Annotated in this window: 157 protein-coding genes and 5 tRNA genes (1 of these 162 only partly in view); 69 read left to right on the top strand and 93 right to left on the bottom strand. The window is 58.6% G+C overall.

The window, feature by feature from the left end:
• Positions 1-99: 99 nt before the first annotated feature.
• The gene (locus ACTHND_RS19230; RefSeq protein WP_440179576.1) at positions 100-687 is read right to left on the bottom strand and encodes a LabA-like NYN domain-containing protein; all 588 of its coding nucleotides are present in this window, start codon (positions 685-687) and stop codon (positions 100-102) included.
• A 54-nt stretch (positions 688-741) separates the two neighbouring features.
• Here ACTHND_RS19230 and folK point away from each other — a divergent pair, with 54 nt between their 5' ends.
• On the top strand, positions 742-1251 hold the full coding sequence (gene folK / locus ACTHND_RS19225; RefSeq protein WP_440179575.1) for a 2-amino-4-hydroxy-6-hydroxymethyldihydropteridine diphosphokinase: 510 nt from the start codon (positions 742-744) through the stop codon (positions 1249-1251).
• Here folK and ACTHND_RS19220 read toward each other — a convergent pair.
• The gene (locus ACTHND_RS19220) at positions 1224-2213 is read right to left on the bottom strand and encodes a DMT family transporter (RefSeq protein ID WP_440179574.1); all 990 of its coding nucleotides are present in this window, start codon (positions 2211-2213) and stop codon (positions 1224-1226) included. The two genes, folK and ACTHND_RS19220, sit on opposite strands and share 28 nt — an antisense overlap.
• Positions 2214-2336: 123 nt before the next feature.
• Between ACTHND_RS19220 and ACTHND_RS19215 the strand changes: the two genes are divergently transcribed.
• A complete protein-coding gene (locus tag ACTHND_RS19215) occupies positions 2337-2921 on the top strand; it encodes a thermonuclease family protein (RefSeq protein ID WP_440179572.1) in 585 nt (194 codons plus the stop codon).
• 202 nt (positions 2922-3123) lie between these two features.
• A complete protein-coding gene (locus ACTHND_RS19210) occupies positions 3124-10629 on the top strand; it encodes a beta strand repeat-containing protein (RefSeq protein ID WP_440179570.1) in 7506 nt (2501 codons plus the stop codon).
• A 271-nt stretch (positions 10630-10900) separates the two neighbouring features.
• On the opposite strand, the gene ACTHND_RS19205 is transcribed toward ACTHND_RS19210, so the two are convergent.
• Positions 10901-14143: an autotransporter outer membrane beta-barrel domain-containing protein gene (locus ACTHND_RS19205; protein WP_440179569.1), complete on the bottom strand. Its 3243-nt coding sequence runs from the start codon at positions 14141-14143 to the stop codon at positions 10901-10903.
• Positions 14144-14302: 159 nt separating this feature from the next.
• Positions 14303-14488, bottom strand: coding sequence for a DUF6496 domain-containing protein (locus tag ACTHND_RS19200; protein ID WP_440179568.1), 186 nt, complete (start codon positions 14486-14488; stop codon positions 14303-14305).
• A gap of 129 nt (positions 14489-14617) precedes the next feature.
• Between ACTHND_RS19200 and ACTHND_RS19195 the strand changes: the two genes are divergently transcribed.
• A complete protein-coding gene (locus ACTHND_RS19195) occupies positions 14618-14971 on the top strand; it encodes an arsenate reductase (protein WP_440179567.1) in 354 nt (117 codons plus the stop codon).
• Here ACTHND_RS19195 and ACTHND_RS19190 read toward each other — a convergent pair.
• Genes ACTHND_RS19190 through ACTHND_RS19180 form a run of 3 tightly spaced genes read right to left on the bottom strand, consistent with a single transcriptional unit; the run spans position 14964 to position 16831 of the window.
• On the bottom strand, positions 14964-15350 hold the full coding sequence (locus tag ACTHND_RS19190) for a DUF2147 domain-containing protein (RefSeq protein WP_440179566.1): 387 nt from the start codon (positions 15348-15350) through the stop codon (positions 14964-14966). The two genes, ACTHND_RS19195 and ACTHND_RS19190, sit on opposite strands and share 8 nt — an antisense overlap.
• Positions 15351-15408: 58 nt before the next feature.
• Positions 15409-16197, bottom strand: a complete 789-nt coding sequence (locus tag ACTHND_RS19185) for a siderophore-interacting protein (protein ID WP_440179565.1) — start codon at positions 16195-16197, stop codon at positions 15409-15411.
• Position 16198: 1 nt separating this feature from the next.
• Positions 16199-16831, bottom strand: a complete 633-nt coding sequence (locus tag ACTHND_RS19180) for a PadR family transcriptional regulator (RefSeq protein WP_440179564.1) — start codon at positions 16829-16831, stop codon at positions 16199-16201.
• Positions 16832-17085: 254 nt separating this feature from the next.
• On the opposite strand from ACTHND_RS19180, the gene ACTHND_RS19175 reads away from it, so the two are divergent.
• From ACTHND_RS19175 to der, 8 genes are all read left to right on the top strand, one after another.
• Positions 17086-17457, top strand: coding sequence for a DUF6249 domain-containing protein (locus tag ACTHND_RS19175; protein WP_440179563.1), 372 nt, complete (start codon positions 17086-17088; stop codon positions 17455-17457).
• A 32-nt stretch (positions 17458-17489) separates the two neighbouring features.
• Positions 17490-18068, top strand: coding sequence for an RNA polymerase sigma factor (locus tag ACTHND_RS19170; protein WP_440179562.1), 579 nt, complete (start codon positions 17490-17492; stop codon positions 18066-18068).
• Positions 18065-18502 carry a hypothetical protein gene (locus ACTHND_RS19165; protein ID WP_440179560.1) on the top strand — a complete coding sequence of 146 codons (438 nt, stop codon included), beginning with the start codon at positions 18065-18067 and terminating at the stop codon, positions 18500-18502. Before ACTHND_RS19170 ends, ACTHND_RS19165 begins: the two co-directional genes overlap by 4 nt.
• 162 nt (positions 18503-18664) lie before the next feature.
• Positions 18665-19489, top strand: coding sequence for a 3-methyl-2-oxobutanoate hydroxymethyltransferase (gene panB / locus ACTHND_RS19160; protein ID WP_440179559.1), 825 nt, complete (start codon positions 18665-18667; stop codon positions 19487-19489).
• 144 nt (positions 19490-19633) lie between these two features.
• Positions 19634-20377, top strand: coding sequence for a tetratricopeptide repeat protein (locus ACTHND_RS19155; RefSeq protein WP_440179558.1), 744 nt, complete (start codon positions 19634-19636; stop codon positions 20375-20377).
• A 70-nt stretch (positions 20378-20447) separates the two neighbouring features.
• Positions 20448-21854: a PQQ-binding-like beta-propeller repeat protein gene (locus tag ACTHND_RS19150; protein ID WP_440179556.1), complete on the top strand. Its 1407-nt coding sequence runs from the start codon at positions 20448-20450 to the stop codon at positions 21852-21854.
• Between the two features lie 9 nt (positions 21855-21863).
• Positions 21864-23099: an ABC transporter permease gene (locus tag ACTHND_RS19145; protein WP_440179555.1), complete on the top strand. Its 1236-nt coding sequence runs from the start codon at positions 21864-21866 to the stop codon at positions 23097-23099.
• Positions 23100-23160: 61 nt separating this feature from the next.
• Positions 23161-24771 carry a ribosome biogenesis GTPase Der gene (der, locus tag ACTHND_RS19140; RefSeq protein ID WP_440179554.1) on the top strand — a complete coding sequence of 537 codons (1611 nt, stop codon included), beginning with the start codon at positions 23161-23163 and terminating at the stop codon, positions 24769-24771.
• A 34-nt stretch (positions 24772-24805) separates the two neighbouring features.
• On the opposite strand, the gene ACTHND_RS19135 is transcribed toward der, so the two are convergent.
• The 12 genes from ACTHND_RS19135 to ACTHND_RS19080 form a co-directional block, all read right to left on the bottom strand.
• Positions 24806-26140, bottom strand: a complete 1335-nt coding sequence (locus tag ACTHND_RS19135) for an aminotransferase class III-fold pyridoxal phosphate-dependent enzyme (protein ID WP_440179553.1) — start codon at positions 26138-26140, stop codon at positions 24806-24808.
• Positions 26141-26222: 82 nt separating this feature from the next.
• Positions 26223-26963, bottom strand: coding sequence for an SDR family NAD(P)-dependent oxidoreductase (locus ACTHND_RS19130; protein WP_440179552.1), 741 nt, complete (start codon positions 26961-26963; stop codon positions 26223-26225).
• A gap of 15 nt (positions 26964-26978) precedes the next feature.
• A complete protein-coding gene (gene purF / locus ACTHND_RS19125) occupies positions 26979-28487 on the bottom strand; it encodes an amidophosphoribosyltransferase (RefSeq protein WP_440179551.1) in 1509 nt (502 codons plus the stop codon).
• A gap of 56 nt (positions 28488-28543) precedes the next feature.
• On the bottom strand, positions 28544-29044 hold the full coding sequence (locus ACTHND_RS19120; protein ID WP_440179550.1) for a CvpA family protein: 501 nt from the start codon (positions 29042-29044) through the stop codon (positions 28544-28546).
• Positions 29045-29184: 140 nt separating this feature from the next.
• Positions 29185-30555: a DNA repair protein RadA gene (radA, locus tag ACTHND_RS19115; RefSeq protein WP_440179549.1), complete on the bottom strand. Its 1371-nt coding sequence runs from the start codon at positions 30553-30555 to the stop codon at positions 29185-29187.
• A gap of 65 nt (positions 30556-30620) precedes the next feature.
• Positions 30621-32099: a replicative DNA helicase gene (locus ACTHND_RS19110; RefSeq protein WP_440179548.1), complete on the bottom strand. Its 1479-nt coding sequence runs from the start codon at positions 32097-32099 to the stop codon at positions 30621-30623.
• 305 nt (positions 32100-32404) lie between these two features.
• The gene (locus tag ACTHND_RS19105; RefSeq protein ID WP_440179547.1) at positions 32405-34834 is read right to left on the bottom strand and encodes a TonB-dependent receptor plug domain-containing protein; all 2430 of its coding nucleotides are present in this window, start codon (positions 34832-34834) and stop codon (positions 32405-32407) included.
• Between the two features lie 414 nt (positions 34835-35248).
• A complete protein-coding gene (locus tag ACTHND_RS19100) occupies positions 35249-35452 on the bottom strand; it encodes a cold-shock protein (RefSeq protein WP_090642818.1) in 204 nt (67 codons plus the stop codon).
• Between the two features lie 265 nt (positions 35453-35717).
• Complete coding sequence (rplI, locus tag ACTHND_RS19095; protein ID WP_440179546.1) at positions 35718-36305, bottom strand: 50S ribosomal protein L9; 588 nt, start codon at positions 36303-36305, stop codon at positions 35718-35720.
• Positions 36306-36317: 12 nt separating this feature from the next.
• On the bottom strand, positions 36318-36599 hold the full coding sequence (rpsR, locus tag ACTHND_RS19090) for a 30S ribosomal protein S18 (protein WP_090642822.1): 282 nt from the start codon (positions 36597-36599) through the stop codon (positions 36318-36320).
• 11 nt (positions 36600-36610) lie between these two features.
• The gene (gene rpsF / locus ACTHND_RS19085) at positions 36611-36994 is read right to left on the bottom strand and encodes a 30S ribosomal protein S6 (RefSeq protein ID WP_090642825.1); all 384 of its coding nucleotides are present in this window, start codon (positions 36992-36994) and stop codon (positions 36611-36613) included.
• A gap of 182 nt (positions 36995-37176) precedes the next feature.
• The gene (locus tag ACTHND_RS19080; RefSeq protein WP_440179545.1) at positions 37177-37707 is read right to left on the bottom strand and encodes a peroxiredoxin; all 531 of its coding nucleotides are present in this window, start codon (positions 37705-37707) and stop codon (positions 37177-37179) included.
• Between the two features lie 158 nt (positions 37708-37865).
• Between ACTHND_RS19080 and fabD the strand changes: the two genes are divergently transcribed.
• The 7 genes from fabD to gmk all read left to right on the top strand — a co-directional run bounded on the left by fabD (position 37866) and on the right by gmk (position 44161).
• Entirely contained in the window at positions 37866-38810 is a 945-nt protein-coding gene (fabD, locus tag ACTHND_RS19075; RefSeq protein WP_440179544.1) for an ACP S-malonyltransferase, read from the top strand.
• A gap of 77 nt (positions 38811-38887) precedes the next feature.
• A complete protein-coding gene (gene fabG, locus ACTHND_RS19070; RefSeq protein WP_440179543.1) occupies positions 38888-39628 on the top strand; it encodes a 3-oxoacyl-[acyl-carrier-protein] reductase in 741 nt (246 codons plus the stop codon).
• Between the two features lie 205 nt (positions 39629-39833).
• Positions 39834-40073, top strand: a complete 240-nt coding sequence (locus tag ACTHND_RS19065) for an acyl carrier protein (RefSeq protein ID WP_090642836.1) — start codon at positions 39834-39836, stop codon at positions 40071-40073.
• Between the two features lie 131 nt (positions 40074-40204).
• Positions 40205-41491 (top strand): beta-ketoacyl-ACP synthase II, encoded by a 1287-nt coding sequence (gene fabF / locus ACTHND_RS19060; RefSeq protein WP_440179541.1) that lies wholly within the window; start codon positions 40205-40207, stop codon positions 41489-41491.
• Entirely contained in the window at positions 41488-42594 is a 1107-nt protein-coding gene (mltG, locus tag ACTHND_RS19055) for an endolytic transglycosylase MltG (RefSeq protein WP_440179540.1), read from the top strand. Before fabF ends, mltG begins: the two co-directional genes overlap by 4 nt.
• 25 nt (positions 42595-42619) lie before the next feature.
• Complete coding sequence (locus ACTHND_RS19050) at positions 42620-43501, top strand: YicC/YloC family endoribonuclease (protein WP_440179539.1); 882 nt, start codon at positions 42620-42622, stop codon at positions 43499-43501.
• A 3-nt stretch (positions 43502-43504) separates the two neighbouring features.
• Positions 43505-44161 (top strand): guanylate kinase, encoded by a 657-nt coding sequence (gene gmk / locus ACTHND_RS19045; RefSeq protein ID WP_440179538.1) that lies wholly within the window; start codon positions 43505-43507, stop codon positions 44159-44161.
• A 30-nt stretch (positions 44162-44191) separates the two neighbouring features.
• Here gmk and rsmA read toward each other — a convergent pair whose 3' ends face one another.
• The 6 genes from rsmA to ACTHND_RS19015 form a co-directional block, all read right to left on the bottom strand.
• Positions 44192-45016 carry a 16S rRNA (adenine(1518)-N(6)/adenine(1519)-N(6))-dimethyltransferase RsmA gene (gene rsmA, locus ACTHND_RS19040; RefSeq protein WP_440179537.1) on the bottom strand — a complete coding sequence of 275 codons (825 nt, stop codon included), beginning with the start codon at positions 45014-45016 and terminating at the stop codon, positions 44192-44194.
• The gene (pdxA, locus tag ACTHND_RS19035) at positions 45013-46011 is read right to left on the bottom strand and encodes a 4-hydroxythreonine-4-phosphate dehydrogenase PdxA (protein ID WP_440179536.1); all 999 of its coding nucleotides are present in this window, start codon (positions 46009-46011) and stop codon (positions 45013-45015) included. Before pdxA ends, rsmA begins: the two co-directional genes overlap by 4 nt.
• Positions 45998-47365, bottom strand: coding sequence for a foldase protein PrsA (locus tag ACTHND_RS19030; protein WP_440179535.1), 1368 nt, complete (start codon positions 47363-47365; stop codon positions 45998-46000). The genes pdxA and ACTHND_RS19030 overlap by 14 nt, the downstream gene beginning before the upstream one ends.
• 28 nt (positions 47366-47393) lie before the next feature.
• Complete coding sequence (locus ACTHND_RS19025) at positions 47394-50090, bottom strand: LPS-assembly protein LptD (RefSeq protein ID WP_440179534.1); 2697 nt, start codon at positions 50088-50090, stop codon at positions 47394-47396.
• A 153-nt stretch (positions 50091-50243) separates the two neighbouring features.
• Entirely contained in the window at positions 50244-51404 is a 1161-nt protein-coding gene (gene lptG / locus ACTHND_RS19020; protein ID WP_440179533.1) for an LPS export ABC transporter permease LptG, read from the bottom strand.
• 10 nt (positions 51405-51414) lie between these two features.
• On the bottom strand, positions 51415-52551 hold the full coding sequence (locus tag ACTHND_RS19015; protein WP_440179532.1) for an LptF/LptG family permease: 1137 nt from the start codon (positions 52549-52551) through the stop codon (positions 51415-51417).
• Positions 52552-52822: 271 nt separating this feature from the next.
• Between ACTHND_RS19015 and ACTHND_RS19010 the strand changes: the two genes are divergently transcribed.
• From ACTHND_RS19010 to ACTHND_RS18990, 5 genes are all read left to right on the top strand, one after another.
• Positions 52823-54301 (top strand): leucyl aminopeptidase, encoded by a 1479-nt coding sequence (locus ACTHND_RS19010; protein WP_440179531.1) that lies wholly within the window; start codon positions 52823-52825, stop codon positions 54299-54301.
• Between the two features lie 5 nt (positions 54302-54306).
• Positions 54307-54756 (top strand): DNA polymerase III subunit chi, encoded by a 450-nt coding sequence (locus tag ACTHND_RS19005; RefSeq protein WP_440179530.1) that lies wholly within the window; start codon positions 54307-54309, stop codon positions 54754-54756.
• On the top strand, positions 54753-55130 hold the full coding sequence (locus tag ACTHND_RS19000) for a proteinase inhibitor i78 (protein ID WP_440179529.1): 378 nt from the start codon (positions 54753-54755) through the stop codon (positions 55128-55130). Before ACTHND_RS19005 ends, ACTHND_RS19000 begins: the two co-directional genes overlap by 4 nt.
• Positions 55131-55272: 142 nt before the next feature.
• Positions 55273-55737 (top strand): response regulator, encoded by a 465-nt coding sequence (locus ACTHND_RS18995; protein WP_440179528.1) that lies wholly within the window; start codon positions 55273-55275, stop codon positions 55735-55737.
• A gap of 12 nt (positions 55738-55749) precedes the next feature.
• Positions 55750-56463, top strand: coding sequence for a sensor histidine kinase (locus ACTHND_RS18990; protein ID WP_440179527.1), 714 nt, complete (start codon positions 55750-55752; stop codon positions 56461-56463).
• Here the strand turns inward: ACTHND_RS18990 and ACTHND_RS18985 are convergent.
• Positions 56460-58361 carry an ABC-F family ATP-binding cassette domain-containing protein gene (locus tag ACTHND_RS18985; protein ID WP_440179526.1) on the bottom strand — a complete coding sequence of 634 codons (1902 nt, stop codon included), beginning with the start codon at positions 58359-58361 and terminating at the stop codon, positions 56460-56462. The two genes, ACTHND_RS18990 and ACTHND_RS18985, sit on opposite strands and share 4 nt — an antisense overlap.
• A gap of 211 nt (positions 58362-58572) precedes the next feature.
• On the opposite strand from ACTHND_RS18985, the gene ndk reads away from it, so the two are divergent.
• A complete protein-coding gene (ndk, locus tag ACTHND_RS18980) occupies positions 58573-58989 on the top strand; it encodes a nucleoside-diphosphate kinase (RefSeq protein ID WP_440179525.1) in 417 nt (138 codons plus the stop codon).
• 124 nt (positions 58990-59113) lie between these two features.
• On the opposite strand, the gene ACTHND_RS18975 is transcribed toward ndk, so the two are convergent.
• From ACTHND_RS18975 to purM, 3 genes are all read right to left on the bottom strand, one after another.
• Complete coding sequence (locus ACTHND_RS18975; RefSeq protein ID WP_440179523.1) at positions 59114-61168, bottom strand: S46 family peptidase; 2055 nt, start codon at positions 61166-61168, stop codon at positions 59114-59116.
• Between the two features lie 67 nt (positions 61169-61235).
• Entirely contained in the window at positions 61236-61829 is a 594-nt protein-coding gene (gene purN / locus ACTHND_RS18970; RefSeq protein ID WP_440179522.1) for a phosphoribosylglycinamide formyltransferase, read from the bottom strand.
• Positions 61829-62860: a phosphoribosylformylglycinamidine cyclo-ligase gene (gene purM, locus ACTHND_RS18965; RefSeq protein ID WP_440179521.1), complete on the bottom strand. Its 1032-nt coding sequence runs from the start codon at positions 62858-62860 to the stop codon at positions 61829-61831. The genes purN and purM overlap by 1 nt, the downstream gene beginning before the upstream one ends.
• Positions 62861-62923: 63 nt before the next feature.
• Between purM and rnd the strand changes: the two genes are divergently transcribed.
• Positions 62924-64072 carry a ribonuclease D gene (gene rnd / locus ACTHND_RS18960; protein WP_440179520.1) on the top strand — a complete coding sequence of 383 codons (1149 nt, stop codon included), beginning with the start codon at positions 62924-62926 and terminating at the stop codon, positions 64070-64072.
• On the opposite strand, the gene ACTHND_RS18955 is transcribed toward rnd, so the two are convergent.
• From ACTHND_RS18955 to ACTHND_RS18940, 4 genes are all read right to left on the bottom strand, one after another.
• Positions 64069-64542 (bottom strand): hypothetical protein, encoded by a 474-nt coding sequence (locus ACTHND_RS18955; protein WP_440179519.1) that lies wholly within the window; start codon positions 64540-64542, stop codon positions 64069-64071. The genes rnd and ACTHND_RS18955 overlap by 4 nt on opposite strands.
• A 58-nt stretch (positions 64543-64600) precedes the next feature.
• Positions 64601-66103 carry a Ppx/GppA phosphatase family protein gene (locus ACTHND_RS18950; protein WP_440179589.1) on the bottom strand — a complete coding sequence of 501 codons (1503 nt, stop codon included), beginning with the start codon at positions 66101-66103 and terminating at the stop codon, positions 64601-64603.
• 88 nt (positions 66104-66191) lie between these two features.
• A complete protein-coding gene (locus ACTHND_RS18945) occupies positions 66192-68417 on the bottom strand; it encodes an RNA degradosome polyphosphate kinase (RefSeq protein WP_440179588.1) in 2226 nt (741 codons plus the stop codon).
• Between the two features lie 106 nt (positions 68418-68523).
• Positions 68524-69288 carry a chromosomal replication initiator DnaA gene (locus ACTHND_RS18940; protein ID WP_440179518.1) on the bottom strand — a complete coding sequence of 255 codons (765 nt, stop codon included), beginning with the start codon at positions 69286-69288 and terminating at the stop codon, positions 68524-68526.
• Between the two features lie 118 nt (positions 69289-69406).
• Here ACTHND_RS18940 and aspS point away from each other — a divergent pair, with 118 nt between their 5' ends.
• Positions 69407-71188, top strand: a complete 1782-nt coding sequence (gene aspS, locus ACTHND_RS18935; protein ID WP_440179517.1) for an aspartate--tRNA ligase — start codon at positions 69407-69409, stop codon at positions 71186-71188.
• A 139-nt stretch (positions 71189-71327) separates the two neighbouring features.
• The gene (locus ACTHND_RS18930; RefSeq protein WP_440179516.1) at positions 71328-72860 is read left to right on the top strand and encodes a family 43 glycosylhydrolase; all 1533 of its coding nucleotides are present in this window, start codon (positions 71328-71330) and stop codon (positions 72858-72860) included.
• A gap of 107 nt (positions 72861-72967) precedes the next feature.
• Here ACTHND_RS18930 and ACTHND_RS18925 read toward each other — a convergent pair whose 3' ends face one another.
• Both ACTHND_RS18925 and ACTHND_RS18920 read right to left on the bottom strand, forming a co-directional pair.
• Entirely contained in the window at positions 72968-73462 is a 495-nt protein-coding gene (locus tag ACTHND_RS18925) for a pentapeptide repeat-containing protein (RefSeq protein ID WP_440179515.1), read from the bottom strand.
• Between the two features lie 84 nt (positions 73463-73546).
• On the bottom strand, positions 73547-76336 hold the full coding sequence (locus ACTHND_RS18920; RefSeq protein WP_440179514.1) for a TSCPD domain-containing protein: 2790 nt from the start codon (positions 76334-76336) through the stop codon (positions 73547-73549).
• 226 nt (positions 76337-76562) lie between these two features.
• On the opposite strand from ACTHND_RS18920, the gene ACTHND_RS18915 reads away from it, so the two are divergent.
• Positions 76563-76976 carry an NADH:ubiquinone oxidoreductase subunit NDUFA12 gene (locus ACTHND_RS18915; RefSeq protein WP_090642905.1) on the top strand — a complete coding sequence of 138 codons (414 nt, stop codon included), beginning with the start codon at positions 76563-76565 and terminating at the stop codon, positions 76974-76976.
• 13 nt (positions 76977-76989) lie between these two features.
• Complete coding sequence (locus ACTHND_RS18910) at positions 76990-77727, top strand: DUF2155 domain-containing protein (protein ID WP_440179513.1); 738 nt, start codon at positions 76990-76992, stop codon at positions 77725-77727.
• Here ACTHND_RS18910 and aat read toward each other — a convergent pair.
• The 5 genes from aat to aroQ all read right to left on the bottom strand — a co-directional run bounded on the left by aat (position 77724) and on the right by aroQ (position 81379).
• Positions 77724-78308, bottom strand: a complete 585-nt coding sequence (aat, locus tag ACTHND_RS18905) for a leucyl/phenylalanyl-tRNA--protein transferase (RefSeq protein ID WP_440179587.1) — start codon at positions 78306-78308, stop codon at positions 77724-77726. The two genes, ACTHND_RS18910 and aat, sit on opposite strands and share 4 nt — an antisense overlap.
• Before the next feature lie 126 nt (positions 78309-78434).
• Positions 78435-78761 carry a hypothetical protein gene (locus tag ACTHND_RS18900; RefSeq protein WP_090642911.1) on the bottom strand — a complete coding sequence of 109 codons (327 nt, stop codon included), beginning with the start codon at positions 78759-78761 and terminating at the stop codon, positions 78435-78437.
• A gap of 269 nt (positions 78762-79030) precedes the next feature.
• On the bottom strand, positions 79031-80401 hold the full coding sequence (gene accC, locus ACTHND_RS18895; RefSeq protein ID WP_440179511.1) for an acetyl-CoA carboxylase biotin carboxylase subunit: 1371 nt from the start codon (positions 80399-80401) through the stop codon (positions 79031-79033).
• A gap of 5 nt (positions 80402-80406) precedes the next feature.
• On the bottom strand, positions 80407-80901 hold the full coding sequence (accB, locus tag ACTHND_RS18890; RefSeq protein ID WP_440179510.1) for an acetyl-CoA carboxylase biotin carboxyl carrier protein: 495 nt from the start codon (positions 80899-80901) through the stop codon (positions 80407-80409).
• Between the two features lie 37 nt (positions 80902-80938).
• Entirely contained in the window at positions 80939-81379 is a 441-nt protein-coding gene (aroQ, locus tag ACTHND_RS18885; RefSeq protein WP_440179509.1) for a type II 3-dehydroquinate dehydratase, read from the bottom strand.
• Between the two features lie 108 nt (positions 81380-81487).
• Between aroQ and thiS the strand changes: the two genes are divergently transcribed.
• The gene (gene thiS, locus ACTHND_RS18880; RefSeq protein ID WP_440179586.1) at positions 81488-81688 is read left to right on the top strand and encodes a sulfur carrier protein ThiS; all 201 of its coding nucleotides are present in this window, start codon (positions 81488-81490) and stop codon (positions 81686-81688) included.
• A gap of 3 nt (positions 81689-81691) precedes the next feature.
• Positions 81692-82480, top strand: coding sequence for a thiazole synthase (locus ACTHND_RS18875; protein ID WP_440179508.1), 789 nt, complete (start codon positions 81692-81694; stop codon positions 82478-82480).
• A gap of 39 nt (positions 82481-82519) precedes the next feature.
• Here the strand turns inward: ACTHND_RS18875 and ACTHND_RS18870 are convergent, their stop codons facing one another.
• From ACTHND_RS18870 to ACTHND_RS18860, 3 genes are all read right to left on the bottom strand, one after another.
• Positions 82520-83290, bottom strand: coding sequence for a DsbA family protein (locus ACTHND_RS18870; protein WP_440179507.1), 771 nt, complete (start codon positions 83288-83290; stop codon positions 82520-82522).
• Positions 83291-83310: 20 nt separating this feature from the next.
• Positions 83311-84720 carry a M48 family metalloprotease gene (locus ACTHND_RS18865; protein ID WP_440179506.1) on the bottom strand — a complete coding sequence of 470 codons (1410 nt, stop codon included), beginning with the start codon at positions 84718-84720 and terminating at the stop codon, positions 83311-83313.
• 134 nt (positions 84721-84854) lie between these two features.
• Positions 84855-87563, bottom strand: coding sequence for an Rne/Rng family ribonuclease (locus tag ACTHND_RS18860; protein ID WP_440179505.1), 2709 nt, complete (start codon positions 87561-87563; stop codon positions 84855-84857).
• A 618-nt stretch (positions 87564-88181) separates the two neighbouring features.
• Between ACTHND_RS18860 and ACTHND_RS18855 the strand changes: the two genes are divergently transcribed.
• The 3 genes from ACTHND_RS18855 to prfB all read left to right on the top strand — a co-directional run bounded on the left by ACTHND_RS18855 (position 88182) and on the right by prfB (position 93215).
• Positions 88182-89411: an N-acetylmuramoyl-L-alanine amidase family protein gene (locus ACTHND_RS18855; protein WP_440179504.1), complete on the top strand. Its 1230-nt coding sequence runs from the start codon at positions 88182-88184 to the stop codon at positions 89409-89411.
• Between the two features lie 248 nt (positions 89412-89659).
• Positions 89660-92035, top strand: a complete 2376-nt coding sequence (locus tag ACTHND_RS18850; protein WP_440179502.1) for a penicillin-binding protein 1A — start codon at positions 89660-89662, stop codon at positions 92033-92035.
• Positions 92036-92101: 66 nt separating this feature from the next.
• A protein-coding gene (gene prfB, locus ACTHND_RS18845) for a peptide chain release factor 2 (protein ID WP_440179500.1) occupies positions 92102-93215 on the top strand; the annotation gives its coding sequence in 2 pieces (ribosomal slippage) (positions 92102-92170 and positions 92172-93215; 1113 coding nt in all).
• Between the two features lie 91 nt (positions 93216-93306).
• Here the strand turns inward: prfB and ACTHND_RS18840 are convergent.
• From ACTHND_RS18840 to ACTHND_RS18825, 4 genes are all read right to left on the bottom strand, one after another.
• Entirely contained in the window at positions 93307-94311 is a 1005-nt protein-coding gene (locus ACTHND_RS18840; RefSeq protein ID WP_440179499.1) for a YihY/virulence factor BrkB family protein, read from the bottom strand.
• 118 nt (positions 94312-94429) lie between these two features.
• Positions 94430-94981, bottom strand: a complete 552-nt coding sequence (locus ACTHND_RS18835; protein ID WP_440179498.1) for a bactofilin family protein — start codon at positions 94979-94981, stop codon at positions 94430-94432.
• Entirely contained in the window at positions 94965-96110 is a 1146-nt protein-coding gene (locus ACTHND_RS18830; RefSeq protein WP_440179496.1) for a peptidoglycan DD-metalloendopeptidase family protein, read from the bottom strand. The genes ACTHND_RS18835 and ACTHND_RS18830 overlap by 17 nt, the downstream gene beginning before the upstream one ends.
• Before the next feature lie 307 nt (positions 96111-96417).
• Positions 96418-96900, bottom strand: a complete 483-nt coding sequence (locus tag ACTHND_RS18825) for a peroxiredoxin (RefSeq protein WP_440179495.1) — start codon at positions 96898-96900, stop codon at positions 96418-96420.
• 144 nt (positions 96901-97044) lie between these two features.
• Here ACTHND_RS18825 and ACTHND_RS18820 point away from each other — a divergent pair, with 144 nt between their 5' ends.
• A complete protein-coding gene (locus tag ACTHND_RS18820; protein WP_440179494.1) occupies positions 97045-101229 on the top strand; it encodes a hypothetical protein in 4185 nt (1394 codons plus the stop codon).
• Between the two features lie 39 nt (positions 101230-101268).
• Here ACTHND_RS18820 and tyrS read toward each other — a convergent pair whose 3' ends face one another.
• Positions 101269-102528, bottom strand: coding sequence for a tyrosine--tRNA ligase (gene tyrS, locus ACTHND_RS18815; RefSeq protein WP_440179493.1), 1260 nt, complete (start codon positions 102526-102528; stop codon positions 101269-101271).
• An 82-nt stretch (positions 102529-102610) separates the two neighbouring features.
• On the opposite strand from tyrS, the gene ACTHND_RS18810 reads away from it, so the two are divergent.
• Entirely contained in the window at positions 102611-103744 is a 1134-nt protein-coding gene (locus ACTHND_RS18810) for an anhydro-N-acetylmuramic acid kinase (RefSeq protein ID WP_440179585.1), read from the top strand.
• Positions 103745-103754: 10 nt separating this feature from the next.
• On the top strand, positions 103755-104159 hold the full coding sequence (locus ACTHND_RS18805) for a hypothetical protein (RefSeq protein WP_440179492.1): 405 nt from the start codon (positions 103755-103757) through the stop codon (positions 104157-104159).
• Here ACTHND_RS18805 and ACTHND_RS18800 read toward each other — a convergent pair whose 3' ends face one another.
• Together ACTHND_RS18800 and ACTHND_RS18795 are read right to left on the bottom strand one after the other, a co-directional pair.
• Positions 104160-104810 (bottom strand): alpha/beta hydrolase, encoded by a 651-nt coding sequence (locus ACTHND_RS18800; protein WP_440179491.1) that lies wholly within the window; start codon positions 104808-104810, stop codon positions 104160-104162.
• Complete coding sequence (locus ACTHND_RS18795; protein WP_440179490.1) at positions 104811-104969, bottom strand: hypothetical protein; 159 nt, start codon at positions 104967-104969, stop codon at positions 104811-104813.
• Between the two features lie 12 nt (positions 104970-104981).
• Between ACTHND_RS18795 and ACTHND_RS18790 the strand changes: the two genes are divergently transcribed.
• The 8 genes from ACTHND_RS18790 to ACTHND_RS18755 are packed head-to-tail and all read left to right on the top strand — an operon-like array spanning position 104982 to position 111933.
• A complete protein-coding gene (locus ACTHND_RS18790; protein ID WP_440179489.1) occupies positions 104982-105515 on the top strand; it encodes an Rrf2 family transcriptional regulator in 534 nt (177 codons plus the stop codon).
• 3 nt (positions 105516-105518) lie between these two features.
• Positions 105519-106628, top strand: a complete 1110-nt coding sequence (locus ACTHND_RS18785; protein WP_440179488.1) for a cysteine desulfurase family protein — start codon at positions 105519-105521, stop codon at positions 106626-106628.
• Complete coding sequence (gene sufB / locus ACTHND_RS18780) at positions 106628-108094, top strand: Fe-S cluster assembly protein SufB (RefSeq protein WP_440179486.1); 1467 nt, start codon at positions 106628-106630, stop codon at positions 108092-108094. The genes ACTHND_RS18785 and sufB overlap by 1 nt, the downstream gene beginning before the upstream one ends.
• A 12-nt stretch (positions 108095-108106) precedes the next feature.
• Positions 108107-108856, top strand: coding sequence for a Fe-S cluster assembly ATPase SufC (gene sufC, locus ACTHND_RS18775; protein ID WP_440179484.1), 750 nt, complete (start codon positions 108107-108109; stop codon positions 108854-108856).
• The gene (gene sufD, locus ACTHND_RS18770; protein WP_440179483.1) at positions 108856-109935 is read left to right on the top strand and encodes a Fe-S cluster assembly protein SufD; all 1080 of its coding nucleotides are present in this window, start codon (positions 108856-108858) and stop codon (positions 109933-109935) included. Before sufC ends, sufD begins: the two co-directional genes overlap by 1 nt.
• Positions 109925-111139, top strand: a complete 1215-nt coding sequence (locus ACTHND_RS18765) for an aminotransferase class V-fold PLP-dependent enzyme (protein ID WP_440179482.1) — start codon at positions 109925-109927, stop codon at positions 111137-111139. The genes sufD and ACTHND_RS18765 overlap by 11 nt, the downstream gene beginning before the upstream one ends.
• Positions 111140-111151: 12 nt before the next feature.
• On the top strand, positions 111152-111544 hold the full coding sequence (locus tag ACTHND_RS18760) for an SUF system Fe-S cluster assembly protein (RefSeq protein WP_440179481.1): 393 nt from the start codon (positions 111152-111154) through the stop codon (positions 111542-111544).
• 2 nt (positions 111545-111546) lie between these two features.
• Positions 111547-111933 (top strand): HesB/IscA family protein, encoded by a 387-nt coding sequence (locus ACTHND_RS18755; protein ID WP_440179480.1) that lies wholly within the window; start codon positions 111547-111549, stop codon positions 111931-111933.
• A gap of 150 nt (positions 111934-112083) precedes the next feature.
• Here ACTHND_RS18755 and ACTHND_RS18750 read toward each other — a convergent pair whose 3' ends face one another.
• From ACTHND_RS18750 to ACTHND_RS18705, 10 genes are all read right to left on the bottom strand, one after another.
• Complete coding sequence (locus ACTHND_RS18750; RefSeq protein WP_440179479.1) at positions 112084-112488, bottom strand: hypothetical protein; 405 nt, start codon at positions 112486-112488, stop codon at positions 112084-112086.
• A 59-nt stretch (positions 112489-112547) separates the two neighbouring features.
• Positions 112548-113291: a lysophospholipid acyltransferase family protein gene (locus ACTHND_RS18745; protein WP_440179477.1), complete on the bottom strand. Its 744-nt coding sequence runs from the start codon at positions 113289-113291 to the stop codon at positions 112548-112550.
• Between the two features lie 76 nt (positions 113292-113367).
• Complete coding sequence (locus tag ACTHND_RS18740; RefSeq protein ID WP_440179476.1) at positions 113368-114426, bottom strand: GGDEF domain-containing protein; 1059 nt, start codon at positions 114424-114426, stop codon at positions 113368-113370.
• Between the two features lie 131 nt (positions 114427-114557).
• On the bottom strand, positions 114558-116024 hold the full coding sequence (locus tag ACTHND_RS18735; RefSeq protein ID WP_440179474.1) for a DEAD/DEAH box helicase: 1467 nt from the start codon (positions 116022-116024) through the stop codon (positions 114558-114560).
• A 200-nt stretch (positions 116025-116224) separates the two neighbouring features.
• Positions 116225-118291 (bottom strand): DNA topoisomerase IV subunit B, encoded by a 2067-nt coding sequence (gene parE / locus ACTHND_RS18730; RefSeq protein WP_440179473.1) that lies wholly within the window; start codon positions 118289-118291, stop codon positions 116225-116227.
• A gap of 125 nt (positions 118292-118416) precedes the next feature.
• Positions 118417-119064 carry a TorF family putative porin gene (locus ACTHND_RS18725; protein ID WP_440179472.1) on the bottom strand — a complete coding sequence of 216 codons (648 nt, stop codon included), beginning with the start codon at positions 119062-119064 and terminating at the stop codon, positions 118417-118419.
• A 360-nt stretch (positions 119065-119424) separates the two neighbouring features.
• Complete coding sequence (locus ACTHND_RS18720) at positions 119425-120078, bottom strand: TorF family putative porin (protein WP_440179471.1); 654 nt, start codon at positions 120076-120078, stop codon at positions 119425-119427.
• Between the two features lie 275 nt (positions 120079-120353).
• On the bottom strand, positions 120354-121805 hold the full coding sequence (locus tag ACTHND_RS18715) for an ammonium transporter (protein WP_440179470.1): 1452 nt from the start codon (positions 121803-121805) through the stop codon (positions 120354-120356).
• Between the two features lie 333 nt (positions 121806-122138).
• Positions 122139-123545, bottom strand: a complete 1407-nt coding sequence (gene glnA / locus ACTHND_RS18710) for a type I glutamate--ammonia ligase (RefSeq protein WP_440179469.1) — start codon at positions 123543-123545, stop codon at positions 122139-122141.
• Between the two features lie 60 nt (positions 123546-123605).
• A complete protein-coding gene (locus ACTHND_RS18705) occupies positions 123606-123944 on the bottom strand; it encodes a P-II family nitrogen regulator (protein ID WP_018080099.1) in 339 nt (112 codons plus the stop codon).
• Between the two features lie 439 nt (positions 123945-124383).
• Between ACTHND_RS18705 and ACTHND_RS18700 the strand changes: the two genes are divergently transcribed.
• Positions 124384-124468, top strand: a tRNA-Leu gene (locus ACTHND_RS18700).
• Between the two features lie 93 nt (positions 124469-124561).
• Positions 124562-125800, top strand: a complete 1239-nt coding sequence (locus ACTHND_RS18695) for a dicarboxylate/amino acid:cation symporter (RefSeq protein ID WP_440179468.1) — start codon at positions 124562-124564, stop codon at positions 125798-125800.
• On the opposite strand, the gene ACTHND_RS18690 is transcribed toward ACTHND_RS18695, so the two are convergent.
• Complete coding sequence (locus tag ACTHND_RS18690) at positions 125797-126555, bottom strand: hypothetical protein (RefSeq protein WP_440179467.1); 759 nt, start codon at positions 126553-126555, stop codon at positions 125797-125799. The two genes, ACTHND_RS18695 and ACTHND_RS18690, sit on opposite strands and share 4 nt — an antisense overlap.
• 111 nt (positions 126556-126666) lie before the next feature.
• Complete coding sequence (locus tag ACTHND_RS18685) at positions 126667-127737, bottom strand: type I restriction endonuclease (protein ID WP_440179466.1); 1071 nt, start codon at positions 127735-127737, stop codon at positions 126667-126669.
• Between the two features lie 320 nt (positions 127738-128057).
• On the opposite strand from ACTHND_RS18685, the gene tig reads away from it, so the two are divergent.
• The 4 genes from tig (at position 128058) to ACTHND_RS18665 (ending at position 131107) form a co-directional block, all read left to right on the top strand.
• The gene (gene tig, locus ACTHND_RS18680) at positions 128058-129401 is read left to right on the top strand and encodes a trigger factor (protein ID WP_440179464.1); all 1344 of its coding nucleotides are present in this window, start codon (positions 128058-128060) and stop codon (positions 129399-129401) included.
• Between the two features lie 134 nt (positions 129402-129535).
• Positions 129536-130057 carry a DUF2059 domain-containing protein gene (locus tag ACTHND_RS18675; RefSeq protein ID WP_440179463.1) on the top strand — a complete coding sequence of 174 codons (522 nt, stop codon included), beginning with the start codon at positions 129536-129538 and terminating at the stop codon, positions 130055-130057.
• A gap of 65 nt (positions 130058-130122) precedes the next feature.
• On the top strand, positions 130123-130338 hold the full coding sequence (locus ACTHND_RS18670; protein WP_440179462.1) for a hypothetical protein: 216 nt from the start codon (positions 130123-130125) through the stop codon (positions 130336-130338).
• 136 nt (positions 130339-130474) lie between these two features.
• The gene (locus ACTHND_RS18665; RefSeq protein WP_090643012.1) at positions 130475-131107 is read left to right on the top strand and encodes an ATP-dependent Clp protease proteolytic subunit; all 633 of its coding nucleotides are present in this window, start codon (positions 130475-130477) and stop codon (positions 131105-131107) included.
• Positions 131108-131166: 59 nt separating this feature from the next.
• Here ACTHND_RS18665 and ACTHND_RS18660 read toward each other — a convergent pair whose 3' ends face one another.
• Entirely contained in the window at positions 131167-131766 is a 600-nt protein-coding gene (locus ACTHND_RS18660) for an HAD-IB family hydrolase (RefSeq protein ID WP_440179461.1), read from the bottom strand.
• Positions 131767-132105: 339 nt separating this feature from the next.
• Here ACTHND_RS18660 and clpX point away from each other — a divergent pair, with 339 nt between their 5' ends.
• The 5 genes from clpX (at position 132106) to ACTHND_RS18635 (ending at position 137754) form a co-directional block, all read left to right on the top strand.
• Positions 132106-133365 (top strand): ATP-dependent Clp protease ATP-binding subunit ClpX, encoded by a 1260-nt coding sequence (gene clpX, locus ACTHND_RS18655; protein ID WP_440179460.1) that lies wholly within the window; start codon positions 132106-132108, stop codon positions 133363-133365.
• Positions 133366-133642: 277 nt separating this feature from the next.
• Positions 133643-136051 carry an endopeptidase La gene (gene lon / locus ACTHND_RS18650; protein WP_440179458.1) on the top strand — a complete coding sequence of 803 codons (2409 nt, stop codon included), beginning with the start codon at positions 133643-133645 and terminating at the stop codon, positions 136049-136051.
• 398 nt (positions 136052-136449) lie between these two features.
• Positions 136450-136725, top strand: a complete 276-nt coding sequence (locus ACTHND_RS18645; RefSeq protein ID WP_090643021.1) for an HU family DNA-binding protein — start codon at positions 136450-136452, stop codon at positions 136723-136725.
• A 135-nt stretch (positions 136726-136860) separates the two neighbouring features.
• Positions 136861-136936, top strand: a tRNA-Val gene (locus ACTHND_RS18640).
• A gap of 584 nt (positions 136937-137520) precedes the next feature.
• The gene (locus tag ACTHND_RS18635) at positions 137521-137754 is read left to right on the top strand and encodes a hypothetical protein (protein ID WP_440179457.1); all 234 of its coding nucleotides are present in this window, start codon (positions 137521-137523) and stop codon (positions 137752-137754) included.
• Positions 137755-137762: 8 nt separating this feature from the next.
• On the opposite strand, the gene ACTHND_RS18630 is transcribed toward ACTHND_RS18635, so the two are convergent.
• The 5 genes from ACTHND_RS18630 to ACTHND_RS18610 are packed head-to-tail and all read right to left on the bottom strand — an operon-like array spanning position 137763 to position 141812.
• Positions 137763-138566, bottom strand: a complete 804-nt coding sequence (locus tag ACTHND_RS18630) for an MBL fold metallo-hydrolase (protein ID WP_440179456.1) — start codon at positions 138564-138566, stop codon at positions 137763-137765.
• On the bottom strand, positions 138566-139354 hold the full coding sequence (locus ACTHND_RS18625) for a TatD family hydrolase (RefSeq protein ID WP_440179455.1): 789 nt from the start codon (positions 139352-139354) through the stop codon (positions 138566-138568). Before ACTHND_RS18625 ends, ACTHND_RS18630 begins: the two co-directional genes overlap by 1 nt.
• 15 nt (positions 139355-139369) lie before the next feature.
• Entirely contained in the window at positions 139370-140371 is a 1002-nt protein-coding gene (locus ACTHND_RS18620) for a DNA polymerase III subunit delta' (RefSeq protein ID WP_440179454.1), read from the bottom strand.
• On the bottom strand, positions 140371-141039 hold the full coding sequence (tmk, locus tag ACTHND_RS18615) for a dTMP kinase (protein WP_440179453.1): 669 nt from the start codon (positions 141037-141039) through the stop codon (positions 140371-140373). Before tmk ends, ACTHND_RS18620 begins: the two co-directional genes overlap by 1 nt.
• Before the next feature lie 59 nt (positions 141040-141098).
• Entirely contained in the window at positions 141099-141812 is a 714-nt protein-coding gene (locus ACTHND_RS18610) for a septal ring lytic transglycosylase RlpA family protein (RefSeq protein ID WP_440179452.1), read from the bottom strand.
• A 754-nt stretch (positions 141813-142566) separates the two neighbouring features.
• On the opposite strand from ACTHND_RS18610, the gene ACTHND_RS18605 reads away from it, so the two are divergent.
• Positions 142567-142656 (top strand) — tRNA-Ser (locus tag ACTHND_RS18605).
• 288 nt (positions 142657-142944) lie between these two features.
• Entirely contained in the window at positions 142945-143856 is a 912-nt protein-coding gene (locus ACTHND_RS18600; protein WP_440179451.1) for a S1 family peptidase, read from the top strand.
• Positions 143857-144045: 189 nt separating this feature from the next.
• On the opposite strand, the gene glpX is transcribed toward ACTHND_RS18600, so the two are convergent.
• Positions 144046-145056, bottom strand: a complete 1011-nt coding sequence (gene glpX, locus ACTHND_RS18595) for a class II fructose-bisphosphatase (protein WP_440179450.1) — start codon at positions 145054-145056, stop codon at positions 144046-144048.
• A gap of 47 nt (positions 145057-145103) precedes the next feature.
• Positions 145104-145511, bottom strand: coding sequence for a hypothetical protein (locus ACTHND_RS18590; RefSeq protein ID WP_440179449.1), 408 nt, complete (start codon positions 145509-145511; stop codon positions 145104-145106).
• Between the two features lie 191 nt (positions 145512-145702).
• Here ACTHND_RS18590 and phaC point away from each other — a divergent pair, with 191 nt between their 5' ends.
• Positions 145703-147703: a class I poly(R)-hydroxyalkanoic acid synthase gene (gene phaC / locus ACTHND_RS18585; protein WP_440179448.1), complete on the top strand. Its 2001-nt coding sequence runs from the start codon at positions 145703-145705 to the stop codon at positions 147701-147703.
• A gap of 285 nt (positions 147704-147988) precedes the next feature.
• Here phaC and ACTHND_RS18580 read toward each other — a convergent pair whose 3' ends face one another.
• The 20 genes from ACTHND_RS18580 to ACTHND_RS18485 all read right to left on the bottom strand — a co-directional run bounded on the left by ACTHND_RS18580 (position 147989) and on the right by ACTHND_RS18485 (position 166969).
• A complete protein-coding gene (locus ACTHND_RS18580; RefSeq protein ID WP_440179447.1) occupies positions 147989-149656 on the bottom strand; it encodes a ribonuclease J in 1668 nt (555 codons plus the stop codon).
• 10 nt (positions 149657-149666) lie between these two features.
• Positions 149667-150449 (bottom strand): type III pantothenate kinase, encoded by a 783-nt coding sequence (locus ACTHND_RS18575; RefSeq protein WP_440179583.1) that lies wholly within the window; start codon positions 150447-150449, stop codon positions 149667-149669.
• Entirely contained in the window at positions 150446-151192 is a 747-nt protein-coding gene (locus tag ACTHND_RS18570) for a biotin--[acetyl-CoA-carboxylase] ligase (RefSeq protein ID WP_440179446.1), read from the bottom strand. Before ACTHND_RS18570 ends, ACTHND_RS18575 begins: the two co-directional genes overlap by 4 nt.
• A gap of 9 nt (positions 151193-151201) precedes the next feature.
• Positions 151202-152629 carry an NADH-quinone oxidoreductase subunit NuoN gene (gene nuoN, locus ACTHND_RS18565; protein ID WP_440179445.1) on the bottom strand — a complete coding sequence of 476 codons (1428 nt, stop codon included), beginning with the start codon at positions 152627-152629 and terminating at the stop codon, positions 151202-151204.
• Positions 152630-152644: 15 nt separating this feature from the next.
• Complete coding sequence (locus ACTHND_RS18560; RefSeq protein WP_440179444.1) at positions 152645-154147, bottom strand: NADH-quinone oxidoreductase subunit M; 1503 nt, start codon at positions 154145-154147, stop codon at positions 152645-152647.
• 18 nt (positions 154148-154165) lie between these two features.
• Complete coding sequence (gene nuoL / locus ACTHND_RS18555; RefSeq protein ID WP_440179582.1) at positions 154166-156223, bottom strand: NADH-quinone oxidoreductase subunit L; 2058 nt, start codon at positions 156221-156223, stop codon at positions 154166-154168.
• 20 nt (positions 156224-156243) lie between these two features.
• Positions 156244-156552, bottom strand: coding sequence for an NADH-quinone oxidoreductase subunit NuoK (nuoK, locus tag ACTHND_RS18550; protein ID WP_090643059.1), 309 nt, complete (start codon positions 156550-156552; stop codon positions 156244-156246).
• Positions 156549-157160, bottom strand: coding sequence for an NADH-quinone oxidoreductase subunit J (locus ACTHND_RS18545; RefSeq protein ID WP_440179443.1), 612 nt, complete (start codon positions 157158-157160; stop codon positions 156549-156551). Before ACTHND_RS18545 ends, nuoK begins: the two co-directional genes overlap by 4 nt.
• A gap of 15 nt (positions 157161-157175) precedes the next feature.
• Entirely contained in the window at positions 157176-157667 is a 492-nt protein-coding gene (nuoI, locus tag ACTHND_RS18540) for an NADH-quinone oxidoreductase subunit NuoI (protein WP_440179442.1), read from the bottom strand.
• Entirely contained in the window at positions 157664-158734 is a 1071-nt protein-coding gene (nuoH, locus tag ACTHND_RS18535) for an NADH-quinone oxidoreductase subunit NuoH (protein ID WP_440179581.1), read from the bottom strand. Before nuoH ends, nuoI begins: the two co-directional genes overlap by 4 nt.
• A 13-nt stretch (positions 158735-158747) precedes the next feature.
• Positions 158748-160808, bottom strand: coding sequence for an NADH-quinone oxidoreductase subunit NuoG (gene nuoG, locus ACTHND_RS18530; RefSeq protein ID WP_440179441.1), 2061 nt, complete (start codon positions 160806-160808; stop codon positions 158748-158750).
• Between the two features lie 52 nt (positions 160809-160860).
• Positions 160861-161298: a TM2 domain-containing protein gene (locus ACTHND_RS18525; protein WP_440179440.1), complete on the bottom strand. Its 438-nt coding sequence runs from the start codon at positions 161296-161298 to the stop codon at positions 160861-160863.
• A gap of 6 nt (positions 161299-161304) precedes the next feature.
• A complete protein-coding gene (gene nuoF, locus ACTHND_RS18520; RefSeq protein ID WP_440179439.1) occupies positions 161305-162618 on the bottom strand; it encodes an NADH-quinone oxidoreductase subunit NuoF in 1314 nt (437 codons plus the stop codon).
• Positions 162619-162620: 2 nt separating this feature from the next.
• Entirely contained in the window at positions 162621-163301 is a 681-nt protein-coding gene (gene nuoE, locus ACTHND_RS18515; RefSeq protein WP_440179438.1) for an NADH-quinone oxidoreductase subunit NuoE, read from the bottom strand.
• A gap of 85 nt (positions 163302-163386) precedes the next feature.
• The gene (locus ACTHND_RS18510) at positions 163387-163812 is read right to left on the bottom strand and encodes a hypothetical protein (RefSeq protein ID WP_440179437.1); all 426 of its coding nucleotides are present in this window, start codon (positions 163810-163812) and stop codon (positions 163387-163389) included.
• Positions 163809-164168 carry a hypothetical protein gene (locus tag ACTHND_RS18505; RefSeq protein ID WP_440179436.1) on the bottom strand — a complete coding sequence of 120 codons (360 nt, stop codon included), beginning with the start codon at positions 164166-164168 and terminating at the stop codon, positions 163809-163811. The genes ACTHND_RS18510 and ACTHND_RS18505 overlap by 4 nt, the downstream gene beginning before the upstream one ends.
• Entirely contained in the window at positions 164165-165379 is a 1215-nt protein-coding gene (locus ACTHND_RS18500) for an NADH-quinone oxidoreductase subunit D (protein WP_440179435.1), read from the bottom strand. Before ACTHND_RS18500 ends, ACTHND_RS18505 begins: the two co-directional genes overlap by 4 nt.
• 43 nt (positions 165380-165422) lie before the next feature.
• Positions 165423-166025 (bottom strand): NADH-quinone oxidoreductase subunit C, encoded by a 603-nt coding sequence (locus ACTHND_RS18495; protein ID WP_440179434.1) that lies wholly within the window; start codon positions 166023-166025, stop codon positions 165423-165425.
• A gap of 15 nt (positions 166026-166040) precedes the next feature.
• Positions 166041-166601 (bottom strand): NuoB/complex I 20 kDa subunit family protein, encoded by a 561-nt coding sequence (locus ACTHND_RS18490; RefSeq protein WP_090643089.1) that lies wholly within the window; start codon positions 166599-166601, stop codon positions 166041-166043.
• Positions 166592-166969: an NADH-quinone oxidoreductase subunit A gene (locus ACTHND_RS18485; protein WP_090643092.1), complete on the bottom strand. Its 378-nt coding sequence runs from the start codon at positions 166967-166969 to the stop codon at positions 166592-166594. Before ACTHND_RS18485 ends, ACTHND_RS18490 begins: the two co-directional genes overlap by 10 nt.
• Positions 166970-167356: 387 nt before the next feature.
• Here ACTHND_RS18485 and ACTHND_RS18480 point away from each other — a divergent pair.
• From ACTHND_RS18480 to ACTHND_RS18455, 6 genes are all read left to right on the top strand, one after another.
• Positions 167357-167433, top strand: a tRNA-Asp gene (locus ACTHND_RS18480).
• Between the two features lie 200 nt (positions 167434-167633).
• Positions 167634-167710, top strand: a tRNA-Asp gene (locus tag ACTHND_RS18475).
• Positions 167711-168083: 373 nt separating this feature from the next.
• Positions 168084-171392, top strand: coding sequence for an autotransporter outer membrane beta-barrel domain-containing protein (locus tag ACTHND_RS18470; protein WP_440179433.1), 3309 nt, complete (start codon positions 168084-168086; stop codon positions 171390-171392).
• A 112-nt stretch (positions 171393-171504) separates the two neighbouring features.
• Entirely contained in the window at positions 171505-172395 is an 891-nt protein-coding gene (locus ACTHND_RS18465; protein ID WP_440179432.1) for a class I SAM-dependent methyltransferase, read from the top strand.
• Positions 172396-172689: 294 nt separating this feature from the next.
• Positions 172690-174045 (top strand): glycoside hydrolase 5 family protein, encoded by a 1356-nt coding sequence (locus tag ACTHND_RS18460; protein WP_440179431.1) that lies wholly within the window; start codon positions 172690-172692, stop codon positions 174043-174045.
• Positions 174046-174304: 259 nt separating this feature from the next.
• Positions 174305-175210: a LysR substrate-binding domain-containing protein gene (locus ACTHND_RS18455; RefSeq protein WP_440179430.1), complete on the top strand. Its 906-nt coding sequence runs from the start codon at positions 174305-174307 to the stop codon at positions 175208-175210.
• A gap of 12 nt (positions 175211-175222) precedes the next feature.
• On the opposite strand, the gene ACTHND_RS18450 is transcribed toward ACTHND_RS18455, so the two are convergent.
• Positions 175223-175903 carry a hypothetical protein gene (locus ACTHND_RS18450; protein WP_440179429.1) on the bottom strand — a complete coding sequence of 227 codons (681 nt, stop codon included), beginning with the start codon at positions 175901-175903 and terminating at the stop codon, positions 175223-175225.
• Positions 175904-175946: 43 nt separating this feature from the next.
• Between ACTHND_RS18450 and ACTHND_RS18445 the strand changes: the two genes are divergently transcribed.
• Both ACTHND_RS18445 and ACTHND_RS18440 read left to right on the top strand, forming a co-directional pair.
• Positions 175947-176216 carry a sulfurtransferase TusA family protein gene (locus ACTHND_RS18445; protein ID WP_440179428.1) on the top strand — a complete coding sequence of 90 codons (270 nt, stop codon included), beginning with the start codon at positions 175947-175949 and terminating at the stop codon, positions 176214-176216.
• Positions 176217-176316: 100 nt separating this feature from the next.
• Positions 176317-177645 (top strand): GGDEF domain-containing protein, encoded by a 1329-nt coding sequence (locus tag ACTHND_RS18440; RefSeq protein WP_440179427.1) that lies wholly within the window; start codon positions 176317-176319, stop codon positions 177643-177645.
• Here the strand turns inward: ACTHND_RS18440 and mfd are convergent.
• Together mfd and ACTHND_RS18430 are read right to left on the bottom strand one after the other, a co-directional pair.
• The gene (gene mfd, locus ACTHND_RS18435; protein ID WP_440179426.1) at positions 177642-181130 is read right to left on the bottom strand and encodes a transcription-repair coupling factor; all 3489 of its coding nucleotides are present in this window, start codon (positions 181128-181130) and stop codon (positions 177642-177644) included. The genes ACTHND_RS18440 and mfd overlap by 4 nt on opposite strands.
• Positions 181131-181137: 7 nt before the next feature.
• Complete coding sequence (locus ACTHND_RS18430) at positions 181138-181419, bottom strand: succinate dehydrogenase assembly factor 2 (protein ID WP_440179425.1); 282 nt, start codon at positions 181417-181419, stop codon at positions 181138-181140.
• 64 nt (positions 181420-181483) lie between these two features.
• Here ACTHND_RS18430 and recG point away from each other — a divergent pair, with 64 nt between their 5' ends.
• A protein-coding gene (gene recG / locus ACTHND_RS18425; protein WP_440179424.1) for an ATP-dependent DNA helicase RecG crosses the window boundary here: on the top strand, positions 181484-181692 show its beginning. It continues 1858 nt past the right edge of the window; only the first 209 of its 2067 coding nucleotides appear in the window; it begins with the start codon at positions 181484-181486; its stop codon lies off the right edge, out of view.

Raw genomic sequence — 181692 nt, 5'->3', positions numbered from 1 at the left:
AAGCACTTTCCGAAAAGTGTGACGCACTTTTCGGATTAAAAAGTGCGTCGAAGCAAAAAATTAGAGCGCCGATCTGATCCAATCAGATCGGAAAACGCTCTATACGGTCTCGTCGTAATCTTCCTCGGCGCCCAGGAATTTCGGTGGGTTGTGGCTGGAGCGCGGGCGGCCGACGACATTGGCCAGGTCGGCGAGATCGACGAAGGTATCGGCCTGGCGGCGCAGTTCATCGGAGGTCATGGGCGGCTGTGACTTGACAGTTGAGACCACGGTGACGCGCGCGCCCTTGCGCTGGACGGATTCGAGCAGGCGGCGGAAATCGCCGTCGCCGGAGAACAGCACCAGGTGATCGGCGTGTTCGGCCATCTCCATCATGTCGCAGGCGATTTCGATATCCATGTCGCCGCGCCAGCGCTTGCGGCCCTGGCTGTCGGTATATTCCCTGGCGGTCTTGGTAATCAGGTGGAAGCCGTTATAATCGAGCCAGTCGACCAGCGGCCGGATTGGCGAGTAATCATCGCCCTCAACCAGGGCGGTGTAATAATAGGCGCGGATCAGGATGCCGCGTTTGCGGAATTCATCGAGCAGTTTACGATAGTCGATGTCGAAATTCAGCGCCTTGGCGGCTGAATAGAGGTTGGCACCGTCAATAAAAAGCGCGATACGGTCGGTCGGATAAAAGCTCATGGCTATACGCTATCCTGAAAATGTGCAGTTAAAATGGCAGGCGAAGATAAGAATATGTCCGTTTTTATTGCCTACGGTTCCAACCTGTTGTCTGGCCCGGTGACTGCATCGCAAGCTTTCAACGAGGTTGTCAAGAACTTGCAGGCGCGAGGACTGATTGTGAACAGGATTTCACGCCTGTGGTCTTCCAAAGCTTGGCCAAATCCGGACGATCCATCCTATGTCAATGCTGTCCTTCAGGTTGAAACGAACGTGCAACCCACGGAATTGATGTCGCTTTTGCATGATCTGGAACGTGAAGCCGGGCGTGTGCGCGATGGACGCCTCAATGCCCCGCGCGTGCTTGACCTTGATTTGATTGCTTATGGCGAAGTCATTATGAGCGGCGAAAACGGCCTCATCCTGCCGCACCCGCGTGCCGCCGATCGGGCCTTTGTTATGGGGCCACTGGCCGAGATAGCGCCGGACTGGGTGCATCCGGTTTTACAGCGCACGGTGGCTGAGCTTTTTAAGGCGGCTACAGTCGGCACGGACGCCTATCCTTTGGACAATGCCGCTTCCTGACGCGTGGCTCGCTGATCGATCCAGACATAGAGCCCAACGCCCGTAAGCACCAGCAGGGTGCCAGCTATATCGGCCAGACTGATGTGCTGGCCGAGGATCAGGCCGCTCAGAACCAGGGTGAAGATCGGATTGATAAAGCTGATGATGGCATTGGCCTGCGAGGATATGCGGCTCAAGGCGAAATTGGTCAGATAGCTCGGCAGGACGGTGGCGCCGATCGCCAGCCCGATAACCAGGGTTAGGAGGGGCGGGGTCATGTGGATATCGCTCAGCCTATGGACGATGAGGAAATGGATACCGGTCGCCAGGGCGGCGCCACTCATGGCCCAAGAAGTGAAGAGTGACGGACCCATGCGCCTGATCAGCGGCTTGGCCAGTAGCAGGTAGAGCGCGAACGCGACCGAAGAGACCGTACACCACAGCACGCCGCTGATCACCGCCGAGCCCTGGGCGTGCAAGTCGGTCAGGAAGACCAGCCCCAGGCCGATATAGCTGATAGCGAAGGCCCAGACCGCCTTCAGGCGCATGGGTTGTTTGAAGAACAGGGCGCCGAACAGGATAACGAACAAGGGATAGGTGAACAGGATCAGGCGCTCGAATTGCGGCGACAGGGTCGTCAGGCTTTCGAAGTCCGTATAGCTGGCCACCCAGTAGCCGAGGATGCCGACGCCAAGCGTGCGCAGGTAGAGGCCGGGATTGCGATCGATCGGCGGCAGGTCATGCGTGCCTTTCGCCTTGCCACGCAGGAAGGTGATAACGCCGAACACGATGAAAAACGGTGTCGCTACGGAAAGGCGCAGCGCCATCAGGGCCGAGGCATCGACCTGGTAGTTATAGGCAAGCTTGATCCAGATGCCCTTGCTGGCGAAAAGAAAGGCGCCCAGCATAGCGAGAATATACCCACCCCAGGTCAAAAGCCAAGGCGTAGGTAGCGGTGATTTCTTTTCAGAAGGTTCAGACATTGCAGGGCCTTTGCGGGCGCCTGATATTTTATGCGCCCCGTGGGTCGGGAAGGGGCGCGGATCGGACGATCTTACGCCTTGGGTTTCTTGCGCGAAATGAGGCGCACAGACTTGCAGGCCCAAATGAGTTTGGACATGATGTCGATATGCGTCAGCGCGAAGGAATTGGCGAAATTGGTGATCATGGGCGCGCACTTAAGGGGTATGACGAGGCAAAGCAACCGCAAACACCGGTTTCTGCTGTCACGTTCGGTTACGCTCTGTTTGGTTCTCAGTGTTCTGGCTGCGCCTGTCGCGGCAAGGTTGCCAGTCATTTCAGGGATGGCCTATGTCATTGACGGTGATACGCTTGTGATCCGCAGGCGGCATGTCCGCCTTTTCGGAATTGATGCTTTTGAGCGCGATCAGACCTGTGGGCGGTTCCGCTGCGGCATCGAGGCGCGAAAAGTATTAAGCGACCTGATAAAGGGTCGGACGCTCATCTGTGAGACGAAGGCAATCGATACCTACGGCAGGACCGTGGCCGTTTGCAAGATATCCGGCGGCCAGGATATCGGCGGCGAAATGGTCCGGCGTGGACTGGCGGTCGCTTATCGTAGTTTCTCTACACAATATATCGGCGACGAATCCTATGCGAAATCTCACCATCTTGGCGCCTGGGCCCATGGTTTTGAAAGTCCGTTGCAATACCGGCGCAATATGCACTGAAGCAGCGCCAATATGTTGATAAAGCTGCGTTATTACAGATGCTTGTGAAATTTGCCTTTATTTTGCCGCATTTTTCTCCAAACGTGGTATATGGGTGCTAAAGGCGGGTGAGTGGGTGTAAAATACACCTGGCTTCTGAAATTGCAGGCTGCGCTGCCCCTTTCAATCTAACCATTTGAAGGCAGCAGGGAAGCGTACGCGCGTGGTCACCTCCGTATATTCGTCATACAGCGTCAGCCAGATCGCCGCCCTGTCCCCGGCGGCCGTCGGATCGATGACGGCGACGGACATCGCCTCCCTGTCATCGACGCAGATTTCGGCCTTTGGCGTAGAGGTCATCCAGGCGTTAAACGCCACGCAACTGGCGGCCATTTCGACCACCCAGATGAAGGCGCTGACGACGACGCAGATCGCCGCCTTCACCGCCAGCCAGATGACCTTTTCCGGCAAGCAGTTGTCGGTTCTGCTCGAAGCCCAGATGGAAGCTTTTGGCGTTGAGGAAATCGCCGCCCTGACCACGCAGCAGATTCAGGGCCTGACGGCGACGGATATCGGCGAATTCTCGACCCAGCAGTTCTCGGTTCTGTCGCCGGCCCAGCTTTCGGTCCTTTCGACCCTGCAGATCAAGGGCATGGACGCGGACCAGCTTGGCATTCTGACGACGACCCAGCTTGGCGCCTTTTCCTCGACGCAGTTATCCGGCCTGAACTCGACGCAAATGAAGGCCCTGCCGGTGACGATCATCGACGCCATGACGACGACGCAACTGTCCGGTCTGACCTCCACCCAGATCAACTGGATGGGATCGGACGGCCTGGGCGCGCTCGATGCCAGCGATTTTGCCAGCCTTTCGGCCACCCAGATCCAGGGCATGACCACCACAGAGGTGCAGTCCCTGACAACGGCGCAACTGAACGCCCTGACCTCCACGCAACTGGCCGCCCTGAATTCAACCCAGATCCGGGCACTGACCGCGGATGAACTCAATGGCCTGAGTGCCGGTCAACTCAGCGGACTGACCTCGACCCAGGCCTATTACCTGCAATCCACTCAGCTCAGCCAGCTCTCGGCGACCTTTATAGGCAACCTGAATCAAACCCAGTGGACGGCGCTTTCGGCGACAGCGCTCCGGGGCTTGAGCAACGACCAGATTGAGAGCTTGAGCGCCAGCCGGGTCAGCCAGATGACGGCGACCCAGGTGAAGGGACTCACCGAGACGCAGATAGACGCCTTGTCCCCGGTGCAGGCGGCGGCGCTGACAGAGACTCAGGTTTCGGCTCTCAATACCACGCAGATAAAGGGTCTGGATACCTCCTTCCTGACCGGCCTGTCGGCGACCCAGGTCGGCGCCCTGACATCGGCCCAGTTGAACGCCCTGACGGACCAGCAGGTCTACAGCCTCACCGAAACCGAGCTTGGCCTGTTGCGTACCGACCAGGTCAAGGGGCTGAGCCTGACGGCCATGCAATCGCTCAGCACCACCCAGGTTCTGGCGCTGGGCTCGACACAGCTCAATGCACTCAGCGTGACGCAGATCAAAGGCTTGACGGCAGACGACATCGGCATCCTGACCGTGACGCAATTGTCTGGCATCAGTTCCACCCAGATCGCCGGCATGACCACCACCCAGGTCAGTGCCTTCAGCCCAGACCAGATCGGTAACCTGACGGTGACGCAGATCAAGGGGCTGACGGCCGCAGGTGTCGGCGTGCTGAACCAGGATCAGTTGCAGGCGCTTTCCACGGCCCAACTCAGCAATCTGACCGCCACCCAGATCGGCGGTCTTGGCCAGGATATCATCAGTTCGATTAGCAATACCCAACTGGCGGCGATGACGGCCGGTCAAATATCGGCCCTGGGCTCAAAGGCGCTGCTGGGGCTCACGGCGGATCAGATCGGCAGCCTGAACAGCACGCAGTTGCGCGCCCTGACCGTGACCCAGATCGGCTATCTCAATGAAGACCAGATCGCCAGCCTGAGCCTGACCCAGATCACGCTCCTGACCACGACTCAGATCAAGGGTCTGACGGCAACGGATATCGGCACCCTGGCCAATACCCAGCTCAATGCGCTGTCAATAACCCAGATGTCGGCCCTGACGACCGGCGCCATCAAGGGCTTAAGCGAAGCCCATATCGCCGGCCTGACGACCACGCAGATCAGGGGGCTGCCGGCGACCTTGATCGCGGCCCTGACCACGAGCGAGATTTCGCAACTGAGCACCGCGCAGCTGGCGGCGCTCGGCACGGATCAATGGGCGGCGATGACGGCCAGCCAGATCAGCGCGCTCAGCGAGGATCAGGTAACTTCGCTGACCACCACGCTCCTGCGGTCATTGTCGACGACACAACTGAAGGGACTGAACGCCACCGATATCGCCGAACTGAGTAATACGCAGATTGCCAGCCTCTCGGAAACCCAGGTATCTGGCCTGACGGCAACCCAGGTGGCCAGCCTGTCCTCGGAAGACCTGACAGCGTTTACGGCCTCTCAATTGGCGGCCCTGACAACGACACAGGTCAAGGCCCTGAGCGCGGATCAGATCGCTTCGCTCAATCCATCGGACCTGGGCCGGTTCACGGCGTCTCAGTTGAATAACCTGACCTCGGTCCAGATCAAGGCGCTGACGACAGACCAGATAGCACAACTGACCACAAGCCAGATGTCAGCCCTCTCCACCACCGGCCTGAGCGGGCTGAAAGATACCCAGGTCGCGGCGCTGAGTTCGACCCAGCTCAATGTCCTGACGACAAAGCAGATTGCGGCCCTGACCACGACCGCGACCGCAAGTCTGACTGCCGATCAGATGGCCAGCCTGAGCACAACCCTGCTGCGGGCGATGACCGTCTCCCAGATCGGCGGCCTGTCTAACGATGAAATCGCCGCATTGACGGCTTCACAACTGGCGGCCTTGCTGACCAGCCAGATCAAGGGCCTGACGTCGACGCAACTGGGGGCGATCAGCGACACGCAACTGACGGCACTGGCATCAACGCAAGTCGCCGTTCTGACGGCGGCGCAACTGGCAGGGCTGAGTTCCGACAAGATATCCGGATTGAGCGCAAGCCAGCTCTTGAGTCTGAGCAGCGCGGCCATTGCCGGTCTTAGCGCCGGAAACCTGTCAGGTCTGACCACAAACCAGATGGCGCTGCTGTCGACCACACAGGTCAAGGCGCTGAGCGCCTCCGGCCTGTCCAGCCTGACGACGGAGCAGGTGACGGCGCTAAGCACGACACAGATGCGCTATATCAATACGGCCGCGGTCAAGGGACTGACAGGTGAACAGCTTGACGCCTTGGACACGACGACGCTGCAATCCCTGACGACCACCCAGATCAGGAGCCTGAACCCGACCCAGATCGCGGACTTGAATCCGGACGACCTGGCAAGCCTGACGACCACTCAGCTTCGTAGCCTGACGATCACGGAGGCTGGTGCGCTGACCGATGACCAGGTGGCGGCCCTGAGCCTGACCCAGGTCAGTAGCCTGGCTACATCGCAGATCATGGGGCTTACCGCCACGGCGATTGGCGGTTTGTCGGAAACGCAGATGGGGGCTCTGAGTACCAGCCAGATAGCCGCGCTTTCAAAGGGCGGGATGGGTGGCCTCAGCAATACGCAGATATCCAGCCTGACAGCGACCCAGATGGCGGTTTTCAGCACCGCGCAGATCGCCGCCATGACCGCCGACCAGATTGCCGGCCTTTCCACCACGGCCCTGTCATCATTGAGTCTGGCACAGCTTGGCGCCCTGACGTCCACCCAGATGCAGGCCCTGACCAACGACCAGATCGCCAGCCTGACCACTACCCAGATCGGCGCGTTTTCCGCCACGGCCATCGGCGGTTTGAGTGGACAGCAGGTATCGGCACTAACCGCTGAGCAACTGGCGGCGCTAAGCACTCGTCAGATAGCCGCCCTGAGCGGCACGGGCATAGAAAGCCTGTCGACAAGCCAACTGCAAAGCCTTACCACGACGCAGTTCCGGTCGCTCACGGCGACGCAGATCGCCCGGTTCAGCGAAGACCAGATTGCCGGACTGACCACTTCGGAAATCGCCGCCATGACCACGGGGCAGATGGCCGCCCTGACTGCGATGGAAGCCGGGGCGTTGCAGCCCGAGCAACTGTCTGTGATGACTTCGACCCAATTGGCTGCCCTGACCGTGACAGCCTTTGGCGGCCTGACGGCCGATCAGATGGCCGAACTGAACACGACGCAGTTGAACGGCCTGGCGGCCCAGCAGATCGCCTCCCTGACCGAGGATGAAATATCCGGCCTGACGGTGACGATCCTGAAGGGCATGTCCACGACGCAGATCCGGGGGCTGACCGCCACGGGCCTTGCCGCCTTCAATGCCGATCAACTGGCGGCCTTCAACAGCACCCAGATCGGCGCCCTGACGACGACGGCGCTGGCCGGGCTGAACGACAGCCAGGTCAATGCGCTGAGCGATGACCAGTTGAAGGCCCTGACCTCGACCCAGCTTGGTGTTCTGACTTCTACGGCCCTTGGCGGACTGACCTTTGGCGATATTGCGCTTTTGACCACGACGCAGGTCAAGGGCCTGACCGCGGCAGAAATCGGTTACCTGTCGACGACGCAGCTTAAAGGATTGTCGGCGCTCCAGATGTCCGGCCTGACCACGACCCAGCTCAAGGGGCTGACCGCCGATGAGGTCGGAAGCCTGAGCGCCACCCAGATGGCGGCGCTGGACCGGACGCAGGTCGCCAATTTGTCTGAAACCGGCGTCAGCGGCCTGACTTCGACACAGATATCTAACCTGACGACCACACAGGTTTCCAGCCTGACCTCGACCCAGATCGGCGCCCTGACCGAAACCCAGGTGAGGGGACTTTCCACCACCCTGCTGGCCGGCCTGACCACCACGCAGATTTCCGGCCTGACGACGACCGGCATCGCAGCACTGGAGGAGAGCCAGATTGCCAGCCTGACGACCAGTCAGGTTGCGAACCTCAGCGCCACCGCCCTCGGCAGCCTGTCCTCTACCCAGGTGGACGAACTGACCACCACACAGTTGCACGCCCTGAGTTCCACCCAATTCGGCGGTTTGTCGGTGACCGGCATAACCGGCCTGTCCATGACCGATTTCGCCACCCTGACCACGACCCAGGTCAAGGGACTGACCGGTGCCCTTATCGCCGCCCTGACCACAACGCAGGTGGCCGGGCTGTCGACGACGGACATCGCCGTTTTCTCCGCGACGCAGATGGGCAGCCTGGCCTCGACCCAGCTTGAGGTTCTGACGGCCGGACAACTGGGCGCGCTGACCTCGACCCAGATCGGCGCCCTGGCGACGGCCAGCCTCGGCGGACTGACTTCGGACGGCGTCGCCACCCTGACGACGACCCAGCTTCGCGGGCTGAGTTCGACCCAGATCGGGTATCTGAATGAAACCAATGTTAAGGGCCTGACCACAACCCAGTTGACCGCGCTCACGACCACACAGATCAAGGGACTGAACGCAACCGAGGTGCAGGCCCTGTCGCAGACGCAGCTATCGGCCTTTTCCACCACACAGCTTGCCGCCATATCGACCGATGGAATTCAGGGTCTGAACGATGATCAGATTGCCGGCATGACCCTGACGCAACTGGTCTCCATGACCTCGACCCAGATCGGCTCGCTGACGACCAGCCAGGTGGCGGCGCTGAACGCCACACATTTGTCAAGCCTGACCACGACCCAACTTCACGGCCTGACCCAGACACAGATTGGTGCGCTGAATCCGGATGAAATATCCGGCCTGACGACGACGGGGCTGGCCAGTCTCTATACCAGCCAGATCGCGGGCCTCACCTATACGCAATTAGGCGCCCTGACGACGGCGCAGATCGGCGCACTGGCGACGACCCAGGTGGCCGCCATCAGCCCTGATGCCATTTCCGGCCTGAATGAAACCCAGATCGGCAACCTGACGACCACGCAAATCGGGGCGCTGGGCGCTACGCAGGTGGCGGCCATGGAAACGGAAGATGTGGCTGACCTGAATGTCACGCAGATCGCCGCTTTCAACAGTACCCAACTGAAAAGCCTGACCACGACGCAGATCGGTAACCTGACGACAATCCAGGTCCAGGGACTGACGACGACACAGGTCGGTAATCTGACAACCGTGCAGCTCAAGGGGTTGACCACGACGGAGATGGCGGTGCTGACGTCATCGCAGCTTCAGGCGCTGACCACGACCCAGATGGCGGCCCTCTCGGTGACGGCGGTCAGCGGTTTCACCGAGACCCAGTTGCAGGCCCTGACGACCACGCAGGTCAAGGCCCTGACCTCCGTTCAGCTTGGCGCCCTGGCGGCGACTGGTATGGCGGCGTTGACGGCAGCGCAACTGGCCGTCCTGACCTCGACGCAAATGGCAGGGCTGACCACAACTGAGACCGCGGCGATTACAACCACGCAACTGGCGTCATTGACCTCGACCCAGCTTTCCGGACTGTCGCCTGCGGGCATGGCTGGCCTGACGGCCGAACTGGTGGCGGCGCTTTCGACGACGCAACTCAAGGGCCTGAGCGCCACCCAGCTATCGGGCCTGTCCACCACCTATATAAGCGGTCTGACGGCGGCCCAGATCGGCGCCCTGACCACGACCCAGATCAAGGGGCTGACGGCCGATCAGATGGGCGCGCTTTCGACCACCGATATCTCGGCCTTCAGCACCAACCAACTGGCCAGTCTGACGACGACGCAACTGACCGGACTGGTTTCGACCGGCGTCAATGCCCTGTCGACAACGCAACTGGCGGCCTTGAGTTCCGGCCAGATCAGCGGCCTGTCCACGCGTGGCCTATCCGGGTTGACGGCAGGCCAGACGGCCGCGTTGACCACCACCCAGATATCTGGCCTGACCCAGACGCAGATGGGCGCTTTGACCACGACCGTCATTAACGCCCTGACCCAAACGCAGATTTCGCAATTGACGATGGTTCAGTTCGGTTCCCTGTCCGGTACTGGCGTGGCGGCTTTGCTCGAAGCGCATATCGATTCGATCACGACAACCCAGATCGCCTCTCTCTCCAATACCGGCATCAGCGGCATGACGGCGACGGAAATGGCGTCTCTGTCACTCGATCAGCTGGCCGCCTTCAATTCCACTCAGATCAGTGCCCTGTCGACCGATGCCATCAGCGGCCTCACTGAAACCCAGATCGAGGCCCTGACGCTGACGCAACTGGCGGGCCTGACCGCTACACAGATCGGCTCGCTTTCGGAAGCGGATATTTCCGCCCTGGGCACGACGGAAATCGCCTCGCTGACCACAACGCAACTGGCCGGCCTGGTCAGGATGCAGCTTCGCGCCATGACGACGGCTCAGATCGCTGCGCTGACGACGACGCAGGTCGGCAGCCTGTCGGCGACGCAACTTTCCAACCTGACAACAAACGAGATCGCGGCCCTGACGGTGACGCAATTCAAGACGCTGTCATCCAGCCAGTTCGGCGCCCTGACCGTGACCCAGCTTGATTATTTGTCACCGGGTGAAATGGCAGCGATCTCCGGCATTCAGATCAGCGGCCTGACGACAACGACGATGTCAGTTTTGGGGACGACATTCCTGACCGGGTTGAATACCTATCAGATCGAGGCGCTGACTCCCCAGCAGATCAGCTATCTGACGCCGGCCCAGATTGGCAGCCTGTCCGCCATCCAGTTGGCGGCACTGATGGCGGCCCAAGGATAACGAACGCATAGCTGGGAACGGGCGCGCCGCATCGTTTTTTTACGCCGTCTGATCATTGCCGCACCGGCATTTTATCCGAATGCGGCCATGCTGTCCCGGCTGTTCAAAAATCAGGAGGGCTGTCATGTCAGCAATATTGCCGCCGGACCCGGGCTCAGGCGCATCTCATCGGGACAGTTTTCCCTGGAGTGCGATCGTCATCATCGGATTTTCCATATTTGTCGTCGGATGGATGATCATCACCGCGGGCACTATGTAAATCTGGATGTTTCTAAAACTGGAAGCGTGTGCGCAGGGACACCGAGGTGTTGGTATATTCCGGCAGTTCCTGGTACTCGGCTTCGATCGAGAAATAGCTGTAGGGATTGTCGGCCGACAACCGGAAACCCGCCACGGGGCCGCCGCCTTCGATATTGCCGCCAACAAGCGTGAAGGTGTCGCCGCCGGTGAAGTTCGCTACCGTGTCCGGCAGGGTGGCGGAGACATTCTGTTTGTAACCCACCCAAAGCTCCGGCTTCAGGAAGGATGTCCTGTAGCTGAGGTTCAGCAGGGCCGTCGAGGTCAGCAGGTGTCCGTCACGCGCGCCGACCGTCAGGTCGAAATAATCACCGCCGCCGTTTTCCGTATGGTCATTTTCATGAAGCTGGTAGTAGTCGGCCAGAATTTCAGGGGTAACCGCCCATTTGCCAAGTTGAAAATCATATGAGGCGCCTGCGCCGGCGCTGACCGAATAGCCGTCCCACTTGGCCGTTGCCACATGATCGACCGTCGTGGTCAGGATATTGCGTGTGCTTTTGAAGGTGTCATAGCCGGCGCCGGCGTGCAGCCACGCTTTCAGGCCGCTGGTATTGAGGCGCCAGTAGGCGCCGATCGTGATATCAGAATTGGACATGCCCTCTGCCGCCAGGGCAAAGGTATCGCGGGGCGAGGCCGAGGTCAGGGACAGGTAGGTACCGACCATCTGGTTGCCATAGACCTGCCGTTCGCGGCCGCCGGCGAAACTGAAACCGGTCGATTTGAATCCGGCCGTGTCGCTGTAGGCGCGATTGATGCCGTAACCATATTCCTGAAGCCAGTACTGTCCGCCGTTATTATCCGGAATCAGGGTCAGGTTGCTTAAGGAGCGGTTCAACGAAGCCGAGCCGACAGACAGGGAGATCAGGTTTTCACCGGAATAGTCGGGCAGATATTGATTGTAGACCTGGTCGAAGGCTTCCTTATTGGTAGCCGCCAGCAGGGATGATTTAGCGCCGGAGTCCTCGGCCACCACCGCCAGAATCGGCATGAGCGCGGCGTACTGATTGGATGAATAACCGGCCTCGCTTTGGCTCTTCAGGCGAAAATTGGCGGAAAGCACTGTATCCGTCTCATTCAGCGTCAGGTCGGAGTGATAGAGGTAGGGAATATAGCCGTCCAGCGTCGAGGTCGTCATATCACCCAGGCTGATGCTGGAGCCGGTCAGGACCGTGAAACTGGTGGGGTCGGTCAGGATCTTGTCGAGTGTCAAGTACAGCTTGGCGCCGTCATCGAAGATCACCGCACCGGAGCCGGCCAGGATCGGCACGGTGGGGCTATCGACGGCGAGCGTCAGGGCCAGGTTGCTGTCCGAACCGACATGCAGGGTTCTCATCCGGACCGAGCTGCCAGCCAGCAAACCAGCGCTGGCGCCGCTGTCGATATCCATGGCGATGTCGCCTGACGAGGTCAGCTTGCCGAGATAGACGGCATCATTGGTCAGGCTGAAGCTGCCGGTGCCCGTGCCATAATCCACATTGCCGTAGATATAACCGCCGGAGGACGACAGTGTGTCGTTACCGGAGCCGAACAGGATGCTGCCGTAAATATAGGGGGCGGCGATGGCTTCATCATCATCGCTGTCAGTCGCGTTATTATCTGTCTGGGTGATGGTAACGCCGCTCGTATTAGTGCTCACATCGATGGCAGTGGCCTTGCCGGTGATGGTGTCAGTTGTGCCATCGCCATCATCGTCGGTGGCGGTAATGGTGGCGCTTATCGTGCCGGAATTGCTGATTGAGGTCAGGGTGCCGGAGGCATCGGAAATGGCCGTGGCGCTGCCGGTCGAGCCGGAAGATGAGGCGTAGATGCCGGAACTGGCGGCGACGTTGACAGCCGGCAGGGTGGCGCCGGACGCAATACTGATGGCTGTCGCCGCGCCGACATTCGAGACCGTATAGACCGTATTGCCGTCGGCATCTTCCGCGGAGGTGAGGTAACGCGTCGTGGTGGCGGTGACCGTACCGTCGATATCCAGACGCGGGGTTGTGGCGCCCTCCAGCAAAGAAATGGCCGTCGCGTTTCCGCCGTAGGAACTGGCGGTGATGCTGCCAGCATTGCCAATGCCATTATCGATCGTCGTTACATAGCCCGTGCCGCCGATTTGCAGGGCGGTGGCATTGACGCCGGGATGCACGCCGTAAGCGCCGATGCTTCCGCGATTGAGCAATCCGTAATTGACGGAAGGCGGATCGATCGCGGTCGAGGCATAGGTCAGGCCGCCCAGGGTGATTTCGCCGGCTGATGAGCCTATCGCCAGCGCCGGCGCGGAACCATATTGTGTCAGGCTGGCCGTGGATTGCGAGGTGTCCACAAGACCGTCGCCATCCTCATCGGTATTGTCGTCGTCCGTACTGGTGACTGACGAACCAAGCAGCACGCCGTTAGCGACATTTCCGGCGATGCTGACCAAAGGGCCATCCTGAAGCAGGTTGTTGGCCGGGATCAGGTTTTCATAAAGGGTCTGGGTAAGCGCCGAGGTCGAGCTGTAGGCCGTGCCGCTGTATGAACCGTCGATGATCAGGTTGCCGCCCAGATCACCCGTCAGCGTGACTGCCGAGGCGTTTGCGCCAAGAACGCCGACCGATCCGGACAGGTAGACATTGCCGGTAACGCCTTTTTCGAGAGAAATACCTGTGGAGTTATCGCCGATCAGCGTCATGGCGCCATCATAGTTAAAGGCGCCCTTGACCTGATTCTCGAAGCGGACGCCATAGGATGAGTTCCCTTCGACATCGATGGCGGAATCGCTTGTGATATAAACGTCGCCGACAAAAGGTGACGATCCTGTAGAATGGATGCCGTAGCGGCCGGTGCCTTCGGCCCAGGGCGCATCAGTGTAGCCGTCTTCGGTCCCGTCGAGGCTGGTGGTATCCGAGGCCGTGTAATCGTCTGTGACCGTGATATCGCCGGTCAGGACCAGACCCTTGGTGCGATCGGGGAAATCGGTGATCAGAATGCCGGTCGAGCCAGACTCAGAGCCGGACATGGCGATGCTGCCCTCAAAATCGAGCGTGTTGTCGCTGTTTACCGTTATGGCCGTGCCGCTGGTCAGGGTAATGGAGCCGTCGGACGTGACGGTGAGATCGCCGGCTGTGCTGGTCAGTACGGGCGAGGTGGTCGCGGTCGAAATCGATGTTTCGGCAAGTGCCTGTGTAAGCCCTCCGGTGCCGAGAACCAGTCCGAGGGCTGTTGCGGTCAGGAGGGTGTGTTTACGCATGATGTCGGAGTTCCGTTTTCGGTAAGGCCATGAAAGCCGCTCGAAAATGGAAAATCAGAAGGGCTCTATTAAGTCCGCTTTGATGCAGCCCTGACACTCCGCAACAGGATTGAAATGAAAAGGTGCCCCGCAGGGCGCCATTTCAGGATATGCGAATTTTCAGTGATGAGTGTGGCTGTGCGACTTGCTGCCTTTTTTCGGAATGTGCGCTTCGTGCATGGCTATGGCGGTCGCCTGCTTGCGGCTGTTGACCTTTTTGCCGCTGCCACTTTTCAAATCGCCTTCTTTGAATTCGTGCATGACCTTTTCGACCTTCTTTTTCTGGCCGGATGTTTCCTTCGGCATGACTATGCTCCTTTGAAAGCCCCCCGGCGCGTATTAGATAACCCGGCCGGTAAAAATGCCATGCGGGCGCAGGGGCGGGCCGCAAAATAGTCATTGGCGTGACGGGCAAAAACAGGCATTCAGTCGGGCATGACTCTGATTCTCTACGGCATACCGAACTGCGATACGGTGAAGAAGGCGCGTGACTGGCTGACCGCCAATGGCGTTGCGTATGAATTTCATGATTACAAGAAGGCCGGGATCGATGCTGCGCGTCTCAAGGAATGGTCGGAAAAGCTGGGCTGGGAAAAGGTGCTCAATCGTGCCAGCAGCACATTTAAGGGGCTGCCCGATGAGGTGAAGCAGGGGGTAGACGAGGCAAAGGCCATAGCGCTGATGATGGCGCAGCCGTCGATGATCAAGCGACCGATTTTCGAGAAAGACGGACAGGTGATTGCCGGATTCAAGCCGGACAGCGCCGAACTCAAGGGCCTGCTTATCTGACGCGCGTCCAGGTTTCGGAGCGGCAGATGCGGTCGCCGAACAGGCACTCGCGGCTGTAAAGGGTGGTGCCCTGAAGGTTAAGGGCTGCCGCGTATGTCTTGCCTTCCCTGGGGCTGTAAGCCTTGCCCTTCCAGCTATTGGCGCCATCGGGGATCAGGTCGTAAAATACCTTGTCGCCGATACGGGCTTTCGTTTTGACCGCCGGACTGAGCCAGGCGATCGTGCCGCAAACCCCCTTGGACGGGCCGCCAGGGCAGGGCGCAAAAGCGATTTGAGCCTGGCCGTTAGCCCGCTGCCAGTGACCGGACAGATCCGCTGCCAGAGCCGTACCCGGAATGGCCAGCGAAAAAGCCAGCAGAAGTGATATTGATAAGCGCATGAACAAGCCCAGCCTTTGACACCAATATAGGCGCTGTTGCCTTCGCTTTGGTTAAAAATCAGCCGATCGTTTCATGCGTGCCGGCGTCACCCTTGCGCCAGTAGCCGGATGCCTTGATCCATGACGGGTTGACGCCATGATCATCGATCAATTGTTGACGGATAAGCTTGGCCTGTGTGCTTTCGCACGCCACCCAGGCATGAACAATGCCTTGAGGCAGGTGCATGGCCTTCAGCGCGTCGTTCAGGCAGTTAGCATGGCCGCCCTGGCGATAGACCCAGTGGAAGCTCGCATCGGCTTTCGTCTCGAAATGCAGACGATCTTCCAGTCCATCCACTTCCGCCACCACGCAGACCTTTGTGCCCGTCGGCAGTTCTTCCAGCCGTCGCGCGATGGCGGGCAGGGCGGTGTCGTCGCCGATCAATATGTAACGGTCAAAGGTAGGTGGAATCAACATTGATCCGCGTGGCCCGCCGATATTCAGAATGTCTCCAATGTTTGCATTCATGGCCCAGGCTGTGGCCGGGCCGGCCTCATGTAGGGCGAATTCGATATCCAGGGTCTGGCCGTCAAACCGGCGCGGCGTGTAGTCGCGCATGATCGGCTTCGGGCCGTCACCCGGCGGCAACCCCGGCTCCGGAAGGATCAGAATGCCGGTATCCGGATCGGGAAAGAACAACTTGATATGATCGTCGAAACCCAGGCTCTGAAAGCCGGTGAAATCGCCGGCAAGTGTAACGCGCCGCAGGTGAGGCGTAATCGCCTTTACCTGCGTAACGGTCAGTTCACGCCGGCGGGTTTCAAAGCGGACGCGTGTAACCGAACGCCCATCGGTCAGCGCATCCATCTTACAGTCTTTCGATCTTCTTGGCGGTTTCATCGATCAGGTCGACCACCGCTTCGATCTCGGCCTTGTTCATCGGGCGCATCCCGCGGGTGCGCAGGGCGGCTTTCAGGTTGGCCATGGCGCGGAAGAGGGGGGCGTAGTCGCCGTGTTCGCCGCGCTGGCCGTCCATCATTGAGAATAGCTGATCGACCTGCTCGGCCTTCTCCGCCAGATGGGCGATGCCGGCCTCGGTAATGGTGGCGGACTTGCGGCCGTCCTCATTGGGGGCGATGGTGATAAAGCCTTCGTCTTCCAGCCAGCTCAGGGTTGGATAGATCACGCCGGGGGAGGGGCTGTAGGCGCCGTTGAAGCGATCCTCGATGGCCTTGATCAGTTCGTAGCCGTGGCTGGGCTTTTCGCTGATGAGTTTGAGCAGTACCAGCCGCAGACCGCCGTGACCAAAGCCACGCCCATCGCGGCCGCCGCGCATCCGATCGAAAGCGCGTTCAAAGCCTTCACGACCGCGACCGCCAAGACCGCCGCCGAAGCCGGCGCCAAAACCACGATGACCGGGGCCGCCAAAGCCGTCCCGATGGCTGAAATTACGGTCAGCGCAAGCGCCTTGTCCGCGACGGTGAAAAAACATGCCTCGCATATGAGGTCTCCTTTTGTTATATATAGTTCGTAACGCGATATATCGAAAATGAAAAAGCCGATAAATCGATCGATGTTTTAGTTCCGATATAAATTAGATATATCGAACTAACATCGAATGCAAGGGCGGGCTTGAAATTATTTGATTACGAAAACTTAATGCGACTCCCTGCATCCGAAAGGCATGTGTCGCGCCTCTTATTAGTCAAAGGGCGCTATGGGCGTCCCGAAGTCAAAAGGAGTGTTTAAATGGATATGGATAGCTTAACCGGTATTCTGGCCGTTGTTCTGGCGCTCAGTATGCCTGTCGCCATTGTCGCCATCGTCTTCTATTTCCGTCACAAGGGACGAACTGAGGTGCAGAAAACCCTGCGCATGGCGATCGAGAAGGGGACTGACCTGCCCCCGGAGTTTCTCGAAAACCTTAAGAACATGCAGGCCCGCAAAACGCCCGCCAATGACATCCGTTCCGGCCTCATCCTGATTGCGATCGCCCTCGGGCTTGTCGCACTGGACCTGGCCAATCACAGCTTTATTCTGGGCAAGCTGTCCGGTGTCGCCGCCATCCCAGGCTTTATCGGTGTTGCCTTGCTGATCCTCGGCATTATCGGCAATCGCAAGAAATAAACGTCTCGCGGCAACCCGGAGCAAACTCAATCATGGGCCTGGCAAGTGAAAAGCCTGACCTGACGCGGCAGTCCGATGTCGATCTCGTGCGCCTGTGCCTGGGCGGGGATAAGTCGGCCTTCGCTGAGCTGGTGCGCCGCCACGGCAGTCTTCTGCGGACCCATATCCGGCGGATGGGGGCGCAAGGGTCGGATGCCGACGATATGGCGCAGGAGGCTTTCATGAGTGCCTACGAGCATCTGTCGGAATTCCGTTTTGACGGCGCCTTTGTTGGTTGGCTTAAGCGGATCGCCTCCCGACGCTATCTCAAAAAGGTGCGGGCGAATCAAAAATACCTGCTGACGGACGATATGAGCGCTTTTGAACCCGAACCTGCGGCCAATGAAGGCGAATTCCGCGCCCATAATCTTGATGCGGCCTTAAATCGCCTCAAACCTGTGGAACGCCTGTGCGTAACGCTCAATTTCAGCGGCGATCTGTCCCATCAGGAAATCGCCGACGAACTCAAGCTGCCGCTGGGCACGGTCAAAAGCCATATCAAACGCGCCATGGATCAGTTGAAGACCATTCTGAATGCCAAACCTGCTCCCGTACTGGAAACCGGAACATGAGCGATATGAAACTGGATGAGGGCGATATCCGCGATCTGTTCGCGGCGACGCCCATTTATGAGGATGCGGCGGCCTTCGAGGCGCGTGTGATGCGCGGCCTGCGGCTGAAGCTTTGGCTGCGGCAGGGCTTCGTGGCTCTGGCCGGCGTGGTGGGCGGACTCTATGCCTTGGCGCAGTTCGTGCGCGTGCCCAACTGGTCCTTCGGTGAAAAAGTCCTGAGCGGCAGCCGGATGGCGCGTGTCGAAACCGACCAGACCTTCCGCGCCGGCGTTGAATTTTTCGATGTCATCGGCAAGAATGCGGTCAACCTGTTCTACTCGTCGCTGCATTATCTCGGCATCATGCAGACCCCGATCTTCTTCTGGGTCAGTTTTTCCCTATGTTTTGCGTGTTTGGCGCTGTATTACGCCTACTCCCAAGAGGAGACTATCTGAAGCCGTCTGGTGAGTCGAAATCATCATCTGTCTGCGATCCGGTGCTCACGTATAAAAATACGTCTCAGGGCCGCTTAGGCCGCTCCGGTTCTCGACAGCTAATAATTTCGACTCACCAGCCGGCTTCAGCTATAGCGCGGCAAGTGAAACGGAGAGCCGAAGTTGAGCAGCCAAACCGCCCCCAGCCGAACCAAACGCCTGACCGCCCCTGAAATCCAGGCCCGCAAGGGGAAGATGCCCCTGGTTGTCCTCACCGCCTACACCACACCTATGGCGCGGATCATGGACCCGCATTGCGATATCCTGCTGGTGGGGGATAGCCTGGGCATGGTGATCCACGGTCTGCCCAATACCATCGGCGTCACCATGGAGATGATGAGCCTGCATGGTCAGGCCGTCATGCGCGGAGCTGATACGGCCTTCGTCGTTGTCGATATGCCGTTCGGCTCTTACGAAGCCGGCGTCGAACAGGCATTTGCCAATGCCGTGCGCCTGCTGAAGGAAACCGGCGCCCAGGCGGTCAAGCTGGAAAGCGGCCCGACGGTCGCCGCCACCATCCGTTACCTTACCGAGCGCGGCATTGCCGTCATGGGCCATGTCGGCCTGCGACCACAGGCGGTCAATGTCGATGGCGGCTTCAAGGCCAAGGGACGCACCGAGGCCGAGCGCCAGAAGGTCATCAAGGAAGCGCAGGACAGCGAAGCCGCGGGCGCGTTTTCCATTGTTGTCGAAGGCGTGGCGGCGGATCTGGCGGCGGAAATCACAAGGCTCGTCAGTATCCCGACCATTGGCATCGGTGCTTCGGCGGATTGTGACGGCCAGGTTCTGGTGACCGACGATATGCTGGGCCTGTTCGACTGGACGCCGAAATTCGTCCGCCATTATGCCGATTTGCGTAACCAGATCGGCGCGGCGGTGGAAGCTTATGCGAAAGATGTCAGGGACCGTAGCTTCCCCGCCCCAGAAGAGACATATTTTGCTAAATAAGTAGGGTTAAGAGATTTTTGGGGGAAGGCTCACGGCCGCGCCGCTGTATCCGGTTGCGTTAACCCGTGCCAAAGGTTAGGTTCGCGCCGAATTGGAGCGCCTGACGGGCATTCCCCTGATTATATGATTGATGAAGGATTCGCCGTGAGCGACATTTTTGACGAAACCGAAGAGAACCTGCGCGCCGATAAGTGGATCGGCATCGTCAAGAAAGCCTGGCCCTGGGTGGCTGGCGTCCTGGCTCTGGCTCTGGTGATTGCGCTGGGCGTCTGGGGATATCAAAGCTGGCAGGCCGGTATTGCCGCCAAGGCCGCCGAATCGTATGGCCAGGCGGTCGAATCGCTCGGCAAGGGCGATAAGGCCGTGGCGAAAACTCAGCTTGAAGCGACTGTGAAGGCCGGCAACGCCACTTACAAGGCCCTGGCTCTTCAGCAACTGGCCGGCCTGGCGCTTGAAGACAACAAGACGGCGGAAGCCATTGCCGACCTGGATCAGGCGGCAAAAGCGACGAACAGCGCCCTGATCAGTGATGCTGCCGCGCTTAAGGCTGCCTTGCTGGCCATGGATACCAGCAGCCTGGCCGACACTCAAAAGCGCCTTGAGCCGCTGATGAAGGAAAAGCGTCCCTTTGCCGCCATGGCCAAGGAAGCGCTTGCCATGGCCAAGCTGCAATCCGGCGACATCAAGGGCGCCCGCAGCGATCTGCAGGTGCTTTCCGTTACGCTCGGTACGCCGGATGGCGTCAAACAGCGCGCCGCCGCCTTTGTCGCCGCCATCGATTCCGGCGCCATCAGCACGGCACAGGCCATGATCAAGCTGCCGGAAGCGCCCATGCCGGTCATGCCGCAAATGCCGGTGCCGCAAGAGGCGCAGGCACCGGCACAATAAGCTACGGACCAGGCGTCCGCCGGTCTCAGTCTGAATTCTTGTTATGGAAACCCCGCATATGAGCTTGTCGATGGTTGATTTCAAAGGTGTCAAGCGCAATGGCGCCAGCCTGGTGGTTCTGGCGGCGGTTGCGGCCATAGGCTTGAGCGGCTGCGCCACGGCGAGCAAGCTGAACCCGTTCAAAGATCATAACAGTGATCAGGGGGCGGTTGCTTCGCAAGGGCAGCGTATCTCCATCGTGGCCTTTGATCAGAAACTCCAGCCCTCCAAGAGCCTGAAAGGGATTGGTTACTACCTGCCGCCGGCCGCGCCCGTAGCCAACTGGCCGCTGGCGAGCGGACCTGACACTCCGGTGCAGAACGCTGCGGCCGCCAAAGAGTTCAAAGTGGCCTGGAGCAAGTCCATCGGCACGCCCAGCAAGGGACCGAGCGAGGTTCTGGCCCAGCCGGTTTCCGATGGGCAGTTGATCTACACCATGGATGGCGAGGCGCGAGTTTCGGCTCATGATGTGGCGACCGGCAACCAGGTGTGGAGTGTCGATCTCAATCCGCACAACAAGCGCGACAAGACGGCCTTTGGCGGCGGTCTGGCGCTGGATAACGGCAAGCTCTACGTCACTTCCGGATTCCGGTTTGTCGAGGCGCTCGATGCCGCCACCGGCACGGAAATATGGAAAAAGGTCGTCGATACGCAGCTTCATGCCGCGCCGACCGTCAATGCCAGCTATGTCTTCGCCAGCGATGTCGATAATCAGATTTTTGCCTTCGACCGTAATACCGGCGAAATGGTCTGGACCTATCAGGCCATCGCCGAGCCGGCGCGACTGTTGAAATCGTCAGCGCCCGTCGTTTCCGGCGATATCGTTTATGCGCCTTTCTCTTCCGGTGAACTGGTGGCACTGAATGCCGCCACAGGCGATCCGGTCTGGCAGCAGGTTCTGGCGCAATCAAGCCGCACCAACGCCCTGTCGGAAATCCGTGATATTTCCGGCCGTCCAGTGCTCTATAACGGCACCGTCTTCGCCGCCAGCCATTCGGGCGTATTCCAGGCCATGGACGCCAAGACCGGCAATCCGGCGTGGAAGGTCGATACCGACAGCATCAACTCGCCCTGGGTAGCCGGCGACGTTGTTTTCCTGGTCAGCCTGCAAGGTGAACTGATCTGCGTCAGCCGTGAAAGCGGCCAGGTTTACTGGATCAAGGATCTGAATGTCGGGTTCCAGAAGACCAAGAAGGGCTTCTTCGGCCTGGGGCGCGAGAAGAAGGTCGGTAAGATCCCCCTGTGGGCGGGGCCTGTGCTGGCGTCCGACCGCCTAGTGATGGTCAATTCCCTGGGCGAGGCCGTGGCTTTCGATCCCAAGACCGGCGATCGCCAGGAAACGATCAAGCTCGGCGGTGCCGGTTTCATCGCGCCTATCGCGGTGGGCGACAAGCTGTTCCTCGTGACCGACGACGCCAAGCTGGTCGCGATCCAGTAAGCGCCCCCTATGCCCGGCTTTCTCTTTAAAGGCTGGGAGTTTGATCTGGCGGTCCGTTATCTGCGCACGAAGCGGAAGAACGGTGGTATTGCCGTTATTGCTATCCTGTCTTATGTCGGTGTCGCCCTGTCAGTGACGGCATTGATCGCTGTCATGTCGGTGATGAACGGCTTTCAGGGCGAAATCATGGGCCGTTTCCTGACGTTCAACAGTCATGCCGATATTACTGGACCGGCAATCAATGACAGCAAACGCAATAGCTTGCTTGCGCATCTCAGAACCGTGCCCGGGGTGGTGGATGCTTCGCCTTACGTCGAATCATCTGCCCTTGCGGAAAGTCCGTTCTCTAGTGTGCCGGTTTTTATTCGCGGCGGTGAGACCAAAAGCCTGAGGCGCGCCGGCATTGGACGGGATTTGATCGTCGGTTCGCTGGATGACTATACGAAAGACACTGTGCTGATCGGCGAAGGCGTTTCGGACAACCTGGGTCTCAGAATGGGTGACCAGATCGTGCTGACGGTGCCGGGTGGCCAGTCCGATGCACTGGCGGCGGTGCGGCGGCCATATCTCGTGGCAGGTATATTCAGATCAAAGGTGGCCAAGATAGACCAGACCTATATTTACATGCCGTTGTCCGAAGCACAGGGTTTCCTGGGGAAAGGCAATCGATGGGATATGATCGAAATCCGTGTGCGCAATCCTTATCATATCGAGCGGTTCGTGCCCCGGCTGAAAGAGGCGGCCGGCCAGTCAACCAAGATCGAAGATTGGAAACACCGCGACAGTGTTGTCTGGGGCGCCCTGAAATTTGAAGCCACTGCTATGAGGGCTATTCTGTTTTTTGTCACAGTCATTGCGGCTATGAATATTGTGTCGGGCATTGTGATGCTGGTCAAAAACAAGACCCGCGATATCGCTATCCTGCGCACGATCGGTGCTAGCAGCAACTCTATTACGCGGATATTTTTTCTGGCAGGCGCTTTGGTTGGCGGCGCCGGTACACTTACCGGGCTTGTAGCAGGCGCGACCATCGTTACTTTTATTTATCCGTTGCAAAGGGGCTTAGAGACGTTATTTCATTTCAGCTTTGCTATGGGTGGCATGGCCTATCTTCCGGCCAGTCTGCATGTCGGTGAAACCCTGGCAGTTGTTTTCGGCGCCTTCGTGGCGACCAGTCTTTGCACTTTGATCCCGGCTTTGGCGGCTGCGCGTCTGGAACCGGTGGATGCGCTGCGCTATGAATAGCGCGCATTTGTAGTCATGCTTTTAAAGTGGCTATTTGAGCGTTTTTCGCTATAAGGCGGCCATGCCTTTAAAAATAGCCATTGTCGGCCGGCCCAATGTCGGCAAATCGACCCTGTTTAACCGCCTCGCGGGCAAGAAGCTGGCCATTGTGGATGACCAGCCCGGTGTCACCCGTGATCGTCGCTACGCCACCGGCCGCATCGGTGACATCGACCTCGAACTGATCGATACCGCCGGTTTTGAAGACCTGAGCGACCACTCTCTGGAAGCGCGGATGCGGCTTCAGACTGAGCGCGGCATCGAAGAGGCTGATGTTGCCTTTTTCGTGGTCGATGCCCGCGAAGGCGTGACGCCACTCGATCGCATCTTCGCCGATATCCTGCGCAAGAAGGACAAGCCGGTCGTCATGATCGCCAACAAGGCCGAGGGGCATCAGGCCGCGGCCACCGCCGAGGAGGCGCGCGTTCTGGGCTTTGGTGAGCCGATCCACCTCTCCGCCGAGCACGGCGAAGGCATGTCCGAACTCTACGAAGCCACTGAAAAGTACCGCCAGATGTTTGAAGGCGACTTCATGGAGGCCGACGATGAGGCAGAGGACGAGGACACCAAGCCGATCCGCATTGCCATTATCGGTCGCCCGAACGCCGGCAAATCGACCCTGATCAACAAGCTGCTGGGCGAGGATCGCCTGCTGACCGGCCCCGAAGCCGGCATCACCCGTGATTCCATCTCGGTGGACTGGGAATATGAAGGGCGCACCATTCGCCTGGTCGATACGGCCGGCCTGCGTCGTAAGGCGCGCGTGCAGGAAAAGCTGGAAAAGCTGTCCACCAGCGATACCATTCGCGCGATTACCTTCGCCGAGGTTGTCGTGCTGGTGATGGATGAGGCCAATGCCTTCGAAGTTCAGGACTTGCAGATCGCCGATCTGGTCGAACGTGAGGGCCGGGCGCTGGTCTACGCCGTATCCAAGTGGGATCTGGTCGAGAATCCCCAGTCACGCCTGAACGAAATCGTCGAAATCTCAGAGCGTATGTTGCCGCAACTGCGCGGCGCGCCTCTGGTGACGCTCTCCGGCGCTACCGGCCGGGGGCTGGAACGCCTGATGCCGGCCGTGCTCAAGACCTATCGCAACTGGTCGGCCAAGATAAAGACGCGCGATCTAAATGACTGGCTGGCCCTGGCCATCCAGCGGCACCCGCCGCCCGCTGTCAGCGGTAAGCGCATCAAGCCGAAATACATGGCCCAGACCAAGGGGCGGCCGCCCACATTCGTGCTGTTCGCGGCCCGCGCCTACGCCATGCCGGATCACTATACGCGCTATCTTATCAATAGTTTGCGCGAATCTTTTGATATGCCGGGTGTACCGATCCGCCTGACGGTCAAGGCCAATTCGACCACCAATCCCTATGACGAAGGGGCTGCGTCCGAAACCTCAGGCCCGCCGCGCGTTCGCTCAAAACCGAAGTCCAAACCGGGAGAAAAGCCGGCGCACCCGAACCGCGTCCGCCAGAAGCCAAAGGGCGCGCCGCCGCCCAAGCCCAAGGTCGTGGTCAAGGACCGTACTGAGGTCAGCAAGGCCAAGGCTGTAAAGGCCAAGGCTATGGGACCGAGCACCAAGCCCGGCGCGGCAGGACCGGGCGGCCGTTCCAAGGTTAGGCCAAAGCGATAAAAAAACGCCCCGGATAGCCGGGGCGTTTTTTTATTCAGAGCTTCTCCAGAACGCGTGCCAGTTTGGTCAGCATGGCATCGATATCGGCGATGGTGACATCGAGCGGCGGTCGGAAGCGGATGCTGTCGGTGCCGGCGCCAAGCAGCAGCAGGTTTTCAGTTTCCAGCGCCAGATCGACCAGGCGGCCTTTGTTGCGCCTGTCATTGACCGTAAAGCCCTGGTAGAGGCCCAGGCCCCGCACATTGCTGATCAGATTGGGGAACTTCTCCACCAGTTGATTGAGGCGGTCGAACAGGTAGCGGCCCTTGGCCGTCACCTGATCCAGCAGCCCTTCATCTTCCACAATCCGCCATTCCTGCACGAAACGCACCATGTCGGCGAGCGTCCCGCCCCAGGTGGAATCGAGCACGCCGACATCCTCCATCGGGTTCAACATGTAGACGGCGCCATTGCCGAACTTCTTGGCAACAGCAATGGCCTGCGGCGGATAGGGAACGTCGAACAGATCGATGGAAAAGATAGCGCCGGTCTGGCCGCCTGAGGTTTGCACTTCATCCAGTCCCCAGCCGATATCATAGTCGTGGCAGAGCCTGGACAGGCCCTGATAGAAGCGCGGCAGGGCCAGGCGATGGCCGCCGGCGCCTTGCAGGGGCTCCAGGATGACGCCGGCGATTTCATCCGGATGCTCGCGCATGAAGGCTTCGATCAGGCTCAGGCAACGATCGACTTCCAGCTCATTTTCAGCGTTCGACCGGCGGGCATCATATTCCGGAAACGGCACCTGGAGATTGCCATGGATGATGCCGCGGAAGTCCCTGGTCGCCACCGGATCGTGCGATAGATTGGTAATGTTCAGGGCAAAAACCGTTCGTCCATGAAAGGCTTGCTCGAAATAGATAAAGCGATGGTTGAGGACCGTCCTGCCCTTGGCCTGCTGCTTGTGATTATGCAGGTTGATGAGGTATTTCATCATGTTTTCGACGGCCTCGGCCCCCGAATTGACGGCATAAACCTCGACATGCTGATCGCGCATACAGACGGGCGCCAGGCGATGGAGCAGACGATAATAGGCCAGGCATTGCGGCGTCAGGAAATCCGGATTGGCCATCTTGTTATTGGCGGCCAGGACCAGTTCGCGGACATAGTCAGGCTCGAACAGGCGCGGGTGATTATAGCCCAGAAGCTTTGAGCCATAGAGGCCGCACCAGTCCGTAATGCGATCGCCATCCACCGTGGCCAGGGTCATGCCCTGGCTATTAGCCAGATCGACCACAAAAGGATAAGGCTCGGCGATGACGTATTTGCCGAGTTCTTCAAGCATGGAAGCGCTTTGCGCTTTGGGATAGGCGGGGGGCGTATGACTGTTCATACTGACATTCTGAACCGATTTTGGACAAAATGGAAGTAAATTTAAACAAAATGGTTGCGAATTAAATCAAACTGACGACGCCTCAGGCGTATTGCGCGGCCTTGAGTTTCCAGTCGGGGAAGCTAACCGTTTCAAGTGGCGGCACCTTGCCGGGATCGGCCAGTTCAAGGATAAGCGGCGCGATTTCCGAAGGCATAGGCAGGGTTTCAGGATCTTCGCCGGGATAGGCGGCGGCACGCATCCGGGTACGCATGGCGCCGGGCGACACAATGGCGGCGCGAATGGGGGTGATCTCGATTTCGTCGGCCCAGGCACGGACCAGGGTTTCCATGGCGGCCTTGGTGGCGCCATAGGGGCCCCAGAAGGCCCGGCCTGTAGTCACGCTGGCACCGGTGGTCAGGAAGATGGCGCGGCCAGCGGTGGACTGGCGCAGAAGCGGTTCCAGGGCGCGCAGCAAACGCCAGGTGGCGCCAAGATTAACGGCGACGACCTTGTCGAAATCCTTGGGTTCGTGGTGCGTGACCGGGCTGAGCGTGCCCGAAATCGCGGCGGCATGGACCAGGACGTCAATGCGGCCGAAGCGTTCGAACAGAACAGAACTCAGGCGATCAAAGGCATCGCTGTCGGTGATGTCGAACGGAATAAGCGTGGCGTGCTGGCTGGTGGCAGCGAAGACCTCGTCATCCAGTTCTTCCAGCGCCGCCTTGGAACGTCCGCAGGCGATGACCTGAGCACCGGCCTTGGCGAGGGCCAGGGCGCAGGCGCGGCCGATACCCCTTGAAGCGCCGGTGACAAGGGCGATACGGCCGGTCTGTGCGGTCATCTGAAGTCCTGTATTTTAGTAGCTGTTGGCGAGCAGCGAAAGCTGGGCGCCGGCATTTTCACCTTCGGCCTCAACTTCACGATCAGTCAGGCGCGTCGGGTATTCACCGGTGAAATAGTGATCGGTGAACTGTGGATTGGCGTTGTCGCGGCCCGAATGTCCCATCGCCTTGTAGAGACCATCGACCGAGAGGAAGCCTAAGGAATCGCATTCCAGCTTCTGGCGCATTTCCTCCAGGGTGTGGTTGGCGGCCAGCAGCTTCTCGCGGTCCGGCATATCGATGCCATAGAAGTCCGGCCACATGATCGGCGGCGAAGCCGAACGCAGGTGGACTTCCTTAGCGCCGGCGGCGCGGACCATGCGGACGATCTTGACCGAAGTGGTGCCGCGCACGATTGAGTCATCGATCAGGATGACCTTCTTGCCTTCGAGCACGATGCGGTTAGGGGCGTGCTTCTTACGGACGCCCAGATCGCGGATGCCTTGGGTCGGCTGGATGAAGGTGCGGCCGACATAGTGATTGCGGATAATGCCCAGTTCGAACGGCAGGCCGGACTGTTCGGCAAAACCGAGGGCGGCCGGCACGCCGGAATCCGGCACAGGCACAACGATATCGGCATCGGCCGGATGCTCTATCGCCAGTTGGCGGCCCATGCGCTTGCGTACGTCATAGATGGACTTGCCGTTCACCACGCTGTCCGGACGGGCGAAGTAGATGTATTCAAACAGGCAGGGGCGGGCGGATTTCTGGCCGAAGGGTTTGAAGGAGGTCAGGCCGGTTTCGTCGATCTGGACCACTTCGCCATGCTCGACATCGCGCACGAAAGTGGCGCCGATCATGTCCAGCGCACAGGTTTCCGAGGCAAAAACATAGGACTCACCCAGCTTGCCGATGACCAGCGGACGGATGCCGAGCGGATCACGAGCGCCGATCATCATATTGCGCGTCAGGGCCACCAGGGCGAAACCGCCTTCGATATGACGCAGAGCGTCCATGAAGCGATCGATGATCTTGATCGAACGCGAACGGGCGATCAGATGCAAAATGACCTCCGAATCGGAGGTCGACTGGAAGATGGACCCTTCGCTGACCAGTTTGGTGCGCAGGTGCATGAAATTGGTGAGGTTGCCGTTGTGGGCGAGAGCGATGCCGCCGTCATCCAGATCGGCGAACATCGGCTGGACGTTGCGGATGAAGGCACCGCCGGCGGTCGAATAACGCGTGTGGCCAATAGCCGAGCGGCCCTTCAGGCGGGCAACTACTTCGGGCTGGGTAAAGACATCGCCGACCAGGCCATGTTCGCGTTCGGTATAGAAGCGCTTGCCGTCGCAGGAGGCGATGCCGCAGGCTTCCTCGCCTCGATGTTGCAGGGCGTGCATTCCGAGCACGGTGATGGCGCTGGCGTCATCTATGCCATAGACACCGAACACCCCGCATTCGAGGCGGGGGCGGTCATCGTCGGAATCGCGCTGATGGGCTTGGGGATCGGTGAGAGCAGACAGTTCAGGCTGAGACAACAGCATGGAATCTCTTTTCTAAAACGCAGTGACCGTCCGCACGGGGAGACCGGAAGGTCAGGTTACTGATTGTCCTCGACCACCTTGTTGGCCACACCCGTGCTTGCCGGAATGAAGGCCTGGATGATCTTGGCGCATTTGACGCTAAGTGGATAAACCTTGGCGGCGCGAAACCAGTGAGGTTGCCGGTCAATAGGCGTCACCGCGGAAAAAATCAAATGGAATACGCCCAAAACCACCAGTGTACGGAAGATTCCGATGCCGATGCCCAGGACGCGGTCGAAGGTATTGAGGGCCTTCTGTTTCTGGACCTTCTCCGACAAGGCATGGCCCAGATAACGGATGCCGAAATAGATCAAAAGGAAGATGATGAAGGCGGCGACATAGCCGGTGATGGTATCCAGGTGGAAACTGTTGGCAATGAAGGGTTTGGCGATAACGGAGACGAACAGTGCCAGGAAGAAGGAAATCAGGTTGACCAGTTCCTTGGTGCCGCCGCGCACAAAGCCTGCGACGCATGATATGGCAAGGATGGCCAGAAAGATGAGATCGTAGGCTTGCATGTTATCCCCCATATGTGATGGCGCCGGCCGTTTTCCAGTCCTGAAGCGTATTTATTGAGGACGGAGTGAGCCGCAGCGCCTGGGCGTACTCATACCATTTGCGCTCAGCCTTAACAACAAGGGTTAACCGGCGGGTCCGACTAGCCTTGCGGGAACAGGCTGGTGACGGCATCGACCAGAGTGGTGAAGCCGCGCACCTGCAAGGGCGCATTTTCACTGGCGGATTGCGCGGTGACGGCGCTGGAAAAACCCAATTTCAGGGCTTCTTTCAGGCGTCCTTCGGCGCGGGAAACGGAGCGGATGTCGCCGGACAGGCTGATTTCGCCAAAGACCACGCAGTCGCGCGGCAGGGGGACATCGGTCAGGGCGGATACCAGGGCCAGCGCGACGCACAGGTCGCCGGCGGGTTCGGAAATGCGCAGTCCGCCAGCGACATTAAGGTAAACGTCCTTCTGGCCGAAGCCGACCCCGCAGCGCGCTTCCAGAACGGCCAGGATCATGGCCAGGCGGCCTGAGTCCCAGCCGACGACCGCTCGACGCGGGGTACCATAGGCCGAGGGCGCTACTAGGGCCTGGACCTCAACCAGTACAGGACGCGAGCCTTCGATACCGGCAAAGACCGCTGAGCCTGAGGCGCGTTCGTGGCCGTCACCGAGAAACAGGGCTGACGGGTTGGGCACTTCCCGCAGACCGGAATCGCCCATTTCAAACACGCCGATCTCATCGGTGGCGCCGAAACGGTTCTTGGTGCCGCGCAGGATACGGAAGGGGTAGCCGCGCTCACCCTCGAAGGACAGAACGGCATCGACCATGTGCTCGACGACGCGCGGGCCGGCAATCTGGCCTTCCTTGGTGACATGACCGACCATGATGATTGATGTGGATTGTTTTTTTGCCAGCCGCACCAACTCACCAGCGCAGGCCCGAACCTGTGACACCGAGCCTTGCGCCGCCTCGACGGCATCCGACCACAGTGTCTGGATGGAATCGATGATGACGAGGTCGAACCTCTCGCGTTTCAGCGCTTCAAGGATAGTGCGCAGGGCGGTTTCGGCAGCCAGATCGACCGGCGCCTTGGCAAGCCCCATGCGACCGGCACGACCGCGTATCTGCTCCACGGCTTCTTCACCGGAAATATAGGCGACTTTCAGATTCTTCAGTGCGGCACTGGCGGCCACCTGTAGCAGCAGGGTCGATTTACCCACGCCGGGATCGCCGGCAATCAGGATGGCCGAGCCCGGCACCACGCCGCCGCCGCATACCCGATCGAACTCATCGATACCCGTCACCATGCGAACGGGGATCGCATCTTCGCTCTCAAGGGTCTCGAATTGCAGCTTGTTCAGGCGGGAGATTTTCCCCGGCGGTTCAGCTTTCAGCCCGCCGGGTGGCGCGCTGTAGGTCTCCTGCACGAGCGTATTCCACTGGCCGCATCCGCTGCACTGTCCGGCCCACTTGTTGTGGACATTGCCGCAGGACTGACAGACATAGATGGCGGAATCGCGGGCCATGACACACTCATATGAAGCTATTTGTTCTTCATATGTTCTGATTTCGCGGCATTGTCAAGAACCGGTTATTCGTAACTGCTTTCGTACATATGACTGTTCGCAAGATTGCCGAAGCGAACCGTGTTGGCGTCGAACGACACGCGGACAGTGCCGATGGGGCCGTGACGTTGCTTGCCGATAATGACCTCGGCCATGTTACGGCAACGGTCCATGTCTTCCTGCCAGGTCAGGTGTTCGGGCGTGCCCTCGCGTGGCTCGGCCCGGCCGAGATAATAGCTTTCCCGATAGACGAACATCACGATATCGGCGTCCTGCTCGATCGAGCCGGATTCGCGCAGGTCGGAAAGCTGCGGCCGCTTGTCATCACGGCTTTCGACCGTACGCGAAAGCTGTGACAGGGCGATGACCGGGATGGCCAGTTCCTTGGCGAGGGTCTTCAGGCCCATGGTGATGGTTGAAACTTCCTGCACCCGGTTCATATTGGCGCCGGCGTCGCCGATGGTGACAAGCTGGAGGTAGTCAACCATGAGGCAGTCAAGGCCGGCTGTGCGTTTCAAACGGCGGGCGCGGGCTGTCAGCTTGGCCAGGGTAATGCCGCCGGTATCGTCGATATAGAGCGGGGCGGCGCTGATTTCCATCGCCGCCTCCTTGATTTGCATGAATTCACCGGGCGTGATTTCGCCCTTGCGGATTTTGTCGGACGGCACGCTGGAGGCATCGGAGAGCAGACGGCCGGCCAACTGGTCGGCGGACATTTCGAGCGAGTAGAAGGCCACGATACCGCCGCGCACGGTCTTGCGGGTGCCATCGGGTTGCGGTTCGTAGGCATAGTTCTTGGCGATATTCATGGCGATATTGGTCGCCAGCGCCGTTTTCCCCATTGAGGGGCGCCCGGCCAGGATGATCAGGTCGGACTTGTGCAGGCCGCCGATCTGCTTGTCGAGGTCGGTCAGGCCTGTGGATATACCGGCCAGGCCGCCATCACGATGGAAGGCTTCCTCGGCGTGGTTCAGCGCGCCGGCGACGGCGTCCGAAAAGCTGACGAAGCCGGTGGAGGAACTGCCGGTTTCGGCCATGGAAAAGAGCTGCGATTCCGCCGCTTCGATCTGTTCGCGGGCGTCCTGCTCACCCACCGCGGCCTTGGCAATTTCACCGCCCAGGCGGATAAGGTCGCGGCGCAAGGCCAGGTCATAAATGACTCGGGCATAGTCTGAGGCATTGGCTGCCGGTGGGGCGCGATCGACGAGATCGGCGAAGTAGCGGATGCCGCCGAGATCCTGGAATGCCTGATCCGCCTTGAATTTGTCGAGCAAAACGATTGGTTCCGCCAGGTGGCCGATGCGGATCTGCTCTTCGATGACCGCGAACAGGCGCTGGTGGAAGGGCTCATAAAAATGACGCGGCTGGAGACCATCATACAGTCGCTCATAGGCGCCGTTATCGAACAGCAGGCAGCCGAGCAGGGCCTGTTCCGCCTCAAGATTGTGCGGAATGGTTGAGGGCGTTTCGGCAGCGGTATGAGGCGGGGGGAGGGTGTCGGGCATGGCGGCGGTCATAGAGCCAGGTTACGGCATGTGCAAGCCGTGTCATCCGGTTAATTTTTGTGTCCACTTAAGGCCAATTCACAGCCTGTGAAGTCTGGGGATAGAATCTGCTGATAATAGCATAAAAACCCCTCACAGGCGAACCTGCGAGGGGGGAATAAGTCAGCAAGAAACCCCACCACCAACGCGCAAGGGCGCGTCGGTCCCCCTCCCCATCAAAGATGGGGAGGTATAAGGCGGTCGTGATGAGCCGCTGAAGCCCCAGCATACGCTGTCACGATTCCGGGTTAAGGGGGCGAGCCCCCTTACCAGGTTTGGCTGAGCTTGGCGTAGAGATACCGGCCATTGAAGCCAAACGGCGAGAAGCGGGTGAAGGAGAGGGCGCCGACACCGTTTCCGCTGGTGATGTTCAGGTTGGCCGGGGTGGCGTTTGGATATTCGTCAAACAGGTTATCCGCGCCAAGCGTGACGGTCGTGCCGGTGCCGAAGCGGTAGCTGGCGGAAAGATCGACGAGGGTATGATCGCCGCTGTGGATATCATTGGCCTGAACCGAGGCCGGATCGATGACATCGCCGTAATAGGTGGCGCGGCCATTGACCGTCCAGTTTCCGGCATTCCAGTCAACGCCCACCGTGGCTTTATCCTCAGGTGACGAGTTGGTCAGGATGACCTGGCGAACACGGGCGAAAAGTACCGGCTGCGGATTGAGCGGCGAATTATTCAGCGGGTTCAGGCGGTCGATCTCGGTCTCGTTGTGGTTATAGGCCAGCGAGAAATTGAAACGACCGAAATCGGTGGGCAGGCGATAATTGGCCACCAGGTCGACGCCATTGGTCGTGGTATCGGCGCCATTGATGAAGAAGCGCGCCGCGGACACGCCATAGGGAGCCAGCAGGGCGGCCACCTGGGGCGAGAAGCTGCTGGAGATGTTTTCCGACAGCAGGATGCGGTCATCGATCTTAATGCTGTAGGCATCGAGCGTCACTTCAAACGGCCCGCTATGCCAGACGCCGCCCAGGGTGTAACTGGTCGACTTTTCCGGGTTCAGCGGTTCGGCGCCGAGGGCTTCGGCAACAGGGCTGGTGGCCGGGAAGGTGCCGGTTTCGACGATCTTGCCGACGCTGCCGCTGGTATCGAGCACACTGGCCGTCGAGGTGAAATACTGCTGGGCCAGGGACGGTGCGCGGAAGCCGGTGGAGACCGAACCGCGCAGGGCCAGGTTATCAGTCAGCTTGTAACGGGCCGCCAGTTTGCCGGAGACATTATCGCCGAAATCGGAATAGTTTTCGGCGCGGATAGCGGCATCGAAGCTGAAGCGGTCGGTGATATCGGCGGCGACATCGGCATAGACACCGACATTGTTACGATCGACATCGACGACATTGCTCGGCTGGAAGCCGCTGAAGCCCTGGGCACCTGCCGACCTGGTCGTGTCGGAACCGAGCGCGTAGGAGGCGACGTCACCGGCCTTGATGGCGTATTTTTCCTGACGGGCTTCGAGACCCAGCGCCAGGGTCAGCGGGCTGGCCCAGCCGGAAACCGCGAACGGACGGCTGATATCGGCGTTGAAGACGGTCTGATCATATTTCAGCTGGCCGTCATAGAAATCGCGCGGTGAGGCTGCGCCATAGGACGGGTTGACGCTGTTCAGCGTGTAGTAGTCGAGCTTGTTGCCGCCGGCGCTTAAGGAAAAGTCGCTGGTCCATTCGCCGAGAGCGCCGCGCAGACCGATTGTGGCGGAATAATCTTTGGATTGCGCATTTATAATCGGCAGGAAGCCGAACGGATAGATTTCGGGAATGTTGCCAGACGCATTGGTGTGGCGGAAGAAGGCCGCGCTCTTGGAGTTGAGGTCCGAAGCGCTGGCATTGCCGTAAAGCGTCCAGTTGTCGTTCAGCGGCTTGCCGGCATTGACGAAGACGCTGGCGCTCAACTGGGCCGGATCGCCATAGCGGCTGGTAACAACGGCGGGAGAGACGAGGCCGTCGATATCGCCGCGCGAGGTCGGGGCGCGGTGGCGGGTTTCGGCGGAGATGGTGAGGAAGCCGTCGGAGCCAAGCGGGAGGCCGACCCAACCGGAAACATTGGTGGTGGCACCGTCAGACGCATGACGCGAGGAGTTGGCCGGGCTGACGTCGGTATCATATTCGCCGTAGGAAACACTGACGCCGGCGCCATGATTGGCCTCGCGCAGGTGCAGGTTGATCACGCCGGCGATGGCGTCGGAGCCATATTGCGCCGAGGCGCCGTCACGCAGGACTTCGAGACGGTCGAGCGCGATTTCCGGGATGGCGTTGAGATCGACGGCGGATGACCCGCGGCCGGTCGAGCCGTTGACATTGACCAGCGCCGAGGTGTGACGACGCTTGCCATCGACCAGAACCAGGGTCTGGTCGGGCGACAGGCCGCGCAGGGAGGCGGGGCGGACGTTATCGGTACCGTCGACACCGGCCGGGCGCGGGAAGTTCAGGCTGGGGGCGACGCGGGAAAGGCCCTGCGCCAGTTCGGTCGAGCCCTGGGTTTGCAGGCTTTGCGCGGTGACGACATCGACGGGCGCCAGGGTATCTAGGCGTGAGCGGCGGCTGGCGCGCTGGCCGGTAACGACGATTTCGGTGGGCTGTTCATCGGCCGCCGGCGCGGCTTGTTGGGTATCCTGCGCGAACGCGGCGGGCGCAAAACCGGCCGACAGGCTGAGAACAAGGGCGGTTGTCAGATAAAGACGTGAAGTGGACATGCGTAGGCTCCATTGATTTCGGTTCGGATCGTCTTTAAGGCGATTTTCCGACTCGTGCGGTTGTGCTGAGCCACAATTGGTCGCATTACCGTCATATTTAAAGAGGGTGCGCCGCAATAAATCCTGCGAAGTCAGGTTAGAAAAACTATTTTCTGATGGGCGAGTGTTTGTGAAAGTTGTATAAAAATATTTATATTTCAGATATTTATGTGAAATTCTTGCGAGCGGCGAGTTTGCTCAGCTCAACCAAAATCCGTGAACATATCCGTAAGCTGTAACCATTCGTGACCTTGGATCATGGCCATATTTGACGGTGTTCCCACAAGCCTGGCGCATGTCGCAAACAAAAAGCCCTCGAAAGCCGAAACTTTCGAAGGCTTAAACTTTGAAATTCACAGGCGTGAGCCTGTTAAATTACGCGGTTTGCAGGTTGGCAGCCGAGGTCTTGCCCTTTTCAGTGACCAGCTCGTAGCTGATCTTCTGATTTTCGTTCAGGGTGCGCAGACCGGCGCGCTCAACAGCCGAGATGTGGACGAACACGTCCGCACCGCCGGTGTCGGGCTGAATGAAACCAAAACCTTTAGTGGGGTTGAACCACTTAACCGTACCCGTAGCCATGATGGCCTCCGTATAGTAATCGCACCTTCGTGCATGAAGTACGCATGGAATTACGCGAACTTTAAAATCCGAAAAGAGTGCGTCTTGGGAGCCTTGTGGGCGGTCGTGCAAGTCAAACCTGAATCTCGAATGCAACGACCATACCTGTTTTCCAAAGAATAGCAAGGCGGATCAGCCGGTTGCAATAAACACGGCGTGATCCGAACAGAGAAAAGCCCCCGAAAGACTGGCTTTCGGGGGCTAAATCTTCAACGCTTAGAAGCGATTAAGCTTCGTAAGGCGCGTCGGCGATGGCCTGGCCAGCGCCGCCTTCGAGCATATCGGCAGCGGCTTCATCAGCAGCAGCGCGATCTTCTTCGAATTGCGAGGCGATGACGTTTTCACCGGCGGCCTGACGCTCGGCTTCGTCAGCCGAACGGGCCACGTTGACCGTGATGGTCAGCGAGACTTCCGCGTGCAGGCGCACAGTGATGACGTGCAGGCCGAGGGTCTTGATCGGCGTATTCAGGACGATCTGGTTACGCTCAACCTTGCCGCCCGCTTCGGCAACGGCTTCGGACACGTCACGGGCATTGACCGAACCGTAGAGCTGGCCGCTGTCACCCGCCTGGCGGATGATGACATAGGTCGTGCCGTCAAGTTCCGAAGCCGACTTCTCGGCGGCGGCCTTGTTGGCGGCGTTACGGGCGACGATCTGTTCCTTCTGGGCCTCGAAGACCTTCAGGTTGGCAGCCGTGGCGCGCAGGGCCTTGTGGCGGGGCAGGAGGAAGTTACGGGCGAAGCCGTCCTTCACGCCAACCACGTCACCGATGGTGCCGAGGTTTTCGACACGTTCAAGCAAAACAACTTTCATGATCTCTGCTCCTTACTTCACAACGTAGGGCAGCAGGGCCAGGAAACGGGCGCGCTTGATGGCCTTGGCCAGTTCGCGTTGCTTCTTCTGGCTGACGGCCGTGATGCGCGAGGGGACGATCTTGCCGCGTTCCGAGATGTAACGTTGCAGGAGCTTGACGTCCTTGTAGTCGATCTTCGGGGCGTTGGCGCCGGAGAACGGGCACACCTTGCGGCGGCGGAAGAAAGGACGGCGGGCGGGACCGTTGCCGACAGGCGCGCCGGGAGCGGTGGAGGCGATTGCGTCTTCAGACATCTGGTGCTCCCTTATTCTGCGAAGTCAGGCGTGCGTTCGGCACGGTCGGAGCGATCCGAGCGTTCCGGACGGTCACGGCGCGACAGGACGGGCGACAGTTCGAGGTCGAGCTCTTCGACGCGAACGGTCAGGAAACGGATGACGTCTTCGTTGATCGAGAGCTGGCGTTCCATTTCCTTCACGGCCGGGGCCGGGGCGTCGATGGCGAGCAGCGAATAGTGAGCCTTGCGGTTCTTCTTGACGCGATAGGTCAGGTTGCGCAGACCCCAGTATTCGATCTTGGCAATGTGACCACCGCCTTCTTCGATCAGATGCTTGATGGTGTCGTTCAGAGCTTCCGCCTGTTGCGGCGAAATATCTTGCCGTGCGAGCACGGTGTGTTCGTAAAAGGGCATGTTTATCCTCTTCCGTTGCTCCGGGTGGCGCCTTGATCCAGCGGAAGGTCTGGTCAGAACGATGGATCGGACATGACACGATGTCAGCCGACCACCCGGAAGGGAGCGCCCTCATAGATGAGGAACGCTCAAAAGGCAAGAGTTGTTTAGTTTTGCGCTCAAAACGCTCCGCAAGACGCGCCTTATTTTCCGGCGTCGACTGCCTGCAACAGCGTGCTGACGTGGGTAGAAGCATCGCCGCTGTCATGGACGAAGGCAATCTTCCCATCCGTGCCGACGACATAGGAAATGCGGTTGGACATGTTCATGGTGCCCATCTGCGCATCGTAGGCTTTGGTGACCACGGCCTTGGTGTCGGCGCCAACCGGGAACTTGCCCTGGCAAACTTCCTTAGAAAACTTTTGCAGCGTGCCGATCTCATCCGTGGAGACGCCGACGACGGTCACATGCTTCGCCTCGAACTTTGGGATGGCTTCTGAAAACTGATGCGCTTCCAGCGAACAGCCGCCGGTAAAGGCTTTCGGATAGAAATAGACCACAACAGGGCCGGATTTGAGGGCGTCCTGCAGTGAGAATGTGCTGACGACGCCATTGGTGGCGACCGGAATGCTGAAGCCCGGCGCCTTGTCGCCAACCTTGAGGGCGGCGAAGGCCGGGGAAGCCAGCAGGGTGGCGGTAGCGAGGGCGGCCAGGCCGAGAGTGATTTTCTTCATGAGCGTATCTCCTGTTTTTGTGACGCTATGCCTTATACGGCGGTCTGGCAAGATCGGTTACCGGCGAAGGGTAATAACTAAAATTGCATCGGCACGCTTGCCCTGAAGGTCGCATTGTCCTAACGGAGTCGCCGGTTAAATTCTGAGAGGCAAGCATCATGACACTGGCTTTTGTTTTTCCGGGGCAGGGGTCGCAAAGCATCGGCATGGGCGCCGAACTCTACGATACTTTTGCCGTGGCGCGGGATGTGTTCAATGAGGTGGATGAGGCGCTTGGGCAGAAGCTGTTCTCCATCATGCGCGAAGGCCCTGAGGATCAACTGACCCTGACGGAAAACGCCCAGCCGGCGATCATGGCGGTATCTGTCGCCGTGTCGCGTATTCTGGAAAAGGAATTTGGTGTTCCATGTTCCACCGCGAAATATATTGCTGGTCATAGCCTCGGTGAATATTCGGCCCATGCGGCGGCGGGCACCTTCTCCCTGGCTGATACGGCGCGCCTGCTCAAGCTGCGCGGTCAGGCCATGCAGCGCGCCACGCCGTTAGGCGTTGGCGCGATGGCGGCCCTGATCGGCAAGGCAGACCTGGAACTGGCGGAAAAAGCCTGCGAGGCCGGTGCGGCGGCGGGCGTGGTGGTCATCGCCAATGATAACAACGCTGGGCAGATCGTCATTTCCGGCATGAAGCAGGCGGTTGAACTGGCGGTCGAAAAAGCAAAGGAACTGGGCGCCAAGGGTATGTTGCTCAATGTCTCGGCCCCTTTCCATTCGCCTTTGATGGAGCCAGCCGCCGAGGAAATGCGTGCGGCGCTGGCTAAAGTTGTCATCAATCAGCCGGTATCCACCCTGGTGGCCAATGTCACGGCGCGCCCGATCGGCAAGGATGAAATCGCCGACCTGCTCGTCCGCCAGGTCACCGGCCGGGTGCGCTGGCGTGAATCGGTGCAGTGGTTGGCAACCGAAGGCGGTGTCACGACCTTCGCCGAGTTGGGGGCAGGCAAGGTGCTGACGGGCATGAGCAAGCGCATCGCGCCGGAGACCAACTCGGTGGCGCTCAATGGTGCGGCCGATTTCGAAGCTTTTGCGACCTCGCTCAAAGCCTGACGAAGACAATCTGCTTGATCCCTTACATGGTTTTCGCCTAAACGCGCCGCCATACACCGCTTCTGAGGAGCCGATTCATGTTCGACCTGACCGGAAAAACCGCCCTTGTCACCGGCGCTACCGGTGGCCTTGGTGCCGCCATTGCCCGCTCGCTTCATGCCCAGGGCGCGAAGGTCGTGCTGTCGGGCACACGCGAAAGCGTTCTGGCTGAACTGGCCGCTGAACTGGGCGATCGCGCCTTCATCGCCGCCGCCAATCTGTCCGATTCCGCACAGGTCGATGGTCTGGTCGCCAAGGCTGAAGAGGCCGCCGGTTCCGGACTCGATATTCTAATCGCCAATGCCGGCATCACCCGTGACGGTCTGATCCTGCGCATGAAGGACGAGGACTGGGAAACCGTCATTAGGGTCAATCTCGAAGCCTATTTCCGCCTGGCGCGCGCCGCTACCAAGGGCATGATGAAGCGCCGTTATGGCCGCATCATCGGCATTACTTCGGTGGTCGGCGTGACCGGTAATCCCGGCCAGACCAACTATGCCGCCTCCAAGGCCGGCATGATTGGTTTTTCGAAGGCCCTTGCGCAGGAGGTTGCCAGCCGCAATATAACCGTGAACTGCATTGCTCCGGGCTTTATTGCCTCGCCCATGACGGACGAACTCAATGAGGCGCAAAAGGCCGCCATCCTGACGAAAATTCCGGCGGGCGCCTTAGGCGAAGGCAGTGACATTGCCGCGGCGGCCGTTTACCTGGCCAGCGCGGAAGCCGGCTACGTGACGGGCCAGACCCTGCACGTCAACGGCGGCATGGCCATGATCTAGGGCCATGCTCTAGGACGATGATCTGAATATAACGGCGGATAAAATGCGCGTCTGGTGTGTGTTTTGCCGCTCTTGCTTTGGCCGGTGCTTTTAAATGTCTTGAAACGCCGGTTTTATATGCCTACAAGACAAAACTGGATTCTATCCTCCCCTTGGGACCCTGCGGTCTCGGGTCCTGAGTTTCTACTTTCTGAAGGGACAATAAATGTCTGAAGTTCTTGAACGTGTTCGTAAGATCGTGATCGACCACCTGGATGCTGATCCGGATAAGGTCACGGAAAAGGCGAGCTTTATCGACGATCTGGAAGCCGACAGCCTCGACATCGTTGAGCTGGTCATGGCTTTCGAAGAAGAATTCGATATCGAAATCCCTGATGACTCCGCTGAGCACATCCTGACCGTGGGCGACGCTGTCGCCTATATCGATGGCAAGCTGAAGTCCTAAGTCCAAAGACTTGCTTGAGCGCGGTTTCAGACTCCTGTTATGGGGGTTTGGCCGCGCTTAGTTGTATCCAGGTCTTTGTTGTATCCAGGTTTGGCCGTAAAATGTAAGGCCAAGTTGAAGGTTGATCGCCTATGGTTCGTCGCGTCGTAATTACCGGTCTCGGTCTGGTTTCGCCTTTGGGTAACGGGGTGGAAATATCCTGGAAACGCCTGCTGGAAGGCAAGTCCGGCGCCGGTCCCATCACGGCTTTCGATACAACCGACTATGCCTGCACCGTGGCCTGCGAAGTCCCGACCGTCGATGGACGTGGCGGCGGCGGCCCGGATATCGAGGGCTCCTTCGATCCATCTACCGTGCTTTCCAACAAGGAACGGCGCAAGGTTGACGACTTTATCCTTTACGCCATCGCGGCGGCTGACGAGGCCCTGAATGACGCCAACTGGCACCCGGAAACGGATGAAGACCAGGAGCGCACCGGCACCCTGATCGGGTCCGGAATCGGCGGCCTCGGCATCATTGCCGACACGGCTCTGGAACTGCGTGACAAGGGACCGAAGCGGATTTCGCCCTTCTTTATCCCATCCTCGCTGATCAATCTGGCCTCCGGACAGGTCTCGATCCGCCATAAGCTGAAGGGACCGAACCATTCCGTCGTTACGGCCTGCGCCACCGGTGCCCACGCCATCGGCGATGCGGCGCGTCTGATCATGTTCGGCGACGCCGATGTCATGGTGGCTGGCGGCGCGGAATCGGCCATCGTGCCGGTCGGGATTGCCGGTTTTATTGCCTGTCGCGCCCTGTGTACGGCCTTCAACGATGTGCCTGAAAAAGCCTCGCGCCCCTATGACAAGGACCGCGACGGTTTCGTCATGGGCGAAGGCGCCGGCATTGTCGTTCTGGAAGAATATGAACACGCCAAGGCGCGCGGCGCCAAAATCTACGCCGAAGTCCTCGGCTACGGCCTGACCGGCGATGCCTACCATATCACCGCGCCATCCGAGACCGGTGACGGCGGTTACCGCGCCATGGTGGCGGCGGCAAAGAATGGCAATATCGATCCGAAGACGATTGATTATGTCAATTCGCACGGCACCTCGACCATGGCGGATGGCATTGAGCTGAAAGCCATCGAAAAGTTCCTCGGCGAACGTGCCACCACGGGCACCGTCTCCTCGACCAAGTCGGCGATCGGCCACCTGCTGGGTGGCGCCGGCGCGGTGGAAGCGATCTTCTGCACGCTGGCGATCCGCGACCAGATCGCCCCGCCGACCATCAATCTCGACAATCCGGATGTCGACACCCCGATCGACCTGGTGCCGCACAAGGCCAAGCCGATGAAAATCAAGCGGGTGCTTTCCAACAGCTTCGGCTTCGGCGGCACCAATGCCGCGCTTATCCTGGGTGCGGTTGACGAATGATCCGCATCACCGGCCAGGCATCGTCGGAAAAGGGGGGCAAGTCGCTTTGGGCCCCTCTGGCGGGGCTTTTGGCCGGTTTGTTGCTGCTGGTTTTTTCCGGCGGTCTGTTCCTCTATGCCCAGCTTTATGGTCCGGGTCTGAAAACCGCCACGCGCGTGACGCTGGCGCATGGCCTGAGCGTCAGAGGCATGGGGCAGGCACTTGAAAAGGCGCATGTCATCCATTCTGCCAGCCTGTTCCGGATGGCGGCAAGGTTCAGCGGCCGGCACAGCCTGAAGGCCGGGACTTATGAGTTTCCGGCCGGCACGTCTCTGATGAGCGCACTGCGGCGGATTGAGGATGGAAAGGTGGTCCAGACCTTCATCACCATCCCCGAAGGGCGGACCTCGGCCCAGGCTGTGCGTATCCTGATGGGCGTCAAGGATCTGACCGGCGATGTCGAGGTGCCACCGGAAGGCGCTATCCTACCGGAAACCTATCTCTATCAACCAGGCGAAACACGTCAGGCGGTGCTTGACCGGATGCTCGATGCCGGCCGTGATACGCTGGACGCGCTGTGGGCCAAACGCGCGCCGAACCTGCCGTTTGCCACCAAGGAAGACGCCCTGATCATGGCCTCGATCGTCGAGCGTGAGACCGCCTTGCCGGCGGAGCGCCCGCGCGTGGCGGCCGTTTTTATCAATCGCCTGCGCAGTGGTATCCGGCTTGGGTCTGATCCGACGGTCATCTATGGCATCTCGCATGGTGAACCGCTTGGTCGGGGCCTGACGCGCGAGGAACTGGATACGCCGACGCCTTGGAACACCTATCAGATCGACAAATTGCCGGTGACACCGATTGCCAATCCCGGCAAGGCGTCCATTGCTGCTGTGCTCAATCCTGCCAAAACGCAGGATCTCTATTTTGTGGCCAATGGCACCGGCGGACACGTCTTTGCGGCCAGCTACGAGGAGCACCTCGCCAATGTCGCCAAATGGCGAGCCATGGAAGCCCAGGTCAATGTTTATACGTCTTCTGCCGTCGCGCCGGAGCCGCCAGTGGCGCCATCTGTTGCCAGGACCGACAAGGCGGCAAAACCAGTGCGTCTGAGCGCCAGGCGTTAATACCCCCGACATCCGGAGACACTCCATGAGCCTGGCTAGCATGACCGGTTTTTCCCGCCTTGAGGGCGGGCATGACACCTTGACCTGGACCCTGGAAATGCGCAGCGTCAATGGTCGCGGTCTTGACATCAAATATCGCTTTCCGGCCGGTTTTGAGGCCGTGGAGAGGCTGGGCCGCGACCTGGCCAAGAGCCGGTTCCAGCGTGGTCAGGTAAACCTGACCATATCGGTCGGCAGCGCCGCGGCGAAAACCGGCGTGACGCTTAACGAGGATGTGCTTGAATTCTATCTCGAAGCCAGCCGCGCCCTGATCGATGCCGGTGAGGCGGTAACGCCGTCCGTGGACGGTTTGCTGGGCCTGCGTGGCGTCATCGAGGCGACCGGTGACGAGCGCGCCGAGTTGACTGCCGAGGCTGAGACGGTCTTGGCGGCTGATCTTGCGGCGCTCTTTGATCGCCTGAAAGAAGCACGTGAAAGCGAAGGCCAGGCGCTTGAAGCCATATTGAAGGGCCACCTGATCACTATGGCGGCCTGTGTTGAACGCGCTAAGGGACTGGCGGATCAGCAGGTTGAGGCGATCAGGGAGCGCTTCACCCGCCGGCTGGACGAACTACTGCCGGATGCCCAGGATTTCCAGGAGCGCGTCTTGCAGGAAGCCGCACTTCTGGCCACCAAGGCCGATGTGCGCGAGGAGCTGGACCGCCTGACCTCACATCTCGACCAGGCGCATCAGTTGATCGAGGGGGAGGCAGCGCCCGGCCGCAAGCTCGATTTCCTGGCGCAGGAGTTCATGCGCGAAGCCAACACCCTGTGCTCGAAATCGGCCTTTATCGAATTGACCCAGACGGGGCTGGAGCTTAAAGCCGTCATTGATCAGTTCCGTGAACAAACGCAAAATGTGGAGTAGGCGATGCCGAATACCTCTAACCCCGGCACGCAGCGCATAAAGCGCGGTCTCATGCTTATCGTTTCCTCGCCCTCCGGCGCCGGCAAGACCTCGCTGTGCCGCCGGCTGATGGCCGATCATGCCGATCTTGATCTCTCGATATCTGTCACCACGCGCAAACCCCGCCCCGGTGAGCAGGAAGGGCGTGAATATCACTTCATCGACGACACCCATATGGATGAACTGATCGCCGAGGACGCCTTCCTGGAGCATGCGTCAGTACATGATCATCGTTATGGGTCACTGCGCGAACCGGTGGAGCGCGCGCTGAGCCAGGGCAAGAACGTGCTGTTCGATATCGACTGGCAGGGGGCGCAGCGCATTTCGGCCAAGGCGCCATCGGACGTTGTGCGTATCTTTATCCTGCCGCCCTCCATGGAAGAACTGAAGCGCCGGCTGATTGCCCGCGCGCAGGACGAGATGGCAGTCATCGAGCGCCGCCTGGCGCGTGCCAAGGGCGAGATCGCGCACTGGGCGGAATATGACTATGTCATCCTGAATGACGATTTTGACCGGTCCTATGCCGAACTGATCCACATCTATCATGCCGAAGTCGCGCGCCGGTCTCGTGGTTTGTGGATTGCGCCGTTTGTGGATGAACTGATGTCTGAGCCTGTCTAACGGGGGTGGGGCCGCAGGCCCCAACCCCCGTTAGATCAGATGCGCCAGCCGAAGGAAATCCTGCGGTGACACCTGTTCGGCGCGTTCAGTCGGCGTAATGTCTGCCTTTTCCAGCAGAGCCTCGCCGCCCAGTGATTTTAGGGATGCGCGCAGCATCTTGCGGCGCTGGCCGAAGGCGGCAGCGGTGACTTTTTCAAGATTTTTGATAATGCGTGGTTCTGGACGCACGGCTTTAGGTCTCAGATGTATGACGGCGCTGTCCACCTTTGGGGGCGGCGTGAAGGCACGCGCCGGCAGGTCCATGATCTTGCCGCAGTCACAGAGCACCTGGGAGATCACCGACAGGCGGCCATAGTCATCGTCGCCGACTGGCGCCACGACGCGCAAAGCGACTTCAAGCTGAAACATCAGGGTCATGGATAAAGGCTGCCATGGTCCCGTCAGCCATTTGATCAGCAGGGGCGTGCCGACATTATATGGCAGGTTGGAGACGATATGCGCCGCCGCGGGTAGATTTCGATCCGCAAGCGAACGGGCTTCGTCCACCTTCGTGGCGTCGCCTTCAATGACCTCGAAGCGGTCGCCATAGACGGCATTCAATTCGCCGAGCAGTTCGATAAAACGGCCGTCCATCTCGACAGCGATCACCTTGCGGGCTTCAGTCTCCAGCAAGGCGCGGGTCAGACCGCCAGGACCGGGGCCAACCTCGATGACTATATCGCCATCGAATGGGCCACCAAGCCGGACAATCTTGCGGGTAATATTAAGATCGAGCAGGAAGTGCTGGCCGAAGCTCTTTTTGGCCATCAGGCCGTGGGCTTCTAGGCTTTCTCGGAGGGTTGGCAGGTCGGTCATAGAGCGCGGTTCCGGCTGATCTCATCGGCAGCACGAATGGCGGCCACCAGGCTGTCAACCCGCGCAATGCCCTTCCCGGCGATATTGAAGCCGGTGCCGTGATCCGGTGAGGTGCGGACGATGGGCAGGCCCAGGGTAATATTGACGCCGCCCCAGAAGTCGAGTGTTTTCAACGGAATCAGGCCTTGGTCGTGGTACATGCACAGGACGGCATCGTAAGCCGTGCGGGCCTCGTCATGGAACAGCGTGTCCGCGGGAAATGGGCCCTGAATATTGATGCTCTCGTTTTGCAACTGATGTAGAGCGGGGCTCAAAATGTCGATTTCCTCGCGGCCTATAGTGCCGTCTTCACCAGCGTGCGGATTCAGGCCTGCCATGACCAGACGCGGCGAGGCTATGGCAAAATCCCTGATTAGCGCGGCATTCGTAATGCGCGCCAGTTCAACCAAACCGTCAATCGACAGGGACGCAGGTACGGCGCTCAAAGGCGTGTGTATGGTCGCCAGGACCACGCGCAGATCCTTCGCCGTCAACATCATGACCGGTGTGGGGACGGCATCGCCTTTACGGCAAAGGTCGGCAAGGTATTCGGTATGGCCGGGAAAACGAAAACCGGTTGCATAAAGCACCGACTTGGAGATCGGGCAGGTGATCAGGGCGCGCGCCCGGCCACCGAGACAAAGCTCGACGCCCGTCCTGATCCAGTCAATGATAAAGGGGGCGTGAACGCCATCCGGATGTCCGGCAAGGGCCGGGGCGCTCAGGGGCCTGTCCAGCACCGGCAGGGCGTCGGCGAAATGTACCTTGGTTTCCGACACATCGGCCACCGGCATGACCGGCACACCCTCTGCCGCCATAAGCCTGGCATCACCGACCACGCAAAAAGCTAAACCAGCCTGATCTCTCAGGCTGGTCCAGGCTTTCGCCGCGAGTTCCGGGCCGATCCCGCAGGGATCGCCCAGGCTCACAACCAATGGGACGTCAGTGGTTTTCAATCGTCGCCGTGCTTCTCAGTTCGCGCAGGTAGCGGCGCCCCAGCATGGACAGGCGCTGATTGACCAGGTTGTTTTCCACCTGGTCGCGGCTCAGGGCGTTATCACCGGCCAGTTGGCGGTCGCAGACATAGAGCACGTTCATGTTCTGCGCGTTGCGCAGTGGTTCGGTGATCTGGTTGTTCTTCAGCGGACGCAAAGCATCGGCGTAGTTGGTCAAAAGCGTCGAAAGCTGAGCGTCGCCCAGATCAGTGACCTGGACACCGGCAGGGGCCTTGCCGTCCAGGTCGTCGAAGGCTTCGCAGCTATTGACACGCGACCGGAAGCTGGAGAGGGCCGCATTGGCGGCGGCCACATCGGCCGGGCTGGCATTGGCGGTCAGAGGAACAGCCGCTTGCTTGAGACGGAAAACCATGTCGGCATTGCCGTCAGTCTTCTGGCGCAGCAGGTAGATATAGACCCCGTCCTTGGTCACGATCGGCTCGCTCATTTCACCGGGCTTGAGCGAGGCCAGGACCGTTTCAACAGACGGTTCGATATTGCCGGAAACCAGCCAGCCGGCATCGCCGCCATTGGCCGCCGAAGGCGCATTGGAGAACTGGCGGGCGACGGCCTGGAAGGGCGCGACCTTGGCCGCAATCTGATCACGTAACTGTTTGGCGCCCTGAAGCGCATTGGCGGGCGAGCCGGCTGTCGTATTGTCAATGAAGATTTCGGCCACAAGATATTGCGGCTTTTGACCATCGGCGATGACCTTATCCATCAGGGAATCGACCTGGGCCGTGCCGACATTGGCACTGGAATGATAGCGACCGCCGACCAACTGGTTCCAACCGGTTTCAGCGGCAATTTGGGCGCGCAGAGTTGCCGGTTCGACCCCGACGCGTTTCAGTTCGCTCAGGAGTTGGTCGGGCTTCAGGTTGCTTTGCGCCGCCATGCGGGCGATTTCGTCGTCGACTTCGGCATCGGTCACCTTGACCTTCCAGTGGTCCATCTCCTGCTGTTCCAAACGCTCGTCGATCAGGCTGTTCAGGGCCTGCTGCTGGAAGGCTGCATAATTTTCCTGGGTCACCTGCACGCCCGACGTCACGATCAGCAGCAACATGCGCTGTTTCAGGTCATACGAGGTGATCATGTCATTATTGACGGACACCAGGATGCCTTCCGCCAGAGGCGGCAGTTGCGGCGCCTGAGTATCCGGTGTCAGCGCCGGCTGCGAGGCGAGGGCGGCGTCACCCGTATCTGGTGTCTGCGGGAAAGTCTGCGCCAGAACGGGCGAGGCGCTGAGCATCAAGGCCATGGACAGGACGGGTAAAACCCTTGAGATAAATGAGCCGGAGGTCAGAGAATAGGACATGTGCATGGCGTGAGGGTTTGACCTGAATTTAGCGGACATCGTTAACCTTCGCAGGTGATGTTCCCAATGTGGTTAAGTTAAGGCGGAAGAATATCGAGGATGACGCTTTACCATTTCGCGCCGTAAGTTGGGAATTGTTTTGCTGATAAACCAGCTCGAACCAACTGCAGTCATCCTTATAGATCAGGCTTATGGTCGATTTACGCCAGGAATCAGAAACCAGGTCACGGTCAAGCCGCGCACCGATGCCCCAATGCTGGGTGAAGAAGTGCTGGCCGTAAAGCTGGAGATTGCGGTAATTGTCGCCGAAGGTTTTCAGCTTGCCGTTCGAAGCGAGTTCGGCCAGCCGGGCGGCTCTTTCCACCGCTCTTTCGGTAGTATCCGTAATATCGCTGGCGGCGTAATAGCTGGTGATCTGATTCGGCGTCAGGACATTATTGACGATATAGCGCAGAGTAGCGGTCGTATTCTGGCGAATGGCGGTCAGGCCATATTCACCCTGGCTCAGCCGACCGGTTTCGCTGTCAAAACGCAGGCGCGTGTAACCATTCAGGCCGGTATGGGTATCGAAGCTGCCGGTGGCGATCCAGTCGGATTTTTCACGGCCAAGACCCGATGGATCATAGGCATAGCTTGCGGTACTGCCGTTCGGCTTCACGATTTGCAGGAATTGTGACTCCGCTTCATTACGCAAAACCCGCCCGATCAAACCGTCTACCTGAAGTCCTGAGTTGAAGCGCAGTTCGCCGCGCAGGCCAAGGCTTGCCCGACTGCCGGCCTCATAAATATCAAAGCCCGGAGATTTGTTGAAACTGAACAGGGTTGTTTCATCAAACTCAAAGGACTGACTGTCTTCAGTCGGCAGATAAGGGCTTTCCTGTGTATCAGGCGATACCGCGAACTGCGCGACGGGCTCTATGATAGCCGTAAAGCTCTTGAACCTGCGGTACATGGGGTAGCTGATGTTCAGGCCCGCCGTCGCCAGGTCGCGCGACACATCATAGGCCGTGCCGGTGGTATCCAGGTCAGTGATCTGATAATAGTCGTGACGCACATCCAGGAATGGGCCCCACTTGACACCATTCCGGCTTGTCATGTCTCCGGTCCAGTTCAGACCGGCGCTGACGCGATTGGTGTCGTAACCCGTTGTACCATCGGATGCCACAGGCGCGCCGATATCGATGGCCCTGAGTCCCGATACATTACCAAGGCGCTTGTGGTAAATGCCAATGGCATTGGCCGATAATGTTAGTTGCCCGCCAAGGATGCGTGATTTTGGTGACCAGTAGGCTTCGATCTGCGGCGCGATGGTCGGGAAGAAATCAGAGGTGATCGCATAGGGCTGCAGACTGGTGCCGCTGGCGCTGTCGAGATAGCCGCCGACCTGCAGACTTTGGAAATTCGCCAGGGTGACGGCGAAATAGGCATTGGAGACCTGACGCGTCACATTGAACTGATTGATAAGCTGGCGGGAATCAACGGACAGGTCACCGACCTGATCAAAGGCGCCGTCAATGCCGTAGCGCTCGAAGAAGTTGGCGTAGTCGCCCTTCGGGTCGCCGCTCTCATCCTTTACGTGCTGGGCGGTGAAGTTCCAGCGCCAGTCTTTATTTATCTTGAAGGCGCCGTTCGCCAGAAGGTATTCGCGCGTCGCCGAAACGCCGTGGCGATTGCCGTCATTGTCGAAGAATGTCTCGTTTGTGAAGCCGCCGCGGACGTGCAATGTGCCGGAGTAGAAGCGGCGCATATAGTCCAGGTTGAGCAGAGGATTGACACTTGCGTTCAGTTGCGGGCTGACGATCAGGTACTGGTAGGGCGATATCGACCAGAGATAGGGTTGCTCATATGAAAAACCGCGTTTCTCGTCGGCCGAAATCTTTGGTGGCAGGAAACCGGAGGCGCGCTCAAGCTCCGGATCCGGCGTCCAGAGATAGGGCGCATACAGGACCGGAACGCCTTTCAGTTTCACCACAGCGTTGTTGTAAAAGACCATCTTCTTGTCTTTGCGCTGGGTAATCTGGCTGGCCTCAATTGACCAGGTCGGATCCTGTGTTTTCCCGTTTTTCACGCAAAGGGCGCAGGGGGTATAGATGACATTGGTCAGGCGGTTGATATCCGGGCTGATCTGCTCCAGCCGACGGGCGAAAACTTTTGAATTGTCACGACCGATCGAAGCAAAGTTCTCACTATACCCGGACTGCATGTTGTCGTCATAGGTGATCTTGTCGGAGAACTGTACGCTGCCATCCTCGTTCAGCGTCTGGGTATGGCCTTGGGCCGTGGTGACGCCGGTCACGGAATTGGAAATGACCTTGTCGGCGCGGATGGTCCGGCCATTCTGGCGCAGTTCGACGCTGCCAACGGCTGTCGTGACATCGTCATCGCTGTTGATGACCTGGTCGGCTTCCAGGTAAGATGTGCCCCTGGTCAGGCCGTCAGTGCCCGGCGTGGTTTCGGTGCGAATGACTTTGGGGATAGGCTTGGCATTGGCATAGGGCGGACGTGTTTCGTCCACCACAGGCATGGGGGGAGTTATTTCGGTGGCTGCGACCTGCGCAAGCGCCAGTTCAAAGGCAAATTGCGTACCGGTCATGCCGGTCGATCCACCATCTTGGGCCTGGGATTGCGCCATGGCATGGCTGCAGCCGGCACCCATGGCGATCAGGGTTATCACGCCCGCGCCGATCCGGCCTGCCTCCAGCTTGTAAGAATAGCGCTTAGTCATCGCCTGCCGTATCAGTCCTGTAGTTCAAAATCAAAAATCGCAGAACGCCGGCAGGAATGCCGCATCGGTTCATATAACATAGCCGGCTGAGAAACCGACGAAAAAGACATGCCCCAAGAGACAAATCGAATCACACCGGGAAGACTAGCCTGTTTAGCCGTCCTCTGTGTAAACGATCAGGGTCATGGCGGCCAGCATGGCCAGAATGGCCGGGGACCAGCCCGCCAGAAACAGGGGGATCACGCCGGCCTTGCCCATACTGGAAAACAACTGGTTGACGAAGAAAATGACGAAACCAAGGCTGATGCCGGAAATAACCAGACCCGTCATGCCCCCCAGCCGCATTAGCCGCAGACTGAACACGGCCCCCAGCGCGGTCATGGCCGCAAACATCAGCGGTGTTGACAGAAGCTGGTGGAGCTTGAGTTCATAAAGCGCAGTTGAAAACCCGGAGACGCGATTCTGGTGAATCAATCCGGGCAGGCGCCAGAAGGGGACGCTCTGGGTGGAGGCGTATTTCTTGAAAGCCTTTTGCGGGTCCAGATTGGACGGCATAGTCAGAACGTCATATGGTGCGGTTGGCGGACCGGTGACAGTCGCTTCCTGGGCATTGCGCAATTGCCAGTAGCCCGGACGCAGGGTGGCTTCCTGGGCGTCAATTCGCTTGCGGAATACCGGCACCTGCTTGGCGTCGATATCGTAAATCCAAAAGGTGACGCCCAGCAGGTGGCCCATAACCTTGCTGTCCTGGCTGGCTGCGCGGATAACGATCTGCTGCCGCCCATCGCCCTGACGCAGATAAATGGCGCCATTTGACGGTCCCTGAACGGGTGCATCTGTCTCTCCGAGGCGTGCCGTCACGCGTTCATAGTGATCATTGAGCCTGGACGCGACCGGATTCAATACGCCGATCGTTAGCAGGCCGAAGGCAAACGCCATGACGGTGGCGGGCAGGATGAAGCGCCAGGCCGAAACGCCGGCGGCACGCATGGCAATCAGTTCGCTGCGACGATTGAGGTTCACAAAGGCGAACAGGGCACCGAACAGAAAGGCGAACGGCAGAAGCACCAGGATCGAACCCGGTGACTTTTCCAGCATGAGGCCAATGACCGACAGGCCAGAAACGTCAGCCTTGGCGCCCAGCGTCTTGGAAATGCTGACATATTCGATCAGGAAAATCAGCGCTGCGACGATCATCAGCGCCGACAGGAACGCCTGGATGCAGGTTTGCAGAATGTAGGTCTCAAGGCGGCTTTTGCGCCAGGGATTGAGATAGGCCAGATTGTCGAGAAATTCGGGGCGGCTCAGATTCATGGCATTTCCCCTACAATGGCCGCAAGGCCGCTTTGGCCTGTACCGCACGGGGACGCAAGCCGGGTGTCAGACCGTCATGTCTGCGGATCTGGCGCCAGCACAGGAAGACCGGAACAAGGGGGACAACATATTGCAGTATATTGATGATCCAGGCCGAGGCGCTGGCCGTTTCCACCACCACCCCGAATATACGGGTGCCGGCCGCCGCGGCCGCCGCGATGGCAATCCGCTGTGCATAACCGTTGCGGCTGAACCGGCCACCCAGCACGCTGACAATGGCCAGCATGACGAAGGCCAGGTTGTAGAGTGGATTGGCGATCCGGGCATTGGCCTCGGCGTAGTATTTCTGCCAGGCGGTCTTTTCATAGTCATAACGGATGGGGAAGGCCAGTTCGTGCATGTAGCGGTCGCCTTCCTTGTATTGCAGATAATCGTCGCTGGTGAAATAAGACGTGATGTCGAAGCTATATTCATCCCATGTCAGGTGATCGAGCACGCCCTTGCCGGCCAGTTGCTGGTTCGAGCCGTTACGCATGATCAGAACAGAACTGCCGTTGATTTTCTTGATGCGGCCTTCACGCGCGGCGAAGGTCTGGTCCTTTCCATCCGGCTCGTCGGTACGGATGAATATCTGCCGCAAGAGGCCATTCTGGTCGATCTTCTGGACATAGATGGTCAGGCCCGATTCGGAGGTGGAGAAGTCACCCTCCTTTACCAGGCTGGAGATCAGGTCGTTCTTGACATCGAAAAGCGCCTGCCGCATCGCGCGGTTGGTCAGGGGCTGGATGAACAGGTTCACCATCAGGCTAATGAGCGTGAAGTAGATGGCGATACGCAGAATCGGATAGGCCACGCGCATCAGCGACATGCCGCTGGCATAGGCCGCGGTGAATTCATGTTCACCCTGCATTCGGGTCAGGGCCACAAGCGTGCCGACGAACAGGGCGATGGGGAATATCAGCCCGGCGAGCTGCGGCATGGACAGCAGGGTGATCTTGATGAAGGTCCAGGCATTCTGGCCGCGTTCAACCACCAGGTCGAACTGGGTCAGGGACTGGCTGAGCAGAGCAATGGCTGTCAGTGCCGCCACGGCGCCGCCAACCGGCAATATCAGTTGGCGGAATATGTAGCGGTCAAGTGTGCGCATATTTCAGGTTAACTCGTCAGATGCCTTGTTCGCGTCCTCTTTTGACCGCTTACCGAGTTAATTACAAGCTGTTGCATGGTGCCATGCAAAAAAATTGAACACTTATGTACAGTCGGGCCATAAAAGCGGGATCAAACCCCAGACACGGCCTTTTCATGCTGCCAATCCGGTAACAAAAAAGTTGCAGAAAACACTTCTGTCGGCGGGTAAAAAGAGGCATAGGGCTTAAGACTGCCGCCGTTTCAGGACGGCCACTGCTTCGGAGGAATTCATGCCGCAACCCACCATCACACTCGCCACCGCACCTGCCTCCAAAACCTGCCTGGCGCTCATTCTGGGCGAAGGCGAGGGTGTCAGCGCCGGGTTTTCCAGGCTGGTTCCAGAGGCGGCGGAAGACGCGAAAGCCTCCCTTGCCGCTCTGGGTTTCAAGGCGGCGCGCGGTAAGACGCAACTGCTCAGCCGCCCGGCCGGCACGGACGCCGTGGCCCTGGCGGTAACCGGAGGCGGCGATCTTGCCAAGCTTGACGATGCCGGCATGGAAACCATTGCCGCCAGTCTCTATCACGCCGTCAAGGGCGCCGGTTTCGAGGGGCTGAGTTTCGACCTTACCGGCTACGCGCCGGAGCTTGTAGCGCGGGCATTGCTGGCCTTCCATCTGGCGTCTTACCGCTTCGATAAGTATTTCGGCCAGGCCAAGTTGGACAAGGCGCCGACGCTGAAAAACATCACCATTGTCTGCGACGATATAAAGGCGGCGGAGGCGGCGTTTGAACCCCTGGCGGCCCTGCGTGACGGTATCCTGTTTGCCCGCGACCTGGTGTCGGAACCGGCCAACGTGCTCTATCCGCAATCCTATGCCGATCGCGTCAAGGCGCTGGAAACAACTGGGCTGCAGGTCGAAGTGCTGGGCGTGGCGGAGATGGAAAAGCTCGGTATGCACTCCCTGCTTGGTGTTGGCCTCGGCAGCCGCAAGGAATCGAAACTGGTCATCATGCAGTGGCAGGGCGCGGGCAAGGCCCAGCCCGTCGCCTTTGTCGGCAAGGGCGTAACCTTCGATACCGGCGGCATTTCGATCAAGCCCGCCGAAGGCATGGAAGACATGAAGTGGGACATGGGCGGCTCAGCGGCTGTGGTCGGCGCCATGATTGCGCTCGCCAGCCGCAAGGCGAAAGTCAATGCCGTCGGCATCATCGGCCTGGTGGAAAACATGCCGGATGGCAATGCCCAGCGTCCCGGCGATGTGGTCAAGGCGATGTCAGGCACCACGATCGAGGTGATCAATACCGATGCCGAGGGCCGACTCGTGCTGGCAGATGCCCTGTGGTATTGCCAGGACCGTTTCAAGCCTCAGTTCATGATCGACCTGGCAACGCTGACCGGCGCCATGATCATTGCGCTTGGTATGGATTATGCCGGTGTTTTCAGTAACAACGATGAACTGGCTGAGAGAATCGGTGAAGCGTCTAAGGCCGCGGGTGAGAACACCTGGCGGATGCCCTTGCCGCCGCAATATGAAAAGCAGATCGATTCCAAGATTGCCGACATCCGTAATATCGGCGGTCGTCCCGCCGGATCGATCACCGCGGCGCTCTTCCTGCAACGCTTCGTCAATAACGTGCCCTGGGCGCACATGGATATCGCGCCCGTGGCCTGGACCAATGAGCAACGCATCCCGACCGTACCGGAAGGCGCGACCGGTTTCGGTGTGCGGACGCTTAATCAACTCGTCGAGCGCTTTTACGAGCAATAGGTCTCATGCCGGACATCTGGTTCTACCATCTGGAAAAGACACCCCTGCCTCAGGTTTTGCCGGACCTGCTGGAAAAGGTCGTGCAAAAAGGATGGCGGGCCTATGTGCATGGCCATGACGATGACAAAATTGAGGTCTTGAATGGACAGTTGTGGGCCTATAGCCCGGCCTCCTTCCTGGCGCACGGCCGGGAGGGGGATGAACTGTCGCCGCGCCAGCCGGTCCTGCTTGGGGAATCGGGCGAGATGGTCAACAGTCCAGATGTTTACGTCTCAGTTGCACCGGTGGACTTTCCGGATGTCTCTGCATTGCAGAGGTGCCTGGTTGTCTTTGAAGGCAGCGATGACGAACATCTCGGCTGGGCAAGGCAACAATGGAAACGATTGAAAGGCGAGGGCGCCAATCTCGCTTATTGGAAACAGAACGCACAAGGTCGCTGGGAGAAGATGCAATGAAGAAATTACATGAACGTGGCGCTCTTTTTGCCTTGTTTTTCATCGGTTTGTCTTCGTGCGCGTCGTCACCGGAAGCGCCTGTGGCCCCGGCGCCTAAGCCTGCGCCTGCGCCCGCTTATCATCCGCCGGTGGTCAGCCGGCCTGCGCCGCCGCCAAAACCCGTTTATAAGCCCATGGTTGAGGATCAGTGTGGCGCTGCGGCCCTGCAGTATCTGGTGGGCAAGCCGCGTACGGAAATTCCGGTGCCGCTCGATCCGGGCAAGCGCCGGGTTGTCTGTTCGAGCTGCATCGTGACCCAGGAATACCGTTCGGATCGCCAGACCATCGTTTTCAGCAGCGAAACCGGCATCATTGAATCGGTTAAATGCGGGTAACCACGATTTAGCGGTTTTGGGTGGTATTTCCGTTGGTCTGTGATCCGGGTGATGCTACCCTGAGTATAAGTGAGGAGACGAATCGACGGTATTCGGGGCGACCCGTCGTCCATACCCACCCAAACGATCGGGTCTTGAACGCATGGATAAAAAGCTCATAGGTGAGGGAAGGCCGGCGGAAATACTGCTGGTTGACGATAACCGCGGCGATGCGCTGCTGGCGGCCCACGCCTTCAGGGAATCGCGCGTCCAATCCAATCTGACGGTCGCCTCTACCGGGGAAATGGCCCTGGCAATGCTGGCGCAGGAGGGCGATTATCGGGGTAAGCGGCTGCCAGACCTGATCATGCTGGATCTTGGTCTGCCAAAGATGAGCGGCGTTGAGGTGCTTAATCGCATCAAGAGCGACATGCGCTTCAAGCATATTCCCGTGATCGTGATGTCGAATTCGGGTGCCGGCAGCAATATACTGAAAAGTTACCAACTTTATGCCAATGCCTACGTCATCAAACCCGTCGACCTGGCGAAATTCCGTGAAGCCATTTCGCTGATAGAACAGTTTTTTTTCCTTCTGGCCTGCGTGCCTTCCCAGAATATAGACGCATAAGGAGGACGTGCCATGCAGGAACCGCGACACATTACCATGACTGCTCCCGCCGATCCCGCCGAAGAATTCAAGGATTTCGCCTATATCGTTTCACACGATCTCGCCGGCCCCGTCCGGTCGATGGTGGCGTTTTCTCAACTGCTGAAAGAAAGCCTGCCGGTTGTAGAAAAGGCCGAGGATCAGCTTCATCTCGACCTGATTATCGAAAGCGGCCAGAAACTGGGGGAAATGATCCAGGGGCTCCTGGCTTTTTCACGCCTGAATACGGTGCCGCGCAACCGCTCACTGGTTGAACTCGAAATCGTCGTGGCGCGTTGCTACATGCAGTTGCAGTCACAACTGGATGCGACCAAAGGGCATTTCAACTACCCGCGGATGCCGGAAGTGATGGCCGATGCCCAGCAAATGCATACAGTATTCTTCGCCCTGCTGGATAATGCCATCAAGTTCCGCAAGCCCGATCAGGCGCCCGATATTCGCATTCGCTGTGAAAAGACGGCCGATTTCTGGGAGTTCAGCATCTCGGATAACGGTATCGGCATCGATCCGCTGTTTTACGACGATGTGTTCCGCCCCTTACGCAAACTGCATACGGATGAAGTCTATCCCGGCGTGGGCATGGGCCTGACCCTGGCGCGCAAGATCATCATGGCCCATGGCGGTGAAATCTGGCTGGAACCGTCCGACATGGGCGGCCTGAAGGTCAATTTTACGATTCCGCGTTAAACGCCGGCTTCAAGTTTGGCCGTTTCGTAGATTTCCGCGGCTGTCATCCATTCAGCTTCCAGTGCGACCATCTTCTCCTCCAGTTTTGCCTTGTCTTTGCCGAGGCTTATGGCGAGCGCCTGATTTTTTGCATAAAGGTCCGGGTCGCCCAGTTTGAGATCTAGCAGCTTGATCTGGTTGCTGGTCACTTCTATCTGGCGCTCCAGGTCGTCGGCCTTTTTCTTCAGGGGCGCAATGGCGTTCCGCGCGGCGGCGGCGGCCTTACGTGCTTCCTTGGTATTGACATTGGCCGGCTTATCCTTTGCTGCGGCCTGCGCCTCTTCGCGCGTTGCGGTCTTGGCGCGTTCGATGACAAGTCTGGCGTAATCGTCCATGGTGCCGGTATAGGTCTTCACCGTGCCGTCATTGACAAGCCACAGCTTGTCCGCCACCAGTTCGACCAGAGAGCGGTCGTGGGTGATGATCAGGACGGCGCCTTCGTAATCATTGAGCGCATCAAGCAGGGCACGGCGGCTGTCGATATCCAGGTGGTTGGTCGGTTCGTCGAGGATCAGCAGATGCGGCGCATCCAAGGCCACCATGTTAAGCAGCAGGCGGGCGCGTTCACCGCCGCTGAGATCCTTGACCTTGGTCTCGACCTTGGTTGCTGTCATGCCGAACGAGCCCAGGCGCGAGCGGCGCTTGGCTTCGGTCTCGTCCGGACGAGCGCGGCGGATCATTTCCAGCGGCGTATCTTCCGGATCCATGGCCTCGATCTGGTGCTGGTGGAACCAGGCCACAGTCATGCGCCGATCGCGCCATTGGGTGCCGTGGCTTTCGGTCAGTGCGCCGGCCAGCAGCTTGGCGAAGGTCGATTTACCGGCGCCGTTGACGCCCAAAACCCCAATGCGATCATCAGGATCCAGCCGAATGTTCATGTGGCGCAGGATGACGGTATCGCCATAGCCGACACTGGCATCTTCCAGACGCAGAATGGGCGGCGAAAGCTGTTTTTCCGGCGATGGCAATATAAACGGCGCCACGCGGTCTTCGATGGAGGCGGAGATGGGCGGCAGCTTTTCCAGTTTCTTCATCCGCGATTGCGCCTGCGATGCCTTGGATGCCTTGGCGCGGAAGCGATCGACGAAAGCCTGCAGATGGGCGCGCTCGGCTTCCTGCTTGGCGGCATTGGCGGCGTTCAACCGGGCTTTTTCGGCGCGCATACGTTCGTAATTGTCGTAATTCCCGCTGTAATAGTCGAGGCGCTGCCCGACGACATGGACGATGGCATCGACCGATTCATTGAGCAGGTCGCGATCGTGCGAGATCATCAGGGCGGCATTGGGGTAGCGCTTCAGGCGCGCTTCCAGCCACAGGGCGCCTTCGAGGTCGAGATAGTTGGTCGGCTCATCCAGCAGCAGCAGGTCCGGTTCGGCCAGCAGGGCGCCAGCCAGAGCGGCGCGCATACGCCAGCCGCCGGAAAAGTCAGAAATCGGCCGGGTCAGGTCGGCATTGGAAAAGCCAAGGCCGCTGAGGATTTCCGCCGCCTTGGCCGGGGCGCGGTCGGCGCCGATGGCATAGAGGTCGTGGTGGATTTCCGCCTGGTGCATCGGATCAGCCGTTTCCAGCGCGGTCAGCAAGTCGCGGCGGCGGACGTCAAGGTCCAGGACTTCATCGATAAGATGCTTGGGGGAGGCGGCAATTTCCTGGTCGACGCTGGCGATGCGCCATGATTTCGGCGTGGTGATCTCACCGCCCCCGGGTTGCGACTTGCCGAGGATAAGACCGAACAGGGTCGATTTCCCGACGCCGTTCAGACCCACCAGTCCCGCCTTGGTGCCCGGTGTCAGGGTCAGGTTGGCCCCATCAAAAAAGCGCCGGCCATAGGCATCATAGACCAGGTTGGTAATCTGCAACATTGACTTAAAAACTTTAGAAAATACGGGTTGGCGAATGCGTTTCGCATCGCTATAAGCCCCCGTGTCAGAAATCAAAAGAGTGCAGCGCAAGAATTGTTGTACATTCATCTTTTTTGCACTCTTTTGAATTCTGACACGAGTTCTTACTACAAAATCGCCTGCTTTTGAGAGCAGGCGGGCCAACGCAAACGCAACACAAAATGGATTTCCAATGTCCCGTACCTTCTCGATCATCAAGCCCGACGCCACCCGCCGCAACCTGACCGGCGCCATCAACGCCGTTATCGAAGCGGCCGGCCTGCGCATCGTCGCCCAGCGCCGCGTGAAGCTCACCCAGGCGCAAGCCGAGCAGTTCTACGGCGTCCACAAGGAGCGTCCTTTCTTCGGTGAACTGGTTGGCCAGATGACCGCCGAGCCGGTCGTCGTTCAGGTTCTGGAAGCCGACAATGCCGTGCCGAAGTACCGCGAAGTCATGGGGGCCACTAACCCGGAACAGGCCGCCGAAGGCACCCTGCGCAAGCTGTTCGCCCTGTCGATCGGTGAAAACTCGGTCCACGGTTCGGACTCGGATGAGAACGCCGCGATCGAAATCGCCCAGTTCTTCACCGAAGACCAGATCGTCGGTTAAGCTTATCGGGTGTGGGGTCTATGACCCCACAAACCTTGTCTTCTTCAAAGAAAAAGCCCGGTCGATTGACCGGGCTTTTTGTTTGAAAGAGATAAGACGTTGTGGGCACGGCCCCCATGCCCCATTAGTTTGCGAGAAGCTCCGCCAGCAACGCCTGATTGTCGTAAATCTTGTCGAGCGCCACGCTGACGGCGTTCGTAGACACCACCACCGCCCGATTGATTGCCCCATCGTAAAAATACGCACCACCTAGGCTATGGATATTGCCATCGAACACGGCGCCAATGATCTCGCCCCTGGCATTGACCGCCGGCGAACCGGAATTGCCGCCGACAATGTCGTTGGTGGTGACAAAATTCATCACCGTACTACCATCGAATTTACCGCGAGCTTCGATAAACGATTGCGGCAATTGATAAGGCGCCTTGCCGGTGGCCCGGTCATATATCCCCTTCATGTAGGTAAAAGGGGCGACTGTTGTGCCGCGCCAGGTCCAGCCCTGAATACGGCCATAGGAGAGGCGCAGTGACCAGGTAGCGTCGGGATAGGTGTCCGTACCGTAGGCCCTGAAGCGCACGCGCGCGATTTTTTCCGCCGCGATGCGCGTGGGGCCGGAGACGCGATTTTCATATTGCCGGCGAATATCCCGGGACGCCGGATCGATGCGCAAGGCGTACTGGATCATGGGGTCGGACGATGCCTTGATCGCCGCCAAGCCGCCTTCCCACAAGGTTTTGCGGGTATCGACATTATCCAATTCGGTATTTTCAACCAGAAACGCCGCCAGTTCTTCTGGCGAGGATTTCCCCAGCAGTATCTGCGTTTGCGGGGCGTCGGCGCCCAAATACTCCCGCGCCTTGGAGAGGCGAAATTCCAGATAAAGCTGCTCGAGTGGTTTCTGAACCTGTGAATTGGCGAACAGGTCGCGCTCGATCGCCGGCAGGCGCGAGTCGGCATATTCCGGCAGGCGTTCGGCGGAGGGGTTCTGACGTTCGGCCGCGCCTCGCACCAGCTCGCGGGCATAGTTCAGCAGGCTGGAGCTGTAGGGCGTGTTTTCGAGGAAATTATAGGGGAGGAAAAGCTCGGCAGATGCCTTCTGCGCCTCGGCTATCTCGGCCCACGGATTGCCGGTTTCCAGTGCAAACGAGCCAGTCAGGGTTGATTTGAGATAGGTTTCTTCCTGACGTTTGACAGCAATCATGGCCGGATCGCGCAATGCCTGCCATTCAGCGGCCATGGCCTTGAAGCCGTTTTCGATGCCGAAGATCGCATCCTGGCTGATACGCCGGTTTTCCTCGTCCTGTTCGGCGAAGGTGATCAACCGGCCGCGCAGTTCCGATTTCATCATCTGCACCGGCGGATAAATCACATCGCGCAGGGTTTCCAGTTGAGCGGCGGTCATCAGGCGTTTGGTGGTGCCGGGATTGCCGGCGACAAAAACCGGATCGCCCTCGCGCGGCATATCGGTATTCCAGGCGAAGTGATCGGGAGTCATGACAGGCGCATCATTTTCGTAGATGCGGAGGAAACCGATATCGAGGGCATAGCGCGGGAAGTTGAAATTATCCGGATCGCCGCCAAAGAATGCCGCCTGAAATTCCGGTGCAAAAACAAGGCGTACATCGGAATATTTGCGGTATTTGTAGAGCTTGTACTGGCCGCCTTTATAGAGCGGCACGATTTCGCAGTGCGTCTTGATATCGCCGCCGCAGGCTTTTTTCTCGATGTTAGTAGAGGCCGCAGACTGCGCGCGGACAAAGGCGTCCCCGGTCAGGCCGGCCGTCGCTGCGTTGATCTCCTTCGTATAGTCCGTGACCGACGTCAGGATTTCGGCCATCAGTCCGGGGCAGGTGCGTTCGTCCTCACGCGCTGCCATATAGCCCTCAGTAACATAGTCCTTTTCAGGATCAGACAAATCCTGCGCGCATTCCAGGACGCAATGGTGATTGGTGAAGATCAGACCTTCGCCTGAGACGATCGCACCCGAACAGCCGGAACTCAGGCGGACACTGGCGCCCTGAACATGATCAAGCCATTTTTGATCCAGCTTTGTGCCGTAGGCGGCATTGACCCTGGCCAGCGGGAAACTATCGAACGTCCACAGGCCCTCTTCGGCAGTGGCGCGTCCGGAGGTCAGGGCAAACATCGCCAAAAAGACAAGGGTAGCTGTGCGGATCATCAAATATCCAAACCATGTAAAGCCGGATCTTAGCACGGTTGCGACTGTTACCGTGTAACCGTCCGGATTACATTTTCGTAAGGAACTTTTCCGCAAGAACCTGGCGCACTGCCTGGGCATAGAGCCGGTGTTCCTCGGCCAGGACGCGCGTTGCCAGCATGTCGGCCGTGTCGCCTTCCAGAACGGGGACACGCGCCTGCGCGATGATCTCGCCTTCATCGACACCGCTCGACACCCAGTGAACGGTTGCGCCATGTTCGATCACACCGGCTTCCAGTACGCGTTCGTGGGTGTGCAGGCCCTTGAAGTCCGGCAAAAGGGCAGGGTGGATATTGATCATCTTGCCTTCCCATTGCTGGACCAGCCAGGGGGTGAGCACCCGCATATAGCCGGCCAGGCAGATGAATTCGACGCCATTACCGCGCAGTTCGGCATTGATAAGTCGCTCATGCGCCTCGCGATCCTTGCCGAACGGCTTGTGATCGAGTGCGAAGGTCTTGAGACCATGCGCCGCCGCCCATTCCAGGCCGCTGGCCTTTGGGTCATTGGACACAACCAGCACGAACTCGGCCGGAAAATCCGGCGCTTTTGCCGCCTCGACCAGCGCCATCATATTGGAGCCGCGACCGGAGATAAAAATGGCCGCCTTAATCTTGCGCATTACTTTGCTGCCAGTTGACCAACGATAAAGGCATCCTCGCCGGCATTGAGCAGGGCCGCGAGAACGGCATCGGCATCCTTCGGCGCGACATAGACCACGAAACCGACGCCGCAGTTGAAGGTGCGCAGCATTTCATGTCTGTCGATATTGCCGGTTTCCATCAGCCATTTGAAAACGGGCGGGAACTCCCAGCCGTCGAAATCGAAGGTGGCGGTCAGGTGGTCCGGCACGGCGCGATCCGGGTTCTCAATCAGGCCGCCGCCGGTGATATGAGCGCCACCCTTGATCAGGCCGGACTTCATCAGCGGTAGGACCGCCTTAATATAGATGCGGGTCGGCTCCAGCAGGGCCTGGGCCAGGGACATGCCCTTGGCGAACGGCGCGTCCGAAGCCCAGTTGAGTCCAGCCACCTCGATCACCTTGCGGATCAGCGAATAGCCGTTGGAGTGCGGACCGGAGGACGCCAGGCCGATGATGACATCGCCTTCGCGCATATCATCCATGCGCGGCAGCACCTTGTGGCGATCGACGGCCCCGACCGAGAAACCGGCCAGGTCGTAATCATCATTGCCATACATGCCCGGCATTTCCGCAGTTTCACCACCGACCAGCGCACAGCCGGCGCGCTTGCAGCCTTCGGCGATGCCGGCCACGACGCGCTTGGCGGTATCGACGTCGAGCTTCGAGGTGGCATAGTAGTCGAGGAACATCAGCGGTTCCGCGCCCTGGGCCAGCAGGTCATTGACGCACATGGCGACGAGGTCGATGCCGACCGTATCATGGCGATGGGTTTCGATGGCGATCTTGAGCTTGGTGCCGACGCCGTCCGTCGTGGTGACGATCAGCGGATCGTCATAACCGGCGGCGCGCAGGTCGAACAGGGCGCCAAAGCCGCCGAGAGAGGCTTCCGCACCGGGGCGACGGGTCGATTTGGCCAGCGGCTTGATGGCATCCACCAGGGCTTCGCCCGCGTCGATATCGACTCCGGACGCCGCATAGGTTAAGCCAGATTTTGAGCCGGGTTCGGACATAAATAAATTCCTGTGATCACTTTGCCCTGTATCGGGGCTATTCGGGTTTGCTATAACTACAAAATGACGCCAATTACAAATACCAATGACCTGATCGCCTTTTGTGACGCGATAAAATCCGCCCCGTTCATCACGGTCGACACCGAATTCATGCGCGAGACGACCTACTGGCCGAAACTTTGCCTGATCCAGGCAGCCAGCGAGGACCATGCGGCCATTATCGATCCTTTGGCCAACGGACTGGATTTAAAGCCTTTTCTCGATGTTCTGGCGGATGAAAGCATACTGAAGGTGTTTCACGCCTGCCGTCAGGACATGGAAATTTTCGTCAATCTGGGCGTTATGCCGAAGCCGGTCTTTGATACCCAGGTCGCCGCCATGGCCGCCGGTTTCGGTGACCAGGTGGCTTATGATTCGCTCGTGCGGCAAAAACTGAAGATCGATATCGACAAGGGATCGCGGTTTACCGACTGGGCACGCCGCCCGTTATCAGACCAGCAACTGCATTATGCGCTGGGGGATGTAACCCATCTGGCGAAGCTCTTTCCCAAACTGCGCGACCGTTTGGAACGTCAGGGACGCCTCGACTGGGTGTCCGAGGAAATGAAGGCGCTGACCGCCCCCGGCCTCTATTCCACCAGCCCGGATGATGCCTGGCGCCGGCTCAAACCCCGCAAGCATTCGGTCAAATATATGGCCGTATTCTCGCAGGTCGCGGCATGGCGGGAGCGCATGGCGCAGGAACGCGACATGCCGCGCGGCCGAATCTTGAAGGATGAAGGGATTGACGAGATCGCCACCCAGATGCCGACCGATCCGGCGGCATTCGATCATCTGCGTTCGACCTCCAAAGGGTTCGGCGCCTCGAAATTCGGCCTCGATCTGGCGGAAATCATCCGCAATGTGCTGAAGAACCCGGATGCCTTCGCCCCGAAGGTGGAAAAATCGGCCCCGCCGGTTCAGGTGCCGGCCTCCGTGGTCGAACTGCTGAAAGTGCTGCTGCGTATCCGTTGCGAGGAGGAAGGTGTGGCGCCTAAGCTGATCGCCACGGTGGCTGACCTCGAAAAGATCGCGCTGGATGACAAGGCGCCGGTGCCGGCATTGGAAGGCTGGCGCCGAACCGTCTTCGGTGATGATGCCCTGCGTCTCAAGCGAGGCGAACTGGCCCTGGTGCTGAATGGCACCAAGGTGGAATTGGTTGAACTGGACTAGCAGCTTCCGCCGCTGTCGGCCTCCTTGCGGTTCAGCACATAGGTCTTGCCGTTCCAGCGCATGACGGGAAAACAGAATCCCGGACCGCCGATCATGACGTCCGGCCAGCCGCCGGGTGTTTTGACTTTGGTGGGCAGGAAGGTCGGTATGCCTTGGCTGGCGTAGATAACCTGCCATTTACCTGACGCCTTGCTCAGCAGGCTGAATCCCTGGCCGGTCATACCGTAGCAATAGGTGCCGTTGTCCGTAATGACGAGGTCGGGCTTTCCGTCGCCGTTTATATCGCGGTAGTCTTCGGGCGCGATGGTGGCGAGGCCGTTCTCATCGTCCGGGCATCCTGTCCACTGGCCGTTTTTCATCACCATGCCGGCCGCCTGATAAGCCTGTGCGATATCCGGCGGCAGGGGCTCAGCGACGGCGTTTAGGGACAGCAGGGATACGCAGAGTACTGGAACCGCGACATGTTTCATGGCCGCCTCCTGTAAAATGGTTCATACAGAAAACGCCCGAAACGCGAAACAGGCAAGCCTAATAGGTAATAATATTGAGGTTCAGCTTGAGCGACTGGGCCAGGGCGCGGGCGCGCCGGCGCGTCTGTTCGCCCAGCAGAAGGTCTTCCCATCCCGATTTGGCGCTTAAGGTCAGGTGTCGTTCGTCCTTGCGAATGTGGGCATGCCCCAGCAACTGGGCGGATTTGGCGGAGAGATCGCAGCCGAGACGCAGGAGAAGCCCCAGTTGCGTCGCCTGCCTGAGCATGTCCTCGCCCAGAATCCGGCTGATCAGAACCGGCTCCTTGTTGTAAGGATCGCCGCTGTAGCGCGTATAGATCGTGCAGGCGAGGAAGACGCGTTCCTGATGGTTCTGGCCGGGAATGGGCGCGCGCAGCACCTGATCACAGGCGAGGTCGGCGCGGTGATCCGGGTGCAACCGGGCGCCGATGTCAGACAGTTTCGCCGCCGCGCGGATCAGCCGGACGGCGGGGCGCTCGATAATTGCCTCGTCGATACTGTCGTAGAATTCGGTCGCCCACTGCGCCAGCGCCGGGCCGAGATCGTCATTGATGCCGAGACGATGGCCAAGCGAAGCACAGCCGGCGATCAGCGGGTCATCGACCCTCAAGGGGGCTTCGAGCGCCTCGAACAGCAGCCCTTCGCGCAGGCCGAAGGCGGAAAAGCACAGGGTCTCGAAGTGCAGAACCTCGATCAGCCCCTGCATGACCAGGGCGGCATAAGCGATATTTTCCAGCCGCCGCTTCGAAACGCCCGGCAGCTTTTCCAGCGATGACGGCGACTGGCTGGCGATCAGGCGGGCAATCGACAGAGCTTCGCGCGCCGGTAACTCAAATTGTTGAATGACTTGCAGCGGATAATTCTGCTTTTGCATCCAGATAAGGGCCAGATTGCGCCAGGCGCCGCCCACGGCATGGAACTGTTGGTTGGAAAAACGGCCTTGCAAAGGCTCCAGTCGGTCGCAAATGACCCGGTAAGTAGCCTCAAGCTCCACGGGCTTGGGGGCGCCAAGCGCAAAGGGGCCAAGCGGCAGCGTGATGCCGCGCAGACCCTGTTCATTCTCGCTGCTGAGATTGACCAGTTCAAGGCTGGAGCCGCCGAGATCGCCGACCACACCTTCGGCATCGAGATGGCCGCACTTGACGCCCATGGCGGAGTAATGTGCTTCTTCAGCGCCGCTGAGCACCCGGACTTGAAAGCCCGTTGTGTCAAGGATGGTGGCGACAAAATCAGGACCGTCCACGGCTTCACGGATGGCGGCCGTGGCGACCACATGGATATCTTTCAGGTCATAGGATTCCAGTATGGCCTTGAAACGGCGCAGCGCGACCAGGCTTTCCTGCATTCCGCCCTTGTGCAGACTGCCGGTGACTTTCAGTTCACGGCCAAGGCCCGCCAGAACCTTCTCATTGAAGATAGGCCAGATAGAACGGCCCTCAACGCGGTATATGACCAGACGAACGGAATTCGAGCCGATATCGATGACTGCGGTATTGTAATTCAAGATATCCGTTTCCCGCATTGTACGCCGAGACAAAACTTCGCTAGCTCGTTTGAGGGGCTTTTACCAGCCCCTGAACGTTTGCGCGATTGACTTCATTGTGAGTGGACTATTTGCGCGCGCCGACGTGGTCGAAGGCTTGCGGCAGATCCTTGACGCCGCGGCCGCGGCCGGAGAGCGACGGATTGGTCATGAAATAGTCGTGGGCGGAGAAGGGCTTGTCGAGGTGGCTGGCATCGAGCCGGCTATAGGTGCCGTTCGTTTGCAGGAACCAGGTCTGGGCTTCGTCGTTCAGATTGGCGACCATGATCTGGTCGAGCACCTGGCGGTGAACCGTTGGGTTCTCGATCGGGATCAGGGTTTCAACGCGACGGTCGAGATTGCGGCTCATCCAGTCTGCGCTGGAAATGAAGACGCGCGCCTGATCAGACGGCAGGGCATGGCCATTGGCGAAACAGACAATGCGGGCATGTTCGAGGAAGCGGCCGACAATCGACTTGACGCGGATATTTTCCGAAACACCGGGTACGCCGGGCCGCAGGCAGCAGATGCCGCGAATGACGAGATCGATCTGAACGCCGGCCTGGCTGGCCTGATAAAGCTTCTTGATGATGGTCGGATCAACCAGGGCATTGAGCTTTGCCCATATTTGCGCCGGTTTTCCTGCCTGGGCATTGAGAATTTCCTGATCTATCAGATGTATCAGGCCGGGTTTTAAAGTGACAGGCGAGAAATACAGCTTCTCCATCATTTCAGGCCGGGCATAGCCGGTGATGAAATTGAAGACGCGCATGGCGTCGCGGCCCAGTTCCGGATTGGTGGTGAACAGGCTGAGATCGGTGTAAATCTTGGCGGTGATCGGGTGATAATTGCCGGTGCCGAAGTGGCAGTAGGTACGCAAGGCTTCGCCTTCGCGTCGGACGACCACCGACAGTTTGGCATGGGTCTTGTACTCGACAAAACCGTAGACGACGTGGACGCCGGCGCGTTCCATGGCGCGCGCCCAGCGCAGATTGGCTTCTTCGTCAAATCGCGCCTTGATCTCGACGAGGGCGGTGACGTTCTTGCCCTGTTCAGCCGCCTCGATCAGCGCCGCCACAATGGGGCTGTCCTTCGAAGTGCGGTAAAGGGTCTGCTTGATAGCGATGACATTCGGATCGCGCGCGGCCTGGCGCAGGAACTGCACCACGGCGTCAAACGATTCAAACGGGTGATGGACGAGAATGTCCTTTTCACGGATGGCGCCGAAGACATCGCCGCCATTGTCACGGATACGCTCCGGGAAGCGCGGTTCGAATGGCTTGAATTTCAGGTCATTGCGGTCGCGCGGAATGAGCTGCGACACCTCGGCCATGCCAAGTATACCAGTGATATTGACAATATCTTCCGGCGCGGCATGGAGGTGGCCGATGATAAAGCTGCGCAGGTCATCCGGCATGGTCGAATCGATTTCGACACGCACAACGGAGCCGAGGCGGCGCTGTTTGATGAGTGCCTCGAACTCGCGGACCAGGTCTTCGGCTTCTTCTTCCATTTCAATGTCGGAATCACGCAGGATGCGGAAAAGGCCACGCGAGACGATATCAAAACCGGGGAAAAGCTGATGCAGGAACAGCGAGACAAAGTTTTCCAGCGAGATGAACTTGCGGCGGACCGGGCCGGTATCGCCGGGCTTGCGCACGGCGGATTCAACCTCCCAGAAGCGCTTCACGCCGGTCGGGATCGGGACCAGGGCATACATGGTCTTGTTGTCCTTGCGGCGCAGGAGCTTGAGGACGATCGAGAAGCCGAGATTGGGGATGAACGGGAAGGGGTGCGCCGGATCGATGGCCAGGGGCGTCAGCACCGGGAAAAGCTGATTTTCGTAAACCTTTTCCAGCCAGGCGGTATCCGTCTTGTTGACGTCCTTTGCCGAAAGCAGGTTGAGGCCGTTTTCCTGAAGCTGGTTGCGAATGCTGGACCATATGGTCTGCTGCTTGCTCATCAGTTCGCCGGCGGCGCGGTTCACCATTTCCAGTTGTTCCTGCGGCGTATGGCCGTCTACCGACAGCACACGCACGCCCTCGCGCACCTGGCCCTGAAGACCGGCGACGCGCACCATGTAAAATTCGTCCAGGTTGTTGGCGGAAATCGACAGAAAGCGCAGGCGTTCCAGCAGGGGATGGCGCGGGTTTTTGGCTTCTTCAATGACGCGCTGGTTGAAAGCCAGCCAGCTCAGTTCCCGATTGATGTAGAGGGATGGATCGAGCGGCGCGTCACCGCTGAAATCGAATGGTGCCGGCGCCGTGGCAGTCGCAACCGGCCCACTCTCCGTCAGGGCGGGAGCAGAGGTCATATCCAGGGCCAGGTTCGAATCGGTCATATCGGTCGCTTCATCAATGGAATCAGTCCTTGCCGGCAATTTAGCGTAAAAACCTAAAGAAACTGCCGGACCTGGCTGATTATCGCAAATTATCGAACGGCGTTACAGGCTCATCGCCAAACATATCCGCTTCGTGATCGAAAAAGGACTTGGCCAGGGCGCGATTGAACGCACGTCCATTGGCATAATGTTCCAGTTCTGTGACAATTTTTTGCGCGGCGCTGACCGAGCGGTCCATTCGCCTGACGATGTAGTCGATAAAATCGGGCGAAGGCGAAATGGCCCGCTGGGCGAACAGCTTGTTGAGGATGGCGACCAGCAGGTCCTCATCCGGTTCGGGCAGGGTGATGATCCGCATGGCGTTCAGGCGGCTGGCGAGATCCGGAAGCTCTACGTTCCAAGCGATAGGTTGATTTTCTGTCAGCAGAACAAACTGTTGTCCAGACTTCTGAACGTGATTGAAAAGGTGAAACAGGGCCTCTTCCGACGCCTTCTCGGCGTCATCGACCACATAGGGCAGCGGTTGTAGGGCGGAGAGGTCGAGATCATACGTTTCAGCGGCGGTCAGGAACAGGCCGCCGGTCTGCGCCGCGAAAATATGCCCCAGATGGGTCTTGCCGCTGCCGGGCGGTCCCAAAAGGATCAGGTGCGGGCTCAGCCATTGATCCGGATGCAGCAGAAGTCCCATGGTCGCCGCCAGTTCCGTGGTGACGATGAATTGGTCGCGACTGTAGCGGTCGCCGGATTCCAGATCGAGGGGCAGTTGCAGGGGCATATGGCTAATGTAGAATTGCCGGCCGTCTATGACAATGACCGCCTGACAGATATTCCGGGGACGATCCATGACGAATTGTGAGTAAAATCAGCCCGGCGCGCCGGACAAATGTGGCAAAAAGCTTGACTTTACTGGCGCATCATGTGCCCTACGGCGCAACGAAATTCCTTATGTCATCGGCTTTCACATGCATATCTATCGCTCCCATACCTGTGGCGCCCTGCGCGCTTCCGACGCCGGCACACAGACCCGCCTGTCGGGCTGGATTCACCGCAAGCGCGACCACGGCGGTCTGCTGTTCATCGACCTTCGTGACCACTACGGCCTGACCCAGCTTGTTTTCGATCCATCTTCGCCCGGCTTCGCCAAGGTGGAACGCCTGCGCGCCGAGAGCGTGATCCGTATCGACGGCAAGGTAGTGGCGCGCGACGCCGCGACGATCAATCCGAACCTGCCGACCGGCGAAGTCGAAGTCTATGTTGGTGATGTTGAAGTGCTTTCGGAAGCCGCCGAACTGCCGCTGCCGGTCTTCGGCGAGCCAGAATATCCGGAAGAAATCCGCCTGAAGAACCGCTTCCTCGATCTGCGCCGCGAAACCCTGCACAAGAACATCGTCCTGCGCTCGAAGGTGATCCATTCCATCCGTCAGCGTATGGTAGACCAGGGCTTCCTTGAGTATCAGACCCCGATCCTGACGGCCTCGTCGCCGGAAGGCGCGCGCGATTTTCTGGTGCCGTCGCGCCTCCATGCCGGCAAGTTCTACGCCCTGCCGCAGGCGCCGCAACAGTTTAAGCAACTGTTGATGGTGTCCGGTTTCGACCGCTATTTCCAGATCGCGCCATGCTTCCGTGACGAAGACCTGCGCGCCGATCGTTCGCTGGAATTCTACCAGCTCGACGTTGAGATGAGTTTCGTTACGCAGGAAGACGTCTTCGCCGCCATCGAACCCCTGATGCACGGCCTGTTCACCGAGTTCGGCGAAGGCAAGCGCGTCTCGCCCTATCCATTCGTGCGTATTCCGTATCGGGAATCGATCGCCAAATACGGCTCGGACAAGCCGGACCTGCGTAATCCGATCGAGATGCAGGACGTCTCTGACAAGTTCCGTGGCGGTGGTTTCGGTCTTTTCGCCCGCATTCTGGAAAACCCGGCCAATGCCGTCTGGGGGATTCCGGCGCCGAAGGGCGGCAGCAGAGCTTTCTGCGACCGCATGAATTCCTGGGCGCAGGGTGAAGGCCAGCCGGGTCTTGGCTATATCTTCTGGTCCGAAGACCAGGGCGGCTGGGGCGGCCCGATCGCCAAGAACCTGGGGCAGGAAGGCACCAATGCCGTCATGGGGCAGCTTGGTCTCGGTCAGGGTGATGCCGCCTTCTTCGTGGCCGGCGATCCGAAGGTTTTCTATAAGTTCGCAGGTAACGCACGCACCAAGGTCGGCACCGATCTGAACCTGATCGATGAAGACCAGTTCAAGTTCTGCTGGATCGTGGATTTCCCGATGTTCGAATACAACGAAGACGAAAAGAAGGTCGATTTCTCGCACAATCCGTTCTCGATGCCGCAGGGCGAGATGGAAGCCCTGCAAACCAAGGATCCGCTCGATATCCTGGCCTATCAATACGACATCGTCTGCAATGGCTACGAACTGTGCTCCGGCGCGATCCGGAACCACAGGCAGGACATCATGCTGAAGGCGTTCGATATTGCCGGCTATGACGAAGCGTTTGTTGAAAGCCAGTTCGGTGGCATGCTAAACGCGTTCAAGTACGGCGCACCGCCGCACGGTGGCCTGGCGCCGGGCATCGACCGTATCGTCATGCTGCTGGCTGGACAGACGGCGATCCGCGAAGTCATCGCCTTCCCGCTGAACCAGCAGGGGCAGGACGTCATGATGAGCGCACCGTCTGATGTGCTCGACAAGCAGTTGAAGGAACTGCATATCCGCACGCAAATGCCGATCAAGGTGTCCTGATATCGCGCTTAACCACATAAAGCCCGTCTCTGAGGAGGCGGGCTTTTTTGTTGCCTGTTGACAAATGTCCGACAATTGAGATATTTAAATGTCAGACATTTAAGGGCGGCTATAACGCCTGTCGACAGGGAGACATATCATGCGCCGTACCGTGCCTGCGTCCATATCCATGGCCGCTGCCTTGTGTTTGCTGATCGTTATGACGGGGCTGAGTGCCTGTGGTGGCGGGGGCGGCAGTAGTAGCGGCGGCGGATCATCGTCTTCAAGCTCTTCCGCCGGACCTGAAAGCGGTACATTGTCAGCGGTCGACTTCGACCACCAGCTCAAGATAAAGAATGCAGCCAGCGGGCAGTTCCTGACCATTTCCGGCGCGAGCCAGACCGCTGGAGCCTCAATTTCCCTGGCTGTTGATGGCACGGGAGAGGAGTTGCTGTGGCACGCAATTCCTTTTGTAACCAATCAGTACAATCTCGAAAACCTGCTGACCCACCAGGTGGCCGGTGTTGCGAATGCGTCCAAGGATGCTGGTGCGACCGTCGTGCAATGGGCGGACAATGGCACCAGTGATCACCTGTGGTCGTTTTACAAGCTAAAGAACGGCAACTACCTGATCCGCAATCTGAACAGCGGTTTGTATCTTCAGGCGGATGGCACCGCGGTCACGCAAGCGGCGCGGGCCACATCAGGCAGTTCCCAGGAATGGATTTTAAGTCCGACAAATAGTGCCGCCTATCCCATGCCTGCCGCGGTTTCCGGTACGGGTGTCGATGTCCATGATCCGGATATCCTGATTGACCCGACCGGCAAGGCTTGGCTTTACGGCACGCATAACACCCTGGCCAGTTCAATGGATTTGTCGGCCTTCAGCAAGATCCCGGCCGGTATTTTCAATACGGATTTCAGTTGGTGGGCCAGCAAGAACACCACGGGCGGCAGCGGCCGGACCGATCTGTGGGCGCCGACGGTGATGTACGCCAATGGTCAATATTATCAGTATTATTCGATCCCGATCTATCAGACGCCATCCAATTCCACGACCAATAATGGCGCGCAGGCGGTAACCGCCTTGGCGACCAGTACCAATCCCGATGGCCCCTGGACCGATGCGGGCCAGATTATCGAGTCTTGCGGAAAGACGGCCGGCTGCACCACGACCTTCAACGCCATCGATCCGGCACCGTTTATCGATGCGAGTGGCAAGTGGTGGATGGTGTTCGGCTCGTGGGAAGACGGCACGCATGTCATTCCGCTCGATCCGACAACGGGCCTGCGCCAGGGGACGGACATGTTCAGCATTGCCAAACGGGATGCGGGCGAGGAGGGGCCGTTCATCTTCCCGTGGATCTTGGGCGGCACGCAGTATTACTACTATTTTGCCTCAATCAATGTCTGCTGCAAGGCTGATAGCCCCTATAGCATCATTGTTGGCCGGGCCACCAGCCCGACGGGGCCATATCTCGATCGCGGCGGTCTGGATCTGAAGGACGGTGGCGGCACCATCCTGCTCAGCGCGCACAACAATATTCGCGGTCCCGGCGGACAGAGTGTGTTTGTTTCCGGCAGTCAGGTAAAGCTGGTCTATCACTACTATGACAGCAATTCCAACGGCGCACCGAAACTGGGTATCAATACGCTTGGATTTGATGCCGGGGGTTGGCCCGTGGTTCAGTAGGCTCGGGGGCACAAATCTTACCTTATTCCAAAAAAAACCCGGTCTCAAAGGACCGGGTTTTTCTTTGGAAAGCGAGGACCTGGGGCCGCAGCCCCAGACCCATAAGTTTAGTGGACCACACATACCGGAATACGCAGGCCGCGTGGCAGTTCCGTCGCCTCGTCGCCGCAGGTCTGGTCAAGCTGGCGCTGCGTCAGGCCGATCGCCGAGCCCATTTCCGCACCGGAAAAATTGACGCCGCTCAGGATCGCGCCCTTGAAATTGGCGTGTTCGAGGTAGGCGCCGACAAAATTGGCATTGGTCAGGTTGGCGCCGGCGAAATTGACGCGGCCAAACAGAGCGGCCGAACCGTTGATATCGCGCAGGTCGGCCCCGGCGAAGTTCGTGCCGTTGAAGATGCCAAGCCCCATATCCGACTGACGCAGGCGCGCACCGGCGAAATTCCTGTTCTTCAGAGTGCGGTTATTGAAATCGGCCTGAAAGAGATTGCAGCGCGGGCAGTTGGCGCCATTTTGCGCGCTGGAAACCTGGGCAGCATTCTGCGCCATGGCGGGGGCGCTGATGAGGGAAGCGGCCAGCAAAGCCAGGACAATACGTTTCATAAAAGGACACCTTCGCTGATTTAGCGCTGATTTGGCGCTGACTGCCGGAAGACCAGCAAGGGAAGGGCCAGTTGATACCCTCCGTTACCGTTCCTCTACATCATCCTTTTCAAACGCCGGGTTAACCGCATCCTGTTTTTTGCGATTGCCAAATGGTACGACCACCAGATTGTCGGTCGCCGTGCCGCGTGCAAAGCCTTTCGAGATCAGTTGTGAAGCCGGCATGGCGTTGCTCGGCACGTCGTCTGTTTCGGGCAGGGCGTCGCCATGGAAATAACCCTGGCCCAGACCATCGGCGTTCAGTTCAGCCGGATCGGCATTGGAGAGATCGTCGCGGTCGAGATAGGAGATCGCCAGCTCCCGGAAAATATAGTCGAGGATAGAGGTCGCCGACTTGACCCGGTCATTGCCGGTGACCGGACCGGCCGGTTCAAAGCGCGTAAAGACATAGGCGTCGACGAATTCTTCCAGAGGCACGCCATATTGCAGGCCGATCGAGATGGCGATGGCGAAATTGTTCATCAGCGAACGGAAGGCAGCGCCTTCCTTGTGCATGTCGATGAAGATCTCACCGATCGAGCCGTCTTCATATTCGCCGGTATGGATATACACCTTATGGCCGCCAACGCCGGCCTTCTGGATATAGCCTTTGCGGCGATCCGGCAGCTTGGTGCGGGACCGTTCGCGTTCGACGATCTTTTCGATGACCCGTGGCGCCGCCTTTTCGATAATGGGCTCAAGCGCCGGGCGCTTCGGGGAATCCTCGATGTCAGGAATGTCGAGCTTGAAGTCAGATGGCGCATCAGCCCGATGAACGGAAACAGCGCGCAGGCCGGAACTGGCGGCCAGGGAATAGATTTTCATCACGTCAACCACGCCCTGATCCCAGGTCAGGCGGAACGGCGTTGTTGCGGGCGTGTCGATCAGGCTTTCAATGGATTGGCGGAGGTGAATTTGCGCCTTGCGGCCGGGGGGGCTCAGTAACTGATAAGCCTGATCCGAAATCAGGCGAAGCGATTCCGGATCCTTGTGGCCGAAGATATGGACATCTGTTTCCTGAATTTCGGTTTCTGAAAAACCCATGACAGACAGCAGGTTGAAAGCCGGATCTGAGAGATCGCTTTCACTCAGGCCCCAGATGTCCTGGATGAAGGCGGCATCGATATGGCGGACGGAAAAAACCTCAGCCAGAGATGATGCCGTGAGAAGCGCCGCTTCGAGACGGTTGATCTCGAACTCGCTCAGACCCTTCGATTTCAGCGCAGCCACATTGATATGCGGTGCGTCGATCAGGCTGCGGCTGCCGAGCAGGATTGGGCGTACATCGCCCCAATTATGAGAAATAGCGCTCAAACCACTGATAACGCAAGACTTGATTGTCGGCACAAAAACACCGTCCTCGGTTTCCATGACCGTCAGAAGCTCGCTGACTCCCCTGTCGCCCAGTCCGGCGCCCATACGCAAGGCCAGTTCGGCATCATCGAACAGGGCGGTCACCTGGGCGTTGCGCAGGCCGGTTTTCTTTGTCAGTTTGAGTGCCGTCTGGGTGAGATCCAGCGCCGCGGATTTTATCTCGGCATGGCCTTTCAGGGCGGTGATCCGGTAGAGGCGCTGGTTGAGGCGATCGGTCTGCTCCGCCTTGTCGATGGCGAAATTGCCATAAGGGGCCAGATGCGCGGCCAGGGAGGCAGAAGCGTGAACCGCGGCCGCTTCGAACAGGGCAAAGATGTGGGTGGCGAAATCGGCGCCGGCGGGTTCGCCGAGACTGAGCCCACGGCTCATAATGGCTTCACCGAGACCCGCCAGGGTCAGGGCCAGCGGGCGCGTGGCTGCTCGCCGCAGACCGTCATCCAGCGTTTCCGAGAAGCCGATGGCGGCTTCGATATCGAGCGCCTGCGTCCAGAGCGTAACGGCGTCGATAAAAGCGTCTACCGCGAATGCGCCTTCGTCTGAAATGAAACGTTCAACATTGATCGCCGCCCGGGCGGCAAAATTTTGCGCCTCAATAGCTTCAGCATCCTGCGGGGCAAAAACCACATGCAGGGCGTCGGTTTCCAGTGCCGTTTCGGCCGCCAGAACCGCCGACGGATCACCGGCAGCGAGAAGGTCGCGTTCGCCGATCACCGCCCGCAGACGATAAGATACCGGGGCAGTCGCCGGCGCGCGCGACCATTCGGCGGGCAACATTCCCTGGCTGAGCTGAATTTGCCGGGCGATCAGGGCATCCGAAGCCCCGAAGCGCCGCGCCCTGGCAGCGGCGCGGGCAAGCGCCGGATTGTGTTTTAGACTGGCGCGCTGCTCGCCTTCGGACCGGTCGATGGCGCTGGTAATCTCATCCAGGGCCTGAGCCAGACGCGTCTGCGTGACAGCAGCCAGGGAGTGGGCGCGGGCGTCTATCAGAAGTTGATTTATGGCGCTGCGACCGGCATAGTCATCGAGATAGAGCGGGGCCATTTCCGTGGCTTCCGGCAGACGGTCGCCGGCCGTCGGGTGGAGGCGATGTCCGGACTTAAGCCCGATAGCGGGCGCCGCCAGACCGGCCAGAAGCGTTATTCCCAGCATATCGGCGAACTCAGCCGCCGTCTGTGCATCGGGGAAGTATCCGAGCCGCAGTCCCCATTGCGCAAGACGATGGGCGTAACCGGCCATGGCGCCCTCGAACGCGTCTTCTTCGGGATTTATCGACAACTCGGCGGCACCAGCCGGCAGGTCTCGCGCCAACGAATCAGCCCAGTCCATCCAGGCTTCCGCCTGAACGGTGGTCAGGTCGCGCGGGCACAAAACCTCGGCGAATCCGTTCGCGCGCTCGATCTCACGCAACTCCAGTTCGGGCAAGGTGGCGAGTGCGCTCAGGGCAGGAGACAGATACGACATGCCTTTATCCTTGGTTTATGTTGCCTTATCCCCAGATGTAGCGTTAATTTCAACAGGCATCAATAAATCTGGTGGCGTGGGCGCCATTCATCCACAATATGTTGATCTGTGCTCAAGGTATGACGATGGACAATATTTTCAGTGCCGGCTTTACCTTGGGCGGGCGTCTCACTATAGATATTGGCAGGTTTCGGGGCCATGACTGGCTCCACGCAAGGATATCACGATGCAATGGTTGCTTAATCTACTCGCTCCCTCATTCACCTGGTGGAATGGCGCCACGCTTGGCACTCTGTTCACCATCGGCAAGCGCGGCCGCAAGGTCGGTGAGGACGAATTCGGCAATCGTTACTACGAAGACCGCACGGCGAAGAACACCTATGATGCCGGTCGCAAGCGCCGCTGGGTGGTCTATAAGGGTTATGCCGATGCCTCCAAGATTCCGCCCGACTGGCACGGCTGGATGCACTACACCTATGACACGCCGCCGTCTGAAGCCCCGCTGCGCCGCAAGGCCTGGGAAAAACCGCACCTGCCGAATATGAGCGGAACGCCTTATGCGCAGTTTCCGCCGGGTTCGATGAATGCCGAAGCCGAGCGCGCGAAGACGACAGGCGATTACGAAGCCTGGAAGCCGTAAGGAGAATTGTGGCATGAAGCGCATCACTGTTTCCGGCTGGACCTTGCTGGCGGCGGCTGCGGCGTGCGTTGTCATTCCCGCCTCCGCCCAGGTGCCGCCGCCCGACCGGGGCGGCGATGGCGGTCAGGCGCCGCATTATGTCGATAACGCGGACTATGATCCGCAGCCCTACTATGTCGATGGCGTGCAATATAAGCCCTATGTGCCTGAGAAGAAGAAGGCCAAGCCGGCCGCGGACAGTGTCAAGCCGGCCGCCACGCCTGTAACGCCGGATGGTGAACCGCTCAGCGAACTTCATCCTTATGTGCCGTCCAGTTCAGCAAGCGTGGCCCAGGCGAATGCGCCTCAGAAAGCCGCGGCCGCGTCGTCGTCGTCCGAAAGCGTCGTCAGTTATGCGCCGAAAAAGCGCCCGCGTTACGCCGTGGCGATCATCGAGGCGCTGGACAAGGTGACGGCCGAAAGCGTGCGGTTCGAGGCCCCCATCGGCAAGCCCATCCGCTACAAGGGGCTTATCTATACGGTAAAGGCGTGCGAAACCACAGCCGATGACGAGCCGATGAGCGACGTCATGGCCTATGTGCGCGTGCGCAGCAATCCTGTGGCGGCCACCAATACGTCACCGGCGGTGAAGTCGAAAGAAGTTTTTCGCGGCTGGACCTTTGCCTCGACACCCAGCCTGAATCCGATCCAGCATCCGGTTTATGATGCCTGGGTGATCGGTTGCCGCCAGCCTTTGCCGGGCAATGCCTAAGACAAAATTGACATGACCATTTGGCCGGAAGCTGTCCGCGGCAGGTCATAGAAATCCGATTTCAGGTCGATGGCGGCGGCCAGTTTTTCCAGGTATTCGGCCTTGGGCATTTCAACCACGCCGAACTGACGCAGGTGCTCAGTCTGGAACTGGCAATCGAGCAGGGTGAAGCCGCCGGCCTTCAGCCGCGCCACCAGATGAACGAGGGCGATTTTCGACACGTCGCGGGCGCGCGATACCATGCTTTCGCCGAAAAATGCGCCGCCAATGGACACGCCATAGAGCCCGCCCAGCAGGGTTTCACCGTCCCAGACCTCAACGCTGTGGGCCAGGCCGCGCGCAAACAGAGCCTGATATAGGGCTTGAATGGAATGGCTGATCCAGGTGGACGTACGGTTCTGTGCTTCCTCGGCGCATAGCTCGATGATCTGCGTGAAGGCCGTATCGATGCGGATGGTGTACATGTCCTGGCGCACCGTGCGGGCCAGCCGCGACGACACATGAAAACCATCCAGCGGCAGGACACCGCGCATCGGGGGATCGACCAGAAATAGATAATCGTCATCGCGGGCGTCGGACATCGGGAAGATGCCGGTGCGGTAGCAATTGATCAGGTCATCGAGTGTAAAGTCTGTCAAGTCGGCGAATCCGTGGTCTGGCGCCCATGAATACCGTCTGGAAATCAGAAAGCAATAAGGTTCAATGCCTTATGTTGCCTTGCAGTTGAAACTGTCCATGATCTTGTTGGGAACGCGGACATTTCCGAAGGGCGTGGTGGCGCCGTCGGTAAAACTTGTATGATAGGCGATATCGCAGGTCTGGCCGGGCTTCGGCAACATCTGGTTCTTGTCGATATAGGTGGTATGGACGGTGTCCGGAGCGTAGCCGGATTTGGTGACGGGAATAACCAGCCAGTTGGTGATATAGCTGAAGACAAACAACGGCCGTTTGTAGGGCTCGATATGGACATCCTTGAGGACATAGGAATCGAACGGCCGCGACGGCAGGACATATTCCTTTGCCTGCGCCGGCATACTGACCAGTAAAATAAGAGGTAATAACCCCAGACCCGAATTCATCTTGCCCAACATGTTGGCGACAATATCACTCTAAAGCACCCGTTGATGCGTGACAATGTGGACGAAACCAAGGCCACCTTCACGTGACGACCCGTACATCATAACTCAGTCATGCGCATCGGGCGAACCCTGATATTATCTTACATTATCAATGAACCTGTCATGAACGAAAAAAAAAGCCTTGCGCGCTGCAAGGCTTTTTCTGGGTGGCTTCAGGAGAATATTCAGGCGGTATTAGCCAAGGCTTCCTGTGCCCTGATCCAGTTTTCCAGCCAGTGAATATTGTAATCGCCCGATTGAATATCCTTTTCCTGCAACAGGTCGAGGAACAGCGGGATGGTGGTGTCGATGCCGGTAACGACGGTTTCGCCGAGGGCGCGTTTCAGGCGAGCCAGGGCTTCCGGACGGTCGCGGCCGTGAACGATCAGCTTGCCGATCATCGAGTCATAATAGGGCGGAATGGTGTAGCCATTATAGACCGCCGAATCCATGCGCACGCCCAGTCCGCCGGGCGCATGGAAATCCGTCACCGTTCCGGGGGAGGGCACGAAGGTGCGGGCATTTTCGGCATTGATCCGAACTTCGATCGAATGGCCGTGCATGTCGATATCCGCCTGCGTAAAGCTCAACGGATAGCCTTCGGCGATACGGATCTGTTCACGCACCAGATCGATGCCGGTGACATATTCGGTGACCGGATGCTCGACCTGAAGGCGCGTGTTCATTTCGATGAAGAAGAATTCGCCGTCTTCATACAGGAACTCGATGGTGCCGACGCCGAGATAGCCGATCGCCTTGATGGCGTTGACGACAATCATGCCGATCTTGTCGCGCGCCGCCTTGTCAATGGCCGGCGAGGGGGCTTCTTCCAGCACCTTCTGGTGGCGGCGCTGCAGGGAGCAGTCGCGTTCACCGAGATGGACGACATTGCCATGGCTGTCGGCGATGACCTGGATTTCGATGTGGCGCGGCTTCTGGAGATAACGCTCCATATAGACCGTGCCGTCACCGAAGGCAGCGGCGGCTTCTGTTTGGGCGCTCATCACCTGCTCAGCCAGGGACTCGCGGTCCTTGGCGACCTTCATGCCGCGTCCGCCACCGCCGGCGGCGGCCTTGATGATCAGGGGGAAGCCGATCTTCTCGGCGGCTTCCATGGCTTCCTCGACCGTGGCGACGCCGCCATCAGAGCCAGGAACAACCGGAATGCCGGAATCCTTGGCAGCCTGCTTGGCGGTGATCTTGTCGCCCATCATGCGGATGTGTTCGGGCTTTGGACCAATAAAGGTCATGCCGTGGGCGCCGACAATTTCGGCGAAACGAGCATTTTCCGACAGGAAGCCATAGCCCGGATGGATCGCCTGGGCGCCGGTGATTTCGGCGGCGGCGATGATCGATGGTATATTGAGGTAGGACTTGCTGGCGGCCGGCGGCCCGATGCAGACGCTTTCATCGGCCAGATGGACGTGCATGGCGTTGCGGTCGGCTTCCGAATGGACGGCGACCGTGGCGATGCCCATTTCCTTGGCGGCGCGGATGACGCGAAGGGCGATCTCGCCGCGGTTGGCGATCAGGATTTTATCGAATGTCTTGACCATGTGTCTTACTCGAAGACGACGAGCGGTTCGCCAAATTCAACCGGCTGCGCATCGCTGACCAGGATCTGCGCCACCACGCCTTCACGCGGGCTGGGGATCGGGTTCATGGTCTTCATGGCTTCGATGATCAGAAGGGTCTGGCCTTGCTTGACCTTGTCACCCACCTTGATGAAGGCGGCAGCACCCGGCTGGGGCGCCATATAGACGGTGCCGACCATGGGCGACTTGATGGCGTCCTTGGCGACGGCGGGGGCAGCCGCCGGGGCGGGATCAGCCGCCGGGGCGGCAACCGGAGCAGGAGCAGACGCGGCCACAGGGGCGGCGGCCTGCGGCACATAGGAAACGCTGGCGGCAGCGGTCAGTTGGCGCGCCACGCGAATCTTCAGTTCGCCCTGTTCGACCTCGATCTCAGTCAGCTCGGTTTCCTTCAGGATGTCGGCGAGCTTGCGGATCAGCTTGGGATCGATCGGATCGGCTGCGGGAGCTTTGGGAGTCGTCATGTGATAACCTTGTACAAAGTCTTGAAAAACAAAGACTCTACTGTTTAACGAGGGACAGAACGGCGCGAACGGCCAGTTCATAACCAATGGAGCCAAATCCTGCAATAACCCCTTTGGCCGCCAGCGACACATATGAGTGATGCCGGAAAGGTTCGCGGGCATGGGGATTGGAGAGGTGGCATTCGATAATCGGGATGCTCAGGGCCTTAAGGGCGTCATAGAGCGCGACCGAGGTGTGTGTATAGGCCGCCGGATTGATGATCAGGGCGTCAGCTTGTACGCGGGCTTCCTGAATCCAGTCGACCAGTTCGCCTTCATGATTGCTTTGCCTGAAGACGAGACCATGGCCCGTGCCTTCTAGCAGGGCCTGGCAGCGCGATTCGATATCCGAGAGCGTGTCATGACCATAAATTTCCGGCTCACGGACCCCAAGGAGGTTGAGGTTTGGGCCATTGAGGACATATATGGGCTTGGACATGAAACCTTCGAAAAAGCGCGAAGCGGACCTTGTAACGTGTCGCGGATAGGCTCACAAGCCGAACGACGCTAAATGGCGTCAGTTTCGGTAAAAAATGGCGTAAAAATGGTGAAAATTCTGTTGAACGGCGAAGAAAGGGAGGTTACGGCCTCCAATCTGACGGCGCTTATCGAAGATCTCGGACTGGATGGCCGCAAGGTGGCCGTGGAAAAGAATCTCGAAATCGTGCCGCGCTCGACCTATCTGGCCACGCCGCTCAATGACGGCGACCGGCTGGAAATTGTACACTTTGTTGGAGGCGGCAACTGAGCCATGGATGATCAATCTCTCATTAGCGACACATGGACCGTTGCCGGCCGCACCTTTACCTCGCGCCTGATCGTCGGCACCGGCAAGTACAAGGATTACGCCCAGAACGCCGCGGCTGCGCGGGCGTCTGGCGCCGAGATCGTTACCGTGGCGGTGCGCCGCGTCAATTTGACCGATCCGAACCAACCGATGCTGATGGACTATGTGAAGCAGGATGAATTTACCTACCTGCCCAATACGGCTGGCTGCTTTACCGGCGAGGACGCGGTGCGCACCTTGCGCCTGGCGCGCGAGGCCGGTGGCTGGAACCTGGTCAAGCTGGAAGTCTTGTCCGATCCGAAAACGCTTTATCCCGACATGGAAGAAACCCTGCGGTCGCTGAAACTGCTGGTCAAGGACGGCTTCGACGTCATGGTCTATTGTTCGGATGATCCTGTCTATGCCCGAAAGCTGGAAGAGGCCGGTGCCGCCGCCATCATGCCGCTGGCTGCGCCCATCGGTTCTGGCCTTGGCATCCAGAATCCGGTGACCCTGCGTATCATCATCGAAAACGCCAAGGTGCCGGTGCTGGTTGATGCCGGCGTCGGTACGGCCTCCGAAGCGGCCGAGGCCATGGAACTGGGCTGCGACGCGGTGCTGATGAATACCGCCATTGCCGAAGCGAAAGACCCGATCCGCATGGCGCGCGCCATGAAACACGCCGTCATCGCCGGAAGGGAGGCCTATCTCGCTGGCCGGATGCCGCGCAAGCTTTATGCCGATCCGTCATCGCCACTGGCGGGCCTGATCTGAATAAAAAGCCCCGCAAGTCAGGCTTGCGGGGCTTTTTTATTATTTGCCGCTACGAGCGGCGACAACCGCCTTTTCCAGTTCATCGAGCTTGGCGCCATCGATGGCCGTATCGCCAATGATGAAGGTCGGGGTGCCTGTGATGCCGAGGTCGGCGCCCAGTTGCATGACCTTGTCTATATGGGCCTTGACCTCGGCCGATGCCGCGCTGGCCCTGACGGCCGCCGGATCAAGCCCCAGCCTGCCCAGGAGCGCAGTCATTTCAGTCTCGCTGCCAACCTGTTCGGTCATCAGGGCATAGTGAACCGCTTCATATTGGCCGGCCTTCGCCGCACCGAGCGCGAAGGCGGCGAGGGGGCGCGAGTTCTGGTTGATGACCGGGTATTCCTTGACGATGATGGCGACGTCCGGGTTTTTCGCCAGGAAGTCCTTCAGGACCGGCGTGGCGGCGCGGCAATAGCCGCAATTGTAATCCAGGAATTCGACGATTTTAATTTTAGCGTTCGGGTTGCCGAGAACCGGATCGGATTTGTCATTGAACAGAGAGTCATGCTTGCTCTTGACCGCTGCGGCCATGGCCTTCGCCTTGTCGGCATCGTTTTGCGCATTCAGCTTCGTAATGGCCGTTTGCAGCATGGCCGGCCGGTTCAGCATTCCCTTTTCAACGACGAAGCTCTGGATTTGCGGCACCACATAGGGCGCGCCGGCCAGGACCACGGCAAAAACAGCCAGGGCGGTTGTGATATTGGCCTGGGAGAGCAGGTCTTTCCATGGACTTGCGGATGTTTGGGGCGGCACTTTGGAGTCGGTCACTTATTAAGCCTTGTCTGTTTTCAATTCTTGCGGCGGCGCTGGGTTTCCCGATCGACCGGATCGATCCCCATTTCAGAGGAACTGGTCATCACGATATCACGGGCGCGACGGTATTCGGGCGACTTGATGTCGAGGTACTTCTGCGACCATACCGCGGAAGTGCGGGCAGCCATATAGTCGCCGGCATAGAACTGCGCCTCGGCGGTGGATAAACGGGCGAGACCCGGCTGATTGAGAGCGTCATAAGCCTGCGCCAGTTGCTGCCAGGCGAAGCTGTCATCCTCCTCGTATTTGATCGATTGCTGAAGATGGGCCACGGCGGCGTTGAGGCTGTCTTTGTCACCCACCGCAATCAGGGCTTGGCCCAGATTAAGCTGCAGCAGGGGCGCCTGCGGCATCAAGTCAACTGATTTCAGATGCGCCGGCACGGCCAGGGCGGCGCGGCCGGTCTCGAAATAGATTTGTCCCTTCAGTTCCCACAGATAGGGATTTTCCGGTTGCTCGGTGATCAGCTTATCGAGTTGGTCGATTGCCTGATCCCATTGGCCGCGCTTGTAGGTGGCGATCACGCGGGCGTAACGGGCCGGGTAGGAGGTGTCGGTTTCCGGATACTTCTGGTAGGTCTTGAGCGGATCGTCGAGAAAGCCGGACAGCTTGGCCTTGACGATATCAAATTCCTTCACCGTTTCCGGATTATCCGGTGTGTTGTAATGCGGCTGCGATTGCGCCAAGCGCGTTGTGGCCTGGATGCGTTCGCGCGAAAGCGGGTGTGTGATGAAGAACTGGTAGCGTTCGGCATTGCTGAAGGTTTCGACATTACGGAACTTGTAGAAGAAATCGACCAGCCCCTTGGCCGACATGCCGGCTTTTTCCATGGCCTTGACACCCGCCACATCAGCGGCGGATTCCTCCGTCTGCATATAGTGCAGGGCACCGAGTGTGCCGAAGGTCTGTGAACTGGCGGCAATGCCCAGACCAGCATCCGGCGCGCCGGCCAGGGCCGCCACAATGCCAAGGCCCAGCGAGATGGCCATGGGCGCGCGGGCGGCGCGTTCAATCTCGTCGGTGCGCATCATATGCCCGCCGCTCAGGTGTCCGGTTTCGTGGGCGATGACGCCGAACAACTGGTTCGGATTGTCGGCTTCCATGATGGTGCCGGTGTTGATGCCGATACGCAGGCCCGTTGTGGCAAAGGCGTTCAGCTCGTCGCTTGCAATCAGCAAGTAGTGAACGCGATCAGGGTCAAGGCCGGCGGCATCCAGCACAGGGCGGGTATTGGTTTTGAGGAAGGCTTCGACTTCGGTATCGCGGATAATGCTTTGCGAGTCCTGGGCATTGGTGCTGACCGGCAAAAAAACGGCGGCTGTCAGCAGGCAGGCCGGGATGAGCATCCGCGCCGCATATCGTTTCAGCGTTTGAAAAGCCGGCATTCTCAAGACCCTGTTCAATCTCCGCTTCGCAAATTTCATTAGGCGGTAAGGATGACAAATCTAAGGCGGCATCGATCCAGATCAATGCCCGCCCTGTCAGGTCTCGGATATTTGGTGTCAAATATTTGGGGCGCTTAACGGCGCCACCAACCGCGTTTCGGTTTCTCCGGCGGCGCGCTGATCTCATTCGGATCAATAGCTGCCACCACTTCCGGCACCGCCTCCGGCTCAGGCGGCGCGACCGCCACGGTTTCGGTGATAGTCGGTTCCGCTATTGCCGGTTCCACCACCTTCTTTTCCGCCTTGGCGCGTGACGTCCTGGCCTTGGCCGGTTTGGTTGTCTCTTCTGCAGGTGCGACCTCGACCGTTTCGGCGTCCGCAACCTTCTTGCGGCTGCGCGTCTTGCGCGCCGGCGGGGCATACTCAACGGCGACCATAGGCGGCGCGCTCGCGGCGAAGGCCGCTTCCGGATCGACATCGACATCATGAGTCAGGGGCATGGGCGCGGTGTCGTTCGCGGCAGCGGCTTCATCGACAATCATGGTCACTGCCTCCGGCGCACCCTTGCGACTGCGACGCGGGCGTGGACGACGACCGGACGGCGCACCGGTATTTTCCGGCACCAGCGAGGTTGGCTGCGTGGTTTCCGCACCGAGCGCTGAGGTCACGGCCTCGGCAATGGCGGCCTGAGGCGAGGCGGCTTCCTTCAGTGCGTCGCGCGAGGCATCGGCCGAACGCGCGGGCTGCTCGAAACGCTTTTGCTGCTCTTCAAACGGATCGATCCAGACGTAGGGTGCTTCAAGTGACGGCGTGCGGGCGCGCACCCAGCTATAGGTCTCGCGCGGGCGGCTGTCGAAACCGGCGCGGCGGCCACCACGACGGCCGCGACGGCGACGGCCACGACGGCTGTCATCGCTGCCGCTGTCGTCCTCGTCTTCACCGTCCTCTTCGCCTTGCGCGGCTTCCGCCTGAGCGGGACGCTCTTCATTCTCGTACCGGTCACGGCCGCCACGGCGACGGCGACGGCGCTTCCCGTTACGACCGCCTTCACGCTCTTCGCGTTCCGGACGCTCAGTGCGCGTCTCACCGTCATCCTCGTCGCTGTCTTCGGCTTCGATGGCCTCTTCGTCTTCGTCCTCTTCCTCGGCTATATCGGGCGTGGTGTCGAAAGCGATCGGCTCCGGCCGAACGGGCGGAACGAAATCGACCTCGTCGGCATGAACCGTGCGGACAATCTGGACCTCGGTGTGGCCCAGGTCGGTATCGATCTCGATATTGACCTTCAGGCCCCATTCGAGGCGCAGCTTCGACAGATGAACCTGCTTTTCATTGAGAATGTAGAGCGCGACATCCATCGGCACCTTGACGGTGATGGCGCCGGCGCCATTCTGCATAGCTTCCATATCGATGGTGCGCATGGCCGAAAGGGCGGCGGAATCGACCGAACGGATGCGGCCCTGGCCTTCGCAGTGCGGACAGACGATGGTGGTGCCTTCGAGGAAGCCGGTGCGGCGACGCTGGCGGCTGATTTCCATCAGGCCGAAGCCGGAAATCTTGCCCATCTGGATGCGGGCGCGATCCTCGGCCAGGGCATCCTTCAGCTTCTTTTCGACGGCGCGGTTGTTCTTCGGCTCATCCATGTCGATGAAGTCGATGACCACCAGCCCGGCCAGGTCACGCAGACGCATCTGGCGGGCGGATTCTTCAGCCGCTTCCAGGTTGGTCTTGAGGGCGGTCGCCTCGATATTGCGTTCCTTGGTCGACTTGCCGGAGTTGACGTCGATGGCGACCAAAGCTTCGGTCTGGTTGATGACCAGGTAGCCGCCCGATTTCAGCGGCACGACCGGCGAATAAATCTTCGAGATCAGATCCTCGACACCATAGCGGGCGAAGAGGGGCGTATTGGCCTTGTAGAGCTGGATCTTCTTGGCCTGGGACGGCATGATCATGCGCATGAAGTCCTTGGCGGAACGATAACCGTCCTCACCCTCAACCAGTACGCCGTCGAAATCCTTGTCGAACAGGTCGCGGATGGCGCGCTTGACCAGGTCTTCTTCTTCGTAGATCAGCGCTGGCGCATTGGATTTCAGCGTCGTTTCGCGGATGGTTTCCCAGACACGCAGCAGATAATCATAGTCGCGCTTGATCTCCAGTTTGGTGCGCTTGGCGCCAGCCGTGCGAACGATCAGGCCCATGCCGTGCGGCACATCCAGGCTCTGCACGAGAGTCTTCAGGCGCTTGCGGTCGGAGGTATTGGTGATCTTGCGCGAAATGCCGCCGCCGCGTGCCGTATTCGGCATCAGCACGCAATAGCGACCAGCCAGCGACATATAGGTGGTCAGCGCCGCGCCCTTGTTGCCGCGCTCTTCCTTGACGACCTGAACGAGCAGGATCTGGCGGCGCTTGATGACTTCCTGGATCTTGTAACGGCGGATCAGGTGTTGGCGCAGACGGCGCTCTTCATCGGGCAGGTCATCGTCGTGACTGTGATCGTCGTCCTCGGATTCATCTTCATCCTCGGCATGACCGTTGCCATTGCCGTTATTGGCGGCGGCCTGCGCGGCCAGTTCTGCCATCAGCTTTTCGCGGTCGGCGACCGGGATCTGGTAGTAGTCCGGATGGATTTCGTTGAAGGCGAGGAAGCCGTGACGGTTGACGACATATTCGACGAACGCCGCCTGAAGGCTGGGCTCTACGCGTGTGACCTTGGCAAGATAGATGTTGCCGCGGAGTTGTTTTCTGGCGTGGCTTTCGAAATCAAACTCTTCGACGCGGCTTCCGTTCATCACGACGACACGGGTTTCTTCCGTGTGCGTCGAGTCGATCAACATGGTCTTTGACATTAAGAATATCTCCGGAGCGCTCAAACGCGGGCGTCCGCGCGGATCTTGATCCGGCGGCGGCAAGGGCGTGGCGCTGATAGGGGGTAAGAAGGCGCGCGCAGGCGAGGACGACGTTTAAGGCATCTGTCTTCGTTTGATAGCGGTTGAGGCTCAAGGCGCAGCCCATAAGGTATTGTTCCAAACGCAATATCTGCGCGCCATAAGGCCGCGCAAACTTAATAAGGGTGTGATGCGGGTTCCGGGCGAAAAGCGCTTTCATTCCCCGGCAGGGTTGCCGGAACGGGCATGAAGGCGAGATAGGCGCGCGGCGCCGTTATCACAAGGGTTCGTCATAATCAGTCGGCGAAAAGTCTGCGCTTTGGCCGGACTCATGACGGACGATACCCGAATGTCACATGTTCGCAAAAAGCCGGATACGTCAATCTAATTCTTTGTGTGTGTCAGCAGGGACATATTTTTACCGCCCCGCTGCGATCCTTAACAACATGGCAACCATATTCGGTAATGGAAAGATAACCGTACCCCTTAATCGTATTTCTACACCCCTGTGGCAATATGGAGGGACAGCCGGAGAATACCGGCCAGAAAACACACATAATGTGGTGCGTGGAGTAGTGAATGTTTCGACGGTTTGACGTCCCTGGCAATGCGAAGACCATCCTGAAGGCGATAACTCTGGCCGCCAGTTTATGCGCGTTCGTGCTTGTCGCGCCGCCGGCGCTGGCGGGTGGCAGCGATGTGGTCAAGGTACGCCTAGGTGGTGATGCGGCACAGACGCGCATCGTCATCGAACTGGAAAAATCGGTCGCCGCCAAGATTGTCACGCGCGACAGCGAAACCGACCGTCAGGTCATCGCCCTGCCGGATATCGATCTCGACAAGGCCATGGCTGGGCAGGGGCAGGGACTGGTCAGCGACTGGAAGCTTGAAAACGTGGCCGGCAGCGTCCGCCTGAAGCTCAATTTCAAGTCCGGCGCCAAGATTTACCGCCGGTTCCTTCTGCCTCCGGCCGATGGCATCAGCGTCTATCGCTATGTGGTGGATGTCGTGCCTCAGGGTGCAGGAAAAGGCCCTGACGCGGCCAGCCGGCTCCTGGCGTCCGTACCGGTGGTTACGGCTGCGGCCCAGGCACCGGTTCAGCCGGTTGCGCCCAGAAATCGCAAGAAAGTCATTGTCATCGACGCCGGGCACGGCGGCAAAGACCCTGGCGCCCATGGCGGCAAGACCTGGGAAAAGGACGTCAACCTCGCTGCGGCCAAGGCCTTGCGCGCCGCGCTTGAAAAGACCGGCCGGTACAATGTCATCATGACACGCGACACCGACAGCTTCGTCGATCTGCCGGCGCGTGTCCGTATCGCCCGTTCGGCCAATGCCGACCTGTTCATCTCGCTGCACTCGGATTCAGGCGGCGACGGCAATACGCGCGGCGCCTCGATCTACACCCTGTCGGATTCCGGCACCGAACGCGCTGCCAAAAAAGCGCTGATCAAGGGCGACTGGTCGCAGGGCGAACCGCCGGCCGATGCCATTGTCAGCCGAATCCTGATCGACCTGACCCAGCGCGCCACCAAGAATCGCTCTTCTACTTTCGCCCAACTGGTCATGGATAATATCGGCGACTCGACGCCCCTGCTGAAAACGAACCAGCGCCAGGCCGGCTTCGTGGTTCTGCTGGCGCCGGATGTGCCGGCCGTGTTGCTGGAAATGGGTTTCGTCAACAATCCGCAGGATGAGGCCATGCTCAACGATTCGGGACACCGAGCCGTGATGATGGGGCAGGTGGCCAGGGCGATCGACAAGTATTTCGATAACAGCGTCCAGTACGCCTCGTTCGCTGGTCTGAATTAACTGACAGGTGCAAGCCATTGAAAACATAGAAGCCCTGCCATCATCGGCAGGGCTTTTTTGTTGTGCGTAAGCGCCTGTGCCTTAAATGAGGCAGGCCAGGCGCGCGTGAATGAAATTTCGCTGAATGGCTTTGCCAATCGCGCACTGTTTGCTAAGTGTTGACGTTAATGACGGCAGATCGCATCGATCTGTGAACCGGATCGGTGGTTGGAGGTTTTTTGGTAAGGTCGTCTGAACGTTGGTTTGCCATGGCCGGTGTCGCCGTGATGACCGCTGTGGCCATAGCGGGCTTCGCGGTCGCCATATATGCGGCGTGGCTGTTCCATGACATGCCCGATGGCAGCGAACTGGCGGATTTCCATCCGGTGACCTCGGCGCGTGTTTTCGCCTGGGACGGCACCCTGATCGGTGAATATGGTCAGGAGCGCCGCATCTATGTGCCCTTTAACCGGATGCCGACGCGGGTGACCCAGGCGTTCCTGGCCGCTGAAGACCGGAACTTCTTCACGCACAACGGGGTCGATGTCAGCGGCGTGTCGCGCGCCATGGCGAAGAATGTTTTCAACCTGCTGCGCGGCAAACGGTTTGAGGGCGGCTCGACCATTACCCAGCAGGTGGCCAAGAATCTGCTGCTGAATAATGAGCGTACCGTCGGGCGCAAGCTCAAGGAAGTCATCCTGGCGCGCCGGCTGGAAAACTCCCTGCCGAAAGATCAGATCCTCGAACTGTATCTGAATGATATCTATCTCGGTTATCGCTCCTATGGCGTGGGCGCCGCCGCCTTCAACTATTTCGGCAAGTCGCTCGACCAGCTTTCTTTAAGCGAAATGGCCTTCCTGGCCGCCCTGCCCAAGGGGCCGGAAAACTATCGCCCCTCCACCCACAAGGCGGCCGCCATCGCCCGTCGTAACTGGGTGCTGGGCGAAATGGCCAAGGCTGGCTGGGTATCGCGCGAAGAAGCCGCCGCCGCCATGCAGGACGATCTTGTCATCCAGGACAAGCCGCGCCGCGCCAAGTACGCCGACGCCGACTATTTCGTCAGCGAGGTTGAACTGCGAGCCAGGAAACTGTTCAACGACGCCATCTATACAGAGGGCTATTACGTCAAGACGACGCTCGACCCCAAACTTCAGACCATGGCGCGGGAAGCGCTGATGGACGGGTTGGAAGTCTATGACCGCCGCCATGGCTGGCGGGGTGCCTGGGGCAATATTCCGGTCACCGATAACTGGGAATCCGATGCCCTCCAGGCGGAAAACAATCTGCCGGACTCGCGCCGGGCGCCTTCCGAGCGCGCCGATTGGCAGGTCGGGATGATCGAGAAAAGCAGCGGCTCGGTCAGGGCTATCGATGGTGGCCACGGCGTGATCCGCGCCGATGATCTGGCCTGGGCGCAGGCCAACCGCCCCCTGAAAGCGGGCGATCTGGTCTATGTGTCGCAAGCCTCGACTGGCGTTTACCGCCTGCGCCAAGTGCCGAAAGTCAATGGCGCGCTGGTGGCCATCGATCCCTATTCGGGCCGGATCGTCGCCATGGTCGGCGGCTATAGCTATTCTCTGTCCAAGTTCAACCGTGCCACGCAGGCCTCGCGCCAGCCAGGCTCTTCGATCAAGCCGTTTGTCTATGCCGTGGCGCTATCGAAGGATTTCACGCCGGCCTCCATGGTCGATGACGGCCCCATCAGCATGATGGGCGGCGATGGCAAGATGTGGACGCCATCGAACTACGAGCATGATTATCTCGGCATGCAGCCGATCCGGCGGGGCCTCGAACTGTCGCGCAACCTGATGACCGTGCGCCTGGCGCAAAAGACCGGCATCAAGCCGATCACCCAGGGAATTGTCAATTTCGGCGTGCTCGACAAGATGCCGCCGGAAATGTCGATGGTTCTGGGCGCAGGTGAAGTCAATCCATACCGCCTGACCAATGCCTATTCCATCTTTGTCAATGGCGGCCGCAAGGTGAAGCCGCATATGATCGACGAAGTGCAGGATCGTAACGGCAAGGTGGTTTACAAGGCCGATGAACGCAACTGCCCGGCCGCCTGTACGGCTGATTTCGATGGTCTGGAAAGCCCGCGCCTGTCACCCCAGGGCGACGTGGTGCTCGACCCAATCACCGCCTACCAGGTCAATTCGATGTTGCAGGGCGTGGTCCAGCGCGGCACGGGTGCGGCGGCACGGTCGCTTGGCATTCCGATGGGTGGCAAGACCGGTACGACCAATGACTACCGCAGTGCCTGGTTTGTCGGTTACACGGCGGACCTGGTAGTTGGGGTCTTTGTCGGTTTCGATGACAACAGTTCGCTGGGCAATCATGAAACCGGCGCGGTGGCCGCCTTGCCGATCTGGATGGACTTCATGAAGAACGCCAATGCCGGCAAGCCGAACCGCGAGTTCAACAAGCCGCGGGATGCGGTCTATATGTCGGTGCACGGCATCGAGGAAGCCTTCAAGCCCGGCACGGAGCCGAAATATACGGCGCCATCCGAGGATGACGGACCCAAACCCTACCTCGACACCTGGTCGGATGACGGCGATACCAGCGGGCCGGTAACGGTTGTGCCGGCTGAAGAGCCGCCGCCGCCTCCCAAGCAGAAGGCTGATACCGGCACGCTTTATTAGGCAATGAGGGTTGTCATTCAGGGCGACGCTCTGTAAACCCGCCAGCACACTTTTAGGAAAATTACCATGCGTTTGGATATCGAAGCCTCCGCTTCCGAGATCGAGCAGTCCATCGGACTGCTCAGGAGGCGTCTTTGACTGGGACGTCGCCCTGCGTCGTCTCGATGAATTGAATGCCAGGGTAGAAGACCCGACTCTATGGGACAGGCCCGACGAAGCGCAGAAGGTCTCGCGCGAACGCTCGAAGCTCTCGGCTTCCGTTGAAGCAGTGCGTTCGATCGAAAAAGAACTGAAGGATGCCATCGAATTCGCCGAACTCGGCGATATGGAAGGCGACGAAAGCCTGGTTGAGGAAGCCCGCAGTCTGTTGAAAGACCTGAAAGCGCGTACCGATCGTGCGGAACTGGAAGCCCTGTTATCCGGCGAGGCCGACGGCAATGATGCCTATCTCGAAATCAACTCCGGGGCCGGCGGCACCGAATCCAACGACTGGGCGGGCATCCTGCTGCGCATGTATTCGCGCTGGGCCAATGCGCATGGCATGTCGATCGATGTCGAGGAAGAAACGCCTGGCGAACAGGCCGGCATCAAGTCGATCACGCTGAAGGTATCGGGTGAAAACGCCTATGGCTGGCTGAAGACCGAAGCCGGCGTTCACCGTCTTGTGCGGATTTCGCCGTTCGATTCCAACGCCAAGCGCCATACCTCGTTCGCCTCGGTCTGGGTCTATCCGGTGGTCGACGACACAATCGTCATCGATATCAATCCGTCGGATGTGCGCACCGATACCTACCGCGCCTCCGGTTCCGGCGGTCAGCACATCAACAAAACAGACTCCGCCGTGCGCCTGACGCACATTCCGACCGGGATCGCCGTCGCTTGTCAGGCCGGCCGTTCGCAGCACGCCAACCGTGACGAAGCCTGGAAGATGCTCCGTGCCCGGCTGTACGAGATGGAACTCCAGAAGCGCGAAGCCGCGCAGCAGGCGCTGGAAGATTCCAAGACCGATATCGGCTGGGGGCACCAGATCCGTTCCTACGTGTTGCAGCCCTACCAGATGGTCAAGGATCTGCGCACCAATGTCGAAACCTCCGATACCCAGGGCGTACTCGATGGCGATCTTGATGCCTTCATGGGCGCGTCACTGGCGCAGCGGGTCGGTGTCACGCGGGACGCTTGATCTCCGAGTTTCTGTAACTCGGCAAGCGCAAAGCGCGCCCGAGCTTATGCGAGGTGCCATGGGGGGCGCCTAGTCCGGCGTTTGAGCTGAATTAAATATCTGGTTTTGCGACTTTCGCATGACTAGGTGTCTTGGCGACATTGACAACTTCGGCGTGAGCGGCCGCGTCAGTATGGGCGGTCGTTGCTATGTGTGCCGGCTGCTTGCGGCGGCCTTTCTTGATGACGATCTGTGCGCCCATATAGCGTGAGTAGACCTGAGTGAATTCCGCGCCTAGGAAAAATATCTGCGTCGAATAGTATATCCAGATCAGGACCACGATGAGCGAACCGGCGGCGCCATAGGCCGAACTAAAGGCGCTCTGGCCGAGATAAATACCGATCAGGAACTTGCCGAAGGTGAATAGGATGGCGGTGATCGCCGCGCCGATCCAGACATCGCGCCATTTGATATGGACGTCGGGCAGCACCTTGAAGATCATGGCGAACAGCACGGTGACGACGCTGAACGAAATCACCAGGTTGACGGTGTGCAGCAGGAAGGTGATGGAGATATAATCTCCAAAGAAGGCGCTGATCGCCGAAAGCGCGGCTGAAATGACCAGTGCGATCAGCAGCAGAAAGCCGATGCCGACAATCATGGCGAAGGACAGCAGCCGTTTCTTGATAAACCAGGTCCAGTGGCCGTTCTCGCGTTCCTCCACATTCCAGATGGTATTGAGTGCGTCCTGCAACTGGGCAAAAAAACTGGTGGCCGAGATCAAAAGGGTGACGATACCGATCAGGCTGGCAATGTAGCTGGCCTTGGGATTGCTTGTGCTGGCCAGCATGGTCTGGATCGCGCTGGCGCCCTGGTCGCCGATCAGGCCGCGGATTTCATCGAAAATATAGCCGCTGACGGCGTCCCGCCCGAAAGCCAGACCGGCCATGGCGATGACGATCAGGAGCAGCGGGCCGATGGATAGCATACTGTAAAAGGCCAGCGCGGCCCCGAGGCGCGGCACCTTGTCGTCATTCCATTCGCGGATGGTTTCCTTGAGGATGAACCACAAGGCCGGAAGCGTCAGGGGCGGGCGCTTGCGAGATGTGTCCGTCATGAGGAGCCGCCGGTAAAGGGAGAATCGAAAGCGCGGATATGAGCATAAAGGAAATAAAGAAAAAAGCCGGAGAGGGTGATGTCTCCGTCTCTTCAAGGCTGCATTCGGTGTGCGTTTTCTACTTCAGGTCAGAAAGCGCATTCAGGTCGTAGCTGTTCAGGCTTGGCGTACCAAAATCGGACGGAGCGGCAGGCGCTGCCGGACTGACGGAGGCCACAGCCACGGGTTCGGCCCGGCGGCTTTGCAGGCAGCGTCCCTGGAAGAAGGCGCCGACATCGATGGCCAACTGGTCATGAGTGATATCGCCTTCGACATAGGCGGTGGCCTGCAGCTTGATCTGTTTTCCGGTGATCGAACCGACGATGCGACCGCGCACTTCGATGGTTTCAGCCTCTACCTTGCCTTCGATATTGCCGGATTCACCGACGATCAGGTGGCCGACCTTAACATCGCCGCGCACGGTGCCGTCGAGATGCAGGTCACCATTGCCGGTGATATTGCCCTCGATCAACAGGCCGGAGCCGAAGCTGGATAGGGGACGCGCACCTGTGCTCATAGCGGGCTTGGTGCGGTTCATGTTGACATTGGGCGTCTCCAGCGGCGGAACGACAGCGGGCGTCGGCTGCGGCTTGGCGGCGGGCGGGGTCGGTTTGCTAGTTTTGTTGAACATAATCTCCAGCCTTTAAGAAACGTGCGGGGTTTTGAGCGCGACCATTTTGCCAGACTTCGTAATGAAGGTGGTTGCCGGTCGAGCGGCCTGTGCTGCCCATCGAGGCGATCCGCTGATCGACGGCGACCCGTTGTCCGGGACGAACGGCGGCGGATGCCAGGTGGGCGTATCGGGTCTTGAAGCCATTGCCGTGATCGATCTCGACCACATTGCCATAGCCCGTGCGGACGCCGACGAAGGAAACGATGCCGGGGGCCGTCGAATAGATCGGCGTCAGGTAGGGACCGGCGAAGTCCTGTCCCTGATGCATATGGGGACGGTGATTGAACGGGTCAAATCTAACGCCAAAGCCGCTGCTTTCACGCGTGCCGATCGTCGGGCGATCGAAAGGCAGGCGCTGGGCGCTGTTTTGCAGGCCGCGCATATCGCTCAGGTCCATGGCCGCATTGCGGATGCGTTCGGCGAAATCTTCGTCCACACCCAGGAAACTGGCCAGGGCCTTGTTATCCTTGGCATCGGTCAGGGGGTTGCCGCTGCGGCCGCCGGCAAAAGCCTGCGGGTTGAGGCCGGCGATGCGGAAGGCCAGGCGCAGCTTTTCGGCGCGGGTCTTGGCGAAGACCTCGGCCTGGCTCACCATGCGCTCCTGCTCGGCACGCACCGAGTAGATGCGTTCGATAGGCGGCAGGCTGTCATCTATGGGCGCCGGCGCCAGCGCGGCCACAGCGCCGGGAACTCCCTTGAAATCTTTCAGTAGTGCAACCAGCCCCTGGTGGCGTTTTTCGACCGTTTCGGCTAGCTGGTCGAGGGAGCCGGAATTGGCCGTCGCCTGTTGCGTGGCGATATCGAGCCTGGCCTGGCGATCGGCGATCCAGCGTTCGGACTGGGCCTTGACCATGCGGAGTTGCTTTTCAGACCCACCGCCGTGATTGGCCGCAAAGAAGAGAGTAAAACCTGTGGATATGGCCAGCCAGGTAACCAGTGCCGAGGCGAAGATCGTCAGGACAAGTTGTTTTACGGGGCTTAGAACATAGCCACGGGTTTCGGTGCCCGAACGAATGTAGAGCTGACGTTCCGGAAATATAGATTCCATCCAGCCGCCCAGGGAGCTCTCGTTTGTCTTGGTCGTCATCATCCGCACCCTCAACCGCCTGTTAACTATGCCTTTACGACGTTAATTGCGCAAGATGTATATCGTACCGGAAGAGAGGCGCCCAAGGTCGCCGAGGTAATACTCAATAAAATCAGTTTATTAAGATTCGCGGCCATGACCTGTGTCCCAATTTGAATGCCTATGAGGAGACTGATTCAAGATTGATGCCGTTCTGAATTTACCAAAAAATCCCTTTTCACGCGAGTTGTGGATAACCGCCCGCAAAACCTGAAATGCCAAAGGGCGAGCCTGTGCATGAATTTCACTAAACTGTCATTAAGCTGACTTACTCACTTACAAGACCTTTTAATGTGTTTAAAACCTCATCGATATGGCCCTTAATCCTTACCTTTCGCCATTCTTTTCTGATCATACCTTGCGGATCAATAATAAAGGTGGAGCGGTCGGTGCCCATATAGACCCGGCCATACAGACTTTTCTCGCCCCATGAGCCAAAGGCGGCAATGGCGGATGTGTCAGGATCGGACAGAAGCGGCATCCGCAGGCCGTATTTGGTGATAAACTTTTCGTGATCCTTGAGGCTGTCTTTCGAGAGGCCGTAGAGTTTTGCCCCCAGCTTTTCAAATTCCGGCAGGGCTTCCGAAAAGGCGCAGGCTTCCTGTGTGCAGGTGGGCGTATTGTCGGCCGGGTATAAAAACACTACCGCCCAATGGCCTTGGAGATCGGTGAGTGAGACATGGCCCCCGGCACTGGAGGCCAGGGTGAAATTGGGCGCCTTGTAAGGCTGGAAATAAGTTTCAGTTTTCAATGATTTCGCCATGACATCGCCTCGCTCTGACTCTAAAGAAGAATGGGTTGCGTTAACATTATTTTGCGCCGACCGTCCTATACATGAACCGCCCCCGTGACTAGCCGCCAATAAAGTAAAACAGCCGAGCCCAGCCGAGTCTAAGTGAAGAGAATTTTCGACATAATCCGCAAGCGGCTGCGCCTTTTCATTCTGGGCTGGGTGGTGTTCATGGTCGTGGTTCTGGGGGCGCGACTGGCCCAGGGGCCGATCCGCGTCGACGGCATCCGGTCCATTATTATTTCTCGCCTCGAAGCGCAATTGCCCCGCACGGAAGCCAGTATCAAGCATCTGGATCTTGTCTGGTTCGGTGACGCCCGCGCGGTCGGGTTCCGTTTTGAAGACCTGATCATCACCGACCGGCAGCACCGGATCATTGCCCGCGCAGGGAAGATGGAGGCCGCCCTGGCGGCGGACAGTCTCATTGTGGCCCACTTCGCCCCGGCACGACTGACGGCGGAGGATTTTTTTGTCGCCGCCTCGGTCTCGAAGGAAGGCCGTTACGATCTCGGCTATGAGGCCCACGGCAAACCGGCGCGCACAAGCGGCCTGGCGCGTTTCTTTTATGACCTGACGGGGCCGGAAAAGCTGGGCCAGCCGGTCAGTTTCACCCGGCAGCTCAGCCTGAAGAATGGCCAGTTGAGGCTGATCCAGGAAGGTGCGCCGCTTGACTGGACGGCCAATGTGTCGACCGTCGACTTTACCAAGTTGCATGGCAAACTGACGGCGCATACGGCCTTATCCATTGACGGCCTGGGCATGGAGGCGGGGGCGCCCGCCACTTTTAAGGCCGAAGCGTCGGGCGTGGTTGGCCTGGGCCGTGCCAGCATCTCGGCCAATCTCCATAACCTTGTGCCGAGCCGGGTGTTCCCTTCAGTGGGCCTGACCCGCGCCCTGGCGGGCATCAATGCGCCGGTAGATGGCCTGACCCGCGTGGATTACAGCCAGAAAAAGGGATTCGAGGGGGCCGCTTTCGATATCCGTGCGGCGGCGGGGCGCATAGATATCGGCGACTTCCATCAGCCCTTCAATGAAGCCCGTATCCGGGCAAACTACACCTCGGCAACGCATACCGCGCGGTTCGATACTTTCCGCGTCAAGTCACGGATGCTGGATACCGACCTGAAGGGCGCGGTCATTGTGCATCCGGGGGATGCCAAGGCCAAACGTGACATGGCCCTGGCGTTCAATTTTACCGGACCGCGGGTGACTGCCCGGCTGGCTGACGATTTTGCCCTGCAGACCCTGACCAATGCCCGCCTCAGGGGCAGTTATGTGCCGCGTCAACGTCGCTTGCACATTGAAAGCGTAACAGGGCTGATCAATGGCGCGCCGTTGCAAAGCCAGGGTGTTGTCTATACGGACGATACGGGCGAACTGGGCGCCGACCTGACGGCGCAGATAAAGGGGCGCTTCACCAAGGAGGAGGTTTTTGCCTTCTGGCCGGAAGACCTGTCGCCGAATACACGCGCAAATCTGATCGAACGCATTCGTGGCGGGGATTTCGCCAATGCCGATTTCGTCCTCAAGGCTGAGCCGGGGGATTTTCATAATCTCGAAAACGAGGATCTGCGGCTCGATTTCGATTTCGAAAATCTTGAACTCTATCTCGAACATCGCCTGCAAAACGCCAAGGGTCTGAAAGGCCACGGCATCCTGCTGGGCAACAGCTTCGCCATGGATGTTTCCGGCGGCCGACTCGTGGATGTCAACCTGATCAAGGGCGGGCTGAGCGTGCCCGACTTCCGCGATCGAAGGACAAAAACCCATATCTGGCTCGATGCCGAGGCGGATGTGCCGAGCGTCATCGAGGCGATCGACCCAATTACCGATAATCATCTGAGCCAGAATGGGCTGACCCGCCAGCGTTTGAGCGGCGCGGCCACCGCCCATGTCGAGATCGATTTCCCGGTCTTCGGCAATATCACCAATGATAATTTCAGCGTCAGATTCAACGGCCACATCAACAATGGAGCCTTCAAACAGGCAGCATTGGGCTGGGATATGAGCCAGGGGCAACTGAACATAACCGGTGATCTGCTGGCCGATAAGCTGACCATCACCGGACCGGCGCATCTGGGGCCCTATTATGGTGATATCGGCTACCGCACACAAATGAACGTCAGGTCGCAGGACATTGATTTCACTGGTCACTTCAATGCGGCGCAGTTTGGCGGTTCGCCGAAGGTGCCGGTGGCGATCACGGGGCAGTTTACCGTGGCCGGCCGGGCCGGAAAGGGCCGGATCAGTTCGGATATTTTCCGCGGAAATGTAAGCTGGAGCGGCAATCCGGAAGGCGAGGAACAGCGCCCGACCGACATGCTGATCGAGGGCGCGATCCTTTCTGATGGTATGGAAGGGCAGGGACTGCCCATTTTCGAGCACCTGAAGCGTGAAATACCGACCCGCATATCCCTGTTGCGTTCCGGTGATATCTGGAGCGGTGAAATAGATGCGGAAGCGCTTTCCGGCGATATCGCCTATATCCAGGGCACGCGGCCGCGCCTCGTCTATAAATCGGTTATTACGCCGGATGAAGCCGATGAAATGGGCTATGGCGCCTTGCCGATGTTTAAGGCACCGCGCCACCTGACGGTCAATATCTCCCTTGATGGCCAGTCACGCGAGGCCCTGCTCAAGCTGGACCAGATGAGCGCCGTGCTGGGCTGGTCGGAGATACCAGGTACGGACGAATTGCGGCGCCGTCTCGACATGAAGGTCATGCCGGATGACTGGTACGTTCTGGGCCTGCCGAAAGCCTTTTTCACACCGCCCGCGCCAGTCAATGTCACCGCCCTGTGGCAGCAGGATGACAAGAGTTTAACCGGTGAAGTCAAGTTACTGGATCAGACCATCGCCTTCGACATGCCCCTGCGCGGCCATGGCAGTCCGCCCCCCATCATGCTGCCGAATACCTCGGTGCCTTATGAACTCCAGGTGCGCGGCACCGCCAGTGATGCCGTGTTGGCGGCCCTGGGTTATTCCCAGACCCCTGTTCATATCGCCGGAAATGTCGGTCTGGTGTTCAGTCTTTACAATACACCGGGACAACCAGCCGCCGTGCTCAATCTCGATGCCACCAATGCCCAGTTAGGCGTGAGGGCAACGGACTGGAACAAGCCGGCGGGCGAAGCGGCGTTATTTGCCGTCTCCATTGATGAGCAGGGGCCGAATGGGGGCACAAACCTGTCGCGCATCTATGGCGAGGGCGCACATATTGGTATTGACGGACGGGCGTCATTCTCGGACGCAGGCGACCTGCAATTCGGCGATTTTTCAAAGCTTTATCTGAAGGACTTCATTGATGTCGCCTTCAAATATTATGCCGTACCCGATAAAAACACCAATATCATCTCGATCAGCGGCAATCAGCTTGATCTGCGTCCCTGGCTGGACGCCAAGAAGGAGCGCGTTCTAAAGGCCGTGACCAAGGCCGTGATTCCGGCTGAAACCGCCACCGCGGGGGCACCCGTGCCGGCGACGCACCTGGTGGTTGATCTTGCGCAATTGCGCATGGCGCCGGATGGCGTTTTTAACGATCTGAACCTGGACCTGACCTGGGATGGCCGCAATGGCCTGAGCGGCTCAGGACATGGGGAAAGCATGGATGGCAGCCCCTTCACCCTGGCCATGACTTCCGAAGGCGGCTACAGCCTGTTTACGGCCAGGACCGGTAATCTCGGCAATGTCATCGAGACCGCGACCGGCAACCACAATGTCAGGGGGGGCGTGGCGGTAATCGACGGGGTTTACGCCAATGGCCAGATAGACGCCTCCCTGCGGGGACATGATGTCCGCGCCCAACAGATACCGATACTGGCGCAACTGCTGACGGTGGCGTCGCTCCAGGGGCTGAACGATACCCTGGTGGGCGATGGCATCCTGTTCACCGATTTCGATTTCCCGATCCGCTATAAGGACAATGTCGTCTTTATCCGTGACGGTTATGCCAAGGGTGAGGCGCTCGGCATAAATGTCTGGGGCACAAGCGACCTGGATACAAAGGCTTTGGCCTTGAGCGGCACCCTGATCCCTGCCTACAGCCTGAATGGCATCTTCGGCGACCTGAGATCGAACGGACTTGGCCTTGTCGGGATCAAATACCATGTCCACGGCACGCAGAAAGCGCCGGAAGTGCTGGTTAATCCGCTGTCGGTCGTCTTGCCGGGCTTTATGAAGGTGTGGTTCGATTCCAGTCGCAAGGAACCGTTTCCGGCGCTCGACCTGCCAACCCTGGAAAACAAGCTCGACGACCTGCGTGACCGCAACGACAAGAGCCTGAAAAAATAGGCCGGCTGGATTTCCAGCCGGCCTGTTATGTTTGGGAAATCAGGCTGGCCTGACCAGGACGATCTTCTTCTTGCCCTGCGAAATCTTGACGACGCCGTCCGCATTCAGGTCGGCTTTTGTCACCAGTTGATTGCCGTCATTGATCGCTACATCGTTGACGCGCAGGCCACCGCCCTGGGCCAGACGCCGCGCCTCGCCATTGGAGGCGGTCAGGCCGATACGGGTGGCCAGGGCCGCCAGCATGATGCCTTCCTCCAGGGTGGCCGTCTCGATTTCCACTGTCGGCAGGTCGGCCGACAGTACGCCTTGTTCGAAGGCCTTCTGGGCCGTGTCGCGTGCTATGACCGCGGCTTCGACGCCGTGGACCATTTTAGTGGCTTCATCGGCCAGGATCTTCTTGGCTTCGTTGATCTCGGCGCCTTCGAGCTTTTCAAGGCGGGCGATTTCGTCGATCGGCAAGGTGGTGAACAGACGCAGGAAACGGCCGACATCGGCGTCTTCGGTATTGCGCCAGTATTGCCAATAGTCGTAGGCACTGAGCATATCGGCATTGAGCCAGATGGCGCCGCCGACCGTCTTGCCCATCTTGCCGCCGGAGGCCGTGGTTAGCAAAGGCGTCGTCAGTCCGAAGGCCGCCTTGGTATTCATGCGACGCGTCAGTTCGACACCGTTGATGATATTGCCCCACTGGTCCGAACCGCCCATCTGCAGGACGCAATTGTATTTTTCGTTCAGTTCACGGAAATCCACCGCCTGCATCAGCATGTAGTTGAATTCCAGGAAGGTCATCGGTTGCTCCCGATCAAGCCGCAGCTTGACGGAATCGAAGGTCAGCATCCGGTTGATGGTGAAGTGCGTGCCGAAAGTGCGCAGGAACTCGACATAGCCGAATTGCGATAGCCAGTCGTCATTATTGACCATGATGGCGTCATTGTCGTCTTCCCCGAATTTCAGGAAATTAGCGAAGACGCGTTTGATCCCGTCCATGTTGGACTGGATCTGTTCGTCGGTCAGCAGCGGGCGCTGGGTGTCCTTGAAGGTCGGATCACCCACCTTGGTGGTGCCGCCGCCCATCAGGACGATCGGCTTGTGGCCGGTTTGCTGAAGCCAGTAGAGCAGCATGATCTGAACCAGCGAGCCGGCATGGAGCGACGACGCCGTGGCATCGAAACCGATATAGCCGGTCATCATGCCTGCCGCCGCCAGGGTATCGAGCGCTTCCGCGTCGGTACACTGATGGATGAAACCGCGCTCTTGCAGAGTGCGCAGAAATTCGGATTTGAAGCTGTGTTCGGTCATGATAGCTATAACAGTGTCGAAGTTGGGCCGCCTGTGTGGCCTGATATGCAGCGCAACGTCAAGACATAAGAGGGCCCGGATGATGAAAGTGCTTGGTTTTATGACCGGAACCTCGCTGGATGGCGTCGATATGGCTGTTCTTGAAACCGATGGTGAAACGCAAGTAGCTTTCGGTCCATGGGCGGAACTGCCCATGCCGACCGCGACGCGGGATATATTGGAAGCTACAATTCAGGCCGCCCTGAAGTGGCCGCGTGGCGAGGCGGAACCAGCCATTTTTGATGAGGCCAGGCGCGCGATTGTGGAGTGTCACTTTCAAGCGGCAAGTGACTTTCTGGAGCGCAACAGCCTGAGTTTTGCTGATTTCGACGTGTTGGGCGTCCATGGCCAGACCGTCCTGCATGAGCGCCCGAAAGGGGGCGTCAAAGGGCGGACGGTGCAGCTTTTCGACGGCCAGGTTTTTGCCGACCTGACCGGCGTGCCGGTGGTCTGCGATTTCCGCCAGGCGGATATCGAGGCGGGTGGCGAGGCGGCGCCCCTGATGCCGGTCTATCATCAGGCCCTGGTGGAAAATGCCGGTCTGGATTTGCCTCTGGTGGTCATTAATCTTGGCGGCGTGGCCAATATCACCATGATTTCCGACAGGGGCCTTGTGGCGATGGATACCGGTCCGGCGAATGGATTGATGGATCAATGGATGCGTCAGCATGGTCGCGGCGATTTCGATCATGAAGGGCGCATGGCTGCGACCGGCAAGGTCCATGACAATATCGTCGCGCAATATATGGCGCATGAATTTTTCAACGCGGCGGCGCCGAAGTCGCTCGATAGGTATGATTTCACTTTGCAGGCCATTGAAGGGCTGAGCTTCGAGGATGGCCTGGCCACCCTCAGTGCCTTTACGCTGCAAAGCCTTCTGGCGGGCATCGACCTGACTGGCGTCAAACCGAAGACGGTCATTCTGGCTGGCGGCGGGCGGCATAACCGGCACCTGGTCGAACAGATCAAGGTCGCCCTGGCGCCGGCGGAGGTACGGCTGGCCGAAGACCTGAACTGGCGCGGCGGCGCGCTGGAGGCAGAAGGTTTCGCCTATATGGCCGTGCGTTCGCTGAAAGGGCTGCCGATTTCCTTCCCCGGCACCACCGGCGTCAAAATGCCACTCACCGGCGGGCGTGTCAGTTATCCGAAAGCCCGCCGTCAATCACTGGCGGGATAGGAGACGGAAGATGAGAATTGCGCTTATGATCGGGTTGCTGGCGCTGGCGGCCTGTTCGCCTGTCAAGCCGACATCGGACGCCTCTGCGGCCGCTTCATCTGCGGAGAGTGACTCGGCGTCCCTGGCACCCGAAGCGGTTTTATTGCCGCAAGCCTTCACCGGGCGTTGGGATGCCAGTCTGGATACCTGCAAGGCGTCGAGTGACATGAAACTGGTGGTTACCCAGACGGAACTGGCCTTCTGGGAAAGCCGCGGGCTCATAAAGAGCGTCATCATCAACGGCCCGGACGAGGTGACGGTCAGGGCCGCTTTTTCCGGCGAAGGCGAGCAGTGGGACCGCGACCTGCACCTGGTGCTGGCCGATAACGGCCAGACCCTCAAGGTGGATGATACGGCGCGCGTGCGCTGTCCTTAATTACTCGCTTTCGCCCGCCATGCGGCGGTCGATATAGGCACCGACGCGGCGTTCGACTTCCGGCAGTTGCTCGTTCCAGAAGTGATTGGCTTCCGGCACCACTTCCGAAGCAATGGTGATGCCTTTTTGTGTCCGCAGCTTAGCGACGACGCGATCCACTTCGGCCGTCGGCACGATCGAATCGTTGCCGCCATGCAGGAACATGCCGGAAGCCGGGCAGGGGGCCAGGAAGCTGAAATCATAGGCATTGGTCGGCGGCGAAACCGAGATAAAGCCGTCGGTCTCCGGGCGGCGCATCAGCAACTGCATACCGATATAGGCCCCGAAATCATAGCCGGCTACCCAGAATTGCGAGGCGGTGGGGTTCTTGGCCTGCAGCCAATCGAGGGCGGTGGCGGCGTCCGCCAGTTCGCCAATGCCGGAATCGAATTCGCCCTGGCTTTTCTGAATACCACGGAAATTGAAGCGCAGCACCGAAAATCCGCGCGTCATGAACAGGTGGAACAATTGCACCGTGACCGGATTATTCATGTGGCCGCCCGCCTTGGGGTGCGGATGCAGAATCAACGCGATCGGCGCATTCTCCGTCTTGCCGGCGCTGTAGCGGGCTTCGATGCGTCCGGCGGCGCCGGCCAGAATGACTTCGGGCATTCAATCACCTTGTAAAATCATAAAATTGTCATGTTGCGGCGCAAAATACTTGACTGCGTTAGTCGGAATTATTACATTCCGGTCCACACCGCCAAAGGCAGCAATTGCGCCTCTTAGCACAAAGATTTCTCTTTGCGCAGGTTTTTGAAACAAATCCATACAGGACCCCTCATGCGCCTATCGACCAAAGGACGTTATGCGGTCATGGCCATGACCGACCTGGCGCTGAATGCGCAGGGGAGCGAAAAGGGCGGGCGTCCCATTTCCCTGTCCGAAATTTCCGAACGTCAGCAGATTTCACTCTCCTATCTGGAGCAGTTGTTCGCCCGTCTGCGCAAGGCCGGACTGGTCAAAAGCGCGCGCGGCCCTGGCGGCGGCTATACGCTGGCCCGCGAGAGCAGCGCCTTGTTCGTTTCCGAAATCGTGCTGGCCGTCGATGAGCCGATCAAGGCCACCCGTTGTTCGATGACCTCAAACAAGCTGGGCGCCAACAAGCGCCTCACCAAGGATCAGGCTGTGCGTGAAATCGGCTGTATGCCGGGCGGCCAACGCTGCCTGACGCATAATCTGTGGGAAGACTTAGGCGTGGCGATTCATGACTACCTGTCACAGGTCTCGCTGGAAGATGTCATCCGCAAACGGACGCGCAAGACGGTCCGCATCACGACTCCGGAAGCTGTCTCTCCCCTGATGGTGGAGGCATAGATTTTGGCGAACATCCTGTATCTTGATCATGCTGCGACCTCGCCGCTTCGCCCCGAAGCGCGTGACGCCTTTCTGCGTGCATCAGAGCAGGGGGGCAATGCCTCGTCGGTGCATAGTCTGGGTCGCAAGGCGAAGATGATCCTGGAAGAGGCGCGCAATGATCTATTGTCAGCGGTCAATGCGATTGGCATTGGCGGGCTGGTTTTTACCTCCGGTGGCACCGAGGCCAATGCGCTGGCACTGCATCAGGCGAGGGCGTATGACTACACCGTTGTCTCCGCCGGCGAGCACGACAGCATCTATGGCGCGGTCTCCGGCGCGGCGGTTGCGCCCCTGAAAGCCACGGGCGAGGTCGATCTGGCGGCGCTGGAAACTTTGTTAGAGCGCGATGGCAGGCCGTTTGTCTCGATCATGCTGGCTAATAATGAAACTGGCGTGATCAATGATGTCGCCAGGGCGGCGTCACTGGTTCATGCGCACGGCGGCTGGCTGCATGTCGATGCGGTGCAGGCACTGGGCAAGATCGATATCGATTTCGCCGCATTGGGGGCGGATTCCCTGGCCGTTAGCGCGCACAAGATTGGCGGCGGGCAGGGCGTGGGCGCCCTGATCTATAACCGCGATCATGCGCTGAAAGCCCTGATCACCGGCAGCGGCCAGGAACTGGGCATGCGCGCCGGCACGGAAAATATTGCCGGCATCGCGGCCTTCGCGGCGGCGCTTGAGGCTTGCCATGGCGTATCTGACGATTTATGCAGCGCACAAAATTCGATCGAGGCGGCATTAAAGTCGCTTGGCGTCACCATATTGGGTGAAGAGGCAGAGCGCGTACCGGGCATCCTCTATATCGCGCAAGCAGACTGGGCGTCGAACCTGCAACTGATCCATATGGATATGGCCGGGATTTGTGTCTCATCGGGTTCGGCCTGTTCTTCGGGCAAGGTGAAGTCAAGCCGTGTGGTTATCGGTATGGGGCGTCCCGATCTGGCGGATAAGGTGCTTCGCATCTCTTCGGGCTGGACGACAAAGGCAGAAGACTGGCGTCGTTTTTATGACGTCTGGTCAAAGGGTTATGAAGTGTATTTGAAGCGTCACGCGAAAGAGCTGGTGTAATGGCTGCGGTTAAGGAAACCATCGAGACGGTCGCCGGGCTGGAAACCTATGAGCACGGCTTTGTCACCGATATCGAAATGGAGTTCGCCCCCAAGGGTTTGAACGCCGATATCGTGCGCTTCATCTCCGCCAAGAAAAACGAGCCCGAATGGATGCTCGACATGCGTCTGGCCGCCTATGAGCGCTGGCTGACCATGGAAGAGCCGGACTGGGCCAAGGTCAATTACCAGAAGGTCGATTACCAGGGTCTCTATTATTATGCCGCGCCGAAGAAAAAGAACGGCCCGAAATCGCTCGACGAGATCGATCCGGAATTGCTGGCGACCTATGCCAAGCTCGGTATTCCGCTAAAGGAGCAGGAAGTGCTGGCGGGTGTTGTCGGCGCGCCGAAATATGCCGTCGATGCCGTGTTTGACTCGGTGTCGGTTGTCACCACCTTTAAGGACGAACTGAAAAAGCATGGCGTGATTTTTTGTGCGATTTCAGAAGCCTTGCGCGAATATCCTGATCTTGTGCGTCGATATTTGGGTTCAGTCGTGCCGGTGTCGGACAACTACTTCGCCGCCCTCAATGCCGCTGTCTTTTCAGATGGATCGTTCGTCTATGTGCCGCCTGGCGTCCGCTGCCCGATGGAACTGTCGACCTATTTCCGCATCAATGCCGAAAACACCGGCCAGTTCGAGCGCACTCTGATCATCGCCGATAAGGGCGCTTACGTCTCCTATCTCGAGGGCTGCACGGCGCCGCAACGCGACGAAAACCAGCTCCATGCCGCTGTGGTCGAACTGGTGGCGCTGGATGATGCCGAGATCAAATATTCGACCGTGCAGAACTGGTATCCGGGCGATGCCGAGGGCAAGGGCGGCATCTATAATTTTGTCACCAAGCGCGCCGACTGCCGCGGCGCGCGCTCCAAGGTGTCCTGGACCCAGGTCGAGACCGGCTCGGCCGTGACGTGGAAGTATCCGTCCTGCATCCTGCGCGGCGATGAAAGCGTCGGCGAGTTCTACTCGATCGCCGTTACCAATGGCGCGCAACAGGCCGATACCGGCACCAAGATGATCCATCTGGGCAAGAACACCAAGTCGCGTATCATTTCCAAGGGCGTGTCGGCGGGTAAGTCGTCCAACACCTATCGCGGTCTGGTCTCGGCCCATGCCAAGGCCAGCGGTGCGCGCAACTTCACCCAGTGCGACAGCCTGCTGATCGGCAAGACCTGTGCGGCCCACACCGTGCCCTATGTCGAGAGCGATACGGCTAAAGCGCAGTTCGAGCACGAGGCGACGACGACGCGGTTGTCCGAAGATCAACTGTTCTACGCCATGCAACGCGGCCTTAGCCAGGAAGAGGCGGTCGCCCTGCTGGTCAATGGTTTCGTGCGCGATGTGTTGCAGGAACTGCCAATGGAATTCGCCGTAGAGGCGCAGAAGCTTGTTGCCATCAGCCTCGAAGGCTCGGTGGGTTAGGAATTGACTATTATGCTTTCAATCAAAGACTTATCCGTCGCTGTTGACACCAAACAGATACTGAAAGGCTTGTCGCTGGATGTGCCCGCTGGTGAAGTACACGCCATTATGGGGCCGAATGGCGCCGGCAAGTCGACCCTCGGCTATGCTCTGGCGGGTCGCCCGAACTATGAGATCACCGGCGGCAGCGTCGATTTCAACGGCGAGGATTTGCTGGAAAAGGACGTGCATGAACGCGCCGCTGCCGGGCTTTATCTTAGCTTCCAGTATCCGCTGGAAATCCCAGGTGTGCCGGCCCTGACTTTCCTGCGCACCGCGCTTAACGCGCAGAAGAAGCTGCGCGGCGAGGCCGAGGTTTCTGCACCGGAATTCCTCAAGCGTGTGCGCGAAGTCGCCAAGACCCTGAAGATCGATATGGACATGCTCAAGCGGCCGCTCAATGTCGGCTTCTCCGGCGGTGAAAAGAAGCGCATGGAAGTGCTGCAAATGGCACTTCTGGAACCGAAGTTCCTGATCCTCGACGAGACCGACTCCGGCCTCGATATCGACGCATTGAAAGTGGTTTCGGATGGCGTCAATGCCCTGCGCGCACCTGATCGCGGCATGCTGGTTATCACCCACTATCAACGCTTGCTTGATCACATCAAGCCGGATCGCGTTCATGTGCTGGTGGGCGGCAGGATCGTCCGTTCGGGCGGGCCCGAGCTGGCGTTGGAACTCGAAGCCCACGGTTATGACCAGTATCTGGGGGAAGCGGCGTAATGTTGCCAAAAACGTTACAAGCGCTGGACATTTTCGATCCGTCGTCGTACCCGACGCGCCGTGATGAGGAATGGAAATATTCCGACCTCAGCCGCGTGCTGCGTGAGGCGCCCAAGAAGGCGATGGTCGTCCGCACCCTGTCGGAACTGGAAGCGGAACCGGATGGCTTTGTCTATTTCTCCGCCGATGAAGCCGGTTTCGACGGCCTACAGGCTGCGGCCGATTTCGCCATGCATAAGGCGCATGGCCGGCTTTATATCGACGGCAATGATTTCGGCGACGAGGACGGCTACCTCGGTTATCAGGGGCATGGCGAGATCAGCCTGACTGCCGGTCAGGAACTGGTGGTCTTCGAAGACTATACCGGCGCCTTCGAGTACGCCGTCCATAGCCATCTGCGCTTTACCCTGGCCGAGGGGTCGAAGTTGACGCGCGTGGTGATACTGGACGAGCCGGAAACCGCCGTTTCCGTGCGCCAGTCAACCGTTGAGACCGCGCCGAATAGTGTCTTCAAGCAGTATGTCTTTTCATCGGGCGCGAAGTTCCAGCGTTTCGAGACGCAGGTCAATCATGCCGGTCATGGCGCGGTCGTCGAGATGAACGGCGCCTACCTGCTGAAGGACAAGCGTCATTTCGACCTGACCACGCGCGTCACGCACAGCCAGATCAACGGCGAGACGGCGCAACTCATCAAGGGGCTGGTCAAGGATACCGCCACAGGTGTTTTCCAGGGGCGTATCCTTGTCGAGAAAGGCGCAGATGGCACCGACGCCCGTATGCGCCATCAGGCCCTGATCCTGAACGACGGCGCGCATATCCGCGCCAAGCCGGAACTGGAAATCTATGCCGATGACGTACAGTGCGCGCACGGCAACACGATCGGCGCGCTGGATGAGGAAGCCCTGTTTTTCTGCGAGAGCCGCGGTATTCCCGAAGAAACGGCGCGCGCCATGCTGACCCATGCCTTTGTCCTGCCGGTGGCCGATGCCATAGAGGATGAGGTTTTGCGCGAGACCGTGTTGAATTTCCTGGAAAATGCTTCTGAGAGCATGGAAGGGGAGAGCTTTCATGCCCTTTGACGTTGAAAAGGCTCGCGCCGATCTTCCGATCCTGTCGCGCGAGATCAAGGGCAAGCCGCTGGTCTATCTTGATAGTGGCGCCTCGGCGCAAAAGCCGAATGCCGTGATCGACGCCATGTCGTACGCCATGCGCCATTCCTACGCGAATGTGCACCGTGGTCTGCATACACTCGCCAACGAGACGACGGACGCCTATGAGGCCGGCCGCGAGACGGTGGCGCGTTTCATCGGCGCGCAGACCAATGAGATCATCTTCACCAAGTCGGCAACGGAATCGATCAATCTGGTCGCCAACACCTGGGGCGAAAGCCTGCAAGCCGGTAACGTGATCCTGACTACCGAGATGGAGCACCACGCCAATATCGTGCCTTGGTACATGCTGGCAGAGCGCAAGGGCGTGAAGCTGGTCTATGTGCCGATCCTGGATGACGGCTCACTCGACATGGCCGCCTTCGATCAATTGTTGACCCCGCAGGTCAAGCTGGTCTGCGTCACCCATATGTCGAATGTGCTGGGCACGGTTAATCCGATTGCCGATATCATCGCCAGGGCCCATGCCGTGGGTGCAAAGGTCATGGTCGATGGCTGCCAGGGCGTTGTCCATCTGCCGGTCGATGTAAAAGCGCTCGATGCCGATTTCTACGCCTTTTCGGCGCATAAGCTCTATGGGCCGACCGGGCTCGGCGTGCTCTATGCCAAGGCAGAATTGCTGGAGGCCATGCCGCCGTGGCAGGGCGGCGGCGAGATGATCGCGCACGTCACCAAGGAAAAGATCACCTGGAACGAGCCGCCGCATCGATTTGAAGCCGGCACGCCAGCCATCCTCGAAGTGATTGGCCTGAAAGCCGCCATCGACTGGCTGTCGCAGTTTGACCGGACGGAGATCATCGCCCATGAACATGCCCTGTATCAGCGCGCGCATGACGCCCTGACACAGATCAATTCCCTGCGCGTTCATGGCGAGGCGCCGGGCAAGGGCTCGATCCTGACCTTCTCGCTCGGGCAGGCGCACGCCCATGACGTGGCGCAGATCCTTGATCGCTATAATGTCGCCGTGCGCGCCGGCACGCACTGCGCCGAACCCCTGATGACCCGCCTGGGCGTGACCTCTACCGTTCGCGCCTCCATCGCCCTATATAATACGGAAGCCGAGATCGATGTCCTGGCCGAGGCTGTTGCCAAGGCCCAGTCCTTCTTTGCGTAATGTGTGAGCCCCATGACTGAAGCCGTTGAATCACAAGAATCCTTATTTAGCCTGGATGAGATGGGCGCCAACCAGCCGTCGGCCCTCGCGCAGGAAGAACTGACGCGCCTGACAGATGACCTGATCGCGGCCTTCAAGACGGTCTTCGATCCGGAAATTCCGGTCGATATCTATGAACTCGGCCTGATCTATCGTGTTGATGTGTCGGATGACCGTGACGTGGTTGTGGATATGACCCTGACTGCGCCGGGCTGCCCGGTGGCCGGCGAAATGCCAGGCTGGGTCAAGGAAGCCGTCATGACCGTCAACGGCGTGCGCGACTGCGATGTCAACCTGGTGTTCGATCCGCCCTGGGATTCGTCGAAAATGAGCGATGAGGCCAAGCTGCAACTGAATATGTTCTGATCATGGAAGTACAAGTCAACCCTCGCGTTCGCCGTCCACGTCCTGCCGTTGTCTCCCTGACTGACGCGGCCGCCGCGCAGGTCAAGGCCATTATGGCGAAAGCCGTGAAGCCCTATGTCGGGCTACGCGTCGGTGTGAAGCAGGGCGGCTGCGCGGGGCAGGAATATGTGCTTTCCTATGCCGAAGAGGTCGGGCCCATTGATGAAGTGGTCACTGACAAGGGCGTGACCATCCTGATCGAGCCCAAGGCCGTGCTCTATCTGGTCGGCACGGTGATCGATTACGAGACGACCAAGCTGGCCTCGAAGTTCGTCTTCAATAATCCGAATGAAACCGATGCCTGCGGTTGCGGCGAGAGCGTGACGATCAAACCCGTTACCGCCGACTAACGCCGCAACCGCAAATTTGTACTGGAATGGGGTTGCGGCGAGAGTGTGACGATTAAACCCGTTACCGCCGACTAACGCCGCAACCGCAAATTTGTACTGGAATGGGGTTGCGGCGAGAACGTAACGATCAAACCTGCGGAAGGCGGATGGTCAACCGGAGGCGCGTTTGGCTGTATCTTCTTGGAGCCAGGTCAACGCGTCGTCCAGCGAGTCGAAGGATTCCCTGATGTCATGCGGGAATAGGCCGTTAACGGTATGTACGCGCCGGGCATCCAGAGGGTTGTTGACGATGATCGCTGCCTTCAGGCTGTAATTAATGCCTCGTGTGCGGTCTTCCCACCAGACGGCGAAGCGCTCAAGTGCATTGACGTCGACCAATCCTTCGGCGCGCCGATAGTCCAGAAGGCGATCATACAGCCAAGGTTCTGCGAGGCTGGCATAGGTCTCGATCCACTTGTCAATCAGGGCCTGGCTGTCAATATCGCCGCTGATATTGAAAACGATCAGATGCTGATCTTCATCAACACGGGCGCTGATACGAAAGCCGCGAGACATAAGAAACTCCATGATCCACCGGTACGGCTGATCATAGGCAGCGACCTTTAAAAAGAGACTTAATCGCTCACCAGTACAGAAGCTGCGAGCGGCTGACCTGTCGCCTCGCTGATCAATGCCTGGGAGCGTGCCTCGATCCGGTCGCGCAGGGTGGCAAGGAATTCGTCCTTGCCCATACCCGGCGGTATCGGCTCCAGAAATTCCAGGATGGCCGTGCCCGGTGTCTTCTTGTAATGATCTTCCTCCCAGAACAGACCCAGATTGGTGGCAACCGGTACTACGGACATATTGAAGTTGTTCATCATGTGCCATACGCCGGAACGATAGCGCCGATAGGTGCCGGGCGCATTCAAGTGACCTTCCGGGTATATCAGGATGCTCCGACCATCTTTCGCTGCATCCGCGGAACGGCTGGCCAAATTCTTGCGCGCTTCGATACCACCGCAGTTATTGACGACAATGGCGCCCAGCTTGGAGAGGAGGGTGCTCATAAGCGGAAATTTTTCAAGATGATCACCGGTGACGAAGGCGAGGTCATCGAACTGAGAGTAGATGCAGAAGCCGTCGCCCCAGCTATGATGCTTGCAGGCAAAAATCACCGGCTGGGCCGGAATATGTTCACGGCCGCGGACCTCCAGCCGGATGCCGGCGAATATCCGCATCGCCTGCACCATGCGGCGCGTGTAGCGCTGAATGATCCACTTGACCGGTTTGCGCCCTGGAAAAAGCGTCAGAACCAGCGCCATCAGGCTGTAGGTAACTGACAAAAACCAGTAGGCGACGGCAAACAGAAAGCTGCGCATGACAGACATACCCCAAATTGACAACATCACTTGAACATTGTTCAAGTGATGTTGTCAATCGGAATTCAGGGCAGGCTTAGGCTGCGTTGGAATCCGTTTTGAGTGACTCGGCAATGGTCACCTTGTTGCGACCGTTATTTTTGGACGTATAGAGCGCCTTGTCGGCCCGATCGAGCAGGTCGAAGGAATCCTCGGCATATTCGCGCTGAGCGATGCCGGCGGAGATGGTGACCGTGCCCAGGTCTTCGTTGGTAGAGCGGCGCTTCAACACGCGCGAAGCGATTTCGGTACGCGCTTCGTTAAGCAAGCGCTCGACCGTATCACAGGTTTCACCAGGGAAGAGCAGGCCGAATTCCTCGCCACCGTAACGAGCGGCCAAGCGTGGCGGACGGCCAATACGCGCCAGGACCGAGGCAACATAACGCAGAACCTGGTCGCCGGTCTGGTGGCCCCAGGTATCGTTGAAACGCTTGAAGTGATCGATATCGATAACGGCCAGGGTCAGCGGGCTGGAAATATCGTCGTTTTCGCAGTGACGATCCAAAGCTTCGTCGAATGACTTGCGATTGGCCAGGTTGGTCAGTGCGTCGGTCATGGCCTCCATGCGCACCTGATCCAGATGCTTGCGGAGACGATTGACTTCGCGCGAGGATTCCGTGAGACGGCCTTCCAGCAGTGAATGGTGATCGAGAACGGTTGTGGTGGCTTCCGCCAGGCTGTCGATCAGGCTCCTGAGCGCGACGGCCTCAACCTCGCTCATCGACTTGCGGGCGCCTTCCAGGGTTTCGCCATAGGTCTTCTGCGCCTGCTGGGCTTCGACAATGACTTCGGTGATGGACGCCAGTTCTCGGGTCAGCTTCAGGCCGGCGTCGCGCACTTCATCATTCAGCTTCAGGCGGGCAATGAACTTGCTGGCCAGGCTTTCAGAAATATCCTCGGTAATGGTTTCTCCGGCGGCGACCAGCCGCTGGATTTCCTGCGCCAGGGGGCATTCCGGATCGCCGGCGACATAAAGCCAGATCTCATAGTTGAGCGGGGTCGGCCAAACGCCGTGATCCTGCATCAGGCGCAAGGCTTCACCGGCTAGGGCATAGGCGGCAGGACTTCTTACGCTGATCTCTATGTCGTTGTTCATTCGTTCTTCTGGCCCCCTTTCAGGGACCTTCCCTGGCGGTCTCGTGCGACCTGATTCTTCGGGACGCATCGACACCTTAAACGAACTTCTCTGACAGGCGGTTAACAGCCGGAAGGCAAATGCTGTAAAATTTAGTCCTTCAGAGGCGTAGCCCGCATTAAAAAGGCCGGCATGTGATCACCAAAGGGCGTTTCATTTGATGACTTGGCCTTTGATTTTTCTTCGGTTTTTTCTTTCTTGCCCGTGCGGCGCGCAGCCTTGGCGGGCCGTGCCTCCTGTACATCCGGCGCCGAAATTATTTCTTCGGAAATCGGCTTTTTTTCTGCCTTAACCGGCTCGACGGAGGCGGATTGCGGAGCTGAGCGTTCGCGGGGCATGTGATCACGCTGCGGCCTACCCCTGGTTTTGCCTGATTCGCGTCGAGGTTGCCGTGAGCCATCGCGCGGCGCATCGCTGAGTGCCGAATAATCGACATCAAGCTCAAGATTGGCCGGCTCTTTCTTGATGAGCTTGACGACCTTGTCGTAATTTTTCTCGTCGTGCGGCGACAGCAGCAGGTAGGTTTCGCCTGTCCGGCCGGCGCGGCCGGTACGGCCGATCCGGTGGACATAATCGTCGGCGTGTATTGGGGCATCAAAGTTGAAGACATGCCCCACCGCGGGAATATCCAGGCCGCGGGCGGCGACATCCGAAGCCACCAGCAGGGTCAGTTCGCCCTTGCGGAAGGCGTCGAGCGTCTTCATACGCAGCGACTGGTCCAGGTCGCCATGGATCGGCGCCGCGTTAAAACCGTGAACGCTCAGGGACTTGGCGACGATATCGACATCGGTCTTGCGGTTGCAGAATACGATCCCGTTCTGGATATCCAGTGTCTTGAGCAGGGCGCGCAGGGCGATCCGCTTGGCTTTTACATCCTTATGCGGCACGCGCAGGACGTACTGGGTGATGTTTTCGTTGGTCGTGGCCGGGCGGGACACCTCTATGCGGACCGGATTTTTCAGGAAGGCTTCGGTCAGGCGGGTAATTTCCGGCGGCATGGTAGCCGAGAAGAACAGGGTCTGGCGCGTCGGCGGCGTCAGCTTGAAAATACGCTCGATGTCGGGAATGAAGCCCATGTCGAGCATCCGGTCGGCTTCATCGACCACCATCATGGTGACGCCATTGAGCATAACCTTGGAGCGTTCGAACAGATCGAGCAGGCGGCCCGGCGTGGCGATCAGCACATCAACGCCTTTGTCGAGCTTGGCCACCTGGTCGGCCATGGAGACGCCGCCGATCAGAAGCGCCCAGTTGAGTTTGTGGTACTTGGCGTATTTCTCGAAGGCTTCGGCGACCTGGTCTGCCAGCTCGCGGGTCGGTTCCAGCACAATGGCGCGCGGCATACGGGCACGGGAGCGGCCAGCGGCCAGCTTTTCGATCATCGGCAGGGTAAAGGCGGCGGTCTTGCCGGTGCCGGTCTGGGCGATTCCAAGGACATCGAGGCCGGTCATGGCCACCGGAATAGCCTGTCCCTGGATAGGGGTAGGGGTATCGTAGCCGGTTTCGGCAACAGCCTTGAGGACCTGTTCGCTCAGGCCCAGATCGGAAAATTTCGTCATGACACTCTTTGAATGGAATGCATTTCCATCCGGGCAAGCGATCTTACGGGGCTGGGAATGCGGCGCGCCGATCTTGGCGCAAAGGATGGGCGGCCGGTGGCTGCGAAACCGGAGCAAGGCTCAGGCCCAGACACGCGCGAACCGGATATTTCGGCTCGCGCGTGTCTGATACCAGAATTTACAGTAATTAACAGGCTTTTTTAAACATCCAGGTCGTCGGCGACGAACTCGGCGTGATCCTGGATGTAACGGAAGCGCAGTTCCGGCTTGCGCCCCATCAGGGTCTCGACCAGATCTTCGACATCTTCCTCATCATGGGGCAGGGTAACGCGGGCCAGCGTCCGCGTCTTGGGGTCCATGGTGGTTTCCTTGAGCTGGGCCGGCATCATTTCACCCAGACCCTTGAAGCGGCCGATTTCCGGTTTCTTACCCTTGAAATGCTTTGCCAGGATTTCGGCACGATGGGCGTCGTCCTTGGCGTAATGCGTCTCCTTGCCATGGCTGATGCGATACAGCGGCGGCATGGCCAGGAAGAGATTGCCGTTACGGATCATGTTGGGCATGGTCCGGTAGAAATAGGTGATCAGCAGGCTGGCGATGTGAGCGCCGTCAACATCGGCATCGGTCATGATGATGACCCGCTCATAACGCAGATCCTCTTCCTTGAAACGGGCGCCAGGCTGAACACCGAGCGCCAGGCCGAGATCCGATAGTTCCACATTGGCGCGGGCTTTTTCGCCAGTTGCCGACGCCACGTTCAGGATCTTGCCGCGCAGGGGCAGGATGGCCTGGGTATTGCGGTTGCGGCCCTGCTTGGCCGAGCCACCAGCCGAATCACCTTCGACAATAAAGAGTTCAGTGCCCACGGCATCCTGACGCGCACAGTCGGCCAGCTTGCCCGGCAGGCGCAGCTTGCGCGTGGCGGAGGCCCGCGCCACTTCCTTGTCCTTGCGTCGCTTCAGACGCTCCTCGGCGCGCTCAACGATAAATTGCAGGATGCGGTCGGCCTGCTTGGGGGATGAGGTGAGCCAGTGATCGAACGGATCAGCCAGGGCCTTCTCCACCAGGCGCTGGGCATCGCTGGACGACAGGCGGTCCTTGGTCTGGCCCTGGAACTCCGGATTGCGGATAAAGACCGAAATGACGATGCCTGCCTGAGCCGCGACGTCTTCGGCCGTAATCAGGCCACCACGCTTGTCGCCGGTCATTTCGGCGTAAGCCTTCAGCGACCGGGTAAGGGCGGCACGCAGGCCCGCTTCGTGCGTACCGCCATCGGGCGTCGGGATAGTGTTACAATAGCTCTGGCAGAAGCCATCATGCTCGCCGAAACCGGCGCCGGACCACACCACGGCCCACTCGACCGCGCCGGCCTCGCCTTTGCGCTCGACGCGCCCAGAGAAAATATCCCCCAGGGTTTCGGTATCCTTGACACGTTCGGCGAGATAATCCGCCAGGCCGTTCGGGAAGTAAAACTTGTCCTCGGCCGGGGTCTGGTCGTGGATCAGTTCGGGTGCGCATTTCCAGAAAATCTGCACGCCGCGGAAGAGGTACGCCTTGGCCTTGGCCATGCGGTACACGCGCGCCGGCTTGAAGCGGGCCTCAGGGCCGAAGATTTCAGGATCAGGCAGGAACCGCTCCAGCGTGCCCTTCTTCTTTGATGGGCCGACCTGGATGACATCGGTCAGCTTATGGCCCTTGGAGAAGTTCTGCTGCCACTCGTAGCCATCGCGCCAGACAGTCACTTCCAGTTTTTCTGACAGGGCATTGACCACCGAAATGCCGACGCCATGCAGGCCGCCGGAGGTTTCATACGCCTTGCCGGAGAACTTGCCGCCGGAATGCAGCATGGTCAGGACGACTTCGAGCGCCGATTTGCCGGGATATTTCGGGTGCGGATCAACCGGAATGCCCCGACCGTCGTCACGGACGCTTAAGTACCCGTCCTTGTCCAGTTCCACCCAGATCGCCTTGGCGTGACCGGCGACTGCCTCGTCCATGGCGTTATCAAGCACCTCGGCAAAGAGGTGGTGAAGCGCTTTTTCATCCGTGCCGCCGATATACATGCCAGGGCGCTTGCGGACAGGCTCCAGACCTTCTAGCACCTCGATGCTTGAGGCGCCGTAGCCGGGATCTACCGTGACCGGCGCGTGCGGTTTGGCGGGCGCAGGCGTGGTTCGGGCAGCGGGCGCGGGGGCTTCCGGTGAAGGCGAGGCGGGCTTTTCAGGCTCATCCCCAAAAAGCGAGGATTGCGGGATATTGGACGTCATAACTCTAACATGGGGTGATTCGGTCCTCATTCATAAAGAGGCAATAAGCAACCCACAATAAAAAAGGCCGCGAACCCGGAGGTTCGCGGCCAGCTATTTCTTTGCCCTTGGTCAGGCTTAGAATTTTAGAACGACGCCTTGATGGTGGCGGCGAAGGTCGAAGGCTGCTTCGACGCGTCGGCCCAGCGCAGGTCAAGACCCAGGGTGTCGTTGATGGCGTAGGTGACACCGATATTCTTGGTGGTGTAGCCATACAACTCGTAATTGCCCAGAGCGCCCGAAACCGACCACTTGTCGGTCAGCGGGTACGAGGCGTTGACTTCGTAATATGGATCTTCCAGCCCGTCGGTGTCGAGGTACATGGCGGCGCCGATCGTACCCTTGCCCATCGGATGGTTGACAGCGGCCTTAAGCTCGCTGATCACGTCACCGCCGGAGGACGGGTAGGTGTAGGCAATTACGCCGAAGTCGAAGTTGAAATTGCCGGCCGAAGGGGTCAGGCCCATATACAGGTCGAGTTCGGTATCGGCATTGCCGTCGCCGTAAGGGAAGTCAACGTTGGAGGCCCAGGCGCCGGCATAGAAGATGCCCTTCGAGTAGTCGATGCCGCCTTGCAGGGCCGCATTGTTGTCGGTTTGGGTGACGCCGCGCCAGACATAGTTGCTGGTCACAGCGATATTATAGCTCAGGTGACCGGCATCGTCTTGAGCCATTGCAGCCCCGCCGGCGAAAAGTGCGCTGATGGCAACAGCGGCGACAAGAGTCTTTTTCATGATCATATCCCAGTTCAGTGGTTGGCGCCGGTTCGTAATGGCCGGCTCAGGAGGATTTGGTGTGTGACGGTAAAACCGAAGTTAATGTAGCAAGTTTTTAGGGCGAGCAAAGTCCCCCAATGTCATTTAGCAACGCTTTGATGTATATTTACCACGTTTGTTTCAATGGCTTAATGCATCCTGGTCGTACTTGAAACCACGCCTGATGACATTGATTTTCAGCCAGTTTTATTTGCTGCGGCGGCGATCGTCATAATTATGAAATCAAAAAGTCAAATAAATCATATAGTAGCAAAGGCAACCGTATCGCGGTGCAAAAGGTGAGGGCCGCATCCTGAAACGCGGCCCTCTGTTACCAGCTTAGAAAGCAGCCTTAAGCGTGACGGCGAGACGGGCCGCCGACGGCTTGATCACTTCCGGAATGTTGGTGTCGGACGCGCGAACATCGACCGAGAAGACCGGGGTGATGGCGTAGGTCAGGCCAAGGTTTTCGGTCGTGTACTTGAAACCACCGGTCTTTTGTTCGCCAACGGCGCCCGAAACGCTGAGCTTGCTGGTCAGCGGATACGAACCGTTGATTTCATAATACTCGGTGTCGTCGACATCGGTGTTATAGAAATAAGCGGCGCCGATGGTGCCCTTGTAGAACGGGTGGCTGACGGCGGCCTTCAGTTCGGTCGAATCAAGGGTATCGTCATTGTAGTTGTAATAGATGGCGCCCAGATCGAAGGTGAAATCCTTGTAGACCGGCTTGATGCCGGCATAGAGATCGAGTTCGTAATCGGCGAAATCGACATTCGACGCCCAGGCACCGGCGTAGAACAGGCCGTGCGAATAATCGATACCGCCCTGGATCGCCGGATCGCCTGCCGTCTGGCTGACGCCGCGGAAAACGTAATCGCTGGTGGCGGCAACGTTATAGCTGAGAGTGCCGCCAGCGAATTCAGTGGCGGAAGCCGAGCCGGCGATGACGGCAGCGGCGATGGCCGTAGCGGCCAGGAGCATGTTTTTCATTATTGTGTCCTCAGATTGAGTTTGTGTGCCAAACCCCATCCGAAGCGTTTCCCGCGCCAGTTTATATTGGAATATTGCGGCGCGGAATCAGATTACATTTTTATGACAGCCACTCCAACACCTGTGATTACAAAACACATGTCTGTGGCATATTTGCATTAAATGCGGCCGAAAAGCGGCGGAAAGATTAATAATAACAAAGCTGTGGGTAAAAAACGGAGCGCTCCGTGAAGGGGCGCTCCGTCTCATTTGTGCAACTGATTAAAGATAGTAGCTTAGTGATCCATGACTTCGTCGTGAAGCGAGGCATCAAGGCCGGCTTCTTCCTGGTCGGCCGTCACGCGGAGACCCGTCGTGAACTTGCAGATGATCAGGATAACGAGAGTGCCAATGGCGGACCAGCCGATGGTGACGCCCAGGCCGATCAACTGCTTCACGACCGTGGCGCCTTCAGCGAGGGAGTTTACCGTGGTGTCGGCAAACAGGCCCGTCAGGATGGCACCCAGGAAACCGCCGGCACCATGGATGCCGAAAGCGTCGAGGGAGTCGTCATAGCCGAGCAGCTTCTTCATCCATGTGGCCGAGACGTAGCAGACCGGACCGGCGACCGCACCGATGATCATGGCGCCCGTCGGGTTGACGAAACCGCAGGCCGGGGTGATGGCGACCAGGCCGGCAACCAGGCCGGACAGGATGCCGATCAGCGACGGCTTGCCGCGGAAGATCCATTCGACGACCTTCCAGGTCAGGCCGGCGGCGCAGGTGGCCAGCAGGGTGTTGAGCAGGGCCACCGAAGCAACCGAATCGCCCGCCCATTCCGAACCGGCATTGAAGCCAATCCAGCCGACGAACAGCAGCGAGGCGCCGATCAGGACGAAGATCGGATTGTTGGCAGGCATCGATTCCGTGCCGTAGCCCTTGCGGCGGCCGAGGAAGAGGGCCGCGACGAGGCCAGCGACACCGGCGTTGACGTGAACGACCGCGCCACCGGCGAAGTCCTTGACGCCCAGGGTGCCGAGGAAACCACCGCCCCAGACCATGTGACAGATAGGGGCATAGACCAGGATCGACCACAGGGCCATGAACAGGATCAGGCCAGAGAACTTGACGCGCTCAGCAAACGCGCCCGTGATCAGGGCGGGCGTGATGATGGCGAAGGTCATCTGGTAGGAAATCCAGGTATATTCCGGCACCGCCGCCGTGGCCATGTAGGCCGTATTCGGCGTGACATGGTTGAGCATGGCCGTATCGAAGCCGCCGAAATACTTGTTAAGCAGTTCGCCGCTGAAACCAAACAGATCAGTGGCCGTGCCGAACGACATGCTGTAGCCGACAACATACCACAGGACCGCGACAACGGCCGTGACACTGACCGACTGGGTGACGGTGGCGATGACGTTCTTGCGGCGAACCATGCCGCCGTAGAACAAGGCAAGGCCGGGAAGGGTCATCATCAGCACCATGGCGGTGGAGAAGATGAGGTAGGTGGTGTCCGCCTTGTCGATGGCGAGTTCTTTTTGTGACGCCAGCAGGGGCGGCGCCGGAGCGGCTTCAGAGGCCGCTTCCGAAGCAGCGGTTGATTCCGCAGCGGAGGCCGCTTCGGAGGTTACGGCTTCAGCAGAGGCCGCAGCCGACTCCTGAGCCAGAGCGAAACTGGCGACGGGTGCCGCCAGCAGAAGAGTCGCCGCCGCGGCGATGACTTTCGAGAGTTTGATCCACGTTTTCAAAGTATCCCCCTTGGATAGCGGATATTGCACCTGCTCACAGTGCCGTGACTGCAAACTATCGCAAGTGCTTTATGGAGCGGATCGGGGGAGAAGGGGGCGCATGTGCCGCCTTGCGTCATTTATGTGTCGAAATGCAGCTAAATAGCGTGAAAACAAAGAGTTTTTATCCGGTTTCATTTGCAATTATAATGATATCATATGAAACTATAAAATGTAGTACAATACAATCCGATCTCGGCCTTGCCGTTTCAATTGTGCGGCGCAAAGGAAACAGGCCGCCCCATTACGGGACGGCCTGTTGTGAAATTCATGTCCTGAGACAGGAAATTCAGATTAGCACTTGTAATACATCTCGAATTCGATCGGGTGCGGACGCAGTTCGAGGTTCATTACTTCTTCCATCTTCAGTTCGATGTAGGAGTCGATGAAATCGTCGTCCATCACGCCGCCCTTCTTGAGGAAGGCGCGATCCTTGTCGAGGTTTTCCAGGGCTTCACGCAGGCTGCCGCAGACTTCCGGGATGTTCTTTTGCTCTTGGGGCGGCAGATCATACAGGTTCTTGTCAGCCGGTGCGCCGGGATCGAGGCGGTTTTCGATACCGTCAAGACCGGCCATCAGCAGGGCGGTGAAGGTCAGGTAGGGGTTGCCCATCGGATCCGGGAAGCGGGCTTCCAGGCGCTTGCCCTTCGGCGACGACACCCACGGAATACGGATCGAGGCGGAACGGTTGCGGGCCGAATAGGCCAGCTTGACCGGGGCTTCATAACCCGGAACAAGGCGCTTGTAGCTGTTGGTCGTCGAGTTCGAGAAGGCGTTGATCGCCTTGGCGTGCTTGATGATGCCGCCGATGTACCACAGGCAGAGGTCCGACAGGCCGGCATATTTGTCACCGGCGAAGAGCGGCTTGCCGTCCTTCCAGATCGACTGGTGAACGTGCATACCCGAACCGTTATCGCCGAACATCGGCTTGGCCATGAAGGTCACCGACTTGCCGTAGGCATGGGCGACGTTCTGGACGACGTACTTGTAGAGCTGGGTGCGGTCGGCCATGGTCAGCATGTCCGAGAACTTCAGGCCAAGCTCGTGCTGAGCCGGCGCCACTTCGTGGTGGTGCTTTTCCGGTTCCATGCCCAGTTCGCCCATGATCGACAGCATTTCGCCGCGGATGTCCTGCGCCGAATCGACCGGGTTGACGGGGAAGTAGCCGCCCTTGGGCCCAGGGCGATGGCCCATATTACCTTCCGGATAGACCTTGGCCGAGTTGTGCGGCAGTTCGGTCGAGTCGAAGGCGTAGCCGGTGTTGTCCGGCGTGATCGACCAGCGGACGTCGTCGAACATGAAGAATTCGGCTTCCGGGCCAAAATAGACCGTGTCACCGACGCCGGCCGACTGCGTATAGGCCAGGGCCTTCTTGGCGATCGAGCGCGGGTCACGGTTGTAAGGCTCGTTGGTGTCCGGATTTACAACGTCGCAGAACATGAAGAGGGTGGTCTGCTGATAGAACGGGTCGATATAGGCCGTGTTCAGGTCGGGGCGCAGCTTCATGTCGGATTCGTTGATCGCTTTCCAGCCGGCGATCGAGGAACCATCGAACATGGTGCCGTCATCGAGGAAATCTTCGTCGACGAGGTCGATGTCGAAGGTTACGTGTTGCATTTTGCCGCGCACATCGGTGAAACGCACGTCGACATACTTGACGTCCTTTTCCTTGATGAGCTTGAGAATGTCTGCAGATGTCATATTTGACGCCCCATTAAGCCTGTAATTTAAAGTGTGGGAGAGGCGAAACGCCGACGGTGGTTAAACCGCCTGCGGCCCGGACTCTCCGGTTCTGATGCGGACGACGTCGAGGACATCGCTCACAAAAATCTTGCCGTCACCAATCTTGCCCGTGCGGGCCGCCGTCTGGATGGCTTCCAGGGCAGCGGGCGCGAGGTCGTCGGCAACAACCAGTTCGATCTTGATCTTCGGCAGAAAATCAACAACGTATTCGGCCCCGCGGTAAAGTTCCGAGTGGCCTTTCTGGCGGCCATATCCCTTGGCCTCCAGCACGGTCATGCCTTGTACGCCGATTTCCTGAAGGGCTTCCTTCACTTCGTCGAGCTTAAAGGGTTTGATGACGGCTTCTATCTTTTTCATGAGCTATCCATAAAACTGTAGACCGTTCAGCCCCGTAACTTGTTTGCATTGCGCAAGAATGCAAGCTCATTTCCGGCGAGCGATCTCACATGGCTGTAAAACTTGCTTACGATGCGTGAACGGCGGGTGCCGCAGCCTTTAGCGGCTGACGGCGGGGAATTCAAAAGGAAAATGCGTTTTAGCGCGATTTGCGCGCTTATAAAGAGAAAATTTACCCGACTCGGCAGGCCGTCCCCTAAATCGGCGAAAATACGTTTCCATTGCAATTATTTTGGCGCATTGCAGATGCAAAAATCGCTGTTCGGCCGTCTGAATTGACGCGGCGCAGCATTACAGGCTTCGTGATTCAGTTTCATGACACTTGACTGGGGCTGCGCTTTGGGTCAGACAGCGCCCCCTCGGACCTGCGTCCTCTGGCGTCCGGGAATGAATGGCACATGCGGATGTGGCGGAACTGGTAGACGCACTGGGTTTAGGTTCCAGCGCTGCAAGGCGTGGAGGTTCGAGTCCTCTCATCCGCACCAGCCATTTCTGAAATTTGTTGAAATTGAAACAGGGGTGGCGCAACGCCCGTGCCTCGGCTAGTGTCGGCGCCTGATACCGTTCAGGGGCCGTGCATGAAGTCGAAATTCGCGTTGTTCATCCTTTTTGCCATGATCGCCGGCGTAGGCGCCGGCTGGGCCAGCCACGAATATCTGGCCGCCGAAAACCTGGCGACCGCGACCATGATATTCGGGCTGCTGACCAAGATTTTCATCACCCTGATCAAGATGATCATCGCGCCCCTGGTCTTGTTCACCCTTATCGCCGGCATCGGTCATATGGAGGACGCGGCGTCCGTCGGGCGTGTGGGGATAAAGGCGCTCGCCTGGTTTCTGCTGATGTCGATCGTGTCTCTGGTTAACGGTATTCTGATGGTCGAGTGGCTGAAGCCCGGCGTCGGCATGAGCCTCCAGGTCGCCGGTGAAGCGATCAAGGTGCCATCGACCGAAGGCTTCACCATAGAGAAGTTTATCGAGCACCTGATCCCGTCCTCGATCATCAAGGCGATGGCCGATAATGAAATCCTGCAAATCGTCATCTTCGCGGTGTTCGTCGGCACGGCCATATCCATGCTGGAAAAGAAGTCGCCGCGCGTCATGGAACTGGCGGAAGAAGCCTCGGCCATCATGCTGAAGGTGACCGAGATCGTCATGAAATTCGCCCCCTTCGCCATTTTTGGCGCTTTGGCCAAGACGGTCAGTGAGCAGGGGTTACCGATCCTCGTTACCTACGCCAAGTTCATGGCGGGATTTTACGGCGCCATGGGCGTTCTGTGGGCGTTGCTGATCGTGATTGGCTTCCTGTTCCTCGGTGGCCGGATGCTGCGGGTCTTGGGCGTTATCCGCGAACCGACCCTTCTGGCTTTTTCGACCGCCAGCTCCGAGGCCGCTTATCCCAAATTGCTGGCCGGCCTCCCCACAGTCGGGATTTCACGCAAGATCGTATCGTTCGTCCTGCCGCTTGGCTATTCGTTCAATCTCGACGGTTCGATGATCTACTGCACTTTCGCTACCCTGTTCATCGCCCAGGCCTATGGCGTGCATTTCACCACGGCGCAGATCATCATGATGCTGTTCCTGCTGCTCATCACCTCTAAAGGCATTGCCGGTGTGCCGCGCGCCTCGCTGGTGGTCATCATGGCGACCCTGGCCTATTTCGGCCTGCCGGCAGAATGGATTGCGCTGGTGCTGGGCGTCGATCACCTGCTCGATATGGGGCGTTCGGCCACCAATGTGCTGGGCAACAGCGTCGCCTCTGCCGTCATTGCCAAGTGGGAAAAGCAGCTTGATGTCGAAGAGCCGTTAAAGCTTTAAGTGCTCTTGTCGAAGTGGGGTTCCGGCGGTGGCGCGGCCGTGAAATGATAAAGCGGCTTGTTCAGATTTCTGGGCGCCAGGCTGTCGCGGTCCACCCACTGAGTCGCCTGCATCTGCCATTTACCAGCGGTGTCCTTTCCGATATCCGCCTTAAAATAATAGGCAAAGCTGTCATAGGGATTTGAACCGTTAGGCCCTTCATTGTGCCAGCAGGTGGCGGTAAAATGCGTCGCGTCCTGCCAGACCATGCCGGTGCAGTGGGCGGGAAATATCACCACATCGCGGATATGTGGCCAGTCGGCGAGGGTGAGCGAACCTTGTGTCAGGTCAGCGCGGTCGAACCCTGAGGCCAGCACGCGTCCGTCCGGCGAGGCGGAAGCTTCCTCGCGGACGACATATTTGTCGCTGTTGGGCAGGACCAGATAGGTGTTTTCCGAGTTGGCGAAATGGCAGGTAACGCCGGCCACCGGGTATAGCTCTCCATCCTTGCCGCGCAGCTTCATCACCCCGGTCAGGAAGTAGCGCTGGCAGCCCTTTGGATCATTCGTATAGGTGGTGACGGCTTCGCCCTTGTGAAAGATCGTCAGTTCGCGGTCGTTGCGCAGGGCCAGGCCGGGATTGGCGTCTATCAGCGCCGTCTCCACAGCCATGGTGCGCTTTTCCTGTTCTGATCCCTCGAAGGTGGGGTCGATGCCTTCGGCACGTTGTGGCGGGGGCACGGGTTCGCAGGCGCCGAGGGTGACTGCTATGATCAAGACAGATGAAGCAATTTTGTGCACAGATATGTCTCCACTTACGAAGCCGAAATCTGCGCACATAAAAACTCAAAAAGCGGTATGTAAAAAGAGAACTAAGCTTCCCGATATTTAGTAACTTCGCAACGTCGTTAGAATTTGATCGGCATATTGGTAAATGTCGTCCAATTCAGCGATTTCATATTTGACTTCATTTTTTTCGCCGTCAAACAAACTAATCTGCTTTTTCTTGCTATTGAAATGAAGTCGAACAATCGGCTTTCGATTGTTGTCATCGAGAAGAATGGCAAAATAAGACTTGGCATCACGACTAAAGATGCGCTTTCCATCAACGACACTACGGGAAATAGCTTTGACAATGTGGTAACCTTCCATTTCTTCTTCAGTTGTCACAATGCCGTCGTTCTCGATTTCAGCGGTTGGTGCTACTGAAGAGTAGTTTATGGTGGAAGGTATATGCACGGTGTTACCGGATAAGGCTGTTTTTAGACGATCATTTATCTGGTCATTCAAAAATTGAGCCATCGCTTTCTTTGTGAGAATTGAAAATTGGTCTCTAATTTTCTGTGTGTTGATTCCATCGTAAACCCTCTGAGTGAAAAATTTCACAAGGTCTTCGTCAGGATTCGAGAATTGATTGGCTATAATTTTTTTTATTTGTCCGATATATTTCAGTTCTCCCGCGGCATTTACTATTGAATCTATATCAAACGCATCTTTCGTCAACTTCGATAACTCGGATATAATGTTGTCATCTATTTCCAAGAGATCTAATTCCAGAAAGGGCTTTTCATCCATCTTGTTCTTGTTATCAAGATCGGTAAAAAATTTGTACCTTTGACCGTTTGTCAAAATTCCTATGCGGGCATTGGTGACGTGGAAATAGCGAAAGAGCTGGGACGCGTGATTTAGGTTTAGAGCTTCACCTATTTTCTTGCATTCAAAAAGCATTTGAACGTTGCCGTCCTTCATGACGGCGTAATCAATTTTCTCGCCCTTTTTTGTGCCGATGTCACAGATGAATTCAGGAACGACCTCCGAAGGGTCGAAAACATCATAGCCCAGGACCGTATTAATAAAAGGCAAGACAAAGGCCGTTTTAGTAGCTTCTTCAGTTTTTATAACCAGCATTTGCTGTCTGATTTTGGCAGACAGATTGTTCAGCTTGTCGGAAAATTCCATTTTGACCCTCCCGTAATTTTGGTGAGCTTATCACAACACAAATGCAATTAAAGGGGGAGTGAGTTCGCCAATAGCGTTTATGAAGCACCTGGATTTGCCTTTAGCCATAATAGTTGTTGTAGTTTGAGCTTTGTGGCGCTGAAATTTCTATTCTGGCTGCCTTTTCCCCCGACATAAACGTTGACCTCGCCCGCAATCATGCCATAAGGGCACATCTTTTGGCGCCCGTGCCTTCGCAGGGGCGCTTTGTCGCTATTATTAACCGCCCGTGCGGGCCTGACGCGAGGTCAGGGGCCAAACCGGCATAAGGTAACTGATCGATGCAAGTCGTTGAAAAACTGAATGAAGGCCTGAGCCGCGTCCTCGAAGTCACCATCGCCAGGGGCGATCTGACACAAAAGCTGGACGCTAAGATCGCGGAAATCACCCCCAAGATGAACATCAAGGGCTTCCGTCCGGGCAAGGTGCCGCAGGCCCACGTCCGCAAGATGTACGGCAAGGAACTGATGGGCGAAATCATTCAGGAAACCCTGAACGCCACGACCGAGCAGGCGATGAAGGATGCCAATATCCGCCCCGCCAGCCAGCCCGAACTGAAGCCGATCGGCGACATCGAAGGCGTCATCGACGGCAAGTCAGACCTGGCCTATGAAATTGCCGTCGAAATGATGCCGATTTTCACGCCGATCGAACCGGCCTCAATCGAACTGACCCGCCCGGTCTATGAGCCGACCGACGCTGATATCGATGAGGCCCTGAAGACCGTTGTCGCCGGCTCGAAGCAGTACGAAGCCAAGACCGGCAAGTCGGTCAAGGCGGCTGACGGCGACAAGCTGATCATCGATTTCGTCGGCAAGCTGGGTGATGAAGTCTTTGAAGGCGGTTCGGCCGAAGGCGCAGAACTGATCATCGGTTCGGGCCAGTTCATTCCGGGCTTTGAAGAACAACTGATCGGCACCAGGAAGGGCGAGACCAAGACGCTCAACGTCACTTTCCCTGAAAACTATGGCGCGAAGAACCTGGCTGGCAAGGCCGCGACCTTCGAGACCACCGTTCAGGACATCCTGGCGCCGAAAGAAGGCGAAGCCGATGACGAACTGGCCAAGAGTCTCGGTCTGGAAAGCCTGCAAGCCCTGAAGGACATTCTGAAGACGCAACTGCAACAGCAGTACGGCCAGGCGTCGCGCTTCAAGATGAAACGCGCCCTGCTGGACGTGCTTGACGAAAAGCATAGCTTCGAACTGCCGAAGCGTATGCTGGAAGCCGAATTCAACGGCATCTGGCAACAGGTCGAGCAGGACAAGGCCAATGGCCAACTCGCCGAGGAAGATGCCGGCAAGTCCGAGCAGGAGTTGAAGGACGAGTACATGAAGATCGCCGAGCGCCGCGTGCGCCTAGGTCTCGTGCTCGCCGAAATCGGCACCCGCCAGAACGTCCAGGTCACCGACCAGGAAGTCAACCAGGCGATCATGCAGGAAGCCCGCAACTATCCGGGCCAGGAGCGCCAGGTATTCGAGTTCTACACCAAGAACCCCGGTGCGGCCGCCCAGATCCGCGCACCGATCTACGAAGAAAAGGTCTGCGACCTGATCTTCTCGCTGGCCAAGGTCACCGACACCCCAATCAGCAAGGAAGACCTGCTGAAGGAAGAGGAAGAAGCCTAAGCTTTTTCTTTGAAAGTGAATTGAAAGAGGCTCCGCAAGGGGCCTCTTTTTTTGTGCTTTGCCTCTGGTCAGGCGCGAAATCTGTGAGATAAAGATACCGCGCCGGACTCAGCCGGCTTTAGGGGGGAACTTCCATGCGTAAGACACTTATCGCGCTCGTAAGCGGCGCCATGCTCGTTGCCATGCCGGCCATCTGCCAGGCCCAGACAGCCGAACCGGCGCCATCCGCGGAAAAAGTCGCTCTGGTGAAGCGGTATTTCAACGCTATTCATTTCGAACAGATGATGACGGGAATCGTCAACCAGATAACGCCGGCCATGATGGCCCAGGTCCGCAAGTCGCATCCGGAACTGACCGATACGGAATTCAAAGCGGCGACCGACGCCATTACGGAAAGCACAGGCGATTTCATTAAGAAGATGACCGACGCCTCGATACCGGTTTATGCTGATATCTTCACGATCGAGGAGCTCACAAAGATGGATGAGTTCTATGAAACACCTGTTGGGCAATCGATCATGGCCAAGGTGCCGGAAGCGTCGCAAAAACTCATGCCGACCGTCATGGCCCTGATGCCCGACTTCCAGGCTGATGTGCAAAAGCGCCTGTGTGCCAAAATCGACTGCTCGGCGAAAAAGACCGATAAACCGGCCTGATATAATCCGCTTTGAATTTTGATGCCCGGCTGAGGCATGCTGTCTTTCCGAAACAGGAGGAGAGCATGTCGACAGCCAAGCAAGCCACAAACAAGCCCGGCGCCGATAAGCGCGCGGCGCCAACGGATACGGCCCATCGCTCCCAACGCGATGATCCGGCCGAAGACGATAACATCCAGGAGGGGCGACTGCCTAAATCGCAGTCCGGGCGCCCGCACAGGCAGGGGCAGGGCGTGGACGAGACGGGCAGGGATAGCAAGGCGCCGCACAGCCAGCCTTGAGCCGCTAATCGCCACTTGAAATCCTGTGGGTAAATTGCCAAGTTGGGTCCTGGCTGGGACGCATCCACTTACGGTTAAGAACTTTAGCCCTATATCTGCGGTCAGCTTCGATATTTATTCCAGATAAGGATTCGTGATGCGCGACCCCGTAGACCACCTGACCATGAACCTTGTGCCCATGGTCGTCGAGCAATCCAGCCGGGGAGAGCGTTCCTACGACATCTTCTCGCGTATGCTGAAAGAACGCATCATCTTCCTGACCGGTCCGTTTGAAGACGGCATGGCCAGCCTGATCTGCGCCCAGCTCCTGTTCCTTGAGTCGGAAAACCCGAAGAAGGAAATCTCGATGTACATCAATTCGCCCGGCGGTCAGGTGACCTCCGCCCTGGCGATCTATGACACGATGCAATACATCAAGTCGCCGGTTTCAACCGTGTGCATGGGCATGGCCGCTTCGGCCGGTTCGCTGATCCTGCAGGCCGGTGAGGCCGGTCAGCGTATTTCGCTGCCGAACTCGAAGATCATGGTTCACCAGCCTTCGGGCGGCGCGCGCGGTATGGCTTCGGATATCGAGATCCAGGCCGAGGACATGCGCAAGACCAAGAAGCTGCTCAATGAAATCTACGTCAAGCATACGGGTCAATCCTACGACACCATCGAAAAGACCCTCGACCGCGACCGTTACATGACGGCCGAGGAAGCCAAGGAATTCGGCCTGATCGACCATGTGTATGAAAAGCGTGCCGATGCCGAAAAGGAAGCGTCGTAAGTCTTACGGCTTTTGAAATGCAAGCGGGCGTCCGGAGCGATCCGGGCGCCCGCTTTCGTTCAGGGTTTTTGTTTGAAAACGCGATAGTGCCCCTGATGCGCCGCCGCCAGCATTTCGGTATCGCCCGCGGTATCGCCATAGGCGGCCTCCAGATCGAGCGCCTCGCCAAAGGCTTCGCGCAGGCGCGACATCTTTTCCTCACCCCGACAGTTCAGCCCGGTCAATTCAGGCAGCAATGTCCCGCGTTCGGAGAATTTCAACCGTGTGCCGATAACCCGGTCAGCACCGATCAGCCGCCCGAAGGGACCGACCAGCAGCTCCGGCGAGGCGGTGACGATAACGCGCAGGCGATCCGGTTGGTCATGCTCTTGCCAGGCGGCCAGGGCATCGGGCCGAAACAGGCTCTTGCCGGTTTTGGTGACGAATGCCTTGACCAGAATTTCAAGCTCTCTTTGAGATATATCACCCAACAGGCTGTATAATAAGCGTGCTTTCAGGGCGCCGCGATCCTTCGTCTTCACGTAGTCGATCAGCATATTCGGCCTGAAGGCAAGGGCACTTGCTATTTGCAAGTTGCCTTTGGTGGCTTGCAGGAAGGCGATAAAACTGTCCTTGCAAGTCAGGGTGCCGTCAAAATCGAAGGCGATTATTTTTTTCACATCGGGCGTGGCCTTTGCGCCGCGCTTTGCGGAACCTGCGGTTTTTCCTGCGATTTTTTTCAACATGAACGGTAAAAACTTTCAAAGACAGCCCGCACGGCTTTCAATATCTATCTCTTATCCCATATAAAGATAGTTAAGCGAGACGTAGCGGGTGTTGGCCGGTTGAGGCGTGGTCTAAACTGTGCATAAATACGTATCGATACGTTGGATATAAGGGGTATCTGTGCCAAAATCAGCCTTTGTTAAGGGCTACGGCTATAGGATACCCTGTAATTTGGGCCGGCGACTCATGTTATGCGAGTCGTTCAGCGCCGGCCACTTGAGGTGAAGAAGCATATGACCAAAGCCGCGACGGGCGACAGCAAAAGCACTCTTTATTGTTCTTTCTGCGGAAAGAGCCAGCATGAAGTGCGCAAACTTATTGCCGGCCCCACCGTGTTTATCTGCGATGAATGCGTTGAGCTGTGCATGGACATTATCCGCGAAGAGCACAAGATCGCCTTCGTGAAATCGAAGGACGGCGTGCCGACGCCGAAGGAAATCCGCGAAGTCCTCGATGACTATGTCATCGGTCAGAGCCAGGCGAAGAAGGTTCTGTCGGTCGCGGTTCACAACCACTACATGCGCCTCTACCACGCCGAGATGGGCATTGATGTCGAACTGGCCAAGTCGAACATCATGCTGATCGGCCCGACCGGTTCCGGCAAGACCCTGCTGGCCCAGACCCTGGCCCGCATCATCGACGTGCCGTTCACCATGGCCGACGCCACCACCCTGACCGAAGCCGGTTATGTGGGGGAAGACGTCGAAAACATCATCCTGAAGCTGCTTCAGGCGGCTGATTATAACGTCGAGCGCGCCCAGCGCGGTATCGTCTATATCGACGAAGTCGACAAGATTTCGCGCAAGAGCGACAACCCCTCGATCACCCGCGACGTGTCGGGCGAGGGTGTCCAGCAGGCGCTGCTGAAGATCATGGAAGGCACGGTCGCCTCCGTGCCGCCGCAGGGTGGCCGCAAGCATCCGCAGCAGGAATTCCTACAGGTGGATACAACCAACATCCTGTTCATCTGCGGCGGCGCCTTCGCCGGCCTGGAAAAGATCATTTCCGGCCGCGGCAAGGGCACCTCGATCGGTTTCGGCGCTTCGGTGAAAGATCCGGAAGATCGCCGCACCGGCGAAATCCTGCGCAATGTTGAGCCGGATGACCTGATGAAGTTCGGCCTGATTCCTGAATTCATCGGCCGTCTGCCGGTTCTGGCAACATTGGAAGACCTGGACGAGGTGACCCTGGTCAAGATCCTGACCGAGCCGAAGAACGCCCTGATCAAGCAGTATCAGCGCCTGTTCGAGATGGAAAACGTCACGCTGAACTTCACCGAAGAGGCCCTGCTGGGCGTCGCCCGCCGCGCCATCCAGCGCAAGACCGGCGCTCGCGGTCTGCGGTCTATCCTCGAAGGCATCCTTCTGGAGACCATGTACGAACTGCCGACCATGCAGGGGGTCGAAGAAGTGGTCATCAATGGTGAAGTCATCGAAGAGCGTGCTCAACCGCTGCTGATCTACGCTGAAAAGCGCAGCGGTGGGGCCGCTTAAAGCTCACTTTCAATATGCAATCAAAAGCGCGGTTCCTGAAACGGAGCCGCGCTTTTCGTTTATCATTCGCACTATCGGGTGCATGGTCTTGTGCCCGCCTTGAATCTTTCACAATCTATCCCACATTTACTTCAAGGCGCCTGATCGGGGCGGCGAGGGGACTTATCCCCCGCATATTCCCGCAAATGACGCGTTTTATTTTAAGACTCGGTTGAGCATGAGAGCCTGGGGTTTAGACTACGGCATCCGGCGGCATTGAGTCTGTGAAGGAGTACCCATGCTAGATGTATTGACCATCCCTGTGCTGCCATTGCGCGATATCGTGGTGTTCCCGCACATGGTCGTGCCCTTGTTTGTCGGCCGTGAGAAATCCGTGCAGGCGCTGGACGAGGTCATGAAGGGCGACAAGCAGATCCTGCTCGCCACGCAAAAAAATTCCGGTGATGACGATCCCGATGTGGACGCCATCTATGAAATCGGCGTGCTGGCCAATGTGCTGCAATTGCTGAAACTGCCAGACGGCACAGTGAAGGTGCTGGTCGAGGGCAAGACCCGTGCGCGCATCAAGCGCTTCGTCTCGACCGATGCCTATTATGAAGCCGAGGCTTATCCGCTGGAGGCGCAACTGGCCGAAGGGCCGGATGCTGAAGCACTGCAACGCGCCGTGGCCGAGCAGTTCGAAAACTATATCAAGCTCAACAAGAAGATTCCGCCGGAATCGCTCAACGCCATCGCCGAAATCACCGACGCTGATATCCTCGCCGATTCCATAGCCGCTCATCTGGTCGTCAAGATCCAGGACAAGCAGGCCTTGCTGGAGCAGCTTTCGGTCAGCAAGCGACTGGAAAAAATCTATGCGCTGATGGAAGGCGAAATCTCGGTCCTTCAGGTTGAGAAGAAGATCCGCTCGCGCGTCAAGCGCCAGATGGAGAAGACCCAGCGCGAATATTACCTGAATGAGCAGATGAAGGCCATTCAGCGCGAACTCGGCGAACAGGACGAGGGCAAGGACGAACTGGCCGATCTCGAAAAGAAGATCAAGGCCACCAAGCTTTCCAAGGAAGCCCGCACCAAGGCTATGGCCGAGCTGAACAAGCTGCGCCATATGAGCCCGATGTCGGCCGAAAGCACGGTTGTTCGCAACTATCTTGACTGGTTGCTGTCGATCCCTTGGGGCGCCGCCAAGCCGAAGGCCATCGACCTGCAAAAGGCCGAGGATATCCTTGAAGCCGATCACTATGGCCTGGAAAAGGTCAAGGAACGCATCCTTGAACACCTGGCCGTACAGGCGCGCATGGGCACGCTGAAAGGCCCGATCCTGTGTCTCGTTGGCCCTCCGGGCGTTGGCAAGACTTCGCTTGGCAAGTCGATCGCCAAGGCCACGGGCCGTGAATTCGTGCGCATTTCGCTAGGCGGAGTGCGCGATGAATCGGAAATCCGCGGTCACCGCCGGACCTATATCGGTTCCATGCCGGGCAAGATCATTCAGAACATGAAGAAGGTGAAGTCCACCAATGCCTTCTTCCTGCTCGATGAAATCGACAAGATGGGCAATGACTGGCGCGGCGATCCCGCTTCGGCCCTGCTTGAAGTGCTTGATCCGGCGCAGAACTCGACCTTCGCCGATCACTATCTTGAAGTCGATTATGACCTCTCCAAGATCATGTTCGTCACTACGGCCAACAGCCTGAACATGCCGCAGCCGCTGCTCGACCGGATGGAGATCATCCGCATCCCCGGCTATACCGAAGATGAAAAGGTCGAGATCGCCAAACGTCACGTCCTGCCGAACCTGATGAAGGAACATGGCCTGACGGCGGAAGAGTTCGTAGTGCCGGAAGCGGCGATCCGCGACATCATCCGCTACTATACGCGTGAGGCTGGCGTTCGCTCGCTGGAGCGTGAACTGGGTAACCTGGCGCGCAAGACCATCCGTGACCTGGCCAGAAAAACGGAAAATGGTGAGAAGGTCGCATCGATCACCATCGATGACGAACGTCTCGCCAAATATGCCGGCGTCAAGAAGTTCCACTATGGCGCCACGGACGAGGTCGATCAGGTCGGCATCGTCACCGGCCTCGCCTGGACGGAATTCGGCGGTGATATCCTCACCATCGAAGCCATCAAGATGCCGGGCAAGGGCCTGATGAAGGTCACTGGCAATTTGAAAGACGTTATGAAGGAATCCGTTTCGGCGGCCAATTCCTACGTCAAGGCGCTGGCGCCGAAGTTCGGCATCCTGCCGCCGGTCTTCGACAAGACCGATGTCCACGTCCACGTTCCGGAAGGCGCCACACCCAAGGATGGTCCGTCGGCCGGTGTCGCCATGGCGGTGGCCATGGTGTCTGTCCTGACGGGAATCCCGGTGCGCAAGGATCTGGCCATGACGGGGGAAATCACCCTGCGTGGCCGTGTCCTGCCAATCGGTGGCCTGAAGGAAAAACTGCTGGCGGCCCTACGCTCCGGAATCAAGACCGTGCTGATCCCAAAGGAAAACGAGAAGGATCTGATCGATCTGCCGGCCAATGTGAAATCCGGCCTGGAGATCATTCCGGTGTCTCTGGTGGAAGAGGCGCTCAAGCACGCGCTGACCAAGCCACTGACCCCGGTGGAATGGATTGAGCCGGTGATCGCCGCCGCCTCGGTTACACCGGCGGATGATACGGATGCCGCCACGGCGCATTGACGACCACTCACGAGCCTGAAAAGACGCCCTGCCGGCACCTGTCGGCAGGGTTTTCTCTTGATCGGGATAAGCCGATTTGCGCAGGGCAGGGGACGTCGATGCCGAAAGAATCAGTTCCCTTATCCACAAGGCATTTGCGTAAACTTCCGCGAAAAAACAGTACTGCCTGGTTTCATTTCCTCCCACAGGCTGGGGATAGGTCTTCAAAAGGGCGTGAAAACGCTCAAACCCTTTAAAAAACACGGTTTGCACCGCAATAAACGGCATTTATTGCTTTGACGGCCGTACGTTTTTGTAGTCTCTATCGGCTTCACCCGTTAACGACTCACGGTTTGAGCCGGCAGCGTTAGAGGGTAAGCTTAGCAACTGACCCCAAGACGGGTAAGGGAGAGAGATTTATGACGAAAGCTGAACTCGTGGCCGCCATCGCCGATCAGGCCGGTCTGACCAAGGATCAAGCCAAGAAGGCGCTCGACGCTTTCACCGACAGTGTTGTGGCCGCCCTGAAGAAGAATGACGATGTGCGCCTCGTGGGCTTCGGCACCTTCCTCGCCGTCAAGCGAGAAGCCGGCACCGCTCGCAATCCGCGCACCGGCGAAACCGTGCAGCGTCCGGCTTCGGTCACGGCGCGCTTCCGCGTCGGTGAGGGCCTCAAGGGCGCCCTGAACGGCTAAATCCTGCGGTCCCTTGCTGGGCCGTTCGCTCGATATTTGAGAGGCGTTTTCGTATTTGGTGAATTAAATCATCGGATACGGAAACGCCTCTTGACTTATGGGGGCAGGCTTGGCACATCGGGCGCTTCCTGGAAGGGGCGATTAGCTCAGCTGGCAGAGCGGCTCGTTTACACCGAGTAGGTCGGCGGTTCGATCCCGTCATCGCCCACCAGGCTTTCCAGCATCAGGAATGTTACGCCGGACGCCCCGCATGATTTCTATCTGATCTGGTCAGGCAGAGCCAATCAGGGCGTGGCGCTTGTTACAATTCCTTGAAATGGTCATGTGCTAATCCGGCTTTATCGAGTTCCGGCTCGCACGGCTCGTAAAAGTCCAAGTTGCTGGTATTTCTTGTCCGGCGACGACAATCTGGCCAACTGCATCTGTCGTAAAGAGCGAGCACATTTGCGCTTTTCAAGGCATCATCCAAATTGTCCGAGATACCAGAGTTGAATTTAGATCCAGCTTCGACAAAGTTGAAGCAGAATTTCTGTGGACACTCAGGGATACCGTTTTCTGTCATTGTTGGCTGGCCTTAGGTTCTTCGGTTCAAAGTGGCGGCTAACATACATTTATCGCATAATAAATATTATGGGAAATTATGAGCGTCGTGGATAATGGAACTTCGCTTTAAGCCCTTATGCCATCCTTATGCGCCGGCCGAGCCTTAAACACATACACTTTATCTGCAAGCCAATAGCCTGACTCTGCCAGCGCTGATCCGCGCTAAGTTTTGCGTTTGTATGGAGTCTTATCATGGCCACCACGATCACAGCCCACTTTGAACCGACTACCGACAATTTTGGTCGTCTGACGCTCAAGGCGCATCGTAACGTCCAGGCGCTGCCGCAAAATCTTCTGATCGTCCTCGCCTTTTTCAGCGTGCTTATTCTGGCTTTGACTGGTCTGGCTGTGGCTGACAGCGCTATGTTCGAGCCTCATCAGACCGGCATGACCTATTATGGCGGCGTTCCGCTCGATTACGACTGATCATTCACTTAAAGTGAAACCTTAACTTCCATCTGGTCGTAGGCGGGGTCGACACCCGGTGGCAGGATCGCCTTAAGCGCTTCATAATCCATATCCTGATGCAGGTTGGTAAGTATGGCGCGCTCTGGTCTGACCCGCGCGATCCATTCCAGCGTTTTCTCCAGATGGGAATGCGTCGGATGGGGCTTGTAACGCAAGGCGTCCACTATCCATACTTTCAGCCCCTGCAGGGTCTCAAAGCTTTCTTCCGGCATGTCCGACACATCACTGGAATAGACTATATCGCCTATTCGGTAACCAACAGACCGGATAGGTCCGTGAGCCTGATCGAAGGTGATAACCGGCAGATCACCGCCCTCGCCCGAAATTGACCACGCCTGACCGTGCGCCGGCAAGTGACGCGGCTCGCATATCGGCGGATAACCCAGATTGCCTTCAAAAATATAACCAAACCGCCGTGTCAGGGTCGCACAGGTCGCTTCATCCATATAGCCGTCGATCGGCCTACCGCGGGCGAAGGTAAAGGCGCGCATATCGTCCAGGCCATGCGTCTGGTCGGCATGATCGTGCGTCCACAGGATGGCGTCGATGTGCGGCACGGCGGCCCGGATCATCTGGTCGCGGAAATCCGGTGCCGTATCGATCACCACTGATGTCAGGCCATCACCATCCGAAAGACCGAACCAGGCCGAACAACGCGAACGCCGGTTTTTAGGGTTCGTCGGATCGCAGGCGCCCCAATAGCCATCGACGCGCGGCACGCCAGTCGAGCAACCCGATCCCAATATCCTCACTGTCAGGGTTTTGACCATCAGCGTGGTATCCGGTCGAACAGGCCGAAGAAGGCATCGTGCGTGCGCGCCCTCACCTCGTCCAGGCTCCAGCCGCGAATGTCTCCCAGCTTATCATAGACATGCGTCACGAAAGCCGGCTCATTGCGGCGACCGCGCATAGGAATGGGCGCCAGGTAAGGGCAATCGGTTTCGATGATGATCCGGTCGGCTGGCATGTCTTTGATGATGTCCCGCACATCCTGGGCCTGCCTGAAGGTGGCGATACCGGAGACGGAAAACCAGGCACCCATCTCCGCGCAGGTTTTGGCCAGTTCGGCGCCGCTGGTATAGCAGTGCAGCAGCAGCTTGAACGGCCCCTCGGCATGGGCTTCCGTCAGGATCTGCCCCATGACGTCATCGGCTTCGCGTGTATGGACCACCAGCGGCAGGCCGCTTTCACGCGCGGCGGCGATATGGACCCTAAACACCTGCGCCTGGATGTCACGCGGGCTGAAATCATAATGGAAATCAAGACCGCATTCGCCGATACCGACCACTTTCGGGCGCTCGGCCAGGTCCAGCAAGGTTTGCACACTCAGGTCCGGATTTTCACGCGCCTCGTGCGGATGCGTGCCAACCGTCGCCCAGATATCGTCATGGTCAGCGGCAACCTTATAAACGGCATCGAAATTGGACACGCGATCGCAGATATTGACCATCAGATCCACGCCCACCGCACGCGCACGTGCGATCACCTCCGCTTGGTCCTCGGCGAACTGCGGCGCGTGCAGATTGACGTGGGAATCTATATAACGATAGTCGGTCACTGCTGATATATTACCTTAGGAAAGCGTCGCCAATTCATTGTAAACAGACCAGAAATAGTCGCCGCGATCCAGATTGACGCCCTCAACCTCACCGACCGCCTGATTGAGGCGTGACCACAGTTGCGAATAATTTTGCCCCTTTTGCGGCGTCTCCGTGCTGAGGGCACGCTCATGCAGGCGATCGGTCAGGCACATCATGAAGGTGGCGAACTTGCGCGCGCCATCGTTCTTTGCCGAAGACGATTTGAACATGGCGGCGGCCTGCATCAGTTCGGCGCGTGGCGGCATCGGCTTTTCAAGCAATTTGCCGGCAAAGGCATCCATCTCCAGCGCCCCCTCCTCCATCAGGCTCAGCGCCCGGCCCGGCGCCCCATGCGCCAGCCGGACCAGCCGGCCAATGGCTTCTTCATCGATATCGGCGCGCTTACGCAAAAACGCCTCTACCGCCTGATCGGTCCAGGGAATGAAGGTCAGCCGCCGACAGCGTGAGCGGATAGTCGGCAGCAGACGGCCGGGCGAATGCGAGATCAGAAAGAGAATGCCCTTATGCGGCGGTTCTTCAAGAATCTTCAATAAGGCATTGGCGGAATTGATATTCAGGTCATCAACCGAGTCGATAATACAGACCCGATAGGCCGAACGCGACGGCGCTTTCGAGAAAAATTCACCAATCTCGCGCACGGCATCAACGCTGATATTCTTCTTGAGCTTACTCTCGCCCATTTCGCGTTCGAGCACGAGAAGATCGGGATGCGACCCGGCGGTGATCAACCGCACATCGGCATCATCGGGCGACATGCCCAGCGTCCCGAAGCGCGGATCGCGGTCATGTCCCATCAGGAAACGGGCGCACCGAAAGGCGAAACTCGCCTTGCCCAGCCCTTGCGGGCCGCACAGCAGCCAGGCATGGTGCAGGCGGTTCTTCTGGTAGGCCGAGGCGAACGCCTGGTCCGGTCCTTCGGCCTGCTCGAAGGCAAAGCTCTCGCGCGGATGCGTAAGTGTCAGAGGTTCTGGCATCAGGCGCCCCGCAATTCCGGAAAGGTCGCCTGAACCAGCGCCCAGATATCGGTGGCGATCGGTTCAATGCCGCGGTCGGCGTCGATCACCCTATAACGGTCCGGCACCTGGCCGGCGCGCGCCAGAAAGCCGGCGCGCAGGCGTTCGTGAAAGCTTAAGCCTTTCGATTCAAAACGATTTTCGGCATCGCCGCGGGCTTCGGCGCGCTTCAATCCCGCCTCGACCGGCATATCCATGACCACCACCAGATCCGGCTGGGTGGGACCGACCACGACCGCATCCACCTGTTCGATAAAGGCCGGTGCCACGCCACCGCCGGCGCCCTGATAGGCGCGCGACGAATCAGCGAAGCGGTCGCAAACCACCCAGGCGCCGCGTTGCAGGGCCGGCCGGATAACCTTTTCCAGATGGTCGGCGCGGGCGGCATACATCATCAGAAGCTCGCTGACCGGCGACCAGCGCGTGGCGTCGCCGCGCACCAAGAGGTCACGCAGGGCTTCCGCGCCCGGTGAACCGCCCGGTTCACGCGTCTGCACCACTTCGAGGCCCAGTGCGCGCAATTTCGCCACCAGAGCCTTGACCTGGGTGGACTTGCCGGCGCCCTCACCGCCTTCAAAGGTGATGAAACGACCGATGTGATGCGAGGCGTGTTCGGATGATGTGTTCACGCAGCGAGATAGACCGTCTTTTGGCGCAATTCTCAAGCCCAAAAAACGGCAAAAGGCACCTAATCGTCATGAACCAGTATGGCGCCGGTAAAGCCGGCGCTGATGGCTTCCTGGCGGCGTCTTTCGGCGGCCGCGGCACCCTTAAAGGGACCGGTATAGACGATATAGAGGCTGTCGCGCGTATTGATGCGGGCGTCGGCCAGCCGATCCTGCGCCCGCTGGGCGTTGTCGCGCTGGGAGTAGGCGCCAACCTGGACGATATAGCGCTGATTGTCATCCACCGCCTGTGGGGGGGCTGCGGCATAAACCGGCGCCGCCCCCAGGCGCTCGGCCGGGCCAAGCCAGGTGATTCTGACGCGCGCTGTGCCGGAGGTATAGACGCCGAGCGCCTTGGCCGCGCCGCGCGACAGGTCGATGACACGCCCCTCGACGAAGGGGCCGCGATCATTGACCCGGACGCGGATCGTCTGGCCATTATCGAGATTGGTGACCTCGGCGATGCTCGGCAGCGGAAAGGTCTTGTGGGCGGCGGTGATGGCGTCGGGTGAGAAATATTCGCCGTCGGCCGTGGTGGCATTGGGGGACTCGCCGCCGTACCAGGAGGCGATGCCAGTCTCGGTGTGGCCGGCGTCCGGAATGCGCGGATAGTAGGTCTTGCCGCGCACGCTATAGGGCCGCGAGGTGCCGGAATTATATTGCGGCTCGCGGGCGATCCTTGGCCCCTCGCTGGAGACATTCGGGCGTGTGGTGGCGCAGGCGGCCAATAACATCATGAATACAAGGGGCAATAGCCTTGTACTTAAGGTGCGGAATGAGCGTTCTGGCTCGGACATGGGCCTGATCTCGGCTGGGATACGACTACAGATACCACTCTGCGCGCAATTTGCGAAATCTTGGTTAAGGCGCATTAGGCATGTCGGCTCACTTGTGGGCGTGGGGCCGCTTGGTGGTGTCCTTGATTACGGACTTGTTCATTTGGATTTCAAGGTCAGTCAGTCGTTTTGTCAAAAACCGTAAGAAAGGCCCCCACCACCAAGCCTTACAGGCGCGGTTCCCCGCCCGTAAACGGGGCGGTATGTACGAGAGAGCGCCAAACCGAGTCGATTTTTCGATAAAATGACGCGTCAGGACTTGGCACGACACCGGCAGCCCGTAACTGCGCCGTTCCCTCGTGCGGGCTGGTGGCCGAGGGATTTAAGGCAGTGTCTTGAAACCGGAGCGCAAGCGAACGGTTCGGCGCAGCCAAAACCGCCATCGCCCGAAGGGCGATATCCGCTAGATTTTTCGATAAAATGACGCGTCAGGACTTGGCACGACACCGGCAGCCCGTGACTGTGCCGTTTCCTCATGCGGACTGGGGGCCGAGGGATTTAAGGCAGTGTCTTGAAACCGTAGCGTAAGCGGAGGTTCGGCGAAGCCAAAACCGCCATCGCCCAAAGGGCGATATCCTGTAGATTTTTCGATAAAATGACGCGTCAGGACTTGGCACAACTCCGGAAGCCCGTTACAAGCGCCGTTCCCTCGTGCGGACAGGTGGCCGAGTGGTTTAAGGCAGCGGTCTTGAAAACCGCCGTAGGTGGAAGCCTACCGTGGGTTCGAATCCCACCTTGTCCGCCATTACTAAAAAAGCCGGCCCTTTGAGGCTGGCTTTTTTAGTAATGCAGGTGGGGACTTGAACCCACGGATTAAAGCGGGTTCGAAAATCGAGCACAGCGAAGGTTTCGGCGTAGCGAAGCGCAGCCAATCCCATCTTGTCCGTCAATTTTTCCAATATAGTTGAATGTGTTGCGTGCTAAGCACCCGAACGGGTGTGAGGCATATTTTGTCGATTTGTTATGCCAAGTCTAACAAACAGATAGTAATTAACAACTTGTAACGGCTCTAAGCTTGGCGTACAAAGCTCAAATGGAAAAACTTACTGGTGTAGTTCGCAACAATCCCACAAGAAACTTACCTGACGGAACGATAATGTCGTTCGAAGGCGCTCGCTTACCCTCCTTACCCCGCGAAGGATTCTTTGAGATTCCAGACCTGTCTTCGTTCGAGGGCATTTGTCTAGCAGTCTGTAGCTCAACTCAAGATACGACATTCGTTCACGGATCAGCCGCACTTGTCGGTCCGGGAATAGCAATCACTGCAAAGCACGTTATCCAAAGCCTTCAACAAACGGCCGAATGGCGTGATGGCGCAAGAAGCTTGTTCTTGATCAGTGGTCGGCCTGACGGGCTTATCCGCTGGGGTGCCACTCGCATTGAAATGCTTCATGAGAGCGACATCGCTATTGTGTCGGTAAAGCTAACCACGGACTTTCCGAAAGATCGTACGATCAAGGTTTGCGAGGTAAGCGCGAGAGTACCCTCCCTAAACGAAATCATATGCCTTGCAGGATTTCGAGCCGCAGCTACGAAGTTTACAACTTCTCCTGAACAGACAAAAATAAGCTTAAACCTCTATACTAGCACGGGATCAGTTAAAACGGTGTATGAAGCGGGACGAGACCGCGTTATGCTTCCTTCACCATGCTTTGAGGTCGAGACCAAAACACTACTTGGAATGAGCGGAGGACCGGTCTTCGATCACCAAGGGCGTGTGATAGGTGTGATAAGCACCGGCTACGACGAAGGTCCCAGCTATGTAAGCCTCCTTTGGCCGTTTCTACATACCCCGCTGATTTCGGAATGGCCCGAAGGCCTGACGTCTCAACCTATGAGCCTTGTTGAGCGCGCCAATGCAAATCTTGCCTTTATTGAGGGCGCAAACCGGGTGGAGAAGCAAATAATGACTGAAACAGGCAAATTTGCGGTTCGGTTGCTCTAACCGCTGAAGATTACGCCGTCATTAGCGGGCCGTATGGTGCTCATCGTTTTTCGACTTGCTACCCAAGACGCATTTACCCTGAAATCGCAGCTACAACCTCCCCGATGCGGCTTGTAGTGGCATCAAAAGCAAAGCCCCCCATGCCGGGCATGAACACCGACAGGGGCACACCCCTGCCTACGCAAATACCTACCCCACCACCAACGGCCGGCGCATCGACAGCTTCCTGACCGTATGCGTCTTGGAAATCATCACCACGCTTTCCGTGGTCAGGAACACTTCCCCGCGCGCGGTGGTTTCCTTCTGCACGCCACGCAATAAAGCGCCGTGCGTCACTCCGGTGGCGATAAAGACCGCATCCGAACTGACCAGATCGTTCAGCGTATATTTGCGGTCGAAATCCGTCAGGCCGAGGCGCGCGGCGCGTTCCCGCTCGTCGCCATTGCGGAAGACCAGACGTCCCTGAAACTGGCCGCCGACGCATTTAAGCGCGGCACAGGCCAGGACGCCTTCGGGCGCGCCGCCCTGCCCCAGATAAATGTCGATACCCGTTTCCGGCTGGGCGGTATGGATGACGCCGGCGACATCGCCATCGGTGATCAGGTGGACGCGGGCGCCGGCCTTGCGCAAGGAGGTGATGATGCCGTCATGGCGCGGGCGATCGAGCACGCAGGCGACGATTTCCGACACGTCCACGCCCTTTGCCCTGGCCAGCGAGCGCACGTTTTCTTCGGGTGTCCAGTCGAGATCAACCACACCTTCGGCATAGCCGGGGCCGATGGCCAGCTTGTCCATATAGGTATCCGGCGCGTGCAGCAGCCCGCCGCGCGGCGCAAAGGCGATGACGGCCAGGGCATTGGTCATGGCCTTGGCGGCAAGCGTGGTGCCTTCCAGCGGATCGAGGGCGATATCGATGGCCGGGCCTTTGCCGGTGCCGACCGTCTCGCCGATATAGAGCATGGGCGCTTCATCGCGTTCGCCTTCGCCGATAACGATGCGGCCGTCCATTTCGATGGCATTGAGCGCAGTGCGCATGGCATCGACGGCGGCCTGGTCGGCGGCTTTTTCATCGCCGCGACCGATATGGGCATAGCAGGCGATGGCGGCCTCTTCGGCGACGCGGACGATATCGAGGCTCAGGTCGAAATCCGTGGCATGGCCGCGCCGGGTGTCCTTGGCGAAATCAGCGGTTTCTGGCATTGCGTTTCTTCTGTAAACGATGGACGGCTCATAAAGCCGGCCTGTTATTATTTTATGACGGGCGGCGGCGCGGCGCGCTTGCGCAGCTCTTCCGCCATGGCATCGATCTGTGCCGGCGTAGTCTGGGCCTCGATCGGCGCGATATGGGCCGGATCGATGCGGCCGCGCGCATCCGCCGCGAAGGTTTCCGGCACCGTGTCATCCCAGACCAGGGCGTCGGTTTCGGTTTTGAGTTGCTGCCGTTTGGCCAGGGTGTCGGTCACGGCCGCCTGAAACTCTGCGGGCGTGGTGATATCGGTGGGCGGCACGGGAAATTCCGACCATTTCGGCATGGAGTTGATATCGGCCTGGGGCGCCGCCTCAGTGGTTGTTTGGGCCAGCAGATGAGTCGGGGCCACAAGCAGTGCCAACGTGGCCAGAGAGGCCGGCAGACTATGCGCGAAGGTGAATTTCAAAGGGATGCTCTCCGCAAAGGGCGCCTGAATAACAGCCGATATGGGCAACACAATTTGGGCGTGTCCGAAATCTGGCGCAAAATACCGGCAGGAGCATGGCCAAGACAAGAGAAATATAAATTTAGTTGTCTTGACGCGGACCTTGCGGCACGGCCAGTCTGTATCCGGATGACTGATTTGGGACGCCGCCTATGACCAAGACACCGCGCAAAACCGCTGCCTCTGCCCCTTCGCCAGAAAAGCCGCCGGCAAGGTCGCGCGCCAAGGCGGTCCCGGCTGCCAAAAAGCCCACAGCGCCCAAGGCAAAGGCCGCAAAGCCCAAACCGGCACCCAAGCCAAGATTGGTGCCCCAACCGGAGGCCGTGAAAGCGCCAGATCCCGCAGTTCAAACGCAAATGCCAACGCCCCCGGCCTTTGATCCGGCAACTCTGCGAAAGATGGAGGAACTGTCGGTCAATATCGCCAAGGCGGCGATGACCGCTCAAAGCGCCCTGGCCAAGACGGTTTTTGCCCAGCCGGAAGCCACGGGGGCGCCCGCTGATCCGTTCCAGGTCGGCCCGGCCATGACCGAGGTGATGGGGGCTCTGGCCGCCAAGCCGGACAAGCTGGTGGAAGCGCAGAGCGAACTCCTGACAGGCTATATGGAATTGTGGGGCAAGGTGGCCCGTCGCACCCTCGGCACGGAGACGGCGCCCGGCACGCCCGCGGACAAGCGCTTTGCTGATCCGCACTGGCAGGAACACGTCATGTTCGACATGATGAAGCAGTCCTACCTGCTGTCATCGAACTGGATCAACAAGCTGATCTCCAGCGCCGAGGGTGTCGATCCCATGGTCAAGCGCCGGGCAGAATTTTTCACCAAGCTGCTGACCGACGCCATGTCGCCGGCCAACTTCCTGTTCTCCAATCCGGCGGCGCTTAAAACCCTGGTAGAAACCAGCGGTGAAAGCCTGGTCAAGGGCATGGAGCGTTTTGCCGATGACCTGGCGCGCGGCGATGGCAAGCTGAAGATCAGCCAGGCGGATACGGACAGCTTCGTGGTGGGGCGCAATGTAGCCACCACACCAGGCAAGGTGATCTATCGCGGCAAATATTTCGAACTGCTGCAATACAGCCCGACCACGGAACAGGTGCGCGAAATTCCCCTGCTCATCTTCCCGCCATGGATCAACAAGTTCTATATCCTCGACCTCCAGGCCAAGAATTCGCTGATCAAATGGCTGGTGGATCAGGGCTTCTCGGTCTTTCTGGTTGCCTGGGTCAATCCCGACGCCTCGATGAAGGATACCACCTTCGAGGATTACATGTTCGGCGGCATCTATGAAGCCGTGCAAAAGGTCATCGAGCAGACCGGCGCGCCGTCGGTCAATGCGGTCGGTTATTGCATCGGCGGCACCCTGCTCGGTTGCGCCCTCGCCCATATGGCTGCCACGGGAGACAAGACGATTTCCGGCGCCACCTTCTTCACCGCCCAGCATGATTTCTCAGAAGCCGGAGACCTCTTGCTGTTTACAAGCGAAAGCTGGCTAAAGGAACTGGAGCGCCAGATGGATGCGGCCGGAGGCGTGCTGCCCGGCTCGGCCATGGCCGATACCTTCAATTCTTTGCGCGCCAATGACCTGATCTGGTCGTTCTTCGTCAATAACTACCTGCTAGGCAAGGAACTGACACCGTTCGATCTTCTGTGCTGGAACGCCGATCAGACGCGGATGCCCAAGGCACTGCATATGTTTTACTTGCGCAAGTTCTACGGCGAGAACGCCCTGACCAATGGCAAACTGACCCTGGCCGGCGTCGATATCGACCTGAAAAAGGTGACCATACCGATCTATGAACAGGCCGGACGCGAAGATCATATTGCCCCGCCGGGCTCGGTCTATAAGGGCTCGAAACTGTTCGGCGGGCCGGTCACCTTTATGCTGGCCGGCTCAGGGCATATCGCCGGCGTGGTCAATCACCCGGATGCCAAAAAATACATGCACTGGCTGAATGATGCGCATCCGGATAAGTTGGAGGACTGGATCGAGGGCGCGGTGGAGCACGCCGGTTCCTGGTGGCCGCATTGGGCCGGCTGGCTGAATGAGCGTTCCGGCAAGATGGTGCCGGCCAGGGACGCCGGGCGCGATCCGGCCAATGGCAAGCTAAAGCCCCTGATGGACGCGCCGGGCAGCTATGTCCTGGTTAAGTCGTGATTTTTCGCCTGACCCGCTAAATGGTAATGGCGTACACCATTCTGGTGTGTTTCATGCAAATTGACTTTATTTTTGTGTCACGAAATCAATATTGAATTTGTTCCATCGGTCGTAAATTTCTAAATTAATTCAGTTGTTAATAAAGACATGCAAACGTCTTGGGTCAATTTCATTAATTCCTGATTTTCAACTATCAATATTGATTTTTACTTGTTGCATCCGTGAAATGAGAAAAGCCGCTCACCAGACAGGCGAGCGGCTGAAAATCCCTGTTTGAGCGAAAGTTTAGGTTCGCAGGATAATGGTTTCGACAATCGGGCGCCGGCCCCAAATGGCCTGAGCCGCCTTCTTGACGATCCGCGCCACGACGATTTCGACGCTTTCGTCCTCATCGCGTGCCTCTACCGGCATAGCCTTGATCGCCTTCTCGACGCTTTGACAAATGGCTTCCAACTGATCGGAGATGATGTCGTCATCCTCATAGGCCAGGCCAAGCCCCCTCACCTCGACAATCGAGGCCAGGCGGTTCTTGTTGTCGAGCGCGAAGGCCACGAACATCATGCCGTTATGGGCGGCGTGGCGGCGTTCGCGCAGGGCATCGGAGGCTTCCGGCACCAGATGGCCACCATCGACAAACAGGCGGCCTGAAGGCACTTCGTCAATGATCTCAGCCAGCCCCGGTGCCAGGCGGACCATCTCGCCATTATGCGGCGTGATTTGCTCGTCTACGCCCACTTCCGCGGCCAGGGCGGCATGTTTCAACAGGTGGCGTCGTTCACCATGGGTCGGCACGGCGATGCGCGGACGCGCCAGAGCGTACATTTCCTTGAGCTCATCGCGACATGGGTGGCCGGAGACGTGGATTCCGGGGTGATCGCGCTCGGTATGGATCTCGACGCCGAGGTCCGACAGGCGATTTTGCAGCGAGCGGATCGAAATTTCATTGCCCGGAATGACGCGCGAGGAAAAGACGCAGGCATCGCCTTCCTTCAGCTTGACCAGCGGGTGGTTGCCGTCGGCAATGCGTGACAAAGCGGCGCGGGGCTCGCCCTGTGAACCCGTACAGAGATAAAGGACTTCATTGGCCTTCAGGTGCTGCGCTTCGCTTTCGGTGACCGGCTCCGGAATGCCTGCCAGCAGCCCGACATGGCGCGCCGCGGCGGTGATACGGTGCATCGAGCGGCCCACCAGACAGACCTTGCGCCCCGCTTCCATAGCGGCACGCATGACCGAATCGACGCGCGCCACATTCGAGGCGAAACAGGCGACGGCAACGCGCTTTTTCAGGCTTTTGATGACGCGGGTCAGTTCGATACGGACATCGTCCTCCGAGCCGGCGCGCCCCTCGACGAAGACATTGGTCGAATCACAGACCATGGCCAGCAGGCCCTCATCACCCAGCTTGCGGATGGCGGGAATATCGGTGGCGGCACCGGTGATGGGGGCTTCATCGAACTTCCAGTCGCCGGTATGGAAAACCGTGCCTAAATCGGTGCGGATCGCCAGGCCGTTCGGTTCGGCAATGGAATGGGTAAGTGTAATATAATCAATGTCGAATGGCCCAAGCTTCACGTGGCCATTCAGCGGCACTTCGGTCAGGTCGCAATCATCGACGCCGGCTTCGCGCAGCTTTTCGCGCACCAGATAGGCGGTGAAAGGCGTGGCGAATACCGGCGCCTTGATCTTGTCCCACAGCCAGCCCAGTGCGCCGATATGGTCTTCGTGGGCATGGGTGAGCACGATGCCGAGGATGGTCTCGCCGACCAGGAATTCCGGATCGGGCACGATCACCTCGATACCCGGCGTTGTCAGGTCGCCGAAGGTGACGCCGACATCGACAATGATCCACTGGCGGTTATCGGCCGGACCGAAACCGTACAGATTCAGGTTCATGCCGATTTCGTTCGAACCGCCCAGCGGCAGGAACACCAGTTCGTTTTGCTTCTTTTTCATTTACAGCCAATCAGGATGCGGCGCGTGCCAGCGTCCGCTTATAGATTTCGAGCAGCCCGCGCAGGGTCAGGTCATGGTCGAAATGGTCGATGCTGTCTGTAGCACCTTCAAACAGAGAAGCCACCCCACCGGTGGCGATAACCGTCATCTTTTGCCCATATTCGGCCTGGATAGAGGCGATCATATATTCGATCAGGCCGATATAGCCCCAGAAGATGCCGGACTGCATGGCGCTGACCGTATCCTTGCCGATCTTTTTCGCCGGCTTTTCGATGGCGATGCGGGGCAATTTGGCAGCCGCTTGGTGCAGCGCCTGGAGGGAAAGATTGATGCCGGGCGCGATGGCACCGCCTTCATAGCCGCCATCCGATGCCACCACGTCGAAGGTCGTCGCCGTCCCGGAATCGATGATGATAAGTGGCCCGTCATAGGCGATATGGCCGCCGACGGCATTGACCAGACGATCGGCGCCGGCTTCGCGCGGCTTGTCGATGCGGATATCGATGCCGAGATGCGTATTTTCACCGATAACATAAGGGTGGCGGTTGAAATATCGATGGGCCAGCTTGCGCAGGTTGAAAAGCGATTGCGGCACGACCGAGGAAATGATGCAGTCGTCGATCGATTTGAAATCCAGCCCCTGCATCTGCATCAACTGGTAGAGCCAGGCGGCATATTCATCCGCGGTCCGGGTGCTTTCCGTAGCCACGCGCCATTGGGCGATCCAGTCCGTGCCATCATGAATGGCGAACAGGGTGTTGGTATTGCCTTGTTCTATGGCCAGCAGCATCAGATCACATCCCCATAGGTGATGTCGCCGCCGGTCACCGTATGGACCTGGCCATCCGCGGCCTCAATCTGAAGACCGCCGAAATCGTCGAGCCCGATGATGCGGCCGGAGAGCGATACGCCGTCCTGTGTGACGCTGACGAGACGGTCGCGGCCATAGGCGCGCTTCAGCCAGGCTTTGGCGATATCGCTGAAATCTTTGCTGCGCCACAGGTCAAGCACGCCATCAAGATGGCCGTTGAGCTTATGCAGCAGCGCCACGGCGTCGAGGTTTTTGGCTTCGGGGCTGATCTCTTTCAGCGCCACCGTCAGGTAGCCTTCAAGTATTGGCGCCACCCGCAGGTTCATGCCGATGCCAATGACCACGCCGAGATGATCCGGCTTATCCGTTGCTTCGGTCTGCACCAGGATTCCGCACAGCTTGCGGCCGCGATGGAGGATATCGTTCGGCCACTTGATCCGCATGGCCTGATCCGTATCCGGGATGATTGGCCGCAGCATTTCATAAACCGCCAGGGCAGTCACGAACGACAGTTGCGGCACACGGCGCACATCGATTTCCATGACTTCCCAGCGAGAGGCCATGAAATTGCCCTTGGTGCCAACCCAGCTCTTGCCGTGACGGCCGATCCCCTTGGTCTGTTCCTTCGCCAGTATCCAGCCGGGGCCGGATCGCCCGGCCCGCAGGCGGGCAAGGCTCAGTTCCTGAGTAGAAGGCAGTGAATCGAAGATCTCGAAATCAGCCAACGATTCAGCCTAACTGCCGAAGCCCTGCGCCGCCGACTGAGCCAACGGATAGACATAGACCAGGAAAACGATCACGACCGGGAAGGAAAAGGCTGCAGTCGCATAGGCGATCCAGCGGGTTTCCAGCGGGGATTTATCCATGTCGCCAGCCGGTGCATCGAACCACATCAGCTTGAGGATGCGCAGATAGTAGAAGGCGGCCACAACCGAAGCGACGAGACCCGCCGCAGCAAATTGCCAGAGGCCCGCCGTTATGGCGGCGCCGAAAACAAAGTACTTCGCCCAGAACCCGCTGAACGGCGGCATTCCCAGAACCGACAGACACAGGATCGTCAGGACGATGGTCATCGGCATGTTGGTTTTCGAGAGGCCCGCCAGGCTGTCGATGCGGGTCACCGGCTCGCCCTTGCGGCTGAGCGCCATCTGGACGGTGAAGAGGCCCAGGGTATCGACCATGTAGAGGACGAAGAAGATCAGCAGGGCCGGAATCCCGACCGCACCGGCGGCGATGGCCAGAAGGGCATAGCCCATATTGGCGATCGACGAATAGGCCAGCAGTCGCTTGATATCCTTCTGCATCAGCCCGCCCAAGGCGCCGATGACGAAGGACAGCACGGCCAGGACCAGCACCACCTGGCGCCATTGGTCCGCCTGCGCCGCGAAGCCGGTTTGCAGGACGCGGGCGAACAGCACCATGGCGGCGAATTTCGGCGCGCCGGCGAAGAAAGCCACGATCGGGGTCGGGGCGCCTTCATAAACGTCTGGCGTCCACATGTGGAAGGGCGCGGCGGACACCTTGAACGCCAGACCGCAGATCACGAACACCAGGCCGAAGATCAGGCCGACATTGAGATTGGTCGTAGCCGATTGCGCGATGTCATGGAAGTTCATCGAGCCAGCGAAGCCATAGACCAGCGAAGCGCCGTAAAGAAGCAGACCGGACGACAGGGCGCCCAGGACGAAATACTTCAGACCGGCTTCCGACGATTTGGCGTCATCACGACGGAAGGCCGCCAGCACGTACAACGCCAGGGATTGCAGTTCGAGACCGACATAGAGCGAGATCAGGTCACCGGCGGAAACCATGAGACTCATGCCCAGCGCCGCCAGCAAAATCAGGATCGGCAGCTCGAAGCGGCCGGCACCGACACGGTCGAAATAGCCCTGCCCCAGCACAATAATGAAGACGGCGGCGATATAGATAGCCACCTTGGCGAAGAGCGCCACGCCATCGACGATGAAGGAGCCGCCGAAGGCCGCTCCCTGATGCCCGAAGGCGGCGGCGAAGGCGGCGGCAATCAGGGCCACCCCGCAAAGGGCGCTGACCGAGATCATGCCCTTGTCACCGCGGAAGGCACCAAAGACCAGGATCAGCAGGGAACTGACCGCAAGGATCGTTTCCGGAAGTCCCAGGTGAAGAGCGAGATTGAAATCCATAATATGTCTCGTCCTTTATCCGCCAATAACCGTCTGATAGGTCGCAACGACCGCATCGACACTGGCAGTGGTAATGTCAAAAACGAAGGCCGGATAAACGCCCAGCGCAATCGTGGCCAGGATCAGCGGCGTGAAGATGATAATCTCGCGCACCGACAGGTCCGGGTATTTCTTGAGTTCCGCATTATGCACCTCCCCGAACATTACACGCTTGTAGAGCGTCAGCGCATAGACGGCCGAGAAGATCACGCCGGTGGTCGCCACGAAGGCCACCCAGGTGCCCCACTTGTAGGCGCCGGTCATGGTGGTGATTTCACCGATGAAGCCGGAGGTGCCGGGCAGGCCGACATTGGCCATGGTGAACAGCAGGAACACAAAGGCATAGTGCGGCATCAGCTTGGTCAGGCCGCCGTAGAAGGCGATTTCGCGCGTATGCCAGCGATCATAGACCACGCCCACGCAGAGGAAGAGCGCGCCGGAAATGACGCCGTGGCTGATCATCTGGTAGACCGCACCCTGCACACCCAGGGCGTTGCCGGCGAAGATGCCCATGGTCACGAAACCCATATGGGCGACCGAGGAATAGGCGATCAGCTTCTTGATGTCGGTCTGGCGGAAGGCGATCAGCGAGGTCACGACAATGGCGATGACCGACAGGACCATGACCAGCGGCGCGAACATTTCGGACGCATAGGGGAACATCGGCAGGTTGAAGCGGATAAAACCGTAGCCGCCGAGCTTCAGCAGGATACCGGCCAGCATGACCGAACCCGCGGTCGGCGCCTGAACGTGGGCGTCGGGCAACCAGGTGTGGACCGGCCACATCGGCATCTTGACGGCGAACGAGGCAAAGAAGGCGAACCACAGGAAGGGCTGAACCTCACGGGCGAACGCGAAGTGCGAGAGGGCCGGGATATCGGCGGTGCCGGCGGCACTGACCATATACAGCATGGCAGCCAGCATCAGGACGGAGCCCAGCAGGGTATAGAGGAAGAACTTGTAGGAGGCGTAGATACGGTCCTTACCGCCCCAGATGCCGATGATCAGGAACATCGGCACCAGACCACCTTCGAAGAAGATGTAGAAGAGGAACAGGTCTAGCGAGGTGAAGACACCGATGACCAGAGTTTCCAGCAGCAGGAAGGCAATCATGTATTCGGTGATGCGTTCCTTGATCGAGTCCCACGACGCCAGGATACACAGCGGCATCAGGAAGGCGGTCAGGAGCACGAACAGGATCGAGATACCATCGACGCCCATATGGTAGGAGATCGGCCCAAACCATTGATAATGTTCTTCAAACTGATAGCCGGGAGTGGCGCGGTTGAAACCCGCGACCATTACGACGGACAGGACGAGCGTAATCAGCGTGGTCCACAGGCTGATCCATTTGGCGTTCTTGGCGATGACAGCCTCGTCATCCTTACGCGCCATGGCGCGCAGGATCACGATCACCACGGCCCCGAACAGGGGGAAGAAGGTGGTGAGGCTGAGCAGATTGGGGATAGCGGGTATCATTTTAAAATCCATCTCCCCTTAGTGGACCAGCCAGAAGACATAGGTCAGCAGACCCACGACGCCGAGGAACATAGCGAACGCGTAGTGATAGACATAACCGGTCTGGGTCTTGACCAGATTCTTGGCCGACTTCAATGCCGTCCAGGCGGCGCCATTTGGCCCCAGGTTATCGATGATCTTGATATCGAGCACCTTCCAGAAGAAATCGCCCAAAATCCGGGTCAGCCTGACGAAGGTTGCCTGGTATATCTCGTCGAAATACCACTTGTGATACAGGAAGTTGTAGACCGGACCATCCTTGGCGGCCATCTGCTTCGGCAGGTTCGGTCTGGCGATATAGTAGTACCAGGCCAGAAGCATACCGAGCAGGGTAACGGCCAGCGGGGCCAGCTTGACCCACATCTCTTCGATCTCGTGGGCCTCATGCATGATATGGTTGGTCGGGCCGGTGAAGATCGCGTGGCCCCAGAATTCATGGGCGTGCTCACCGATGAAGTACGGCGCGAAGGCGACGCCGGCGAAGACCGCACCGACAGCCAGGAGGCAGATCGGCACCAGCATGACCCACGGGCTTTCGTGCGGCTTATGATCGTGACCATGACCGTGATGATCATCGTGACCGTGGTCATCGTGAGCCGGTTCGGAGGCATCGTGGCCATCGATCACCTCATGATGATGGTCGTCATGCGCGTGTTCCCAATGCTTCTTGCCGTGGAAGGTCATGGCGATCAGGCGCCACGAATAGAAGGAGGTCAGGAGGGCGGCGGCGATGCCCATGCAGAAGGCGAACATGCCCTGTGGTGTGTTGTGCGCGGCCCAGGCGGATTCGATGATGGCATCCTTCGAGAAGAAACCGGCAAAGCCGAACTGGGTTTCCGGGATGCCAAGGCCGGTGATGGCGATGGTGCCGATGGTCATGACGCCATAGGTAATCGGCAGATATTTCCACAGACCGCCCATCTTGCGCATGTCCTGCTCATGGTGCATCCCGTGGATCACCGAACCGGCGCCCAGGAACAGCAGGGCCTTGAAGAAGGCGTGCGTGAACAGGTGGAACATGGCCGCCTGATAGGCCCCTACCCCCGCCGCGAAGAACATGTAGCCCAACTGCGAACAGGTCGAATAGGCGATGACGCGCTTGATGTCGTTTTGCGTGAAACCGATGGAGGCGGCGAAAATGGCCGTGATGGCGCCGATATAGGCGACGATCATCTTGGCGACCGGGGCATACTCGAACAGGGGCGACAGCAGGCAGACCATATAGACGCCGGCCGTGACCATGGTGGCGGCGTGGATAAGGGCCGAAACCGGCGTCGGGCCTTCCATGGCGTCTGGCAGCCAGGTGTGCAGGAAGAACTGCGCCGACTTGCCCATGGCGCCGATGAACAGCAGGAAGGCGGCGAGATCGAGCGCCGAGAACGACTGGCCGAGGAATTCCCAGCTCTGGCCCTGGTGCGCGGCCATCATAGGGAACAGTTCGTGGAAGTTGATCGTGCCGAACTGCCAGTAGACCGTCATGATACCGAGGGCGAAACCGAAGTCACCGACGCGGTTGACGACGAATGCCTTGATGGCGGCGCTTGAGGCGCTTTCTTTCTGGAACCAGAAGCCGATCAGCAGGTAGGACGCCAGGCCAACCCCTTCCCAGCCGAAGAACAACTGCATGAAATCGGCGGCGGTCACCAGCATCAGCATGGCGAAGGTGAACAACGACAGGTAGGCGAAGAAGCGCGGACGCGACGGGTCTTCGCTCATATAGCCCCAGCTATAGAGGTGGACCAGCGACGACACCGAGGTCACCACGATCAGCATGGTCGACGACAGGGCGTCGATGCGGATCGACCAGGCCGAATGGAAGGTGCCGATATTGATGAACGGCAGCACGGTAACGGTGAAGTCTTCCATCCCGCCCCAGGTGTGCTGGATGAAGGTAAACCAGCTCAACGCGCAGGCCACGAAGAGCAAACCGGTCGTGATGGCCTGCGACGGGATATTGCCGAGCCAGCGGCCGAAGCCGCCGACAATGGCCGCGCCGACGATGGGCGCGAATACCGCGAGTGTCACCACTGTGGACATATCGGAAAGCATGATGCTGCTTATCCTTTCATCATGCTGGCGTCATCGACGGCGATATCGCCGCGATTACGGAAGAAGGTAACGAGGATGGCGAGGCCGACCGCGGCTTCGGCCGCGGCGACGGTCAGGACGAACATGGCCATGATCTGTCCCTGCACATTATGCAGGTACGACGAGAAGGCCACGAAATTGATGTTGGTCGACAGCAGGATCAGTTCGAGCGACATCAGGATGATGATGATGTTGCGGCGATTGAGGAAAATTCCCAGCACGCCGATCGTGAACAGGATAGCCGAAACCGTGAGATAATGGACGAGATCTATGGTCATTCCGAAATACCTTCTCCGGTTTTGACAGGCACGATTTCGACCGCATCCTTGCGGCGGCGCGTGACCTGGCTGAAAATATCCTGACGCTTGACGTTCGGGCGGGTACGCAGGGTCAACACGATGGCCCCCACCATGGCGACCAGCAGCACGAAACCGGCGGCCTCGAACAGGTAGATATAGGTGGAATAAAGCGCGTGACCGATCAGCTTGATGTTCGGCTCGGCCGCAGTCGCCACCAGTGGCTGATTACCAGCGGCGGCGCCCTTGGTCGCCACGGCGATGCTGATGGTGACGAGTTCCCCCATCAGCACGAACCCGACCACAAGCCCGATCGGCAGGTAGTTGGCAAATCCCTGGCGCAGTTTGACGAAGTCGACATCGAGCATCATGACCACGAACAGGAACAGCACGGCCACGGCGCCGACATAGACAACGACCAGCAGCATGGCGAGGAATTCGGCGCCCAGCAGGATGAACAGGCCGGCCGACGAGAAGAAGGCCAGGATGAGGTACAGCACGCTGTGTACCGGGTTCTTGGCGGTGATGACCATAAAGCCGGAAGCCAGGGTCACAAAAGCCAGAAGATAAAAGGCGATGATTAAAGTCATATCTCTCTTTGCCTCTTAACGATACGGCGCATCGAGTTCGAGCGAACGGGCGATTTCGCGTTCCCAGCGGTCGCCATTGGCCAGAAGCCGTTGCTTGTCGTACAGGAGCTCTTCGCGGGTGTCGGTCGAGAATTCAAAATTCGGCCCTTCGACGATGGCATCGACCGGACAGGCTTCCTGGCACAGGCCGCAATAGATGCACTTCACCATGTCGCTATCGTAGCGCGTGGTGCGTCGGCTGCCGTCGGCGCGCGGTTCGGCCTCGATGGTGATGGCCTGGGCCGGGCAGATAGCTTCGCACAGCTTGCAGGCGATGCAGCGCTCTTCGCCGTTCTCATACCGGCGCAGGGCATGTTCGCCACGGAAGCGCGGGCTGAGCGGCCCCTTCTCGAACGGATAGTTGATCGTAGCCTTGTGCTTGAACATGTATTTCACGGCCAGGCCGGTGGCCCCCACGAAATCGAGAAGCAAGGCGCCTTTAATGCCTGAAATCAGACGGGAAATCATAAGGCACCTCCATATACGCGGTAACCGGCGATAATAATGACAGCGACCAGCGACAGCGGCAGGAAGACCTTCCAGCCCAGGCGCATCAACTGGTCATAGCGATAGCGCGGCACGATGGCCTTGGCGATGGCGAACATCAGGAACCAGAACACCACCTTGACGATGAAGGTCAGCAGGCTGATCAGGATGTACGGCAGGCCGTCATGCGCCAGCGGCAGCGGCACCGGGAATTCCCAGCCACCGAAGAACAGGATCGAGATCATGGCACACATCAGCACGATGTTGGCATATTCGCCGATCATGAACAAAAGATACGGCGTCGACGAATATTCGACCTGATAGCCGGCCACCAGTTCCGATTCCGCATCCGGCAGGTCGAACGGCGGACGGTTGGTTTCGGCCAGGGCCGATATGTAGAACATCACCATCATACCGAACATGACCGGCAGCTTGATAATGCCGAGGCCAAACTGGCCGCCGCCGCCAAGGAAGTTCCAGTTGAGGATACCGCCGCCCTGATGGGTAACGATGTCGGACAGGTTCATCGAACCGGTCAGCAGAATGACGGTGACGATGATAAAGCCAATCGAGACTTCGTAGGATACCATCTGGGCCGCCGAGCGCAGGCCGCCGAGGAACGGGTATTTCGAGTTCGATGCCCAGCCGCCCATGATGATGCCGTAGACGCCGAGCGACGAAATGCCGAGCAGGTACAGAATGCCGACATTGATGTTCATGACCACCCAGCCCGGCGCGAAGGGAATGACCGCCCAGGCCAGGAAGGCGATGACGAAGGTCAGCAGCGGCGCCAGCAGGAAGATCGCCTTGTCGGCGCCGGCCGGAATGATGACTTCCTTGAACAGGAACTTGAAGAAGTCGGCGAAGGATTGCATCAGGCCGAACGGCCCGACCACATTGGGCCCTTTGCGCATCTGCACGCCGGCCCACACCTTGCGGTCGCCCCACAGCAGGAAGGCCAGGGACACCATGACGCCCATGATGACCGCCAGGGTCTCCCCTACCGTAATGATCGTCCAGCCCCAGCCAGATGCCCAGAAATTATCCATCATCATATAGTCCTTACTCAGCCGCCACGCTCAGCGGCGCCTTGCGGGCCGCGGAACATTCCGCCATGGCCACGGAGGCGCGGGCGATGGGGTTGGTCAGATAAAAATCGGTAATGTGCGAAACGAACGGACGGTCGCTGATTTCGCCCTTGGCGCCGATCGCTTTCACATCGAAAGCCTTCGGTGCCGGACGGACATCGACGCGGCCAAAGACCGGATGATCGGTGATCAGCTTTTCGCGCAAGGCGTTCAGGTTGTCATACGGCAGGGTGTGCCCGACATAACCCGACAGCGCCCGAATAATCGCCCAGTCTTCCTTGGCCTCGCCCTTCGGGAAGACACAGCGTTCAGCGATCTGCACGCGGCCTTCCAGATTGGTGTAAATGCCTGACTTCTCGGTATAGGCGGCGCCCGGCAAGATGACATCGGCGGCCGCAGCGCCGGCATCGCCATGTGAACCGATATAGACCACGAAGGTTTTATCGAGATTGCGCGTGTCGATTTCATCAGCCCCAAGCAGGACCAGCAGGTCAACCCCGCCGTTCAGCATGGCGGTTGCATCCTTGGCTTCACCGACCGGCACGAAGCCGAGATCCAGACCGGCGACGCGCGAGGCGGCGGTATGGACGATGTTGAAACCGTTCCAGCCATCCTTCACCACGTCATAATCATCGGCGATGATGGCGATTTCCTTGAGAATGGCCGCCCCGTCCGCGCCCGAAAGCACATTGGTGCCCACCAGGATCGCCGGCTTCTGCGCGTTTTTCAGTACATCGCGGAAGGCGTGCTTCTTGAGGTCTTTCAGCGCCTTCGGACCAGCGCCGATATGCGCATAGTCATAGGTCAGATCGACCGGCTGCCCGATCACGGCCACCTGCACCTTGCCCTTGAGCCACGACTTGCGGATACGGGCATTGATCAGCGACGCTTCGGCGCGCAGGTCGGTGCCGATCAGCCGGATGGCGTCGGCTTCTTCCAGGCCGGCGATGCCAGTATTGAACAGCCAGGATTCGCGCGGCGTTGATTGCGACACCGGGCCGATCTTGGCGCCTTCCTGGCGGCAGTCGAGATTGGTGACGCCCAGACCGTAGAACAGATCCTTGGTCGCTTTCATGGCTTCGGCGTCGATCAGGTCTCCGGCGATGATGCCGATCTTGGAAGCATCGGTCGCTTTTATTTTGCCAGCGACCGTGGAAAGCGCCTCATCCCACGACACGGCGACCAGCTTGCCGCCCTTGCGGACATAGGGCTTGTCGAGGCGCTGGCGCGACAGACCATCGACCGCATAGCGCGATTTGTCGGTCAGCCATTCCTCGTTGATCTCTTCCTTGAGGCGCGGCAGGGCGCGCAGCACGGCCGGACCGCGGTTATCGATACGGATGTGCGCACCCAGCGCGTCATGCACGTCGATGGTTTCGGTCTTGGTCAGTTCCCACGGGCGGTAGTTGAACGACCACGGACGGTGGGTCAGCGCCCCAACCGGGCACAGGTCGTTGACATTGCCGGACAGTTCCGACGACACCGACTGTTCGAGATAGGAGGTGATCTCGGCGTTTTCGCCGCGCGAAATCATGCCCATTTCCGTCACACCTGCCACTTCCGTGGTGAAACGGACGCAACGCGTACACTGAATGCAGCGCGTCATGAAGGTCTTGATCGTTGGACCTAAGTTCTTTTCCTCGACCGCGCGCTTGTTTTCATCGTAGCGAGAAGATCCCTTGCCATATGCAACCGACTGGTCCTGAAGGTCGCACTCCCCGCCCTGGTCGCAGATCGGGCAATCGAGCGGGTGATTGATCAGCAGGAATTCCATCACACCTTCGCGGGCCTTCTTGACCATAGGCGTGTTGGTGAAGATTTCCTGGCCTTCGGCGGCCGGCAGGGCGCACGACGCCTGCGGCTTCGGCGGTCCCGGCTTGACCTCGACGAGGCACATGCGGCAGTTGCCGGCGATCGACAGGCGCTCATGATAGCAGAAACGGGGGATTTCCTCGCCCGCCAGTTCCGCCACCTGCAGCACGGTCATGCCGGGGTCGAACTCGACCTCCACACCATTGACTTTTGCCTTAGCCATGCCTGTCATACCTCAACAATTAATAATAAATCACGGAATTCCATCAGGTTCTTCAGAACCATGACTTGCTGCCCGCGACATAGTCTTCGTAAAAACTCTGGTCGGATTTGACCAGGTAGATGATGGTCTCGATAAAGGCAACCAGCCCCATGATGAGCGGCGGGATACCGACCAGGATCCACCCGATCGTACCGCACACCAGCATGATGATCCCGGCCGTCGTCTTGCCGAGATAGAACTTATGCACCCCGAACATGCCGAGGAAGAAGGCCAGAAGCGCCGCCACATATTTGTTGCGCTCGCCCATCGCCGTCATGATGACATAGATGCTGACCGCACTGTCGCCCGATGCCTCGAAATCGACCGTGGAGCCTGCCGGGACAAAGACCGTATCGCCCATCAGATCGCTGACGCTGAATGTATAGCGCTTACCGTCATCACCGCTGATGAGGCCGGTTGATCCGTTGAATGAGAGTACCTTGCCCCGCATGATCCCCTACTCCGCCGCCATCGTATGGCCGGCAAAATTGCTCTTACGCGACCGGTAAAGCGCGATGCGTTCCTCGATTTCCGGACGGAAGTGGCGGATCAGTCCCTGGATCGGCCAGGCCGCCGCGTCGCCGAGGGCGCAGATGGTATGGCCTTCGATCTGGGTGGTCACTTCCAGCAGGGTGTCGATTTCCGACGGATCGGCATCGCCCTTCACCATGCGCTCCATGACGCGCCACATCCAGCCGGTGCCTTCGCGGCACGGCGTACATTGGCCGCAGGACTCGTGCTTGTAGAAATAGCTCAGGCGGGCAATGGCGCGGATCAGGTCGGTCGACTTGTCCATGACGATGACCGCGGCCGTGCCGAGGCCCGACTTCAGGTTGCGCAGGGTGTCAAAATCCATCGGCAGGTTTTCGCACTGCTCGGCGGTGATCATCGGCACCGACGAACCGCCCGGAATGACGGCCTTCAGATTGTCCCAGCCACCGCGAATACCGCCGCAGTGATCCTCGATCAGTGTGCGGAACGGGATCGACATGGCTTCTTCGATATTGCACGGCTTGTTGACGTGGCCGGAGACGCAGAACAGCTTGGTTCCGGTGTTGTTCGGCGCGCCGAACGAGGCAAACCAGGCGGCGCCGCGGCGCAATATGGTGCCAACCACGGCGATCGATTCCACATTGTTCACAGTCGTGGGGCAGCCATAGAGGCCCGAACCGGCCGGGAACGGCGGCTTCAGGCGCGGCTGGCCCTTCTTGCCTTCGAGCGATTCCAGAAGCGCGGTTTCCTCACCGCAGATATAGGCCCCGGCGCCGTGGTGGATATAGACGTCGAAATCCCAACCGTGAATATTGTTCTTGCCGATCAGCTTCGCCTCATAGGCTTGCTTGACGGCGGCTTCCATGCGCTCACGCTCCTGCACATATTCACCGCGCAGGTAGATGTAACAGGCATGGGCCTGCATGGCGAAGGACGCGATCAGGCAGCCTTCGATCAGCAGATGCGGATCATGCCGCATGATCTCACGGTCCTTGCAGGTGCCGGGCTCGGATTCGTCGGCATTGACCACCAGGTAATGCGGGCGATCCTTGACCTCCTTGGGCATGAAGGACCACTTCAGGCCGGTTGAGAAACCGGCGCCGCCGCGACCGCGCAGGCCGGAATTCTTGACGTTGGTGATGATCCATTCGGCACCGTACGAAAGAATGTCCTTCGTGGCGTTCCAGCAGCCGCGCTGCTTCGCCCCCTCCAGGCCCCAGTCATGGAAGCCGTAGAGATTGGTGAAAATACGATCCTTATCTTCGAGAATGCCAACCATGATTACGCTTTCACCTCAGGCTTGGGCGCTTCTGTACCGGGCGCATTCGGAATCTTGATCTTCTTCGCGGCCGAGCCGTCATATAGCTTCGGATCGGTCAGGGAGGACACGCCACCCAACGGTTCGGATGTGTGGCGGCCGTTATAAGGGCCCGGCTTCGGTGACTTGCCGGCGGCGAAATCATCGATGATCTGGGCCAGATTTTCCGGCGTCAGGTCTTCATAATAATAGTCGTTGATCTGGGCCATCGGCGCATTACAGCAGGCGCCCAGGCATTCAACTTCCTGCCAGGTGAACTTGCCATCGGCCGACAGCTTGTCCTTCGGGCCGATCTTGTCCTTGCACACCTTGATCAGGGCATCGGAGCCGCGCAACATGCACGGCGTGGTGCCGCACACCTGGATCAGCGCCGCCGAACCGACCGGCTCCAGCATGAACATGGTGTAGAACGTGGCCACCTCGAATACGCGAATCTGCGGCATTCCCAGCAGCTTGGCGATAGCCGTAATGGCGGGTTCGGAAACCCAGCCTTCCTGCTTCTGCACCAGCCACAGGATCGGGATCACCGCGCTCTGGCGGCGGCTTTCAGGATATTTAGCAATCCACCAGTTGGCCTTCTCCAGCGTTTCCGCTGAGAAGGTAAAACTGGCCGGTTGCTCCTTGGCGAGACGACGAACGGACATCAGGCCCCTCTACACAAATAAACAGGCAGCGCTTTACACCCGCAGCCCAGGAATGACAGTTTAATTTTTAAGGGTTTCACAGAAATCACTGCAGCACCCCATCAGCGACGGCACGGGCCTTGGCTCTGGCGCCATCAATACGCGCACCAATCTCCTTGATGTGCGGCAGGAAGCGCGCCAGCCGGCGGAAAACGAAGACCGACAGATAAAGGGCGTACAGATAGGGCGACGAGGTGAGTTCGGGGTGGAAACGGTAGATGTAGTAGCGCACCAATACCATGACGACGGCGAACGGCAGCCAGATCGACCCGTAACGGATCACTTCATCGCGCAGGAAGCCCGACGCGCCGCCCGGATGATAAGGCCAGGCATTCTTGCTCATCAGCCAGCGCACCAGGATGACGGCAGAGATGACCACCACCACGAACAGCAGTGGGAAAAACGCCCACATGGCCGGATGAGCGTGGAACAGGGCGGCTTGCTTGGCCTGTTGAGCGGCATATGCGTTCATTTCTGCATGGCCTCGTAACGAGCGTTGCGTGCCGCTCGCACACGATTTTGCGCTGCCGCCACCATGGGCAACCGGCGGGCGCCAAGCAAACCGATCACCGCAATGCCCAGAAGAACAAAGCGGGCAGTTTCGTTTTCCAGTTCGGGCTTGAACTGGACCACGAGCGTGAAACCCAGGACGCAGACCAGCATCGGGATAACCGGCAGGAACAGATAAAGAAGCATGTCCATGACATATCCCCTGGCGCCACCGGAATGGTAGGGCCAGCTTGGGCGCGACAGGAACAGGCTCAAGGCCATCATGGCCAGCAGCAGTCCTGCGGCGATCAATACACCGGTCAGCGGGGCATCGGTCATCGGTCGATTTCCCCGAAGACGATGTCGAGCGAACCCAGGATGGCGGAAACGTCGGCCAGCAGGTGGCCGCGATTCAGCCAGTCCATGGCCTGAAGGTGTGGGAATCCCGGCGCGCGGATCTTGCAGCGGTAAGGCTTGTTGGTGCCATCGGAGACCAGATAGACGCCGAATTCACCTTTCGGCGCCTCGACGCAGGCATAGACCTCGCCTTCAGGCGTCTTGAAGCCTTCGGTATAGAGCTTGAAGTGATGGATCAGGGCTTCCATCGAATTCTTCATTTCGGCGCGGCGCGGCGGCGTCACCTTGTGGTCGGTCGAAAGCACCGGACCGGGCGTTACCTTAAGCTTGTCAATACATTGCAGCATGATCTTGACAGACTGACGCATCTCTTCGACGCGGCAGAGATAACGATCCCAGCAATCACCGTTCTTGCCGAGCGGAATATCGAATTCAAGCTCGTCATAGCATTCATAGGGTTGCGACTTGCGCAGATCCCAGGCCACGCCCGAACCACGCAGCATGACGCCAGTAAAGCCCCAGTCGAACGCCTGCTCTTTTGAGACCACACCGATATCGACATTGCGTTGCTTGAAGATGCGGTTTTCGGTGATCAGGGTTTCGATATCGTCGAGCGCCGGCAGATATTCCTTATTGCACCACTCGGCGATGTCCTCGATCAGTTCCGGCGGCAGATCCTGATGCACGCCGCCTGGACGGAAATAGTTGGCATGCAGACGGGCGCCGCAGGCCCGCTCATAGAAGACCATCAGTTTTTCACGATGCTCGAAGCCCCAGATCGGCGGCGTCAGCGCACCGACGTCCATGGCCTGGGTCGTCGTGTTCATGATGTGCGACAGGATGCGGCCGATTTCCGAGTACAGTACGCGGATCAACTGGCCGCGCTTGGGCACTTCGAGGCCCAGCAGCTTTTCGATGGCCAGGCAGAAGGCGTGCTCCTGATTCATCGGCGCCACATAGTCGAGGCGGTCGAAATAGGGCACGTTTTGCAGATAGGTACGCGATTCCATCAGCTTTTCGGTGCCGCGATGCAGCAGCCCGATATGCGGATCGACGCGCTCGACCATTTCACCATCAAGATCTAGCACAAGGCGCAGCACACCGTGCGCCGCAGGATGCTGCGGGCCGAAATTGATCGTGAACTTGCGATCATCATCGCCCTTGTTCACAAAAGGCTCTACACCGTCTGCCATGAAATCAAACCCTTATCCGTAACTCTTAATACCAGGCCAGAGCCTAGACCTTCGCCTTCTCGTCACCCGGCAGCACATATTGCGCGCCTTCCCACGGCGACAGGAAGTCGAATTTGCGATATTCCTGAGTGAGCTTTACCGGCTCATAGATCACGCGCTTCTGTTCTTCGTCGTAACGCACCTCGACATGCCCCGTCATCGGGAAGTCCTTGCGCAGCGGGTGGCCCTGGAAGCCGTAATCCGTCAGCAAACGGCGCAGGTCGGGGTGATTCGAGAACAACATGCCGTACATGTCGAAAGCTTCGCGCTCGTACCAGTCGGCATTGGGATAGACCGAACGAATCGACGGCACCGGCAGCACTTCATCGGTCTGCACCTTGACGCGCAAACGAATGTTCTGCGTCAGCGACAGCAGATGATAGACCACATCGAAACGCAGCGCCCGCTTGGGATAATCGGCGCCGCAGACATCGATCAACTGGTGGAAGCGGTAAGGCGCCTGCTTCAGCTTCGCCATGATCTCGACGATGCGCTCACGATCGACCGTCAGGGTCAGTTCGCCAAAAGCAATGACCGATTCGACAATCGCTTCCTTGAAATCGGCCTGGGTCTTTTCAGCGAGCGCCTGTAGTTTTTCCAAAGACATACGTGTCCCCTTCCCTTAGCGACGGATGCTGCCGGTACGGCGAATCTTCTTCTGCAATTGTAGAAGGCCGTACAGGAGGGCCTCGGCCGAAGGCGGACAACCGGGAACATAGACATCCACCGGCACGATGCGATCGCAACCACGCACGACGCTGTAGCTGTAGTGATAATAGCCGCCGCCATTGGCGCAGGAGCCCATGGAAAGCACGTAGCGCGGGTCGGGCATCTGGTCATAGACCTTGCGCAGCGCCGGCGCCATCTTATTGGTCAGGGTGCCGGCGACGATCATCAGGTCGGACTGGCGCGGTGAGGCACGCGGGGCCATGCCGAAGCGCTCCATATCGTAGCGCGGCATAGACGCCTGCATCATTTCGACGGCGCAGCACGCAAGCCCAAAGGTCATCCACATCAGCGAGCCAGTACGGGCCCAGGTGATGACGTCGTCGGCCGAAGCGACGAGAAAGCCCTTCTGATCCAGTTCCGCCGAGACCTGCTCGAAGAACTTGTCATGGACCGCGGGATCATAGCCTTCAACCGAAGACCGGCCAGCAGATCCGGCAGGAATGATTACTCCCATTCCAGGGCTCCTTTTTTCCACACATATATATAGCCGAGACCCAGTTCGACCAGGAAGGTTACCATCGACCAGAAGGCGACGTGCATTCCGCCATTGGGCATATCAAACAAAGACACAGCCCACGGGAACAGGAACGAGGCTTCCAGATCGAAGATGATGAAGAGGATGGACACCAGATAGAACCGGACGTCGAATTTCTGGCGAGCCGAATCGAAGGCGTTGAAGCCGCATTCATAGGCCGACAACTTTTCCGTATCCGGCGCCTTGGGCGCGATTACCAGCGCGCCGATCATGAAGCCGAGGCCCAGAACGGTCGCTACGCCTATAAAGATGATGACGGGAAGATATTGCAGTAGAAATGCGTTCATCAGGTCACCTAACCCCTCACTATAAAACACTGGCCGCATGTCAGGCGCTTTTAGCAGGCGCATTTGGCAGGCGCATCCGGCGACGATATTAACTATCGCCCCGGACTCAGTCAGTAGGCTATTAGACCACTCTGTTCAAAGCTTCAAACCATTGCGGTGCGAAAAAATCACCTTTTGCCCACTTTCTTTCACTTTTTTGCCTCCCATGCGTACAATGAAAATCACTCGCAACGCCCAATCTTTAAGTCACAAAGTTATCCAGTGATTTGGCTGAAACGCGGTCATTTTTTCTGTTTTATATGTTGACACCCACTCGCCCGCCGAACTACTAAGCGCACCTCTTCAACCGATGGCGGCGACGCTCTCACGGTGAAGGGACAAGGGAATGCGGGTGTAGCTCAGTTGGTTAGAGTGTCGGCCTGTCACGCCGAAGGTCGCGGGTTCGAGCCCCGTCACTCGCGCCACCCCTGCTTTTGGTTAAGCAACGGGTGGCACCGCATTTTCCCTGAATTCAATATTTTTCGGAAATTATCCTCTGGTCGGCGCAAGCCGCGATGCGCGGCCTGTGAATGACTGCGCTTTTGTAGTTGACACCCCGTTCCGCCCGAACTACTAAGCGCGTCTTCTCAACGGACAGTATCTCTGGCCGTCGGGATTAGGGAATGCGGGTGTAGCTCAGTTGGTTAGAGTGTCGGCCTGTCACGCCGAAGGTCGCGGGTTCGAGCCCCGTCACCCGCGCCACCCCTGCTTTTATTTAAGCAACGGGTGGTACCGCATTTTCCCTGAATTTGCCATTAAGATTACCGTATATTTTCCAAACGTGGCGCGTTTGCGTCATATCCGTTCTGCCTGCACTCGTAGGGGCGGCGGACATAATTAAGCCCTCTTTATTTCCAAATTTGCGACACTACTGAAACGCGGATTTCTGATCCGAAGCATTTGGTGTGCGCCAAATGGCGTTTGCCACCTTTTCGACGGTAAAAATAAAGGTTAAGAGGTGAGCCTTGGTTTCACGAACGACACATATGAAGGCCGCGGGATTACCGGACAGTTTCCAATAGCGGGCCTCACCTCCATCCACTCTATATAAAGCATCCCAGGGAAGCTTATCCAAATGCGCAAACACAGACTACTGACCGCAACCGCCCTCACCCTGAGCCTGGGCCTTGTTGCCCTTGCGGGGGCAGGCGGTCAGGCCTTTGCCGCCACCACGATTTCCACGGCCACCACGACGCCGGTCAAAACCTCCGTGACGGGCGACCTGACGGTATCAACGGCTGGGTCGATCGCCGTGACCTCGGGTAATGCCATAACGGTTGATTCGAATAATTCGGTCACGCTCAACGGCAAGATCGATATGCTGAAGTCGGCCGATGGTTCGACGGGCATCCTGATCGATGGCGGCCATACAGGCAATCTGACGATCAGCGCCAATATTACGGTCACCGATGACTACACGCAGTTGGACACCAACAAGGACGCGGACGGCAAAGACGCGCCTGACGGCGTTCTCGAAGCGCCCTTCTCCGATACCAAAACGCGCTACGGTATTCATTCGACGGGGACGACGCCCTTTATCGGCAATGTGGACATCACCGCCGCCAGCACGATCGCCGTCGACGGCAACAATTCCTACGGCGTCCGCTTTGAAAACAATATCCAGGGTAATTTTACCATGGACGGCACCGTCACCCTGAATGGCGACAACAGTACGGCCGTGTCCCTGGAAAACGGCGCCACGGGGAATGTCTATCTGAGCGGCGCAATCACCGCCCACGGCAAGGACAGCGGCGCTGTGAAACTGGCCGGTGATTTCGGCGGCAATGTCATCATCGACGGCACCTATACCGGAACCGGCTACGCCACTGTCAATGCTCTGGGCGCCGACGCCCTGAAAGTTGTTCTGGCCACCCCGGCTGATCTTTACCAGGCAGGCCCGCTCGTCAGCATTGAAGGCAATCTGGCGCAGGGCCTGCTGATCGGTTCGACCATAACGACCGATACCAGCGACGCCAACAAGAGCAATACCGACCAGGACGGCAACGGCGTCGTGGATGCCAACCAGCAGACCGCCAACCTGACAAATTACGGCGCCGCACCAACGCTTCGTATTGGCTCGGCAACGACCAACATTACGCTGGGCGGCCTCGTTTTCAATTCATCAGCCCTGCCCGCCAATAAGCCGGCGATCAACTACGGCCTTTGGGTGCGCGGCGGCATTACCGGCTCGGGTGTTTATCAGGATGTCGACAATGTCGCGGTTCAACTGGGCGGCACCGGCCATGCGGTCAATATCGCCAATGGCATAGGCATCGCTGGCACAGTCTCTTCGACGGCTTACGGCGGCGACGCCACGGCCCTGTCGGTCCAGAGCGGCCTGTCCACGCCCCTGCTCGATGTCACGGGTGTGATTCGGGGTACGGCGGTTTCGGCCACGACCCTCGCCAGCACCGATGCAGACGGCACCAAGCACTATACGACGGTTGGTGATACGACCGCTCATGGCGTCGACATCCTGGCCGGCGCCAGCCTGCCGAAAATCAACATAGCCGCCGGGGGCGGCATCTATGCCGCGGCTACCGGCTCAACCGAACATGCCGTCGCTATCCGTGACCTGTCCGGCACCCTGACGGAAATCAACAACAACAATATCATCAGCGCCACGATCGCAGCGTCAGACGACAATGTCGACGGCACGGCCGATGCGCTGGTCAATCGCCCCATCGCCATCGATGTGCGCGCCAATACCTCCGGCGTGACCATTACTCAAACGGATACGGCACCTACCGACAGCGATGCCGACAAGGCCATTCCCATGCCCTATATCCTGGGCGATATCCTGCTGGGATCGGGCAATGATTCGATTACCTCCAATGGCGGGCTGATTTCCAGCAATATCGATTTCGGCGCCGGCGCCAACAGCTTCAAGCTGGACGGCGCTGCGACCTATCTCGGTAAGATGAGTGGCGCGGGAACCGTGGCGCTGGATATTGCTAAGGGCAACCTTTATCTCGCTTCGGGGTCGGCGCTCAGCCTGACCAATCTTCATGTCGGCGCGGAAAGCACCCTGGCCCTGACCCTGGATACCGATCATCCGACGGTGCCGATCTTCACCAACAGCGGCGCCGCTGTTTTCGATGATGGCGCATCGGTCAGCCTGACGCTTAACAAGCTGATCGTCGCTCCGACCGTATTTACGGTGATGACTGCGTCGAACATCGACCTGGGCACGCTGGATTCGGCCAGCCTGGACGGCAAGATCCCCTATCTCTATCATGCCGACCTAACGACGAACGCCGGCGACACCACGCTTTATGCCAACTTCCGCCTGAAAAACCAGGCGGAAGCCCAGTATTCGGACAACCAGTACGCCGCCCTCTCCCCCGTGCTTTCAGCCGTGGCGCAGGATACGGCGGCCACCAGCATCCTGATGTCGCAATTGACGAAGGAAGGCTTCGATCAGATCTACAACCAGTATTTGCCGGACTATTCGGGTGAAAACCTGCTCAGCCTGGCCACGGGTGCGGCGTCGCTGAATCGGACCCTGAGCAGCCTGACGCTTGTGCCTGATAATAATGAAGGCCAGTGGTGGCTTCAGGAGTACGGCTATCAGGTCAAGCGCAAATATGGCGAGACGGCCGGCTTCAAATCGACTGGTTTCAGCTTTGCCGGCGGCCGTGAACGCGAAGTCTACGGCAACCAGATGCTTGGCTTGTACCTGGCCTACACGTCGGGCTCGCCGCTCGATACATTCGCCATTGCCGGCGAAAAAATGGTCAATTCCGACGTGACCCTGGGTGGTTACTGGCGTATCCGGACCGGCGGACTGAAAGCCTGGGCCCATGTCGGCGCCGGCTATACGTCTTTCGAGACCACCCGGAACATCCTGGCGACCAACGGCACCTCTACAACCCCAAGCACCACGAACATAAACCATATTGCCGAAGCCAAGTGGAGCGGTTACTCCTACAGCGGCGGCGCCGGGGCTTCTTATGAGGTCAAGGCCGGCCGGCTCAGCTTTACCCCGCAACTGCTGACGGACTACTATGCGCTGCGTGAAGAAGCGCATGATGAAACCGGCGGCGGCGATTACTACGATCTTTCCATCGCCGATCGTGACAGCCACCTGATGACGGCCAGTGCGCTGTTCAATGTCAGCTACAACAAGTTCTTCGCCAAACCGGAAATCTGGTTCGGCTACAAGCAGAACGTCTCGGCGCAGATCGCCGACACCATTGCCAACTTCAAGGGCGCCACGCCCTTCACCCTGACTGGCGGTAATATCGAGGGCGGCGGCCCGGTCGCCGGCTTCCGTATTTCGGCCGACAACCAGTACAGCTATTTCTCACTGGAAGGCGAATACGAAAAGAAGGACGATTACACCAACTATTCGGTCTCGCTGCGGACTCGCTTCCAGTTCTGATCGGGTGTGAATTGCAGAATAAAAGCCGTCGCGGATATTCGCGGCGGCTTTTTTATGCTCGCTTGCCATCGGGGTCGATTTCAGCACATTCAGATATTGCAGGAGAGACATCATGGCTGAAGAGATCGTACATGTATCGGATACCGCCTTCTGGGTGGCCTGGTATCGCTGGCTGGAAACCCAGCGCAAGGATGCCCTCTTCCACGATCCGCTCGCAGGAAAGCTGGTCGGCGAACGCGGAAAAAAGCTGGCGCGCCGTATGGGCATCGAACGCGCGATGGCCTGGTCCATGGCGCTGCGGACATACATCATCGACGGCTATATTACGGAAGCCATTGCCGGCGGCGTGGACTGCGTGATCAATCTCGGCGCCGGGCTGGATACGCGCCCCTATAGGCTGGCACTGGCACCCGATTTCCTCTGGATTGAGGTCGATTTCGCCAACATTGTCACCTTCAAGAACGAAGCGCTTGCCAATGATCGGCCGCTCTGCCGGCTGGAACGTGTCACCTGCGATTTGTCACAAGACGCAGACCGTGAGGCCCTGCTGGCGGATGTGAACACCCGCGGACGCAACATACTGGTCCTGACCGAGGGCGTTATACCCTACCTGACGAATGAGGCGGTCGCATCCCTGGCGAAAAACTTGCATGAACAAAGCCATATAACTCATTGGATCACTGATTATTTTTCTCCTTTCTTCCTGGGGCTAGCCGCGCGCGGAGCCATTGTCAAACAGTTGCAGAAAAACGCCCCCTTCCGTTTCAATCCCGGTCCTGATCCGGATGACTGGCCACGCTTCTTTGCCGCCAATGGCTGGCAGATAGAGGCTATGCGTTTCATCGGCGAAGAAGGCCGCAAACTCGGCCGCGATCTCCCTGCCAACTGGCTTATGCGCATGATGATGCGTTACGCCAGTGAAGAGCGCCTGCGTCCTTACCGACGGATGAGCGGCTATGCTCTGCTGAATAAGGGCCACGATGTGGTGCCAATAGAGGTTTAGGCAGTCATCAAAAGTAGCTGATATTTTTAATTAATCAGCCGCCATGCCCCCGTTAATATCTGATTAAGAAAATCAGCCCATCATTCAATCAGAAGCTCCGCGGGCACGCTTTTCGCCGTTTTCGCTCATGCAAATTGCTCGGGTATGGCCAATTCAGATCGAGTATGGCCTGTTTAGACAGGGGCATACCCAGTATGGCCACAGGCCTGCATATTACCAATTTCAATTTTCATTAATCTGCGGTATGTCTGCCCTATAGCTGTCTGAAACAGCAGAAAACAGGGAGACAAAATAATGTCACAATTTTCACGTCGTGCGGTTATGGGCGCAGGTATGGGGACGCTGGGCCTGGCACTCGCAGGGTGCGCGTTCGCCAACGGAGAGCCCGCAGCGGCCTCCACGGACTTCGTCACGGTCGATGGGATCCATTTCAAGCTGAAGGGCGAAACCTATCGCTATGTCGGCGCCAATATCTGGTATGGCGCCTATCTCGGCTCGGCGACCAGCTTTGGCGATCGCACCCGTCTGGTCAAGGAACTGGACGATCTGAAAGCGCTGGGCGTCACCAATCTGCGTGTGCTGGGGTCTTCCGAACTGTCGCCGCTGATAAATTCGCTGGATCCCGCCTTCTCCAACAAGCCTGGCGACTATAATGCCGACCTGCTGACTGGCCTCGATTTCCTGCTCGCGGAAATGGCCAAGCGCGATATGAAGGCCGTCCTTTACCTGACCAATTTCTGGGAATGGTCTGGCGGCATGGTCACCTATCAATACTGGACCAATGGCGGCACCTACATCAACATGAACGACCCGGCCCATCCGTGGCCGGCATTCGCCGACTTTTCAGCTCAATTCTATGCCAGCGGCGCCGCAAAGGACGCCTACTACGCCTATATCAAAATGCTGCTCGGCCGGACCAATTCGATCACCGGCAAAGCCTATAAGGACGATGCCACGGTCATGGCCTGGCAGTTATCGAACGAGCCGCGTCCGGGCGGCAGTGAAGCTGCCATCAAGGCACATGTCGAAGATTATTACGGCTGGATCAGCGAAAGCGCGGCCTTTATCCGCTCCCTGGCGCCAAACCATCTCGTTTCCCTGGGACACGAGGGGCTTATGGGCGCCAATGGCAGCGAGGACATCGTCATCAAGGCGCACGAACATATCGATTACCTGACGGCGCATATCTGGCCACAGAACTGGAGCTGGGTCGACAAGGACGATCTCGGCGGCAGTTTCGATGCCGGCGCGGCCAAGGTGCAGGCCTATATCGACGCGCATATCGCCATCGCCAAAAAGATTAACAAGCCGCTGGTCTTCGAGGAGTTTGGCTTCCCGCGTGACAATATCAGTTATGATGCCGGCACCCCCACCACCTACAAGGACCGCTTCTACGGCCTGATCTACAAGGCCGTAGAAGACGCCATCGCCCACAATACGCCAGTGGCCGGTTCCAATTTCTGGGCCTGGGGCGGCGCCGGCCGCGCCCTGCATCCGGATCACCACATGCTGCGCGGCGAAACCGCCTATGTCGGCGACCCGCCTCACGAACCGCAAGGCTGGTACAGCGTTTTCAATACCGACACCTCGACGCAAAACCTGATCAGGACCCATGCCGCCAATCTGCGCAACATCAAAAGCGCGTCATAACCAATTGCAATAAAAATAAAAATGGCCGCGTCACGTTAATAGGGGAGAACGTGGCGCGGCCAAGGTTTATCAGAAGAGGCCGTTCTGATAATCTGCGAATATCTGTTTGTCGGCATGTGCCTAAAGCCCTCTCACAACAGGGGCGATGCGGCACACGCAATGTACGGGTTTCCCATACGGAACTATCTTGCTGAATGCCCTATAGTCGGTTACGGGTGTTGCCGGAAGATTCGCTTCTCGCATCACAGCGTTGCAATATATGGAACAGATACGGCTGGACTTCGACGACCTGAAGGCGTTTTTCGTCGTGGCGGAAACCGGTAGCTTCGCCCGCGCGGCCGAACGTCTGGAGACATCGAAATCGATTATCTCGCGGCGTGTCGCACGATTGGAAGCCACACTTTCAGCGCGCCTGCTTCACAGAACGGCGCGCGGCACCCACCTCACGGAAGGCGGCACGCTGTATTACGAACAGGCCCGACAGGCCATGTCGCAACTTGAATTCGCCGGCGAAAACCTGGCTGAGTCAAACGCTGACCTTTCCGGCCCCATCAGACTGACCGGTCCGGTGTTTTTCGGTCACGAATATCTCGAACCGGTCCTGGCGGAATTCGCCAGACAGTATCCCAAGATCGAGCTGGACGTCGATTTCAGTGACGACAAACTCGACCTGCACAGCGAGGGTCTCGATATCGCTGTCCGTGCCGGTCAACTGACTGATTCCAACCTGACGGTCCGCCGCCTGTGCCAATCCGGCCGGGTTGTGGTGGCCAGTCCCGCCTACCTGGCGCAAATGCCGCCACTGCACAGCGCCGCGGACCTCGATAAGCACATCATCCTGCATTACAACGGCACCCATACCCAGGATCTCTGGCGCTATCGCCACGATGGCCGAACGCACTCCCTCAAGGTCAGGCCGCACCTGCGCTCGAACAGCCCCGGTATGCTATTGTCGGCCGTCAAGGCGGGGGTCGGCATCATGGTCATGCCGATCTATGTCGCCGGCGCCGCGATACAGTCAGGAGAGGTCGAGGTGGTACTGGCCGATTATGACTGGGGCCTGACCGAAATCAGCCTGATCCTGCCGCACGGCAAAAACACGACGCGCCGTGTGCGTAGCCTGGTCGATTTTCTGCTGCTGAAATTTCACAATAAATTCAGTTAAATAATAAATATTTTAAGGCTTCTTCGGACCTGCAATTACGCCAGGTGGCTGGGGCTGTTCGATCAGACCCGTGTCACCAGAAGCCCCGCCGATACCCGGCACCACGGCGACCTGGTAATCCGGCGGTGTCCGGAACCATTTCGGGTCTTGTCGGGCCGCTGACAGTTCCAGTACCTCAAAAAGCGCATCGCGGCGCCCCTTCTGCGTCATTTGCAGGATGATGTTATCGCTGCTGGCGCAGACCATGCCCGATTGATTCAGATAGCCGGAAAATTCCATCAACCGGCATGGGTGCCCACTCACCAATGACGCCCCCACCACCTTGAGCGTCGATTGCCGCGCCAGAATCGACAAATCGAGCGGCAGCGGAAGAATACCCTCCGTGCGATCGAGTGGAAAGACGAGAGCCAGCCGATTCTGGCCCGTTGCGGTCAAGCTGATCAGCACGCCCTTTTCCCGATCGGCGATATAGGATTGCGGCACACCGCCCGCAGTCAGATCGACACGCGTTTTCATGCCGGACTGGCGGATATCCACAGGCGTCGCAAACCCGGCCACCTTAATCCTGGCGTAAAGGTCTGTTCGCGTTGCCGCGTCAGGCTCAGAGATCGCCTGTGCCTGAACCACAGGCGCCATCATCAGCATGAAACCTGTCATTGCCGCTGCGAACCACAGCTTCAGGGCGTTTGTCATATTCCGACTCCCAACACGCGGTGACTTATGGCAAGATTCGGCGATGAAACCTATCCTGAGCCCCGCTCCCATTCCCACCAGAGACGGCTTTGTCGTGATCGATGCCCGCGGACATCGCTGTCCGGTTCCGACCCTGAAACTCCGTCGAAAAATGGAGGCATTTCAAGATGAGCCCGGCTTTATTCTGTGGGCAAATGACCCGATGGCGCAGATCGACATTCCCCACTTTTGCAATCATAACAATTGTGTATTGCTTTCAACAGAAGTGGTGGATGAGGCATGGCTTTTCACGATTGCGCGCGCCGGACGGTAGCCCGATGTGTTACAACAATGTTTACTGTTCCTCTTTAAGAATCGCGTACCCCTGAATGACACCGCCCAATCGCCGCACCCGCTCAACAGGAGCTGATATCTTGACCCTCCAGGCGCGTTTGCTGCTGATAAGCCGTGATGACGCCTGGTTACAGGCGATGGGTGACGAACTGGACCGCCTGGGCTTGCGTACTCTCAGCGCGACACAAGTCGAAGCGGGCTGCGTGGCCCTGAGCGACTTGCCAATTGAAGCGGTGATTATCCATGAGACCGGCAGCAACGAATGGCCGGACGCGGTAAGTCCGCTGCGCGCTGCCGCTTGGCCGCGCCGGATTCCCGTCATCATGATGCGCAATGACGACCAGCACCAGGTTCCGGATGGCTGGGACATGGTGCTTACGCGTGATGCCCATCCGCAGCAGATACTGGTCAGCGTCGAGCACCTGGTGCGCGCCTGCGTTGCCGAAGAGGAATATGACACCCGCCGTGAAACGTTTAACGTCGACCTGCAACCCCTTGATATCATTCTGCAAAATCAGGAACCGCTTGCCGTGCTTTCGATCGGCCAGCCAGACCCGGAATATCTCGCCATCACCCACAGCCTGCGTGAACAGGGCGTTGAAGTCACCGCGGCCCTGTCATCCTACAGCGCTTTTGATTACCTGCACGACAAGACTTTCGATGCTGTTCTTTTGTGGGGTGGTGCGCAACCAGCCGAATCCCTGTCGATCGCCGCTGGAATGCGTCGCAATACACGCCTCTACCACACACCGGTCCTTCTGCGCCTGAACAGGCTGATCGAGCTTGATGTCGGGGACGCCTTTATGCGCGGCGTCAATGATATTGCCAACCCCAGTGCACGCGTCGCCGAGGTGACGGATCGTCTGGTGCGCCTGGCCCGCACGCACCGCCGCCAACTGACCATCAGCAAGACGCTTGAGTCCATGCGCCATCATGCGCAGATGGATAAGGGCACCGGCCTTTTTGGCCGCGACCTGTTTGCCGCCCACCTTGCCCGCCTCTCAAAAGCCGCCGACGCGCGTCATCGTACGCTTAGCATCTGCGTGCTGAAGATCGCCGAAACACCTGAAGTCACGCGCGCCCGCTCGCGCGGAATGCTTGATAAGGCCGTGCCGCAGATCGGCTCAATGGTAGCGCGCCTGGTTCGCGCCGAAGACACAGCAGGCCGGCTTTCCAATGATGTCTTTGCCATCGCCCTGCCCGCCACCTCGGCCATTTCCGCCCATAATGTCGGCGAACGGATATCTGCGGTCGTCAGTTGTACGGCTTTCGATTCCGGCCAGGGCAAACCGCCCTATGTCGTGGAATTCATCGTTGGCGCCGCGCAAATTCAGCCCGGCGAACCGGCGGCCGAGGCCCTGATGCGCGCCGCCGCTAAGGTCGGAAATCCGAACCGCGAGGCGGTTTAGGCTTCGGCAGCGAGTCGGGCCAGGTCCTTCATGATCCGCTCGGCCGCCGCCAGGCGCCCGGCAGCGTCCGGCCACTCCCCCTTGACCAGCAGTTTCTGATCTGGCCGCAGTTTCCAGTCATTCGGCCGGGACTGGATGTGCCTGATGAGCCCCATTGGGTTATTGAAGCTGTCATTACGGAAGGTGACGACCGCGCCCTTGGGGCCGACATCCAGCTTTGAAACGTTAGATTCCCGGCACAAGCCCTTGATTCCGACGACTTTTAGAAGTTGTTCCGCTTCTTCCGGTATGGGGCCAAACCGGTCAATCAGTTCGGACGCCAGGGCCTCGCGGTCAGCCAGCTTTTCAGCCTCCGATACCCGGCGATAGAGGGACAGCCGGATATTGAGGTCGGGAATATAGCTTTCAGGGATCATCACCGCAGCACCGGCATTGATCTGCGGCGACCAGCTTCGCGCGTCGGTCAGGCTGTCTGCGCTGCGTTCGCGCAGTTCCGCCACGGCGTCTTCCAACATCTGCTGATAGAGTTCGACGCCGATTTCCCGGATATGTCCCGATTGCTCATGGCCAAGCAGATTGCCGCCGCCTCGGATATCGAGATCGTGGCTGGCAAGCTGGAAGCCTGCCCCCAGATTATCCAATGACTGCAAGACCTTGAGGCGCTTTTCTGAAGCGACGCTCAAGGTCTTGTGCTGCGGCGTCGTCAGATAGGCATAGGCGCGGGTCTTGGAACGCCCCACACGGCCGCGTATCTGATAAAGCTGGGCCAGGCCAAACATGTCGGCGCGATGGACGATCAGCGTATTGGCGGTCGGCACGTCCAGGCCGGATTCCACAATGGTGGTGGAGAGCAACACATCATACTGCCCCTCATAAAAGGCCGTCATCACGTCTTCCAGCGCGGTTGGCGCCAGTTGCCCATGGCCGATAACGAACTTCACTTCCGGCACCTGCGTGCGCAGGAAATCGGCCACATCGGGCAGGTCGCTGACGCGCGGCACCACATAATAGACCTGGCCCCCGCGATACTTTTCCCGCAGCAAGGCTTCACGCAGCGCCACCGGATCATAGGGCAGCACATAGGTGCGCACGGCGATACGATCGACAGGCGGCGTAGCGATGATCGACATGTCCCGGATGCCGGAGAGCGCCATTTGCAGCGTACGCGGGATAGGCGTGGCCGAAAGGGCAAGCATGTGAACATCGGCGCGGAAGGTTTTGAGCTTTTCCTTGTGCTTGACGCCGAAATGCTGCTCTTCATCAACAATTACAAGGCCCAGATCGCTAAACTTCACCTGGTCTGAGAGAAGCGCGTGGGTGCCGATCACCACCTCGATCTCACCCTTTTTCAGACCTTCGCGGGTTTTGTCGGCATCCTTGCGGCTCACCAGCCTGGAAAGTTGGCGAACGCGGATCGGCCAGCCCTGGAAGCGTTGGGTGAAGGTTTTGAAATGCTGCCGCGCCAGCAGGGTCGTGGGGCAGACAATCGCCACCTGCTGGCCCGACATGGCCACCACGAAGGCCGCGCGCAGGGCCACCTCGGTCTTGCCGAACCCGACATCGCCGCAGATAAGCCGGTCCATCGGCTGGCCCTTGCCAAGATCTTCCAGCACATCGGCGATGGCGTTAAGCTGATCGTCGGTCTCTTCATACGGAAACTGGGCGCAGAACTCATCGTAAAGCCCCGCAGGCGGATCGATGGTCTGGCCCTGCTTCATGGCCCGCGCAGCGGCGAGCTGGATCAGGCCATCGGCCATCTCGCGCAGGCGCTCTTTTGCCCTGGCTTTACGCGCCTGCCAACTGGCCGACCCCAGGCGGTCCAGTTGCGCGCTGTCGCTGTCTGCGCCATAACGCGTCAGCAGGTCGATGTTTTCGACAGGCAGATAAAGCTTGGCATCATTGGCGTATTGCAGGTCCAGGCAATCATGCGGCGCGCCGGCTACATCGAGGGTCTTCAGCCCCTCGTAACGTCCTATCCCGTGCTCGATATGGACGACCAAATCGCCGGGCGAAAGTGCCGAGGCTTCGGCCAGAAAGTTCTGCGCTCTCCGCCTTTTACGCGGCCTTGCTAACCTGTCGCCTAAGATATCGGTCTCGGAAATGACCGCCAGGGATTCGGTCTCGAAACCGTGGTCAAGCGGCAGGACAGCGCGCTGGATCGGTTTGACCTTGGTGCCGGCCACACCGAAGCTTTGCGCGTCAGCCCAATCGGCTGCCAGACGCAGCGCGGTCAGCCCGTGATCGGCCAGCATAACGCCCAGGCGGTCGGATGAGCCTTCGGTCCAGGAAGCGAACAAAACACGCTTTCCCTGTTTTGCCAGGGCCTTGGCGTGATCCGTAACCGCGGTGAAGAGATTAGTCGAATCGAGCAAACGTTCCTGGCCGAAATTACGGCCCGGACGCCCGCCCAGATCGAGGGCGTCGGCGCCTTCCCGTTGGAAGGGCTCAAAGCGCCGTACACGTTGTCCGGTCAGGGCGGCTTTCCAGTGCACGTCATCGAGATAAAGCCGCGCCGGCGGCAGGGCGCGATAGGCCGAACCGCCCTTCTCTTTCGAGGCTTCTGCGCGCAGCTCATAGGCATCCTGAACACTTGCGGCGCGTTCGGCAAAGGCGTTTTCCGCCAGCGCATCAAGCATCAGCAGCGTTTTGGACGGCAGGTAATCAAAGACATTGTCCAGTCCGTCGTAAAATAGCGGCAGCAGGTGCTCTATTCCCTGCCGGCGAATGCCCGAAGAGAGGGCGGCATAGAGCGGATCGTCACCCGCCGCACCGAAGGTTTCGAGATAGTGCTGGCGAAAACGGCTGATGCTCACCTCATCCATGCGGACTTCCGACACCGCCGTAAAATCCAGCCCGGTGATCTGCTTCAGCGAACGCTGGGTTTCCGTGTCGAAGCTGCGGACCGATTCCAGCGTATCGCCAAAGAAATCGAGCCGGACCGGTTCCTCGTGACTGGGCGAAAAGACATCGAGCAGGCCGCCACGCACCGCAAACTCCCCCTTTTCCGACACGGTCGACACACGGTTATAGCCATGTTTGAGGAAATAGGCTTCGAGATCGCGGATATCGATCGTCTGGCCCGGCCTGAGCGACAGGCGCCCTTCCCGGATGACGCTGAGAGGCGGCACCTTCTGCATCATGGCGGCGGCCGTGGTCAGCAGCAGGACAGGCGTAGCCGGCGGCGTGGTCTTGTATTCCGCCAGCCGCGACAGGGCATACATGCGCTGGGCGATTATGCCTGGCGTCGGGCTCATGCGATCATAAGGCAGGCAGTCCCATGCCGGGAAACTCAACACCTCAAGATCAGGAGCGAAAAATTTCAGCGCTTCGACAACCGCATTCATGCGCGCAAAATCGCGCGCCACGAAGACACTCAAACCTTCGCCGCGCGCCAGATCAGCCGTGATCAGGCTGTCAAAACCTTCCGGCGCGCCGCTTAAGGTCAGCGGCGCTTCAGAACGCGAAATCTGGGACAAATCGGCCATTTATTATTTAAATCTTTGTGTAAGCTGTCTTATAGTAGATATTGAGTTTATTCATTATTGCCGATTGAAATTCCTCAGGCGTCGGATCACGTTCAATGATCCAGCCATAGAGATCCTGATCCGGTACTTCGAGCAGGATTTCAAAAATATCCAGCTCATCGTCGCTCATTTCCGGCAGCATGTCGTCGGCGAAATTGCCCAGGATGATGTCTGCTTCCTTGAAGCCCCGGCGCCAGGCCCGAAAGGACAGCTTTCTGAGGCGCGCTTCCCGCATTTCCGATTCTGTCACAGTAAACGCTCCTCAAACCTAAACTGGCCCTTCTCATAAAGCATTTTTGGTGCTTGATAAGCCCATGCGACCAGAAATTTTGTTTCCCTACTATGCGCCGGTGACCAGTCTGAAAGGTGTCGGCCCCAAGCTGGCGCCTGCCTTGAGCGCGCATGTCGGGGAGAATGTTCGTGACCTTGCCTTCTTCCTGCCATCCGGTCTCATAAAAAGGCCATTGGTAACGCTGGCCGAAGCCAGAATTGGTGAAATCCAGACCGTGCGGGTCAAAATCGG

It is taken from the genome of Asticcacaulis sp., from assembly GCF_051954415.1.
Taxonomy (GTDB): Bacteria; Pseudomonadota; Alphaproteobacteria; order Caulobacterales; family Caulobacteraceae; genus Asticcacaulis.
This window is presented reverse-complemented; position numbering and strand designations above follow the sequence as displayed.

What these genes read in the sequence shown, in the direction of transcription:
- ACTHND_RS19230 (WP_440179576.1), bottom strand. Translation starts at nt 687, where the DNA reads ATGAGCTTTTATCCGACCGACCGTATCGCGCTTTTTATTGACGGTGCC.
- folK (WP_440179575.1), top strand. Translation starts at nt 742, where the DNA reads ATGTCCGTTTTTATTGCCTACGGTTCCAACCTGTTGTCTGGCCCGGTG.
- ACTHND_RS19220 (WP_440179574.1), bottom strand. Translation starts at nt 2,213, where the DNA reads ATGTCTGAACCTTCTGAAAAGAAATCACCGCTACCTACGCCTTGGCTT.
- ACTHND_RS19215 (WP_440179572.1), top strand. Translation starts at nt 2,337, where the DNA reads ATGAGTTTGGACATGATGTCGATATGCGTCAGCGCGAAGGAATTGGCG.
- ACTHND_RS19205 (WP_440179569.1), bottom strand. Translation starts at nt 14,143, where the DNA reads ATGCGTAAACACACCCTCCTGACCGCAACAGCCCTCGGACTGGTTCTC.
- ACTHND_RS19200 (WP_440179568.1), bottom strand. Translation starts at nt 14,488, where the DNA reads ATGCCGAAGGAAACATCCGGCCAGAAAAAGAAGGTCGAAAAGGTCATG.
- ACTHND_RS19195 (WP_440179567.1), top strand. Translation starts at nt 14,618, where the DNA reads ATGACTCTGATTCTCTACGGCATACCGAACTGCGATACGGTGAAGAAG.
- ACTHND_RS19190 (WP_440179566.1), bottom strand. Translation starts at nt 15,350, where the DNA reads ATGCGCTTATCAATATCACTTCTGCTGGCTTTTTCGCTGGCCATTCCG.
- ACTHND_RS19185 (WP_440179565.1), bottom strand. Translation starts at nt 16,197, where the DNA reads ATGGATGCGCTGACCGATGGGCGTTCGGTTACACGCGTCCGCTTTGAA.
- ACTHND_RS19180 (WP_440179564.1), bottom strand. Translation starts at nt 16,831, where the DNA reads ATGCGAGGCATGTTTTTTCACCGTCGCGGACAAGGCGCTTGCGCTGAC.
- ACTHND_RS19175 (WP_440179563.1), top strand. Translation starts at nt 17,086, where the DNA reads ATGGATAGCTTAACCGGTATTCTGGCCGTTGTTCTGGCGCTCAGTATG.
- ACTHND_RS19170 (WP_440179562.1), top strand. Translation starts at nt 17,490, where the DNA reads ATGGGCCTGGCAAGTGAAAAGCCTGACCTGACGCGGCAGTCCGATGTC.
- ACTHND_RS19165 (WP_440179560.1), top strand. Translation starts at nt 18,065, where the DNA reads ATGAGCGATATGAAACTGGATGAGGGCGATATCCGCGATCTGTTCGCG.
- ACTHND_RS19150 (WP_440179556.1), top strand. Translation starts at nt 20,448, where the DNA reads ATGGTTGATTTCAAAGGTGTCAAGCGCAATGGCGCCAGCCTGGTGGTT.
- ACTHND_RS19145 (WP_440179555.1), top strand. Translation starts at nt 21,864, where the DNA reads ATGCCCGGCTTTCTCTTTAAAGGCTGGGAGTTTGATCTGGCGGTCCGT.
- der (WP_440179554.1), top strand. Translation starts at nt 23,161, where the DNA reads ATGCCTTTAAAAATAGCCATTGTCGGCCGGCCCAATGTCGGCAAATCG.
- ACTHND_RS19135 (WP_440179553.1), bottom strand. Translation starts at nt 26,140, where the DNA reads ATGAACAGTCATACGCCCCCCGCCTATCCCAAAGCGCAAAGCGCTTCC.
- ACTHND_RS19130 (WP_440179552.1), bottom strand. Translation starts at nt 26,963, where the DNA reads ATGACCGCACAGACCGGCCGTATCGCCCTTGTCACCGGCGCTTCAAGG.
- purF (WP_440179551.1), bottom strand. Translation starts at nt 28,487, where the DNA reads ATGCTGTTGTCTCAGCCTGAACTGTCTGCTCTCACCGATCCCCAAGCC.
- ACTHND_RS19120 (WP_440179550.1), bottom strand. Translation starts at nt 29,044, where the DNA reads ATGCAAGCCTACGATCTCATCTTTCTGGCCATCCTTGCCATATCATGC.
- radA (WP_440179549.1), bottom strand. Translation starts at nt 30,555, where the DNA reads ATGGCCCGCGATTCCGCCATCTATGTCTGTCAGTCCTGCGGCAATGTC.
- ACTHND_RS19110 (WP_440179548.1), bottom strand. Translation starts at nt 32,099, where the DNA reads ATGCCCGACACCCTCCCCCCGCCTCATACCGCTGCCGAAACGCCCTCA.
- ACTHND_RS19105 (WP_440179547.1), bottom strand. Translation starts at nt 34,834, where the DNA reads ATGTCCACTTCACGTCTTTATCTGACAACCGCCCTTGTTCTCAGCCTG.
- ACTHND_RS19100 (WP_090642818.1), bottom strand. Translation starts at nt 35,452, where the DNA reads ATGGCTACGGGTACGGTTAAGTGGTTCAACCCCACTAAAGGTTTTGGT.
- rplI (WP_440179546.1), bottom strand. Translation starts at nt 36,305, where the DNA reads ATGAAAGTTGTTTTGCTTGAACGTGTCGAAAACCTCGGCACCATCGGT.
- rpsR (WP_090642822.1), bottom strand. Translation starts at nt 36,599, where the DNA reads ATGTCTGAAGACGCAATCGCCTCCACCGCTCCCGGCGCGCCTGTCGGC.
- rpsF (WP_090642825.1), bottom strand. Translation starts at nt 36,994, where the DNA reads ATGCCCTTTTACGAACACACCGTGCTCGCACGGCAAGATATTTCGCCG.
- ACTHND_RS19080 (WP_440179545.1), bottom strand. Translation starts at nt 37,707, where the DNA reads ATGAAGAAAATCACTCTCGGCCTGGCCGCCCTCGCTACCGCCACCCTG.
- fabD (WP_440179544.1), top strand. Translation starts at nt 37,866, where the DNA reads ATGACACTGGCTTTTGTTTTTCCGGGGCAGGGGTCGCAAAGCATCGGC.
- fabG (WP_440179543.1), top strand. Translation starts at nt 38,888, where the DNA reads ATGTTCGACCTGACCGGAAAAACCGCCCTTGTCACCGGCGCTACCGGT.
- ACTHND_RS19065 (WP_090642836.1), top strand. Translation starts at nt 39,834, where the DNA reads ATGTCTGAAGTTCTTGAACGTGTTCGTAAGATCGTGATCGACCACCTG.
- fabF (WP_440179541.1), top strand. Translation starts at nt 40,205, where the DNA reads ATGGTTCGTCGCGTCGTAATTACCGGTCTCGGTCTGGTTTCGCCTTTG.
- mltG (WP_440179540.1), top strand. Translation starts at nt 41,488, where the DNA reads ATGATCCGCATCACCGGCCAGGCATCGTCGGAAAAGGGGGGCAAGTCG.
- ACTHND_RS19050 (WP_440179539.1), top strand. Translation starts at nt 42,620, where the DNA reads ATGAGCCTGGCTAGCATGACCGGTTTTTCCCGCCTTGAGGGCGGGCAT.
- gmk (WP_440179538.1), top strand. Translation starts at nt 43,505, where the DNA reads ATGCCGAATACCTCTAACCCCGGCACGCAGCGCATAAAGCGCGGTCTC.
- rsmA (WP_440179537.1), bottom strand. Translation starts at nt 45,016, where the DNA reads ATGACCGACCTGCCAACCCTCCGAGAAAGCCTAGAAGCCCACGGCCTG.
- ACTHND_RS19030 (WP_440179535.1), bottom strand. Translation starts at nt 47,365, where the DNA reads ATGTCCTATTCTCTGACCTCCGGCTCATTTATCTCAAGGGTTTTACCC.
- ACTHND_RS19025 (WP_440179534.1), bottom strand. Translation starts at nt 50,090, where the DNA reads ATGACTAAGCGCTATTCTTACAAGCTGGAGGCAGGCCGGATCGGCGCG.
- lptG (WP_440179533.1), bottom strand. Translation starts at nt 51,404, where the DNA reads ATGAATCTGAGCCGCCCCGAATTTCTCGACAATCTGGCCTATCTCAAT.
- ACTHND_RS19015 (WP_440179532.1), bottom strand. Translation starts at nt 52,551, where the DNA reads ATGCGCACACTTGACCGCTACATATTCCGCCAACTGATATTGCCGGTT.
- ACTHND_RS19010 (WP_440179531.1), top strand. Translation starts at nt 52,823, where the DNA reads ATGCCGCAACCCACCATCACACTCGCCACCGCACCTGCCTCCAAAACC.
- ACTHND_RS19005 (WP_440179530.1), top strand. Translation starts at nt 54,307, where the DNA reads ATGCCGGACATCTGGTTCTACCATCTGGAAAAGACACCCCTGCCTCAG.
- ACTHND_RS19000 (WP_440179529.1), top strand. Translation starts at nt 54,753, where the DNA reads ATGAAGAAATTACATGAACGTGGCGCTCTTTTTGCCTTGTTTTTCATC.
- ACTHND_RS18995 (WP_440179528.1), top strand. Translation starts at nt 55,273, where the DNA reads ATGGATAAAAAGCTCATAGGTGAGGGAAGGCCGGCGGAAATACTGCTG.
- ACTHND_RS18990 (WP_440179527.1), top strand. Translation starts at nt 55,750, where the DNA reads ATGCAGGAACCGCGACACATTACCATGACTGCTCCCGCCGATCCCGCC.
- ACTHND_RS18985 (WP_440179526.1), bottom strand. Translation starts at nt 58,361, where the DNA reads ATGTTGCAGATTACCAACCTGGTCTATGATGCCTATGGCCGGCGCTTT.
- ndk (WP_440179525.1), top strand. Translation starts at nt 58,573, where the DNA reads ATGTCCCGTACCTTCTCGATCATCAAGCCCGACGCCACCCGCCGCAAC.
- ACTHND_RS18975 (WP_440179523.1), bottom strand. Translation starts at nt 61,168, where the DNA reads ATGATCCGCACAGCTACCCTTGTCTTTTTGGCGATGTTTGCCCTGACC.
- purN (WP_440179522.1), bottom strand. Translation starts at nt 61,829, where the DNA reads ATGCGCAAGATTAAGGCGGCCATTTTTATCTCCGGTCGCGGCTCCAAT.
- purM (WP_440179521.1), bottom strand. Translation starts at nt 62,860, where the DNA reads ATGTCCGAACCCGGCTCAAAATCTGGCTTAACCTATGCGGCGTCCGGA.
- rnd (WP_440179520.1), top strand. Translation starts at nt 62,924, where the DNA reads ATGACGCCAATTACAAATACCAATGACCTGATCGCCTTTTGTGACGCG.
- ACTHND_RS18955 (WP_440179519.1), bottom strand. Translation starts at nt 64,542, where the DNA reads ATGAAACATGTCGCGGTTCCAGTACTCTGCGTATCCCTGCTGTCCCTA.
- ACTHND_RS18950 (WP_440179589.1), bottom strand. Translation starts at nt 66,103, where the DNA reads ATGCGGGAAACGGATATCTTGAATTACAATACCGCAGTCATCGATATC.
- ACTHND_RS18945 (WP_440179588.1), bottom strand. Translation starts at nt 68,417, where the DNA reads ATGACCTCTGCTCCCGCCCTGACGGAGAGTGGGCCGGTTGCGACTGCC.
- ACTHND_RS18940 (WP_440179518.1), bottom strand. Translation starts at nt 69,288, where the DNA reads ATGGATCGTCCCCGGAATATCTGTCAGGCGGTCATTGTCATAGACGGC.
- aspS (WP_440179517.1), top strand. Translation starts at nt 69,407, where the DNA reads ATGCATATCTATCGCTCCCATACCTGTGGCGCCCTGCGCGCTTCCGAC.
- ACTHND_RS18930 (WP_440179516.1), top strand. Translation starts at nt 71,328, where the DNA reads ATGCGCCGTACCGTGCCTGCGTCCATATCCATGGCCGCTGCCTTGTGT.
- ACTHND_RS18925 (WP_440179515.1), bottom strand. Translation starts at nt 73,462, where the DNA reads ATGAAACGTATTGTCCTGGCTTTGCTGGCCGCTTCCCTCATCAGCGCC.
- ACTHND_RS18920 (WP_440179514.1), bottom strand. Translation starts at nt 76,336, where the DNA reads ATGTCGTATCTGTCTCCTGCCCTGAGCGCACTCGCCACCTTGCCCGAA.
- ACTHND_RS18915 (WP_090642905.1), top strand. Translation starts at nt 76,563, where the DNA reads ATGCAATGGTTGCTTAATCTACTCGCTCCCTCATTCACCTGGTGGAAT.
- ACTHND_RS18910 (WP_440179513.1), top strand. Translation starts at nt 76,990, where the DNA reads ATGAAGCGCATCACTGTTTCCGGCTGGACCTTGCTGGCGGCGGCTGCG.
- aat (WP_440179587.1), bottom strand. Translation starts at nt 78,308, where the DNA reads ATGTCCGACGCCCGCGATGACGATTATCTATTTCTGGTCGATCCCCCG.
- ACTHND_RS18900 (WP_090642911.1), bottom strand. Translation starts at nt 78,761, where the DNA reads ATGCCGGCGCAGGCAAAGGAATATGTCCTGCCGTCGCGGCCGTTCGAT.
- accC (WP_440179511.1), bottom strand. Translation starts at nt 80,401, where the DNA reads ATGGTCAAGACATTCGATAAAATCCTGATCGCCAACCGCGGCGAGATC.
- accB (WP_440179510.1), bottom strand. Translation starts at nt 80,901, where the DNA reads ATGACGACTCCCAAAGCTCCCGCAGCCGATCCGATCGATCCCAAGCTG.
- aroQ (WP_440179509.1), bottom strand. Translation starts at nt 81,379, where the DNA reads ATGTCCAAGCCCATATATGTCCTCAATGGCCCAAACCTCAACCTCCTT.
- ACTHND_RS18875 (WP_440179508.1), top strand. Translation starts at nt 81,692, where the DNA reads ATGGATGATCAATCTCTCATTAGCGACACATGGACCGTTGCCGGCCGC.
- ACTHND_RS18865 (WP_440179506.1), bottom strand. Translation starts at nt 84,720, where the DNA reads ATGCCGGCTTTTCAAACGCTGAAACGATATGCGGCGCGGATGCTCATC.
- ACTHND_RS18860 (WP_440179505.1), bottom strand. Translation starts at nt 87,563, where the DNA reads ATGTCAAAGACCATGTTGATCGACTCGACGCACACGGAAGAAACCCGT.
- ACTHND_RS18855 (WP_440179504.1), top strand. Translation starts at nt 88,182, where the DNA reads ATGTTTCGACGGTTTGACGTCCCTGGCAATGCGAAGACCATCCTGAAG.
- ACTHND_RS18850 (WP_440179502.1), top strand. Translation starts at nt 89,660, where the DNA reads ATGGCCGGTGTCGCCGTGATGACCGCTGTGGCCATAGCGGGCTTCGCG.
- ACTHND_RS18840 (WP_440179499.1), bottom strand. Translation starts at nt 94,311, where the DNA reads ATGACGGACACATCTCGCAAGCGCCCGCCCCTGACGCTTCCGGCCTTG.
- ACTHND_RS18835 (WP_440179498.1), bottom strand. Translation starts at nt 94,981, where the DNA reads ATGTTCAACAAAACTAGCAAACCGACCCCGCCCGCCGCCAAGCCGCAG.
- ACTHND_RS18830 (WP_440179496.1), bottom strand. Translation starts at nt 96,110, where the DNA reads ATGACGACCAAGACAAACGAGAGCTCCCTGGGCGGCTGGATGGAATCT.
- tyrS (WP_440179493.1), bottom strand. Translation starts at nt 102,528, where the DNA reads ATGACCGAACACAGCTTCAAATCCGAATTTCTGCGCACTCTGCAAGAG.
- ACTHND_RS18810 (WP_440179585.1), top strand. Translation starts at nt 102,611, where the DNA reads ATGAAAGTGCTTGGTTTTATGACCGGAACCTCGCTGGATGGCGTCGAT.
- ACTHND_RS18805 (WP_440179492.1), top strand. Translation starts at nt 103,755, where the DNA reads ATGAGAATTGCGCTTATGATCGGGTTGCTGGCGCTGGCGGCCTGTTCG.
- ACTHND_RS18800 (WP_440179491.1), bottom strand. Translation starts at nt 104,810, where the DNA reads ATGCCCGAAGTCATTCTGGCCGGCGCCGCCGGACGCATCGAAGCCCGC.
- ACTHND_RS18795 (WP_440179490.1), bottom strand. Translation starts at nt 104,969, where the DNA reads ATGGATTTGTTTCAAAAACCTGCGCAAAGAGAAATCTTTGTGCTAAGA.
- ACTHND_RS18790 (WP_440179489.1), top strand. Translation starts at nt 104,982, where the DNA reads ATGCGCCTATCGACCAAAGGACGTTATGCGGTCATGGCCATGACCGAC.
- sufB (WP_440179486.1), top strand. Translation starts at nt 106,628, where the DNA reads ATGGCTGCGGTTAAGGAAACCATCGAGACGGTCGCCGGGCTGGAAACC.
- sufC (WP_440179484.1), top strand. Translation starts at nt 108,107, where the DNA reads ATGCTTTCAATCAAAGACTTATCCGTCGCTGTTGACACCAAACAGATA.
- sufD (WP_440179483.1), top strand. Translation starts at nt 108,856, where the DNA reads ATGTTGCCAAAAACGTTACAAGCGCTGGACATTTTCGATCCGTCGTCG.
- ACTHND_RS18765 (WP_440179482.1), top strand. Translation starts at nt 109,925, where the DNA reads ATGCCCTTTGACGTTGAAAAGGCTCGCGCCGATCTTCCGATCCTGTCG.
- ACTHND_RS18760 (WP_440179481.1), top strand. Translation starts at nt 111,152, where the DNA reads ATGACTGAAGCCGTTGAATCACAAGAATCCTTATTTAGCCTGGATGAG.
- ACTHND_RS18755 (WP_440179480.1), top strand. Translation starts at nt 111,547, where the DNA reads ATGGAAGTACAAGTCAACCCTCGCGTTCGCCGTCCACGTCCTGCCGTT.
- ACTHND_RS18750 (WP_440179479.1), bottom strand. Translation starts at nt 112,488, where the DNA reads ATGTCTCGCGGCTTTCGTATCAGCGCCCGTGTTGATGAAGATCAGCAT.
- ACTHND_RS18745 (WP_440179477.1), bottom strand. Translation starts at nt 113,291, where the DNA reads ATGCGCAGCTTTCTGTTTGCCGTCGCCTACTGGTTTTTGTCAGTTACC.
- ACTHND_RS18740 (WP_440179476.1), bottom strand. Translation starts at nt 114,426, where the DNA reads ATGAACAACGACATAGAGATCAGCGTAAGAAGTCCTGCCGCCTATGCC.
- ACTHND_RS18735 (WP_440179474.1), bottom strand. Translation starts at nt 116,024, where the DNA reads ATGACGAAATTTTCCGATCTGGGCCTGAGCGAACAGGTCCTCAAGGCT.
- parE (WP_440179473.1), bottom strand. Translation starts at nt 118,291, where the DNA reads ATGACGTCCAATATCCCGCAATCCTCGCTTTTTGGGGATGAGCCTGAA.
- ACTHND_RS18725 (WP_440179472.1), bottom strand. Translation starts at nt 119,064, where the DNA reads ATGAAAAAGACTCTTGTCGCCGCTGTTGCCATCAGCGCACTTTTCGCC.
- ACTHND_RS18720 (WP_440179471.1), bottom strand. Translation starts at nt 120,078, where the DNA reads ATGAAAAACATGCTCCTGGCCGCTACGGCCATCGCCGCTGCCGTCATC.
- glnA (WP_440179469.1), bottom strand. Translation starts at nt 123,545, where the DNA reads ATGACATCTGCAGACATTCTCAAGCTCATCAAGGAAAAGGACGTCAAG.
- ACTHND_RS18705 (WP_018080099.1), bottom strand. Translation starts at nt 123,944, where the DNA reads ATGAAAAAGATAGAAGCCGTCATCAAACCCTTTAAGCTCGACGAAGTG.
- ACTHND_RS18695 (WP_440179468.1), top strand. Translation starts at nt 124,562, where the DNA reads ATGAAGTCGAAATTCGCGTTGTTCATCCTTTTTGCCATGATCGCCGGC.
- ACTHND_RS18685 (WP_440179466.1), bottom strand. Translation starts at nt 127,737, where the DNA reads ATGGAATTTTCCGACAAGCTGAACAATCTGTCTGCCAAAATCAGACAG.
- tig (WP_440179464.1), top strand. Translation starts at nt 128,058, where the DNA reads ATGCAAGTCGTTGAAAAACTGAATGAAGGCCTGAGCCGCGTCCTCGAA.
- ACTHND_RS18675 (WP_440179463.1), top strand. Translation starts at nt 129,536, where the DNA reads ATGCGTAAGACACTTATCGCGCTCGTAAGCGGCGCCATGCTCGTTGCC.
- ACTHND_RS18670 (WP_440179462.1), top strand. Translation starts at nt 130,123, where the DNA reads ATGTCGACAGCCAAGCAAGCCACAAACAAGCCCGGCGCCGATAAGCGC.
- ACTHND_RS18665 (WP_090643012.1), top strand. Translation starts at nt 130,475, where the DNA reads ATGCGCGACCCCGTAGACCACCTGACCATGAACCTTGTGCCCATGGTC.
- clpX (WP_440179460.1), top strand. Translation starts at nt 132,106, where the DNA reads ATGACCAAAGCCGCGACGGGCGACAGCAAAAGCACTCTTTATTGTTCT.
- lon (WP_440179458.1), top strand. Translation starts at nt 133,643, where the DNA reads ATGCTAGATGTATTGACCATCCCTGTGCTGCCATTGCGCGATATCGTG.
- ACTHND_RS18645 (WP_090643021.1), top strand. Translation starts at nt 136,450, where the DNA reads ATGACGAAAGCTGAACTCGTGGCCGCCATCGCCGATCAGGCCGGTCTG.
- ACTHND_RS18635 (WP_440179457.1), top strand. Translation starts at nt 137,521, where the DNA reads ATGGCCACCACGATCACAGCCCACTTTGAACCGACTACCGACAATTTT.
- ACTHND_RS18630 (WP_440179456.1), bottom strand. Translation starts at nt 138,566, where the DNA reads ATGGTCAAAACCCTGACAGTGAGGATATTGGGATCGGGTTGCTCGACT.
- ACTHND_RS18620 (WP_440179454.1), bottom strand. Translation starts at nt 140,371, where the DNA reads ATGCCAGAACCTCTGACACTTACGCATCCGCGCGAGAGCTTTGCCTTC.
- ACTHND_RS18610 (WP_440179452.1), bottom strand. Translation starts at nt 141,812, where the DNA reads ATGATGTTATTGGCCGCCTGCGCCACCACACGCCCGAATGTCTCCAGC.
- ACTHND_RS18600 (WP_440179451.1), top strand. Translation starts at nt 142,945, where the DNA reads ATGGAAAAACTTACTGGTGTAGTTCGCAACAATCCCACAAGAAACTTA.
- glpX (WP_440179450.1), bottom strand. Translation starts at nt 145,056, where the DNA reads ATGCCAGAAACCGCTGATTTCGCCAAGGACACCCGGCGCGGCCATGCC.
- phaC (WP_440179448.1), top strand. Translation starts at nt 145,703, where the DNA reads ATGACCAAGACACCGCGCAAAACCGCTGCCTCTGCCCCTTCGCCAGAA.
- ACTHND_RS18580 (WP_440179447.1), bottom strand. Translation starts at nt 149,656, where the DNA reads ATGAAAAAGAAGCAAAACGAACTGGTGTTCCTGCCGCTGGGCGGTTCG.
- nuoN (WP_440179445.1), bottom strand. Translation starts at nt 152,629, where the DNA reads ATGGATTTCAATCTCGCTCTTCACCTGGGACTTCCGGAAACGATCCTT.
- ACTHND_RS18560 (WP_440179444.1), bottom strand. Translation starts at nt 154,147, where the DNA reads ATGATACCCGCTATCCCCAATCTGCTCAGCCTCACCACCTTCTTCCCC.
- nuoL (WP_440179582.1), bottom strand. Translation starts at nt 156,223, where the DNA reads ATGTCCACAGTGGTGACACTCGCGGTATTCGCGCCCATCGTCGGCGCG.
- nuoK (WP_090643059.1), bottom strand. Translation starts at nt 156,552, where the DNA reads ATGACCATAGATCTCGTCCATTATCTCACGGTTTCGGCTATCCTGTTC.
- ACTHND_RS18545 (WP_440179443.1), bottom strand. Translation starts at nt 157,160, where the DNA reads ATGACTTTAATCATCGCCTTTTATCTTCTGGCTTTTGTGACCCTGGCT.
- nuoI (WP_440179442.1), bottom strand. Translation starts at nt 157,667, where the DNA reads ATGATTTCCCGTCTGATTTCAGGCATTAAAGGCGCCTTGCTTCTCGAT.
- nuoH (WP_440179581.1), bottom strand. Translation starts at nt 158,734, where the DNA reads ATGGATAATTTCTGGGCATCTGGCTGGGGCTGGACGATCATTACGGTA.
- nuoG (WP_440179441.1), bottom strand. Translation starts at nt 160,808, where the DNA reads ATGGCTAAGGCAAAAGTCAATGGTGTGGAGGTCGAGTTCGACCCCGGC.
- ACTHND_RS18525 (WP_440179440.1), bottom strand. Translation starts at nt 161,298, where the DNA reads ATGCGGGGCAAGGTACTCTCATTCAACGGATCAACCGGCCTCATCAGC.
- nuoF (WP_440179439.1), bottom strand. Translation starts at nt 162,618, where the DNA reads ATGGTTGGCATTCTCGAAGATAAGGATCGTATTTTCACCAATCTCTAC.
- nuoE (WP_440179438.1), bottom strand. Translation starts at nt 163,301, where the DNA reads ATGTCCGTTCGTCGTCTCGCCAAGGAGCAACCGGCCAGTTTTACCTTC.
- ACTHND_RS18510 (WP_440179437.1), bottom strand. Translation starts at nt 163,812, where the DNA reads ATGAACGCATATGCCGCTCAACAGGCCAAGCAAGCCGCCCTGTTCCAC.
- ACTHND_RS18505 (WP_440179436.1), bottom strand. Translation starts at nt 164,168, where the DNA reads ATGACCGATGCCCCGCTGACCGGTGTATTGATCGCCGCAGGACTGCTG.
- ACTHND_RS18500 (WP_440179435.1), bottom strand. Translation starts at nt 165,379, where the DNA reads ATGGCAGACGGTGTAGAGCCTTTTGTGAACAAGGGCGATGATGATCGC.
- ACTHND_RS18495 (WP_440179434.1), bottom strand. Translation starts at nt 166,025, where the DNA reads ATGTCTTTGGAAAAACTACAGGCGCTCGCTGAAAAGACCCAGGCCGAT.
- ACTHND_RS18490 (WP_090643089.1), bottom strand. Translation starts at nt 166,601, where the DNA reads ATGGGAGTAATCATTCCTGCCGGATCTGCTGGCCGGTCTTCGGTTGAA.
- ACTHND_RS18485 (WP_090643092.1), bottom strand. Translation starts at nt 166,969, where the DNA reads ATGAACGCATTTCTACTGCAATATCTTCCCGTCATCATCTTTATAGGC.
- ACTHND_RS18470 (WP_440179433.1), top strand. Translation starts at nt 168,084, where the DNA reads ATGCGCAAACACAGACTACTGACCGCAACCGCCCTCACCCTGAGCCTG.
- ACTHND_RS18465 (WP_440179432.1), top strand. Translation starts at nt 171,505, where the DNA reads ATGGCTGAAGAGATCGTACATGTATCGGATACCGCCTTCTGGGTGGCC.
- ACTHND_RS18460 (WP_440179431.1), top strand. Translation starts at nt 172,690, where the DNA reads ATGTCACAATTTTCACGTCGTGCGGTTATGGGCGCAGGTATGGGGACG.
- ACTHND_RS18455 (WP_440179430.1), top strand. Translation starts at nt 174,305, where the DNA reads ATGGAACAGATACGGCTGGACTTCGACGACCTGAAGGCGTTTTTCGTC.
- ACTHND_RS18450 (WP_440179429.1), bottom strand. Translation starts at nt 175,903, where the DNA reads ATGACAAACGCCCTGAAGCTGTGGTTCGCAGCGGCAATGACAGGTTTC.
- ACTHND_RS18445 (WP_440179428.1), top strand. Translation starts at nt 175,947, where the DNA reads ATGAAACCTATCCTGAGCCCCGCTCCCATTCCCACCAGAGACGGCTTT.
- mfd (WP_440179426.1), bottom strand. Translation starts at nt 181,130, where the DNA reads ATGGCCGATTTGTCCCAGATTTCGCGTTCTGAAGCGCCGCTGACCTTA.